The organism is Deinococcus malanensis, from assembly GCF_014647655.1.
Taxonomy (GTDB): Bacteria; Deinococcota; Deinococci; order Deinococcales; family Deinococcaceae; genus Deinococcus; species Deinococcus malanensis.
The window spans coordinates 203,143-427,981 of record NZ_BMPP01000001.1 but is presented as its reverse complement, the minus strand read 5'-3'; the positions used below and the strand labels follow the sequence as shown (position 1 = coordinate 427,981).

212 protein-coding genes, 1 other RNA gene and 1 pseudogene (2 of these 214 running past the window's edge) are annotated in these 224,839 nt (G+C 65.0%); 95 read left to right on the top strand and 119 right to left on the bottom strand.

Annotated elements, in window-relative coordinates; genetic code table 11:
* The 4 genes from IEY49_RS02145 to tilS form a co-directional block, all read right to left on the bottom strand.
* On the bottom strand, positions 1 to 4,840 hold the 5' portion of the coding sequence (locus IEY49_RS02145) for a DNA repair ATPase (protein ID WP_189004076.1). 431 nt of this gene lie to the left of the window's left edge; 4,840 of the gene's 5,271 nt are visible here — the first part of the coding sequence; it begins with the start codon at positions 4,838 to 4,840; its stop codon lies beyond the left edge, outside the window.
* Between the two features lie 174 nt (positions 4,841 to 5,014).
* Positions 5,015 to 7,036 (bottom strand): flotillin family protein, encoded by a 2,022-nt coding sequence (locus IEY49_RS02140; RefSeq protein ID WP_189004074.1) that lies wholly within the window; start codon positions 7,034 to 7,036, stop codon positions 5,015 to 5,017.
* Positions 7,037 to 7,067: 31 nt separating this feature from the next.
* Positions 7,068 to 7,700: an OB-fold-containig protein gene (locus IEY49_RS02135; RefSeq protein ID WP_189004072.1), complete on the bottom strand. Its 633-nt coding sequence runs from the start codon at positions 7,698 to 7,700 to the stop codon at positions 7,068 to 7,070.
* Between the two features lie 624 nt (positions 7,701 to 8,324).
* On the bottom strand, positions 8,325 to 9,926 hold the full coding sequence (tilS, locus tag IEY49_RS02130) for a tRNA lysidine(34) synthetase TilS (protein WP_189004070.1): 1,602 nt from the start codon (positions 9,924 to 9,926) through the stop codon (positions 8,325 to 8,327).
* 35 nt (positions 9,927 to 9,961) lie between these two features.
* Here tilS and IEY49_RS02125 point away from each other — a divergent pair, with 35 nt between their 5' ends.
* Positions 9,962 to 10,429 (top strand): peroxiredoxin, encoded by a 468-nt coding sequence (locus tag IEY49_RS02125; protein ID WP_189004068.1) that lies wholly within the window; start codon positions 9,962 to 9,964, stop codon positions 10,427 to 10,429.
* A gap of 339 nt (positions 10,430 to 10,768) precedes the next feature.
* Here IEY49_RS02125 and IEY49_RS02120 read toward each other — a convergent pair whose 3' ends face one another.
* From IEY49_RS02120 to kamA, 3 genes are all read right to left on the bottom strand, one after another.
* Positions 10,769 to 12,535 (bottom strand): ExeM/NucH family extracellular endonuclease, encoded by a 1,767-nt coding sequence (locus IEY49_RS02120; RefSeq protein ID WP_189004067.1) that lies wholly within the window; start codon positions 12,533 to 12,535, stop codon positions 10,769 to 10,771.
* A gap of 127 nt (positions 12,536 to 12,662) precedes the next feature.
* The gene (locus tag IEY49_RS02115) at positions 12,663 to 14,036 is read right to left on the bottom strand and encodes an acetyl ornithine aminotransferase family protein (RefSeq protein WP_189004065.1); all 1,374 of its coding nucleotides are present in this window, start codon (positions 14,034 to 14,036) and stop codon (positions 12,663 to 12,665) included.
* 66 nt (positions 14,037 to 14,102) lie between these two features.
* On the bottom strand, positions 14,103 to 15,584 hold the full coding sequence (gene kamA / locus IEY49_RS02110; protein WP_189004063.1) for a lysine 2,3-aminomutase: 1,482 nt from the start codon (positions 15,582 to 15,584) through the stop codon (positions 14,103 to 14,105).
* 277 nt (positions 15,585 to 15,861) lie between these two features.
* Between kamA and IEY49_RS02105 the strand changes: the two genes are divergently transcribed.
* Positions 15,862 to 16,323, top strand: a complete 462-nt coding sequence (locus IEY49_RS02105) for an Lrp/AsnC family transcriptional regulator (protein ID WP_012692901.1) — start codon at positions 15,862 to 15,864, stop codon at positions 16,321 to 16,323.
* 73 nt (positions 16,324 to 16,396) lie between these two features.
* On the opposite strand, the gene trpD is transcribed toward IEY49_RS02105, so the two are convergent.
* The 8 genes from trpD to IEY49_RS02065 form a co-directional block, all read right to left on the bottom strand.
* On the bottom strand, positions 16,397 to 17,401 hold the full coding sequence (gene trpD, locus IEY49_RS02100) for an anthranilate phosphoribosyltransferase (RefSeq protein ID WP_189004061.1): 1,005 nt from the start codon (positions 17,399 to 17,401) through the stop codon (positions 16,397 to 16,399).
* A complete protein-coding gene (locus tag IEY49_RS02095) occupies positions 17,398 to 18,021 on the bottom strand; it encodes an anthranilate synthase component II (protein WP_189004059.1) in 624 nt (207 codons plus the stop codon). The genes trpD and IEY49_RS02095 overlap by 4 nt, the downstream gene beginning before the upstream one ends.
* The gene (locus IEY49_RS02090) at positions 18,018 to 18,167 is read right to left on the bottom strand and encodes a hypothetical protein (RefSeq protein ID WP_189004057.1); all 150 of its coding nucleotides are present in this window, start codon (positions 18,165 to 18,167) and stop codon (positions 18,018 to 18,020) included. Before IEY49_RS02090 ends, IEY49_RS02095 begins: the two co-directional genes overlap by 4 nt.
* A complete protein-coding gene (gene trpE / locus IEY49_RS02085; protein ID WP_189004049.1) occupies positions 18,167 to 19,579 on the bottom strand; it encodes an anthranilate synthase component I in 1,413 nt (470 codons plus the stop codon). Before trpE ends, IEY49_RS02090 begins: the two co-directional genes overlap by 1 nt.
* Positions 19,580 to 19,965: 386 nt before the next feature.
* Positions 19,966 to 23,364: a DEAD/DEAH box helicase gene (locus IEY49_RS02080; protein WP_189004047.1), complete on the bottom strand. Its 3,399-nt coding sequence runs from the start codon at positions 23,362 to 23,364 to the stop codon at positions 19,966 to 19,968.
* A gap of 461 nt (positions 23,365 to 23,825) precedes the next feature.
* Positions 23,826 to 25,166: a 3-phosphoshikimate 1-carboxyvinyltransferase gene (aroA, locus tag IEY49_RS02075; protein WP_189004045.1), complete on the bottom strand. Its 1,341-nt coding sequence runs from the start codon at positions 25,164 to 25,166 to the stop codon at positions 23,826 to 23,828.
* A 45-nt stretch (positions 25,167 to 25,211) separates the two neighbouring features.
* Positions 25,212 to 25,790, bottom strand: coding sequence for a DUF1572 family protein (locus tag IEY49_RS02070; protein WP_189004043.1), 579 nt, complete (start codon positions 25,788 to 25,790; stop codon positions 25,212 to 25,214).
* Positions 25,787 to 26,137 (bottom strand): hypothetical protein, encoded by a 351-nt coding sequence (locus IEY49_RS02065; RefSeq protein WP_189004041.1) that lies wholly within the window; start codon positions 26,135 to 26,137, stop codon positions 25,787 to 25,789. Before IEY49_RS02065 ends, IEY49_RS02070 begins: the two co-directional genes overlap by 4 nt.
* 67 nt (positions 26,138 to 26,204) lie before the next feature.
* Here IEY49_RS02065 and IEY49_RS02060 point away from each other — a divergent pair, with 67 nt between their 5' ends.
* The gene (locus IEY49_RS02060) at positions 26,205 to 27,422 is read left to right on the top strand and encodes a saccharopine dehydrogenase family protein (protein WP_189004039.1); all 1,218 of its coding nucleotides are present in this window, start codon (positions 26,205 to 26,207) and stop codon (positions 27,420 to 27,422) included.
* A gap of 2 nt (positions 27,423 to 27,424) precedes the next feature.
* Complete coding sequence (locus IEY49_RS02055; RefSeq protein WP_189004037.1) at positions 27,425 to 27,721, top strand: YciI-like protein; 297 nt, start codon at positions 27,425 to 27,427, stop codon at positions 27,719 to 27,721.
* Between the two features lie 68 nt (positions 27,722 to 27,789).
* On the opposite strand, the gene IEY49_RS02050 is transcribed toward IEY49_RS02055, so the two are convergent.
* The 6 genes from IEY49_RS02050 to IEY49_RS02025 all read right to left on the bottom strand — a co-directional run bounded on the left by IEY49_RS02050 (position 27,790) and on the right by IEY49_RS02025 (position 34,807).
* Positions 27,790 to 29,463, bottom strand: coding sequence for a putative ABC transporter permease subunit (locus IEY49_RS02050; RefSeq protein WP_189004036.1), 1,674 nt, complete (start codon positions 29,461 to 29,463; stop codon positions 27,790 to 27,792).
* Complete coding sequence (locus tag IEY49_RS02045) at positions 29,460 to 30,233, bottom strand: ABC transporter ATP-binding protein (protein ID WP_189004034.1); 774 nt, start codon at positions 30,231 to 30,233, stop codon at positions 29,460 to 29,462. The genes IEY49_RS02050 and IEY49_RS02045 overlap by 4 nt, the downstream gene beginning before the upstream one ends.
* A gap of 60 nt (positions 30,234 to 30,293) precedes the next feature.
* Positions 30,294 to 31,016 carry a nucleotidyltransferase family protein gene (locus tag IEY49_RS02040; protein ID WP_229780580.1) on the bottom strand — a complete coding sequence of 241 codons (723 nt, stop codon included), beginning with the start codon at positions 31,014 to 31,016 and terminating at the stop codon, positions 30,294 to 30,296.
* Positions 30,970 to 31,614 (bottom strand): DUF402 domain-containing protein, encoded by a 645-nt coding sequence (locus tag IEY49_RS02035; protein ID WP_189004032.1) that lies wholly within the window; start codon positions 31,612 to 31,614, stop codon positions 30,970 to 30,972. Before IEY49_RS02035 ends, IEY49_RS02040 begins: the two co-directional genes overlap by 47 nt.
* 64 nt (positions 31,615 to 31,678) lie before the next feature.
* The gene (locus IEY49_RS02030) at positions 31,679 to 34,243 is read right to left on the bottom strand and encodes a U32 family peptidase (RefSeq protein ID WP_229780579.1); all 2,565 of its coding nucleotides are present in this window, start codon (positions 34,241 to 34,243) and stop codon (positions 31,679 to 31,681) included.
* A gap of 78 nt (positions 34,244 to 34,321) precedes the next feature.
* Positions 34,322 to 34,807, bottom strand: a complete 486-nt coding sequence (locus tag IEY49_RS02025; RefSeq protein ID WP_189004030.1) for a universal stress protein — start codon at positions 34,805 to 34,807, stop codon at positions 34,322 to 34,324.
* Positions 34,808 to 34,914: 107 nt separating this feature from the next.
* On the opposite strand from IEY49_RS02025, the gene IEY49_RS02020 reads away from it, so the two are divergent.
* The 5 genes from IEY49_RS02020 to IEY49_RS02000 all read left to right on the top strand — a co-directional run bounded on the left by IEY49_RS02020 (position 34,915) and on the right by IEY49_RS02000 (position 41,274).
* Entirely contained in the window at positions 34,915 to 35,691 is a 777-nt protein-coding gene (locus tag IEY49_RS02020) for a TIGR00282 family metallophosphoesterase (protein WP_189004028.1), read from the top strand.
* A 41-nt stretch (positions 35,692 to 35,732) separates the two neighbouring features.
* Positions 35,733 to 38,219, top strand: a complete 2,487-nt coding sequence (locus IEY49_RS02015; protein WP_189004026.1) for a phosphoenolpyruvate carboxylase — start codon at positions 35,733 to 35,735, stop codon at positions 38,217 to 38,219.
* Positions 38,220 to 38,405: 186 nt separating this feature from the next.
* Positions 38,406 to 39,848 (top strand): alpha-amylase family glycosyl hydrolase, encoded by a 1,443-nt coding sequence (locus IEY49_RS02010; protein WP_189004024.1) that lies wholly within the window; start codon positions 38,406 to 38,408, stop codon positions 39,846 to 39,848.
* Positions 39,845 to 40,372 (top strand): 2'-5' RNA ligase family protein, encoded by a 528-nt coding sequence (locus tag IEY49_RS02005; RefSeq protein ID WP_189004022.1) that lies wholly within the window; start codon positions 39,845 to 39,847, stop codon positions 40,370 to 40,372. The genes IEY49_RS02010 and IEY49_RS02005 overlap by 4 nt, the downstream gene beginning before the upstream one ends.
* 134 nt (positions 40,373 to 40,506) lie before the next feature.
* Positions 40,507 to 41,274 (top strand): hypothetical protein, encoded by a 768-nt coding sequence (locus IEY49_RS02000; protein ID WP_189004020.1) that lies wholly within the window; start codon positions 40,507 to 40,509, stop codon positions 41,272 to 41,274.
* A 136-nt stretch (positions 41,275 to 41,410) separates the two neighbouring features.
* Here IEY49_RS02000 and IEY49_RS01995 read toward each other — a convergent pair whose 3' ends face one another.
* The 6 genes from IEY49_RS01995 to IEY49_RS01970 all read right to left on the bottom strand — a co-directional run bounded on the left by IEY49_RS01995 (position 41,411) and on the right by IEY49_RS01970 (position 48,656).
* Entirely contained in the window at positions 41,411 to 44,701 is a 3,291-nt protein-coding gene (locus IEY49_RS01995; protein WP_189004018.1) for an SMC hinge domain-related protein, read from the bottom strand.
* Between the two features lie 165 nt (positions 44,702 to 44,866).
* Positions 44,867 to 45,409, bottom strand: coding sequence for a GerMN domain-containing protein (locus tag IEY49_RS01990; RefSeq protein ID WP_189004016.1), 543 nt, complete (start codon positions 45,407 to 45,409; stop codon positions 44,867 to 44,869).
* On the bottom strand, positions 45,406 to 46,797 hold the full coding sequence (locus IEY49_RS01985) for an N-acetylmuramoyl-L-alanine amidase (RefSeq protein WP_189004014.1): 1,392 nt from the start codon (positions 46,795 to 46,797) through the stop codon (positions 45,406 to 45,408). The genes IEY49_RS01990 and IEY49_RS01985 overlap by 4 nt, the downstream gene beginning before the upstream one ends.
* Positions 46,794 to 47,225, bottom strand: a complete 432-nt coding sequence (smpB, locus tag IEY49_RS01980) for an SsrA-binding protein SmpB (RefSeq protein ID WP_189004012.1) — start codon at positions 47,223 to 47,225, stop codon at positions 46,794 to 46,796. The genes IEY49_RS01985 and smpB overlap by 4 nt, the downstream gene beginning before the upstream one ends.
* Positions 47,226 to 47,342: 117 nt before the next feature.
* Positions 47,343 to 48,068 carry an SDR family oxidoreductase gene (locus tag IEY49_RS01975; protein WP_189004010.1) on the bottom strand — a complete coding sequence of 242 codons (726 nt, stop codon included), beginning with the start codon at positions 48,066 to 48,068 and terminating at the stop codon, positions 47,343 to 47,345.
* A gap of 117 nt (positions 48,069 to 48,185) precedes the next feature.
* Positions 48,186 to 48,656, bottom strand: a complete 471-nt coding sequence (locus IEY49_RS01970) for a hypothetical protein (protein WP_189004008.1) — start codon at positions 48,654 to 48,656, stop codon at positions 48,186 to 48,188.
* 118 nt (positions 48,657 to 48,774) lie between these two features.
* On the opposite strand from IEY49_RS01970, the gene IEY49_RS01965 reads away from it, so the two are divergent.
* Together IEY49_RS01965 and IEY49_RS01960 are read left to right on the top strand one after the other, a co-directional pair.
* Positions 48,775 to 49,410, top strand: coding sequence for a MazG family protein (locus IEY49_RS01965; RefSeq protein ID WP_189004007.1), 636 nt, complete (start codon positions 48,775 to 48,777; stop codon positions 49,408 to 49,410).
* Positions 49,400 to 49,987 (top strand): NUDIX hydrolase, encoded by a 588-nt coding sequence (locus IEY49_RS01960; RefSeq protein ID WP_189004005.1) that lies wholly within the window; start codon positions 49,400 to 49,402, stop codon positions 49,985 to 49,987. Before IEY49_RS01965 ends, IEY49_RS01960 begins: the two co-directional genes overlap by 11 nt.
* Positions 49,988 to 50,063: 76 nt before the next feature.
* On the opposite strand, the gene IEY49_RS01955 is transcribed toward IEY49_RS01960, so the two are convergent.
* The 7 genes from IEY49_RS01955 to mraZ form a co-directional block, all read right to left on the bottom strand.
* The gene (locus tag IEY49_RS01955) at positions 50,064 to 51,086 is read right to left on the bottom strand and encodes a DUF4384 domain-containing protein (RefSeq protein ID WP_189004003.1); all 1,023 of its coding nucleotides are present in this window, start codon (positions 51,084 to 51,086) and stop codon (positions 50,064 to 50,066) included.
* A gap of 328 nt (positions 51,087 to 51,414) precedes the next feature.
* Positions 51,415 to 52,602, bottom strand: a complete 1,188-nt coding sequence (locus IEY49_RS01950) for an FtsX-like permease family protein (RefSeq protein WP_189004001.1) — start codon at positions 52,600 to 52,602, stop codon at positions 51,415 to 51,417.
* 184 nt (positions 52,603 to 52,786) lie between these two features.
* Positions 52,787 to 53,365: an RlpA-like double-psi beta-barrel domain-containing protein gene (locus IEY49_RS01945; RefSeq protein ID WP_189004000.1), complete on the bottom strand. Its 579-nt coding sequence runs from the start codon at positions 53,363 to 53,365 to the stop codon at positions 52,787 to 52,789.
* Positions 53,366 to 53,784: 419 nt separating this feature from the next.
* Entirely contained in the window at positions 53,785 to 55,131 is a 1,347-nt protein-coding gene (locus IEY49_RS01940) for a peptidoglycan D,D-transpeptidase FtsI family protein (protein ID WP_189003998.1), read from the bottom strand.
* Entirely contained in the window at positions 55,122 to 55,511 is a 390-nt protein-coding gene (locus IEY49_RS01935; protein ID WP_189003996.1) for a hypothetical protein, read from the bottom strand. The genes IEY49_RS01940 and IEY49_RS01935 overlap by 10 nt, the downstream gene beginning before the upstream one ends.
* Positions 55,508 to 56,410: a 16S rRNA (cytosine(1402)-N(4))-methyltransferase RsmH gene (gene rsmH / locus IEY49_RS01930; protein ID WP_189003994.1), complete on the bottom strand. Its 903-nt coding sequence runs from the start codon at positions 56,408 to 56,410 to the stop codon at positions 55,508 to 55,510. Before rsmH ends, IEY49_RS01935 begins: the two co-directional genes overlap by 4 nt.
* 5 nt (positions 56,411 to 56,415) lie before the next feature.
* Positions 56,416 to 56,844: a division/cell wall cluster transcriptional repressor MraZ gene (mraZ, locus tag IEY49_RS01925; protein WP_189003992.1), complete on the bottom strand. Its 429-nt coding sequence runs from the start codon at positions 56,842 to 56,844 to the stop codon at positions 56,416 to 56,418.
* 341 nt (positions 56,845 to 57,185) lie between these two features.
* Here mraZ and IEY49_RS01920 point away from each other — a divergent pair, with 341 nt between their 5' ends.
* Positions 57,186 to 57,536, top strand: coding sequence for a DUF423 domain-containing protein (locus IEY49_RS01920; protein WP_189003990.1), 351 nt, complete (start codon positions 57,186 to 57,188; stop codon positions 57,534 to 57,536).
* A 65-nt stretch (positions 57,537 to 57,601) separates the two neighbouring features.
* Here IEY49_RS01920 and rnpB read toward each other — a convergent pair.
* From rnpB to IEY49_RS01905, 3 genes are all read right to left on the bottom strand, one after another.
* Positions 57,602 to 58,031, bottom strand: an RNA gene (gene rnpB, locus IEY49_RS01915) — RNase P RNA component class A.
* Between the two features lie 30 nt (positions 58,032 to 58,061).
* A complete protein-coding gene (locus IEY49_RS01910) occupies positions 58,062 to 58,823 on the bottom strand; it encodes a pseudouridine synthase (RefSeq protein WP_189003988.1) in 762 nt (253 codons plus the stop codon).
* On the bottom strand, positions 58,820 to 59,191 hold the full coding sequence (locus IEY49_RS01905) for a hypothetical protein (RefSeq protein WP_189003986.1): 372 nt from the start codon (positions 59,189 to 59,191) through the stop codon (positions 58,820 to 58,822). The genes IEY49_RS01910 and IEY49_RS01905 overlap by 4 nt, the downstream gene beginning before the upstream one ends.
* A gap of 65 nt (positions 59,192 to 59,256) precedes the next feature.
* On the opposite strand from IEY49_RS01905, the gene truB reads away from it, so the two are divergent.
* Positions 59,257 to 60,189 (top strand): tRNA pseudouridine(55) synthase TruB, encoded by a 933-nt coding sequence (gene truB / locus IEY49_RS01900; RefSeq protein WP_189003984.1) that lies wholly within the window; start codon positions 59,257 to 59,259, stop codon positions 60,187 to 60,189.
* A gap of 1 nt (position 60,190) precedes the next feature.
* Here truB and gatA read toward each other — a convergent pair whose 3' ends face one another.
* The 4 genes from gatA to IEY49_RS01880 all read right to left on the bottom strand — a co-directional run bounded on the left by gatA (position 60,191) and on the right by IEY49_RS01880 (position 63,770).
* Entirely contained in the window at positions 60,191 to 61,654 is a 1,464-nt protein-coding gene (gene gatA / locus IEY49_RS01895; protein WP_189003983.1) for an Asp-tRNA(Asn)/Glu-tRNA(Gln) amidotransferase subunit GatA, read from the bottom strand.
* 87 nt (positions 61,655 to 61,741) lie between these two features.
* The gene (locus IEY49_RS01890) at positions 61,742 to 62,545 is read right to left on the bottom strand and encodes a DUF4388 domain-containing protein (protein WP_229780578.1); all 804 of its coding nucleotides are present in this window, start codon (positions 62,543 to 62,545) and stop codon (positions 61,742 to 61,744) included.
* Between the two features lie 59 nt (positions 62,546 to 62,604).
* The gene (scpB, locus tag IEY49_RS01885) at positions 62,605 to 63,156 is read right to left on the bottom strand and encodes an SMC-Scp complex subunit ScpB (RefSeq protein ID WP_189003981.1); all 552 of its coding nucleotides are present in this window, start codon (positions 63,154 to 63,156) and stop codon (positions 62,605 to 62,607) included.
* A complete protein-coding gene (locus tag IEY49_RS01880) occupies positions 63,156 to 63,770 on the bottom strand; it encodes an L-threonylcarbamoyladenylate synthase (protein WP_189003979.1) in 615 nt (204 codons plus the stop codon). The genes scpB and IEY49_RS01880 overlap by 1 nt, the downstream gene beginning before the upstream one ends.
* Positions 63,771 to 63,857: 87 nt before the next feature.
* Between IEY49_RS01880 and pilC the strand changes: the two genes are divergently transcribed.
* Positions 63,858 to 65,078, top strand: coding sequence for a type IV pilus assembly protein PilC (pilC, locus tag IEY49_RS01875; RefSeq protein ID WP_189003977.1), 1,221 nt, complete (start codon positions 63,858 to 63,860; stop codon positions 65,076 to 65,078).
* Positions 65,079 to 65,260: 182 nt separating this feature from the next.
* Here pilC and IEY49_RS01870 read toward each other — a convergent pair whose 3' ends face one another.
* From IEY49_RS01870 to IEY49_RS01860, 3 genes are all read right to left on the bottom strand, one after another.
* Positions 65,261 to 65,809 (bottom strand): GNAT family N-acetyltransferase, encoded by a 549-nt coding sequence (locus IEY49_RS01870; RefSeq protein WP_189003976.1) that lies wholly within the window; start codon positions 65,807 to 65,809, stop codon positions 65,261 to 65,263.
* Positions 65,810 to 65,818: 9 nt separating this feature from the next.
* A complete protein-coding gene (locus tag IEY49_RS01865) occupies positions 65,819 to 66,436 on the bottom strand; it encodes a hypothetical protein (protein WP_189003974.1) in 618 nt (205 codons plus the stop codon).
* A gap of 110 nt (positions 66,437 to 66,546) precedes the next feature.
* The gene (locus IEY49_RS01860; protein WP_189003972.1) at positions 66,547 to 67,020 is read right to left on the bottom strand and encodes a hypothetical protein; all 474 of its coding nucleotides are present in this window, start codon (positions 67,018 to 67,020) and stop codon (positions 66,547 to 66,549) included.
* A 94-nt stretch (positions 67,021 to 67,114) separates the two neighbouring features.
* Between IEY49_RS01860 and glgP the strand changes: the two genes are divergently transcribed.
* Positions 67,115 to 69,631, top strand: a complete 2,517-nt coding sequence (gene glgP, locus IEY49_RS01855) for an alpha-glucan family phosphorylase (RefSeq protein WP_189003970.1) — start codon at positions 67,115 to 67,117, stop codon at positions 69,629 to 69,631.
* Positions 69,632 to 69,707: 76 nt separating this feature from the next.
* Positions 69,708 to 70,601, top strand: coding sequence for an EamA family transporter (locus IEY49_RS01850; protein WP_189003968.1), 894 nt, complete (start codon positions 69,708 to 69,710; stop codon positions 70,599 to 70,601).
* Positions 70,602 to 70,784: 183 nt separating this feature from the next.
* On the opposite strand, the gene IEY49_RS01845 is transcribed toward IEY49_RS01850, so the two are convergent.
* Positions 70,785 to 72,386 carry an ABC transporter ATP-binding protein gene (locus IEY49_RS01845; protein WP_189003966.1) on the bottom strand — a complete coding sequence of 534 codons (1,602 nt, stop codon included), beginning with the start codon at positions 72,384 to 72,386 and terminating at the stop codon, positions 70,785 to 70,787.
* Between the two features lie 32 nt (positions 72,387 to 72,418).
* On the opposite strand from IEY49_RS01845, the gene IEY49_RS01840 reads away from it, so the two are divergent.
* Positions 72,419 to 73,246 (top strand): phosphatase PAP2 family protein, encoded by an 828-nt coding sequence (locus IEY49_RS01840; protein ID WP_189003964.1) that lies wholly within the window; start codon positions 72,419 to 72,421, stop codon positions 73,244 to 73,246.
* Positions 73,247 to 73,249: 3 nt separating this feature from the next.
* Here the strand turns inward: IEY49_RS01840 and IEY49_RS01835 are convergent, their stop codons facing one another.
* A complete protein-coding gene (locus tag IEY49_RS01835; protein WP_189003962.1) occupies positions 73,250 to 73,579 on the bottom strand; it encodes an HNH endonuclease in 330 nt (109 codons plus the stop codon).
* 90 nt (positions 73,580 to 73,669) lie between these two features.
* A complete protein-coding gene (locus IEY49_RS01830) occupies positions 73,670 to 74,647 on the bottom strand; it encodes a DUF1517 domain-containing protein (protein WP_189003960.1) in 978 nt (325 codons plus the stop codon).
* A gap of 90 nt (positions 74,648 to 74,737) precedes the next feature.
* Here IEY49_RS01830 and IEY49_RS01825 point away from each other — a divergent pair, with 90 nt between their 5' ends.
* The 4 genes from IEY49_RS01825 (at position 74,738) to IEY49_RS01810 (ending at position 78,465) form a co-directional block, all read left to right on the top strand.
* Positions 74,738 to 75,139 (top strand): hypothetical protein, encoded by a 402-nt coding sequence (locus IEY49_RS01825; protein ID WP_189003958.1) that lies wholly within the window; start codon positions 74,738 to 74,740, stop codon positions 75,137 to 75,139.
* A 91-nt stretch (positions 75,140 to 75,230) separates the two neighbouring features.
* Positions 75,231 to 75,833 carry a desiccation-associated late embryogenesis abundant protein gene (locus IEY49_RS01820; RefSeq protein ID WP_189003957.1) on the top strand — a complete coding sequence of 201 codons (603 nt, stop codon included), beginning with the start codon at positions 75,231 to 75,233 and terminating at the stop codon, positions 75,831 to 75,833.
* 98 nt (positions 75,834 to 75,931) lie between these two features.
* Complete coding sequence (gene clpS, locus IEY49_RS01815; RefSeq protein WP_189003955.1) at positions 75,932 to 76,249, top strand: ATP-dependent Clp protease adapter ClpS; 318 nt, start codon at positions 75,932 to 75,934, stop codon at positions 76,247 to 76,249.
* Positions 76,246 to 78,465 carry an AAA family ATPase gene (locus IEY49_RS01810; protein ID WP_189003953.1) on the top strand — a complete coding sequence of 740 codons (2,220 nt, stop codon included), beginning with the start codon at positions 76,246 to 76,248 and terminating at the stop codon, positions 78,463 to 78,465. Before clpS ends, IEY49_RS01810 begins: the two co-directional genes overlap by 4 nt.
* Positions 78,466 to 78,711: 246 nt before the next feature.
* Here the strand turns inward: IEY49_RS01810 and IEY49_RS01805 are convergent, their stop codons facing one another.
* Positions 78,712 to 79,818: a Gfo/Idh/MocA family protein gene (locus tag IEY49_RS01805; RefSeq protein WP_189003951.1), complete on the bottom strand. Its 1,107-nt coding sequence runs from the start codon at positions 79,816 to 79,818 to the stop codon at positions 78,712 to 78,714.
* Positions 79,819 to 79,935: 117 nt separating this feature from the next.
* On the opposite strand from IEY49_RS01805, the gene IEY49_RS21810 reads away from it, so the two are divergent.
* The 6 genes and pseudogenes from IEY49_RS21810 to IEY49_RS01780 all read left to right on the top strand — a co-directional run bounded on the left by IEY49_RS21810 (position 79,936) and on the right by IEY49_RS01780 (position 84,302).
* Entirely contained in the window at positions 79,936 to 80,172 is a 237-nt protein-coding gene (locus tag IEY49_RS21810) for a hypothetical protein (protein WP_308424629.1), read from the top strand.
* Positions 80,173 to 80,202: 30 nt separating this feature from the next.
* Positions 80,203 to 80,460 (top strand): annotated as a pseudogene (locus IEY49_RS21805) (GNAT family N-acetyltransferase); the annotation flags it as partial.
* 1 nt (position 80,461) lies between these two features.
* Entirely contained in the window at positions 80,462 to 81,061 is a 600-nt protein-coding gene (locus IEY49_RS01795) for a GNAT family N-acetyltransferase (RefSeq protein ID WP_189003949.1), read from the top strand.
* Positions 81,062 to 81,088: 27 nt separating this feature from the next.
* Positions 81,089 to 81,415 carry a membrane protein insertion efficiency factor YidD gene (gene yidD / locus IEY49_RS01790; protein WP_189003947.1) on the top strand — a complete coding sequence of 109 codons (327 nt, stop codon included), beginning with the start codon at positions 81,089 to 81,091 and terminating at the stop codon, positions 81,413 to 81,415.
* Positions 81,416 to 81,471: 56 nt separating this feature from the next.
* A complete protein-coding gene (locus IEY49_RS01785) occupies positions 81,472 to 82,611 on the top strand; it encodes an LCP family protein (RefSeq protein ID WP_189003945.1) in 1,140 nt (379 codons plus the stop codon).
* A 95-nt stretch (positions 82,612 to 82,706) separates the two neighbouring features.
* Positions 82,707 to 84,302: an alpha-amylase family glycosyl hydrolase gene (locus tag IEY49_RS01780; RefSeq protein WP_189003944.1), complete on the top strand. Its 1,596-nt coding sequence runs from the start codon at positions 82,707 to 82,709 to the stop codon at positions 84,300 to 84,302.
* A 68-nt stretch (positions 84,303 to 84,370) separates the two neighbouring features.
* Here the strand turns inward: IEY49_RS01780 and IEY49_RS01775 are convergent, their stop codons facing one another.
* Positions 84,371 to 85,123 carry a serine/threonine-protein kinase gene (locus tag IEY49_RS01775; protein ID WP_189003942.1) on the bottom strand — a complete coding sequence of 251 codons (753 nt, stop codon included), beginning with the start codon at positions 85,121 to 85,123 and terminating at the stop codon, positions 84,371 to 84,373.
* 411 nt (positions 85,124 to 85,534) lie between these two features.
* On the opposite strand from IEY49_RS01775, the gene lepB reads away from it, so the two are divergent.
* Positions 85,535 to 86,329, top strand: coding sequence for a signal peptidase I (lepB, locus tag IEY49_RS01770; RefSeq protein ID WP_189003940.1), 795 nt, complete (start codon positions 85,535 to 85,537; stop codon positions 86,327 to 86,329).
* 192 nt (positions 86,330 to 86,521) lie between these two features.
* Here lepB and IEY49_RS01765 read toward each other — a convergent pair whose 3' ends face one another.
* The 4 genes from IEY49_RS01765 to IEY49_RS01750 all read right to left on the bottom strand — a co-directional run bounded on the left by IEY49_RS01765 (position 86,522) and on the right by IEY49_RS01750 (position 88,548).
* Complete coding sequence (locus IEY49_RS01765) at positions 86,522 to 86,851, bottom strand: DUF503 domain-containing protein (protein ID WP_189003938.1); 330 nt, start codon at positions 86,849 to 86,851, stop codon at positions 86,522 to 86,524.
* A gap of 4 nt (positions 86,852 to 86,855) precedes the next feature.
* Positions 86,856 to 87,071 (bottom strand): heavy-metal-associated domain-containing protein, encoded by a 216-nt coding sequence (locus IEY49_RS01760; RefSeq protein WP_189003936.1) that lies wholly within the window; start codon positions 87,069 to 87,071, stop codon positions 86,856 to 86,858.
* Between the two features lie 7 nt (positions 87,072 to 87,078).
* Positions 87,079 to 87,573: a DUF1999 domain-containing protein gene (locus IEY49_RS01755; protein ID WP_189004231.1), complete on the bottom strand. Its 495-nt coding sequence runs from the start codon at positions 87,571 to 87,573 to the stop codon at positions 87,079 to 87,081.
* 72 nt (positions 87,574 to 87,645) lie between these two features.
* Positions 87,646 to 88,548 (bottom strand): ribokinase, encoded by a 903-nt coding sequence (locus IEY49_RS01750; protein ID WP_189003934.1) that lies wholly within the window; start codon positions 88,546 to 88,548, stop codon positions 87,646 to 87,648.
* Positions 88,549 to 88,790: 242 nt separating this feature from the next.
* Here IEY49_RS01750 and IEY49_RS01745 point away from each other — a divergent pair, with 242 nt between their 5' ends.
* The 17 genes from IEY49_RS01745 (at position 88,791) to IEY49_RS01665 (ending at position 103,748) form a co-directional block, all read left to right on the top strand.
* Complete coding sequence (locus IEY49_RS01745; RefSeq protein WP_189003932.1) at positions 88,791 to 90,494, top strand: long-chain-fatty-acid--CoA ligase; 1,704 nt, start codon at positions 88,791 to 88,793, stop codon at positions 90,492 to 90,494.
* A 114-nt stretch (positions 90,495 to 90,608) separates the two neighbouring features.
* Positions 90,609 to 90,995, top strand: a complete 387-nt coding sequence (locus IEY49_RS01740; protein ID WP_189003930.1) for a response regulator — start codon at positions 90,609 to 90,611, stop codon at positions 90,993 to 90,995.
* A 52-nt stretch (positions 90,996 to 91,047) separates the two neighbouring features.
* The gene (locus tag IEY49_RS01735) at positions 91,048 to 93,459 is read left to right on the top strand and encodes a transglycosylase domain-containing protein (protein ID WP_189003928.1); all 2,412 of its coding nucleotides are present in this window, start codon (positions 91,048 to 91,050) and stop codon (positions 93,457 to 93,459) included.
* A gap of 114 nt (positions 93,460 to 93,573) precedes the next feature.
* The gene (locus tag IEY49_RS01730; RefSeq protein WP_189003926.1) at positions 93,574 to 93,969 is read left to right on the top strand and encodes a penicillin-binding protein; all 396 of its coding nucleotides are present in this window, start codon (positions 93,574 to 93,576) and stop codon (positions 93,967 to 93,969) included.
* Between the two features lie 70 nt (positions 93,970 to 94,039).
* On the top strand, positions 94,040 to 94,720 hold the full coding sequence (locus tag IEY49_RS01725) for a cytochrome c biogenesis CcdA family protein (RefSeq protein ID WP_189003924.1): 681 nt from the start codon (positions 94,040 to 94,042) through the stop codon (positions 94,718 to 94,720).
* Complete coding sequence (locus IEY49_RS01720) at positions 94,717 to 95,367, top strand: ABC transporter ATP-binding protein (protein ID WP_189003922.1); 651 nt, start codon at positions 94,717 to 94,719, stop codon at positions 95,365 to 95,367. Before IEY49_RS01725 ends, IEY49_RS01720 begins: the two co-directional genes overlap by 4 nt.
* The gene (locus tag IEY49_RS01715) at positions 95,364 to 96,098 is read left to right on the top strand and encodes a heme exporter protein CcmB (protein ID WP_189003920.1); all 735 of its coding nucleotides are present in this window, start codon (positions 95,364 to 95,366) and stop codon (positions 96,096 to 96,098) included. Before IEY49_RS01720 ends, IEY49_RS01715 begins: the two co-directional genes overlap by 4 nt.
* Before the next feature lie 97 nt (positions 96,099 to 96,195).
* The gene (gene ccsA / locus IEY49_RS01710; RefSeq protein WP_189003919.1) at positions 96,196 to 96,906 is read left to right on the top strand and encodes a cytochrome c biogenesis protein CcsA; all 711 of its coding nucleotides are present in this window, start codon (positions 96,196 to 96,198) and stop codon (positions 96,904 to 96,906) included.
* On the top strand, positions 96,899 to 97,033 hold the full coding sequence (gene ccmD, locus IEY49_RS01705; RefSeq protein WP_189003917.1) for a heme exporter protein CcmD: 135 nt from the start codon (positions 96,899 to 96,901) through the stop codon (positions 97,031 to 97,033). Before ccsA ends, ccmD begins: the two co-directional genes overlap by 8 nt.
* Complete coding sequence (ccmE, locus tag IEY49_RS01700) at positions 97,030 to 97,506, top strand: cytochrome c maturation protein CcmE (RefSeq protein ID WP_189003915.1); 477 nt, start codon at positions 97,030 to 97,032, stop codon at positions 97,504 to 97,506. Before ccmD ends, ccmE begins: the two co-directional genes overlap by 4 nt.
* 25 nt (positions 97,507 to 97,531) lie before the next feature.
* A complete protein-coding gene (locus IEY49_RS01695) occupies positions 97,532 to 99,508 on the top strand; it encodes a heme lyase CcmF/NrfE family subunit (RefSeq protein ID WP_189004230.1) in 1,977 nt (658 codons plus the stop codon).
* Positions 99,509 to 99,560: 52 nt separating this feature from the next.
* Positions 99,561 to 100,139, top strand: coding sequence for a TlpA family protein disulfide reductase (locus tag IEY49_RS01690; RefSeq protein ID WP_189003913.1), 579 nt, complete (start codon positions 99,561 to 99,563; stop codon positions 100,137 to 100,139).
* Positions 100,136 to 100,630: a cytochrome c-type biogenesis protein gene (locus tag IEY49_RS01685; RefSeq protein ID WP_189003911.1), complete on the top strand. Its 495-nt coding sequence runs from the start codon at positions 100,136 to 100,138 to the stop codon at positions 100,628 to 100,630. Before IEY49_RS01690 ends, IEY49_RS01685 begins: the two co-directional genes overlap by 4 nt.
* Positions 100,627 to 101,670 (top strand): c-type cytochrome, encoded by a 1,044-nt coding sequence (locus tag IEY49_RS01680; RefSeq protein ID WP_189003909.1) that lies wholly within the window; start codon positions 100,627 to 100,629, stop codon positions 101,668 to 101,670. The genes IEY49_RS01685 and IEY49_RS01680 overlap by 4 nt, the downstream gene beginning before the upstream one ends.
* Positions 101,671 to 101,750: 80 nt before the next feature.
* Positions 101,751 to 102,278 (top strand): Rieske (2Fe-2S) protein, encoded by a 528-nt coding sequence (locus IEY49_RS01675; protein ID WP_229780577.1) that lies wholly within the window; start codon positions 101,751 to 101,753, stop codon positions 102,276 to 102,278.
* Positions 102,279 to 102,292: 14 nt separating this feature from the next.
* Positions 102,293 to 102,805 (top strand): GNAT family N-acetyltransferase, encoded by a 513-nt coding sequence (locus IEY49_RS01670; protein WP_189003907.1) that lies wholly within the window; start codon positions 102,293 to 102,295, stop codon positions 102,803 to 102,805.
* Between the two features lie 40 nt (positions 102,806 to 102,845).
* Positions 102,846 to 103,748: a carbohydrate kinase family protein gene (locus IEY49_RS01665; RefSeq protein ID WP_189003905.1), complete on the top strand. Its 903-nt coding sequence runs from the start codon at positions 102,846 to 102,848 to the stop codon at positions 103,746 to 103,748.
* Positions 103,749 to 103,772: 24 nt separating this feature from the next.
* Here IEY49_RS01665 and IEY49_RS01660 read toward each other — a convergent pair whose 3' ends face one another.
* The 4 genes from IEY49_RS01660 to bamA all read right to left on the bottom strand — a co-directional run bounded on the left by IEY49_RS01660 (position 103,773) and on the right by bamA (position 109,972).
* Positions 103,773 to 105,134, bottom strand: a complete 1,362-nt coding sequence (locus IEY49_RS01660) for an HD-GYP domain-containing protein (RefSeq protein WP_189003903.1) — start codon at positions 105,132 to 105,134, stop codon at positions 103,773 to 103,775.
* A gap of 102 nt (positions 105,135 to 105,236) precedes the next feature.
* Positions 105,237 to 105,599: an aspartate 1-decarboxylase gene (panD, locus tag IEY49_RS01655; RefSeq protein ID WP_189003901.1), complete on the bottom strand. Its 363-nt coding sequence runs from the start codon at positions 105,597 to 105,599 to the stop codon at positions 105,237 to 105,239.
* 80 nt (positions 105,600 to 105,679) lie between these two features.
* On the bottom strand, positions 105,680 to 107,230 hold the full coding sequence (locus IEY49_RS01650; protein WP_189003899.1) for an Rqc2 family fibronectin-binding protein: 1,551 nt from the start codon (positions 107,228 to 107,230) through the stop codon (positions 105,680 to 105,682).
* Positions 107,231 to 107,416: 186 nt separating this feature from the next.
* Positions 107,417 to 109,972: an outer membrane protein assembly factor BamA gene (gene bamA, locus IEY49_RS01645; protein WP_373291829.1), complete on the bottom strand. Its 2,556-nt coding sequence runs from the start codon at positions 109,970 to 109,972 to the stop codon at positions 107,417 to 107,419.
* 260 nt (positions 109,973 to 110,232) lie between these two features.
* Here bamA and IEY49_RS01640 point away from each other — a divergent pair, with 260 nt between their 5' ends.
* Genes IEY49_RS01640 through IEY49_RS01625 form a run of 4 tightly spaced genes read left to right on the top strand, consistent with a single transcriptional unit; the run spans position 110,233 to position 113,955 of the window.
* Positions 110,233 to 110,862, top strand: coding sequence for a YggS family pyridoxal phosphate enzyme (locus IEY49_RS01640; protein WP_189003895.1), 630 nt, complete (start codon positions 110,233 to 110,235; stop codon positions 110,860 to 110,862).
* Entirely contained in the window at positions 110,859 to 111,734 is an 876-nt protein-coding gene (locus tag IEY49_RS01635; protein ID WP_189003894.1) for a DivIVA domain-containing protein, read from the top strand. The genes IEY49_RS01640 and IEY49_RS01635 overlap by 4 nt, the downstream gene beginning before the upstream one ends.
* 38 nt (positions 111,735 to 111,772) lie before the next feature.
* Positions 111,773 to 112,990: a cytochrome P450 gene (locus IEY49_RS01630; protein ID WP_189004224.1), complete on the top strand. Its 1,218-nt coding sequence runs from the start codon at positions 111,773 to 111,775 to the stop codon at positions 112,988 to 112,990.
* Positions 112,987 to 113,955 (top strand): phosphotransferase enzyme family protein, encoded by a 969-nt coding sequence (locus tag IEY49_RS01625; RefSeq protein WP_189003892.1) that lies wholly within the window; start codon positions 112,987 to 112,989, stop codon positions 113,953 to 113,955. The genes IEY49_RS01630 and IEY49_RS01625 overlap by 4 nt, the downstream gene beginning before the upstream one ends.
* Here IEY49_RS01625 and IEY49_RS01620 read toward each other — a convergent pair.
* A complete protein-coding gene (locus tag IEY49_RS01620; RefSeq protein ID WP_189003890.1) occupies positions 113,900 to 114,646 on the bottom strand; it encodes a hypothetical protein in 747 nt (248 codons plus the stop codon). The genes IEY49_RS01625 and IEY49_RS01620 overlap by 56 nt on opposite strands.
* A gap of 49 nt (positions 114,647 to 114,695) precedes the next feature.
* Positions 114,696 to 114,899: a helix-turn-helix domain-containing protein gene (locus tag IEY49_RS01615; RefSeq protein ID WP_189003888.1), complete on the bottom strand. Its 204-nt coding sequence runs from the start codon at positions 114,897 to 114,899 to the stop codon at positions 114,696 to 114,698.
* Between the two features lie 280 nt (positions 114,900 to 115,179).
* Here IEY49_RS01615 and IEY49_RS01610 point away from each other — a divergent pair, with 280 nt between their 5' ends.
* Complete coding sequence (locus tag IEY49_RS01610) at positions 115,180 to 115,956, top strand: DUF554 domain-containing protein (protein ID WP_189003886.1); 777 nt, start codon at positions 115,180 to 115,182, stop codon at positions 115,954 to 115,956.
* Between the two features lie 115 nt (positions 115,957 to 116,071).
* Here IEY49_RS01610 and IEY49_RS01605 read toward each other — a convergent pair whose 3' ends face one another.
* Positions 116,072 to 116,509 carry a hypothetical protein gene (locus tag IEY49_RS01605; RefSeq protein WP_229780576.1) on the bottom strand — a complete coding sequence of 146 codons (438 nt, stop codon included), beginning with the start codon at positions 116,507 to 116,509 and terminating at the stop codon, positions 116,072 to 116,074.
* A 213-nt stretch (positions 116,510 to 116,722) separates the two neighbouring features.
* Between IEY49_RS01605 and IEY49_RS01600 the strand changes: the two genes are divergently transcribed.
* On the top strand, positions 116,723 to 117,994 hold the full coding sequence (locus IEY49_RS01600) for a DUF4384 domain-containing protein (RefSeq protein WP_189003884.1): 1,272 nt from the start codon (positions 116,723 to 116,725) through the stop codon (positions 117,992 to 117,994).
* Between the two features lie 216 nt (positions 117,995 to 118,210).
* Here IEY49_RS01600 and nspC read toward each other — a convergent pair whose 3' ends face one another.
* From nspC to rpe, 4 genes are all read right to left on the bottom strand, one after another.
* Positions 118,211 to 119,434: a carboxynorspermidine decarboxylase gene (gene nspC / locus IEY49_RS01595; protein ID WP_189003882.1), complete on the bottom strand. Its 1,224-nt coding sequence runs from the start codon at positions 119,432 to 119,434 to the stop codon at positions 118,211 to 118,213.
* Positions 119,435 to 119,710: 276 nt separating this feature from the next.
* Positions 119,711 to 120,205 carry a DcrB-related protein gene (locus IEY49_RS01590; protein ID WP_189003880.1) on the bottom strand — a complete coding sequence of 165 codons (495 nt, stop codon included), beginning with the start codon at positions 120,203 to 120,205 and terminating at the stop codon, positions 119,711 to 119,713.
* A 72-nt stretch (positions 120,206 to 120,277) separates the two neighbouring features.
* Complete coding sequence (locus IEY49_RS01585; protein WP_189003878.1) at positions 120,278 to 121,018, bottom strand: 2-phosphosulfolactate phosphatase; 741 nt, start codon at positions 121,016 to 121,018, stop codon at positions 120,278 to 120,280.
* Entirely contained in the window at positions 121,015 to 121,719 is a 705-nt protein-coding gene (rpe, locus tag IEY49_RS01580) for a ribulose-phosphate 3-epimerase (protein WP_189003876.1), read from the bottom strand. The genes IEY49_RS01585 and rpe overlap by 4 nt, the downstream gene beginning before the upstream one ends.
* On the opposite strand from rpe, the gene scpA reads away from it, so the two are divergent.
* The 3 genes from scpA to meaB all read left to right on the top strand — a co-directional run bounded on the left by scpA (position 121,718) and on the right by meaB (position 125,451).
* A complete protein-coding gene (scpA, locus tag IEY49_RS01575; RefSeq protein ID WP_308424628.1) occupies positions 121,718 to 123,970 on the top strand; it encodes a methylmalonyl-CoA mutase in 2,253 nt (750 codons plus the stop codon). The genes rpe and scpA overlap by 2 nt on opposite strands.
* Before the next feature lie 16 nt (positions 123,971 to 123,986).
* The gene (locus IEY49_RS01570; protein WP_189003872.1) at positions 123,987 to 124,409 is read left to right on the top strand and encodes a hypothetical protein; all 423 of its coding nucleotides are present in this window, start codon (positions 123,987 to 123,989) and stop codon (positions 124,407 to 124,409) included.
* Positions 124,410 to 124,500: 91 nt separating this feature from the next.
* Positions 124,501 to 125,451 (top strand): methylmalonyl Co-A mutase-associated GTPase MeaB, encoded by a 951-nt coding sequence (gene meaB, locus IEY49_RS01565; protein WP_189003870.1) that lies wholly within the window; start codon positions 124,501 to 124,503, stop codon positions 125,449 to 125,451.
* Between the two features lie 276 nt (positions 125,452 to 125,727).
* Here meaB and IEY49_RS01560 read toward each other — a convergent pair whose 3' ends face one another.
* The 10 genes from IEY49_RS01560 to IEY49_RS01515 form a co-directional block, all read right to left on the bottom strand.
* Positions 125,728 to 126,678: a ferritin-like domain-containing protein gene (locus IEY49_RS01560; protein ID WP_373291828.1), complete on the bottom strand. Its 951-nt coding sequence runs from the start codon at positions 126,676 to 126,678 to the stop codon at positions 125,728 to 125,730.
* Positions 126,679 to 126,758: 80 nt separating this feature from the next.
* Positions 126,759 to 127,682 (bottom strand): adenylyltransferase/cytidyltransferase family protein, encoded by a 924-nt coding sequence (locus IEY49_RS01555; protein ID WP_189003868.1) that lies wholly within the window; start codon positions 127,680 to 127,682, stop codon positions 126,759 to 126,761.
* Positions 127,682 to 129,157, bottom strand: a complete 1,476-nt coding sequence (locus tag IEY49_RS01550; RefSeq protein WP_189003865.1) for a nicotinate phosphoribosyltransferase — start codon at positions 129,155 to 129,157, stop codon at positions 127,682 to 127,684. The genes IEY49_RS01555 and IEY49_RS01550 overlap by 1 nt, the downstream gene beginning before the upstream one ends.
* Positions 129,158 to 129,190: 33 nt before the next feature.
* Positions 129,191 to 130,441 carry a cation:proton antiporter gene (locus IEY49_RS01545; protein ID WP_189003863.1) on the bottom strand — a complete coding sequence of 417 codons (1,251 nt, stop codon included), beginning with the start codon at positions 130,439 to 130,441 and terminating at the stop codon, positions 129,191 to 129,193.
* Between the two features lie 153 nt (positions 130,442 to 130,594).
* Positions 130,595 to 131,962 carry an MFS transporter gene (locus tag IEY49_RS01540; RefSeq protein WP_229780575.1) on the bottom strand — a complete coding sequence of 456 codons (1,368 nt, stop codon included), beginning with the start codon at positions 131,960 to 131,962 and terminating at the stop codon, positions 130,595 to 130,597.
* Between the two features lie 70 nt (positions 131,963 to 132,032).
* Positions 132,033 to 132,650 (bottom strand): DNA-3-methyladenine glycosylase, encoded by a 618-nt coding sequence (locus tag IEY49_RS01535; RefSeq protein ID WP_189003861.1) that lies wholly within the window; start codon positions 132,648 to 132,650, stop codon positions 132,033 to 132,035.
* The gene (locus tag IEY49_RS01530) at positions 132,647 to 133,297 is read right to left on the bottom strand and encodes a hypothetical protein (RefSeq protein ID WP_189003859.1); all 651 of its coding nucleotides are present in this window, start codon (positions 133,295 to 133,297) and stop codon (positions 132,647 to 132,649) included. The genes IEY49_RS01535 and IEY49_RS01530 overlap by 4 nt, the downstream gene beginning before the upstream one ends.
* Positions 133,263 to 134,258 carry an ABC transporter ATP-binding protein gene (locus tag IEY49_RS01525; protein ID WP_189003857.1) on the bottom strand — a complete coding sequence of 332 codons (996 nt, stop codon included), beginning with the start codon at positions 134,256 to 134,258 and terminating at the stop codon, positions 133,263 to 133,265. Before IEY49_RS01525 ends, IEY49_RS01530 begins: the two co-directional genes overlap by 35 nt.
* A 25-nt stretch (positions 134,259 to 134,283) precedes the next feature.
* Positions 134,284 to 135,144 (bottom strand): ABC transporter permease, encoded by an 861-nt coding sequence (locus IEY49_RS01520; protein ID WP_229780574.1) that lies wholly within the window; start codon positions 135,142 to 135,144, stop codon positions 134,284 to 134,286.
* Entirely contained in the window at positions 135,137 to 135,967 is an 831-nt protein-coding gene (locus IEY49_RS01515; protein ID WP_189003855.1) for an ABC transporter permease, read from the bottom strand. Before IEY49_RS01515 ends, IEY49_RS01520 begins: the two co-directional genes overlap by 8 nt.
* A 218-nt stretch (positions 135,968 to 136,185) precedes the next feature.
* On the opposite strand from IEY49_RS01515, the gene IEY49_RS01510 reads away from it, so the two are divergent.
* Positions 136,186 to 136,947, top strand: a complete 762-nt coding sequence (locus IEY49_RS01510) for a DUF937 domain-containing protein (protein WP_189003853.1) — start codon at positions 136,186 to 136,188, stop codon at positions 136,945 to 136,947.
* 370 nt (positions 136,948 to 137,317) lie between these two features.
* On the opposite strand, the gene IEY49_RS01505 is transcribed toward IEY49_RS01510, so the two are convergent.
* The 3 genes from IEY49_RS01505 to IEY49_RS01495 form a co-directional block, all read right to left on the bottom strand.
* Positions 137,318 to 137,725 carry a hypothetical protein gene (locus IEY49_RS01505; protein ID WP_189003851.1) on the bottom strand — a complete coding sequence of 136 codons (408 nt, stop codon included), beginning with the start codon at positions 137,723 to 137,725 and terminating at the stop codon, positions 137,318 to 137,320.
* Between the two features lie 339 nt (positions 137,726 to 138,064).
* The gene (cysK, locus tag IEY49_RS01500) at positions 138,065 to 139,027 is read right to left on the bottom strand and encodes a cysteine synthase A (protein WP_189003849.1); all 963 of its coding nucleotides are present in this window, start codon (positions 139,025 to 139,027) and stop codon (positions 138,065 to 138,067) included.
* Positions 139,028 to 139,361: 334 nt separating this feature from the next.
* Positions 139,362 to 140,681 carry a PRC-barrel domain-containing protein gene (locus tag IEY49_RS01495; protein WP_189003847.1) on the bottom strand — a complete coding sequence of 440 codons (1,320 nt, stop codon included), beginning with the start codon at positions 140,679 to 140,681 and terminating at the stop codon, positions 139,362 to 139,364.
* 259 nt (positions 140,682 to 140,940) lie between these two features.
* Between IEY49_RS01495 and IEY49_RS01490 the strand changes: the two genes are divergently transcribed.
* The 3 genes from IEY49_RS01490 (at position 140,941) to IEY49_RS01480 (ending at position 143,190) form a co-directional block, all read left to right on the top strand.
* A complete protein-coding gene (locus IEY49_RS01490; protein ID WP_189003845.1) occupies positions 140,941 to 141,771 on the top strand; it encodes a DEAD/DEAH box helicase family protein in 831 nt (276 codons plus the stop codon).
* Positions 141,768 to 142,853 carry an enolase C-terminal domain-like protein gene (locus IEY49_RS01485; RefSeq protein WP_189003843.1) on the top strand — a complete coding sequence of 362 codons (1,086 nt, stop codon included), beginning with the start codon at positions 141,768 to 141,770 and terminating at the stop codon, positions 142,851 to 142,853. Before IEY49_RS01490 ends, IEY49_RS01485 begins: the two co-directional genes overlap by 4 nt.
* A 67-nt stretch (positions 142,854 to 142,920) precedes the next feature.
* Positions 142,921 to 143,190, top strand: a complete 270-nt coding sequence (locus IEY49_RS01480; protein ID WP_189003842.1) for a hypothetical protein — start codon at positions 142,921 to 142,923, stop codon at positions 143,188 to 143,190.
* A 215-nt stretch (positions 143,191 to 143,405) separates the two neighbouring features.
* Here IEY49_RS01480 and IEY49_RS01475 read toward each other — a convergent pair whose 3' ends face one another.
* Positions 143,406 to 144,635 carry a S8 family peptidase gene (locus IEY49_RS01475; RefSeq protein ID WP_229780573.1) on the bottom strand — a complete coding sequence of 410 codons (1,230 nt, stop codon included), beginning with the start codon at positions 144,633 to 144,635 and terminating at the stop codon, positions 143,406 to 143,408.
* Positions 144,636 to 145,028: 393 nt separating this feature from the next.
* On the bottom strand, positions 145,029 to 147,746 hold the full coding sequence (acnA, locus tag IEY49_RS01470; RefSeq protein WP_189003838.1) for an aconitate hydratase AcnA: 2,718 nt from the start codon (positions 147,744 to 147,746) through the stop codon (positions 145,029 to 145,031).
* A 179-nt stretch (positions 147,747 to 147,925) separates the two neighbouring features.
* Here acnA and IEY49_RS01465 point away from each other — a divergent pair, with 179 nt between their 5' ends.
* Positions 147,926 to 148,759: a hypothetical protein gene (locus tag IEY49_RS01465; RefSeq protein ID WP_189003836.1), complete on the top strand. Its 834-nt coding sequence runs from the start codon at positions 147,926 to 147,928 to the stop codon at positions 148,757 to 148,759.
* 39 nt (positions 148,760 to 148,798) lie between these two features.
* Here IEY49_RS01465 and IEY49_RS01460 read toward each other — a convergent pair whose 3' ends face one another.
* The 4 genes from IEY49_RS01460 to IEY49_RS01445 form a co-directional block, all read right to left on the bottom strand.
* Positions 148,799 to 149,875: a type III polyketide synthase gene (locus IEY49_RS01460; protein ID WP_189003834.1), complete on the bottom strand. Its 1,077-nt coding sequence runs from the start codon at positions 149,873 to 149,875 to the stop codon at positions 148,799 to 148,801.
* Between the two features lie 80 nt (positions 149,876 to 149,955).
* Entirely contained in the window at positions 149,956 to 150,852 is an 897-nt protein-coding gene (locus IEY49_RS01455) for an aldo/keto reductase (RefSeq protein WP_189003832.1), read from the bottom strand.
* A gap of 95 nt (positions 150,853 to 150,947) precedes the next feature.
* Entirely contained in the window at positions 150,948 to 151,760 is an 813-nt protein-coding gene (locus IEY49_RS01450) for a nitroreductase family protein (RefSeq protein ID WP_189003831.1), read from the bottom strand.
* Positions 151,761 to 151,873: 113 nt separating this feature from the next.
* Positions 151,874 to 152,191 carry a hypothetical protein gene (locus IEY49_RS01445; protein WP_189003829.1) on the bottom strand — a complete coding sequence of 106 codons (318 nt, stop codon included), beginning with the start codon at positions 152,189 to 152,191 and terminating at the stop codon, positions 151,874 to 151,876.
* A 53-nt stretch (positions 152,192 to 152,244) separates the two neighbouring features.
* Between IEY49_RS01445 and IEY49_RS01440 the strand changes: the two genes are divergently transcribed.
* Positions 152,245 to 152,745, top strand: a complete 501-nt coding sequence (locus tag IEY49_RS01440) for a hypothetical protein (RefSeq protein ID WP_229780572.1) — start codon at positions 152,245 to 152,247, stop codon at positions 152,743 to 152,745.
* A 14-nt stretch (positions 152,746 to 152,759) separates the two neighbouring features.
* On the opposite strand, the gene IEY49_RS01435 is transcribed toward IEY49_RS01440, so the two are convergent.
* Positions 152,760 to 153,803 carry a GGDEF domain-containing protein gene (locus IEY49_RS01435; protein ID WP_229780571.1) on the bottom strand — a complete coding sequence of 348 codons (1,044 nt, stop codon included), beginning with the start codon at positions 153,801 to 153,803 and terminating at the stop codon, positions 152,760 to 152,762.
* Between the two features lie 125 nt (positions 153,804 to 153,928).
* On the bottom strand, positions 153,929 to 154,345 hold the full coding sequence (gene ndk / locus IEY49_RS01430) for a nucleoside-diphosphate kinase (protein WP_189003827.1): 417 nt from the start codon (positions 154,343 to 154,345) through the stop codon (positions 153,929 to 153,931).
* Between the two features lie 75 nt (positions 154,346 to 154,420).
* Between ndk and IEY49_RS22075 the strand changes: the two genes are divergently transcribed.
* From IEY49_RS22075 to IEY49_RS01410, 4 genes are all read left to right on the top strand, one after another.
* Positions 154,421 to 156,388 carry an ABC transporter permease gene (locus IEY49_RS22075; RefSeq protein ID WP_189003825.1) on the top strand — a complete coding sequence of 656 codons (1,968 nt, stop codon included), beginning with the start codon at positions 154,421 to 154,423 and terminating at the stop codon, positions 156,386 to 156,388.
* The gene (locus IEY49_RS01420; protein ID WP_189003823.1) at positions 156,385 to 157,299 is read left to right on the top strand and encodes an ABC transporter permease; all 915 of its coding nucleotides are present in this window, start codon (positions 156,385 to 156,387) and stop codon (positions 157,297 to 157,299) included. Before IEY49_RS22075 ends, IEY49_RS01420 begins: the two co-directional genes overlap by 4 nt.
* A gap of 33 nt (positions 157,300 to 157,332) precedes the next feature.
* On the top strand, positions 157,333 to 158,391 hold the full coding sequence (locus IEY49_RS01415; protein ID WP_189003821.1) for a helix-turn-helix domain-containing protein: 1,059 nt from the start codon (positions 157,333 to 157,335) through the stop codon (positions 158,389 to 158,391).
* A 106-nt stretch (positions 158,392 to 158,497) separates the two neighbouring features.
* Positions 158,498 to 159,616 carry an AI-2E family transporter gene (locus IEY49_RS01410; protein WP_189003819.1) on the top strand — a complete coding sequence of 373 codons (1,119 nt, stop codon included), beginning with the start codon at positions 158,498 to 158,500 and terminating at the stop codon, positions 159,614 to 159,616.
* A gap of 196 nt (positions 159,617 to 159,812) precedes the next feature.
* On the opposite strand, the gene IEY49_RS01405 is transcribed toward IEY49_RS01410, so the two are convergent.
* Positions 159,813 to 160,172, bottom strand: coding sequence for a VOC family protein (locus IEY49_RS01405; protein ID WP_189003817.1), 360 nt, complete (start codon positions 160,170 to 160,172; stop codon positions 159,813 to 159,815).
* 231 nt (positions 160,173 to 160,403) lie between these two features.
* Here IEY49_RS01405 and IEY49_RS01400 point away from each other — a divergent pair, with 231 nt between their 5' ends.
* Both IEY49_RS01400 and IEY49_RS01395 read left to right on the top strand, forming a co-directional pair.
* Positions 160,404 to 160,985, top strand: coding sequence for an acetoacetate decarboxylase family protein (locus IEY49_RS01400; RefSeq protein ID WP_189003815.1), 582 nt, complete (start codon positions 160,404 to 160,406; stop codon positions 160,983 to 160,985).
* Between the two features lie 654 nt (positions 160,986 to 161,639).
* Entirely contained in the window at positions 161,640 to 162,386 is a 747-nt protein-coding gene (locus IEY49_RS01395) for a chlorite dismutase family protein (RefSeq protein WP_189004210.1), read from the top strand.
* Positions 162,387 to 162,444: 58 nt separating this feature from the next.
* Here IEY49_RS01395 and sodA read toward each other — a convergent pair whose 3' ends face one another.
* Both sodA and IEY49_RS01385 read right to left on the bottom strand, forming a co-directional pair.
* Positions 162,445 to 163,068: a superoxide dismutase [Mn] gene (gene sodA / locus IEY49_RS01390; RefSeq protein WP_189003813.1), complete on the bottom strand. Its 624-nt coding sequence runs from the start codon at positions 163,066 to 163,068 to the stop codon at positions 162,445 to 162,447.
* Between the two features lie 492 nt (positions 163,069 to 163,560).
* A complete protein-coding gene (locus IEY49_RS01385; RefSeq protein ID WP_189004208.1) occupies positions 163,561 to 164,961 on the bottom strand; it encodes an NCS2 family permease in 1,401 nt (466 codons plus the stop codon).
* A 120-nt stretch (positions 164,962 to 165,081) separates the two neighbouring features.
* Here IEY49_RS01385 and IEY49_RS01380 point away from each other — a divergent pair, with 120 nt between their 5' ends.
* Both IEY49_RS01380 and IEY49_RS01375 read left to right on the top strand, forming a co-directional pair.
* Entirely contained in the window at positions 165,082 to 166,731 is a 1,650-nt protein-coding gene (locus tag IEY49_RS01380; RefSeq protein WP_189003811.1) for a chloride channel protein, read from the top strand.
* Between the two features lie 77 nt (positions 166,732 to 166,808).
* Positions 166,809 to 168,080, top strand: a complete 1,272-nt coding sequence (locus IEY49_RS01375; protein WP_189003809.1) for an MFS transporter — start codon at positions 166,809 to 166,811, stop codon at positions 168,078 to 168,080.
* 86 nt (positions 168,081 to 168,166) lie between these two features.
* On the opposite strand, the gene IEY49_RS01370 is transcribed toward IEY49_RS01375, so the two are convergent.
* Positions 168,167 to 168,985 (bottom strand): amino acid ABC transporter ATP-binding protein, encoded by an 819-nt coding sequence (locus IEY49_RS01370; protein WP_308424626.1) that lies wholly within the window; start codon positions 168,983 to 168,985, stop codon positions 168,167 to 168,169.
* A 161-nt stretch (positions 168,986 to 169,146) separates the two neighbouring features.
* On the opposite strand from IEY49_RS01370, the gene IEY49_RS01365 reads away from it, so the two are divergent.
* From IEY49_RS01365 to IEY49_RS01355, 3 genes are all read left to right on the top strand, one after another.
* Positions 169,147 to 170,112, top strand: a complete 966-nt coding sequence (locus IEY49_RS01365; RefSeq protein ID WP_189003807.1) for a TAXI family TRAP transporter solute-binding subunit — start codon at positions 169,147 to 169,149, stop codon at positions 170,110 to 170,112.
* Positions 170,113 to 170,196: 84 nt separating this feature from the next.
* Positions 170,197 to 172,329: a TRAP transporter permease gene (locus tag IEY49_RS01360; RefSeq protein ID WP_229780570.1), complete on the top strand. Its 2,133-nt coding sequence runs from the start codon at positions 170,197 to 170,199 to the stop codon at positions 172,327 to 172,329.
* Positions 172,330 to 172,410: 81 nt separating this feature from the next.
* On the top strand, positions 172,411 to 173,655 hold the full coding sequence (locus IEY49_RS01355; RefSeq protein WP_189003805.1) for an AI-2E family transporter: 1,245 nt from the start codon (positions 172,411 to 172,413) through the stop codon (positions 173,653 to 173,655).
* Positions 173,656 to 173,767: 112 nt separating this feature from the next.
* Here the strand turns inward: IEY49_RS01355 and IEY49_RS01350 are convergent, their stop codons facing one another.
* The 3 genes from IEY49_RS01350 to IEY49_RS01340 all read right to left on the bottom strand — a co-directional run bounded on the left by IEY49_RS01350 (position 173,768) and on the right by IEY49_RS01340 (position 176,977).
* On the bottom strand, positions 173,768 to 174,562 hold the full coding sequence (locus IEY49_RS01350; RefSeq protein WP_189003803.1) for an amino acid ABC transporter permease: 795 nt from the start codon (positions 174,560 to 174,562) through the stop codon (positions 173,768 to 173,770).
* 195 nt (positions 174,563 to 174,757) lie between these two features.
* The gene (locus IEY49_RS01345) at positions 174,758 to 175,513 is read right to left on the bottom strand and encodes an ABC transporter substrate-binding protein (protein ID WP_189003801.1); all 756 of its coding nucleotides are present in this window, start codon (positions 175,511 to 175,513) and stop codon (positions 174,758 to 174,760) included.
* Positions 175,514 to 175,768: 255 nt separating this feature from the next.
* On the bottom strand, positions 175,769 to 176,977 hold the full coding sequence (locus IEY49_RS01340) for an ABC transporter ATP-binding protein (protein WP_189003799.1): 1,209 nt from the start codon (positions 176,975 to 176,977) through the stop codon (positions 175,769 to 175,771).
* A 523-nt stretch (positions 176,978 to 177,500) separates the two neighbouring features.
* On the opposite strand from IEY49_RS01340, the gene IEY49_RS01335 reads away from it, so the two are divergent.
* Complete coding sequence (locus IEY49_RS01335) at positions 177,501 to 179,120, top strand: alpha-amylase family glycosyl hydrolase (protein WP_189003797.1); 1,620 nt, start codon at positions 177,501 to 177,503, stop codon at positions 179,118 to 179,120.
* A 163-nt stretch (positions 179,121 to 179,283) separates the two neighbouring features.
* Here IEY49_RS01335 and IEY49_RS01330 read toward each other — a convergent pair whose 3' ends face one another.
* The 4 genes from IEY49_RS01330 to IEY49_RS01315 all read right to left on the bottom strand — a co-directional run bounded on the left by IEY49_RS01330 (position 179,284) and on the right by IEY49_RS01315 (position 182,810).
* The gene (locus IEY49_RS01330; protein ID WP_189003795.1) at positions 179,284 to 180,360 is read right to left on the bottom strand and encodes a type IV pilus twitching motility protein PilT; all 1,077 of its coding nucleotides are present in this window, start codon (positions 180,358 to 180,360) and stop codon (positions 179,284 to 179,286) included.
* Positions 180,357 to 181,214: a pantoate--beta-alanine ligase gene (gene panC / locus IEY49_RS01325; RefSeq protein ID WP_189004202.1), complete on the bottom strand. Its 858-nt coding sequence runs from the start codon at positions 181,212 to 181,214 to the stop codon at positions 180,357 to 180,359. Before panC ends, IEY49_RS01330 begins: the two co-directional genes overlap by 4 nt.
* Positions 181,215 to 181,230: 16 nt before the next feature.
* Entirely contained in the window at positions 181,231 to 181,599 is a 369-nt protein-coding gene (locus IEY49_RS01320; protein WP_189003794.1) for a phage holin family protein, read from the bottom strand.
* 194 nt (positions 181,600 to 181,793) lie between these two features.
* Entirely contained in the window at positions 181,794 to 182,810 is a 1,017-nt protein-coding gene (locus IEY49_RS01315; RefSeq protein WP_229780569.1) for a ribose-phosphate diphosphokinase, read from the bottom strand.
* 195 nt (positions 182,811 to 183,005) lie between these two features.
* Here IEY49_RS01315 and IEY49_RS01310 point away from each other — a divergent pair, with 195 nt between their 5' ends.
* On the top strand, positions 183,006 to 183,800 hold the full coding sequence (locus IEY49_RS01310) for an META domain-containing protein (RefSeq protein ID WP_189003790.1): 795 nt from the start codon (positions 183,006 to 183,008) through the stop codon (positions 183,798 to 183,800).
* Between the two features lie 239 nt (positions 183,801 to 184,039).
* Complete coding sequence (locus IEY49_RS01305; RefSeq protein WP_189003788.1) at positions 184,040 to 185,476, top strand: phytoene desaturase family protein; 1,437 nt, start codon at positions 184,040 to 184,042, stop codon at positions 185,474 to 185,476.
* 47 nt (positions 185,477 to 185,523) lie between these two features.
* Here IEY49_RS01305 and dnaJ read toward each other — a convergent pair whose 3' ends face one another.
* The 3 genes from dnaJ to tdh all read right to left on the bottom strand — a co-directional run bounded on the left by dnaJ (position 185,524) and on the right by tdh (position 188,950).
* On the bottom strand, positions 185,524 to 186,645 hold the full coding sequence (gene dnaJ / locus IEY49_RS01300; RefSeq protein ID WP_189003786.1) for a molecular chaperone DnaJ: 1,122 nt from the start codon (positions 186,643 to 186,645) through the stop codon (positions 185,524 to 185,526).
* A gap of 114 nt (positions 186,646 to 186,759) precedes the next feature.
* Positions 186,760 to 187,764, bottom strand: a complete 1,005-nt coding sequence (gene trpS, locus IEY49_RS01295; protein ID WP_189003783.1) for a tryptophan--tRNA ligase — start codon at positions 187,762 to 187,764, stop codon at positions 186,760 to 186,762.
* 151 nt (positions 187,765 to 187,915) lie between these two features.
* Positions 187,916 to 188,950, bottom strand: coding sequence for an L-threonine 3-dehydrogenase (gene tdh, locus IEY49_RS01290; RefSeq protein ID WP_189004200.1), 1,035 nt, complete (start codon positions 188,948 to 188,950; stop codon positions 187,916 to 187,918).
* 199 nt (positions 188,951 to 189,149) lie between these two features.
* Between tdh and IEY49_RS01285 the strand changes: the two genes are divergently transcribed.
* Positions 189,150 to 189,299, top strand: a complete 150-nt coding sequence (locus IEY49_RS01285; RefSeq protein ID WP_189003782.1) for a hypothetical protein — start codon at positions 189,150 to 189,152, stop codon at positions 189,297 to 189,299.
* A gap of 61 nt (positions 189,300 to 189,360) precedes the next feature.
* Here IEY49_RS01285 and mqnB read toward each other — a convergent pair whose 3' ends face one another.
* Positions 189,361 to 189,993, bottom strand: coding sequence for a futalosine hydrolase (gene mqnB, locus IEY49_RS01280; protein WP_189003780.1), 633 nt, complete (start codon positions 189,991 to 189,993; stop codon positions 189,361 to 189,363).
* Positions 189,994 to 190,031: 38 nt separating this feature from the next.
* On the opposite strand from mqnB, the gene IEY49_RS01275 reads away from it, so the two are divergent.
* Positions 190,032 to 190,760 (top strand): SDR family oxidoreductase, encoded by a 729-nt coding sequence (locus IEY49_RS01275; RefSeq protein ID WP_189003778.1) that lies wholly within the window; start codon positions 190,032 to 190,034, stop codon positions 190,758 to 190,760.
* Positions 190,761 to 190,837: 77 nt separating this feature from the next.
* Here IEY49_RS01275 and IEY49_RS01270 read toward each other — a convergent pair whose 3' ends face one another.
* From IEY49_RS01270 to IEY49_RS01255, 4 genes are all read right to left on the bottom strand, one after another.
* Positions 190,838 to 191,809, bottom strand: coding sequence for a ferritin-like domain-containing protein (locus IEY49_RS01270; RefSeq protein ID WP_189003776.1), 972 nt, complete (start codon positions 191,807 to 191,809; stop codon positions 190,838 to 190,840).
* A 255-nt stretch (positions 191,810 to 192,064) separates the two neighbouring features.
* A complete protein-coding gene (locus IEY49_RS01265; RefSeq protein ID WP_189003774.1) occupies positions 192,065 to 192,778 on the bottom strand; it encodes an anti-sigma factor in 714 nt (237 codons plus the stop codon).
* Positions 192,775 to 193,344, bottom strand: a complete 570-nt coding sequence (locus IEY49_RS01260; protein WP_189003772.1) for an RNA polymerase sigma factor — start codon at positions 193,342 to 193,344, stop codon at positions 192,775 to 192,777. The genes IEY49_RS01265 and IEY49_RS01260 overlap by 4 nt, the downstream gene beginning before the upstream one ends.
* 62 nt (positions 193,345 to 193,406) lie before the next feature.
* Entirely contained in the window at positions 193,407 to 193,667 is a 261-nt protein-coding gene (locus IEY49_RS01255) for a twin-arginine translocase TatA/TatE family subunit (RefSeq protein ID WP_189003770.1), read from the bottom strand.
* A 292-nt stretch (positions 193,668 to 193,959) separates the two neighbouring features.
* Between IEY49_RS01255 and IEY49_RS01250 the strand changes: the two genes are divergently transcribed.
* The 5 genes from IEY49_RS01250 (at position 193,960) to IEY49_RS01230 (ending at position 198,034) form a co-directional block, all read left to right on the top strand.
* Positions 193,960 to 194,208: a twin-arginine translocase TatA/TatE family subunit gene (locus IEY49_RS01250; RefSeq protein WP_189003768.1), complete on the top strand. Its 249-nt coding sequence runs from the start codon at positions 193,960 to 193,962 to the stop codon at positions 194,206 to 194,208.
* 19 nt (positions 194,209 to 194,227) lie between these two features.
* Positions 194,228 to 195,010 (top strand): twin-arginine translocase subunit TatC, encoded by a 783-nt coding sequence (gene tatC / locus IEY49_RS01245; protein ID WP_189003766.1) that lies wholly within the window; start codon positions 194,228 to 194,230, stop codon positions 195,008 to 195,010.
* A 77-nt stretch (positions 195,011 to 195,087) separates the two neighbouring features.
* A complete protein-coding gene (gene lgt, locus IEY49_RS01240) occupies positions 195,088 to 196,023 on the top strand; it encodes a prolipoprotein diacylglyceryl transferase (protein ID WP_189003764.1) in 936 nt (311 codons plus the stop codon).
* Positions 196,024 to 196,129: 106 nt separating this feature from the next.
* Positions 196,130 to 197,575 (top strand): bifunctional UDP-N-acetylglucosamine diphosphorylase/glucosamine-1-phosphate N-acetyltransferase GlmU, encoded by a 1,446-nt coding sequence (gene glmU, locus IEY49_RS01235; RefSeq protein WP_189003762.1) that lies wholly within the window; start codon positions 196,130 to 196,132, stop codon positions 197,573 to 197,575.
* A 3-nt stretch (positions 197,576 to 197,578) separates the two neighbouring features.
* Positions 197,579 to 198,034: an NUDIX domain-containing protein gene (locus tag IEY49_RS01230; RefSeq protein ID WP_189003760.1), complete on the top strand. Its 456-nt coding sequence runs from the start codon at positions 197,579 to 197,581 to the stop codon at positions 198,032 to 198,034.
* A 52-nt stretch (positions 198,035 to 198,086) separates the two neighbouring features.
* On the opposite strand, the gene IEY49_RS01225 is transcribed toward IEY49_RS01230, so the two are convergent.
* On the bottom strand, positions 198,087 to 199,466 hold the full coding sequence (locus IEY49_RS01225) for an MFS transporter (RefSeq protein WP_189003759.1): 1,380 nt from the start codon (positions 199,464 to 199,466) through the stop codon (positions 198,087 to 198,089).
* A gap of 83 nt (positions 199,467 to 199,549) precedes the next feature.
* Between IEY49_RS01225 and IEY49_RS01220 the strand changes: the two genes are divergently transcribed.
* Entirely contained in the window at positions 199,550 to 199,960 is a 411-nt protein-coding gene (locus IEY49_RS01220) for a GNAT family N-acetyltransferase (protein WP_189003757.1), read from the top strand.
* Between the two features lie 4 nt (positions 199,961 to 199,964).
* Here the strand turns inward: IEY49_RS01220 and IEY49_RS01215 are convergent, their stop codons facing one another.
* Entirely contained in the window at positions 199,965 to 201,134 is a 1,170-nt protein-coding gene (locus IEY49_RS01215; RefSeq protein ID WP_189003755.1) for a hypothetical protein, read from the bottom strand.
* Positions 201,135 to 201,292: 158 nt separating this feature from the next.
* Positions 201,293 to 201,844 carry a ribonuclease HI gene (gene rnhA, locus IEY49_RS01210; RefSeq protein ID WP_189003753.1) on the bottom strand — a complete coding sequence of 184 codons (552 nt, stop codon included), beginning with the start codon at positions 201,842 to 201,844 and terminating at the stop codon, positions 201,293 to 201,295.
* A gap of 39 nt (positions 201,845 to 201,883) precedes the next feature.
* Between rnhA and IEY49_RS01205 the strand changes: the two genes are divergently transcribed.
* From IEY49_RS01205 to IEY49_RS01195, 3 genes are all read left to right on the top strand, one after another.
* On the top strand, positions 201,884 to 202,345 hold the full coding sequence (locus IEY49_RS01205; protein WP_189003751.1) for a DUF4870 domain-containing protein: 462 nt from the start codon (positions 201,884 to 201,886) through the stop codon (positions 202,343 to 202,345).
* 118 nt (positions 202,346 to 202,463) lie between these two features.
* Positions 202,464 to 203,219, top strand: a complete 756-nt coding sequence (locus IEY49_RS01200) for a PIG-L deacetylase family protein (protein ID WP_189003749.1) — start codon at positions 202,464 to 202,466, stop codon at positions 203,217 to 203,219.
* A 73-nt stretch (positions 203,220 to 203,292) separates the two neighbouring features.
* Entirely contained in the window at positions 203,293 to 203,844 is a 552-nt protein-coding gene (locus IEY49_RS01195) for an SRPBCC family protein (protein WP_189003747.1), read from the top strand.
* Positions 203,845 to 203,898: 54 nt separating this feature from the next.
* Here IEY49_RS01195 and IEY49_RS01190 read toward each other — a convergent pair whose 3' ends face one another.
* The gene (locus tag IEY49_RS01190) at positions 203,899 to 204,207 is read right to left on the bottom strand and encodes a hypothetical protein (protein ID WP_189003745.1); all 309 of its coding nucleotides are present in this window, start codon (positions 204,205 to 204,207) and stop codon (positions 203,899 to 203,901) included.
* Positions 204,208 to 207,114, bottom strand: a complete 2,907-nt coding sequence (gene topA / locus IEY49_RS01185; RefSeq protein ID WP_189003743.1) for a type I DNA topoisomerase — start codon at positions 207,112 to 207,114, stop codon at positions 204,208 to 204,210.
* A 189-nt stretch (positions 207,115 to 207,303) separates the two neighbouring features.
* On the opposite strand from topA, the gene IEY49_RS01180 reads away from it, so the two are divergent.
* On the top strand, positions 207,304 to 207,876 hold the full coding sequence (locus tag IEY49_RS01180) for a YdcF family protein (protein WP_189003741.1): 573 nt from the start codon (positions 207,304 to 207,306) through the stop codon (positions 207,874 to 207,876).
* A 27-nt stretch (positions 207,877 to 207,903) separates the two neighbouring features.
* On the opposite strand, the gene murJ is transcribed toward IEY49_RS01180, so the two are convergent.
* On the bottom strand, positions 207,904 to 209,457 hold the full coding sequence (gene murJ / locus IEY49_RS01175) for a murein biosynthesis integral membrane protein MurJ (RefSeq protein WP_268239002.1): 1,554 nt from the start codon (positions 209,455 to 209,457) through the stop codon (positions 207,904 to 207,906).
* A gap of 154 nt (positions 209,458 to 209,611) precedes the next feature.
* Positions 209,612 to 211,243 (bottom strand): phosphoglucomutase (alpha-D-glucose-1,6-bisphosphate-dependent), encoded by a 1,632-nt coding sequence (gene pgm, locus IEY49_RS01170; RefSeq protein ID WP_189003738.1) that lies wholly within the window; start codon positions 211,241 to 211,243, stop codon positions 209,612 to 209,614.
* 321 nt (positions 211,244 to 211,564) lie between these two features.
* Between pgm and glpX the strand changes: the two genes are divergently transcribed.
* Positions 211,565 to 212,569 carry a class II fructose-bisphosphatase gene (gene glpX, locus IEY49_RS01165; RefSeq protein WP_189003736.1) on the top strand — a complete coding sequence of 335 codons (1,005 nt, stop codon included), beginning with the start codon at positions 211,565 to 211,567 and terminating at the stop codon, positions 212,567 to 212,569.
* A 226-nt stretch (positions 212,570 to 212,795) separates the two neighbouring features.
* Here the strand turns inward: glpX and IEY49_RS01160 are convergent, their stop codons facing one another.
* Together IEY49_RS01160 and treS are read right to left on the bottom strand one after the other, a co-directional pair.
* Complete coding sequence (locus IEY49_RS01160) at positions 212,796 to 213,026, bottom strand: hypothetical protein (RefSeq protein ID WP_189003734.1); 231 nt, start codon at positions 213,024 to 213,026, stop codon at positions 212,796 to 212,798.
* Between the two features lie 114 nt (positions 213,027 to 213,140).
* Positions 213,141 to 214,799: a maltose alpha-D-glucosyltransferase gene (gene treS / locus IEY49_RS01155; RefSeq protein ID WP_189003732.1), complete on the bottom strand. Its 1,659-nt coding sequence runs from the start codon at positions 214,797 to 214,799 to the stop codon at positions 213,141 to 213,143.
* 168 nt (positions 214,800 to 214,967) lie between these two features.
* Between treS and rpmB the strand changes: the two genes are divergently transcribed.
* From rpmB to IEY49_RS01130, 5 genes are all read left to right on the top strand, one after another.
* Positions 214,968 to 215,213, top strand: a complete 246-nt coding sequence (gene rpmB / locus IEY49_RS01150) for a 50S ribosomal protein L28 (RefSeq protein ID WP_189003730.1) — start codon at positions 214,968 to 214,970, stop codon at positions 215,211 to 215,213.
* On the top strand, positions 215,210 to 216,112 hold the full coding sequence (gene mntC / locus IEY49_RS01145; protein ID WP_189003729.1) for a manganese ABC transporter substrate-binding protein MntC: 903 nt from the start codon (positions 215,210 to 215,212) through the stop codon (positions 216,110 to 216,112). Before rpmB ends, mntC begins: the two co-directional genes overlap by 4 nt.
* Positions 216,113 to 216,297: 185 nt before the next feature.
* The gene (gene rplM / locus IEY49_RS01140; RefSeq protein ID WP_189003727.1) at positions 216,298 to 216,723 is read left to right on the top strand and encodes a 50S ribosomal protein L13; all 426 of its coding nucleotides are present in this window, start codon (positions 216,298 to 216,300) and stop codon (positions 216,721 to 216,723) included.
* Entirely contained in the window at positions 216,723 to 217,124 is a 402-nt protein-coding gene (rpsI, locus tag IEY49_RS01135; protein ID WP_189003725.1) for a 30S ribosomal protein S9, read from the top strand. Before rplM ends, rpsI begins: the two co-directional genes overlap by 1 nt.
* A 94-nt stretch (positions 217,125 to 217,218) precedes the next feature.
* Positions 217,219 to 217,842, top strand: coding sequence for an antibiotic biosynthesis monooxygenase (locus IEY49_RS01130; protein ID WP_229780568.1), 624 nt, complete (start codon positions 217,219 to 217,221; stop codon positions 217,840 to 217,842).
* Between the two features lie 58 nt (positions 217,843 to 217,900).
* Here IEY49_RS01130 and IEY49_RS01125 read toward each other — a convergent pair whose 3' ends face one another.
* From IEY49_RS01125 to IEY49_RS01115, 3 genes are read right to left on the bottom strand one after another with little or no spacing between them, the layout of a single operon-like run.
* Positions 217,901 to 218,368 (bottom strand): NfeD family protein, encoded by a 468-nt coding sequence (locus IEY49_RS01125; protein WP_189003723.1) that lies wholly within the window; start codon positions 218,366 to 218,368, stop codon positions 217,901 to 217,903.
* Positions 218,369 to 218,376: 8 nt separating this feature from the next.
* Positions 218,377 to 219,294, bottom strand: a complete 918-nt coding sequence (locus IEY49_RS01120) for an SPFH domain-containing protein (RefSeq protein ID WP_189003721.1) — start codon at positions 219,292 to 219,294, stop codon at positions 218,377 to 218,379.
* A gap of 33 nt (positions 219,295 to 219,327) precedes the next feature.
* Positions 219,328 to 219,888 (bottom strand): histidine phosphatase family protein, encoded by a 561-nt coding sequence (locus IEY49_RS01115; RefSeq protein WP_189003720.1) that lies wholly within the window; start codon positions 219,886 to 219,888, stop codon positions 219,328 to 219,330.
* Between the two features lie 85 nt (positions 219,889 to 219,973).
* Between IEY49_RS01115 and IEY49_RS01110 the strand changes: the two genes are divergently transcribed.
* The gene (locus IEY49_RS01110; protein ID WP_189003718.1) at positions 219,974 to 221,392 is read left to right on the top strand and encodes an ATP-binding cassette domain-containing protein; all 1,419 of its coding nucleotides are present in this window, start codon (positions 219,974 to 219,976) and stop codon (positions 221,390 to 221,392) included.
* Here IEY49_RS01110 and IEY49_RS01105 read toward each other — a convergent pair.
* The 3 genes from IEY49_RS01105 to IEY49_RS01095 form a co-directional block, all read right to left on the bottom strand.
* The gene (locus tag IEY49_RS01105; RefSeq protein WP_189003716.1) at positions 221,380 to 222,198 is read right to left on the bottom strand and encodes an HAD-IIB family hydrolase; all 819 of its coding nucleotides are present in this window, start codon (positions 222,196 to 222,198) and stop codon (positions 221,380 to 221,382) included. The genes IEY49_RS01110 and IEY49_RS01105 overlap by 13 nt on opposite strands.
* Before the next feature lie 317 nt (positions 222,199 to 222,515).
* A complete protein-coding gene (rplS, locus tag IEY49_RS01100; protein ID WP_189003714.1) occupies positions 222,516 to 222,980 on the bottom strand; it encodes a 50S ribosomal protein L19 in 465 nt (154 codons plus the stop codon).
* A 291-nt stretch (positions 222,981 to 223,271) separates the two neighbouring features.
* A complete protein-coding gene (locus IEY49_RS01095) occupies positions 223,272 to 223,796 on the bottom strand; it encodes a GNAT family N-acetyltransferase (protein ID WP_189003712.1) in 525 nt (174 codons plus the stop codon).
* A 175-nt stretch (positions 223,797 to 223,971) separates the two neighbouring features.
* On the opposite strand from IEY49_RS01095, the gene lipB reads away from it, so the two are divergent.
* Positions 223,972 to 224,688, top strand: a complete 717-nt coding sequence (lipB, locus tag IEY49_RS01090) for a lipoyl(octanoyl) transferase LipB (protein WP_229780567.1) — start codon at positions 223,972 to 223,974, stop codon at positions 224,686 to 224,688.
* 3 nt (positions 224,689 to 224,691) lie between these two features.
* Positions 224,692 to 224,839: the start of a lipoyl synthase gene (gene lipA / locus IEY49_RS01085; RefSeq protein WP_189003708.1), read on the top strand. 833 nt of this gene lie beyond the right edge of the window; the window shows 148 of its 981 coding nt (coding positions 1–148); the start codon lies at positions 224,692 to 224,694; the stop codon falls past the right edge of the window.

Genomic DNA, 224,839 nt, shown 5'->3' with positions numbered 1-224,839 from the left:
TACGGCGGAAATCTGTTTTGATCTGCTGCCACCGCGCGGCCTGCTCGGGCGTAAGATTGCCCCGCAGTTCCGCGAGCTTCAGCAGGTTTTCCTCTGCTCCGCTGGTCAGCAGCTGCGCCTCTCCCAGATAGTGATCGGAGATCACCTGCTGAAGCTCGGCGTCGTTCATCACGGGGGAGACCTTTTCGGCCAGCTTGTTCATGTTGCGGTAGCTGCCCTGCAGCTTGAAGGGGGGCTCGGTACGGTACTCGTTGGCCTGAGCGGCGCTGGCGATGTATTGCCCGTTGACCCGGTACAGCACATCCCGCACCTGAATGAGCCTCTTCAGCGTGGCCACGATCTCGCCGACCTCGGCCACGCTGTAGGCGTGCTTCAGCGCGTTGGTGGACACCTCCTTGCCCTGGGCCCTGTCCACCAGCAGGTATAGGTCGGCCAGATCACGGGTGGCCAGCGGGGCCAGCACTGGATTGGCCGTGAGGCTGTTCTCGATATAACTCAGCAGAAAAGCCTCTTTCATGCCGCCCAGCACGTCACCGAGGTTATAAATGTCGGCCCGGTTGGCCAGCATGTCAGGAATCTTGAACACCTCGCCTGACTCGGTGTACGGGTTGCCGGCCATGATCACAGCAAACTTGCGACCACGCAGATCGTAGGTTCTGGTGCGCCCCTTCCACACCCCTTCAATGCGGCGGGTGCCGTCGGTCAGCGAGATGAACTTCTGCAGAAACTCCGGGTGCGTGTGCTGGATATCATCCACGTACAGCATCACGTTGTTGCCCATTTCCAGCGCCAGGTTCAGCTTTTCCAGCTCCTGGCGCGAGTTGGCGTCGGGGGTCTGCGCGGGGTCCAGTGACCGGACCTCATGGCCCAGCGAGGGGCCGTTGATTTTCATGAACACCAGTCCGAGCCGGCTGGCGACGTATTCCATCAGGGTGGTCTTGCCGTAGCCCGGCGGAGAAATCAGCATCAGCAGGCCCATCAGGTCACTGCGCTTGTGCTCTCCCACGGTGCCCATCTGCTTGGCGAAGTTGTCCCCGATGACCGGCAGGTAGATGTCGTTGATCAGCTGGTTGCGCACAAACGAGGTCAGCGGACTGGCCTGATATTCGGACAGTCGCAGCACCTGTCGCTCGGCGGTGATGACCTCCTGACGCGCGGCCTGATAGCGGTGAAACGCGGGGACGAAGTGATCACGGTGCGCACGCAGGCGGGCCAGCGTATCGTCAATGGCCAGGGTCAGACTGCCCCCCTGAACCCGTGGATGCTCACCGAGCAGACCATCGACCCGGACCATCAGCGTGACGTCGCGGACCTCGTGGCGCACCATGCTCCCGAACAGGCTGAGCGCTGCGGCCTCCGGCACATAGCGGGCGCGGTCCGCGAATTCAGGCACGCCGGTTAGAGCATTCAGCCAGTGCAAGGTCAGCTCCCAGCGCCCGGCAGGCTGCCCTTCCAGTCGTTGCAGCGCCTGTCGGAACCCATCTGTCATGGAGGCCGCCGCCAGCCGCGCTTCCAGCCCGGCGAGCAGTTCGGCGGCGTAGCGCGTAAAGCCCAGTGTGACCTCACCGGACCGAAGTTCCTCGGCCAGATAGGCAGCGGCCTGTTCGCACTGCTCGGGCGTAATCTCAACGGAAATGCCCTGCAGGGAGCCGCCAATATCGGCCGCCAGGGACTGTACCGCGTCCTGCAGAGCGCCCGTGGTGCCGAACAGCTGCCGCATGGCGTGGGCACTGCCAAAGCGGCTGGTCCAGTCCGCCTGCCGCTCAGGCTGGCTGGCCCAGGCCATGACGGCCAGTGCGCGGGCCAGCGGCGGAAACGCCAGAGGCCCCGCCGACTGAGCCAGGGGCAACAGCTTTTGCAGGATCAGGGCGGTGTCGTGGTCATGAATGCCTTTTTCGTAGCCCTCGCGGTAGCGCGGCGCCGCGAACTCGCGGACCCGGCGGGCCAGTTCCTCTGGTTGCGCCACAAGCCCTCTGAGCGTCGGCAGGTCCAGGCCGTCACGCCCCTCCTCGGCCGCCTGAAGGATCTGCCCGGCCAGATATTCACTGCGGTAGACCAGGGGCGACTCGGAGTCCAGCGTGACCTGCCAGAAGTCGCGCAATTCATTCAGGGCAGGATCGGTCAGCGGCTGCATGTAATCCGTGCCGGTCAGGTGCACGGCCAGCTCGTCCCCACGTGGAAGCAGGGTCAGGTCCAGCGGCTGGGTATTGACACTGAAGCGGTGGCGCGGCCCCAGGCGAATCACAGACCCACCGTCCTCGAACAGTTCGTGTCGGTCCCGCAGGGCGCGCACGGCCTGATCCCGGACAGCCTTGAGCCGCGCTTCCACGTCGTCGGCCTTGACGGCGTCCTTGAGTTCGCGCAGGCGCGCGGCAAGCTCCCGCAGCTTCAGGATCAACGGGTCGCCCGCAAAGAAGGCGTTGAGCTCATCCGGCGACTTCAGGCGCTCGGTGCGCCGGGGCAGCCCAGCCAGAATGCGGGTGGCCGCGTCCTGTACAGCCTGGGCCTTGCGCTGGCGCTCGTCGAGCAGCGCCTGCTTGTGGGCCTCAAATACCTCCAGCATCTCTTCGCGCTTGGCCAGGATGTCGTTCAGGAACTGTTCGTGCTCCCCAAACTGCCCTTCAAGTTCCTCCAGGCCCACCATCAGACGTGCCAGCTGCTCGTCAGCGCGTTCCGGCGTAGTCGACAGACCCAGCGCACCGGTGATCGACTGCCCATACAGACTGAACTGCGCGGCGAACTGCGCGACCACCTCGCTGGAGCCCAGGGTCTTGCGGCGCTGCTCGGCACGGGCGCGGATCTGGTTGAGCCGGGCGTAGATGCCCGAAATCGCCCCGACCACCCGGGTACGCTGCGGGGCGTCGTCCACCTTCAGGCTGGCCATCAGTTCAGAGAGCATGTCCAGCTCTCCAGCCACCTTCTGCATGGCCTGCAACTGTTCAGCCAGCGCGCGGGCTGTCCCAGCCTGACCGGTGTGTGTTTCCAGGGTGTGCAACTGCTCAGCAAAGGGCGCCAGGGCCTGATCACCGGCCAGAAATGCCCCGGTGGCCGCGCCGATCCGGCCGTGCGCTTCCTCCAGGCTGGCGGTCATCGTGTCGACAGCAGCCGTGTCGATGTACCGGTAGTCACGGATGGTCAACAGGTGACCGCGCAGGGCTGCAATGGCCCCCAAAGCGTCCACGAACTCCTGAATGCGGCTCCAGGTCTCCAGTTGCAGGCTCCCCATCAGCCTGCGGTGCCGGGCACTGGCTTCCTGCATGGCCAGATCGGACTGCGCGCGAATGCTCTGGACCTTCTCAAATTCGTCCAGCACCGATTCGCCGGTGGCAGCAACCTCGTGTAGCAGGGAGTTCAGGCCGCCGCAGTTGGCGTCATCGAACCAGTGGTAGCTATCGAAGAGGCGCCGGGTGTGGTGGGTCAGCAGTTCGTACCGCTGCGCCGAGACGTCAGGGGTACCGATTTCACGCGCCAAGTCGTACAGATCCGAGATGCCCCGCACGAGCTCCGCGTTGCCCAGGCGCCCCAGAAAGGTGTTGCCCGGTGGCCGGGTGGCCGCATATTCGTCGCTGGTAAACGGCGTGTGCCACACCTGCATCTGATGAACGCGGGTCGGGTCGTGCGTTTCGGAGTGAAACAGCACCATCCGGCCGTCGGGCAGGCGCGCGTAGCCGTGAGCAAACACCGGCGTCTGGAGCTGGCGCTGAATCATGTTGTATACGAACAGGGCGGCCAGACCATGCTCGCGCTCGTAGAAGACATACAGCACGTCCTCTCCGTTGGGAGACCGGAGCGCGCGCTTGAACTGCATGCCCTGCATGGCGGCGTCAAAGGCCTTGTGGTCTCCGTTTTGCAGGTAATATCCACCTGGAAAGATGATTCCGTGGTCTTCCGGCAGCTGCACACAGGCCTGCAGGATGGCGTCGTTGCGAACCACCTTGCGGGTGATGGTGTTGTAGACCAGCCCCCGCGCCTGACGCTCGCGGTAGGGCAGCACCCTCAACAGAATCAGCGCGCCAACCCGAGCAAACTCGAAGCTGGCGTCGTCGATGGACTGGGTGCTGTCCTCTACAGGTTCGCTGTAGATACCCTGACCCGTCTCGGTATTGTTCTCCACCTTGATGGTCAGGTCGCCCCCACTGGTCTCCACGAACAGGGTGTCCAGGATATTCAGGTGAGGATGGCGGCCACTGACCTCCAGTTCGCGCCCGGCGCGGGTCCACTCGAAATCGAACGGTGCGGGAAGGGCGATGTCACGCTCTCCCCTGGCGTCGATATAGGACAGCTCTCCGGTGCTGGCGACGGCCCAGCGGAACACCCGCATGTCGCTGCTGCGCTCACCGATCTGGAAGGCCGCCAGCAGCCTGTCGTCGCGCACCACGAGCTGAAGCAGGCGGGCGTGTTTGTAGTACGCGTACAGTTCCTCAAAGTCGCGCACGAACGCCGGCTCACCGAGGAAACTGTCCGGCAAGGCCACCGGCTCTACGTCATAGCTGCCTTGCACCTCTACCAGCCGGTACAGCCCGAACACATCCTCCACGCGGGTCTGGGTCTTGAGCCCCAGGAAGACGTTGAACCCGAACAGCAGCAGGTCACTCCCCACCTGCACGATGTCGCGGCCCACGCAGTTGTTCTCGGTGCGGATCCGGAAACGCCCGGCCAGTGCCATCCTGCTGTCGCCGAACTCCGTAAGGCGGCGGGTATTGAGGTCGTCGGCCACCGCTTGCACCCGGCCACCCAGTGCGGTGAGGCGCTTGCGCAGGACCTCGTAGGCACTGCCCTGGGCGACGGCCTGGTCGATGTGGGATTCGGCAGCTTCGGGCGTGGAGGTGGGGTCAGTCATCGTGTGTTCCCTGATGCGCAGGACCAGCAGGCAGTACCACTCTGGCCAGGTTGCGCGAGCTGAGCGGCATATCGGCGGACATGGTGGGGCTGCAGTCGCAGAACGACCAGCGCCCTGCCAAAGACCCTGAACCGCCAGTCAAGAAGTCACCTGACTCACGGAGCAGCGTTACACTCATCCGCCATGCCAGGCCGGATCAGCGTCCACCTTGGGTTCGTGCGCGGCGTGTCTTGCAGCGGAATGCTGGGCTGAGGGGGGCGTAGCGTTGACGCCAAGGAAGCGCTGCATCAGGTTCTGTACCAGCGGGCTCTTGGCCGTAAAGCCTTCGACAGACTTGCCTAGAGAGACCGCGCGGCTCAGCGCCTCAAACATGCCGCCCTCGCCCCCGACCAGATCGATCCGGGCATTGCGCAGCGCGCTGGAAATGACTTCCGCATTTTCCTTCGAGACCATCTTCTCGGCCTCGATGGTCGCCAGTGACTGCTCCAGGCTGGTTTCCAGCGCCATGCGGAATTCCTCGTGGTTGCGCGCTTCCTGGCTCATCTGGTCCATGGCTCCGAACTTGGCGCTCAGTCCTTCGGCTTCCGCCGTCATCTTCTTCCCGACAGCCGAGGCCTCGGCGCTGCCGATGGCTTCGGTGACACTGGCGCGCGCCTGACCCATCCGGGCCTCGCCCTCGGCTTCGGCCGCCAGACGCTCGGCCAGCACCCGGGCGTCCGCGTGGCCCTGCTTGTAGCTGGCCTCAGCCTTGGCCTCGATCACGCGGGCCTCGGCGGCACCGATCTTCTCGATGGCGCTGGCGCTGGCTTCCTGCACCAGTGCCTCGGCCAGCCCCGGTGCCGCCTTCTCCACCCGGGTGGCGTCGGCCAGAATTTTCTTGGCGTCTGCCTGACGGCTGGCAGCGTCGAACTCGGCCTGAGCGATGGTCGTGAGTTCCACTGCACGGTGCTTCGCCGCCACTTCGGCTGCTTCTGCGCCCTTGATCTCCTTGACCAGGGTTTCCTGCGCCTCGGCCTCGGCGTTGAGCACCCGGACCTGCTTGGCCCGGTCAGCCGCAGACACCACGCGCACCTCGTTGATGCGCTCCTCTTCCTGAGCCACGGTTTTGTCAATCGCAATGCGTTCCCGGGTGATATTGGCCACGTCCATGACGCCCTGCTCGACCACCTTGTCGCGTTCGACCTCCTGAAGCTTGACTTCGCGGTCGGTGGTCACAGCTTCCATCCGGGTGGCGCGGGCCACACGCTCAGCCTCGATGGCCACTGCACGCAGCCGGTTCTGCTCCGCGATTTCCACCTGCCGGCGGCGTTCCTGCTCGCGGATCTCGACCTTCTCATCGGTGTCGATGCGGGCCTGCTCGGCCAGCAGGCGCTGCTCTTCCTTGACCTTCTCGGTCTCGGCTTCCTCGCGGGCCTGAATGGTCTCGATCTCGCGCCTCTGCCGGGCTTCGGCTTCCGCCTGCTGACGCTCCAGGGCCAGCGTGGACTCGCGGGTTTCCACGTTCTTCTTGGTGACAGCCAGGCGCTCGTTCTGCTCCAGTTCGTTGGTGACCACGTTCTGCGTGGCGGTCAGCTCGGTGATCTTGCGGATGCCCTCGGCGTCCATGATGTTGTTCTGGTCCAGCAGTGCCTTGGGCGTCTGCTCCAGGTAATCGATGGCTACGTCCTCCAGCACATACCCGTTCAGGTCGCGGCCGATCACACTGATCACCGCGTCGCGGAATTCCTCGCGCTTTTCAAAGAGCTCGATAAAGTCAAATTTCTTCCCGACCGTTTTCAGGGCCTCGGAGAACTTGGCATTGAACAGTTCGTCCACTGCCTTGCGGTCCGAAGCCCGGCTTGCACCGATGGACTTGGCCACCTTCAGGACGTCCTCGGTGGTCTCGTTGACACGCAGGTAGTACGCTACAGCGATATCCGCACGGATATTGTCCCGGCAGATCAGGCCTTCCTTACCGCGCCTGTCGACCTGCAGGGTAATCAGGCTGATGTGCATGACTTCTGCCTTGTACAGCACCGGGATCACCAGGGCGCCCGTAAAACGAACTTTCGGCTTGGCACTCAGGTCGTTGACGATCAGGGCAGTCCCTTGCTCGACCTTCAGGTAAAAAGCCTTGATAATGCCGATTATACCGAGAACGACAATCAAAAATGCGCCGAGGCCAATCAGAAATGGGGCAAGAATCGACATGGTCATAACAGGACTCCTCTGGGAATGAAGGGACGGGTCAAACGTTGAAGCGGTCTTCTGATATGACCAGATAACTGTTGTCGGCGGGGTCGTAGCCCAGCAGCACGACACGGTCGCCTCGGACAGGTTCGTCCGGCGGCTGCGACCTCACCTGGAGGAGCAGTCCCGCGCCGCCGTCGTCCAGGGCGGCCATGCCGGAGCGCGCCGTGACCTGCGGCGTGGTGACCTGGCCCACCCGGCCAATCAGGGAACGCGCCTCAGGAGGGTCCAGATGCGCAAACAGAGGGCGTAGGGGCCGCAGAAGGACAGAGGTCAATGCCACAGCCGGGATCGCGGCGCCCACAAGCGTCACCAGCCCAGCAACAGGTCGCAAGGGAGCCGGAACGTAGGCCAGGACCAGCAGGTGGACCAGATAGGTCACCAGCCAGCCGATAAAGGCCAGCAGGACCAGCATGACCATGACGGGCACGCCGCTCAGTCCGATGCGCCCAAGAATCCCAGCCGACTGCGCCGTCCCAGCGTGATCCGAGTCCATTCCGAGCCAGCCGTCCACACTCTCACTGTCCAGAAGACCAGTCGACGCCAGCATCCAGTACACGACGCAGAAGGCAAACAGCACACTCCAGACCACCGTCGGAAACGTCAGCGCCGTCTGAAAAAATGCTGTCACTGTGGCCCGCTGCGGCAAATACCGATGAACCTGACCTGGGGACCGCCACCTACACCATGGCGTGCTGGCCAGTCCCGCACGCTGGCTGCCCCACTCGGCCGATAAGCGCTTTCAATGACAACAGGACGAGTGGGCCTTACACATTCCTTCACACTCCTCAGGATATCGGCCGTCGTCTCGTTCCAATGCCGCATTTGAGGAGTGACCGTCAGGGGCTTTATTGCCCTGGGATCAACCCCATGGCACGTCCATCTGTTACCCACGCCCAAGATCCTCATGCAAGGGATACGCCGCAGCGAAAGAGATAGTTGCGTGAGACCCATTCCAGGTACAAAATCGTTGCCGTGGTCGGTCAGCCCTGGGGGTTGGGAGGGGAAAGAGACACGTCTGGTAGTCAGGACGCTGACTGAATGCCTGCTCGTCAGTGGCAAGCCAACGTGAATGAGGTTCTCCTGCAGCCCGACTACTCAGCCACGTGTATCGATTCTGGTATGGCGCCTGACTTCAGGCGGATCAGATCTCGTGTCCAGATCAGCCGCCAGAGCACAGAGCTTGAACTGTGAACTGTTCGGCCCCAACTGAACGGCTGTACCAGAAAAGTAAGCGGACGCGTTCGATATACCACTACAGATCTGCGGACTCGGATTTGCGTCGCCTGAGTTCCTGAAAACTGGCCCGCAGCAGCCGTGCTGCCTCTTTGGCCCGCACCCCTCCAGTAACGGTTGGCACATGTCCCCAGTTGCTGGTCAGGAGGTCCGAGACCCCCCCCAGTGCTCCTGCCCTGGGATTGCGCGCGCCGTACACGATCCGTCCTACCCTCGCTTCGAGGGCCGCACCCAGGCACATCGGGCATGGTTCAAGGGTGACGACCAGCGTGCAGCCACTGAGATACGGGGTACCCAGTTCGGCAGCGGCTGCGCGCAGGGCCGCGAGTTCGGCATGGCGCGTCATGTCTCCGTCGACACGGCTGGTATTGCATCCCCGCCCCACGACCCTCCCCGCAGGGTCGAGAACGACAGCCCCCACCGGGACTTCCTGGGCCAGGGCCGCCTCATGGGCCAGCATCAGGGCTTCCCCCATGGCTGTATCTACCGGGTCTGCCTTCTGACCAGCCGCCTCACGTGCGCCCACGGCCCAGATATTCGGCTCCAGCCCGATCCACTCCACACCCTGTCCGGACACCAGCAGCGGCACCTGATCGCGCTGCTGCCGGGGCACCTTCAGATCCGTCAGGAGGTCGCTGAGTTTGCGGGTTCCTCCCGGCAGACGAATTCGGTCACCGGCTTGCCGCTTCCTCAGGGTCCAGCCATCCGGCCATGAAAACGCTGGCGAGGCAAACAGATGCCCGCCAAGGTGCAGCGCCCCGCCGGTGACTGTGATGTCCTGGCCCCCGGGCAATGTGACGTGTCTGGTCTCGCCGGACCGATGCGCCTGAGCCAGCTGATCAATGTGCCCTGCGTGGAACGGAAGGCTGGCGGCCCTCAACTCCTGCGCCACACGCCGCCGGAGCACGGCGAGAGGAAGCTGTTCGCGTGGACCGTGTGGGGTCAGCGCTGCGGCCAAGTCATTCAGGGCTTGGTTGTCCTGCTGAGACAGCTTCGCCACGCGGGCCAATGCCGCCTCGATTCCCGGAAAACGCGCAGCAAGAACAGGCATGACCTCGGCACGCAGCCACGCCCGGGTATAGGTCACGTCGGCATTGGTGGGGTCCTCACGCCAGTCCTGTCCAAGCGCCTCCAGATAGCCTTCGATCTCACTTCGGGAAACGTCCAGCCAGGGCCGCCGGACCCGGCCCCGTACCGAAGGTATCCCGGTCAGAGCTGCCTCTCCGCGCAGCAGTTCCATCAGCACCGTTTCGGCCTGGTCCCGGCGGGTATGCGCGGTCAGGACCGCCTCTGCTCCATGTTGACGGGCACCGCGGCCCAGCACCTCGTAGCGAATGCGGCGGGCCGCGTCCTCCATATTCCATCCACGTCGCGCGGCGACTGCGGCCACGTCCACCCGCGTGCCCATGTGACCTACTCTCAGCTGTGCGGCAAATGCCTGCACCCAGGCAGCGTCCTCAGCTGAACCGGGGCGCAGGGCATGGTCGAGGTGAACGACCACGGGTCTGGCCCGCACCTGCACAAGTGCCCGTAGCAATGCCACCGAATCCGCGCCGCCCGACACACCAACCACGACCGCCCGGCCCGCGTAGGGGCGCAGTGGGGCCAGAAGCGTGGACACCGGCGCATTCTAGCCGGGCCCGTAGAATGCGGGCCATGAGTCTTCAGGTCGGCCACCCGGCCCCGCCCTTTGATGCCCGGAGTGACGATGGCCGCCGTGTCAATCTGGTCGCACTGCGAGGACAGTGGGTTGTGCTGTACTTCTATCCAAAGGCCAGCACGCCTGCCTGCAGCATGGAGGCACAGCGCTTCGAGGCTGCACTGCCTGAGCTTGAACAGCTTGGAGCCACGGTGATTGGCGTCAGCACGGACACCGAGGCCCGGCAGGCCAGTTTCCGGGACCGTTGCAACCTGTCGTTTCCACTGGTCCCGGATGGAAATAAACGGCTGGCCCGTGACTATGGCGTGGTGGGCGGCCTGCGCGGCCTGCTGGGCATTGCTTCCCGCGAGACGTTCCTGATCGACCCGCAGGGCCGGCTGGCGTGCCACTGGCGCGACGTCAATCCGGCCACCCACGCTGGCGAGGTGCTGAAGGAACTAGAGCGGCGCACTGGCGCGTGCTAAGCAGGAGCTAAAGAAAAGTAGAGCCGGGCAAATGCCCGGCTCTCCTTTGAAAACTCAATCTGTGCAGCTCATGGGGTGCAGACGTTGATAGGACTTGTGCGGTGGCGGCGTGGCTACCGTGGATTCGGCGGCATTCTGGTTGATGTCGATACAGCCGGCCCCCTAACGTATGGCCCCCGGCCGCGCTAGTGGTCGCAGCCACCAGGGCAATGCCCACAGCCCTCAATCTCATTGGCGCCGTACCCTGCGAAATCCAGCACCTCGGTGTCGGCCGCGCCAGTCACGGGCTCAGCGTCGACCGCACATACAACTTTACCGGCTGTGCGCCTCAGGTTCAGGCTACTGGTCGGCCGTCAGCTTCAGGCCCACCAGGACCGGATCGTGGTCACTGCTGCGGTAGGGGGTGGGAGCATACAGATCCGGGCTGGTGCAGTTGGTCGCGGTGCACTCGGGGTGTTTCTTGAACTCGATGTTGTAGTCCAGGACCACAGGCTCGTCGCTGTTGATGTGCCACTCGGTAATGCCTGTAACCTGGGCGCTCAGCGTTGAGCTGGACAGTGCATGGTCGAGGTATCCGAACTCGCCATTGAACTGGTAGCTGTAGCGGTCTTCGGCGGGAATCCGCTTGTTCAGGCTCTCGAAGCCAGCTGCTTCAATGGTCTTGATCGGGTCTTCTTCGCCGTAGGCATTCAGGTCACCCATCAGCAGCACATCCGGGTCGATCGCCTTAAGCCGGCCAGCGAAATCCAGGAGGGCCTTGGCCTGCTCCACGCGCTGCAGGTTCCAGCAGCCCTGACCTCTGTCCACGTCGCCGCTGGTGGGGCAGCTTCCCTTGCTCTTGAAGTGGTTGGCCACCACGGTGAAAATGCCCTTGCCGCTGCGGTCACGGAAGGTCTGAGCCACGGGCGGACGCGAGTGCACCGCGTTGGTGTCGATCTGGGCACTCCCCACCGTTTCGACACGCTCGGGGCGGTAGATGATCGCCATGCGGATGGCGTCGGTACCTACTTTTCCGGTCTTCACGCTGGCAAACTCGGTCTTGCCAGCCGCAGTATTCAGCGCCGCAACGAGGTTATCAAGCGCCGTCTCTCCGTTGTTCTCGACTTCCATCAGGGTGATGACGTCGGCATTCAGGGCGCGGAGCTCGGCCACGATCTTGGCCTTCTGGCGCGCAAATTCGGTGGGGTTGCTGGCTCCACGGCCGGCGCTGCCCAGCGTGGTGAAGTAGTTCAGCACGTTGGCACCCGCCACCTTCAGGGTGCCGCCCACTTCCTTGGGCGCGGCGGTGCGGGGGTTGGTGGGCGTGAAAATGGGAGTCTTGGTGGGCTGCAGCTTGTAGGCGCTGTTGGCGTAGTGGATGACACCTTCGAGGTTGCTGACAGTGTCCCCCGCGCGCCGGGTCGCCGTCTGCGGATCGGCGTCGGAGAGGTACGGGATGGTGGCGGGGTTCTGGCGGCTGCTCAGGTCATCGAGGCGCAGCGTGCGCAGCCGGTTGCTCTCCCTGCTGCCGCCCTGGCCGTTGGTGGGGACAAACAGGCGTCCACCGCTGGACAGCCCGAGTTCGCCAAAGCGTCCCAGGGTAAACGTGTCTGTGACAGTCATGGGCGTGGCCACCCGCACCAGCATGCCCTCGACGGCTTCCAGGGCGGTCGGGGAGGTCAGTGGGAAGGTCACGGTGGTGGCCAGCGGCAGCATGGTCTTACCGCAGGCGGTGACGGCCGTTACCGGGTCGATCTCGGTCAGGCCGTTGAATTCCTTGACGGTGCCGGTGACCTGCACCACGTCGCCAACCTTGACGTCCTTGGACGCAGTACCGGTGAACACGAACACTGCGTCACTGGTCTTGTTATCAGCGTCAGGCCTGACGTCCTGCAGATAGAAACCGCTCAGGCCCGGCTGAGTGTCCAGGGTTACCACGCCGCGAACAGTCACCGTCTGCCCAACCAGCGGACTGGCTTCCCCCGACCCCTGAACCGCAGCGATGGCAGTCACGGTGGCATCCGCCGGACAGGTGTAGGTGGAGACAGGCGCAGTCGTTCCGCACGCAGAAAGCAGCGCGGTGAGGCCAAGCAGCATAAAGCTGCCCTTCAGGACATTTCTATTCATGAGAACTCCAGTACATGGGTGAATTCTGTGAAGCGAACATTAGCTTAGCGAGACTGACATCCTCATGTCATGAGGGCATCAGTCTCGCTGGTCGTTACGCTCACGCGTGCAGCGCGGGGCTGAGCTGTTACTTCAGTTCACTCAGTGCCTGACGCATGATCTCCAGACCCGTCTCGGCTTCCTCACGGGTCAGGATCAGAGGGGGGCTGATCCGGATAACCGCCTCGCCGCAGTCCAGATTCAGCAGGCCCTTCTCGAACATGGCCATGCTCGCGCGGTCGCGCAGCGCGCCGTCGGGGCTGCCGTCAGGCTTGACGAATTCCAGCCCGATAAACAGGCCCTTCCCGCGAATGTCGCCCAGGAACGGAAACTGAGTCTGCATCTTTTTCAGCTCGGCCATGATGTAGTCGCCCACCTGGGAAGCGTTGTCCATCAGGTTGTCCCCGCAGTCAGGGTGCTTCACCACGCCTTCGAGTAGGTCCAGCGTGGCGTGCGCGGCGGCGGCCGCCACCGGGTTTCCGCCGTAGGTGCTGCCGTGCGACCCCACCGGCCAGGTCATGACGCTTTCCTTGGCCAGCAGCGCGCTGATCGGCATGCCGGACGCGATCCCCTTGGCCACCGTGATCATGTCGGGCTGTACGTCGCCGTGCTCGAAAAAGTGCTGGAAAGAGAACATCTTCCCGCTGCGGCCCATGCCGGCCTGCACCTCGTCGAAAATCAGCATGATGCCGTGCCTGTCGCACAGGGCGCGCAGCTTGGGCAGGAAGTCGGCCGGCGGAATGATGTAGCCGCCCTCACCCTGCATCGGCTCAATGATGATCGCAGCGACCTCATCGGCTGGAATCACGCCCACAAACAGGCTCTCGATGTGGTCGATGACAGCCTGTCCACAGGTTTCGGGCGTGGAACCCAGCGGCGGACGGAACGGATTGGGGTAGGGCACGTGACTGACTGCCGGCAGCAGCGGGCCAAAGCCGCGCTTGTACTTGGTCTTGCTGCCCGTCAATGTGATGGCGCCGTAGGTCCGGCCATGGAAGCTGCCCATGGTGGAAATGATGTGGGTCCGGCCGGTATGGTTGCGGGCCAGCTTGACGGCCGCCTCGACGGCCTCTGCGCCGGAGTTGCCGAAGAACACACGCCACTTCTCGCCGGGGCGCTCGACATGCCTGACCAGCCGCTCCGCGAGGCTGGTGGTGATTTCCTGGGGGTAATCGGTCAGACAGACGTGCGTGAACTTGGTGATCTGGTCCTGCACCCCCTTGACGACGTGCGGATGCGCGTGCCCGGTGGTGCTGACCGCGATACCAGCGAAGAAATCCAGCATGGTGTTGCCGTCCACATCGGTCAGCCACACGCCCTCACCGTGGTCCGGCACAAACGGGTAGGGGCGCATGTAGGAAGTAGAGAGGTGCTGCGCGTCTCGCTCGATGATGGCCTTCGTGCTGGGGCCGGGCAGGGCGGTCTTGAGTTCAGGCTGGCGGGGTTTGGTGGCAATGGTCATGGTGACTCCTGAGGAACTGGGGGCATGGAAGCAGAGCGCAGACCTGCCGCGCTCTGGAAATGAAGATCAGTCGCCGCTCACCGGGTGAGGCTCGGTCTCGATGGGCTGAGGGGCCTGCACCATGCCGTCGGGCGCGGTGTCGGTCACAGCTGTGTCGTGGACCAGCGGACCAGTGTTGATCTCGCCTCCGCCAATTCCGTGAGCTTCCCACTTGTCCTCGCGGCTGTTCAGGCGGTGCTTGGTCGTGCCGGGGCGGTTGCGGCTCTCGCTGAACTCTTTGGGTTCAATGGAGATACGCTCACCTTCCATCAGGCCGAAAATGCCGCTCTGGCCGGGCTCCTTGCGCTGCCAGTCTTCGGGGATCGCCATGTCGGGGCCGGTGTAGTCTGTGGGCTCGGAGTAGGCGGCGATGTAGCCTTCGAAGTTGCGCAGGATGAGCTTTTCGGGGCTGTGCGAAAGCACATAATTGGGTGCTACGGGAATCTTGCCGCCGCCGCCGGGCGCGTCCACCACGTAAGTGGGCACGCTGTAGCCGCTGGTGTGGCCGCGCAGGCTTTCCATGATTTCCAGACCCTTGCTGACGGTTGTCCGGAGGTGGCCAGCACCGTGCACGAGGTCGCACTGGTAGATGTAGTAAGGGCGCACGCGGATCTTTACCAGCTCGCGTACCAGCTTCTGCATGATTACCGGGTGGTCATTGATGCCGCGCAGCAGCACGCTCTGGTTGCCCAGCGGCACGCCGGCGCGGGTCAGGCGGTCGCAGGCTTCAGCCACTTCCGGAGTGATCTCGCGGGGGTGGTTGACGTGAATGTTCATCCACACCGGGTGGTTCTCCGAAAGCACGTCGCACAGCTCCTGGGTCACGCGCATGGGCATGAACACCGGAACGCGTGTGCCGATGCGCACGATCTCGATGTGCTCGATCTTGCGCAGCTCGGCCAGCAGGCGGCCCAGCACCTTGGGCGCCAGCGTCAGGGGATCGCCGCCGGAGAGCAGCACGTCACGCACCTGCGGGGTGTTGCGCAGGTAGTTGAGCTGCGCCTCGTACTCGGCAGGGTTAAACGTTTCACTGGGATCACCCACGATGCGGCTGCGCGTGCAGTAGCGGCAGTAGCTCGCGCACTGGGTGGTCACCAGCATCAGCACGCGGTCGGGGTAGCGGTGCACCAGACCGGGCACGGGACTGTGTTTGTCCTCGGCCAGTGAGTCCTCCATCATGGAGGTAAAGGGCGTGAGCTCGTGGTGGGTGGGAATCACCTGACGGCGCACCGGGCACGTGGGGTCTTCGGGGTCCATCAGGCTGGCGAAGTAGGGCGTGATGTCCAGGCGGAAAATGCCCTCGGCACTCGCACCCTGACGCTCGCTGTCCGTGAGCCGGATCACTTCTTCAAGCTCAGCCACGGAGTTGATGCGGTTCTTGAGCTGCCATTTCCAGTCGTACCACTGTTCGTCGGGCACGTCGGCCCATTTTGGGGCCCGGTAGTTGCGGGGCAGCATCTGCTGGCTGCGGGTAGTGGCCTGCGGATGCAGGGCGTGACGGTCGGACATGGGGGCCTCCAGGGGCACAGAAATCAGGACTCGGTGGGACGTGGTTGACTCCCCTATTGTCCGCCGCCACCCTTCCCGATTGGAATGTGCGTCACCTCCCAGGAGGTGGGGTCCGGGTGCCCGGAAAGTTCTCAATTGCCACTTTCCGCCTTTCAATTGTTAAGATGGGTTTATCAGAGCCGCTTGAGGCCACCGGGTGGTCTGCGCCTGTAACACACCATTTCTTCGTTTTCGCGGGGTCCAGACGCTGGACCGCGCCGCCCCCATTCGAGGTCATATGAAGCAACACAGCACCCACCTGGATTCCCTGGACCACCGCATTCTCGAAGAGCTGCAGCGCGATTCACGGCTGAGCATGCGCGAACTGGGCCGCCGCGTCGGCCTGAGTGCTCCGGCGGTGACCGAACGGGTGCGGCGCCTGGAAGATGCCGGGGTCATTCTGGGGTATGGGGTACGGGTGGCCACCAAGCCGCTGGGACGCACCATTACTGCGTTTATCGGCGTGCAGGATTCGGGACGCAATGATCCCACACTGGTGCGCTGGGCCACCCGCCACGACAGCGTGCTGGAATGTCACAGCGTGACAGGCGACAACAGCTGCATCCTGAAAGTGGCCGTACCGGACGTCGGCGAGCTCGAGGGGCTGCTGGGCGAACTGATTCAGATGGGTTTCACCTGCGATACCAGCATCGTGCTCAGCACACCACTGGAAGGCAAGCTGCTGTTGCCCCCACGCTGAACCGCAGAGCAGAGGGCCGCATTCCCAGTCTGGGAAGGCGGCTTCGGTATCTGGTCCTTGTGGGTGCTCCTGCTCAGCGGCGGGTGTAGGTCGCGTAGCGCTGCAGCACGTCCCAGCCCTGTCCGCCGTTCATGACCTCGCGGGCGACTTCCACACCCTCGCGGATGTTGGCCACCCGCCCCACCGTACGCAGCGCTGCTCCTGCATTCAGCGCCACGATATCGCGCTGTGCCGGGGTGCCTCCGCCGGTCAGGAGTGCCCGGGTGATCTCGGCGTTCTCGGCCGGTGTACCGCCCACGATGGCTTCTTTGGAATGGTGGGACAGCCCGGCCTCCTCGGGATGAATGATCCGGTCGACCAGTTCGCCGTCCCGCAGTCCCGTTACGGTGTTCGGACCGCAGACGGTGAATTCATCGAGCCCATCGCCGTGCACCACCGTGGCACCCCTTGTGCCCAGCAGGCGCAGCACCTCTGCCAGCACCCGCGTCAGGTGCGGGCTGTACACGCCGACCAGCAGGTGAGTGGCTCCGGCAGGATTGGCCAGCGGCCCCAGAATGTTGAAGACCGTGCGGGCCGCCAGATCGGCGCGGACCGGCGCGGCATGCCGCAGAGCCGGATGGTAGTTGCGCGCAAACATGAAGCCTATACCCAGCTCGTTCACGGCGCCCGCCACAACGTCCGGGGCGGCGTCCAGGTTCACGCCCAGCATTTCCAGGACATCCGCGCTGCCTGAGCGGCTGCTTGCAGCGCGGTTGCCGTGCTTGGCGATGGGCACGCCTGCCCCGGCCAGCACAAACACAGTGGTCGTGCTGATGTTGAAGGTGTGCGCGCCGTCTCCCCCAGTGCCCACTACATCAAGCAGCACGTCGCGTGGGTGCACCTGTACCCGCACGGCACTCTCGCGCATGGCCTGCGCGAAGCCGGCGATTTCCTCAGGGGTCTCGCCCCGCACCCTCAAAGCGGAGAGAGCCGCTGCAAGCCGTGCCGGGCTCATGTTGCCTTCCATGACCTCGCGCATGAAAGCAGCGGCCTCTGTCTGAGAAAGCACTTCCCCGTTCATCAGTCGGGCGTGGATCATGCCTGTTGCTCCGTGGGTGGGGGCACGGATTGATGTTCGCGTACCAGGGTCAGGAAGTTGCGCAGCATGTCCATGCCGGCCTGGGTCTCGATGCTCTCGGGGTGGAACTGCAGGCCGTATACCGGGTACTCGCAGTGACGCAGCGCCATCACGACCTCTTCGTCCGGGTCGGTCGCCCAGGCGGTGGCCTGCAGGACGTCGGGAAGGTCCCGGACCACCAGAGAGTGGTAGCGGGTGACCCTCACCTGCTGATCCAGTCCCGCAAACAGGCCCTGGCCGTCGTGCCTGACCGGGCTGGTCTTGCCGTGGACCGGCAGTACGGCCCGGTCCACCCGGGCGCCGTAGGCCTCACCGATGCTCTGGTGTCCCAGGCAGACCCCCAGCATGGGCACGCTGGGGCCAAAGGCACGGATCACGTTTACACTCTGCCCAGCCTCGGCTGGCGTGCAGGGGCCAGGAGACACGACAATGCCGTCGGGACTGAGCGCCCGCACGTCGTCCAGGGTAAAGGCGTCGTTGCGCCAGACGGTCAGCTCGGCTCCAAGCTCGCCCAGATACTGCACGAGGTTGTAGGTAAACGAGTCGTAGTTGTCGATCAGGAGGATTCGCAGGGGAGTCACGCGGTCACCGTCATTTTTATTCTCCTTGAGGAGATGAGATACACGCCGTGCGGGAGGGCGCGGGGGCCGTCCCAGTACGAGCGCAGCGACAGTTGCAGGGTGGGTATAGCCAGCAGGCCAGACGGCCGGGCTCGACCCATGAGCATCACAGTCCTCCAGCGGCAAGTTCCACCGCACGCATCAGCGCGGCGGCCTTGCTCCGGGTCTCGAGTTCCTCACTGGCCGGGTCGCTGTCGGCCACCACGCCGGCTCCGGCCTGAATATGAAGCCTTCCACCGGCAATTACCATCGTGCGCAGGGTCAGCGCCATGTCGAGGCTGCCGTCGAAGGCGATATAGCCGAAAGCACCGCCGTAGGGGCCGCGTCTGACGGGCTCGAGTTCGTCGATGATCTCCATGGCCCGGATCTTGGGCGCGCCACTGACAGTTCCCATCGGCAGCACACTGGCTAGGGCGTGGAGTGGGGTCTGACCGCTTCGAAGCTGGCCAGCGACCGTCGACACGATGTGCATGACGTGGCTGTAGCGCTCGACCGTAAAAGCGTCCCGCACCCGCACGCTGCCGTAAGCACTGACCTTCCCCAGGTCGTTGCGGCCGAGGTCCACCAGCATCAGGTGCTCGGCCCGCTCCTTCTCGTCGGCCAGCAGTTCGGCGGCGTTGGCGTTATCGGTCTCGGGGGTCTGACCGCGCACCCGGGTCCCGGCGATGGGCCGCGTGATGACCTCATGCCCGTCGCTACGGAGCAGGCTCTCGGGGCTGCTGGCCACCAGGGTCACGTCTCCCAGCGCGAGATATCCCAGGTACGGGCTGGGATTGACGCGCCGCAGGGCCCGGTACAGCGCAAAGGGATGCACGGTCAGGTCTGCGCTGAAGCGCTGACTGGGGACCACCTGAAACACGTCCCCGGCACGGATGTATTCCAGGGCCTGCTCTACAGCCGCCATGTAGCCCTGAGGCGTGAAGTTGCTGGTGAACTCGGGGGCCGGGGCAGGCTCACGGCCCGGAACCTCAGGCAGTGGGCCCCGCAGCCTGGAAACCAGTTCACGCAGCATCGCCTCAGCCTCAGCCCGCTTTTCTGCTGTTGCCACGGCTATCAGGCGGTGCTTGAGATGGTCATAAATGACCATGCCACGCGGCGCGATAAACAGGGCGTCGGGGATATTGAGCTCGTCGGGATTCTGGTCGGGCAGGGTCTCGTAGGCGCGGATAATGTCGTAAGCAGCAAAGCCCACAGCGCCACCCACAAAGGCTGGTAGTCCCTGAGGCACCTCCACCGACCGGGCCGTCAACTGATACAGCCGGGCCAGAGGATCAGCCTCCGGACCGCTGAACTCTCCGAACACTCCGCTGCTCTTCACCTGCCTGTCCCGGTAGGTGAAGGTGCCCTGCTCGCCCACACCAATAAACGAGTAGCGCCCCAGTTTTTCGCCAGCTTCGACACTTTCCAGCAAAAAGGAAACGGTTTCACCCTGAGCGACTTTCAGGTAGGCGGTCACGGGGGTGTCCAGGTCGGCATTAAGCTCCTGAACGACGATCTGGGCGTTGAGGGTCTGAGTCATGCGGCTCCTGTCTGGAACAAGAAAAAGCGCCCGGTGGTCTGGAAACCACCTGGGCGCGTGCATTCAAACAACAAACAGCGCGTTACTCCCAGGCGAAGCTGGGCCACCACCACGCGCCGTACACGGTCATCCCGGCGAGCATAGCGCGCGGCCGGTGCAACACTCAAGGCTGGTCTAGGTACTGCCGCGCACCTCTGCCCTGCACGTAACCCGACGAAGCTCTCTGAGGGTGCGTCAGCTGTGCTCAGCGAGCCAGACCATGATTCCGGCGGACGGTCTGGGGCAGTCACCCGAGACCATCGGCCTCTCAGTCTGCGCGGACAGCGAACGGATGCTTTTCTCTTCCCAAATCAGAGCCGGGGCCAGCTGCACCGGAACTGTGACATCTAGGAGCCCGGCGCTTCAGAAGCCACCGGACCGATCTCGAGGGCGTCGTCCCCGTCAGCAAGCGGAGCAAACAGGCGGTCGAGGTCGTGCGTCGTGAGCTGGGTGGCCTCGCTGAGCCCGCCGTCCAGGATGCCCCGGGCCAGAGTCGCCTTGCGCGATTGCAGGTCCAGGATGCGCTCCTCGACGCTGCCGGCAGCAATCAGCTTGTACACGAACACCGGTTTGTCCTGCCCGATGCGGTAGGCGCGGTCGGTCGCCTGATCCTCGGCGGCCGGGTTCCACCAGGGATCGTAGTGAATCACCGTGTCGGCTGCCGTCAGGTTCAGGCCCACCCCACCGGCCTTAAGGGTGATTAGGAAGACATGCGTGTCTCCGTTCTGGAAACGGTCGATCTGGGTCTGGCGGTCCTGGGTCTGGCCGGTGATCATGCTGTACGGGGTGCCTTCCTCGCGCAGCCACTGCTCCAGATGCCCCAGCAGTGTCGCGAAGCCGCTGAAGATCAGCACCCGGCGGCCCTCTTCGAGCATTTGCGGCAGATTGCCCTGCAGCCACTCGAACTTGGCGTTGCCCTGCACGTTCCGGGCCGCCTCCAGCTTGACCAGCCGTGGATCCGTGACCGCCTGACGCAGCTTGAGCAGAGCGTCCAGGATGGCAATGGTGCTGCGGTTCAGACCGCGCGCCCGCAGTTCCTCGCGGACACGGGACTCCATGGTGACGCGCACGGTTTCGTACAGGTCGCGCTGGTCACCGTCCAGCGTGACGCGCACCGGGATCTCGGTCTTGGGGGGCAGCTCGCGTGCCACATCACGCTTCTCGCGCCGCAGGATAAAGGGACGCACACGCGCGGCCAGGGCAGCGCGGCGGTGAGGGTCGCCCCGTTTTTCGATCGGTGTGCGGTACAGATCCCGGAAGGTGCGCTCGTCGTGCAGCAGGCCCGGTGACAGGAAGTTGAACTGTGACCACAGCTCGCCCAGGTGATTTTCCAGCGGCGTGCCGGTCAGGGCCAGCCGGTGATGGGCATCGAGGCTTCCGGCCGCCTTGGCCGCCGCCGTCTTCGCGTTCTTGATGTTCTGGGCCTCATCCAGAATCACGAAATGGTAGGCATGCGCGCCCAGTTCACCCAGGTCGCGGGGCAGCAGTGGATAGGTGGTCAGCACGATGTCCGCGTCGGGAATGCGGTCGAAGTGCTCGCGGCGGTCCTTGCCATGCAGGGTCAGCACCTTCAGGCCCGGCGTGAACCGGGCCGCTTCGGCGCGCCAGTTGCCAATCACACTGGTCGGCGCGATCACCAGACTGGGCCGGTCGGCCCGCCCGGCGTTCTTTTCCAGCTGCAGGTGGGCCAGGGTCTGGAGGGTCTTGCCCAGTCCCATGTCGTCTGCCAGAATGCCGCCCATCCCCAGTTCACGCAGGAACTGCAGCCAAGCCAGACCCTGCAGCTGGTATGGGCGCATCTCGGCATGCAGGCCTTCGGGTGCAGGCACAGGCTGGATGCCCTGGAAGCCGCGCAGACGGCGTCCGAGTTCCAGCAGCTTCTCTGCACCTACCCAGCGGGCCTGCACGGCGCCCTCAAGCTGCGCGAGCCGTGCGGCATCGAGCAGGGGCAGCCTCAGTGGCCCGTCAGGCAGGTCACGCAGGTGAAGCTCGACCAGCACGCCCAGGATGGAACGAACGCGCCCGGCAGGCAGCGCCACGCGGCGGCCGTCACCCAGCGAGGCGTACAGGGTCTCATCATCGTCCAGAGCTTCGAGCGCCTCGCCGGTGAACAGTTCGGGCTGGCGGGCGATCAGATCGGCGAGCACCGGAATCAGGCTGACCCGCTCGCCGTCCACCACGATCCCCAGGTCCAGGGTGAACCAGCCGCCGAAGCTGTCGTCAGCCTCGCCGTACCAGTCCTCGATTTCGGCAAAGTTCAGCGGAAAGTCGGGGTGCAGGTGCAGGGTAAAGCCCTGAGCTTCGAGCGCGTCACGGCCTTCACGCATAAAGGCCATCCAGGAGTCCTCGTCGCCCAGTGTGAGCAGGCCATGGGCCTCAGGAGGCAGACCAAAGTCTTCCTCGAACACCCGGTCCATGCGGTCGAAGCCGGCATGGTGCAGTTCCTGCAGGGCGTGGCGTTCCTGGCGCGGATCACGCCGCACCCGGGTCAGCACCCCGGCGCGGTACAGGGCCGGCATGTGCTCGGTGGCACCGTCGGAGCTGCCCGGATCCGTATCGGGCAGGGTCAGGCCTCCGTAGGCGTGACGCAGTTCAGCCACCGGGAAGGTCCGGGTTTCCGGCCGTAGCATCCAGCGGTCACGAACATGCACAGTCATGACCCGGCCCGACAGATGCAATTGAGGCGTGTACGGCAGCGTGTCTTCCTGAACCTGTACGGTCTGCGGGACTGGCAGCGCCGTCCCAGAGGCGGTAATGGCGTGCGCCAGGGCGGTGGCCTGCGCCGTGGTCAGTGATGGGCCGGCCAGGAAGCGGCTGACCCTGGCCGGGGGAACGCTGGTGGTCACGCGACACAACGCATGTTCCTGCGGGCGCACTGCCCAGGGCCTGGAGTGCAGCGGCAGCAGCAGGGCGTCTGGAGCGCCAGGCAGCAGCAGGGTGGGGAACTGCATTCCCTTAGCGTCACTGCCCCATCCCAGCACCCCTTTCAGGTCCGGTCCTCGCGTCACCGGCGTATCCACTCGCTCCCAGCACAACCGCCCGGTTTCCAGCAGGGTGTCGAGCAGCAGGTCGGTGGCGGGATGCTCACCCAGCGCATGGACAGCGTCTTCCCAGCGCCCCGGGGCGTGCACGGTCGAGGTCGTCATCTCCAGCAGGGTCAGCACCTCGGCGTCACGGCGCGCGAAGGCCGGCGCGGTGGACAGGCTGCGTGGCAGGGCGTACACCTCGGCCGCCCGCACATCCGGAACCTCCGAGCGCAGCGGAAGGCGCAGCACCTGAATCGCCACCCGGCCACGTGGCGCCCCACCCTGGGCCGAGGTGCCCGGCAACAGCCGCAGGACGTACCGCAACTCATACTGCCTGCCACGCGCGGATACCGGCCCGTCACTGAAGCTTTCGAGCCACTGCGAGACGCGCGCTTCCAGGGGCTCTTCCACACGGGGGGGGGCCGCTGGGGTGGCCGGCGGCGTTCCCTCCGGCGGGTCGGTGGACAGGACCAGCGCCGCCACATGGCGACACCGGTAGCGCCCACAGGTGCAGTTGGAGCCGAGCAGCTGAGGGTCGGGAGGCGTGGTCAGCTCCACACTGGCCTGAAAGGTCTTGCCACCATCGGTGACCTCGCCATCGGCCCGCCAGCCGCCTGGAATCCAGGTGCGGACGATCTGCTGCACGGCTTCCTGGCGCAGCGCAAGGCCCTGCGCGGCAGTATCCAGCGCAAAGCCCGGTGGCAGCCGGCTGAGCTTCAAATCCTCACCTGACCGTGAGGGCGCGGCACGTCAGGAACAAACACGCTCTCAAGGATACCGCGCCTGAGCAAAACTTGCCCGGGCGCATGGTGAGACCTCGCCAGGCCCAGACCAGCCAGCCCCTGGATGAAGGTCAACCAGCCTTACGCTCAGACCATGCCCGCTCCGTCGCCGCTGAGCAGCACATCGCCATTGCTGGCCACCGCCATGAAGCGGGGTTTCGAATGAAAGCCACCCCAGTAGTCAGCACGATACCCATGGCTAAGTCCTGAAAGAAGGTCAGGCCCACCCACGCAAAACTCCGGGCCCGCTGCGGAAATGAATCCTGAAACCATGTGGCAAGCGCAGCGTGCATCAGCAGGAACGGTGGAAACAGCAGGGTGCAGATCAGCAGGAGGAGCCGATGATGTGCGGTCAGTGGCGCATCGTGGGGCGGAAACATGTCCAGCGGTACGCGCCTCTCACGACTCCCGCTCCAGGAAGTCAAACCCGGCGCCCAGCGCCTGAAGATGCATGAAGAACTGCGGGTAGCTCTTGCGGATGTGATGCGCGCCGGTAATCCGGACAGGCGCTTCGGCACGCAACCCCAGCAGGGTCAGTAGCATGATCATGCGGTGGTCGCCGTGCCCGTCGGCCGTGACTCCGCCGGCAATCCGGTTTGTGCCCGTCACGCTGAGGCTGTCTTCAGTCTCGGAGGCCTGGAGGCCCAGGCGTTCGAGCTCCCGGCGGGTGTCTGAAATGCGGTCGCATTCCTTGAGGCGCAGGGTGTACACGTTACGCCAGGTGGTGGTTCCTTCAGCCAGCGCTGCCGCCGCCGTCAGGGCCTGGACGGCGTCGGTAAAACCGTCGCCGTCGCGGTTCACGGCCCGCAGGGTCTGGCCTCCCCGGACGACCAGCGCGTCGCCGTCGCGGTGAATGTCCGCACCCATCTCGCGCAGAACATCCACGGCTTCCCGTTCTCCCTGCAGGTCGTTCTCGCGCAGGTTGGACAGCCGGACCTCGCCAGGAAGGAGTGCCGCGGCGGCCAGCAGCGCGGCCGTACCGGGGTAGTCGCCCGGCACCATCACCCGGCCCGGCCGGTAGCGCTGCCCACCAGGTATCTGCACTCGGCTCAGGTCGTCGGTGGCGGCGGCACGTATACCGAAGGCCGCCAGGGTATCCAGCGTCTGGCGTAGAGGCGCATGACTTTTGATCTGTCCGGTCAGGCGCAGGTCCAGGCCGCCAGGCAGCAAGGGCGCCAGGAACATCAGGGCGCTGGTGTACTGGCTGCTGCGCTCGGCGCTGACCTCGGCCACGCCGCCGCGCACCGGGCCGGAAATGGTCACCGGCAGGCGGCCTTCGTTGCTGCCCACCCGGGCCCCCAGGCGTTCCAGGGCCTCCAGCAGATCCCCCTGAGGCCGGCGTCCCAGCGAGTCAGGATGATCCGTCACCAAGGTGGTGTCACGGGTCAGGGCCGCGACTCCCATCAGGAAGCGTGCCACAGCGCCCGCGTTTCCTGGATTGAGGGTCACGCCCGCGCGGGGCGCTGCCCCGAAGCCACGGATTACCACATCGTCACCAATGTGCTCGATGCCAGCTCCCCAGTCACGCAGGCAGCGCAGCATGGCGTGCGCGTCCTCACTGGTGGCTACCCCCACCACCCGGGTCTCTCCTTCGGCAAGAGCTGCGGCCAGCAGGTAACGCGTGGTGTAGTTCTTGCTGGGCTGGGCCCGCACTGCTCCGCGCAGTTCGCGCACGGGGTGCACCACCACGTCAAACTGCTCCGGAAGGGTCAGGTGATCCTGCAGGGCGCCCTCGTTCATAGCTGCAAGGCTACCCGTCCGTATGCCCTGGCGGCTGCCACCGGTCTAGCGCTGGTCGTGGGGGTCAGAAATGGCGGCCTGAGCAGCCTGCACCTCAGCGGTATAGGCCACAGACTCGCCCCGTGGGATGCTGAGCGTCTGCCACTGGTCGCCGCGCAGGGTCTTGACGATCAGCACCAGCTGGTAGACGTGCCCGCTGTAGTGCGCCACCTGCCGCTGAATGGCCGAAAGCACGGTATGCGGTTCACCGCGGATGGTCAATGTGCGTGTCAGGTCCTCCGGTGTCAGGTGTTCCAGGGCCCCCTCAAAAACGGCCCAGCCTTCGTCCCAGCAGGCCTGAAGTTCGGCCGGAGACAGCCTGCCTTCCTCGAATTCCGCGTCCCGGTCCCGGCTGGCAGGTTCACCTTCATGGTCCGGGCGGTACCCGCCGCGCAGGCCTCCCCAGCGGGCATGCATGTTGCCGGACAGATGCTGGACCAGCACCGCTGCCGAGTTGCCCCCATCGGCCAGGTAACGGTGCCAGTCACCGTCGCCGAGCTGGCTCAGCGCGCGGTCACCCAGGTGCCTGATTTCCGCCATCCGCTCACGGACATCCCTCAGATAGAGCTCGGCTACAGCCGTCACGGCTTGACCCGGTACTGCTTGTCGCCTTCGACCTTCAGCAGGGCCGTAACCTGGCCGTCTTTGACCACCACCATGCACGACACGACACCCTTAGGCATTGCCTTGTTCAACACGTCGGCACAGGGACGGGTGAGACTGGTGCCGGACGCCGGCCGCGTCGCCTGCACGGCGCGGGCTGCAGCCTGACCGTAATCGCGCATTCCCCGCCCCATAACGCTCAGGGTGGCCACCATGATGCCGATGGCCGCGACAAATCCCACCACGATCCACATGAAGGTACGCATGGCCCGGCCACGCTCCTCGGGGGTGACGACACGTGGCTGGGGAACGCCGGGGGGCTGGCTCATGGAAGCAGGCTAGCGTCCCGGCAGGCGGGCGCCGGGCCGGAAAGTCCCGTCAGGTAGACTGCCTGCCATGAGCAAGGTCATCATTATCGGAGCGGGCGGCGTGGCCAACGTCGTGGCCAAGAAGTGCGCCCAGAACGACACGGTGTTCAGCGAGGTGCTGATCGCCACCCGTACGGTCAGCAAGGCCGACAAGATCGTCGCGGAAATCGCGCAGCATATGCCCAGCAGCAAAACGGTCTTCAGCACCGCCACCGTGGACGCCGACAACGTACCGGAACTGGTCGAGCTGATTCGCGGCTTCGGGCCGGTCATGGTCATCAACGTGGCTCTCCCCTACCAGGACCTGACCATCATGGACGCCTGCCTGGAAACCGGCGTGCACTACCTGGACACCGCCAACTACGAGCCCAAGGAAGTGGCCAAGTTCGAGTACTCCTGGCAGTGGGCCTATCAGGACCGCTTCCGGGAAAAGGGCCTGATGGCGCTGCTGGGCTGCGGTTTCGACCCGGGCGCCACGCAGGCGTTCACTGCCTACCACGCCAAGCATCACTTCCAGGAAATCCATTACCTGGACATCGTGGACTGCAACAACGGCAGCCACGGCAAGGCGTTTGCGACCAACTTCAACCCCGAAATCAACATCCGCGAGATCACCGCCAATGGCCGCTACTGGGAAAACGGGCAGTGGGTCGAGACCCAGCCGCTTGAAATCTCCCAGGACATCTACTACCCCAAGGTCGCCACGCGCAAAAGCTTTGTCCTGTACCACGAGGAACTCGAATCGCTGGTCAAGCACTTTCCGACCATCAAGCGCGCCCGGTTCTGGATGACCTTCGGTGAGGCGTACATCAAGCACCTCAACGTGCTTGAGGGCATCGGCATGACGTCCATCGAGCCTATTGACTTCCGTGGGCAGAAGATTGCGCCCATCGAGTTCCTCAAGGCCGTGCTGCCGGCCCCCGAGTCGCTGGCCGAGAACTACACCGGGCAGACCTGCATCGGCGTGCAGGCCAAGGGCATCGGCAAGGACGGTCAGCCCAGGGTGCACTTCGTCTACAACGTGAAAGACCACGCCGAGTGCTACCGCGAGGTGCAGGCACAGGGCGTGAGCTACACCACCGGCGTGCCCGCCATGATCGGCGCCATGCTGATGCTGCAGGGAGTGTGGATGCAACCCGGGGTGTGGAACATCGAGCAGCTTGACCCCGATCCATTCGTTGAGGCCATGAACACCTGGGGCCTGCCGGTGGACGAACTGGCCGGCATCGAGCTCGTCAAGGACTGACCGTGCACCACCTGCTGTTTTACCGGGACCTCGTGCCGGATTACGTGAGCCGCCGCGAATCCCTGCGCGGAGTGCATCTGGCCCACGCCCGGGCCGCCGCCGAACGCGGCGAGCTGGTGCTGGGCGGGGCCCTGGCTGACCCCGCAGACGGAGCCGTCCTGCTGTTCCACGGGGACAGTCCCGCTGCGGCAGAGACCTTCGCCCGCACGGACCCGTACGTCCTGAACGGTCTGGTCGGCCAGTGGGAGGTCCGGCGATGGCACACGGTCGCCGGCGCACTCGCCGCACATTCTCCCTGATCTCCACTGTTTCAAGGAACTGGCCGGACGCGAGGGTCCGGCCAGCTTTTATGCGCTGAGCACAAGGACTACTCCAGCGCGTCCAGGCGTTTCCAGCCCCACCTCAGACTGATCCAGGTGCCTGCCACCGTCACCAGCAGCAGGGCCAGCAGTCCCAGCACGCCTTCGGGACTGCCCAGCGCGGTGTAGCCCGGATACAGGTCGGGGCGCAGGACACTGGTGGCCGCTGGGCGGGCAAGCAGCAGCAGGCACAGCACGGAATACGCCAGGCTGAGGCTCATAAAGGCCAGCCCGCCCGGGCTGACTCCGATCTCGGCGGGGTTGTCGGCCTCGAAGCGGGGAGCCGCTGCGCCCAGGCCTACGCCCAGTGCAGTAATAACAAGTGCATTGCTCACACTGACCAGAGCGCTGAGCAGCAGCAGGGTCGGCCCCAGGCCCATGCTACGCGCGCTGACCAGCCCCATGACCAGACCCAGCACCAGCGTGACCGGCAGTACGCCCAGAAACTTACTCAGGACGATCTGCCGGGGGCTGACTGGGGCGGTGCGCAGCAGCCAGTACGCCCGGGCTTCGGTGCTGACCGCTGGAAAGGCGAGGCGCACGGCGACCCCCGCGATGATGAATCCCTGGAAGGCCAGTTGCACGTAACCCAGGATTCCGCGGAACTGGGGCACCGGAATGGGCACGGCCTGAACGCTGACCAGATACACGCCTGCCAGCGCCACGACCACCAGCAGCTGGCTCCACTGGGTGGGGTCGCGCAGCGTCACCCGCAGGTCCTTGAACGCCAAGCTTCCGCCCGCCCCGGGCCGGTTGAACAGCTTCTCCAGCCGGCCCGCACGCCGGGGCGTGGGGTCCAGCCTGGGCCGACTGCTGTCCAGCGCACGTGCCCAGCCCTCCTGATAGGCGCGGGTGGCCAGCATTGTCGCGCCCAAAAGCAGCACAGCCGTCAGCGCCAGCAGAGGGAGCAGGGTCCACGTCAGCGTGCCGTGCGCGGCCTGCCAGATGCCCTGGGCCGCCCAGGCCGGCGGAAGCAGCAGACTGGTGGGGCCGGCGAAGGACCGCAACAATGCCTCGAAACGCTCTGGGTCCTGGGCCTGCTGCACGATCAGCTCCGGCCGCAGGGCGCGGATGGCGTACACCAGCCCGGCACTGATCAGGACGCCCAGAGCGGTGCTGACCTCACGCACACGGCCGACCGGGGCCACGCGCATAAGCAGCACGGCCAGCAGAGCGCCCAGCCCCACGGGGGCCGCAAAGGTCAGGAAAGCAGCCAGGGCCATCACCGCATATGCCCAGGCGGGTGCCCGAAAAAAAGCTCCTACGGTGAAGATCAGAGGCAGGATCAGGAAGACGGGCACCAGGGCGGTGTTCAGGAATGTTTCAAAGACCTTCAGGGCAAATACCCTCCAGGTGGGCAGCGGCTGGGTCAGGAGGAAATTCAGGTCGTCACTGAGATACAGCGTCTGGATGGCCGCGGTGGTGGCGCTGAAGGTTACGCCGCTGCACAGGGTGATCAGGCCGATTTCCAGCACCCGGGCGAACACGTTGGTGCCGATATCACCGAACCGTCCCAGAAAGGTCAGTGCCCGCCAGCTGCTGTACACCTCTCCCCACAGCAGCAGAATTCCCAGGCTGACCAGCACCAGCAGACCGGGCCTGGAGGCCCCCTGCAGGGCGTGCCCCAGTGCAGTGGCCTTCAGGTGAAGCAGGCTGGCTGGAGTCAGAGACTGCCCGGTCATCCGCTGACGACTCCGGCGCGGCGGGCTTCTTCGGCCTGCTCCTCCTCAATCAGGCGGAAGAAGATCCGTTCCAGGCTGTCGCCGTGGACGCCACCGGCCTCGGTGCCGGTGTACGCGCGCAGTTCGTCCAGGGTGCCCTGGCCCAGCACCCGGCCCCGGTCCAGGACCACCAGACGGTCACAGACCGCCTCTGCCACCGGCAGGCTGTGAGTGGTGAGCAGCACCGTGCGTCCCCTGTCCGCGTGCCCGCGCAGCAGCTCACGCACCTGCCGGGCCGCGTGCGGGTCCAGGCCCACCATCGGCTCGTCCACGATCAGGACCGGTGGATCGGGCAGCAGGGCCGCGATGATGGCGACCTTCTGCCGCATACCATGCGAATACGTTTCCAGCAGTTCGTTGCCGAAGTCGGTCAGCCGGAAAAAGGAGAGCCAGCGGTCAATTTCCGGCTCAGAGCCGGACACGCGGTAGAGCTGCGCGACAAAGCGCAGCAGCTCGCGAGCACTCAGCTTGCCGTACAGGTAGGGCCGGTCGGGAATGTAGCCGAAAGCCGCCTTGGCCTTCACCGGCTCCTTCCAGACGTCGTACCCCTGCACCCGCACGGTGCCCTCGGTTGGGCGGGTCAGCCCCACCAGGGCGCGGATGGTGGTGGTCTTCCCGGCCCCGTTGCTGCCCAGCAGGCCAAACACCATACCGGGCGGCACGCTGAAACTCAGGTTGCTGACCGCCTCGTGCCGTCCGTAGCGCTTGGTGTACCTGCTGACCTCGATCATTGTGTCGCAGCTTAGGGCGCAGGACTTGTCCGGCGTCTGACAGCCGCGCCGGCTGAAGGCTCAGGTCACCGTCAGGGGCGTGCTCTGGCCATCTTCATAAACGAAGTTTCCTGTCAGACGAAGGGTCAGCGTTTCCAGCGCCGCCTGTCTGGCCGGGCCATCTGATACCTCCAGCACGTGCCTCAGTTCGGCGGCTACACCCGGAGCCCGGCGCTCCAGATCCGGCAGCCAGTGCTCGCGTTTCACGTCCCACCAGCCGCGCGAGGCGTAGAGCAAAGGGATCACGTGTCGCGAGACAGTGGTCATGACCGTGAGTACATGAACTGGATCGTCGACCTGAGCCCGGCCGTCCATGATCTCCTCGATCAGGGCAAAGCGCTGCTCGCCGGTAACAGGACGGGGGGTCCGGCCTGACGCGTACCGCGCCCGCGCCTCAAGGATCAGTTTATTCAGGTCAGGATGTGGTAGGACGGCGCGGCCATGGGCATACATAGCGGTGGTGGCGCCATCTTCCTGGGCAAGCAGAGCCATGATCTGCCCGGCAGGGTTATGGAAAACCTCCACCGGCACGGCCTGCCCGTTGACCTGCACGGTGAAATGGCTGCGCCAACGTTCGTTCCCAGTCACCAGAACGTGAATGTCGAGGTCACTGTATTCGTTGGCTTCTCCACGTGAAGCGGACCCGCACCACAGCGCGGCGTACACCCCCGGCGTGGCTGCAATCCGCTCCAGCGCTTCAGGGAGGGCAGCTTTCAGCCGTGTCTGGGCAGGTGTAGTAGTCATGGCCAAAGATAGGATTTGACGCAGAGGGGTGCGGCTTCACTTCAGATTGCCCGTCCACCCCGGCAGCAACCCACTCGAGACCCACACCGTGCGAGGCCAGCCAGTCTTTCAGCGAATAGTTCGCGCGGGCCAGCCCAGACAACGCCTGATGCGCCACGGCCACGGCCTGCTGCATATCCCCCTCACTGAGATAGCCAGCGACCCGCGCCGCCAGCAGCTCATCTGTATCAACGATTTCGGCCCTCAGACCATCGTGCACGATCAGGTCCAGGTACAGATCCTCCACGGTCCAGACCTGATCCTGACGGGTAATGCGAGCCACATCCAGGTAGTAGTCATGCTCGCGCGGCCCATGAAAGTCATAGTGGCAGACCACCATGTTCAGTTCAGGCAGCAGATGGGCCTGCCAGTGACGGATGCGCGGGTGACCGGTAAAGTGCCGGCCGACAAACAGACCGTGTGGCGTTTCCCGGTAGGTGTGTACTGAACGCACCCCGGTGTTTGTGTGATGAGACATGGCCAGCACGTCGTGGCGCTCCACCTTGACGGGGTGGGCGTGGACAGATTGAAGCACCGCCGGTTCTGCCATAGTCGCCATGTGCCAGCGTAGCCACCCGGAGAATGAGAAACCTTGACGCGACCTGAAGTTTTCAGGCCGCCTGTCAGGACAGGATGGGCAGGGCGTCGAGCATGGCAAAGTCATTGGGCACGAACAGGCTGCCCTCGGTGGTGCCCTGGTCGGACAGGGCCGAGAGGCGCTCGGCAAGCGCAGTGCGGCTGAGGTCGCCGTTCAGGAAGCGGCGGTGCAGCGAGGTCACCTCGCGGACCTGGGTGGGAGTCTCGTGCACGAATTCCAGCCGGAAGTCGCGCAGACCCGCGTCCAGCCAGTCCTGCAGATGCGAGGCCGCCACCTGGGGCCGCCCCTCGAACACGGTGTTGCGGCAGCCGACGTCAGCCATCACCGGATGGGCCACGCCACGTTCGTCACGCAGGGCCACGCGGTGGCTCTCGCAGGGGTGGCCGCAGTTGGTGTAATCGGTGCCCTCTGACATGAAGCGGCTGAACACACAGTGCTCGGTGTGGAAGACCGGCAGGTGCTGGTAGGCGATGACCTCCAGCACCTGGGGCCCCACCAGCCCGGCCAGTTCGGTGATCTGCTGCGCGTTGAGGTCATGCGTGGGGGTGATCCGGCTCAGGCCTAGATCCAGCAGCGCTCGGGCAGTCAGCATGTTCGCGGCGTTCAGGCTGAAGTCGCCGGTCAGTTCGGGGACGGAGCCCTCGGAACCCGTCACACCCTGCAATCCCTCCAGCAACCCGCCCGAACGCACCAGGATCGGGGCGTCGAGCGACAGCAGGAACTTCTGCAGGTTCTGCTCGGTCGGCTTCAGGATGCGGGGGCTGGCCACCCGGACCGGAATGCCGGCGGCCTTCACGCGCTCCACGCTGGGTTTCAGGCCGTACAGCTCCAGGTAGTCCAGGGTAATGGAATCTGGGCGCTCCTCCAGCGCCGCGTCGAGTTGCTCGGGCGTACGCACCAGGACGTGCAGGTGGGCCGGAGTCTGGACCGGGCTGGGCTTAACGCCCGCCACCGTCTTCAGCACCTCGTCCAGACGGGACGCGATACGGCGTTCCGGGGCCTGAGCGCGCAGCGCCGTCAGCTGTTCCGAAGCGGCACGCCGCAGGGCATTCAGCACGCTGACCGGGAGGAAACCGGCGCCTCGCAGGTCGGTGGTCAGGGCCGCCAGATGGTAGGGCGTCCCGCCCAGTTTGCCCAGCTGCTCCCGCAGGCTCGCCTCGTCCAGCGCACGGTTGCGGGCCTCGGACAGAGGAGCGTCGCCCACCACGGTCACGCTGCGGCCCTGCTCGTCAGTGAGGGTCAGGGCCGGCACCTCACCGACATGGCCGGTAAAGTGGGCATTTACCGCCCGGGTATGCAGGGGGTCTGCCGTTTCGAGCAGCGGCCTGACGCGGGCAGCCAGCGTGGGGTCCTGGGTGCGCCACACCAGATCTCCGTCGCGCACGCGGCGGCCGTCAACGGCACCACGGCCGAACCGCAGCTCAGCTACGGCACCGGCCGGGACGTCCTCGACCTGCCGGCCACCCTGCCACAACCCGTACAGGAATCCACCCTCTTCGCGGCCCTCGGGGGTGCGCCAGTTCGCCGGGTCAAACACCAGACCGTCACCGGGTTTGACGCTTTGAGTCAGCTCGACCAGCACGCCACGCTCGGTCACGCCACGTACGGTCCCCACCTGAACGCCACGGTGACGGGGCGCCCGGCCACGAACCACCGTCTGATGGTTGGTGCCGGCCATGAAGTGCGGGCCCAGCCCACGCGAGTACACCTGTTCCAGGTCCTGCTCTTCCTGCGGCGTGACGCTCAGCGGTAGACCGGCCCAGGCCTCGTCCACGGCCTTGCGGTACGCGGCGGTGGTCAGGGCAACGAATTCGGCGTCCTTGTAGCGGCCCTCAATTTTCAGACAGTCGACGCCGATACGCACCAGCTCCGGCACCTGATGCAGCGCGTACAGGTCACCCGGCGAGAGCAGATAACGGGCGTCACCCAGATCGCGCTCCTGGCCGTCTACCAGCAGGTCGTAGGGCAGCCGGCAGGCCTGGGCACACTGGCCCCGGTTGGCGCTGCGTCCACCCCAGGCCTCGCTGGAGAAGCACTGTCCGGAGTAGCTCACGCACAGCGCGCCGTGCACGAAGGTCTCCAGTTCCATGTCGGTAGAACGCGCAATCCGCTCAATGTCGCGCAGCGAGAGTTCGCGGCCCAGGACCACCCGGCTGGCCCCGAAGCGTCCGGCCAGCTCTGCGCCCTCGGCGGACGTGATGCTCATCTGGGTCGAGCCGTGGATAGGCAGGTCGGGGCAGATTTCGTGCGCCAGCCGGGCCACCCCGTGATCCTGCACGATAATCGCGTCCACGCCGGATTCGGCCAAGTGCATCAGCTGGCGCTCGGCCTGCCGCAGTTCACGGTCGAAGACCAGCACGTTGAAGGTGACGAAGCCCATGACGCCACGCTCGTGCAGGCCACGCATGATGTCGGGCAGCGCTTCCGCCTCAAAGCCGACCTTGGCGCGTGCGTGAAATCCCCGTACGTCGCCCTTGGGGGCGTTCACGCCAAAAAAGACCGCGTCGGCGCCAGCCTCCACGGCGGCACGCAACTGGGCCTCACCGCCTACCGGGCTCATGACTTCAGGTTTTCTACGCACGCGCGACATAACGGGTCAGTGTAGCGACCCGGCCGGTCTGGAGCCAACGTCTGGCGCCACAGTTGGGCGCCGTGCAAGGTGCCGAACTCAGATGCCCAGCAGTTCAGCGTGCGCTGCGTGGCCCGCCGACCAGTCCGTCACGGGCTGACCTGCCCGGACCAGCATCACCGGAATTGGCGAGTGGTGCGCCACGGCCTCGGCGACGCTGCCCATCAGGGCGCGGCCCAGGCCGCTGCGGCCATGGGTGCTCATCACCAGCAGATGGGCGCCTTCCTCACGCGCGACGTCCAGAATCGCGCGGGGAATGGAACGGCCGCCCGATGTCACCACCCGGACCTGGGCGCCCGGCACGCAACATTCCAGCCGGCGCCGCAGTGACTGCTCCTGGGCCAGGCACTCGGCTGGTGACATGGACGGGATATACCCGAACTCACCGGCCAGGGGCGGGTCGGGGTCCGGCTGAATGGCCACCACCATCAGCTCGGCGCCCAGCGCTCCGGCCAGGCTACAGGCGTGGGCCAGCGCTTCGTTGGCCAGCGGGCTGCAGTCGGAGGTCACCATCACTTTGGTCATCTACATCGCCTCCTTGAGAAAAGGACGTGGAGTGCCTTATGGAGAAAGTGAACCGTGGGGTTGCCTCTATGGTACAGGGCAGGCCGGCGGGCGCGGTAGCCTGCAGCATGATTCGGGTCTTATTTGTAGGAGACGTCTTCGGGCAACCCGGGAGGCGCCTGCTTTCGGCGCATCTGCCGGACCTGCGCCGGACCGTGGATTTTGCCGTGGTCAACATGGAAAACGCCGCCGGAGGCTTCGGGTTGCACCGCGACGCGGCCGAGGCCGCCCTCCGGGCCGGCGTGGACTGCATGACCCTGGGCAACCACGCCTGGCACCACAAGGACGTGTACTCGCTGATGCTCGACGAGATCAGCTATCCCATCGTGCGGCCCATCAATTACGCCGACCCCGGCACGCCAGGATTCGGCTGGCGGACCTTCGAAGTGAAAAACGAGCGGTTGACCGTCGTCAACGTGCTGGGCCGCGTCTTTATGGAAGCCGTGTCCAACCCTTTTCGGGCCATGGACGAGCTGCTGGAACGCAAGGATCTGGGCAACGTGCTGGTGGACATTCACGCCGAGGCGACCAGTGAGAAGCAGGCCCTGGCCTGGCATCTCGATGGCCGGGTGGCGGCTGTGATCGGCACCCACACGCATGTGCCCACCGCCGATACCCGCATCCTGCCTAAGGGCACGGCCTACCAGACCGACGCCGGCTTTACCGGACCCCACGACTCGGTGATCGGCAGCGACCAGGAGGGCCCGATCCAGAAGTTCCTGACCGAGCGCCCCCACCGTTTTGGCGTTGCCGAGGGCTGCGCGGAACTGAACGGGGTGATTGTCCAGATGGAGGCCGGCCGGGCACATAGTGTGGAGCGCTACCGTTACATCGAAGAGAGCTGAGGCTGTGAGAGCCACAGCCGGCAGCGCACAGGGAGGGCGGGATGGGCATTCGCAGTGACGTGAATCTGCTGGGCAGAACCCTCGGGCAGGTGTTGAAAGAGCAGGAGGGCGAGCCCTTCTTCGAACTGGTGGAACGCACGCGGGCCCTGGTGCGCGAGGTCCGCGCAGGGGGCGACGACACCGAGCTGAGCGCCATGCTCGCGGGACTGTCTGGCCCCGAGGCCGGGCGGCTGGCCCGCGCTTTTACGTGGTACTTCCAGCTGGTCAACCTGGCCGAGGAATACGAACGGGTGCGGGTGCTCAGCAGCGCGGAAGGTGTGAGGCCCCAGAGCCTGGAACAGGCCCTGCTGGACCTGAAAGCGCAGGGCCTGAGTGCCCAGGAAGTCGAGGCCCTGCTCTCGCGGCTGGACCTGGGCCTGACCTTCACGGCCCACCCCACCGAGATGCGCCGCCGCACCGTGCGTGGTCACCTGGTCGAGGTGGCCCGCGCCATTCCCGAGTTGAGCCAGCCCACGCTGGCCGAGGACGCCACCGAGCGGATCACCGCGCACGTGGAGGCGATGTGGTCTACCCCCGAGCTGCGCCGGCTCAAGCCCACGGTGCTGGACGAGGTCAAGGGCGGCCTGAGCTACATGCCCAGCATCGCGCGGGCGCTGCCCATGCTGCAGCGCGACCTTTCGCGGGCCTTCGAACGGGTGTACGGGCACAGCAGCGAGGCCCAGTTGCCCCTGAGCTTTACCTCCTGGATGGGCGGGGACCGCGACGGCAACCCCTTCGTGACGCCGCAGGCCACCCACGATGCCCTGGCCCTTCACCGGGAGCGGGCCCGTGAGGTGCTGGTCTCCACCATTGCGCAGGCCTACGCGGACCTCAGTCAGGAGCAGGAGGGCCAGGAGCCCTACCGCCAGGAACTCCGGGCCCTGCACAACGCTGTGCGTGACGGTGAACAGGTAGAGCTGCTGCCGCGCCTTGAGGCCCTGTACCGGCGGCTGTGCACCGAGGGACAGCGGCGCAGCGCCGATCAGCTGCTCACACCGCTGCTCACCGTCGCGCGGGTCTTCGGGCAGCATCTGGTCAGCCTGGACATCCGCGAGCACTCGGCACAGACCGGCGCGGCTGTGGCAGCCCTGCTGAAGGCCGCAGGCGTGGAAGACGACTACGAGGCCCTGGCCGAGCATGCCCGGCAGGAAGTGCTGACCCACGAGTTGCGTTCGCGCCGGCCGCTGTGGCCCGCCGGGGAGCCGCTGCCTGAGGCCCTGGAAACCGCCATCGGACCCATCCGGCAGGTGCAGGCAGCAACCCGGCTGGTGGGCCCGCGCTCTTTCGGCCGCTACATCGTGAGCATGTCCGAGAGTGTCAGCGATGTGCTCGAACCGCTGATCCTGGCCCGGGAAGTGGGCTTCCGGGCGCTGCCGGTGCCGCTGTTCGAGACGCTCGATGACCTACAGCGCGCGCCGCAGGTGGTCTGGGAACTGCTGAGCATCCCGGAATACCGCGCCGCCCTGGGAGACGACGTTCAGGAGATCATGCTGGGCTACAGCGACAGCAACAAGGACGCGGGCTTTCTGGCAGCCAACTGGGCGCTGCACGAGGCGCAGCGCGCCATCAGCGACGTGTGCCGCCGGGCCGGCGTGCGCTGGCGTTTCTTTCACGGGCGCGGCACCAGCATCGGGCGCGGCGGCGGCCCGGCGTCGCGGGCCATCCTGGGTCAGCCGGCCGGCACCATCGACGCGGGGCTGCGTATCACCGAGCAGGGCGAGGCACTGGCCGACAAGTACAGCCACCCGGTCCTGGCCCGGCGAAACCTGGAGCAGGCCCTGTATGGCGTGCTGCTGGCCGCCGCACGACCGGCGGTGGCTCCGCCCGAAGCGTGGACCCGCGGCATGGACGCGGCCGCCCGGGCCAGCGCAGCTGCCTACCGCGCCCTGGTGGACGACCCGGGTTTCCTGCCGTTTTTCGAGGCAGTGACGCCCATTCACGAAATCGCCCGGCTGAACATCGCTTCACGTCCGGTGCGGCGGCCCGGCGCGCCGACCCTGGGGAACCTGCGCGCCATTCCCTGGGTCATGAGCTGGACCCAGAACCGGGCCAACCTGCCCGGATGGTACGGCCTGCACGAGGGCCTGGACACCCTGGGCGTGGAGCTGGCCCGCGAGATGTACCGCGACTGGCCGTTTTTCCGCACCGTGCTGGACAACGCCCAGATGAGTCTGGCCAAGAGTGACCCACAGATTTTCGACGAGTACCTGCGTCTGATGGGCGAGCACCCACTGGCCACGCAGCTCAAGGCGGCCTATCAGGCCACGGTGGACCTTGTTCAGGACGTGGTGGGCGCATCGCTGATGGCCGGCGAGCCGCGCCTGAAGGAAAGCATCGCGCTGCGCAACCCCTACATCGACCCGATTCACCGGATTCAGGTCGAGCTGCTGCGCCGCAGCCGCAGCAAGGAAGGCGGCCTGGACGAGTTCGAGGTGCCGCTACTGCTCAGCATCCAGGGCATCGCGGCGGGCGTGCGCAACACTGGCTGAGAAAACACCTGTTAAAGCAAGGGGCATCCAGGGGGACGCACGGGCGGGCTGGAGCAGTTCTCCGAATTCCGCCACCGAGAAGACATGCTTTCGGCGGCTCCATTCTGCGTCCTGCTCGGCATAATCCGCTCGCTCCGCTCGGTCAAAAAGCTGCAATCTTTTTGACAGATGCTCTAGGATTCGTCCATGCGCCGCTCTTTGCTGCTGGCCGCCTTCCTGAGTACAGGAAGCGCGCAGGCCCAAACCTCCCTGCCCTCCTTCGAGGGCCAGATCATCTATCAGGTGATGCCGGACCGGTTCTTCGACGGCAATCCTGGCAACAACGCGGATGTAGACCGCAACAGTCTGCGCGCCTGGCATGGCGGCGACCTTCCTGGCCTGACGGCCAAACTGGGGCACATTAGCCGGTTGGGCGCCACAGCCGTGTGGCTGACCCCGGTCTACCGGCAGCAGATGGCGAATTCGTTTGATACCGCTGGATACCACGGCTACTGGCCGGCGGATTTCCGGGATGTCGACCCACACTTCGGCACGCTGGCCGATTTCGACACCTTCGTCAAAGCCGCGCGTGAGGCAAAAATGCGCGTGGTTCTCGATCAGGTCGTCAACCATTACGGCTACGAGGCGCCGGCCGTGAAGGCCAATCCCAGCTGGTTTACGCCCCAGGCCCGCTGCGAGGCCAGCGCCGACAAGGATGTGGACTGCCCGCTCTCCGGTCTGCCTGACCTGGACCAGAGCCGCCCGGAGGTCCGGCGGATGCTGCTGGAAAACGCGGATTTCTGGCGCAACCGTGGTGTCGATGCCTTCCGCTACGACGCCATTAAGCACGTGCCGGGAGACTTTCTGAAAGAGGTGCTGGCCCGTGACCGCGCCGCCGGTACCTGGACTCTAGGTGAATGGTTCGACGCCGACACCGGCACGGTGGCTGACTGGCAGAAAGCTGGCTTCGACAGCCTGTTCCTGTTCAGCCTGCAGCGGGCCATGCGCGACAGTCTGATGAGCGGCCAGAGCCTGAGCCGGGTCAGCGCTGTGCTGGAGCGTAGCAGCGAACTGCCGCGGCCCGGTGAGGTCGCCCTGTTCCTGGACAACCACGACATCCCGCGCTTTGCCCAGGGCAGCCTGTTCGAGGATGAAGGTCAGGCCCGCACCCGCTACGCCCTGCGCGCCCTGATGACCCTCAAAGGCGTGCCGGTGCTGTATCAGGGCATCGAAATTGCGATGCGCGGCGGCCCGGACCCGGACAACCGGCGCGATATGCGTTTTGAGAACGTGTGGACGCCGGCAGAGCGCAACGTATTCGAAGCGGCACAGGGCGCCGTGGCTGCCCGCAAAGCAAGTGCCGCCCTGAGCCTGGGCTCCCAGACCCTGCTGCCCGTGCCGGTGAGCCTGCAGGACGACCTGCTGCTGCTGACCCGCGAGAAAGACGGCCAGCGCGTCCTGGCAGCATGGCACGGCGGTAAGGACCGTAAGACGTACAGCATCAAGCTGGCTGGCCTGGGGCTCAAGACCGGTGAGCAGGCCGTCACGCCGTCGCTGTACGCCGGTCAGAACGCCAAAGTCAGCGTCCGCGGTGGCTACCTGCACATCAGCGTGGACGGCAAGGACGCTGCAGCGTTTGCGCTGAAATGACGCAGACCAGCGTCCTGCTGTGGCTGCCGGAACTCGACCGGTGGATCGGGCAATGGCGTCAGACGGTTCCAGCCGCGAGGCGCGGGGTGGCGCCGCACATCTCATTGCTGTTTCCCTGGGTAGCGCCGGAGCCCACGCCTGACCATCTGGCCCGGTTGGAGGCCTGCCTCAGAGGGGCCGCGCCCTTCAGTGTGTCTTTTGCCCACGTTGGACGGTTTCCAGGTCTGCTGTGGCTGGCACCGGAACCGTCCGTACAGGTCCGCGCCATGATGTGGACCATCGCGCAGGCCTTTCCGGAAACCCCTCCGTACAGCGGAAAACATCCCGATCCGGAGCCACATTTGACAGTCGCCAGAGGAAGCGAAAGCGAACTCGACGTCATCGAATCCGGATTGAAGGCACTTCTTCCTGAGCTTGTGAAGGTCCGGCACCCGGTAGACCGGGTCACCGTGGCGCAGAAAGGCTCAGACGGACGCTGGCGGGTGGCCTATGAATTTCCGCTGACAGGAGGCTGCAAACAATGAGCCGGAGCTCTGCCGTATGGTTATGAAATGGACGGCAGGTGGTTTGATTACAGGCCAAAGCCATCCTTGTCCATGTAGCCTGCAAACATCCAGGCGAGGTGAGAAAAGCGTCGTGCAGCTGTTACGCTTCCGGCATGCGCGAAGGGTACCTCTATGCTCCGGCACAGAAAGAACTCTTTAATGGGGTGAAGCCAGGTGACCGGGTGAGCACGGGCCGCCTGACCCGACCCTGGCTGGCTGTGACACATGAGGTCACGTCGGTGCTGGTATCCGGCTGGCCCGGACGTCTATTGCGTGTAAGTGTGGTGGAGCCGCAGACCGAGGCGGAACAGGTGGCCATGAAGGAAGCCAACGCTAACCTGGGTCGAGCGCCAGCCTTCACGCGTGCACTGGCAGTGGACGTGCTGGAAGAGCTGTCCCCCGGGCTGGTGTTCGGGCAGCATGGTGACGTGATCCTGCCGGTGATCGATCTTGCCTGGCGGATAGATGAACGTACCGCGCGGGCGCTGCTCGCCGCCGAACACCCACGAGCAGGCGAGGTCTACCAGACTGCTTGGGACCAGCGGCTGGAACATCACCCGGTGCCGACACCAGCGCCTGATGGCTTTTCGCGGTCAACCACACCAATTGGCATGCCAGGGTCGCCTATCGGGACCTGTCCACTACTGATCAGTGGCGGGGTCCGGGAGTCGGCGCGTCGGGCTTGGGGTGAGGCCGCCGAGTACCTGGAACATGATGAACCCGTGCTGGCCGAACCATGGACCAGTGCTGTCTTCTCCTTGCTGCATGCAGCGTTCGCCCTGGGCGCGCCGGATCATGTGGAGGAACCTGAAGTGCTTCTTCAGGCCTGGCGCACAGTGCACAGGGATGGAGACGTGCCCGCCTTTACCAATACGCAGTAGTCGCAAAGAAAGACTGGTACCCGGCCGGGTCGGCTGGCTGAGCAAAGTACAGGCACGGCCCTCTGCATTTGCCGTAGCGGCTCATCATCTTTCTGCATACACGAATCAAAGAGCCCTGTAGGAGCGAAGCCGCCCGTCAGCTCTCTGCGTACTGTTTGATACTCAGGACCCGGCTCGCGCCGGTCTGGTCGGTGGTCACGCCCCACAGGGCCTGGGCGACTTCCATGGTCGCCTTCTGGTGGGTGACCAGCAGAAACTGGGCTCCCCGCTCGCTGAACAACTTCAGAAAGCTCGTAAACCGGCGGATGTTCGCCTCGTCCAGCGGCGCGTCTACCTCATCCAGCACGGCCAGAGGCAGACCGCCGGCGCTGCCCTCACCGCCGGCATGGTTCAGGGCAAACAGAAAGGCCAGGCCCGCCATGGTTCGTTCTCCGGCCGACAGCAGGGTCATGCTGCGGGTGCGTTTGCCGCGTGGCTGCACCGCCAGCCTCAGACCACTGAGGCGTCCGCTTTCGGTCAGTTCGGCTTCGAGTTCGCCCTGGCCTCCCAGCAGTTCGGCGCTGTAGTCCCGAAAGGCTGCGTTCACCCGGTCAAAGGCCGCGCGGGTGGCGACCGTCTCGGCCTGCTCCAGTTCCCCGAGATGGCCACGCAGTTCGTCGCTGGCCGCCTGCGCATCGTTCAGCTCTGCCTGCTGGGTCTGAAGAAGGGTCAGCTCCTCGGCGTGATCGGCCTCGGCACGGGCGTTGACCGGCCCCAGGTCTTCCAGGGTGCTGCGGGCGCGGGTCAGTTCGGCCGTCCACTCACGGGGGGTACCCAGCGGGCTGGCACCATCCGGCAGGCCGTCAAGGCTGCCCTCTCGCCGGGCAATCAGCAGTCTCAGCTCGTCAAGGCGGGCCCGGGTTTTGTTCTGGGTGCCGATCAGGTTCGCGTAGGCCTGCGCCGCCTGCTCACGGGCATACTCGGCGCGGGGGAATTCGTTCTCGTCCAGGGTGCCCAGAGCCGCCGTGCGCCGTGCAACCTCGGCCGCAGCGGCATTCAGGTGGGCTCCCTGCGCCTGGGCAGCCTGGGTGTTGGTGTCCAGCCGTTCTCTCAGGTCTGCGGCCCGCGCCCGCCCAGTGCGGTAGGCCTTCCAGGAAGCGTCAAGTTCCCGGCCCTGCGCCAGGGCCTCTGCAGCGTGCCGCTCCTGGGCCCGGCCCTGCTCAGCGGCGGACCGTGCAGCCACCAGATCGGCCTCCAGGGCGCTCAGGTCCAGATCGGGCAGCGGTGCCCCCGGATCCTGTGGGGCCGGTTCCAGGCGCTCCTGCAGCCGGTCACGGTGGGTGGTCAGGCTACGAATCTGTGCTTCCAGTTCCGTGACCCGGCGCTCGGCCTCCCGTTCCTCGCGTGCGGCACGTTCACGTACGGCCAGCAGGGCGTCGTGCTGCCCAGAGCTGCCCTCCAGCCCGGCCCGGACCTTTTTCAGCTCCGCGCCGAGCCGGTGCGCTGCGGCGTCGGCGTCCTCCAGTTCGTCGTCCAGTTCCTGAAACCGGCGCTGGTCGGCCAGGACGCCGGTACCTGTGTCGCGCAGGCGTCCACCAGTGATGGCTCCACCGGGCTCGACCAGTTCCCCGTCCAGCGTGACCAGGCGTGGGCGGCTCTGATACCTGCGCGCGATGCCGTTGGCTGCGCGCAGATCCCGCACCACCAGGGTGTCGGCCAGAATGGCCTCGCCCACCAGCGGGGGATCGGTGGGACACAGGTCCGCCAGATTGCCGATCACACCGTCCTCGCGGAGCAGACCGGCGTCACGGCGGGGACGGGCCCGGATCAGGTCCAGCGGCAGAAAAGTTGCGCGCCCACCAGCACGGCGCAGTTCCTCGATAATCTCGCGGGCGTCGTCGGCGCGCGATACCACGATCTGTTCCAGACGCCGGCCCAGCGCGGCGCCTAAGGCGGTTTCGTACTCAGCAGGAACGCTCAGCAGGTCCGCCACACTGCCCACGATGCCAGGATGCTCCAGCCGCAGCGCGTTGCGAGCCCCTTCGCCGTAGCGGGCATAGCTGTTCAGGGCGGCCTCAAGCCGTTCGCGTTCCCGCCGCAGCGGCGCCACACTGGCGTTCACGCGTGCCAATTCACTGCTCAGGTGCCGCTCGTGGTGAAGCGCGGCGTCGCGGGTACCACCCAGCGCGGCAAAGGCCTGTTCCGCCTGCTCGCGCGCCGAGCGGGCGCTGCCGAAGCGTTCGGTGGCTGCCGCCAGGCTGTCGTGGGCCTGTTCGAGGTTTCCCTCGGCCCGCAGTAGTTCGGCATGCAGGGTGTCGCGGCTGGCGTCCGCGCGGGCCAGTTGCTCGGCCACGCGGGTTGCCTGGGCGCGGGCGCGGGTCAGTTCAGCCTCCAGCGTCCGGGCGCGCCGTTCGGAGGCCTCGGCTGCCGAACGGGACGTGTGCACCGCCGCGTCCAGCGTCAGCAGGTCCGGGGCTGGCCGGGCTGGCATCTGACTGGGCAGGCTGCTCAGTTCATGTTGGAGGGTCTCCCCTTCCCGGCGCAGGTGGGCGTGGTACCGCTCGGCCTGGGCCTGGGCCTCACGCGCCGCGTTCAGGGCGTCCAGGGCGCCACTGTAGGCCTCGCGCCGGGCCCGCGCCTCCTGTGCCCGTTCACGCGCCTGTTCGACGGCGGCCGCAGCTGCCTGAACCTCGGCGCCTTGCATTACGCTCCTGGCCTCCAGGCCAGCAGCCTCGGCGGTCGCTCCCGCAATCTCGCGCCGCAGGGTCAGATGCCGCTCGCGGCGCAGGGCGTCTTCCAGGGTCAGAACCCGGGCACTCAGGTCACGGTGCTGACGCGCTGCCTGTGCAGCCTTCTGGAGCCGCGCCACTGCCGCCTCGCGTTCGTTCAGCACCAGCCTCAACTGCTCCAGAGCGGTGTCCGCGTCCCGCAGACGGGCCTCGGTTTCCTGACGGGCCGTCACGGCCCTCGACAGACCGGCCGCCTCCTGCACGTAACCCAGCAGGGTTCTGCCTTCGGCCTGCACCACCCCACTGACCTCGCCCTGGCCGATCACGGCCAGCCCACCTGGGCCCAGACCGGTTCCCCGCAGGGCTCCCTGAACGTCGCGGGCCCGTACGGGGCGTCCTCCCAGGTCCTGCTCGGCTGCGCCGTCACGGTAGATCCGCCGGGACAGGTTCACCCGGCCTTCTGAGGTACTCAGTTCCAGCTGGACCTCGGCCAGCCCCAGTGGAGCTTTGCCCCCGCTGCCATGGAAAATGAGTTCCGTACCGCGCCCGGCCCGCAGTTCGCGGGCGCGTGCCTGATGGGTCACCCAGCGAATCGCCTCGACCACGTTGCTCTTGCCCGAGCCGTTGGGGCCGATCACGGCACTGACTCCGGGACCGAATTCCAGCCGGGTCCGGTCGGCAAAACTTTTGAAGCCCTGAAGGGTAATGCTGTGCAACATAACGGATCAGGACCTGGAACTCAGCCCACCTCGGGTCAGACAGTGGTGAAACCCTTGACCGAGGGTGGGGGGCTGCTCAGGTCCGGAACGCTCCTTTCTGGCCCGGGGGACATCCTGTTCTGATCATGTGGCTCACACCAGACTGGCCCATCACTGGTCGGGCCATCACTGATCGGCACAGTCGCGTCCGGTAAAGGCCTCGCGCAGGTCCAGGTGACCGAGGGTCTCGATGTTCTTGCCGTCCAGCAGGAATGTCACGTCCTGACCCTTGAGGCCAAGCAGGGTGCGGGTCATGCTGCACAGCAACATCCGTTCACCGCTGGTGCCGTACCGGAGCTTGCCATAGGTGGCAGGCATGTCCACGTAATAGTGGCCGCTGCGCAGGTAGACCTTGGGCGCCGCGGTTCCTTTCGGCACCAGCCCCAGATGGTCGCGGTCGTTGGGGCCACCCGCCCAGACGTTGAGCGCGGCCTGTGCCAGCGTCCCGGCGTCCTGCTGGGTCACCTGCACGGTGCGGGTCTCGGCCTTCAGGGCCTGAACCTGCGGATCGGTGAAGTACACCTTGACCTTCAGCGCGGTGCGCTGGGCAAGCTCGAGCTTGGGAGCTTCCGGCGTATCGGGAGTCCGCTTGACCGCCTGCAGCGCCAGGACCGAGGCGCCCAGCAGCACCAGCGTTACCACGTTAAACAGGGAAAACACGCGTTTCACCGTGCCACCCCCTGGGCACCGAGATTGGCGTTGTTGTTGGCCCGGGCCGTCAGGTAGGTGGCCACTGACCGGGCCAGGGCATTGGCCATCGCCTGCAGGCGCCGGTCAACCGCCAGCCGGGCCAGGTCCTCGGCGTTGCTGGCCCAGCCGAGTTCCATCAGCAGCGCCGCCTGGGGGGCCTCGCGCAGGGTCAGCACACGGGAGGTAGTGTCCTGGTTGGCCGCCACCCCGCCTCCCTTGAGTTCGCCCCGCAGCAGCTCTCCCAGCTTGCGGGTGCCGCCCGCGTTGCCGGCCACGAGCGTGCCGTAGGGCGGAGCATTTCCCGCACGGATGGCGTTGATGATCTGCGCACTCGACTGACCGGACTGCTCATAGACGGTGACCCCGCTGCGTTTGGCACCCGGCAGGCGGCCCAGGTCCAGTGCGAGGAAGACGTCACTTTGACGCGCGAGTTCCAGCTTGGTCCGCAGATTCATGGCGCTCGCCGAATCCCGCGTCACTCGCACCTGCCACCCGGCGCCGCTCAGCAGCTCGGCAGCGCGGCGGGCCACCTCCAGGGTCACGTCCCGGCCTGCACCCTCTACCCGCATGGGGTCAAGAACAATCAGCGGGCGCGTCACGTGCTCCAGCAGGGCGGGGCTGGTCCGCACGATTCCCGGTCCCGCATCAATCACCACGCGCACGCTGCCCGGCCGGACCACCTTGTAGACCCGCACGCCACTGGCAGCCGTCAGTGGAAAGGTCAGTTGCAGATTGTCCTTCTCGCGCGTGACTTCGGCCCGGGGCACGAAAGCACCCCGGGTGGTGTATTTGCGCGGTTCACCTTTGAGCCCGCGCAGGGTCACCACCACATTGGCCCCGCGCTGCTCGTCAATCACTTCCACGTCACGGCTCAGGTCCAGCACCAGACGGTCGGCGTCCTTGCCGGCGCGGCTGCTGACCCCCTGAAGGGTTGGGGCGGCCACCCGGAAGTTCCCGGGTTCGTACTTGGCACCCAGACCACGGGCCAGGGTATCGAGCGGCAGATACACGTTGCCGTTGATCAGGGTGGCGGCCCGGGCCTGAACGCGCCGGGTATCGAGCTGCACCGTGTTGAAATCGGTGGTGGCCCGCTGCTGGTCCTCGTCGATGGGCAGCAGCAGCGTGTGCCCCAGCCCGGTCACGCGAAGCAGGCCGCCGTCGCGCGACACGTTGAGCAGGGCACTGAGGGTCTCCTGGCTGGCGTACTCGGCGCCGTACAGGTTGACACTCTGTACCTGCTTACCCGCCAGCGTCAGCTTGCTCAGGGCAATCTGGGCCTCAGCAAGCCCAGCTCCCAGCAGCCCGGCACCCAGCAGAGCGGCCGGCACCAGGGGCCACAGGAAGGACGTGCGAGCGCCCCGTTTCATAGCTCTCTCAACTCGCGCCGCACCGTTTTCTCTGCATCCGCGCGCCGCTTGTCATGCAGTTTCTTGCCGCGGGCCAGGGCCAGTTCCACCTTGAAATACTGGCCTTTCTGATAAAGCCGGGTGGGCACCAGGGTCAGGCCCTTCTGCTCCAGGCCCTTTTTGAGTTTCAGAATCTCCATGCGGTTCAGCAGGAGCCGCCGGGTGCGCCGGGGCTCGTGGTTGTTGTAGGTCGCTTCCTTATACACCGGAATGTAGAGGCCTTCGAGGTCGACATTGCCGCCGTGAAGCCGGGCGAAGGCGTCACGGAAATCCACGCCGCCGGCACGAATGCTCTTGACCTCGCTGCCTGTCAGGCTGATGCCCGCCTCGAAGCGCTCCAACAACTCGTACTCGTAATGAGCGCGGCGGTTCGTGTACACGCGCGGCATTCTACAGCATGGCCCGCTGGACTTTTCCGCACAGCCGGCAGGGCGTTGGGACGCGGCGGGCCCGGCCCGCAGAGCATCCTTGGAAGTCAGGCCACGAAAGTCCGAATCAGAAACAGGTTATTTCCGGGGCGGGCGGCTGGGGCGAACCTCCACCCGGCTGGGCAGGGTCCGCTCGGGCATATTCAGCAGGTCCACCGTCAGCTGCGCAATGTCCTCCGGCTGAATCTTCCAGGCATCGGCCTCGCTGGGTGTGTGTCCCCCAAAATGCGTTGCCACACTGCCAGGCATGATCTGTGTCACCTTGATGCCACGGTCTCGCAGGTCCAGGTTCAGGACCTCCGAGAGCCCATTGAGGCCAAATTTACTGGCGTTGTAGGCGCCGCCGCCCGGGAGTGGATTCCTGCCTGCCAGACTGGAGAGCGTGAAGATATATCCGCCCCGCTGCGACAGCGCGCCGATGGCGGCCTTGACCGTGTAAAAGGCGCCGCTGAGGTTGGTCTGGATCATGCTGTCCCAGTCCTCGATGCTCAGTTCCGCGACGTTCATGAAGCGCCCCACGCCGGCATTGACGAACAGGACGTCCAGGCCTCCGTAAGCCTGCACGTGCTGATCCACCTCGCGCTGCAATGAGGCGGCGTCACGCACGTCGCACGCCACCCCGCGCGCCTGCCCGCCCTGCCTTTCACCAGCAAGTTCACCGGCTGCGGCCTCCACCTCATCCTGGTGGCGGCTGGTGATGGTCACGGCGTAGCCCTCGTGAACCAGCGCGCGCGCCACGGCCAGCCCTATGCCCTTACTGGCGCCAGTGATAAAAGCACTTTTACTGGGAGGTGTCTGCGTCATGCGGGCACGCTAACACGCGAACCCAGGGAGTGACCTTGAGGCACCGCCAAGACAACGCCAGGAACAGAACAGGAACAGGCCCGCCTGGAGACCTGTTCCTGTCCGTTGCGTGGCACCTCAGGGCAAACGCTGTGCCAGCCGGTCAAACACAAAATTGGCGGCGTCAGCCTGGTGCTGCCACAGGGTCAGTAACGAGTGCTGTTCGTTCATCACGACCTGAGGCCCCTCGGGAAGCGCGAAGGTCAGGCGCGCAGTCAGCTTGCCCCAGGGCAGCAGGGCGCCGGGCGCCACCAGTTCCGGACTGACCCGGATCACGCCAGCCGCCTTGGGATCTGTCGTGATCGTCGCCTTGGGATAGCGGCGCTTGATGGCGTCCCCGGAATCCTTGCGCATGGCCTTCAGGACACCTTGCCGCTGATCGCCACTGATCAGGTTGGGATTGCCCCTGATTTCCGGATCCAGGATCAGATAGGTGGCGCTGGACAGGCGCTGGGCATTCCAGCTGGGTGGCGTACCCTGCTGGGCAGAGGCGCTCAGCGCCACTCCCAGGGTCAAAGTGGCCAGGATGAACTTCGTCTGCTTGATCATGAGCTCCAGTTCACCACACGGTTTCTGACGCCTCGTGAGTGCCCGCAGGTCTGGCCTGCCTGATTCGTGCGTATCCCAGGGTTGTGGAAGCGGGCAGCCGGCGCGTTAAATTCAGGACATGCATGAACTGATGACCATCATGCGGCGCCTGCGCGCACCGGACGGCTGTCCGTGGGACCGCGAACAGACGCACGAGTCGCTGCGTCCCTACCTGCTTGAAGAGGCAGCCGAGGCCGTGGATGCCATCGGCAGCGGCAGCCCGGCTGAGCTGGCCGGTGAACTGGGCGACGTCCTGCTGCAGGTTGCCTTCCACAGCGTGATCGCGCAGGAAGCCGGTACCTTCACCTATGAAAACGTGGAAGCTGGCATCGTGGCCAAGCTGGTGCGGCGCCACCCCCATGTCTTCGGAGACACGGTGGTGAGCGGCAGCGATCAGGTGGTCAGCAACTGGCAGGCCATCAAGGCCGCCGAGCAGGGAGGTCGACCCCGGCGTGCAGTGGACCGCGTTCCTTCTGCGCTGGGCGCTCTGTCCCGGGAGGCACAGGCCCAGAAGCTGGCCGGGATCCAGGGCGACCGCGATTCGCTGCTTCGCACCCTGCAGGAGGCCCCGGAGTCCGAAGAAGGCGTCGCTGCAGTGCTTTCAGCCGTGGTTGCCTGGGCCCGGTCAGCCGGGGTGGATGGTGAGGTGGCGCTGCGCGCCCGCACCCAGCAGGTGCTGGAACAGCTGCCGGACGAGACAACGCATGGAACGTAGTGATCCACTCGACGAGGCGTTGGCCGACCCGTGGGCGCTGTGGCTCGGTGCGCGTGCGCGGCAGGCCCTGCATCTGCCCTACTTCCGGCGGGCCGCCGTTCTGGTCGGCCTGACCCGTGAAGCCGACCCGCGCGTGCTGTTAACGCTCCGATCGGCGGATCTGCCGACCCACAAGGGCCAGATCAGCTTTCCCGGCGGCAGTCTGGAGCCGGGCGAGGGACCAGTGGAGGGTGCCCTGCGCGAAGCCTGGGAAGAGGTCGGACTGGACCCGGCGACAGTGCAGGTGCTGGGGGAACTTGATGACGTGTTTACCCCCGTCGGCTTTCACGTCACTCCGGTTCTGGCCCGCATCGAGCCTCAGCCGTCGCTGAGCGCTTCCGGGGAGGTCGCCCAGGTACTGATGCCCAGTCTGGCGGCCCTGCGCGCTGCGCCCTATACCCGGGAGTGGCGGCACCTTCCGGACGGCACGCGGGTAGCGGTCTACCACTACCCCTGGCAGGGCCACAACATCTGGGGCATGACGGCGCGGGTGCTGCATGATCTGCTGACAGAGGGCCCAGTTTCTCTGACCATATAAAACCACTACAAGAAAAGCCCCCACCGCATGGGTGGGGACCTTGCTGGTCACTCCTTACAGCTGCTTTGGTTCCGGCTCAGCGGCTGGGGTTAATGGTGATCTGGGCGTTGCGGGTGATGTTGTAGGTGCTGGAGAAGGTGCGGTAGCCGGAAGCCATGACCACGACCTCGTGGGTGCCACGACTCAGGCGCACGTTCAGACCACCGTTGCGGATGGTGCCCACTTCATCGCCGTCAACGAACACGCGGGCGCCGTTCACCGCACTGCGGATGCTCAGGGTGAACTGGGTGGCCACGGGGGCCGGTGCAGGCGCCGCCTGGGCGAATTCCACGTTCAGGTTTGTGGTGGTTCCGCCACGGATAGTCAGGGTCGTGGTGAAGTCACGGTAACCGCTGGCCTGGACACGCACGGGGTAGGTGCCAGCCCGCAGGCTGCTGTAGGTCACGTTGGCACCGCCGAGACGCTGACCATTCAGGGTTACCAGTGCGTTATTGACGTTGGTCCCGACAAACAGGCTGCCAGTCGCCACAGGGGTACGCGCCGCCACGGTGTAGAAGGCAGTGTCACTGACCCAGCTCTTCTGGGGCAGTGGGTTGACCACGATGCTTAGCGCCTGGGCAAGGCCCGCCTGGGTCTTGGCATTTACGGTAGCGAACTGGTCCTGGGTGGTCTTGAAGCTGCTGATCTGGTCCAGGTCAAGCTCGGTCGTGCTGGCGAGTGCCAGAACCTTGTTCTGACCAATCGGGCCAGCAACCGTAAAGTTGAAGTTGTCATCAGGAGCCGGGAAGACCTTGGTGGTGCCCGCCTTGACGAAGTTCGTCTCACTCAGACGGTTGGGCAGGACCTGGTCCACGCTTCCGTCCGGGTTGACGTTGAACAGGTACACGTAGGCGTCACGGTTGACGGTGGTGCTGATGCTGATCTTGTCGCCCACACGGTAAGCAGGGTTCTGGCTACCGCTGGTGTCCTTGTCCACGCGCACACTGACACTCAGGTCAGGCTGGCTGGGGTTGACGATAATGCTCTGGGCGCTGATCTTGGGGGCGGCTGCAGCAGTGCTCAGAAGCATGGCCGCCGGAATCATCAGAAATTTGTTCATGTGGACCTCCGACCAAAGCGTAGGCGCAGCAACTTGACGGGCAATGAGTCACGCACATCGCAATATTCATGGTGCTTCAGACCACGATCAGGAACAGGGAACGGAACAGGTTGCTGATTGCAAATAGCAAAAGTTCAACGGTCAGTAGCCTCATAAGCAGGCGCCACGGTCCTGAAATCACCAGTGAAAGCCGGAGCTCTCCCTTTCCGCATCCTGCCGACGTAGACGGAGCTGAACGTGGTACCACAGGCATCAGGACGGTCCCGATCGCGCGCAAGAGTTCTTCCGGTGCAGGCGTCATGGAGGGGGAACGCCCGGGTCCGGGACGTCAGCGGATAATGCGTGCCGGTTCGATGTTGGCTGCTCTGCGCGCAGGAATCAGCGCTGCCAGTAGCGTCGTAACCAGACCTATGGCATTGACTGCCAGCAGGTCGCTCCAGCGCACCTCCACCGGAAGCGACGTGATGAAATAGAGGTCTCCAGGCAACTGGAACGGTCGCACCGTGAAATAGGTAGTAATCCCCAGCCCCAGCAGATTGCCGACCAGCAGTCCACCCAGGCCCAGCGCCAGGCCTTCAAGCAGGAACAGACGCGTGATCAGCCCCCGGGTGGCCCCAATCGCACGCAGGATGGCAATCTCCTGGGTTTTTTCGAACACCACTAGCGTCAGGACATTGGCGATACCGAAGGCAGCAACAATCACAATCAGAAACACTACAAAGCCTATGACCTTCTTCTGCAGGGCCAGTTGCTCCAGCAGCGTCCCGTACAAGCTTTGCCAGGGCAGCGAAGAATACGCCCGGGTGCGGGTCAGATCGTCGCCCAGGGCTACAGCCTGCTGAGGGTCGTGCAGCCGCATCTGGTAGCCGGTGATGTTCGAGGTGCTCTGCAGATCCTGCAAAGTCTTCAGGTTGGTAAAGGCATACGCGCTGTCGATCAGGTAGTTGCCGGTCGTGAAGACACCTTTGACCTTCAGTATGGTCCGGCGCTGGGTGCTCCCCAGCAGCCGCACCTGATCGCCGGTGAACGCGCTGACATTGCGCGCCAGGGCGCTGCCCAGCAGAACCTCGCCATCTTTCAAGCTGGCCAGTAGAACGTTGCCGGGGGGTGGAAGGCGCAGTACCCGTGCGCCACCCGCCGGTACCCCGAACAGCGTTGCGAAGTCCACGCCGGCCCGGCGACCTGTGCTGGCCGGGGTGGTCAGCAGCCCCTTGTCTGCCAGGAATGGGGTAAACGCCTGCACCCGCACGTCACTCCGCATTGCCCTTTCAAGATCAGCGTCCCGGGCACCCGGAGTAAAGGCCGTCACGCTCAGATGCGGGCTGGCCCGCAGGGTCGCGTCAACCAGGGCCGCCGTGAACCCGTTGGTCAGACTCAGGGCGGCAATGAGCGCCATGACTCCCACGGCAATTCCCAGGACAGTCAGGATGTTCTGGGTGCGACGGCGGCGCAGGTGGGCCCGCGCCAGGGTCCACGCCAGAGCCATTGAAGAGGTAGGTCGGGCGGGAACCGTCATGCGAAGCGGAGGATAGCAGACTGCCTTCAGTCGGCCTTCCCGCCTCTGGTCCCAATGAGCCGATTGACCCTGGAACGAATGGGCGACAGACGCATTTTTGCGGGGAAGGATGCTGGCCCAGCGCGGCGCAAAAAAACAGGCACCCCAATTCAAGGGTGCCAGACGCGATCAGACTGGTTTAAGATCAGCGAACGGCAGTAATTCGCAGCTGGCGCGCGCCAAAGTTGATGGCCTCAGTGCGGGTCCCCATCCAGATGTCCAGGCTGTTCCTTTTGCGGGCGGCCATGGTGTCTTCCACAACGAAGACACGTCCCTTGAAGTTGTAGCGGCCGCTGAGATCCTCAATCGTGATCTTGCTGCCGTAGGGGAACTGGCGCAGCAGGTCACGGCTCAGGGCCACGACTCCGGCTCGTACACGGGTACCGGTCGCCGTAATAAACGGGGTGCTGTCGGTCTGGTTCGGCAGGCTGTTATAAGCCGTAGCGCGCACAATGGCGGTGCGGCCGGTACTGCGCGCCACAGCAATGGGGGTGTTGTCGACGGGCAGCTTGACGGTTCGGGCGGCCTGGGCCACGGCTTCGGCACGGTTCTGAGCGGCGCTGGAGGCCGCTTGCTGAGAAATGGCAGGAGTCGGCACGGCAGCGCTCAGGGCGTCACGCACAGCACTGGTGGCCAGGGTACTGCTGGGAAGAGCGGGGGTTGCAGCCGCGAGGCCGGTGAGGCTCAGCACGAGGGCCTGCAGCCAGTTGAGAATTCGGGTCATGAGGTCTCCTGTCAGAGTGGGCCGCACCCTGGACATTGAATGAGTGAGGAATCAAGAGGCGAAAAACTATGAAGTTTCTCTCTTCGTCCTGGGTGAGATTAAGGAGACAAGATGGCAGCTTAATTAGAAAACTGCCTTTATGAACTCATCATAAAGGCAGGAAATCTTTGTACTCGGTATAATTTTATTAAGTTTTCTATCGTTTTAAGGGTAACTCTTTTATGAGGTAACTTCTAATTCACTCACTCGGGCTCTCATGGATTCTCCTGAAGCGACACTCTAAGAGTGAGCGTTCCTGGCTACTTTCTGACTCCAGCGTCGTCTCCTGTAGGGTAATTCACAAAATCAGGTCTAAGATCCCTGAGTCGGGTCTTCAGACACGAGTTTCTTCCTGACGAACCCAAGTTTAGACTCACACTTTACTCATTGGCTTCCGGAGCAATGGCCGGTGCGCTGCCCCACCGGGACAGAATGTCGGCGGCAATATCCTGATAAATCGGCGCCGCCAGCTGGGAGCCCTGAAAGCGCACCTTGGCTCCGTGGACCATGACAGCAACCGTGACGCGGGGAGCGTCCGCCGGAAAGAAACCGGCAAAGGTGCTGTTATAGATCGTGTTGGAGTAGCGGTTCCCGACCACGACCTGGGCGGTGCCAGTCTTGCCGGCAAGGGCATACCCCTTGATCCCGGCCTGAGTCGGAATGCCGTCCTCGATCACAAACTGCAGCATGTTGCGGGTCGTTCGGGCTACTTCGGGACGCAGCACCTCGTACCGCTCGACGCCTCCAGAACCCTCCACCAGTCGGGGCGAGACATACAGACCGTCGTTGGCCAGTGCGTTGTAGGCGGCGGCCATCTGCAGGGTCGTACTGCTCATGCCTTGGCCGAAGGCGTTGGTGGCCCGGACCAGGTCACCCCAGTTGCGCAGCGGCTGCAGACGGCCCGTCGCAGTCATGACGGTGGGAAGGCTGACGTCGCGCCCGAACCCGAATTTCGTCAGGTAGTTCCGCAGATCCTCGGCGGCAAAGCGCTCCACGATGTGCGACATCCCCACGTTGCTGCTGTAACGCAGGATCTGCTGTGTGGTCAGGCGCGGCGGGTGCGCCACAACGTCACCAATGGTGCTGCCCCACCGGCCCCCAATGTAGCGGCGCATGGGCGTGTCGTACTGGGTCTGGGGGCTGGTCAGGCCTTCATTCATCGCTGCCGCCACCACCAGTCCCTTGACCGTCGAGCCCGGCTCGAAGACATCCAGAAAGGGACGGTTGCGCCGGTCGTCCTGGCTGAAGTTGCGCCAGCGGTTCGGATCAAACGAGGGATAGCTGGCTGCGGCCAGAATCCGCCCGGTCCGAGTTTCCATAACCACCACCGAGCCGTACTCGGCCTGGTGGCGGGGTACGGCAGCGCCTAGGGCCGCCTCTGCAGCCGCCTGGATGCGGGTGTCCAGGGTCAGGCGCACGTCCTGCCCGGATTCCAGCACCCGGTTGTAGGCGAATTCCAGGCCTTCGAGGCCCTCGGTCGCCCCCATCATGCCCACCACCTGACCGGCCAGCTTGCCCTGCGGATAGACCCGCTTGCCGGCCGCGCTGCTGCTGGCCAGCACCTTGCCGTCAGCGGTGGTAATGGTGCCGCGCAGTTGCACCACCTTGCGCTTGACGCCCTGCGGCACTCCCCATTCGAGCTGGGCATAGGCCCACACCAGTGTCAGGAACATCATCAGGGCGATGACCTGCATGATGCGGGAACGATTGCGGATCTTTACTTCCATTGCGTTCTTACCTCCACGGTGCGTTTCGGGGCTGCAGGGCGCGCGGCCATGGTGGGCGCAGGAGGCAGATCCTGCATGGTCTTGTTGGGGGCCTGAGCAAATCTCTGCATGCCGTTGGCAAAAGCCCAGTCACGGATCAGCTGTGGATTTTCCAGAATCTGAATGCGCAGTTGCAGGTCATCGCGCTGACTGATCAGTTCTGCCTCACGCTCCTGAGCACTGATCAGCCCGGGGCGGATCTGCTGCGTCCCCATCCGGACCCCCACCAGGGCAACTGCCAGAGCCAGATAAATCAGCACATAGCGCACCGCGCGCCCACGCCAGGTCACGAAGCTGAGGTCAAGGCTGCTCCAGCGCCCGGCCGGTGGGCGGGCCATCATGAGGCCTCCTGGACCGCGAGGCGCTCAGCACCGCGCAATTTGGCACTCCGGGCCCGCGGATTGACATTCTGCTCCTCCTCCGTAGCCACCACGGGCCGCTTGGTCAGAGGGCGAAGCACTTCACTGCCCAGCAGGAAGCGTTTGACAATCCGGTCTTCGAGCGAATGAAAGCTGATCACCGCCAGACGGCCTCCAGGGCGCAGCAGGGTCTCGGCGGCCTGAAGCCCGTCGCGCAGGGCCCCCAGCTCATCGTTGACATGAATCCGCAGGGCCTGAAACGTGCGCCGCGCCGGATGGATGCCCTTGGAAAATCCCGGGTAGGCCCGCTTGATGATCTCGGCGAGTTGCACGGTGGTCTCGATGGGCGTTTTCTGACGTGCCTGTCCGATAGCCCGGGCGATGCGGCGTGACAGGCGGTCCTCGCCGTATTCGTAGATGATGGCGGCCAGATCCTCCTCTTCGTAGGTGTTCACGACGTCGGCGGCCGACTCACCGCTCTGGCTCATGCGCATGTCCAGCGGAGCTTCAGTGTGATAGGAGAAACCTCGCCCCGCATCGTCAAGTTGAAAGCTGCTGACGCCGATGTCCAGCAGGATGCCGTCGACCTGCGACACCCCAGCCTGTTCAAGCAGGGTGCTCATGTCGCGGTAGTTCCCCTGTAGCACGTTGAGATTCGGCAGTTGCGCCTCACGGGCACGGTCCAGGGCAAAGGGATCCTGATCGATGCCGTAGACGTGGGCGCCGGCTTCCAGAAGCAGCCGGGTGTGGCCGGCACCGCCAAGGGTGCCGTCCACGATGATTTTGCCGGGCGCCGGGGCCAGGGCTTCCAGCACCTCAGCTGCAAGGACGGAGGTATGGGTCAGGGATTCAGAGGCGGAAGTGTCTTCAGGTAGGGTCATAGTTGTTACGCCACAAAGTTGGCGAGAAGGTCGGGTTTGGGAGGGGTGTGCTGCACCGCGCTGATGGCTTCTTCCCAGCGGGCCGGGTTCCACAGTTCAAGACGCCCGGGAGCGCCCGCCACGATCACCTCACTGTCCAGACCCGCGAAAGCCCGCAGGGTCTGCGGCACCGAAACGCGGCTCTGGTTGTCCAGGCGGGCCTTGTTGGCCCCGGAGTAAAAGAAGCGCACGAACGCCCGTGATTCGGCGTCCGTGAGGGGAAGACCTTCGAGCTGTTCTTCGACACGTCTCCAGCTGGCCAGGGGAAATACGTACAGGCAGCCCTCCATTCCGCGCGTGAGAATCATTCCGTCCTCGACGAATTCCCTGAACGGCGGTGGCATGACCACGCGTCCTTTGTCGTCGATGGTGTACGGGTACTCTCCGAACGGCACTGGGCTCCTTTCCCACGCAGTCCCACCAGAGCAGAGCAGGGACCGTCAGGGCAAAGCAACCTGAAACATGCATGAGCAAAGGCTTCAGGCTGCCAAAAGGAGTGTAACAAGCCTTACCACCATTTACCACTGGTTCCCACGTTTTCCCCCAAATCCCCCCGCCGATTTCCCACTTTTCCCACTCAAGGTTTTTCTGGTGGCCATCGCCCGGGCAGGGATTCAGGACAGAAGCAGGCACAAACGCCGCCTCTGACATCAAATTACCATTTTCATAGCCGTTCTTTGAGCGCCGGCACCCGGGTGGGACAATTCCCCACCGGGCCTCCCCTACCCTGCCCTGGATGCTTCCTCTGACACTGCTGCACGGTGGCGTGCTTCTGGCGGCCCTGGGCATAGCACTGGGCGCTTTCGCGGCACATGGCCTGAAATCCCGGCTGGACCCACAGATGCTGGCCACATTTGAAATCGGGGTGCGCTACCACATGTACGCGGCGCTGGCTCTGATCGCGCTGGCACCCCAGGTTCAGCACACCCGGGGACCGGTGCTGCTGCTGCTGGGCCTGCTGGTGTTCAGCGGCTCTCTGTATATTCTGGCCCTGACGGGAACGAGGTGGCTGGGGGCCGTGACCCCACTGGGCGGCCTGCTGCTGATTGCCGGCCTGATACTGTGCGCTCTGGACCTGCGACGCTGACACAGCTTCCCGGACCGACCAGGCGGCACTAATCAAAGTGCCCCCGCCGGGGCAGGAGCACGATATAGAACGGGGGAACTGTAAGCCGGGTTCTGTCCACCGCCCTGGAAGGCGGCTGCACGGTCATCTCTCTGGGACAGCTGTTGCCAGCTGCCTCAAGCGACCATCCTGGCGGTCAACGGGCGGGCCACCCTCGCGCACTGTCGGGTCTTGCACCAGATGGGGTTTACCAGCGCCGCCTGTCTCCAGGCAGCCTGGTGCGCTCTTACCGCACCGTTTCACCCTGACCATGTCCGTGCGCGCCGCTGCACCAGTGAACATGGCGGTCTGGTTTCTGTGGCACTGTCCTTCGGCTTCGCCGCCACCCGCATGCTGAAACTGGCGCGCATGCAGGCGCTTGACTCACCGACCAGCCGTTAGCTGGCATCCTGCCCTGCGGTGCCCGGACTTTCCTCACCTGAACTCACGCCCAGGCGCGACCGAGCATTCCCCCGCAAAGAAACAGTGTACCAGACCTGCGCCGGTCTAACCCCAGCGCTGCTGCGCGTGCTCCCAGGAGCGCTGCCAGCTGGCGCGGGGGATCCCTGCCGGGTTCACCAGTTCATCGAGCTCCTTGTGGGTCAGTTCCCGGTACTCGCCGACCTCCATGTCTCCGAGCCACAGACCACCGAGTCGGTAACGCAACAGGCGGCTGACCGGGTGCCCCACGGCCTCCAGCATGCGGCGCACCTGCCGGTTTCGGCCCTCGCCCAGCACCACGAAGGCGCCGCCATAAGCGGGGCTGGCACTTACGGCCTGCGCCGGACCGTCGTCCAGTTCCACGCCGCTCACCAGGAGGTCAAGCTCGCGTTGGGTCGGATCGTGCGGGCCCTCGGTCCAGGCCCGGTAGGCCTTTTCGTGGCCGAACCGTGGGTGGGTCATGGTCAGGGTGAGCTGTCCATCGGTGGTGAGCAGCAGAAGACCTTCCGAGTCCTTGTCCAGCCGGCCCACGGGATGCAGCCCCGGCATCTCGGGCATGGCGTCGAGCACGTTGCGGCGTCCATATTCGTCCCGGGCGGTGGTGACGTAACCACGCGGCTTATACAGGGCGTAAGTGATGGCTGGCACCGCCGTGGCATCCACCAGCCTGCCATCGACCCGTACGTCATCGGCGTCCGTCACGGTCTGTCCCAGATGGGCCACCACGCCGTTGACCGTGACCCGGCCAGCCGTGATCATCTCCTCGGCAGCGCGGCGTGAAGCGATCCCGGCACGCGCCAGCCGTTTTTGCAATCGTTCGCTGCTCACAGGCGGCTCCGCCGCGAGGGCAGGGAGAGCATCGCGACAACCGCCAGCAGCGTCAGCAGCGCGCACAGGGCGAGGAGGGCCATGCGCACCTGGGCCGGCATCTGCTCACCCTGGCGAATAACAGCGGGAAGCAGGGTTGCCACGCTGAGCAGGTTCCCGGCCACCAGGGCACCGACCTTGAGACCGTCGGGAAGTGCGCTGGCCGCCAGCAGGAAAGCGCCCCACACAAACACCAGACCCCCTGAGGCCCGGACCAGCCAGAGCGGCGAAACACCGACCAGGGACGCCACACCGGGTGGCAGGAAGTACAGAAACAACCCCAGCGGCACAAAAATCAGGGCGGTGAACCAGAAGGCGGCACGTAACACGCCCGCCAGTGTATGACGCCTGCCCCCGGTCCGGGCTGTGAGTGGTCTGATGCTACCCTCCCCGCATGCCTGTACTTGCGGTGGATAAGCCTCTGAACCTCACCTCGCACGACGTGGTGAACCGGGCCCGCCGCGCCCGGGCCACCCGGCGGGTCGGTCACACCGGGACCCTGGACCCGCTGGCCACCGGCGTCCTGGTCCTGTGTGTGGACGACAGCACCAAAGTGGTGCAGTTCATGGAGCACGACAGCAAGGATTACCTTGCCTGGGTGAGCCTGGGGGCCGGCACCCCCACCCTGGATGCCGAGGGACCGGTGGACACCACCGGGACAGTGCCGCCGCTGGACGGGGGTCATATCCGTGAGGTCCTGGCCACCTTCTGCGGCCCGCAGCAGCAGATTCCACCCCAGTACAGCGCCATTCAGCTGGGAGGACAGCGGGCCTACGCCGTGGCCCGGGCCGGAGGCACACTGGAACTGCCCGCCCGCAACATCGTGATTCATTCGCTGGAACTGCTGGGGGTATACCCGAGCGTTCAGGCGGCTCCAAGAACGTTTTCCACCGTTCCGGACGGCTGGCTGCCGACACCGGAGGGCCGGACTTTTACCCTGCCCGAGCCGCTGGGCGAATTTCCCACCCTGCTGCTGCGGGCCAGCGTCGGCAGTGGCACCTATCTGCGCTCGCTGGCGCGTGATCTGGGCGCAGCCCTGGGGGTTCCGGCCCACCTGGCTGGTCTGGTCCGCACCCGGGTCGGCCGGTACAGCCTGAGCAGCGCCGTATCCCTCGAACAGCTGGCCGAAGCGGAGGGCATTCCTGACCTGGAGGCGCTGGGCTTCCCCCGGATCGAGGCCGATGAGAGGCTGGCCCTGGAACTCCGGCAGGGAAAACGCCCCCGGCACACGGCCCGGGGGCGGCAGGTCGTGACTCTGGTTGGTCAGCTGGTGGCGGTCGTGGACGGAGACGGCGAGCAGCTGAAAGTCGTGCGCGCCTGGGCCTGACTCAAGGAGCCGTGTAGCCAGCAGGACTTTCCAGCTGAACCGCCCCGCTCCCCTCCAGAGCCCCGGCAAGCCGGACCAGAAGCTCGTCCTTCAGGGCTGGGGCGATAAATTGCACGCCCACCGGTAGCCTGACCCCGCCTTCAGCCAGTTCGAAGCCGGCCGGAACACTCATTGCCGGCAGTCCGGCGAGGTTCACCGCCACGGTGTCGACATCAGCCGCGTACATGGCCAGCGGATCACTGGTCTTCTCGCCCCGGCGGAAAGCCGGAAACGGGCTGGTGGGCGTGACAAGCACGTCGAAATCCTGAAAAGCGCGGCTGAATTCCTGCGCGATAAGCCGCCGGACCTTCATCGCCTTACTGTAGTAGGCGTCGTAGTACCCGCTGGACAGCGCATAGGTGCCGATCATGATGCGGCGCTGCACCTCGCGGCCAAAACCATGTTCGCGGGTCAGGGTCATCACCTCGCCGACGTCGCCGCCCACAGCACGCTGCCCGTATACCATGCCGTCGTAGCGGGCGAGGTTGCTGCTCGCCTCGGGCATGGCAATCAGGTAATACGTGGCGATGGCGTGGCGCAGGTCCGGAATACTGACCTCGCCGCACACAGCCCCGCCCGCCCGCAGCGCTTCCAGGGTGGCATTCAGCGCCGCGTCCACGCCGGAGGTGTTGCCTCCCAGGCTTTCCCGGATGACACCCACACGCAGCCCCCTGAGGTCGTCAGGCGTGCCGGCCTGGAACCTTGCCGGGACCTCCAGACTGGTGGCGTCCCGGGGGTCGTGACCGGCCAGGACACTCATCATCAGCGCAAGGTCCGCGGCGCTACGGGCAAACGGCCCGATCTGGTCGAGGCTGCTGGCATACGCGACCAGCCCATAGCGCGATACCCGGCCGTAGGTGGGCTTGAGCCCGTACACGCCTGTCATAGCCGCAGGCTGCCGGACACTGCCGCCGGTATCGCTGCCCAGGCTGACCGGGGTGAGATTCGCCGCGACCGCCACGGCGCTGCCGCCGCTGCTGCCACCCGGAACGCGCGCCACGTCCCAGGGATTCAGGGTCGCCCCCGAAGCGCTGCTCTCGGTGCTGGACCCCATGCCGAACTCGTCCATGTTGGTCTTGCCCACGATGACGGCACCAGCGTCGATCAGGCGCTGGGCGGCGGTGGCCGTGTAGGGACTGACATAGGTGGCCAGGATGCGGCTGCCGCAGGTGGTGCGTGTGCCGGCCACATTGATGTTGTCCTTAACGGTCACCGGAACACCGGCCAGCGGCAGAGCTTCTCCGCTGGCCAGCCGCCGGCTGACTGCAGCCGCCTGGGCAGCGGCCTGCTCGTTCAGGCTGACCAGCGCGTTGAGGCTGCCTGCAGCCTCCACACGGGCAAGGGCCTGATCCAGCAGGGCCTGAGGAGTGGTTTCGCCAGCCGTAACGGCGCGGGCAAGATCAGTGGCGGTGAACTGGACGGACATACCGCCGCACAGTCTAACGGGGCACACCCGCGTGAGCCGGCCCCCGGGTAGACTGCCTGGCCCCAGCCACCCGCACAACCCGTGCCATCAGACCGGCTGCACCAGCACGCTGTCCCCGCCCTGAATACCGGTCTGAAGCAAAAGTTCGGGGGGGATCAGTAGCTGCCGGCCCAGGCCAGGGGCTGCGCGCAGGGCCAGGGTCTGAACCTGTCCTGTCCCGGTCTTTACCGCCACGCGCTCTGGGGACCGCTGCAATGCCTCGTGCCAGCGCTGGCAGATCATCTCATCGACCAGCACCATTCCGCGCACCTGATGCGTCACGACTACGGTCAGACGCGCCAGCCGCGAACGTCGGGGGACCAGCAGTCCCATGCGGATCAGGGTCAGAAGCAGGCGAGTGGCCGGCGGGCTGGAGGCCAGTTCACCGACCGGCTGCTGCGCCTCGAGCTGTCTCAGAATGTGCTGTTCCTCCGGCGACCACCTCAGTGCGTCCACCCTGTCCGGCTCGGTAATCCTGCCGGGACCATTGAATGGCAGTTCGGAGACAGGAATGTCGTGCAACAACGCTTCAAGCACGGCCTCGTCCAGTGTGGCGTCCAGTTCAGGGGGCGTGGCCAGCTGAACGCCGGGCAGAAAAGTGGAGTGTCCGCGCGGATCAAGCAGAAGGCGCCTCACCGCCCCAGCACCACTCAGCACCCCGAAGCGCACCGCCCGGACGCGGCCGCCTTCGAGCCACATCGTGAACTGAGCGTCGTCACGGATAATCTGCAGCGCCCCGGTGCGCCGCTGACCGGCCAGCAGATACAACAGCTCCAGCACGTCGAAGGTCTCGAGGCTGATGGTGGTGTTGGCCATGGTCCAGTTCTCCTTCGGGGCAGCAGCTTGTTCCATGGTGAAGGATGGACAGGACGCCTACAAGCGACATTCCCGGAGGCCACCGGTCTCCCGGATCAGCCGCGCAACAGGTGGGAGAAGTCGGCTCCATCCAGGGGGGGCAGGTCTCCAAGGCCACCGAGACCGAATTCGACCAGAAAGCGCTCCGTAGTGCCGTAGAGCAGCGGCTGCCCCACGGCGTCACTGCGCCCCACGACCTTGACCAGTTCACGCTCCTGTAGGGTCACCACGGTGCTGGCACTGCCCCCGCGCATGGCCTCGATCTCGGCCCGCGTGACAGGTTGCCGGTAGGCGATCACGGCCAGCACCTCCAGAGCAGCGCTGCTCAGGGGGGGCAGAGGTGGCGGCGCCAGCAAGGGGGACAGCTGAGCAGCCACCTCTCCCGGCACGACCAGCCGGTACCCGCCCGCCACCATCTCGACCCGGAAACCCAGATCAGCTGCCTCCAGTACGCCGGAAAAGGTCTGCAGTTCATGCTGCATGACCTCTTCATCCAAACCGAGTACGGCGGCCAGCTCACGTGCAGCCACAGGTCGCCCCGCAGCCAGCAGCGCCGCGCCAATCAGCGCCTGCCGGGACGGCCGGGGTGCAGCCTCCCCATTGGTCATCACTCTGTCTGCCCGGCCAGAAGCTGCCGGATCCTGGCGGCGGGCACGGCCCCTTCACGGATCACGTCGCCTCCGGGCAGGAGAAGCACCGTGCTTGCTATGCCTGCGGCCGGATGCCCGCCATCCGGCAGGACCAGGTCGCCCAAGCCAGTGTCCACAGCCTCCCGCCAGGTGCGGGCAGCAGGAAGGCCACTGCGGTTACAGCTTGTGGTCGCCAGGGCGCCACCACTCAGACGCAGCAGGGCCAGCGCGACCGGATGGTCCGGTACCCGCAGACCGACCTGCCCATTCGGCGCGAGATAGGCCGGGCACCCGGGTTCAGCGGCAGTAACCAGCGTCAGGGGTCCCGGCCATAATGGAGCCAGAGCGTCCAGGGCCCGGCTGGGCGGAGCATAACGGCGCACCTCGTCCAACCCGGCACACGACACCTGCACGGGCTTGTCTGCTGCACGGCCCTTCAGGGCGTACAGCCGCTCAACGGCATGCGGATGCTGCGGATGTGCAGCCAGACCCCAGACGGTCTCGGTGGGATAGGCGACGACTCCCCCCTGCAACAGGGTATCGGCAGCGTCCTGAACAGCGTTCAGCCAGTCTGGAAAAGGGTCGGTAGGCATAGGGGATACGGCGCAATCGGGGTTCATGAGGCTCGGGACCGTCAGCAGTCAGGAGACTGCAAGTCCTTATGACTATACTCATCTAGTATGCCCGTCTTTGAATACCGCGCGCGCGACCGGTCCGGCAAGGTGCTGAAATCTCAGATGGAGGCAGAGACGGCCGCACAGGTCCGTGACACCCTCCGTGCCAAGAGCCTCATGATTCTTGAGATCAAGCCTCCCAAGAGCGGACTGAACGCAGACATCAACATTCCCTTCCTGAATGACCGCCCGCCTGGACTCAAGCCGGTGGCCATTTTCAGTAAACAGCTGGCCACCCTGATCAACGCCGGGGTGCCGCTGGTGCAGTCGCTGGCCATCCTGCAAAGACAGATCGAGCACAAGGGCTTTCAGAAGGTCGTCAAGGAGTTGCGCGGGGAAGTCGAGTCGGGGATTCCCCTCAGCGAGGCGATCGGTAAGTATCCTAAGATCTTCGACCGCCTGTACGTCAACCTGATCCGGGCCGGTGAGACCAGCGGGACGCTGGACGCCATTCTGGAGCGCATCGCGGCCTTCCAGGAAAAGGACCTGGCCCTGCGCGGGAAGATCAAAAGTGCCATGACGTATCCAGTGATTGTCCTGGTCTTTGCGCTGGGCATCACGTACTTTCTGCTGACCACCATCGTGCCGCAGTTCGGGATGATCCTGGTGCAGCTCAACGCCCCCCTCCCGTTCATCACGAAAATGCTGATGGCCATCTCGGACTTTCTGAAGAGTTCTACCTGGATCATTGCCATCGTCGTCGCCGCGCTCGTGTATGCCTACCGGGCCATTTACAAGACGCCCAAGGGCCGGATGCAGATCGACAAGATCAAACTCAAGATTCCGGTGTTCGGCAATCTGATTCAGAAAAGCGCCATCAGCTCGTTTGCACGGACCCTGGGCCTGCTGCTGAGCAGCGGTGTGAACATCATCGAGAGTCTGGAAATCACCAAGGGAACGGCGAACAATGCCGTCGTCGAAGAGACCCTGGAAAACGCCAAGAACGTCGTCATGGTGGGCGACCAGATGAGTTCGAGCCTGGGCGCCAGCAAGGTCTTTCCGCCCATGGTGGTCAGCATGGTTTCCATCGGTGAGGAGACTGGTTCTTTGGACGCGATGCTCGACAAGGTTGGGGACTTCTATGACCGCGAGGTCGATGAGGCAGTCGATGCCCTGACGGCCGCTATCGAGCCCATGATGATTGTCTTCCTGGGCATTATCGTCGGCACGATCGTGGCCGGAATGTTCCTCCCGATGTTCAGCATCATCGGAGCACTCAGCCAGTAATCACATTCCTATCCGTACCTTTCAAAGGCGCCTCACGGGGTGCCTTTTTTATTATTTCATCGCCAATTGCCCTGACATGAAGCACAGCAACAATAGTGACAATTCCACGACGGACACTCAATATGGAACTGCTCTGTCCTCCGGGAAAAGTGGAAGGTTTATGTGATGAAACGCAGGAAGGTCTAGCGGTCACCACTCACGGACAGCGGGCACCAGACCATTCTGACCTCGTGCAGGTCATATCCGTCAAAACTCACCGGCATTTGCCCAGCCTCTTTCGCACCCTGCCGTGCATACCAGGCACGCGCCGGATTCGTCGCCAGCACCCACAGCGCCAGGCTTTTGCCCCCGGCTTCAGACATCTCGACCATAAAGTTTCCGAGCAACAGCTTTCCCACTCCAAGACCATGACAGGACTTTTCTACAAAAAGGGTCATGAGCTCCTTGTCATAGCCAGGATGATCGCGCGGATCGCCACCACTGGCGAATCCAACGATGCGGCCCCGCTCCTCGGCCACAAGAGTGCCAACCTGCTGACCTGTGAGCAGCCGCGTCTCCCTTATTTGCTCTGTCCAGTGATAGGTGCGCCTACGCCGGGCTCTGTCACCTGTCATACGTGCCATATAAGAACTGGGCATCAGATCAGCAAATGACTCTGTCCAGCACTGAGTATGAATGCTGGCGATGGTGGGGGCGTCACTGATGACCGCCTGGCGAATGTGAAAGGACATGCTCTCCATTCAGTCCGCACTGTCGGCAGTAATGGTCTTCCTGACCGCGCCATCCGCGTCCAGGAACTCGATGGCCGCGTCCCCGCTGGCCGTCACGCGAAAGCGAAGACGGGTGCGCCCGTTCGCATCCTGTAACTGCACAGTGGCGTCCGTCTCGGTCACACCCGCGACCAGCCGCACGGCCCCGTAATACGCAGGATCCTCCTGAAGATGGCGCGTCTGGAGTTCCCGGACTTCCTGCTGCGACAGTCCCTCCATTGCTTCCAGGTCTTCCTGGATGGACCGGTCCGGACGGTCCGACACCATCAGGAAAGCGGACGTGCCGCTCTGGTCCTGAGCACCGTACAGCTGGATCACTTGATCCTGCTCATAGGCGTCAAAGGACAAGCTTCCCGCCGTGCGTCCTTCCCCGCCGGTGAACAGCAGGCCGCCGCTTTCGGTGCCTTCGTCGTTGTAGAAAAGCATGCCAGCCACCTCACGGGTCGGATGCTTGAACGCTTTACCGCCGATGAGAATATGGTCGGGGAACAGAGTCCTGTTGGAGAGCACGTAGCGGATGGTGCCGTCCGGCTCGCAGATATTGATGCGCTGCACGTTGAGCACGTCTGGGGTTGGAGGATCGCCCATGGCCCATTGTGACCGGTCAAGACCGATGCACTTATATGACGCCAGCTGCCTGAAAGGTCAAAGATCGGATACCAGCGCGAGCCACGGCCGGTTTTGCCTGCCTCCGAAAATCAGTCAGCCAGCAGGATGGACAGCTGACGCTGCATGGAACTCAGCACTGGCTTGCTGCGCAGGCAATCCACCAGGGCGCGTGTGGCCTGGTGCTCACTTCCGCCCACAGCGCGCTGCAGATGTTCCCGGACAACTGGATGAAGGTGCCCGGCAGTAAACAGCAGACGGTCGAGCAGATCGGCGCCTCGCAGGAGGGCGCGGGTTGTCCCATCTGCCGCCACGACATGAATCGCGAGGTGTCCGAAAGTGTCCACATCCAGCAGGGCGGTCAGTGGTCGCCCAGCCCGTCTGGAGACATGCTCTACCGTGGGCACGAAGGCCCCGATCAGGTTGCTGGCGAGGCTGTGACCAATCAGCTGTATCCGTGGCTGATCATGCACTGTGGCATGCAGCACCTGGGCCAGACGCCGGGCGAGGCGCGCACCTTCGGATTGCAGCGCCGTTTCTGTGTCTGGGGCTGAAGTGCCGGTCATCGGAAACCGGCCTGGAGGCGACGCACATGCATGCCGCATTGTGCCACCTAGATCAGTATTGGCGCCGGGTGAGAATGCGCTAAGCTCAGAAGGTATGAACATCATCGGGAAAGTCACCGTCCTGCCCCAGTTGCCGGAGGAGATCGCTCGGCTCTCGGAGCTGGCCTATAACCTGTACTGGTCGTGGACGCCACGCGCTCAGGAGCTCTACCAGGCTTTGGATTACCCCATTTGGGAGCGCTTCCATCAAAACCCAGTCCGCACCCTGCTGGAGGTCCCACGTGCGCGCCTGGACGAAGTCGCGGCAGATCCGGCGTACCTGGCACGCTATGCCGAAGTCATGGCGGATTTTGATGCCTACATGGGCAAGCAGAACACCTGGGTCACAAAGAAAGCACCTGGGATGCGCCCTGTCGCCTACTTCAGCATGGAGTACGCGTTCCACGAATCGCTGCCTATCTACAGCGGTGGCCTGGGCGTTCTGGCGGGCGACCACTGCAAGAGTGCCTCCGACCTGGGGTTGCCGTTTACTGCGGTGGGGATGCTGTTTCACCAGGGGTACTTCCGGCAGCTGTTTGACAAGGACGGCTGGCAGAACGAGGCGTACGACGAACTGGACCTGACCACCCTCCCTATCCGGCCGGCCCTGACCCCGGCCGGCCACCAGGCGCGCGTCAGTGTGCGCCTGGGCGCCCGGACGGTGCAGGTGCGCGTCTGGACCCTGCAGGTGGGCCGGATTCAGGTCCTGCTGCTGGATACCAACGTGCCCGAGAACAGCGAGGAAGACCGCAAACTCACCGCGCGCCTGTACGGAGGCAATCAGGACCTGCGGGTCCAGCAGTATGTCCTGCTGGGTGTGGCCGGCATCCGGGCCCTGAGGCTGCTGGGCATCCCTGCCGACGTCTACCACATGAATGAGGGCCACGCTGCGCTGCTGGGGCTCGAACGCATCCGCGAGGCGGTCGCCGGAGGCCTGGATTTCCGCACTGCGCTGGAAACGATCGCCAGCAGCACGCTGTTTACCACCCATACCCCGGTGGCCGCCGGCAACGACGCCTTTACCTACGAACTGATGGACAAGTATATCGGCGACTGGCCCTCTCAGCTGGCGACCAGCCGGGACGACCTGTACGCCCTGGCCCGCCACGATCAGTTCTGGGACAACCACTGGGTGCCCAGCTTCAGCATGACGGTGTTTGCGCTCAACCTGAGCCGCGCGGCCAATGGCGTGTCGGAACTGCACGGCGAGGTCAGCCGCAGCATGTGGGACTTCCTGTACAGCGGCGCCCAGCCCGAGGAAGTCCCGATCGGTCACGTGACCAACGGCGCCCACAACCTGACGTTCACCAGTCAGCCCATGCGCGACCTGCTGTCCACCGTGCTACCGGCCGACTGGACCGAGCGCCTGGAAGACGAGGCCATGTGGCAGGCTGTTGAACACCTCACCGACGAACAGCTGCGCGACGTGCAGCTCACCATGAAGCGCGAGATGATCGCCTTCGTACGCACCCGCATGCGTGAGCAGATGCTGCGCAACGGAGCCAGTGCCGCTGACGTGGCCGCCACCGAAACCGTGCTCAGTGAGAACGCCCTAACCATCGGCTTCGCGCGCCGCTTTGCGACCTACAAGCGCGCCACCCTGCTGTTCCGTGACAAGGCGCGCCTGAGCCGGATCGTCAACCACCCGGAACATCCGGTGCAGTTCGTCTTTGCCGGCAAGGCCCACCCGGCAGACAACCCGGGCAAGGCCTTTATCCAGGAGATCTACCGCGTGTCCCAGGAGCCCGAGTTCCGCGGCAAAATCGTCATCCTGGAGAACTACGACATGAACGTGGCCCGCCACCTCGTGCAGGGCGTGGACATCTGGCTCAACAATCCACGCCGCCCGCTGGAGGCTTCGGGGACCAGCGGCATGAAGGCCAGCTTCAACGGCTCGCCCAATTTCAGTGTGCTGGACGGCTGGTGGCGCGAGGGCTTTGACGGCACCAACGGTTGGCCCATCGGCGAGGAACGTGAGTACGCCGACCTGAGCGTGCAGGACGACGCGGACGCCTTCAGCCTGTACACCCACCTGGAAGAGGCCATCGTGCCGCGCTACTACGGCACCCTGGCCGGGGCCGAGTCGTGGGCCCACACGGTCCGCCGCGCGATTCAGACGGTCAGCCCGCGCTTCTCGATGCAGCGGCAGGTCATCGACTATGTGCAGAAGTACTACCTGCCGGTGGCGCAGCGTGGCGCCCAGCTCGCGGCGAACGGCAGCCAGCGCGCCCGCGAGATCGCCGGCTGGAAAAGCTGGGTGCAGCAGCAGTGGCCCTACACGTCCATCACCGCCCAGGCCGATTTCCCGGCCAGCGCCCAGCCTGGACAGGCCATTCCGGTCACCGCCCAGGTCCACCCCGCCGGCATCGCCCTGCAGGACCTGCGGGTCGAAGCTGTGCTGGACCGCGCCGGGCAGCTGACCCGCATTCCTCTGCAAAGCCGCGGCGACGGCAGCTTCCACGCGGACGTGCCGCTGCAGGACAGCGGTCTGTACTCGGTCGGCGTGCGGATGGTGCCGCAGATTGACGGCCTGAGCAATGGCCTTGAGGCCCGGCTGATCAAGTGGGCCTGAGCCCGAGTTGGAGCTAGTCTCCCCCACCCCCGTGGCCTGCACAGGCTGCGGGAGTTTTGTCTGACCCAGGCGCATAATGCCGCGTGTGAACCGCCTGACCCTCCCGCCAGTGCCGGCGCTGCTGCTGTCCATGATGAGCATTCAGGCCGGCGCGGCGTTCGCCAAAACGTTGTTTCCGGTGCTGGGCGCTGCCGGCACCACGGCCATGCGGGTTGCTCTGGCCGCCGGCGTGCTGGTGGTCCTGCTGCGGCCCAGGCTCCGGGCGCTGACCGCGTCCCAGTGGCGGGCGGTCGTTCCGTACGGACTCGCCTTGGGGCTGATGAACCTGTGCTTCTATGCCTCTCTGGTTCACCTGCCGCTGGGGCTGGCCGTCACGCTGGAGTTCGTGGGGCCGCTGGTGCTGTCCCTGGTGCTCTCGCGCCGCGCCCTTGACTTCGTGTGGGTGGCGCTGGCCGGGGTGGGCATCGCGCTGATCATGCCGCACGGGGCGACAGGAGGCGAGCCACTGCACATGGGCGGCGTGGCGCTGGCCCTGCTGGCCGGAGCACTGTGGGCGCTGTACATCGTGGCGGGGGGTGCGGTAGGCCGGCGGGTTCCGGGGACGACCGGTGTCGTGGCCGGCATGCTGGTGGCCGCACTGGTCGCCCTGCCGTTCGGGCTGGTCCAGGCCGGAGCGGACCTGCTGACGCCTGCCCTGCTGGCGGCGGGCCTGGGGGTGGCCATCATGTCCAGCGCCCTGCCCTACACGCTGGAAATGGTGGCCCTGAAAGCCATTCCCGCGCGGGTCTTTGGCGTCATGATGAGTCTGGAACCCGCCCTGGCGGCCCTGAGCGGTCTGCTGTTCCTGGGCGAGCGCCTGAATGTCCTGCAATGGGTGGCCATGGGCTGCGTCATCGCAGCCAGCGCCGGGATTCATCTGAGCGCCCCGCGTGTGGCCGAACCGTCGACGCCAGCTGAGCTGATCACCTGATCCGGGCCCCAGCCTGGATCGTTGCCCGACAACGATTGATGCCGCCTGCGCTCGCGCAGGACTCATCCGGTCGCAAAGCCGATAGGGACTTTCCCGGCAAGTCGACGGAAACACTGCAGTTCAGCTGTGCCCCAAGAAAACCGCCACCCGGAAGACCGGGTGGCGGTCTTTCCAACCGCTGGTTTACAGGTCGCTAGCAGCCTGCGACGCGCTGACATGACCACTGCGGCCACTGCTGCCGCCACTGCCGGTCATCAGGAGGCCCAGCTGGGTCTCGGTGGCACCGGCGGCGTCCACCTCGCCGACGACGCGGCCCTCGTACATCACGAGGATGCGGTCGGCGAGGTTCATGACCTCACCCAGGTCGGCGCTGACCAGAAGCACGGCCAGCCCCTGGTCTCGCGCTTCCACGATGCGGGCGTGAATAAATTCGATGGCCCCGATGTCCACGCCACGGGTAGGCTGGCTGGCCACCAGGATCTTGGGCCCCTTGCGCATTTCGCGCGCCACGATCAGCTTCTGCGCGTTGCCTCCGCTGTACTTGCCGGCCGGCAGGCTGGCACTGCGCGGACGCACGTCGTACTTCTCGGACAGGTCACGGGCGTTCTTCTCGATCACGTCAAGGTCGAGCATCCCGAACCCCCGGGCAAAGGGTGCGCGGTCGTGCTCGCCCAGGATGTAGTTCTCGGCGGTGGTCATGTCCAGCACCAGCCCACGCTCGTTGCGGTCCTCAGGAATGTGTGACAGTCCGGCTGCCTCGACTCCCCGCACTCCACGGGCCGGGCGGCCCAGGTAGGTGATCTGGCCCGACGCCACGGAAGACAGACCGGTGATGGCTTCGACCAGTTCGCTCTGGCCGTTGCCTTCCACGCCGGCAATCCCGACGATCTCCCCGGCCCGCACCTGGAACGTCACGCCGTCCACCGCATTGCCGTGCTCTCCGGGAACAACCACATTCTGCACGTCCAGCGCGACTTCACCGGGTCGGGCGGGCTGCTTGTTCACCTTCAGGGTCACCTCGCGGCCCACCATCATCTGGGCCAGGGTTTCGGTGGTCGCGCCAGCTGCGGGAATGGTGCCGATCATCTTGCCGTCACGGATCACACTGATGGTGTCACTGATGTGCAGCACCTCGTGCAGCTTGTGCGAAATGAAGATCACCGCGTTACCGCTGGCCGCGTACTGGTTTTTCAGGAAGTCGAACAGCTCGTCGGTTTCGCTGGGAGTCAGCACGGCAGTCGGCTCGTCCAGAATCAGGATGCGTGCGCCGCGGTAGAGCGTCTTGAGGATCTCCACCTTCTGCTGGAGGCCAACTGGCAGGTCTCCGACCAGGGCGTCGGGCTTCAGGTCGAAGTTGAACTGGTTGATCAGCTCCGCCACGCGCCGGCGCGCGGCCGCATAGTTGATCGACGTGCCGCTGGTGGGCTCTGCGCCCAGAATGACGTTCTCGGTCACGGTCAGGGTATCGACCAGCATGAAGTGCTGAAAGACCATGCCGATCCCGCGCGCAATGGCGTCCGCCGGGTTGTCGAAGCGCACCACTTCGCCGTCCACGACGATTTCACCGCTGGTGGGTGGCTGGGCGCCGTAGACGATTTTCATCAGGGTGCTTTTTCCGGCGCCGTTCTCGCCGCACAGGGCGTGTACGCTGCCCCAGCGCACCGCCATGGAAATGTTGTCGTTGGCCAGGACCAGCGGAAAGCGTTTGGTGATGCCACGCAGCTCCAGCGCATGTTCGGAGCGATGCTGCACCGTCTGCAGCACGTCGGCAGGAAGTACCGTCATATTCCGAAGTGTAATCCTTCAGAATGAGGCCCATGGAGTCTTTCTGGTTGGCAGTCACGACCCTGGGACGTGACGAGGTGTTTATCGTGGTGCTCGCCCTGTACACCTGGCTGGTGCGGCCCCAGGGCGGCCGGGACCTTGGCGTGGCATTTGCGCTGAGCTACCTGGTCAATTCCGGTCTCAAATACGGGCTGGACCTGCCCCGGCCGTTCATGAGCCAGCCTGAAATCACTTCGGAAGCTGCAAAAGCCACGGCTGGCGGGCCGGGGCTTCCCAGCGGTCACGCCCAGATGGCCGCCACCCTGTGGGGCGGAATTGCCGTGCAGGTCGGCCGGCGCGGAATGTGGATCGCCGCGTTTGTGCTGATCGGCCTGATCGCTGTGTCGCGGCTGGCCCTGCAGGTCCATTATCCCAGTGACGTGATCGTGGGCCTGCTGCTGGGTGGCATCTTCGCCCTGGCCGCGCGTCATGGGTACTTCCCGCAGCACGACTGGACCCGTCTGGCCCTTCCACTCGTCCTGCTGGCCGTGGCCACCCTGCTTCCCAGCAGCGCACCCCGGGAGCTGGGGGCCGGACTCGGCATGCTGGCCGGGTTCTGGTACGCCCGCCCCAGCTTTGTTCCTCCGCACGACTGGACCGGACGGCTGGTGGTAGCGCTGCTGGGTCTGGTGATGGTTTTTGCCGTGTACTTCGGTCTATCCGCGCTGCCCGAGGAGGTCCGCAATCTGGGTCTGGTCAGGGCGCTGCGCTACGCGCTGCTGGTGCTGGTCGCCGTGCAGGGTGTGCCTTTTGTGCTGCGCCGCTGGATGCCGCCGTCCGGCCCGCAGCTGAGCCCCATGCGGACCCCTGCCCAGGCCTGAGCTTCAACGCACGCGAATTCCTTTCGTGACCGGCTGCTTTTGCAGCCAGGTCACGAACTTTTTGACCTCCGGATGGGCGCCCAGGGCATCCAGGCTGTGGTATTCGCCGGCCAGTTCGGCATTGGTAAACGTGCGGTGCAGAAATTTGTGGCACGGGCTGCACAGCATGACGGTCGGCAGTTCCGTGACCGGCGTGCCCCGGCGCCGGCCCTGAGAGCGGGGAATCAGGTGGTGTTCGGTCAGGACCGGGACGGCCCGCTCGCACAGACCGCAGACCTCCGGTTCGCCCGGAGGGGGCGGCCAGGAAGAAGGAGGGGCGCGGCGGGCCGCCATCAGCGCCACCCTCGGTGTCGCGGCTTTTCGGCCAACCGTCCGTCGGCATCCCGGCAGGGCTCCAGACGCAGCATGTCCGCCACCGTCTTCTCAGAGACGGGTGAGCTGAGGGTACTTGCGGATGGCTTCCTCCTCGCTGAGGAACTCGCCTTCCACGTCCGGACTCCAGATCACCTCGGCCCGGATCAGGTCGCCGGGCGACACGCTGCTGATGGCCGCCAGAGCCGCACGGGCCTCGGCGGCATTGGTTACGCCGGCCGGGGGAAGGCTGCTCAGGGTGTGGGCGGCCACCGCGATGGTTACCGCCAGATACAGATCGGTGCCGTCGGCCTGGAAGCTGTAGTCGTCACGGCGGGCAAAGCCACTGTTAGGGTCCCGGTTCTGGTAGTTGCTGGTGGTCTGTTCCGTAAAAGCGGCCCGCGCTTCGGTGGCCCAGGTGCCAACCTGGCTGTCTGCGGCCCGTGGATCACCCTGAGCACGCTCGACGTTGCCGTAGACCCAGCGCTCGGGGTGCCGTAGGATCACCAGGGCAGCCTCCTGCAACATGCGGACCAGGCCGGCATTGGTGTCCGGGTCTCCGGTCTGGGCCACGCGCTGCAGGGCGCGCTTGACTTCGTCACCCTCGGCTAGCAGCAACTGCACGCTGACCGCCTGCGCCGTCCCACTGATGCCGGCCAGACCACGCGCTCCACCGCCAGCGTGGCTCATGCTGCGCCGCATGCCGCCCACCACCGAAAAAATCACGAAGCCGAAGATAAGCAGGGGCATGATGCCCATGCCGCCCCCAAAGCCCATGCCGCCGTAGCCGCCACCGTTGACGATGATGGGGCCCCGGTACCCCCCGCTGTAGCCTCCCCCGCTATAGCCACCGCCGCTGTACCCACCTCCGGAGTACCCGCCGCCATAGCCCCCTCCGCCGTAGCCTCCGCCTGAGGATCCGCCGGAACTGCTGCCGCCAAAGCCCCCACCCGACTGTGCCAGGGCGCCGGGCGTCAGGCCGAGGCTGCCGACGCAAAGCAGGGCTGCGGTCAGGAGCGTGCTCAGGGTCTTGCGGGTCGCGAACTGCATAGCGTGAGTCTACGGGGCGGCCGTGACGCCCGTTTCGGAGCCGGAGTTCAGAAATCTTTACGTGCGGGTCAGGGGGGTACACTGCGCAGCGTGAACGCGTCCAAGACCCACATCACCCTGAGTACCGACCGGTGGGAAACATTTCTGGCCGGCCTGTACGAGCGTGACGACCGGCTTGAACCCCGCGAGGCAGGCCAGACTTACCCCCCGCATGAGGCTGTCGACGCCTACATGCTCAGCGGTCATGCCGAAGCCCTGCGCAGCGCTGACGTGGACGGCGACCTCTGGGGAACCCTGGAAGACCTGGACGAGACCGCTGCCGACGAGGAAGAGGCGTGGGACAAGATCTGTTCGTTTTATCTGGAGCGCGGCTGCGTGCTGGTGAGCGTCGAAGGTCTCGAAGAGCCGGAGGAATGGATCCTGACCGCAGAGCTTGCCCGGCGCCTCGGGCTCCTGGAGGACCAGCGGCTCAGGAACCCGCCCGGGCCGTGAGTCCGGTTCCGCGAAAACCAGCGTAAATGGCGTGAAGTCGGGCATAACCCCCCCTCATCTGTTCATGAGAGCAGGCCCGTAGGCTTCAGGAATGTCTAACCACTATGACCGCCATCACTTTCCGACCAAACGTTTGCTGCTGCTGGGCTCGCTGATCGGCGCAGGTGCCTACTACCTGAGCCGCGAGCAGAACCGCAAGGCGCTGGACGCCAAGCTGGCCGAGCTTGGACTCAAGGACGCCGCCAGCGACATGGGCCAGAGCGTGGCCAAGGGCTGGGAAAAGACCAGGGACGCGGCCCAGAGCGCCGGCGCCGTGATTGCCGACAAGGCCGGCGAGGTCAAGGAGGCGGCCAGCGGCGGCACCCAGGCCGCCCTGGACAAGGCGAAGGAAGTGGCCAGTGAGGTCAAGGGAGCCGTCAGCGGCGCGGCCAGCGAGGCCAAAGATGCTGCTGGGCAGGTGGCGTCCGATGCCAAGGACAGTACCCAGAGCGTGACCGAGAAGACCCGCGACGCCGCCCAGGATGCCAAGGCTGATGCCCAGAAAGCAGCCAAAGACACCCAGACCACCCTGAAAGACGCTGCCCAGGACGCCCGCAGCGCCGCGCAGAAAGCAGCGGCCGAAGCAAACGAAGTGGCGAAGAAGACCAGCACCGGGGCCCAGAACTCGGTGCGTGACGCCGAACGCAAGATGTAATGGAGCCCGGCACCCATCGGCCTCCATACCGGGGAGGTTTTTGTTTGGGTGAAGCTGCGGGCACGGTCGGCTGCGGGCACAACCGGTAGACTCCAGCCATGACGCGAAGGGACGGCGAGAGCCACACACAGACACTGGAGAGAAGCGCCACGCAGCGCCCCAGGCTGTACCGCGTGCTGCTTCTCAATGACGACTACACCCCGATGGAATTCGTGGTGCGGGTGCTGGAACTGTATTTCCGCAAGTCCGAACACGAGGCCGAGCTGATCATGCTGGCGGTCCACCACAAGGGCCAGGGCGTCGCGGGCGTGTATACCCGCGACGTGGCCGAAACGAAGGTGGCACAGGTCACGGCCCACGCTCGCCAGGAGGGCCATCCCCTGCGACTGGTCTCCGAGCCGGAGGCCGACGCGTGATCAGCGAGCACCTGCAACTGGCCATCGGCCGCGCGGCCGCCCACGCCCGCGAAGCCGGTCACGAGTACGTGACCCAGGAACACCTGCTGCTGGCCCTGACACACGACCCCGAAGCCCTGGAAGCCCTGCTGGCCCTGGGTGCGGATGTAGAAGCCCTGCGCGAAGCCCTGGAGACCGAACTCGGGGCCCTGGAGGTCGTCCCGGGCAGCGAGCCGGACTTCACCCTGGGTCTGCACCGGGTGGTCCAGGGCGCGGTACTGCAGCTGCATGCCAGTGGCAAAGGCACCCAGGAGGCAGACGGCGCACGTGTTCTGGTCGAACTGCTTGAAGAACCCGATAGCCCGGCGCGCGCTGCCCTGGAAGCCCAGGGGGTCAACCGGCTGGACATGCTCAATTACGTCTCGCATGGCGTGGCCAAGGTCGAAGGCCGCAGCCGCGAACGCCATGTGGCTGGGGTAGACAGCCCGGCTGATCTGGAAGGCAGTGCCGAGCAGGACCCACTGGAGGCCTACACCACCGACCTGACCGCTCAGGCACGCGCCGGCGGTTTTGACCCGGTGATTGGCCGGGCAGCGGAACTGGAGCGCATGGTGCACGTGCTGGCCCGCCGCAGCAAGAACAATCCGGTACTGGTCGGCGAACCTGGGGTGGGCAAGACGGCCCTGGCCGAGGGCCTGGCACAGCGGGTGGTTGACGGCGGCGCGCCGGGCTTCCTCAAAGGTGCGGGCATCTATGCGCTGGACCTGGGCGCGCTGCTGGCGGGCACCCGTTACCGGGGCGACTTCGAAGCGCGCCTGAAGGCAGTTCTCGCGGCTCTGGACGGCCAGAACGCGGTGCTGTTCATCGACGAGCTGCACACCCTGGTCGGGGCCGGGGCCACCGAGGGCGGCAGCATGGACGCCGCGAACCTGCTCAAACCGGCCCTGGCACGCGGAAAGCTGAGGGTGCTGGGCGCGACCACGCCGGCCGAACTGCGGCACCTGGAAAAAGACCGTGCTCTGTGGCGACGCTTCCAGACCGTGGACGTGCCCGAGCCCTCCGAGGAGGATGCGCTGAGCATTCTGCGCGGTCTGGCCGGACGCTATGCCTCGCACCACAAGGTGACGTACACGGATGAAGCGCTGGACGCTGCGGTCCGCCTGAGCGTCCGGCATCTGCGTGATCGGTTCCTGCCCGACAAGGCCATTGACGTGCTCGACGAAGCGGGCGCTGCCCGCAGCAGCGCCGGCAAGGGCGGCACTATTGATGTCGCTGACATCGAGGCTACCGTGGCCCGCATGGCCCGGGTGCCGCTGGGCGCCGTGAAGGCCGAGGAGGTGCAGTCACTGGCCACCCTGGAGCGCGACCTTAAGAATCGCGTCTTCGGCCAGGACGAAGCGGTGCAGGCTGTGGCCAGCGCGGTCAAACTGGCCCGCGCCGGGCTGCGCGACCAGACCAAGCCGCAGGGCATGTTTCTGTTTGCCGGGCCCACCGGGGTGGGAAAGACCGAACTGGCCCGCGCCCTGGCCGAACGCCTGGGTATCGAGCTGACGCGCTTTGACATGAGCGAGTACCAGGAGGCCCACACCGTGGCCCGGCTGATCGGGGCTCCTCCCGGCTATGTGGGCTTTGACCAGGGCGGCCTGCTGACCGACGCGGTGGCCCGCCACCCGCACGCGGTGCTGCTGCTCGACGAGATCGAGAAGGCCCATCCCGACGTGTACAACATCTTTCTGCAGCTGATGGACCACGGCACGCTGACCGACCACGCCGGCAAGAAGGTGGATGGGCGCGGCCTGATTCTGATTTTCACCACCAACGCCGGGGCTGCCGACGCCAGCCGTCCCGCACTGGGCTTTTCCCGCGAGGGCCGCGCCGGGGAGCAGGCTGAAGCCGTGAAACGCACCTTCACCCCCGAATTCCGCAACCGCCTGGACAACGTGATTCACTTCCGCGCCCTGTCGCGTGAGGTGATGGCCGGTGTGGTGGACAAATTCCTGCGCGACCTGCACCTGCAGCTGGCCGAGCGTCAGGTGACCCTGACGGTCACTCCCGCCGCCCGCACTCTGCTGGCCACGCTGGGCTATGACCCGCTGATGGGCGCCCGACCGCTGGCCCGGGTGATCGAGCAACAGGTCAAGCGGCCCCTGGGTGATGAACTGCTGTTCGGCCGACTGAGCAAGGGAGGCAAGGTCACGGTGGGAGCCTCCGGGGACGCCTTTACCTTCCGGTTCTGAGCAAGTCACACAAGCCTTCGACTGAACCGATGTCCTTAGGGCAACAACACATGCTCCGCCCCGGTATCAGGACGCAAGGGAACTGACCGGTAGGCCCAGCACAGAGACGCAGACGTGTTGGCTGAGCCGGAGCCTCCACCTCGTACATTTACTTTTCCGGCTCCGTGCCTCGGCCCGTTGTTCAGAGCAGCGTCGGTCTGGCCCGCTGACCGAAGCAGCCCGGCTGACCGTACAGGCCGATCTCCGTCAGTCTCTGCCGGGCACTTCCGGAGGGGTGCCGCGGAAAGCATCCTTTCCCTGACCGGTCTTCAGCCTTACCACCTGTCCGGTCCGGGCGCTTTCGTAGATCGCGTCCATCACCACATGGTCCTGCACACCTTCCTCGCCGGGTGTCCACGGACGCCTGCCCTCGCGGATGCACTGCGCGAAGTGGTCGAATTCCTGGCTGAACTGGTCAGACGAGGGAAAACTGGGCGTCAGTTCGCCCTGTTCATCCGTCAGGCTCAACCGGACGCCCACGTAGGGAAAAGCCGGGTCCATCAGCAGGCTGCCCTTCTCTCCCAGTACACGCAGGGTGCTGGTGGTCCGCGCGCCGTAGCTGGTCAGGCCGTTGGCGATCAGGCCGCCGGGGAAGCCCAGCATGAAGCTCAGCGACTCCTCGACTTCCACAAAGCGGGGGTCACCGTCCGGCTGGTGCAGCGCGGCGAAGACCCACTGCGGCTCCTGACCCAGCACAAAGCGCAGGGTGTTGACGCAGTAGATGCCCACATCCACCAGGGGGCCACCGCCCGCCAGCTCCTTTTTCAGACGCCAGGCCTCCGGATCGTCCTCAACCTGCACGTGAATGCTGTCCAGCAGCTTGACCTTGCCCAATTTCCCGCTGTGTACAGCGTCGCGCGCGGCCCAGTGCTCGGGCGTGTACTGGCAGCGGTAGGCGGTCATGAGCAGGACGCCAGCGCTGTTGCAGGCCTCCACCATGGCGCGGGCGTCGTCGGCATTCATGCCCAGGGGTTTTTCACACAGCACGTGCTTGCCGATCTTTGCAGCCCGCTCCACATATTCGCGGTGCAGCGCGTTGGGCAAAACGATGTACACGGCATCCACGTCTTTCCGCCCCGTGAGCTGCTCGAAGTCGTCGTAGGTGTAGACGTCATCCTCACCCAGACCAACGGCGCGGGCCAGGGCCAGCCCCTTCTCCGTTTCGCTGGTGACAAACGCGACCACGTGGGCATGTTCGCTGGTACGGACAGCCGGTACCAGCTCGTCGACCGTCAACTGGCCGAGACCGACAATGGCGTAACCCACGCGCTGAGGTTCGGCTTCCGGCAGGGGCAGGTCAGGTTTGAGTGGCATGCCCCACCGTACCGGGCCCGGTTCTCGGGCATCCACGAACGCAATTCACGCTCCCTTGAACTGGGCAGGCCACCATGCCGATCCTTGCCGCACCTCCGGCGGGCCAGACTGCCCGGAATGAACCTGACCCTGCGCGAGCGTCATAACGAAGACCTGCCTGTCTTGTGGCACTGGATGCATGCCCAGCCGGACCCCGAATGGAAGCGCTGGGACGCGCCGTATTTTCACAGCGCGGCCGCGCCTAAATCGACCTCACTCGAAGCATTTACCGAACAGGCGCAGGCGGCGTTGCCCACCGCACACCAGCGCATCATCGCCCTGGACGGCCAGTGCATCGGGCAGGCCACACGCTGAGAGGAAGCACCGGCAGCAGGGGGCTGGTGGGAACTGGGGCTACTGATCTTCGACCCCAGCCTCTGGGACGGTGGCGTGGGAACGCTGGCCCTGCGCCGGTGGACGGACCTCACATTCCGTGACACGGATGCCCACGTGCTGACCTTAACCACCTGGAGCGGCAACGAGCGGATGATTCGTGCGGGGCAGCGCGCCGGCTGGCGCGAATGCGCCCGACTTCCGCAGGGACGGCGCCATGACAGCGTCAAGCTGGCGTTGCTGCGCCAGGAGTGGGAGAATCGGCCCTGACATGACCGTCCGTATCCGCCCTGCCCAGCTGTTCGACGCCGGGTTCGCTGCACCCCTGATTCAGTCCACCATCGGGGCTATCGGGCGGGCCCTGACCGGCACGGCGACCGACGAGGACGCGGCCCACGTTCTGGCCGAGTTTTTTCCGCTGCGCGGGCACCGGCTGAGTTTTACCCATACCCTGATTGCGGAAGTCGGCGGGCAGCCGGCCGGGCTGCTCGTCGCCTACCCGGGAGAATTTGCCGCAGATCTGGATGAACCTTTTCGCCACCACCTGCGCGCCATCGGCCAGCCAGGAGTGACCGAGCCGGAAGGTCAGGCGGGAGAACTGTATGTGGACACCCTGGCGGTCAGTCCTGACCGGCGTGGCCAGGGGGTGGGCGGCGCGCTGCTGCACTCGGCGGCGCTTCGTGCACAGAATCTGGGGCTGCCCCGGCTGGGCCTGCTGTCCGAAGCTGACAACCCGGCCATGCGTCTCTATGCCCGTCAAGGGTTCCGGGCTGCGGGCGAGCGCACCGTCTCGGGCATCAGATTTATCCACCTGATCCGCGAGTTGTCACCCGAGCCAGCAGCTTCACCATCAGTTGAGGCAGGCTGCTGAGGCCGTGCGCCGTGGCTACCCTGTGGCATGACCGGATCCGCTTCCCGCTTCCTGGACGCCCTGGCCCTGCGGGCCATCCGCTTTTACGGACGTCACCTGTCCCCACGCAAGGGCTTTTGCTGTGCCCGCGCGGCAGTACATGGCGGGGAATCCTGCTCGGCGGCTGTGGCACGCATTATCCGGGACGATGGTCTGATCGCCGGACGCCGCCGTGTAGCCGAACGTTTTGCCGAATGCCGCCAGGCCCATGACGCCCTACGGGGAGGCTCTCCCCTAGCGATCGGCACCAGCGGACCGCAGGTGCGCGGGCTGTGCTGCTGCGGCCCGGTGCCGATTCCCTTCCGCTGTGGCTGAGGGCTCTCCTCCTTCCGGGTGATACGTAGGGCCGCTCCGGGAGGTATGCTCCGCGCGTGCGCCGTGTCGTTGTCCTTGCCGCCCTAGCAGGTCTGGTGGCCCTGTCTGCCCCTGCTGCTCCCGCCCTGATGAAATACGGATCCCTGCCCCGTAAAGCCGAGGGTCCTGTGACGCTGCTGCTGGCCGGCGTGGCGCCGGAATATGACGAAAACGCGCCGGTATGGCCGTATCCGGTCAAGCCGGAGGACTACAAGGGCAACACCGATACGCTTGTGCTGGCGCAGCTGCGCCCGGACGGCACTGTCAACCTGCTGAGCATTCCGCGTGACACGTGGCTGAACGTACCCGGGTGGGGATGGGGCAAGATCAATGGTGCCAATCCCCATGGTGGACCGGAGATGGTGATGAACGCAGTGCAGAGCCTGACCGGCGTCAAGCCGGATGCTTACGTGTATCTGTCGCTGTACGCAGTGCGTGCGCTGACTGACGCGGCGGGCGGCGTGACCCTGGATGTCCAGCAACGGATGAAATACGACGACAACGCTGGCAAGCTGCATGTGGATCTGCAACCGGGCCGACAGACCCTCAGTGGCGTACAGGCTGAGGGCTATCTGCGCTTCCGCAACGACAACATGGGCGATATTGGCCGTGTGGCACGCCAGCAACAGTTTATGACTGCCCTGGGTAATCAGGTCAAAAGTCCGCTGAACCTGTGGCGCCTGCCCATGATGGCTGGGGCGCTGGACCGCACCACCAAGACCAATATCACCCGGGAGCAGGTCGGCGCACTGCTTGGGGGAGCTTTGAGCGGTCTGAAGGTACAGACACACACGTTGCCGGGTAATTTCGGCCGCCGGGGCCGGCTGAGCGTCTGGGTCACAGACCAGGCAGCCTTGAATGCACTGGTGGCCAAACACTTCCGCGATCCCAATGACCCGCGCAGCCTGGGGATTGCCGTGGTGAACATGGACGCCCCTGCCGGCAGCGCAGCCCGCCTGAAGACGAAGCTTGAAAGCCTGGGCTACCGGAACGTGTGGATCGCCTCGGAGCCTCGTGGCCCAGCCCCGACCACCATCACAGGCAGCGCGGCCGAGCGTCTGCTGCAGGATGTCGGTCACGGCACAGTGACCTCGACTCCAGGAGTTTCCGGCGCCGACGTCACTGTACGCCTCGGCACCGACACACCGGCCAACTGAGAAAAAGAGACACTTTTCAGAACCACTGTGGGAGCAGGGATGCAGCAAAACCTATATCTTCTTAATCGATTCAGCTTCATCTGCTAGGCTGGGGCATGACCCTGACAGCGCAACTGAAGTGGTGGCAGAGCGGCATCATCTACCAGATCTATCCCCGGTCCTTTCAGGACGCCAGCGGCGACGGTGTCGGAGATCTGCGGGGAATCACGGCGCGGCTGCCATACGTGGCCAGCCTGGGGGTGCAGGCGGTCTGGCTCTCCCCTATCTTTACGAGCCCTATGCGCGACTTTGGTTATGACGTGGCCGATTACTGCGACATCGACCCACTGTTCGGCACCCTTGAGGACTTCGACGCCCTGGTCGCCGAGGCCCACCGCCTGTGCCTGAAGGTCATGCTGGACTACGTTCCCAACCACACTTCCAGCGACCATGTATGGTTTCAGGAAGCCAGTGCAGGGAAAGACAGCCCGAAGCGTGACTGGTATGTCTGGCGTGACCCGGCTCCAGACGGCGGCCTGCCCAACAACTGGAAATCCTTCTTTGGCGGGCCGGCCTGGACCCTGGACGAGAAGAGCGGGCAGTACTACCTTCATCAGTTCCTGCCGTCACAGCCGGACCTGAACTGGCGCAACCCGGATGTACGGGAAGCCATGTTCGACGTGCTGCGTTTCTGGATGCGGCGCGGCGTCGACGGCTTCCGGGTCGATGTGATCTGGCTGCTGGCCGAAGATGAGCGCTTTCTGGACGAGCCCGCCAATCCCGAGTGGCGACCGGGCGATATCGAGCATGCCAGCCTGGAGCACATCTACACCCAGGACCAGCCCGAGACGCATGAGTACATCCGCGAGATGCGCGCCGTGCTCGACGAGTTCGATGACCGCATGATGGTCGGTGAGATCTACCTGCCGGTGGCGAAACTGCTGCCCTTTGCCGGCACTCCCGACGAGCCGATGGTGCATCTGCCGTTCAATTTCCATCTGATTCTGATGCCCTGGGACGCCGGGCAGATCCGCACCTTCACCGACAGCTATGACGCAGAGTGCCGCAAGGCCCAGACCTGGCCCAACTGGGTGCTGGGCAACCACGACCAGCACCGATTCCGGTCACGCGTGGGCGACGCCCAGTACCGTGTGGCGCAGACCCTGCTGCTGACCCTGCGCGGCACGCCTACCGTGTACTACGGTGACGAGATTGGCATGAGCAACGTGCCGATTCCCTCCCACCGCATGGTGGACCCGGCGGGTCTTCAGCAGCCCGACAGTCCCGCCGCCAGCCGCGACCCGGAACGCACGCCCATGCAGTGGGATGCCAGTGCCAACGCCGGCTTCAGCGCCCCCGGGACCGAGCCGTGGCTGCCCCTCGCGGATAATTACGCCACGCTGAACGTTCAGGCGCAGGAGAACGACCCCGCCAGCGACCTGGGCTACTTCCGGGCGCTGACGAGGCTGCGCCAGGAGCATCCGGCACTGGTGGCCGGCGACTACCGCAGCCTGGACGCTGGCCACGACCACCTGTTCGCCTTCGAGCGGACCCTGAACGGTGACCGACTGATCGTGCTGCTGAATTTCGGCTCACAGGAAGTCGGCCTGAGTCGGGACATTCACGGCCAGACGCTGCTCAGCAGCCTGGGGGACCAGCCGGAAATCGGCGCTGCGCTGCGCCCGAACGAGGCCCGGGTGCTGCGGGCCTGAACTGAGGTTGGGGCCGGGGAATGCCGTCAGTAAACAGCGTCCCCCGGCTGCCTATCCCGACTCTGCCCTCAATAAGGCAGGCCGGCCAGGCGCAGCAATTCCTCGCGGGCCCACAGCGCATCGTTGGGGCGCCGGGTGCGGTCATGGCGGATCAGGCTCAGGTACAGACCTTCAAGGGGATCATCTAAGGCAGGCAGCGGTTCTTCAGGGTCGGGCAGCGCGCCGTGCAGGCCCCACCCGAGCAGCACCCCGATGCCATACAGGTCACTCTCCGGGCCCAGGGGTTCGCCCCGCGCAGCTTCCGGACTCTGGAAAGCTGCGGTGCCAAACCGGGTGGGCACGTCCATGTTCTCAAACGCCGGACCGGACAGATCGAAGTCGACCAGCTTGGCTCCCCCGTCAGGTTCCACCAGAATGTTTTCGGGTTTGATGTCACGGTGGACCAGGCCATGCCCATGCAGGTACGCCAGGCCATCCAGGACATGCGCCAGCGTCAGCAGGAAGGCGCGGCGCTCGTGAACGGCAGCAGGACGCTGCGCAAAGCGGGTAAACATCACTTCGCCACGGGCCAGGGTGCCGATCAGGGCCGGATTCCCGTCGACTTCCGTGCGGCCGATCACGCGCGCCAGCCGTGGGTGGTCCAGGCCGCTGGCGTGGGCTTCTTCACGTTCGGCGAAGGTCGCCAGGTGTGCCGGAAATATTTTCACGACACGCGGCTGCCCGGCACTGTCCACAGCAAAGTACACCAGGCTGTGTGACCCTCGCCCGAGAGGACGGACCAGTCTCAGGCCCCCCTCCACCATCTGTCCTGCGATCGGCATTCGCCTCACGCTACCGCAGATCAAGTGCTTGCGGGTAGGTATGGGGGTAGAGGCTGCCCCCAGTGGTGGTAGACAGGTGGCGTCCGGAGCACCGTCAGTATCGGCCACGACGGTCAGCACACCATCGGTCCGGGCGTTATCACGCCGCGTTTGGGTGCAGAGCCCTGACACACCGCACCAGGGTTGGCTGGACGTGAACTCTGCCTGCAAAGGGCAGGATGTCAGGTGCAGGCCAATGACCGCAGAGTGTGTATCCCGCGGCGGTGCACACCGCTTTCAATGAAGTCACTGCCTGAGGAGCCCCCGACAAAGCCCGGCGCGCACCTGCACGGTGTTCCAAGCAACCCGGGCGCGTCGGCAGGAATGATCTGGCCCGGCCAGCATGGGCTCATGGGCTATGCTCTGCGGTGCATGACCAGACTCGACTCGGCCACCCCTCCTCCCCGCAAGCACGGGGCCCTGCACAAGCTGTGGAAGGACTTTCTGGAACCCATCGTCTTTGCAGTGGTGATCACGCAGTTCGTGGCTACACTGGTCGGTGTCGAGGGCGTCAGCATGATGCCCAACCTGCGAGACCGCGAGCGCGTGTTTGTTCCCAAATACGAGACCTGGCTGCACAAGGCCGGCGTGGGTGACTTCCAGCGCGGTGACATCGTGATCTTCAAGCCGCCCCGGGCCGCAGCCGAGCGCATTCCCAACCTGAACCGGAGCGCCCTGGGGTTGTGGTCCTACCGCCCCTTCCTGATCAAGCGCGTGATCGGGCTTCCAGGAGACCGCATCGCGATCTCGGGCGGCGAAGTCACCATCAACGGGGTGCGCCTGGATTCAAGCTGGACCACCGACTACTGGCGCGAACAGGGCTGCTGGGACAACCAGAGTGACCTTGCCATGCAGGCCACATCCAGCCGCAATGGGGTGATGACCGACCAGCCGGAGTTCACCGTGCCCGCAGGCACTTACTTCGTGATGGGTGACAACCGCACCCCCAACGGCAGTGAGGATTCCCGCCTGTTCGGACCGGTGCCGCAGCGGGACATCGCCGGGCGCGCGGCTGCGGTGGTCTGGCCCATCATGCGCAAGACCAACGCCCGGTACGACTGCACGGCAGAGCGAGTCGCCAGCCTGACCGGCGAGAACAAGGTCAACCTGCGCCTTCTGACACGACCCGAAGCGTTTCAGGACCTCAAGACCCAACTGGCAAAGTAAGACAAGTCAGGTACGAGATGAGCGGGGCCTGGAAATACGACCCAGGCCCCGCCCATCGTCATTGCTCCTGTCCTCCGCAGTTCTGAATCCTGCCTGTTACTCGGGACAGCGGCGTATCAGTGGCCCAGCCCTTCACTGAAGGGTGAATCCGCAGCCGGCTCACCAGGCTTCCGTAAGCCGGACCTCCGCCCATCAGCTTTCCTCGTCTTCGAATTCCTCGTCACCGCCCAGCACTGTGATCTCGGTGGATTCGCTGACAACCCGGTACTGTCCCTCGCGGGCAATAAAGTCAGCAGCCATACGCAGGGTTTCCTCAACCCAGCCGTAGTCGTTGGACAGGGTCGCCACGCCGATCACTTCCCAGTCATGGGCATCCAGACCATCCAGACGGGCCACCGTCAGCGGATAGCGGGCCTTGAGACGCTCGACCACGGGCCGGACCAATGCCCGTTTCTCCTTGAGGTTTCCAACCCAGGGCATTTCGACCCGGACCGTCAGGACACCGACATAACCCAGTGCCACGCGATCAGAGCATCCCTGCGAGAAATCCCTGCGTGCGAACGGTGCGCACCAGGTCCATCACAGTGTGGCGGGAGGGGTCGTAGTGCACCTCGATCTGTCCCTCGTCCGGCGTGGCTCTGGACACCCCCGGCATCGCCAGCAGGGCAGCAGCAACTTTTTCTCCGGCTTCGCGGTTCATTCCGCGCACCCCGAGCAAAACGCGGGTGGCATTGGCTGTCATCGGAATATTATGCGCTTCCCGGCCGCAGTTGCTGTCCTGGCGCGGTGCCGTTGCGGCTGCCCAGATGCTGCACCGCGTACTGTCCGATCACGTTGGCGCCCTCCTGCTGCGCAGCGTCCTGCAAAGCTGGGGTCAGCGGGTAGTGAAGCTCGTATACGGCGGTGTCGTAAGCACTCTTGACCACGGCGTGCATCAGTCCTGCGGCTGTGTCGGCCGGTGCATCCGGGGCCAGCGTAAGGGTCCGCATCAGCACGACCGGCCGGTCGCCCTGCCACACGGGCTGAGCAAACACGAAGCCCTGCAAGGTGCCCTGCGGGTCCTGCGCCACGAAGGAATGCTCGCTGCGTTCATAGAACTTCAGGGCAGGAAGGCTGGTGTGCAGCCGGCCCTCGCGCTCGCGTTCAGGCAGGGCATCGAAGGCCGGATCAGTGGCGCGCTGCACGCGCAGGTCCAGCGCCTGCAGCGCGGCGTGGTCAGCCTCTCCAAAGGTGCGGTAACGCATCATGCGCGCAGGCTAGCAGTCTGCTGATGGCTGTTCGGGGACTGGTGTGAGGAAGAACTTTTCCCAGGACAATCAGGTGCCAAGCCGCGCCTGAACCTCAGCCCAGTGAGGCATCGCATCCTGCGCGCCTGCGCGGGTGCAGGTCAGACTGGCTGCCACCCCCGCAGCCTGCAGTGCCGCGTGTAAGGCTTCGCCCTGGTCCAGCCGGGCTGCCAGCACCCCACAAAAGGTGTCTCCCGCACCCGTGGTGTCCACGGGGGTCACCGGGTGCGCCATGAAACGCAGTGTCTGCCCGGAAGTTACGGTCAGGTGGCCGAGCGCGCCCAGCGTAACCGTAGCGGTGTCAGGCCCACACGTCAGCAGGTTCCGGGCGGCAGCTTCCAGGGCTGAAGCCTCCACCGTCAGGCTGCCCCCGCTGAACTCCGCCAGTTCGTGTTCGTTGACGATCAGGTGATGGACATGTTGCAGCAGTTCGGGGTCCGGGCTGCGCGCAGGTGCCGCGTTCAGGAGGACGCGCAGGCCGCTTGCCTGAGCATGGCGCGCAGCTGCCAGCGTCACCTCAGGTCCCAGTTCCTGTTGCAGCAGCAGGTGCGTAAACCCGTCCAGCCGTTCAGGCAGGTGCGCCGGACTCAGCAGGGTGTTGGCCCCACTCGCCACGGTGATGGCATTCTCGGCGGCCGGGTCGACGGTAATCAGGGCCAGACCGGTGGGCGCGTCCAGGATCTGCAAGTCGCTCAGGTCAACCCCGGAGCGTTGGAGACCAGCCAGAGCTACGTCCCGGAAGGCGTCCCGCCCCACCGCACCGACCATCCGTACAGCCGCCCCTGCAAGCGCCGCCGCGACCGCCTGGTTGGCCCCCTTCCCTCCGGGGGACAGCCGGGCACCTTGACCCAGCACGGTCTCGCCGGGACCTGGGATGCGCTCGGCCCGGACCGTGATATCGGCATTGATACTGCCCACCACCAGGACACTCACAGCGTTTCCCCAACCGACACCAAACCGGTAAGCAGAGCAGGGCCGCGACGAAGGAACGAGGCACACATGGCTGGAGTCTGACAGGCGCAGTGATCTGAAGGGCAAACTCAGCTACCCCTGACATGACGCTTGAAGGCAGAGCAAATTAGTTTATACTTAGTTCAATTTCATTGAGCCTTCACAGCCCTGCCGACGGGTTGACGCCTGGCGCGCGGCCTTCGCCTGCCTTTTTCAGGAGTGACATGACCCCATCCCTTCCCTCAGACCGGCCCTGGCTTTCCCACTACGAAGCGGGCGTTCCACACGACTTCACGCCCAGCGACCGCACGCTGCCGCAGGTGCTGGAGCGCGCCGCCAGTCAGTTCCCGGACCGGGTGGCCCTGGAATTTCTGGGGGCGAGGACCACTTACCGCCAGCTGCTGCAGGATGCCCTGCGCTTTGCGAGCGCCCTGCAGTCCCTGGGCGTCAAACCCGGCGAGCGGGTGGCGATCATGCTGCCCAACTGTCCGCAGTTCGTGGTGGCCTTCTACGGCACGCTGCTGGCGGGCGCCGTGGCGGTGAACACCAGCCCGCTGTACACCCCAAGCGAACTGCAGCACCAGTTGCAGGACAGCAGCAGTGAAACGCTGCTCATGCTCGACGCGTTTTTCCCGCGCTATCAGGAAATCGCCGGCAACGTCGGTGTCAAACGCGTGATCGTGACGGGGATCCAGGACGCCCTGCCGTTTCCCAAGAACATCCTTTACCCCATCAAGGCCCGCAAGGACGGCACCTGGGTCAATGTCAAGGCAGAGGGAACGGTTCACGGGTACAAGGCGCTGCTGGGCCGTCAGGCACCGCGTCCGCAGCTGGTGGCGATTCGCCCTCAGGATCTTGCGCTGCTGCAGTACACCGGCGGCACGACCGGCGTGCCCAAGGGCGCTATGCTCACGCACCGCAATCTGGTGGCCAACAGCGAGCAGTCCCGCGTCTGGATGAGCGATCTCAAGGAAGGTCAGGAGATCACCCTGGCGGCGATTCCGTTTTTTCATGTCTACGGCATGACGGTGGCCATGAACCTCAGTGTGCTGACCGGGGCGACCATCGTGCTGGTGCCCAACGCTCGCGATATCCCGATGGTGCTCGCGCAGATCCAGGCCAGCCGCGCGACACTGTTTCCCGGTGTTCCCACGCTGTACAACGCCATCAACAACCACCCGGATACGCCGAAATTCAACCTGACATCCATCCGGGCCTGTATCAGCGGCAGCGCCCCGCTGATGCTGGAAACCGCGCGCCGTTTCCGTGAGATCACCGGGGGCGCCAACTTGGTCGAGGGCTATGGTCTGACCGAGACCAGCCCGGTGACCCACGTCAATCCCATCTTTGGTGAGCAGCACGAAGGCAGCATTGGCCTGCCACTGCCAGGGGTGGACGCTGTGGTCATGAACGACCAGGAACAGCCGCTGGCTCCGGGTGAGGTCGGCGAACTGTGGGTGGCTGGTCCACAGGTCATGCTGGGCTACTGGCAGAAGCCCGAGGAGACCGCCAAGACCATGCGCGAGGCCTTCGGACGCACCTGGCTGCTCACCGGTGACATGGCAGTCATGGATGAGGACGGCTATTTCCGCATCGTGGACCGCAAGAAGGAGCTGATCATCGCTGGCGGCTTCAACATCTACCCGCGCGAGGTCGAGGAAGTGCTGATGACCCACCCGGCCGTCCTGGAGGCTGCTGCGGTCGGCGTGCCGGATACCTACCGCGGCGAGAGCGTCCATGCTGTCCTGGTGCTCAAGCCCGGCCAGCAGGCCACCGAGGCGGACGTGATCGCCCACTGCCGCAGCGAACTCAGTGCCTACAAGGTGCCGCGCAGCGTGGAGTTCCGCACCGAGCTGCCGAAGACCGCTGTCGGGAAGATCCTGCGTCGCCAGTTGGCCAGCGAGGCTCGCGCGGCCCGGCCGGCCTGAACGGCTCCGTACAGGTCTGCCCCCGGTATGCCGCTCCGGGGGCAGACCTGTTTCCCCAAGCCTCTTTCCCTGGCCGAGTCACCTCACCATGCACAAAGAGGCGGCTGCACTATCATGGGCGATATGCCGTACACCATTCTCGTCGCGGACGATGAACCTGCCATCCGGACCATGCTGGAGGTCATTCTGTCGGCGGATGGACACCGGATTGTGACGATGAGCGACGGCCGCGCCGCGCTGGAGTACCTGCGGGACAATACCCCGGACGCCATGTTACTGGACGTGAAAATGCCACACATGGACGGCTTCGAGATCTGCTCACGGGTCAAAAGGATTTCCAGGCTCAAAGACACCCCGGTGCTGCTGCTGACTGCGTTCGACGATGACCATACCCGGGATCACGCACGGATGGTCGGCGCCGACGATGTGGTGTACAAACCACTGTCCGGAAAGAACCTGCGCGGGCGCGTGAACCAGCTGATCGAGGCCCGGCGCCACTGATGCCTGCCCCGAGCCCACAACGCCACATTCCATCCCGAACGGAGCTTGCCGCATGATCTTCCTGGTGCGTTTCCTGAAATTCCTGACCTCCTTCCTGCTGGCCGCACTGGTCGCGGGACTGGGGGTTGCCGCTGCATACGCCGGAAAATGGGCCCGCGAATTGCCCGACTACCGGCAGCTCGATAACCTGACCCGCTCATTGGGCGCCGAGACCAAGGTGTACGCGCGCGACAACACCCCGCTGGGCAGTCTGATTCCCAAGATCGGCGAGCAGGCCATCAGCCGCACGCTGGTCACGCTCGATGAAATCAGCCCGTTTATGATCTCGGCGCTGATCAGCAATGAGGACCGGCGCTTCTTCGAGCATTACGGCCTGGACCCTTACGGCCTGCTGCGCCAGTTCCGCAGGCTTTCGCAGGGCGAAAACGTGCAGGGTGGTTCGACCCTGACCAATCAGCTGGTCAAAAATACCCTGTTGCTCGAAGAGTACAACCAGGCCAGGACCCCCGACCGCAAGCTCAAGGAATGGATGCTCAGCGTGCAGATCGAGCGCTCCTTTACCAAAGAGGAGATTCTGCAGAACTACCTGAACACCATCTACTGGGGCGACGGCGGCCCGGTCGAGTTGTACGGCATCTACTCGGCGTCGCAGGCCTACTTCCGCACCACGCCCAAGGCCCTGACCCTGGCCCAAAGTGCCTATCTGACCGCGCTGGTGCCCAGAGCCGGACGCTATTTCGACTACAAAGCGGTGCGGCCCATCATGAAAATCCTGCTGGCGCGCATGGTGGAAGACAAGTGGATCACCCAGGCACAGGCCGACGCGGCCTGGCAGGAAAAACTACAGCCGCGTGGGTGGCAGGTCACCTATGACGCCGCAGGGAACATCAGCAGCGCCAAGCTGGTGGACCCTTCTGCCAAGGAACTCAAGGCGGTTACCTCCACCCGTGCGCCCCACTTTGTCCGGCAGGTGGAGCAGGAACTGGTTCGCACCTTCGGGCAGGACGTGGTGTACGGCTCAGGTGGCCTGCGGGTCTACACCACCCTGGACCCCAAGATTCAGACTGCTGTGGAAACCGCCAGCCGCGAGGCGAGTGGTCTGCCCCCGGGCGCGACCCTGGCCGCGACCATCATGGATCCCTACACCGCTGAGGTGCTGGGCATGGTCGGCCAGAAACTCAATGGCACGCAGCCACCGGACGACTGGAACAACGCCGCGCAGGGACAACGTCAGATCGGATCGACCATCAAGCCGCTGCTGTACACCACCGCCCTGTCTACCGGCCTGCGCCAGGACCACCGCGAGGAGGACCGTCCGGTATCCTTCCCCTGCCCAGTGGGCTGCAAGGACGGTGTGTACGAGCCCCAGAACTTTGAAGGAGCCACCACCTACCGCAACATGACCATTCGCGAGGCGCTGGACCGCTCCCTGAACCTGGTGACCGTCCGGCTGGCCGACCGTATCGGGCTCGAGACCCTGTTCGCCAAGATCCGCCAACTGGGGATTCCGCCCAACGACGGCACCGGGCTGGCGGCAGCGCTGGGTGCGGTGGAAACGACCCCAATCAAGATGGCGGCCGCCTACGCTCCGTTTGTCAACGGCGGCGGCTACCGGGCGCCCCGCTACATCACGCGCGTGACCAACGCCCGCGGCGCGGTGCTGTACGACGCGGCGAATGACCCACTGCGACCCGTGCGGGTATGGACGCCTCAGATTGCGTACCTGGGCCTGAACCTCATCGAGGGGGTGGTCAATGACCTGACCCCCGCACAGGGCGGCCTGGCCACCAAGGCGAAGTTCGGCGACTGGCCCGTGGCCGGCAAGACCGGAACCAGTAACGGTCCCAAGGACTTCTGGTTCGTCGGCACCACGCCGCTGTACACGGGTGCGGTGTGGGTAGGCAAGCAGAAGGGCGGGGACATGCCGGTGAACTACTACTCCGGAGAGGTCAATGCACCTATCTGGAGGCGCATGATGGAGCTGGCCCACGCCGGGCGCAGCGTGACGCAGTTCACACCACCTCCGGGCATCGTATTTGACGAGGCTCCGGACCCAGGCTACCTGCCGGGCGTCAAGATGGCATTCCTGGACCCGCGCTACCGCGACGCTGCGAACACCACTACTGAGGCGCAGGCGCCTCCTCCCACGGTCTACCGCGAGACGTCCTATGCGCGGGTCAGCAGCGACCCCCGGACTGTGATCATCAGTCTGGACCGCAGCACCAACCGGCTGGCGACCGAGTTCACGCCGCCCCAGAACGTGGTGCAGCGCCGGATCTATGTCGAGGAACTGCCGGCCTATGCCCCCGACGATTCGCCCAAGCCCCTGGCCGACGAGAAGCCGGACCCGGACGCCCTGAAAGCTGCACGCAACGAAGGCGGAGCCCCCGAAGCGAAGACCGAACCCCTGGGCAAACCTCCAACTGGCACCCCGGCACCAAAGAGCCCGCCAACCACGCCCTGACCACGTCACCGGGTTCACCTGCCCCTTTCCAACCGCCTTCCCGTATGGGCTCCGGCGTCCTGGGAAGGGGCTCTCATATGTTGGTCATGCATTCCTGGCGCCGAAGGGCGCATCATGCGGGCCATGAAACGTGCACCGCTGCTCTCGCTGCTGCTGGCCCTGGGAGTCTCACACGCCGACGCCCGGGTGCGGCTGGGCGACACGCTGCCAGCCCACCCCTGGACCTCGGCCGGGCGGGAAGTGGTTGTGGTTTACAGTCACGACTGCGGTGACCTGGGTGACCTCTGGTCGGCGGTGCTGGCCAGCGGCTTGCCGGTGCGTGCGGTGAACGTGGAGGACATCAAGTCTCCCGCGCCCGGAGGCCTGAAAGCCTGGAGCGGACCCGAAGCCACTGCCTTTGCACGGGCCCTGAAGGTCGGCGCGTACCCGACTGTGCTGCTCGTGCAGGGCGAACGGATCCTGAATGCCTGGGAAGGCACCTTCACCGGCGATCTGGGCCCGATGGAATAGTCCCTGACGGGCCAGAGCAAGGGGGACGCGCGCCCCGGCGTGAGCTGATGCCAACCGCTAGACTCGCCCCATGGTCTCCACAGGCGCTCCGACGCTGACCGTGGCTTTTCTGGCGGGACTGGTATCGTTTCTCAGTCCGTGTGTTCTGCCGCTGGTGCCCAGCTATCTGGGGGCCATCGTAGGAGCCCGCGCGCCGCTGGCAAGGGCGCTTGGATTCATCGGGGGGTTCGGGCTGGTATTCATTGCCCTCGGAGCGACGGCCAGCACGCTGGGCTCCTTGCTGGCCCCCCACAAGTTTCTGCTGGGGCAGCTGGCCGGCGGTCTGATTGTGTTTTTCGGCCTGGTGATGCTGGGCCTGATCCGGCTGCCCATCCTGATGCGGGACACCCGTGCCCTAGCCGGGGCGGGCAACTACAGCCCGGTGGCCCTGGGCGCGGCATTCGCGTTCGGCTGGAGCCCCTGCCTGGGACCGGCGCTGGGCAGCATCCTGGGCCTGGCAGCCAGCAGCGCCAGTCTCAGCAGCGGTGTGCTGCTGCTGGCCGCCTACACGCTGGGGCTGGCGCTGCCGTTCCTGCTGGCCGCACTGCTGTGGCACCGGCTGAACCTGCGCCGCCTCAACCGGTACGCCCCGGTCTTTGAGAAGGTGGGAGGGGTCGTGCTGGTGGCGGTGGGCCTGCTGATGCTCAGCGGCGAATTTACCCGTCTGGCCTCGTTCTTCTTCAGCATCATGCCGGACTGGATGCGTATTTGAGCTTATCTGCTTCCCCACCCTATGCCCTGCAACTGCGCGACGTGTGGCTGCGCCTGGGCCGGGAGGTCATTCTGCGCGGCGTCACGCTGGACGTGCCGGTCGGTGAGGGCGTGACACTGCTGGGCGAGAACGGCGCAGGCAAGACCACCCTGCTGCGTCTGCTGGCTTCGGGGCTGCGCCCCACCCGTGGCGAGGGTCGCGTGATGAATTTCGATCTGCGCGACAGCCGCGCGGTCCGTGATTTCGTTCACCTTATGCCGGTGGATGCGGGCCTGTACCCGGACCTGACCTGCACCGAGAACTTGGAGTTTGCCCTGAGGATGCACGGGCAGACCGGTGATGTCCACGGTGCGCTGCGGCGGGTGGGGCTCGAAAAGGTATCAGGCCGTAGAGGCCGTTTTCTTTCGGCCGGCATGCGCAAGCGGCTGGCGCTGTCGCGCGCCCATCTGCTGCGGCGCCCGGTCACCTTGGTGGATGAGCCGTTTGCCAACCTGGACGACGCCGGACGCGCCCTGGTCCAGGAGCTGCTGGGAGAACTGCGCCACATTGGGGTAACCCTGGTGATTGCCGCGCATGAGCCGGCCCTGGCCCGGCAGATCGCCCCCCGGACCCTGGTGCTGGGCAGCGGACAGCTGGTTGAGGCATGAGCCGTTCCGTCATCCACGACAACGCACAACAGAGGACGGGGTGGCCCGGTCTGATGGCGGTGGCTGCCAAGGACCTGCGGGTGGCTGGCCGCACCCGCGACACCCTGCTGGCGACCGCATTTTTTTCCGGACTGGTGCTGCTGGTGCTGGGACTGGCGCAGGGCGGCAATGTCGGGCGTGGAGTCGAGGAGACGGCGGGGACGGCGGCCGGCGCTGTCTGGACCGCCCTGGCACTGGCGGCGGCGGTGGGGGCGCAGCGGGCCTTTGCCCTGGAGCAGGAGGCCGGCGCCCTGGAACAGCTGACCCTGTATCCCGGCCCGCACGGCGCCCTGTATCTGGGCAAGCTGCTGGGCCTTCTGGGGCCGCTGCTGCTGGTCGCGGCTTTCACGCTGCCGGCGGGACTGGTGCTGTTTGGCGCAGCAGGAGCCGGTCGGGGGGTGCCGTGGGCGGCCCTGGTTCTGACCACCCTGCTGGGTGTGCTGGGCTTCGCAGCCGGGACCACGTTCTACGGCAGCATCACCGTCAGCCTGCGCGCGCGTGAGGCCCTGCTGCCGGCCCTGGCCTTTCCGATCCTGGTTCCGGTGGTGATTGCCACGGTCAAGGCGACCTCGACCCTCCTTTCGACCGGATGGAGCCCTGAAGTGACCAGCTGGCTGGCGTTCCTCGGGGCCTTCGATCTGGGCACGGTCATTCTGGCCACACTGCTGTTTCCCTACGCGCTGGAGGGATAGTTTCGGGGACAGTCGCACTTGTTTCCGGGGCCCCCAGGCGGCATGGTGCAGGTATTCACGGCCCCGCGAATCGGCGCGGGGCAGAATAGGGAGCGTAATGAGAAAAGACCTCACGACAACGCTGCTGGGCGGCGCCACGCTGCTGGCCCTGGTGGTGGCTGTTGTCCTCGGCCTGATGGCGCCGCTGGACGTGAATCAGGGCTCGCTGGTGCGGCTGATGTTCGTTCATGTGCCCTCCGCGTGGCTGAGTTATCTGGCCTACGGCGGCACCGGTCTGTTCGGCCTGCTGTACCTGGTGCGCCGTCAGCGGCGCTGGGACCGGCTGGCGATGGCCAGTGCCGAGATCGGCGTGCTGTTCACGCTGGCAACCATCCTGGGGGGCATGCTGTGGGCCAAGCCGACCTGGGGCACGTACTGGGTCTGGGACGCCCGCCTCACTACCACCGCGCTCAGTCTGGTGGTGTATGGGGGCTACCTGCTGATCCGCACTCTGATTGACGACCCCGACCGCCGGGCCCGCGTGTCCGCCGTGATCGGCATTGTAGGCACGCTGTATGTGCCGGTGAACTACATGGCTGTGGAATGGTGGCGCGGCGTGCACCAGACCCAGACCCTGCGCCTGCTGGGCAAGGTCAGCTTTGAGGCGGCGCCGGTGTACGGCTGGGTCCTGCTGGTGGCCACCGGGGCGTTTACCCTGCTGTACCTGTATCTGCTGCGGGTACGCGGCATTCTGGCGGCCCGTGAAGAGGCGCGCGAGGAACGCGAACTGATGGAAGACCTGCGGGGCCTGGAGGGCGCACGTGGATAAGTACTCGGCTTATGTGGTCATCGTGTACGGCGTGACGCTGGCGCTGCTGGTGGGCTACCTGGTCTGGATCTGGTGGCGCCTGAAGGGCATGCCCAACGAGACTTCTGGAGAGGAGGGGCCGTCATGACCAGACCAGGCTCCGGCTCTTCACCCCCTCCGCTTTCACAGGCACGGCGGCGCAAACGCAATCCACTGCCGACCGTGCTGGGCATCACGGCCCTGCTGGGCCTGGCTGGCTTCATCGCCTTCGGGAACCTCAACAGAAGTCTGGAGTACTTCGTGACGCCGACCGAATACCAGCAGCAGGCCGCGCAGCTCCAGGGCCGCCCGGTGCGCATCGGTGGGCTGGTCAAGGCCGTGAAGTACGACCCGCAGAGCCTGGACCTGCGCTTTACGGTCACGGACGGCAGCGCCAGCTTTCCGGTCCAGTACCGCGGGGCCGTCAGTGATCTGTTCAAGGAGAACCAGGGCGTGGTCGTGCGTGGGGAGTTCGAGGGCCAGACCTTCCAGGCCCGCGAACTGATTGTGAAACACAGCGAGCAGTACGACGTGCCCAAGACGCAGGCTGAACTCCGCGACCTGCTTGAGCAGTCCGAGTGAGGCGACCATGCCGGGAGCTGGTGAGATGCTGAACCTGATTTCCTTCTCCGCGAGTCCGCTGGGAGCGCTGGGCCAGTTGGCGCTGCTCTCGGCCCTGGCGTTTACCCTGGCCGGACTGTGGCTCTCGGTGGTGGGCGGCCGGCGTGGCGACGCCCGCGCCACCGAGGCCGCGCGCCGGGCGACCTGGGCGGTCTTTGCCCTGCTGAGTCTGGCCAGCCTGGTTTTGATGGCCGGGCTGCTGCGAGACGACTTCACGGTGCGCTACGTCGCCGAGCATTCCATGCGGGCCTCCCCTACCTGGGTAAAAGTGACCAGCCTGTGGGGCGCGCTGGAGGGCAGCATCCTCCTGTGGGCCTGGCTGCTGGCAGGCTTTACATTCATCCTGAGCCTGACCCTGCGCCGCGACGCCCTCCGGCCGTGGGCCCTGGGAGCAATGTTCGTCAGCCTGCTGTTCTTCGTGGGCGTGTGCGCCACGGTGGCTTCCCCCTTTACGCCGGTCGCAGCGGTGCTTTCTGACGGCCGTGGCCCCAACCCGGCGCTGCAAAACCACTGGATGATGGCCATACACCCGGTGCTGCTGTACCTGGGATTCGTGGGGCTGAGCGTGCCGTTCGCCTATGCAGTAGCGGCGCTGATCACAGGCCGGTTGTCCGATCACTGGGTGGTAGTGACCCGTCGCTGGACGCTGGTGGCCTGGGCCTTTCTGACCGCGGCCATCGTTGCTGGCGGCTGGTGGAGCTACGAAACCCTGGGCTGGGGCGGTTACTGGGCGTGGGACCCGGTGGAAAACGCCTCCCTGATTCCCTGGCTGCTGACCACCGCCTTCCTGCATTCTGTTCAGATTCAGGAGCGGCGCGGTCTGATGCGGTCCTGGAACGTGTGGCTGATCGTGCTGGCCTACGCGAGCACGGTGCTGGGGACCTTCCTCAACCGCAGCGGCATCGTGCAGAGCGTGCACGCCTTTGCCGGTGGCCCGGTGGGCCCGGTGTTCCTGGGGTTTCTGGCGTTTCTGCTGGTCGCCGGAATTGGGCTGGCCGCCTGGCGGGCCCCACACCTGCGTGACGAGGGCGAGCCCCCGGCGGCTCTGAGCCGCGAGGGCGCCTTCCTGGCCGGCAACTGGCTTTTTCTGGTCTTCGCGTTCATGGTGCTGCTGGGCACCCTGTTTCCGACCTTCGTGGAGTTCGCGCAGGGCCGGCGCGACACGAGTGTCGGCCCTGCCTTCTACAACGCCTTTGCCATTCCGCTGGGCCTAGGACTGCTGCTGCTGATGGGCGTGGGGCCGCTGCTGCCCTGGCGCCGCGCTGAGGGCGAGTCTCTGGCCCGTGCGCTGCGCCCGCTGCTGCTGGCTGGACTGGGCGCCGCGCTGCTGGCCTTTGGGCTGGGGGTGCGCGGCTGGGGCGTGCTGCTCACGGTGGCGCTCAGCGCCTACAACCTGGTGGGCCTGGGCCTGCTGACCAGCCGGGCGGCGCGCCAGAGCGGTAGCCTGATCGGCACCCTGCGTGCCCAGCCGCGCCGCTACGGCGCCTACCTGGCCCATATCGGTCTGCTGGTAATGGCCCTGGGGCTGGCCTTCAGCACCGCCTACCGCCGCGACGCGCAGGTCACGCTGAACCTGGGTGCTCCCGTGACCCTGCTGAGCGAACAGCTCCGACTGCAACGTGTGGACGTCGTGGACCGCGGCTTTGGTCACTCACGGGTGGCTCAGGTGACCATTGATGGCCGCCCCTTCCAGACCCGCATGAACACCTACACGCAGTCCGGCAGCACGCCCTTCCCTGCCCCGGCGGTGCGCTATGGCCTGCTGGGTGACACCTATCTGGTCATGACCAGCGTGGACCCGGACGGCCAGTGGGCCAGCGTACGCCTGATTCAGAGCCCGCTGGTGTCCTGGATCTGGTGGGGCACGCTGATCATCTGCCTGGGGGCGGGCCTGACGCTGGTGACCCCCCCCCATCCTGTCGCTCGCCGGGTGCCGGCCGCCCTGGCCCCTGCCACCGACTGACCTCCTGCCGCGGGCGCTGCACGGCGGCCCGGCATTCGAAGGAATCCCTGTCATGACTCAACCCGCCTCACCCTCTGCCAACCCCGCGCCTGTCCCGACCTGGAAACGCCTTGTGCCCCCCCTGATTGCTGCGGGGCTGGTCGGCGTGCTGGGGGTGGCCCTGTTACGGCCTGCCGACGATGCCACTACGGGTGGTCCCCTGGTCGGCAGGGCGGCGCCGGACTTCACCCTGCAGAGCCTGGACGGTTCGGAGTTGCGCCTTTCGTCGCTGAAAGGTCGGCCCGTCGTGGTGAACTTCTGGGCCTCGTGGTGCGTTCCGTGCCGTGAAGAAGCCCCGCTGTTCCGTGACCTCAGCACCCGGCAGGCACCCGGCACCGGCCTGGCACTTGTGGGCGTGCTGTTTCAGGAGCCGCGTGAAGACGCGGCGCGGACCTTTATCCAGGAGTACGCGCTGGCCTATCCGAACCTGCGCGATCCGAAAGCCCGGACGGCGATCAACTACGGCGTGGGCGGCATTCCGGAAACAGTCTTTATCGATGCCAAGGGCGTTGTCCGGCATGTGGACCGGGGCGGGCTGGACCGCGCCCGCCTGAACGTGGGGCTGGAAAAAATTGGGGTGCAGGGGTTGTGAGGTGGACCCTGCGCTTCATTGCCCTGCCGGCGTTTGTGCTGACGCTGGCGGCTGCCGCTCCCCCTGAGCTGAGCCCGGCCCAGGAGGCCCGCGCCGAGCGCCTGGGCACCAATCTGCGCTGCCCGATCTGCACCGGCGTGCCGATTACCGAATCCACCAACGACATCAGCCGCGAGATGCTGCGCGAGGTCCGTGAGCAGGTGGCCGCCGGGCGCAGCGACCGCGATGTGTACGGATATTTCGTGGAAAGGTACGGAAACTTCGTGCTGCTCGATCCTCCCAAGGAAGGGGCCGGAGTGCTGCTGTGGGGCGCGCCACTGCTGGCGCTGGGCGCGGGTGGCGCGGTGCTGTGGCGGGTCCTGCGGCGCCGCAGCCCGGCACCCATGGCCGCCCCGCCGGTGGCCGACCCCGAGCCTTTTGATCCTTTCCTGGCCCAGGTGCAGCGCGACACCGCGCGGCTGCCCGGGAACGGGAGGGAGCAGCAGCCATGATCCTGAGCGTGATTCTGTTGTTCCTGATCGTGGTGGCTGCCGGGGTGCTGATGCTCTCGCCGCTGCGGGGCAGCACGGCGCCGGACCCTGATGCGGTGCCCCGCGCCGCGCTGGAAGCCGAGCGTGACCGGCTGTACAGCGAACTGGGCAACCTGACGGACGAAGCCCGGCGTCCGGATCTGGAACGGCGTGCGGCACTGACGCTGCGTGAGCTGGACAATCTGCCTCCGGCTCCCCGGTCACACGCTGGGAGGACTCGCCGGATGGCGCTGACCGGTGTGGCCCTGGCAGCGCTGCTCACGGTGGCGGGCGCGGTGACTTTCGTTCCCCGCTGGCAGCTCAAGTCGCTGGACGCGGGTGAAGCCCAGGACGTGCTGGCAGTCCTGAATCTGCCCCGGCTGAAAGCTGAAGCCGAACGTACCCAGGACGCCAGTGCATACATGGCCTGGGGAAAGGCGGCTTTCGATTCCGGTACCTATGACCAGGCTCTGGCCGCCTACGGCAACGCCCTGAAGCTGAATCCGCGTCAGCCGGAGGCGCTTCGGAGGCTGGGCATCCTGTTGCTGACCGGGGGTGAGCGTACCGGACGCGAACTCAGTCCCGACGAAGCCAATCAAGCCGCGCTGCTGATCCGGACGGCCGCCCAGTTGGCCCCCGAGGAAGCAGAATCGCACCTGCTGCTGGGCTTTGCCTTCGCGCGCTTCGGCCAGGACAACGACGCTCTGGCCGCACTGGAGCGCTACCGCACCCTGGATCCCAAGGGCCGAGACGCCGACGAGATGATTACCGCCATCCGTGCGCGGCAGAACACAAAAGACCCCACGTTGCGTACCTACGCGGCCAGTTGCGCCTCATGTCATGGACCTACCGGAGCCGGGGGCCTGGGCCCTAGCCTGCGGGCCAGCACACTCAGCCGCGAGCAGTTGCGCCAGATCACCGTGCAGGGACGCGGCGCCATGCCGGCGTTCCCCGACCTGAGTGCCTCGCAGCTGAACGGCCTGCTGGACCTGATGCAGCGCTGGCAGAAGGAAGGTGAGTAATCCTGCCGGACCACCCGGCACCTCACACCCCCACCGGTGCAAAGCGGCTGACCCGGCGGGCCCTGCTGGAACGCTGGTGGGTGCTGCCGGTGGCGGGCACAGCCGGGGCCTTTGGATTTATGGGCTGGTACGCCTCCCGGGTCACGCTGGGCAAACGCGGCGCCGGTGAACCCGGTTTTCAGCCAGGGCCAGCCATGCGCGCCGCGGCACTGGCGGCACTACCCCGGGACTGGGCCGAGGTGAACTTCACCTACGCCGGGCGTCCCTGCACGCTGCTGCGGGTACCACAGGCGGTCCCGGGTGGGCTGCAGGTGTCAGAGGCCACACATCTGGTGGCCTTCTCGCGGGTGTGTACCCATCTGGGCTGCGCCGTGAATCTGGTACGGGACCCTGAAGTGCTGGCCTTTGCCTTCAATTACCGGCCCCCTCGCGGTGAACAGCATCCGCAGTTGGGCTGCCGCTGCCATTACAGCGTGTTTGACCCTCTGCGGGCGGGGGCTGCGGTTTTCGGCAAGGCCAACGGCCCGCTGCCCCGGGTGCGCCTGGAACTGCGCGGCGCCGAGATCTATGCGACGGGCATCGAACCCGCCCCGCAACTGGGCACCTGAGTCAGACTGGGGCTATGCTTCTGTCTCCACCTCTGCTGACCTACACCCGTGGCGACGTGCAGGCCGCCTCCAGTGTCCTGATGGCCAGCGCACTGGACCGCGTTGAGCGCGGCGAGGAACTCTGGCCCCCCGCGAGCCTGACACCCGACCGGCTGGGCCGGTACTACCCGGAGCACGGATGGCACGTGGCCTGGCAGTCAGACCGGCCAGTCGGCTGTTATGTGCTTCTTGAAGACGACCCCCTGTTCTGGCCTGAAGCTCCGGCAGGAGAAGCCCTGTACCTGCATAAGCTGGCAGTGCATCCTGAAGTCCAGGGCCAGGGACTGGCACAGACGCTGCTACAACACGCCGCACAGCAGGCCGCCCTGCGCGGGCGACCCCATCTGCGGCTGGATACCGCGACCCAAAGGCCCAGACTGCGCGCCGTGTACGAGACCTTCGGCTTCCGGCACGTGGCAGACCGCGTCGTCAAGAGCTGGGCGGTCTCGCTGTATGACCTGACGGTCCAGACGGGCAGCGCCGGCTGAGGTGGGCACAGCCACAGCAGGCGCTACCATGCATGCCACCATGACATGGCCACTCATCGTCAGCGCCGGAGAGGCCCTTACCGATCTGGTGACCGCCGGTGGCCAGAACTGGACCGCCCACCCGGGTGGAGCGGGCTGGAACGTGGCCCGTGCCTGTGCCCGGCTAGGAATTCCCAGTGCGTTTGCCGGTGCCATCGGCCTGGACAACTTCGGGGATGACCTTCAGGCGTCCAGCGTGGAGTCCGGGCTCGACCTGCGCTTCCTTCAGCGCGTGGACGCCCCGACCCTGATGGCGGTGGTGTACAGCATCCAGCCACCGGCCTACCGCTTCCTGGGTGAAAACAGCGCTGACCTGCAGTTCGACCCGGCGGCACTGCCTGAAGGCTGGCTGACCCACGCGCGCTGGCTGCATCTGGGCGGAATCAGCCTGAGCCGCTGGCCCCTGGCCGATACCCTGCTGACCCTGATGGACCGGGCCGCTTCGGCTGGGGTCAGGATCAGTTTCGACCCGAATGCCCGCATCACCCATCGGCATCCGGACTACCCGGCGGTCTTCGCGCGGGTGGCCCGTCAGGCCAGCCTGATCAAACTGAGCGACGAGGACCTGCGGTTTTTCTTCCCGGGCCTCAGCGAGGCCGACGCCCTGCGTGACCTGCGTGGCATGAACGCCCGCTGTCCCATCGTGATTACCCGCGGCGGCGCAGGGGCTACCCTCTACCACTCGGCTGGCCGGGCCGATGTCGCGGCCGTCAGGGTGACGGTGGTCGATACCGTCGGCGCAGGAGACGCGCTGTGTGCCGGACTGCTGGTCAGTGCCACGGACCGCCCCCAGGCCCTGTGGACCGAGCACCTGCAGTTCGCCCTGCGCACGGCAGCGGCGGCCTGTGCGCGCGCCGGCGCCTACGCGCCGACCCGTGCAGATCTGCAGGCCCTGAGCCCCTGAACTTCGGAGGTTCTGTGGAGCGGGTCAGCTGACCAGCTGAGCCTCGTCGCGCTCCACGATCAGTTCCAGAAAAGCCTCGACATAGGCAGGGTCAAACTGCCGGCCCGCCTGTTGCCGGAGTTCCTGCGCCGCCCGGGCGCGGGACCACGCCGCCTTGTAGGGCCGGGCATGTGTCAGGGCGTCGTACACGTCAATGATGCTGAACAGCCGCGCCACCTCGGGAATCTGATGGCCTCGCAACCCCGCCGGATAGCCGTGTCCGTCCCAGCGCTCGTGGTGATAGCGCACCAGATCCAGGGTCTCAGCCGGCAGAAACTGCAGGTCCTGAAGCATGTCGTGACCGCGGGCCGCGTGGGTCTGGATGATCCGCCTTTCCTCCTCGTTCAGAGGACCGGCTTTGTGCAGGATGTGGTCGGGGATGGCGATCTTTCCCAGGTCATGCAGATAAGCGCCGCAGCGCAGCGCGTGTATCTGGCGTTCGTTCCAGCCCAGGTGCCGGGCCAGCCGGATGGACAGCCCCACGACCCGGCCGGTATGACCGCCCGTGTTGTCGTCCCGGTGCTCCAGGGCGGCTCCCAGGGCCCGTAGCGTCTGATCGTTGGCCTCGCGCAGGTCGCAGATGGCCTGCCACTGCCCAAGCTGTCCACCGAGCAGCCGGGCGAACGCCTGTACGGCGTTGTGTTCTTCCGGGGTGAATGGCAGGTCTTCCGAGCGGCTGAGCAGCAGGATGCCAAGGTGCACCCCGGCGTGCCCGTAGACCGGCGCCATGTGGGTGTGCCGCCGGTCCTCGGGCGGCAGCAGGGCCAGCGCCTGCTCGGCCACAAGGTGATCAGTCTGCACACTGTGGCTGGCCGTCTCTGCGTCTGACGGATGAATCGGCGTATCCACCACCGCGCGGTAGGCACCCCGCCCCGCCAGAATCATCGGGGTGCCGCCCCGGTAGGCAACAAACGCCAGATGAGGCGCGATCTTCAGGGCGTCAAGTGTGTCCAGCCCAGCACGGATCATGCCCCGCGAATCCCGGGCCTCGGAAAGATGCTGGCTGCCCTGGTGCAGGGCCGTCACGACCCGCTGCTGCCAGTGCTCGTCCTGCACCGCCTGCTGCCGGCGCACCACCAGGGTACCTACTCCACCACTGACCAGCAGGGCGCCCAGCACGTCCATTGCCCCCAGGTCTGTCCCAGGCCACATCAGGGTCAGGACAAAGGCCGCCGGATAGGCCGCCAGCACCGCCAGACGCTTGACCGGCACCTCCACCGGTGCCGACAGCGCCATCACCAGGGCGGCGCCAGCCATCAGCGGCGTGCTGCGCGTCAGGGTCCCTGCCGCCAGAAGGCCTGCCCCTACCAGCGTCAGGCTGGAGGGCCAGGGTGAGCGTTGCCACATTCCCTGATGGTAGCAGCCGGGACGGCGCTTGTCGTCCCCCGCCACCGGGTGGGACGGTCTTTGGCGGCGTTCAGAGCAGGTCGCAGGTCAGGCCTTCTGCCTTCAGGCGGGCTGCAGTTCCAGCAGGCGGTTTCTGGCGTCAACCAGAACCACTTTGGGCTCCAGGACGCGGGCCTCTTCCTCGGTAAAGTTTCCGAACGCCGCAATAATCACCATGTCCCCTGGCCGCATCAGGTGAGCCGCCGCCCCGTTGATGCCGATCACCCCGCTGCCGCGCGGACCGCTCAGCGCATAGGTATGCAGGCGGTTGCCGTTGGTGATGTTCCAGATATCGACCTTCTCGTTTACCAGGATGTCAGCGGCATCCAGCAGGTCCTGGTCGATGGTCACGCTGCCGACGTAATCCAGGTCCGCTTGGGTCACGGTTGCGCGATGAATCTTGGCCCTGAACATGATGCGTTCCACAACGCAGCATTGTACCTGCCCGCGGGGCGCTGTCTTGCAGATGCGTTCAAGGTTTCGCCAGGAAGGGACAGAGCAGCTGTTCAGGCTTCCGGTGCCACCCCGTCCACCCAGACGGTCTTCTGGTCGGTGTAGTGGACCTGACCGGCCGGTGCTCCTTTGGGACGCCAGACGTACTTGATGCGGGTGTAATCCACGGCCACGTTGGTGCTGCCACGCGCCTTGCTGTGAGCGGCGGCCAGCTGCGCGGCATACAGAATGTCCGGAAGAGGCAGTTCACGCCCCCCCGTGCGTACCAGCACGTGACTCCCCGGGTATCCTTGGGTATGAAACCAGTAGTCCAGTGAGCGGCCTACCCGGTGCGTCAGGGTGGCGTTCTCCTTGTTGTTGCGGCCCACCAGCACCTCGAAGCCGCCGGGAGTCGTGAAACGCGCCCCGTACTGGCTTTTTTCCGGGCGCTCCTGTTGCAGCTGGGCTCCAAGCGCTTCCAGGGTTTCCAGTTCTGCCTGCTCCAGCTGATACACGCGGGCGCGGGCCTCGTCCAGTTCGGCACGCAGCACCGGCTCACGCTCAGCCAGACGCTCGTAGACCTCCTCACGGCGCCGCGCCCGGGTGTAGCGCTTCTCGGCGTTCTGGATGGCGCTCAGCTGCGGTTCCAGGCTGACAGGCCGCTCCCCGCTGCCATCGAAGGCGGGCAGGACCGCCACATGGCTGCCGGTTTCGATGGTGTGGGCGTAGGCCATCAGCAGATCTGCCTCCTCCCGGTCCTGTACCGCAGCCTCCAGACCTTCCTCGGCGCGCGTCACGTCACTGAGCTGGTTGGTCAGCAGCGTCACCCGCTTTTCCAGAGGTTCACGCAGGGCCTTGCGCAGCGCCGCCGCTTTCTCGGTGCGCGCAGCCTCGCGGGCGCCGCCGTGCATGACCCCTTCGCTGACGGTGGGATCGGCCACCACGTCACGCAGGGCCGCCAGCGCCTGGGGCCAGGCGTCGCCCGGTGGGCTGGAGAAGGGCAGTCCGGCCCGCCGGGCCAGCTCGGCACTCAGCAGCGGCCCCAGTCCGTCCACCTTCTCGCGCCAACGGCCCAGTGGCAGGCCCGAAAGTGCCTGAGCCTCGGTGTCGCTCATGGTGCGCGGGTCGAGCTTGTCGTAAGGCGGCGGTGGACTGTACTGACCTCCTGTGCGGATGGTGCGGAAGCGGTTGCGGCTGCCGGTAATCTCGCGCGCGGCCATGACGATGCGCCCGCTGAATCCCTCGCCATCTTCAAGGACCAGAACGTTGGCGTTGCGGCCGGTCACCTCGAACACGATCCGGGTAGGTGCCTGATCCACAAAGCCGGTCTCGCCTGCAAAGTGCAGCGCCACCACCCGGTCGAGCTTGAGCTGGCCTGCCGCCGAAAGGTCCCCCCGGACCCGCGCGGCCAGATAGCGCTGAAAGGGGCTACGCGCATCGCCCCGCAGGCGCTCGCGGGAGACGAAGAGCACCGGCTGCGGAGGACGGTAGGACAGCACCAGATTGCCCAGTCCCTCGATCAATAGCGCGGCCGTCGTTTCGTCCGGAAAGGCCCAGCCCAGGGTGCGGGCCGGCAGGTGAGGCTGCAGGTCACGCAGGACCCGTGCCAGCATCAGTCCTTCCATAGGGGGCCTCCAGAAGGGCAGTGGCAGGCAGAGGCAGTCATCCGGGCATGCTAGCGCGGCTCCTGACATCCACAGCAGTCATGCGGACCTCGGGCGGCCCTTTCCACAGCCCGGACACCACAGCAAAGCGGGCGCGCCCTCCCGCAGGAAGGCGCGCCGCACACTGTCACCCTTCAGGTCAGGTGGTTACCAGAAGTTGCCCAGGCGGAAGTAGAACTTGCCGCTGCCGTTCTGGGGGCTGAAGCCGTAGTCGAAGCGCAGGCTGGGCAGGCGCGCGCCGCCGAAGCCCAGGTCAAGCTGCACGCCGGCCCCGATGCCGTACTTCAGGTCGAAGTTGGGGTTGTTGGTGGTTCCCCAGGCACTGCCAGCGTCGGCAAACACGACGCCGTAAAGGCCCTGGGCAATCCCGGCGTTCAGGCCGAAGTCATAGCGGTACTCGGCGCTGGTAGTGAAGTAGTTCGTGCCGAACAGTTCACCGTCTGCCAGGCCGCGGATCTGACGGGCGGCCACCGGGCTGCTGCCACCGCCGACCGAGTAGCCGGTGCCCTCGGGGTAGTTGCCGAAGGTGGTGCCGGCGTTGGCACGCACGGCGAAGACCTGCTGACGGCTGGTCGCGCCCCCAGATTTCTCCATGATGCGGCCAAAGCCGTAGTAGGTGCTGGCGCCACTCTGCACGTCGGTCCAGCCCAGAGGGGTCTCACCGCTGCGGCCGAAGGAATAGGTGGCACTCAGGCCAGCACGCACGCCGCGGGTAGGGAATTCCGCGTTGTCGGAGCTGTCGTAGTTGAGGCCGCCCGTCAGATTGGTGGTCAGCGACCGGTCGGGCACCAGCGCAGCGGCGGCCTCGGGGGTCACGCCCTCGGCGGGCTTGTCGGCCTTCTGCACCGGCTCCAGGAAGTAGGTGCGCTGCGATACGCCCACGCCCACATTGGCCCGCAGGTACTGCGAGAGGTTGCGCCCGGCATTGACACTGAAGCCGGTGGTCCGCACCGTGTAGTCGTAGCCGGTGTCGGTGCCCCTGTCGTTGGTCTTGTCGGCATCGGTGGTGTTGCCGGGCTGCACCACCGGATTGTTCCCGGCGACGTTGCTGCCCACGTTGAAGCTCAGGCTGGTGGGGGTCCGGCGGAAGTCCAGGAAGTCCAGGTCCAGCCAGGGAATGGTGTAGCTGGCATTGCCCACGAAGTTCTGCCGCGCTTCGTTCTGCTGTACCCCGGCGTTGAGGCTGAAGTTGTGGCCCAGACCAAACACGTTGGGGTTGCTGTAGCCGGCCTCGCCGCCCAGGCCACCGGCCAGGCTGTCGTAGGACAGGGCCAGGTTGACCGGGATACCGTTGGCGGTCTCGGTCAGGGTCAGTACGTATGTGACGTTCTCGGGGTTCTGAGGGTCGCTCTTGACCGTGGCTCCCACGGGACGCACGAAGCCCAGGCGGCTGATCCGCCCCAGCGCCTCCTGGATGGTCTTCTGGTTGTAGGCGGTGCCCGGCGCCGGCAGCTCACGCAGAATCACGCGGTCGCGGGTGGAGTGCTTGCCCTGCCACTGCAGCTCATAGCCGACCAGCTTGACCTCGCGGACATTGAAGGTCAGGGCGCCTTCCTGGAAGGTGATGGCATCGCGGGTGCTGATCTCGTAGCCGGCCTTGCGGTACGCGTCGCGCAGGGCCAGGAAGTCGTCCTGCGCCAGCTGCGGGCTGTAAGTGTCCCCGACCTTCGTCTTGACGGCCGCGAGCAGCGTCGCGCTCGGCACCAGGGTGTTGCCGCGCACGCTGATGCTGCGCACTGGACCCGTGGCAATATCAGCGGCACCGAACATCACCGTGACCTGAGACGGATCCTGAGGGTTGGGCTGAATCGCGAAGCCCACCGGCTTGCCGGTCTGGTTGGACAGCGCGCGCACGTCGGCACGCAGGCGCTCGAGGTTCAGGGGTTGACCCAGCTGGGTCTGCAGTGTCACCTGGGGGTTGCCGAGGTCGCTGAGGTCGAGGTCGGCGACCTTGCCTTCGATCACGGCGACCTTCAGGACGCCGTTTTCCAGGGTGGTGTTGCGGCTGTCCACCCCGGCCTGCAGGATTCCGGCCGCAGTGTAGGCCTGCTGCAGCCCTTCGACAGCCTGGAAGAAGGTTTCAGGGGTGAAGCGCTTGGCGTCATAGAGCGGTTTGAAAATGCCGGTAACAGTGCTCTGCGGCAGCAGGGTCACGCCGCTGACCTCTACACGGCTGATCTTGGCGGCCTCATCGACCACGAAGTTCACGGTGACACTGCCGTCGGCGTTGGTCTTGACCTCGCTGCTGATGCTGGGCTGGAACGGGTAGCCCTCGCTCTGGTAGTTCTGAGCCAGAGCTTCCTTGGCCTGCTCGATTCGCTGAGTGTTCAGCGTGGCGCCCGGCGCAACGTTGAGCAGTTCACCAATTGATTTCTTGAAGCCTTCTGCTGGCAGGAAGGTCAGCCCGGTGGCATCGACCCTGGAAATGGTGGGGTTGGGCGTGACGGTCACGACCAGGGTGTCCCGGCCGCCCACGGTCCGCAGTTCGGCCACGGCCGTCTTGAAATATCCACTGGCAATTACTTCCTGCTCGACCTGCCGCACGTTGACACTGGACAGCGGTGCGCCCTGCTGAACGGTCAGGGTGGCCCGCAGAAAATTGGCGAGCAGCTCGCTGGTACCGACGATGGTGATGTCCTGCACAGTCCCGGCCGTCTGTGCCACGGCAGGCGCAGCCATCAGGACGGTCACGGCAAGAGTCATGGGGTGTCGCATTCTTCTCCTAGAGTAGCCTCATCGTTCCTGAACTGGCCCGGGCATTTGAGAGCCCGGGCGAAACGCGGCAAACGCTCTGCTCACACTTGCCGCTTCATCTCTGAGAAGGGTGAAGGTTTGCTGCGCTGTTCTGTCGGCTTTGGTGCCCACCGGTGGGGGTTTGCTCACTGGGTTGAGCCGGAGGCAGCCAGTGGGTGAGAATAGCCCGTGTTTTCCTTATGCATGCATGATGTCACGGGCGGGGTTCTGTGAGCCTGCCAGCGGTGCTCGCGGCCATCCGGGAGGCTGAGGCCGCGTCGGGCCGCGAGGCAGGAAGTGCCCGACTGGTGGCGGTCACCAAGGGGCAGGACTTTCCCAGCATCGAGCAGTTCGTCCTGAAGTACGGCACCTTCCCTCTTGGCGAGGGCCGGGCGCAGGAGTTGCGTGACAAGGCAGCGGCACGTCCGGACCTGGAATGGCATTACCTGGGCCCGTTACAGCGCAACAAGGTCAAGTATCTGCGGCCTGTGACACTGGTGCATAGCCTGGAGGAAGTCTGGCAGGCCGAGGCTATTGCTCAGGCAGCGCAGGGCTGGGGACGGGCCCCGGACGTACTGATTCAGGTGCACAATGGCGAGGTGCAGAAACATGGCGTGGACCCGGATCAGCTGACCGGGTTTTATACCCGGGCCCGTGAAACCGGTCTCATGGTCCGTGGGCTGATGGTCATGGCACCCGAAGGCGATGAAGCGCAGGTCCGCCGGGTGTTCGAGGACACGGCGCGCCGCGCGCATGACCTGGGTCTGAGTGAACTCAGCATGGGCATGAGCGGCGATTATCCCCTGGCCGTGGAAGCCGGGTCCACCCTGGTCCGGGTGGGAAGGAGTCTGTTTACATGAAACTTACCCCCCTCGATATCCGTCATCAGGATTTCCCCTCCCGGCTGGGCGGCTATGACCGCGGCAGCGTGCGGGCGTTTCTGACCCAGATTGCCGATCAGCTCGAGGACATGCTGCAGACCCAGCACACCCAGAGCGAGTACCTGCAGGAACTCGAACGTCAGATAGAAGAGCAGCGTCAGGCTGAAGACGAAATCCGCCGCGCGGTGGTGGCGGCTGAGCGCATCGGTCACGAATTGCGCGAGAACGCAGTGCGGGAAAGCGACCTACTGGTGGCTCAGGCCACGACCCAGCGCGAGAGCCTGCTACGCGAAGCCGAGGCCCGCAATGTGGAACTCGAGGCGCAGTACGGCGCGCGCATGGCTGCCCTGGAGGGGGCGTTCCGCACCCGCTTCGCTGAACTCGAAACGCAGCACCACCAGCTGGTTCTGGAACGTGAGCGCATTCAGGCCGAGCGCCTCGCCTCGCTGGAACGCACCTACCTGGAGCGTCATGCCGAACTGACCAGTCGCCTCACCGCGGCCCGACAGGAATATGCCCATTTCCTCAGCGGCTACCGCGCGCTGATGGCCTCTTTTACCGAGCTTTCCACCCAGCATGTTCTGCCGGAAGGCGCGCTGCTGCCCAGTGACGCCCTGCCGCCCTCCCCGCTTCCAGATGGACCGGTGCCGTCCGGCGTACGCCCCGGCGAATTGACCCGCATGATGAACGCCGCCATGCTCCCACCAGGGATGGCGGAACGGCCTCAACTGGCCTCGCAGAACCGCGAACCGGGTGACACGGGGCAGGACCCGTCGGAGACCGATCCCGATGCACCGGCTGAAGACGCCACGCCCGATGGGGTCCGGGTCAAAAGCCAGCAGTTCCTGTGAGGAGTCAGGTTGCCGGGCTGCCTGAGGTCTCCTTACCCCTGGAAGACCCGGCCTTCATCCGCAATCCCTATGGACTGCTGAGCGATCTGCGTGAGTCGGCGCCCGTCTTTTATGACCCGCGTATGGGGCGAGTGGTGCTGACCCGCCACGCCGACATCAGTGCCCTCCTGCGTGACCGCAGATTCGGACGTAGCGCCCTGCACCGCTATTCCCGCGACGAACTGGGCTGGCCCCCGGCCGACCCGCGTCAGGCCAATTTCGACGCTTTCAACAACAACCACATGCTGGATAGCGAGCCGCCCAAGCACACCCGCCTGCGCTCGCTGGTGCAGCTGGCTTTCACGCCACGCCGGGTCGAACGTCTGCAGGGCCGTATCGAGGATATTCTGGGTGCTCAGCTTGCAGGCCTGCACGGCGCGGGCTCCTTTGATCTGGTGGAGCGCTACGCCGAGCCCCTGCCCGTGACCGTGATTGCCGAATTGCTGGGTGTGCCGGAGGAGGCCCGCGGCCATCTGCGGCCCTGGTCGGCCGCCATCGTGAAGCTATACGAACCTGGAGTGTCCCCCCGGGCACAGGCCGAGGCCGAGCAGGCTGTACTGGACTTCAGCGCCCTGCTGCGCGAGCTCGCAGCCCAGCGCCGGGCCCAGCCCCAGGATGACCTGATCACCGCCCTGGTTCAGGCTGAAGAAGGCGGCGACCGGCTGACCGAACAGGAGCTGATCGATACCTGCATTCTGCTGCTGAACGCCGGTCATGAGGCCAGTGTCAACGGCCTGTCGGCTGGCGTCCTGGCATTGCTGCGCCAGCCGGAGCATTGGCAGGCCCTGGTGGACGCCGCACCCCGGGAGGACAGCCTGCCGCTGTTCCGCCTCGCCATTGAGGAGTTGCTGCGCTATGACACGCCCCTGCCCATGTTCGAGCGGATCGCGCTGGAAGAGACGCAGCTTTTTGGTGTGTCCCTCCAGCCCGGCGACCGGGTGACCCTGCTGTATGCCAGTGGCAACCGCGACCCGCGCCGCTTTGAACGCCCCGATGAGCTGCTCCTGAGCCGTGATCCGAATCCACACCTGACGTTTGGCCTGGGCATTCACTACTGCCTGGGCGCGCCGCTGGCCAGGCTGGAGCTGGCCCTGAGTCTGCGCGCACTGTGCCGAGCCATGCCGGACCTGCGGCTTCAGGAGGCTGGCGCAGCCGCCCAATACACCGGCGGCTTTGTGATTCGCGGCCTGGCCCGCCTGGACGTGCAGAGCGGGTGAACGAAGCAGGCGCCACCTTCACAGAAGGTCTGGAAACCCTGTGGTCTGTCGGACCAGTCCGGCAGATCACGGCTGTGTGCGGAGGCAGCATCAATGGGGCCTACCGCGTGCAGACCAGAGACGGCACCTATCACCTGCGCGTTTACCGTACGCCAGACCGGACACAGATCGATCGGGAGCACGCGGCCATTGCGGTCGCACTTGCCAGTGGCGTTCCCACCCCTGCGCTGCTGCCTGCCCATGATGGAAATACCGTGGCCCGGCTGCATGGAACCGGGGCCGATGGTGCCTGGGCCGCGCTGTTCGCGCAGGCTGCCGGTGCCCCTATCCCCCGAAGCGCGTTGTGCATGAAGACCGCCTCCGCTCTGGGAGCTTTTCTGGCCCAGGTGCACAGCCGCCTGCCGGCAGAGGTGCCGTTTGCCGTGCCTGTCCTATGCGCCTCCAGCGTGGAGCATACCGCCCAACGGCTGGAGAGAATCGAGCAGGCGATCCTGTCTCTTCCCGTCTTGGAGGAGATAGACCGGTGGGCCCTGACGCGCACCCGGCAACGTCTTGCACACCTCCGTTCTGTACCCCTGCGGGATGTGGTGCCCTCCTTCCCGTTCCGCTTCCTGCATGGTGACTATCACGACGGCAACGTGTTTTTTCAGGACTGGCAGCCTGCATCACTTACTGACTGGGAGCAGACCCGGCGTGGGCCCCGGGCCTGGGAGATTGTCCGGACCATTGACCTGAGTCTGGAGCTGCTCCCTCAGCTGTGTCGGGCCTTTCTGTGTGCCTACCGGGCCCACTTTCCCCTGCCCTGCGACGAACTGCAAAACGGCGCGCGGTTCTACGCCATGTCGCAGGAACGCAATGTCTGGACTTATGAAAGTGTCTATCTGAACGGCAATCCTGGTCCACGCAGGTTTATCCGTCCACCACCGTATGTCCCATTTCTGACCCGCTGGCAGACCCTGAAGTGATAAACCCCCGCCACCACACCGCTGCCAGCTCTCCGGAGCTTGCCTGAGCCATCGCTTCCTCTGGCTGGTCCAGCGCCAGCAAGGCCAGCACCCGCGCCGGGCTTGCCGGCAGGCTGCGCTCTAAAGCCTTTTCGGCCGTGCGCCGGCCCTTGCCACTGCCCATTCGCAACTGGGCATGCCCCAGCACAGCAAGCAGATGGGCGTCGGCAGGATCACCGGTCAGTTCTGCGATCTTGAGACCTTCGGCCAGGGCCCGCAACGCAGCGAAGGGATCCTCCAGGCACTGCTCCCCGCGCAATGTGGCCACAGCGACCAGGGCCGCAGCGTCACCCTCTGCCTGGGCGCGTCGCCGCGCCTCTTCAGCCAAGGATCGTGCGTCCTGCTGCTGTAACTGCCATACGGCGCGGGCCCGCAGAGCAGCTGGCCGGGCCGACTGGCCCTGCTCCCGCAGCACCTCCAGGGCAGCGGCCGGCTCACCAAGACGCAAAAGCGCCGCTACCTGAAGCAGAGGCTGGTCGGTCCAGGCAGCGGCCAGACGCGGCTGACCCAGCTGGAGTGCCAGCGGCGCAGCCTGCTGGCGGTATGCCGGAGTCAGGACCTCCAGTAGTACTGTGGCTGCTGCATAGTCATGCGCAGCCACGGCGGTCCGAAGGTCCTGAAAACTCTGCGACGGTGGCGGGCCGGAATTCACGCCGGCAGTGTAAGTCTTCAGGAGGGCGATCAGCCCCAGCCCGGCCGGTTCAGGCGCTCAGGGCCATATCCAGGCCGAGGAAACGCCAGAGCGAGCGGCGCGGCACCCGCAAGCCACTGGGATGTTCCACCGCACCCAGCCGGCCGTCCCGGATCCAGCGCCGGACCGTACGTTCGTGAGTACCGGTAAAGTCGGCCACCTCGCTGACTTTCAGGAGTTTGGGCAGGTTCTGGAACTGATCGGATAGGGTCATAGTCTCAGGCCTCCAAAAGAGCGTGGGGCCACCACACGGCAGCCCCACACGAGATTTCAGATTCAAGGATGTTCCGCGCGCCGCCTGGCCCGCCCGCATCGGGACGCTGGCAGAGAATAGGGCAGGCAACACGTTTCAACTTGCGCGGAGCGTACCATACGCCCGGTCAGCCTGATGTCAATTCTCAAGGGGATCTCTAGGTCAGGCGCGCCAACGTGACGCGCTGCGTGGGAACACACCAGCAAACCATGGCGCGGCCCATGCACTACAGTCGCCCCCGATGAGTCTCGTGGAACAACTGTCAGGCACGTTCGTCAATGTTGCTGCGGTGCTGCTGGGAACCCTGCTGGGTCTGACGGTGGGAAGTCGTCTGCCCGAACGCACTCAGCGGACGCTGCTGCAGACCCTCAGCCTCGTGACCCTGTTTATTGCCCTTGACATGGCCGGCAACCTGAACCGCACCAATGGCGGCAACATTCCCGGAGTGATTCTGGCCCTGATCAGCCTGGCGGCGGGTGCCGTGCTCGGAGAGGCGCTGGGCATAGAAGAGGCCCTGGGCCGACTGGGCGACAGCCTCAAGCGCCGCTTCCGAGGCGGGGGACGCTTTACCGAGGGATTTGTGGCGGCAAGTCTGCTGTTCTGCATCGGACCCATGACCGTGGTGGGAGGCCTGCAGAACGGACTGACCGGTGACAACAGCACCTATGTCCTGAAAAGCACCCTGGACGGTATTGCTGCGCTGGCCCTGGCCGGAGCCTACGGCATCGGGGTGGGCTTCAGCACCCTTACCATTCTGGTGGTGCAGGGCGGTATCAGCGTGGCTGCCGGTTACTTTGCCGCCAGTCTTTTGGGCGGAGCCGACCCATCGGTGCTCAAGACAAATCCCTTTGTGTTGCTTCTGACTGGTACCGGTGGCCTGATGATCGCCGGAATCAGCTGGAACCTGATGCTGGCCGGCCTGGGCTGGGAAGACCGCCGCGTGCGGGTCGGCAGTCTGTTGCCCGGACTTCTGATCGCCCCTCTTGCGCTGTGGCTGACCCGACTTCTGCTGCCGTGAGCAAATGCAGTGCCGGCTCCTCATGCCAGCTGCTGCAACGTCGGCTCAGTGGTACAAGTCAGACTCTCTGATGCAGCCTGTCACGGGCATGCTGTGCCAGCGGTCCTGCCGCTGATCAGCTCCGGGCCTGAACCACCTGTGTCTGCCACCACTCCCGAATCCACGCCCTGAAAGCCGGGTAACGCTCTCCCAGTGCCACCCGTACCTTGCGGTCCTTTTCCTGATTCATATGCAGCAGGTTGTGGTTGAGGCGGGCGGCTTCCTCACGGCCGATGACCCGACGACCGGCGCGGCCATAAGCCGACTCACTTGCGGCCAGCCGGCGCAGTTCGGAAACCTGAAGCGAGTTCAGCCTGAGGTCTTTCGCCATCTGCAGGCCGTCTGCTTTTGCAGCGGGGAGGGTCAGCAACCTGGTCAGTACCGCCGCTGTCGGCCAGGGGTCCCGCACTGCAGTCATCGGCGAGGTCACAGGCGACTGACCAGGTGTTCCGTGGGCATGTGCCGCCTGAACGCACAGGACCCCGAGGGTCAGAACCATCACTGGAAGGCGCATGCCCCGCAGCGTACCGGCTGCCTTCTGAGAAGAATCCACGGGGCAGAAGTCAGGCATCACCTGTTCATCAGGGACGACTTATTCCTCACCCACAAACACCGTTCTATCTTCAGCGACCATTGAGGCGAACTTTATTACTGTTGTTGTGAACGCAATTTTCAGTGACTGGTCAGATTCAGCCTTTAGCGTCAGGCGTACCGAGGAGGATCTACCATGCAAAGGAACGTACGAGGCATTCTGACCCTGACAGGTTTGCTCGGCCTGTGTGCTGCCAGCGCAGGGCCAGCCAAGATTACTGCCCAGAGCATCATCGTTAATCCGGTCGAGACCAAGCTGGACGTCCAGGTCTGGGTCAACCGTGACGCAAGCGGAAAGGGCAACCCTCTTTACCGCAAGGGCGAGACCCTCAGCATCGGTCTGAAAACCAATCAGGACGCCTATGTCTACCTGTTCAACATCAACGCCAACGGCGAGGTGGACCTGTTTTTCCCCAACAATTTCGAGGAAAGCAACTTTATGAAAGCCGGTGTCACCCGTGTTTTCCCCAAGCAGGGTGCCAAGTACACCTTCACGGTGGGCGGTCCCAACGGACAGGACAGGCTTCTGGCTCTGGCCAGCAAACGCGAGCTTGACCTGGACGACATCGCCACTTTTGCAGACGACCAGGGCTTTGCCGAGGTGCGGCTTAAGGGGCAGGAAAATCTGGCCCGTGCGCTGAGCATCGTGGTCAACCCACTGCCAGCCGACGGTTGGACCACCGACGTGGCCACCTTCCGCGTCGGCACTGCGGACAAGGCACCAGCCGCCAAGGGAACAGCATCTGGCACGGTGACGCAAACACCCGAGAATTCCACGCAACCCATGACGCAGCCTCAGGCTCAGCCCAAGGCGCAGGAGCCGGTGCAGACCCCGACCACGCAGATCCAGGCGGGTGAGCGCCGGGACGGCACCATTGACCGGGCCATGGCTGAAGCCTATGACCGGCTGAAGGGCGACGAGTCTCTGGGCGCCGCGACCACCTATGCGGTCCCCTGGGGCGACGGCTGGTGGCAGAAGTTCAAGGGCGTCGGGGCCTATGGTGACGCTGTACTCCTGCATGCCAACGGCAGCAGCCGCTCGTACTCGGTTCACGGCCGCCTGCTCGAACGTTACATAGCCCTGGCACGCGCAGAGAACGGCGCCACGCGTCCTCCCAGCCGTCTGGGATGGGCTGCTGGTGACGAGAAGGTCATTCCCCGCAATCCCTACGGCACCAGTGGCCTGTACGGTTTCTTCCAGAACGGCGCCCTGTACGGCACCGAGAAGTACGGCACCTTCTGGCTGCAGGGCGCCGTCCTGAAGACCTACCAGGGACTGGGTGGCTCCGGCAGTTTCCTGGGCTTCCCGACCCGTGATCAGTATCTGCTCAACGGCGGCTGGGCGGCGGACTTCGAAGGCGGCACCATCCGCACTGTCGGCGGCGTTCCCAAGATCTACCGCAAGTAACGTTCCCGATCTAACCTTCCCCGCTGGGGATGACTGGCAAGTCCGGTACGTCGCCCCATCCCCGGCCTGAATTTTCCCGCAGCGCGTCCAGTTCACAGGGGACGCCCGGGTTCTAATCGGCGCGTGGTGATACCACGCAAGGGTTCCTCTTTCACCGAGTTTTCCAGCAGCAGACAGGCTCCAGCCACCCGGCCGGAGCCTGTCTGCTGGACAACCTCAGCTGAGTTTGGCCTTGAACTCCTTGTAGCCGAAGGATTTGACTCGGTCATACCGGCCGTCCGTGCGCAGAATGCCGATGTCCGGGTGCTTGACGCCGTTGAAGAACGTGGTCTTGACCATGGTGTAGTGGATCATGTCGTCAAACACAATCCGGTCCCCGATCTGCAGGGGCTGGTCAAAGATGTACTCCCCGATCACGTCTCCAGCCAGACAGGTCGTGCCCCCGATGATGTAGGGGTGGCCCGCTGCCACGGGGGTGCCGTCGTCCGAGCGGTGCTGCCCCTGCTCCGGCGGGTCACCGGCGCCCAGGATCCTGGGACGGTACGGCATTTCCAGCACATCGGGCATATGCGCGGATACGGAAACGTCCAGCACTGCCGCGTCCTTAACGTTGTGCACCACATCCAGCACGCTGCTGACCAGCCAGCCGGTCTGCCAGCCAAAAGCGCTGCCTGGCTCCAGGATCACGTGGACCCCATGCCGGGCCTTGAACTCCCGGATCACCCGGATCAGACGTGGAATGTCGTAGCCCGCCCGCGTCATCAGGTGTCCCCCACCGAAGTTGACCCATTTCATGTGACCCAGGAACTCACCGAACTTCTCCTCGAAGGCGACCAGGGTGCGCTCCAGCGTGGAGGAGTCATTCTCGCACAGGCTGTGAAAGTGCAGGCCATCGACACCGTCGAGCAGATCCTCGCGGAATTCGCGGCGCGTCACTCCCAGGCGGGAAAAGGGGCCGGCGGGATTGTATAGGTCCGTTTCGACCTCGCCGTACTCGTGGTTGACACGGATACCGACCTGCAGGGAGCGGCCCTGCTCCCGGGCCGCCTGCACCTGAGGCCGGAAGCGTTCCCACTGCCCGAAGGAATTGAAAATCAGGTGATCAGCCAGTTCCAGAATCCGGGGAAAGTCCTCGTCGCTGTAGGCGGGGGCATACACATGAACCTCGCCCCGCATCTCCTCCCGGGCCAGAATCGCCTCGTTGAGGCTGCTGGCTGTGGCGCCGGTAATTCCGTATTCGCGCAGCAGCGGGAAGGTACTCCACATCGCAAACCCTTTGAAGGCCACGATAATCTGCGCGCCGCTTTCACGCTGTACCTGCGAAATCAAGGAGAGGTTCCGGCGCAGTCTGGATTCGTCCAGGACGAAGGCCGGGCTGGGAATTTCGGCCCAGTTCACCGCCTCCACCGGAGTCACAGCGGGAAGTTCAAGATCAGTCACGCGCTACAGGGTACCGGACGACCAGCACACGCCGCAGGTACGCAGCCGACGATTGGTGGGTTGCCTGGCGGTCAGGCCCGCGCAGTTGCGCACGATGTTCTGGCCTGGCTGGATTCTTTCCTTCCGGGTTACCGCCATCAGGGGGCTGAGCTGAGTTCTAGTACGCGTCTGAACCACCTGAGTTCGACGCCTTGCTCTCCGGCAGCCATCTCATCTTGAATCCACCCAGCATGACCTATGGCTCCAGGAGCGTCGAAGTCCGCAGCGCAGCCCGTTTTAACGCGTAAATTTGAAGCTCTTCAGAAAATTGGCCATGGGCGTCTTGAGTGCCGCTTCCTGACCTCGGATGGTGGTGAACGTCACGATATAGGCGTTGCTGCCCCGCACAGCGTAGGTGGCCACAAAATGCAGCCTGAACTGTCCCTGAAGGCCGGTATACACCAGTTCGTTGGCCTTCTGTCCGCCCAGCGTGACCGCGCGGTGGGCCAGCACCTTGCCTTCCGGGAAGACCTTGGGGATCTGGGCCAGGCTGAGCTGGTGATACTGCGCCTGCGTCATGCCCTTGGGGAGGGGCTGCACCACCACGTTCAGATTGGGGGAGAACTGCTGCACAGGCTGAGGCACCACGTAAACCAGCACTGTCCCGGGATGGGCGGCCTTCTGCCAGCCCGGTGGAGGCGTAACGGCGAAACCATTCTTGGTATCAGTATAGGGAGCTGCGGCGCTCCAGCCGGTAAGCATCAGCGCGGCAAGCAGTGCATGACGGGACATTTGGGAAGTCTAGGGGCCGGCGATGAGCCGCCTCACAGAGTGGCCACAACCTTGTCACAAGCAAATGGGGGCTTAGCCAGCGGTGAATTTCAGGGTGCTTTCCGGCACGTCCTCGCCGGAAACCAGGACCGGCACCAGCGTACTGGTGCTGACCTGCGCGGCATACCGCACGTCCTCGCCCAGGCCCAGCTGGCCCAGCCGCTCACCGTGAACGCTGCTGGACAGGGCCTCGATGGGGTTCCCGACGTTGCGGCGCATGGTCAGCGCGATGCGCGCGCCGTCGTCGATGCTGAATCCGCCCAGCGCCAGCAGGTACTCGGCCAGCACGCCGGCGGCGTACACGTCTTCCAGGCTCACGCGGGCATCGGTGCCTGCACACACGATGGCAATTTCCTCCGTGGCCAGGGCGCGGGCGCGGCGGGCAGCCGCGTGGGCATTGGTCAGACTGGCCAGCAGCACGTGCTTGCCGGTCTGCGATGCAACATGCGCGGCATCTGTGCCGTTGGTGGTGTTCATGACGACCGTTTTGCCCGTGAAGTTCTGCGCCGCCGCCTCGACCGGGCTGTTGCCGAAGTCAAAGCCCGGGATGGGAAGGCCACCGCGCTCGCCGCCCAGCACCAGGGGCCGGCTCTCCCCTGCCTCGCCGGCCTCCGGACGCAGGGCCAGGGCCACCTCAGGCGTGCGGGTCAACAGCAACGCGTCGGCGCCGCGCTCCAGGTAGGCCACGGCGGTGGTGGTGGCCCGCAGCACATCGATGATCACCACCACGTCGGGGTAGTTTCCATGTGGCAGCAGGTCAACCCGCAGCCTCACTTGATGGCCTCACGAAGCCGCTCAAGACCGGCCTGCGCCCCGTCCGGGCCGTACACGGCACTCCCAGCCACCAGACAGGTGGCACCGGCATGGACAATCGCGCGGGCGTTCTGCGGGGTCACGCCCCCATCAACCTGAAGCTCAACCTTGCTGCCCGAATCGTCCAGCCAGCGCCGTAGCGTTCGCAGACGTTCCAGGCTGCTTGGCATAAATTTCTGTCCACCGAAGCCCGGGTTGATACTCATAACCAGAATCAGGTCCACATCCGCCAGAAGCGGGCGCAGCGCCTCCAGTGGCGTGCCGGGATTCAGGGTGATGCCGACCTTCTTGCCCAGATCGCGGATCATGTCCACAGCGCGCTGAATGTGCGGCGTCGACTCCACGTGCACCGTCAGGCCGTCGGCGCCCGCATCAGCAAAGTCACGCAGATAACGCTCGGGACGCTCGATCATCAGGTGCACGTCCATGAACAGCGGGCTGGCCCGACGGGCCGCCGCCAGGATCGGCAGCCCGAAGCTGATATTGGGCACGAAGGCGCCGTCCATCACATCTACATGCGCCCAGTCTGCCCCCTCGATGGCGCGCAGTTCCTCTCCAAAACGGGTGAAATCGCAGGCCAGGAGACTGGGGGCGAGTTTGACAGGGTGAGGCACAGCGTCGGTCACAGGCTGCACTCTACCAAGCGCAGAGCCTCTGCTCATGAACCTCAGAATGAAAGGGCGAGGCGGGAGTGTTACACGCACAGGCACGTCCCCGCATGTGGGCTACCGAACGCCCGTTAGGCAGGCGTGGCAGAATCGGGAAGAACGGAGGTTTCAGATGACCGACCTGAGCGCATGGAAAGCCCTGGCGCAAAAGGATTTGAAGGGTGGCGACCCCGCGACCCTGAACCGCGAGACGCCTGAGGGCCTGACCCTCAAGGCGCTGTACACCCGTGCCGACCTGCCTGCAGGCGGCGCGGCCGACACTCTGCCGGGTCTGCCGCCCTTTACGCGGGGCCCGCGCGCCACCATGTACGCTGCCCGGCCCTGGACCATCCGGCAGTACGCGGGTTTTTCCACGGCCGAGGAATCAAACGCTTTTTACCGCCGCAACCTGGCGGCCGGACAAAAAGGCCTGTCGGTGGCCTTTGATCTGGCGACCCACCGTGGATACGACTCAGACCACCCCCGGGTAGTGGGCGATGTCGGCAAGGCGGGTGTGGCCATCGACTCGGTCGAGGACATGAAGCTCCTGTTTGCGGACATTCCGCTCTCGGAGATGTCGGTGTCCATGACCATGAACGGCGCGGTGCTGCCGATTCTGGCGGGCTACATCGTGGCCGCCCAGGAGCAGGGCGCGACTCTGGATCAGCTGTCGGGCACCATCCAGAACGACATTCTCAAAGAGTTCATGGTGCGCAACACCTACATCTATCCGCCCGAACCCAGCATGCGCATCATTGCGGACATCATCAGCTACACCGCGCGCAACATGCCGCGCTTCAATTCCATATCGATCTCGGGATACCACCTGCAGGAAGCCGGCGCCAACGCCGCGCTGGAGCTCGCTTATACCCTGGCCGACGGGCTGGAATACGTACGGGCTGCGCTGAAGGGCGGCCTGAACATCGACGAGTTCGCCGGACGGCTCAGCTTCTTCTTCGGGATCGGTATGAATTTCTATACCGAGGTCGCCAAGCTGCGTGCCGCACGGCTGTTGTGGAGCGAGCTGATCAAGCAGTTCGGGCCGCAAAAGCCCATGAGCCGGGCCCTGCGCACCCACTGCCAGACCTCGGGGTGGTCGCTGACCGAGCAGGACGCCTACAACAACATCGTCCGCACGACCATCGAGGCCATGGCGGCCGTGTTTGGCGGCACCCAGAGCCTGCACACCAATGCCTTTGACGAGGCGATCGGTCTGCCCACCGATTTCTCTGCCCGGATTGCACGCAACACCCAGCTGGTACTGCAGGAGGAGACCGGCATTCCGGATGTGATCGATCCCTGGGGCGGCAGCTACATGATGGAGCGCCTGACCGCCGATCTGGCCGACAAGGCCAGGGAACTGATGCGCGAGGTCGAGGACCTGGGCGGTATGGCCAAGGCCATCGAGTCTGGAGTCCCCAAACTGAGGATCGAGGAATCGGCCGCGCGCAAGCAGGCCCGGATTGACCGCGGCGAAGACGTGATTGTCGGTGTGAACAAATACCGGCCCACCATGGAAACGCCCATCGAGGTGCTGGATATCAACAACGCCGCCGTGCGCGACTCGCAGATTGCCCGCCTGGAACGCATCCGGGCCGGGAGAGACGGCACTGCCGTCGAGCAGGCCCTGCAGGCGCTCGAAGAGTGCGCCCGCAGCGGCGAGGGCAACCTGCTGGCGTTGAGCGTGGAGGCCATGCGCGTGCGCGCCACCGTGGGCGAGGTCAGCGACGCCCTGGAGCGGGTCTGGGGCCGGCACTCCGCCGAGATTCGCACGCTGAGTGGCGTGTACGCCGCCGGATACGCCGGAGACGAGGGATTCGCGGCGCTGCAGCGTGACATCGAAGCGTTTGCCGAAGCCGAGGGCCGCCGTCCCCGCATCCTGGTGGTCAAGATGGGCCAGGACGGCCACGACCGCGGAGCCAAGGTGATTGCCACCGGCTTTGCCGACCTGGGCTTTGACGTGGACGTGGGACCGCTGTTCCAGACCCCCGAGGAAGCTGCCCGCCAGGCCGTGGAAAACGACGTCCATGTGGTGGGCGTCAGCAGCCAGGCGGCGGGGCACCGGACCCTGGTGCCGCAGCTGATCCAGGCGCTGCGTGCCCAGGGAGCCGGAGACGTGCTGGTGGTGGTGGGCGGCGTGATTCCGCAGCAGGACTACGCGGCCCTGCGTGACGCTGGCGCGGCCGGCATCTTTGGTCCGGGGACACCAATCCTGCACAGCGCCCGCGAGGTGTTGCAGCTGCTGCGTGACCGGCAACCTCTCTGAGGCTGCTGGCGTACCTGTGCCGATGCCCCGTGTGCTGATCTGCCTGTACCTGTGCGCCGCACTGTCCGGTGCTTCCGCTTCCAGCCTGCCTCCGGTGCCGCAGCTCCGGCCACCTGTCCCCACCCCTACCGCTGGCCTGCGGGTGTGCTTGAAAGGGGACGTCCGTTTGCTGGTCGATGCGTCTGGACGGGTGCGCTTTCTGGAGCACGGCCACCTGTATCCCGACAACCGGCTGCGGGTCCGTCAGAGTTACGACCGGAGTGGGCGGCTCAGTGGCGTGCGCGTGCAGTGGAGCGGCTTTGCCGGGCAGCTCCTGATCGTGCGCGGCGCCTTCGACTCGCGCGGGCGGCTGGTCCGGGAAACGGGGTACCGGCACCCGAGTGTGAATGCTCCGCTGCGCAGCTACCTGCGTTCCCTGCCGCGAGGCGCGGCGTGCTGACAGTGGTGTTCCACTCCGTTGGCGGGAGTTCGCCTCTCCCTTCAGCGCAATTCCAACCGCCGTCTGTTCTGGTTACCGCCATGAGGGACCCATGCATGAACATTCCCTGACTGCTGCGCTGCTGGCCGGCGACCGGCGTGCACTGGCCAAAGCCATCACACTCAGCGAATCCACCCGCCCTGAGCACGAAGCCCAGGCCCAGCAGCTTCTGTCCGAGGTCACGCCGCACGCCTCAGCGTCCGTACGCGTAGGGCTGACGGGCGTGCCGGGCGTTGGAAAAAGCACCTTTATCGAGGCCCTGGGTCTGCATCTGGCCGACGCGGGGCACCGGGTCGCGGTTCTGGCGGTGGACCCCAGCAGCGTGCGCACCGGCGGCAGCATCATGGGAGACAAGACACGCATGCCCCGGCTAACGGTGCATCCGGGAGCCTTTATCCGGCCAAGCCCCTCCGGCGGAGCGCTGGGTGGAGTCACCCGGCGCACGCGTGAGGCCATTGCCCTGTGTGAGGCCGCCGGCTATGGCGTGCTGCTGGTGGAAACCGTCGGGGTGGGGCAAAGCGAAACCCAGGTGGCGGCCATGACCGACCTGTTTGTCCTGCTGACCCTGCCCAACGCCGGGGACGAACTGCAGGGCATCAAGCGCGGCATCATGGAACTGGCGGACCTGTGCGTGGTGAACAAGGCCGATACTGACCCACGCGCGGCCACCCGGGCCCAGACGGAACTCACGGCGGCCCTGAAGCTTCTGACCCCTGCTTCTGCCTCCTGGCGTCCGCGCGCACTTCAGGCCTCAGCGCTGACGGGAACAGGCATCGTGGATGTGTGGCAGGCGGTGGCAGCGTACCGCGATACCGTGGACCTCGCCGAAAAACGCCGCACTCAGACGGCCTTGTGGTTCGACGAGCTTCTGCGCGAGGCAGCCTGGCGGGCGTTTCAGGCGGGTATGGACCCCACACGTCTGCGTCAGCTGCGCGCGGAAGTCGTGGACGGCATCCTGACCCCGGTGCAGGGGATTCACGCCCTGACCGGTCGTATGGGCTGACAGGCCAAAACGATGGCCTGAATCTGATTGGGGAAGGCCCAGGCCGCATCCCCCACTGGACATCTGGGAAACCCAGCCAGGACGTGGTTCCGGTCAGGCCCGGTTAAAGCACCTGTTGTGAAGACTCGCGGCGCGTACTTTTCCGATCTGTACAAGCCGGCTGATCCGCCCCTGCCGACGGTCCCGGGTGCACTGACTGCTTTCTACGACGTTTCAGGCATAAGCAGAAGCAGACCAGGACAGCATGTCACCGTCCTGGTCTCCTCTATTCCTCTTTTACTTGATGCTGCCGTTCAGGCCATTGGGGTAAAAACCACCCTTCTGGGCGCCGGGCGCCAGGTAAACAATGTTCAGCACCTCGCGGGTCGAGCGCGGGTAGGCGATGCCATTCCTGTCTGCCGGTGCAAACACGGCGTTGCCACGGGCGTCGGTCAGGCCCATGTCCTTGCCGCCACCGACCTTGCCGCGCAGGTTGCTGATGGCCTGCACGACCTGACCCACATACAGCCCGGCGGCGGCGCTGACCTGACGCTCCTGGTACAACATGCCTCGGATAACGCCGCCGTGATAGGCCTCGACTGCCAGGATGCCGGCCGCCGCCTGCAGGAAGGCCGGGTTGGTCAGCAGGGTGGCTGCGCCGTTGTAGGCCGTGACGCCCACGTCCTCGAAGATAAAGGCGCCGTGCAGGAAGAACAGGTCGTTGGCGTAGGGGTTAAAGCCCTTGATAGCGCCGCCGCTGGCAGCCTGTCCTGCGGCGTCGAAGGCCGCCGACAGGTCCAGGACGGGACGCCGGACTGCTGCCTTGCCCAGCGCGCCGTACAGGAATTTGACGTGCTGGAACTCGTCTTCGGCAATATCCCGGGCCAGGGCCTGCACGTTGCTGTCCTTGAACTGCATGCCGCGGGTGCGGTCGAGGCTGGCGGGCAGACGGATCTCGGCGTCGCCGCCGAAAGCCCGCAGTTCGTTGACGCGGCCCACTGCAGCCATGTAGAAGGCTGCTTCCAGGTATTCCAGGTTGAGGGCGAAGTTCAGCACGGCCACGTCGATGTTCTTGGCGGGTGCTGCCAGGGCACCGGTGCCAGCCAGACCAAAGGCAGCCGCCCCCAGGCCGAACTTACCCAGCGTGCTCAGGGCGGCGCGGCGGTCAAGGACAGTCTGAGTGGTCTGGGATTCGAGGTTCTGGGCTTCACCGGTCTGGGCGGTCATCATGTTCTGGTCTTCGGTCATAAGGCTTCCTCCTGAATGGCCATCCGCTGGAGCGGAGTGACTTGCTTCAGGAGGTTGTATGCAAGCTCGTGAACTTTGGATCATCCTGCAGGCGCCTCAGCTCCCAGCAACCGCGACAGAATTACGTGATGGTCCTCGTGAAAACGTCGTGGCAGGCGAAGGGCAACAGTGAGGGGAACGGGGCGCCCGGCGAGACTCTGGGCAGGAGCAGCCCGCCAGACATGGGCAGTCGTGGAAGCCACCAGGGCGCGGGCCGGATGTCCGAACACAGCGTCCGCTCCTGGGGAGGCCTCCTCGCCGGGAGACAGGACCCGCCCCGGGAGTTCCCACAGACCGTGTCCTACGGGCTCGTGGCGGGTCCGCAGCCACACATGACCCTGCTGAACATGCACCCAGCGCTCCTCGTGCAGCCGGGCTCCAGGAGGAAGCTGCGCGCGGGCTGTTTCTACGGCGTTCCACTCGGCCTGAAGGCGCATAAAAGCAGGCGTTCCGCACCACGCCTGCAGGAACGACCGGGCCCCCGGCGACACATCCGTGATCGTCCCGTCAGTGAAATAGGCTGCGCGCAGGTCAGTGGCATTCAGGCCGGGCCACACCGGTGCGTGGTGCGCCTGCCATTCAGGAAACCAGCGCAAATAGGCGCTGCTGGCATCCTTTTCAAAGCCCACCAGCACCGCCTGAGGAGTGGGCACCGCGCTGCGGACCCGCGCGGCCCAGCGGCCGCTGTCGAATTCATCCGGAACTGGCCGGAAAGTGACGCGGCGTGGGGCAATTCCGGCTTCGCGCAGGCACGCACGAATCAGCCGGACACGCTCGGGAGCGCTCCAGGGATTGCGGATGCTCCGTGCCAGATTGGCGCTGCCGGGCAGAATAACCAGCCGCTCGAAGTGGTCCAGTGCGTCCAGCATGCTCCGCAGATGCGCGTCGTGAAGCGGCTGGAAGCGCCCGATATAGACCGCTGGCGCCCCGGACAGCAGGGATGACGGGCGTGCTGGCAGGGTCATTACAGGCCGTGCCGCTCACGAAGGTCGGTGATCAGGGCGTCGCGTCGCCGTTGCAGACTCTGACTGAGGCTGACCCGGTAGATGTGCGGGTTGAGCAGGCGCCGCGTACCTTCAGGAAGACGCTGCAGGTCGGCGGCAGCGCGGGCCTGAATCGCACTCAGGGTTTCATGCTCCCCGCTGCGCCGGCCTCCTTCCATCACGACACGGCGCGGCTCGGTCCAGACCAGCCCGGCCCCCAGGCGGCTGTTGCGCAGGGGGTTGGCCGGGTCGCTGACGCGTTCGCCGGTCTGCGGCTGGGGTTCGTCCAGGGAGGCAATCACGTCAATCACCAGCCGACCCTGCGGGTCAGTCGCTCGCCAGACCCGTTTGAGTCCCGGAACACTTGTTTTCCGCGGGTCCCCGGTCAGTTTCATGCGGTCCTCGCCGTGCAGGGCAACGAGTTTGTACACGCCGCCCAGTGCGCCGCCGCCCTCGCCGCCGCCGGTGGCCAGCTGGGTCCCGACGCCGTACACATCAATGCGGCCTCCCTCGCGGATCACGGACTCGATGACAAATTCGCTCAGGTCATTGCTGGCGACAATCTGTACGTCGGGGAACCCCGCCTCGTCCAGCGCGGCGCGCACGCGGGCCGACAGGTACGCCAGGTCGCCGCTGTCGAGACGAACACCGCGCAGCTCATGGCCCTGGTCACGGAGTTCGCGGGCCACGGTCAGGGCGTTGGGCAGCCCGCTTTCGAGCGTATCGAAGGTGTCGAGCAGCAGGGTGGTCGAGTCCGGATAAAGCCGCGCATAGGCCCGGAAAGCCTCGGGTTCAGTTGGAAAGCTCTCGACCCAGGCGTGCGCGTGGGTGCCCACCGGCGTCAGACCATACAGCGCGGCGGCCTGCACATTGCTGGTACCGCTGGCTCCACCGACCACCGCCGCACGTGCCGCCCCCAGAGCACCGTCCGGGCCCTGGGCCCGCCGCGTCCCGAACTCCACCACCGAGCCTCCGTGCGGACTGGCCTGCGCGGCGCTGAGGCAGCGGGCCGCCTTGGTCGCCACCAGTGTCTGAAAATTCAAGATGTTCAACAGGGCCGTTTCCACCAGCTGCGCTTCCCACAATGGTCCACAGACCGTCAACAGCGGCTCGTTGGGAAAGACCACGCTGCCCTCAGGAAACGCGATGATCTGGGCGGTAAAGCGCCACGCTTCGAGGGCCGCCAGAAAATCTTCCCGAAAGAGGCCCAGGTTGCGCAGGTAGGCCAGGTCCGCAGCGGAAAACCGCAGTGTTTCGAGGTAATCCAGTGCTACCTCCAGCCCGGCCCAGACCGCATAACCTCCCCGGTACGGATTGCGGCGGTAGTACAGGTCGAAGGTGGCGTCCTGGGTATGCAGGCCCTCACGGAAGTACCCCTGCATCATGGTCAGCTGGTACAGATCGGTAAACAGCGCGGGATATGTTCCGGGGAGTGAGGACGCTGGGTTAAATGTCATTTGGGCATTCTCGGGTATGTCGTGCCTCCAGGGTCAGTGCAGGACGCGTGCGGGAACACGCCGGCGCATCACTGCCCGCAGCACCAGCGGCGCCAGGACGGTGGTCAGCAGCACCATCAGCAGGACCTCGGCATACACCCTCTCTCCGATAATGCCCACCCCCAGGCCGAGGCTGGCCACAATCAGCCCGACCTCGCCCCGTGGCACCATACCCAGTCCGACCAGGGTGGCTTCGTGGCGCCCCAGGGACCAGGCTCCCAGGATTCCACCCAGAAGTTTCCCCGCGACGGCCAGGACCGTCAGGATCAATCCGGCCACGATCACGGTGGGCTGGCTCAGCGCCCCAACATCGAGCTGTAACCCGACCACCACAAAAAACACCGGTGCTAGGAACGCTTCGATGGCATGAACCTTGCTTTCGAACTCCACCTCGTCCTTGATTTCAGCCAGCACCATGCCCGCCAGGAACGCCCCGATGATCGGCGCCAGACCGGCCACGGTGCTGAGGGCCGCAATGCCCAGTCCGACCACCACCGCCACGTTAAACGCCCTTGAGAGGGACAGGTTGCTCAGGCGGTTCTGGAAACGCCTGACCAGGGGGATGCCAACCGCCAGCACCAGGGCCACGAAGCCCACGCTGAGCGCCAGGGTGAGGCCGACCTGCACAGCGCTCAGGGTCCTGCCGGCGCCCAGGCTGCTCACGACCGCCAGCAGGGTCAGCCCCAGGATGTCGTCGATCACGGCGGCCCCCAGGATTACCTGGGCAAAGCGGGCGTCCAGCACGCCCAGTTCCTGAAGCACCTTGGCGGTAATGCCCACCGAGGTCGCCACCAGAGCGGTGCCCACGAACAGCGCGCTGACGTTGCCCTGGCCTTGCCACAGACCAAATCCGAAACCCAGCCCGAGCGGCAGGGCAATCCCCAGCACGGCCACCAGCAGCGCCTCACGGCCCACGGCCAGCAGTTCCTTGAAGCGTGTTTCCAGGCCTACCATGAACAGCAGGAAGATGGCCCCAAGTTCGGCCAGCGTCAGGAAAAAGTCCCCAGGGCGCACCAGGTTCAGCAGGCTGGGCCCGATCAGAATGCCGGCCAGCACCTGTCCCACCACCGCCGGAATCCCGACTTTGCTGGCCAGGGTGCCCAGCAGTGCGGCGGCCAGCACCACCCAGAACAGGCCGAACAGCAGCTCACCGGTGTGCGCAGAACTGGCAGCCAGGGCGCCGCCGGATGAAAGAACCAACCAGGCCAGCGCACGCCGCGCAACACTCAATGAAATTGGATTCATGAATCACCTCCAGACACAAATAGAGACAGGCCTCTGTCGACCTGTCTCCACCAGGGCGGCCTATGGGGGCCGCTCCCTGCCGCAACGCGGCGTATTTGTCTGTGCGCAGTGTAGCGGGCCAGGCTCCGCACGGATTCCGGCGTGAAGTGAACACTAATGTTGGGATCCCACCGTCTCCGGCAGGCGCTGACCCCGGGTCTCCACCCCTATGCCCCAGGCACACAACGCCGCCACCAGAAAGCATCCGGCGAAGAGGGTCAGTGCGGCTGGCAGCTGGCCGGTCAGCAGCAGCGCGCCCACGCTGGGCGACAGCACGCTGGCCACCCGGGCCATACCACTGACGAATCCCATACCGGTCGTGCGCAGCGGCGTGGGATACAGCTCCGGCGTGTAGGCGTAGAGCGCTCCCCAGGCTCCCAGCAGTGCAAAGGACAGCAGCGCTGAGGTGGCCAGCACCAGTGCCGGGGTGCCGGCGGCCAGAAACAGATAGGCGCCAGCTGCGCTGGTCAGCAGGTACCCGACCAGCGTGGCCCGGCGGCCGACCCGCTCGACCAGATACGCGGCCAGTACATACCCAGGTACCTGCGCCAGCGCCAGCAGCAGGGTGGTGCGGTAGACCGCACCCAGTTCCATGCCCTGCGCCTTCAGGAAGCTGGGCAACCAGGAAAAGATGCCGTAATAGCCCAGGCTCAGCCCGAACCACACCGCCGCCAGGAGTAGCGTGCGCCGGCCCAGCCCACCCGCAAACAGCTGCGCCGGGGTCACACGGGCCGGCCGCTGCGGCACCGCCAGTGGTGCGTCGGACAGCGTCTGGCCATTCAGCCGGGCCACCCGCGCCAGGGCGGCCCTGGCCTGCGCTTCCTGACCACGGGCCAGCAGCGAACGCGGCGAATCCGGCACGCCCAGGCGGGCCAGCAATCCGATCAATCCGGGCAGGGCAGCCAGACCCAGCAGCCACCGCCAGGCCTCCCCGGGAGGCAGCATGCTGCTCAGGCCCCACGCGAGGGCTGCGACCGCAATGGTCCCCAGCGCCCAGAAGCTTTCCAGGTACACCAGAAAGCGGCCGCGCCAGGCCGTCGGTACAAATTCGGCCATCATGGCGTAGTCCACCGGCAGCGTGCCGCCGATGGCAAATCCCGTCAGGAAGCGTGCGGCCACCAGCCAGGCCACGTCCGGAGCAAAGGCACCCAGCAGCCCGAACACCACGCCCAGCGCCACGGTGGTCAGAAATACCCAGCGCCGGCCCAGGCGGTCAGCCACCCAGCCCCAGAACCACGCGCCGACGAACATGCCAGCGAAGGTGGCACTCAGCAGCCATTTGGTTTCGGTGCTGCCAGGACGCAGGCCAAAACTTTCACTGATTCCGGGCAGGGCAAAGCCCATCAGTAGCACTTCCATGGCGTCGGCCGCCCAGGTCAGGCCGCAGATCAGCAGCAGCCTCCACTGAAATGCGCCCAGGCCCAGGCGGTCAATCGCGGCGTCCACACTCATGGCGCCGGTTGTCGAGGATCGGGTGGTCATGATCCCGGCAGTCTAGAAGGTCACTTTCTGCCTGATCACCCCATGCGAGGGCCGGGAACCTGCCGGTCTCTTAATCTGCTGAGGGCATCAGCGCCATGCTGGGCGGGGCCGGCGACACCCAGGGGTTGCCCCGCAGCAAGAATCGCCAGGGCAGGGTGCGGCCCTCGCGGATGCCGACCCGCGCCGTGACCCCGATCCGGTCGGGGGTGGGCGGTGGCGCTGGGCAAAGGTGCAGCGCCGGACTGTCCACCCGAGTATGGGTCACCTGCGCCGGATTCAACCCCAGGGCATAGACCAGCTTGGCAGGTCCATTCGTCAGGTCACGCTGACGTGTCACCGGGCGGTGCGTCAGCATCTGGCCCAGCCCCTCCACTGGCTCCAGGGCACGGATCAGTACGCTGGCCGAAACCCCTTCCTCGCGGCAGGCCACCTGCAGCAGCGGATGGCCGTGGGCACTCCAGAACAGCCACAGGCCTGGAGCGATGGCCATTTCCGCACTTCGGGCCGCATGAAACCGCCCGGCGGTACAGGCCGGGTCCCGGGGGCAATCGTAGGCCTCGGTCTCTACAATCCGGCCGCTCAGCCGCTCACCGCCGGGCAGGACGTGAACCAGGGTGGCGCCGAGCAGCTCACGCGCCACCTGCACCGGGTCGCGCCGAAAAAACCCGGGAGGCAAGGGGCCCGTCAAGCGGGTTGCACCGGATAACCCATCCCGGCAGCTTCCTCCCGGGCGCTTTCCCAATCTGCTTCCGGGTTGAGGGCCTGAACCAGTGACGGGGTAAGCGGCGCGTGCCGAAAAACAAGCTCAGCTGCGGCCTCAGGCACAGGCAGTTCAAACATGTCGCCGGCCCACGCCGCGTATAGCAGCGCATCTCCCTGGAACAGGAGCCGGAACAGGCTGTCTTCGGTCACTGCGCCGGCAGGATGCATCACAACCCAGTGGCGGACGCCGGGCACGTACCAGCCGAGCTCTGTCAGCTCTTCGGTGGAGAATGCAGGCTCAGCCAGAAACTCGCCGAGCAGAGGTGAGGGGCCCAGAGCCCCGGCGGTGCCCTGCACCTCTGTCAGAGCCTGGGCCTCCGCCAACGACAGGCGCTGCGGAACTTCGTGCAGGAACTGCTTGAAGACGCACTCCCCCTGGCTGAACAGCATGAATGCTTCGTCGCCGCTTCCGTTCCTGGCCGAGGCCATCCGCGCGCCTGCGCTCCAGTCCTGGTCAAAGGAGAAATACCTCTCCTCCCACTCCGGGCTGAGCACCGCGTCGAGCACCGCCAGTGCCCGGCCACGACGTTCGACCACTTCAGGGGGCGGGTATGCCAGGTACGCCAGATTCACGCCCTTCATTAAACACCCCGCGCAGGAGCCCACCTTCATAGATCCGGCGGATGGTCGCCTCGATGTCTGGCTCCCGCACCGTGATGTCGCGCACCGGCGCCTGGGCCGTGACCCGGGCAATGGGCGCAGCGGCTCCACCTGTAAAGGCGTAGCGAGCACGCGGTCCGGTCGCCTCCAGCAGTTCCAGCCCGGGGACGTGCGCACTGAGGGGCGGCGCCTCGAAATCCACCACCAGTTCCCGGGCACTGCCGTAGCGGGCCTGCAGACGCGCGAGGTCCCCGTCGTACAGCAAGCTCCCCTGGTCGATGATCATGACCCGCTGGGCCAGCCGCTCGACATCGCCCAGATCATGGGTGGTCAGCAGGACCGTCACGCCGCGCTCGGCGTTGATATGGCGGACAAACTCGCGGATACGTTCCTTGGCCACCACATCCAGCCCGACGGTCGGTTCGTCGAGAAACAGCAGTTCCGGATCGTGCAGCAGCGCCGCCGCGAGGTCAGCACGCATGCGCTGACCCAGACTCAGGGCGCGGGCCGGCGTGCCCAGGAACGGTCCCAGGTCCAGCAGATCCGTGAAGGTCTGCAGGTTTTCGCGGAACCGTCCCTGGGAGACGCGGTACACGTGACGCAGCAGATCCAGGGAATCACGCACCGGCAGGTCCCACCACAGGGTGGTGCGCTGCCCGAACACCGCGCCCAGTCGGGCCACGTGCCTCCGGCGCTCGCGCCACGGAATCAGGCCGCCCACGTGGACATGCCCGCGGTCAGGCACCAGCAGCCCGGTCAGGACCTTGATGGTGGTGCTCTTGCCCGCCCCGTTGGGACCCAGGTAGCCGACGATCTCACCCGGTGCGACCTGAAAGGATACGTCCCGAACAGCCTGATGCTGCCTGACCTTGCCGCGCAGCAGCCCGCCCTGACGCACGCGGAAGGTTTTTTGAAGATGCTCGACTTCAATCATGGTTGCTCCTGGAATAAGCACGGGCTCAGGTGCCGGTGCCCTGATAGTGCCGGACGCCGAAGCGCCAGAATGCGAACGCCGCCGCCAGTAGTGCGGGCCCGACCAGCGGCGCAAGGAACGCCGCCGCGACGGGGAGACCATCGGGCAGCGGGCGGCCCAGCACGAACAGCACCGGAAAGTAGGACAGGAAGGCTGCGGGAATCACGTAGGTAAAGGTCTTGCGCAGGAACGTGCCGTAGATGTCCATGGGATAGCTGATCAGGGTGCGCCCGCCGTAGGTCAGGACGTTCATGGCCTCGACGCTGTCCACCGTCCAGAAGGTCAGCGTGCCGCCGATGACGAACAGGCCCCCGAAAAAGGCAATCATGCCCACGACACTGCCCGAGAGCAGCAGCGCGTGCCCTACAGTCCAGTCCACATTGACCTGGGACACCCCGTAGGCCACGATGCCGGCGGCCAGCAGGACCCGGGTCAGGCGCCGGAGTGCGAAATCCGAGCCGAATACCTGCAGAACAAGAGGCGCCGGCCGCAACAGAAATGTGCTGAAACTGCCCCCACGAACGTGCTGCGAGAGGTTCGGGGCGTCAAAACCACCGAACAGCAGATCCATCAGCACAAAGGCCAGTTCCGCCAGCCCGTACAGCAGGCTGATCTCGCCCAGCGTCCACACCACGCCATGCTGACCGGTCAGGGCACCGAAGCGCGGCAGCACCAGCGCAAACGCGGCAAACTCGGTGGCGGTGATCAGCATGGCGCTCAGGGCGTCCAGCGCGAACGACACCCGGTAGGCCCCCTGAGAACGCGCCTGGGCGCCCAGCAGACGCAGGTACAGTCCGGCCAGATAGCGTGCCTCGGCCCAGTGGCCAGTCCTCCACGCCCTAGCCACCGGCCACCTCCAGCCGGCGCAGGCCCCGGCGCAGCGTGACCTCAGCCGCTGCAAACAGGGCGGCGGTCCAGGCCAGCTGGGTGGCCAGTGCCGTCCAGGCGTCCGGGCCGCTCCGGACCCCCAGCCACAGTTCCACGCTGGTGTTCAGCATGCTGGGAAACGGGGTCCAGGCCAGCGCGTCCCGCAGCCAGCCCGGGAAGAAGGCCAGCGGCATCAGAAAGCCGCAGCTCAGGCCCAGCACCGCCCAGGCAAACCGCCCCACGCCGACGGCGTCCGGGGTCCAGAAGGCCGCACAGTTGACCAGAAAGCGGAAAGCAAAGCCGCAAGCCCAGGCCAGCAGCAGGCTGACGGCGGTCAGAACCCAGCCCCCAGCACCCTGCGGCCAGCTGAGCGGCCACAGCAGGGCGAAGATCAGCAGAATCGGCACCCCACGCAGCACGAACTGCCCGGCGGCGCGTCCGGCGTCCTGGGCAGTCCAGAACAGCAGAAAATGATGCGGCCGCAGCAGCTCGGTGCCCACCTCTCCGCGGTGGATGGTGCGCATCAGCTCACTCCAGCCGAACAGGCTGAAAGCCGCGATCAGCAGCTGGGTCATGGCCGTATAGGTCAGGGCGTCCTGTACCGTGTATCCGGCCACCTGCGGGCGGGCCCCGAACAGGGAAAGCAGCACCGCCGCGCGCAGCACACCGAAAAAGGCGTTGGTGATCAGCCCCCACAGGGCCGCCTGTGGGTAGGCGAACCCCCGGCGGAAGCTGAGCCGCGCGACCGCCAGATACAGCCCGATATTCGGGCGCAGGGCGCGCCCGGTCGTAAGTACCGTCAATGAATACCTCCACCCCAGAGTTGCCGAACCAGGGACCGGGAAAGATAGCGGTCGACGGGGCGACAGGACATGCGCCGAATGGCGGAGTGTGCAGGGTGGGTTCGTGGCGGCCAGGTTGGATGAATCTCAGGCTTTTCTGAATGGCCAGCACGGTGGTGCGGCGTAGGCTGTGCCCTACGTCAATTTCGTCCCACGTCAATTTTCAGGAGGAACAGACCATGATGGACATCTTCAACATGCTGGGCGGCATGGGTCAGGCGCAGCAGACCGTCGGCCGTCAGCTGGGCACCAGCCCCCACCAGACCGAAGCGGCCATGGAGGCCGCCGTGCCCCTGCTGCTGGGTGCCCTGAACCGCAATGCCCAGACTCCGGACGGCGCCGCCGCCCTCAGTGGAGCGCTGGACCGCCACGACGGCCGCGCCCTGGACCTGTTCGGGCAGGGGCAGGTGCCCGACCCGCAGGAAGGCCAGAAGATCCTGGGGCATCTGTTCGGCAACCAGCAGTACGCCGCCGCAAACGCGGTCAGCCAGCGCTCCGGTATCGACCCGCAGATGGCCATGCAGGTGCTGATGATGCTGGCCCCGCTGGTCATGAACTACCTGGGGCGCCAGCGCCAGGGACAGTCGGGCGGGTGGCCACAGGACGGCAATGCCGGAATGGGAGGCGGGGGCTTCGATATTGGGAGCATCCTGGGCGGCATGCTGGGCGGAGGGATGGGCTCTGGCATGGGGGGCAGGCAGTACCAGCAGCGGTCACAGGTTCCTGACTACCAGTCAGGCGGCGTGCTGGGCGGCGGGCCGGTCATTCCAGGGCTGCCCAGCCAGGACCGGCCGGTGAGTTATCAGCAGGGCCAGCCGCGCATGGGAGGGCAAGCCGACATGGGCGGAATGATCGGCACGCTCAACAACGTGCTCGACCGTGACGGCGACGGCAATGCCCTGGACGACCTGATCGGCATGTTCGGTGGCCGGCGCCGCTGAGCGCTGGCCGACCACAGGCGCAGAAAGAGCTGGGGAACGGGGCTACTCCTGAACATGAGGGCCCCGCCTGCTTTGGACCATGCCCCAGCCCCGCGAGGAAAAAGCCGCGCTGTGGCTCGGCCCAGAAAGCCTGGCGCTCCTGCGATCACCAGTCTGCGCCCGGTCTGCGCTGCGGAGCGTCTATTGCTGCTTATCGGTCACGCTAGCGGAGGTTGCACCCGCAGGATGCCGCAAAGTTGACACCGAGGACGCTATTAACGGAGGATCAACAGGGCGAGTCTCGACAGGCGTCCTCCACGGCACTTCTTGGGCACGCGCCCGAAAACGGCATGCCGGCCCACGCAGGGGCCACCGCCACCTGTATCCCAGGTCAGCCGCCGAAGCTTCCGGAAGAACGCGCCCCGCTGGTCCCGGAGGCCCGCGACCCATTGGTAAATCCACCACGCGAAACAGTGGGCGCCTTAAACGTGTTGGGCACACCCCGTGGGTTGATACTCAGACCAGTGCGGCTGACCTTTCCACGGGAGTCATAGCCCAGGTAGCGGGTTCCGAGACGGCTGGCCAGAAAATAGGGTCCGAAGAACAGTGCACTTCCTGAGGCCCGGTAGCAGGGATTGCGCAGGCCCTGTTCGATCTGGGTCTTGTAGTAGGCCCGGCATTCGGTCTGCGTTCTGAAACTCTTGCGTTTGTACCCATCGAGATCGATGTCATCCGCGCCACAGGCAGCAAGCAGTGTGGGAAGGGAAGCAAGCAGGGGCAGGGCAAAGCGTTTTTTCATGTCGGAGTCCTTTTACGTTCTGGAAAGCCGGGAGCCTTGACGCGTCCGAAGGTCCCGGGGAGAAGCTGGTTGGAGAAAGTAGGCCACACCGGAGCGGCCCGGTCTGTCACCCATGACCCAGGTCAGGACCTGCCCCAGCGGTGCCGTGTACTGCCCTCAGGATGGTGTGGCCAGAGCGACACGGCAGTTCCGGGGTCACGGCTGGAGACAGCGTTCACGGCTCATGGTGCCTGCCCCTCCCTGAGGAAGAGCCTGTCTTTGCCGTGCCCCTATGGCGCTGCTTCCCTCACCGCTGGAGCACGGCCCTTTTCCTACACCCTAGGTCTGCACAAGGTGCCGTCAATCGAAAGGCGTCAGTTTCTCACGGGAGTACGGCCTGTATCCGGGAGGTGTGCCGGAATCATTGGTAAACAGTGATGTGGTCAGGTACCGGGCACCTGTGTCGCAGGCGATGGTGGCCACGCGCTTGCCGGGTCCCAGGCGCCGCGCCACCTCCAGCGCCGTCCAGGCCATGGCGCCGCTGCTCATGCCGACGAAAATGCCTTCCTCACGCGCCAGCTGGCGGGCAAGCGGGTAGGCGTCTTCCTCCCATACCTGGATCACGTCATCCAGCACCGAGCGGTCCAGATTGTCCGGAATAAAGCCCGGACCCATGCCCTGGAAGCCGTGGTCGCCCCGCTCGCCGCCGCTCAGGACGTTGCTGCGGGCCGGTTCACAGGCAATGACCTGCACTTGTGGATTCTGACGCTTCAGGTAGCGGCCCACCCCACTGATGGTGCCTCCCGTCCCCGAGCCGTACACGAAAGCGTCAATCCGTCCTTCCATCTGAGTCCACAGTTCCGGGCCGGTGGTGGCCTCATGCGTGGCTGGGTTTGCAGGGTTGGTGAACTGCCCCATCATCACCGCGCCGGTTTCTGCGGCTATCTTCTCGGCTTCCTCGATGGCCGCCAGCATGCGCCGCTCCGGGTCGGTCAGGACGAGCTGCGCGCCGTAGGCGATCAGGGTGCGCTTGCGTTCCTCGCTCATCTGGGCGGGCATGCACAGGATCAGACGGTAGCCCTTGGCCGCCGCGACCTGCGCCAGCCCGATGCCGGTGTTGCCACTGGTGGGCTCAACGATGGTGCCGCCAGGTTTAAGGCGCCCACTGCGCTCGGCATCCTGAACCAGTCCCAGCGCGGTGCGGTCCTTGATGCTGCCACCCGGATTCTGACCTTCGAGTTTTATGAACACGTCGGCCATGTCCGCTTCGACCAGGTGCCGCAACTGCACCAGAGGCGTATGGCCGATCAGGGTGTCGATCATGCCGCGCAGCATAGAGCAGTTCCTGAGAGGACATGGTTCCAGTGGACCAGCTGCAAAAGCCCCGGATATCGGTGGGGGCAGAAGAGGGCAGCCCCGTACCCTCCGTGAAATGCCGCTCGCTTATGGTGCAAAAGAGCACCGGTGGCTACCAGATGAGGCCACCGGTGCCGTGGGACTCCTTTCAAGACCTGTTGCGCAGTAGCAAGCTCAATTCGAAAAGTGCCTTTCCCGAGGGCAAAAATCGCCCTTACTTGAACCGAGCTCAAATTAGTATGCTTTTGTTCGTTCCGGACGCAGTTTTTGGAGTTGACCCTCCCTACTGCGCAACGGGCCCTCAGTCCTGCCGGGGTTCCAGCGGATTCTGACTTTCCAGCGCGGCCTGTCCGGTCTCATGGGGCCGGGTGGACAGCGGATCGATGGTCACGTTCTCCTTGCTCACGCTGTCCAGCAGAATATCGAGCACCCCAGCGTCCCGCGCCGACTGCACCGCGCGGTGGGTGACGATCTCCCCGATGTTCAGAATTACGCTGTCATCGGGGGCCAGGATCACGCGGTTGACCGGGCGACCCAGAGCCTCACGCACACGCTGTTCGTGCATGGCCGCCTGACGCTCCTGAATGGCAGCCTCGGTCTCTTCACGGCGGTCGTTGAACCACTGCCTGGCGCGGTCCAGCAGGTGTCCTGCCCCCTCTGTGACCGCGGCAGCCCCTGCCGCCGTCTGGCCGGTGGTGTCCTTGGTGGCCGCCACCAGCTCCGGCGTGGCTCCCATATCGCGCGCGCGCGACAGCAGGGTCGGGGTGACGATCTGGCCCTGGACTGCCAGCAGACGCCCACCCGGGCCACGGACGTCACGCTTGACGCGCCGGCCCTGCACAGTGGCTTCCGGCTGTCCCTGAACGGCAGCGTCAGGGGTCAGCCCACCCTGTCCAGGAAGGTTGGCACCCGGCTGGCGGATAGTCGTGTCAGAAGGGTGAGACGCAGGAGTCCGCGAAGCGGTGTAGACCTCCACCACCCGCCCTCCGGCCACGTCACCCGCGCGCGGTGATCCACCGGTGGGGTACGGGGTGCCTTGACGGCTGCCCGCTCCTTCAGAGTGGCGCGCTTCCGTGAAACCCTGTGTCACCCCATGGACGGCAGCTTTGAGTCCTCCCTCCTGCTCGCGCATGGCGCCCGCGACTTCTACCGGAACAATCGCCGTGTCAGTCCCGATCTGCACGCTCTGGGGGGCCGGCACGAACGTCCGGCCGTTGCTCAGGTCCGAAAACAGTCCGCCGGTGGCTTCATAGCCCTCCACGCGACCAGTGTGCTCATCGAACAGCACATCGGCAATCTTGCCCAGATCCTGACCGTCGGTGGTCAGCAGGGTCATACCGATCAGGCTGGTTTTGCTTTCCAGCACCTCGGCCAGCCGGCCGTCTTCACGGGTGGTGGTCAGGTCACCGGCGTCCCCGATCATGATCGCGTCCTCGCCAAACGAGCGGATGTGCTCGAACGGCACCACCCGTGCCGCGCGGAACCAGCCGCCTTCGTCCACCAGCAGGCCCAGCACCTGATTGGCCTGGTGATCGAAGACGACGTCACGGACAGAGTCCACCCGCTGACCCGTGTTGATGGCCACAACATTCTTGCCAAGAATTTCCTTGCCTTTGATCATGGGTGCTCCTGTAGGGCCCTGCCCCGGCGCCTGCAACAGACGCTGCGTCCACCGGTCCCCAGGGGCGCCCAGCCTCTTACAAAAACAGGTGAGGGGCCAGGGCGACGCCGGGGGCTGATCCGAGTCTAGAAAGCGCGGCCCCCTGGCGTGCAGGGCGCAGCGGGGGCTGTGCTTGAACGATTCTTGCGGCTCTCTTTAGGGACGGTCTGCCTGGACCCGCCCTGCACGCCCACGGAGAGCCTCCTGTACCCTGGCGACCGTGAGTGAACCCGTGCCGTTGCCCTTCCTGCGGTCCACCCCCAGCCTTCCCGAGAGCCCCTGGGCACCCCTGGGAAGCTTGCCTCTGACAGTTCTGGTCGGTGTCACCGGCGTCGGTAAAAGTACCGCGCTGCAGGCCCTTCAGGAGGCCCGGTCCGGTCTGCGGATCCTGCCTGACCGGCGTGAGGTGACCGACGCGGTGATGATCCGGCCTCTGGCCGGTGGTCCCGTAACCGACCGCGAGCAGCGCTTCCGCCTTACGGCCGAATACCGGGCCGCGCATCCAGGCGGCATGGCCCAGGCCCTGGGGTCGCTGCAGGCCGACACGACGCACTGGGGGACGTCTCCCGTGTTCGATGGCCTGCGGGGCCTGGACGAGGTGCAGTACGCGGCCTCCACCTTTCCGAGCTGGCGTTTTGTGGCGCTTGGGGCCCCTGACGCGGTGCGGGTGCGGCGCCTGCTGGGACGGGCGGATGCCTTCGACCGCGTGCAGACTGATACGCCGGCCGCTGACGTTCGCGGGAGCTTGCTGGCCATTCCGGGCGTCAGGGCGGTCTTCAGCCCTTCGGAACTCGGGGATCTGGCGGTACTGACCACAGAAGGTCACAGCCCAGCCGACATTGTCGCCAGGGCGCGCATCGTGGTCAGCGAGCGACAGAACTATGATCCGCAGGCCGCTGAGGCTTTTTTGCAGACCCTCCCACGCTCACGTGCCCTGCTGCTCGACACGGTGGCGTTGAATCCGGGGCAGGTGGCCCAGGCGGTACGCGAGTGGGCGGCGGATCCGGGATCAGACGACTCTGGATCCGCCGGGCTGCAGGTGGAAGGATGACCCTGACCGTGGCCCGGGTGGAGGGCATTGCATTTCGTCTGCCGCTGACCTCCGCACTGGCCTGGGGGGCGCATTCAGCCCTCAGCGCGGCCGAACATGTGCTGGTCCGGGTGACCCTTTCAGACGGCACGGTCGGCGTTGCGGAAGCCACCCCGAGGCCCACTATTTATGGCGAGACCACCGCCAGCGTTCTGGGCATTCTGGCCCATCTCTCCCCTGCGCTAAGGGGGTTGGATATTCACGACGAGGCTGCCCTGGCTCAGGCACGCAACAGCGTGGCCAACAACCATACGGCGCGCGGCGCGCTGGATATGGCGTTGCATGACGCCCGCGCCCGCGCCCAGGGCCTGACCCTGTTCGACACCCTGCTCGGCCCGCGCACAAGAGTCCGGGCCAGTTTCATCCTGGGGATCGCCTCGCCGGCCGAGATGCTTGCGGAGGCCCACAGGGTCGTGGCGGCCGGAGTCCGCTGCCTAAAGGTCAAGGTGGGGCGCCAGCATCAGCAGGACCTGCAGGTGATTCATGAACTGCGGCGCCTGTTCGGAGACGAGGTGCAGCTGTATGCCGACAGCAACGAAACCCTGACACCGGAGGCGGCACCGGGCGCCCTGGCGGCCATGCGCGACGCAGGGCTGATGTATGTGGAAGAGCCGCTGCCGGTCCGTGAGCTTCATGCCCGCACCGAGCTTCACGCCCTTGGTGTCCTGCCGATCGTGGCAGACGACAGCTGCTTTACCCCGGCTGACCTGAAACGCGAGCTGGCCTTTGGCACCTTCGACGTGCTGAACGTCAAGACCGCGCGCAATGGCTTCAGCGACGGTCTGAGCATGCTGCGCGAGGCGGCCCGGCACGGCAAACGCGGCATGGTCGGCTCACAGGCCAGCACCGGCCTGGGTACGCTGCACGCTGCGCTGCTCTCCACCCAGGGTGAGGTCCAGGAGCCCTGCGAACTCAGCTTCGTACTGAAACTTCAGGACGATCTGCTAAACATGCGAATCACGTTTCAGGACGGCTGGCTCGACGTCGCCGCCCTGCGCGAGCATGCTGTGGACCCGGTGAAGCTCAGCCGGTACCAGATTTAGGATCAGGTCCTCTATTCAGGTCGGGCTGCTGTCATGAAGACGTCATAGTCCAGAGGCAAAATGAGGTATGTCTCAAGACTTGCTCAATGCTCTGGCACTGCCCATGCTCTTCAGCATTCTGGCCGGCCTGTACGGGTACTTACGGTTTCCTGGCCGCCGACCAGCTTTGCTGCTCAACCTGCTGCTGATTCTGCTGGTGGGTGCTGGGGGCCACTGGTACCAGCCGGATACTGCGCTGTTTAACCTGCTGCTGATTCACAGCACGGCCGTGTTCTTCATGCTGCTGCACCACGTGCAGACGCCGATGCCAGTCGCCGAGCGCATCGAGCGGCCTTAAAGCATCAGGGCGGCCCGCCTATAGGCACCTGTCTGATCAACCGAGCAAGTAAATCTGGTTAATCGTGATGGCGTTAGAGCTACCCGGAACTGGTGTCCCGGGTAGCTCTTTTGCAGGCCGCCCTTGACAGGCGCGACCTGGGCGTTTGACCTTCATACCTATAAGAGCAGGGTCGCACCCCGACCTGGCAGTGCAGCCCTACTCCTGCCCCGACGTTACTTCGTTGCTGCCCGTACGGCTGCTTCCGCGTCCAGGAGGGGGAGGCCGTTGGCCCGGTTGACGCTGCTCAGCAGCAGGGACTTGGTCTGCTCGGCGCTCAGCTTGGGGTTTGCGGCGCGCATCAGCGAGGCGACCCCGCTGACCAGCGGCGCAGACTCGCTGGTTCCGGCAGCCAGGGCGTATTTGTTGCCAGGAGCCAGAATCAGCATCTGCTGTGCTGCAGTCGCTCCAGCGCAGTTGCTCGCCCCGCCGGGCGCCACGATATCCAGCGGACGCGGGTACTTCTCGTTTGGGCGGGCACTGTAGCAGGCCAGGACGCCGTCCAGGGCTCCCACGGCCCCCACGGCGATCACCCTGGAGTGACTGGCCGGATAGTACACGCCGTCCGTTGCCGTGTTCCCGGCCGAGGCGACGAGAACTGCAGAGTCTGCAGCTGCTGTCAGCGCAGCGTCCAGAGCCTTGTCTGTCGCACCGGCCACGGTGGACCCCAGACTCATGTTGATGACCTTGGCACCCTGGGACACCGCGTAATTCACGCCTTTGACCAGAGTGGAAGTGGAGCCTTCGCCGGTGCTGCTCAGCACCTTGACGGGCAGTAGGTTCTGTCCGCCCCAGATCACGCCAGCCAGGCCCTTTCCATTGTTGGCTGTGGCACCAATCAGACCAGCCGTCGCAGTTCCATGGCCGTCCTCGTCCACGGTGGCCGCGGTGGTACCTACAAAATGAGCCCCGGGTAGCACACGGCCCTGCAGGTCCTCATGGGCCGCATCGGTGCCTGTATCCAGCACCGCCGTGATCACGCCAGCTGGCGTCTTGCTGCATCCCTGCAGGAACGTCCAGGCCCGTTCCGCACGGACGCGCGTGAGGTAGTTCTGCGTCACATTGGTCCCGCCAGAGGCGAAACCATCGTTTCCGGGATAGCCCGGATCATTCACGACAGTCGCCAGCTTGCGGTACACGTAGTCCGGCTGCACTTTCAGTCCGGTGGCTTCCAGACGGTTGGCGAAGGCCTCGTCAGACTCGCCACTGGGTGTAAAGGCCAGCGAAAGGCCAGAAATCACCGTCTGGGTCCGCACGGTGCTCAGGGCGCTGAGGCTCTGGGCACTCAGGCCGCTGCCACCCACGACCAGTACACGTCCCGGCACATGGGGAGCTGACCAGTCCGGCGTAAAGCTGCCGGAAACGCTGAGGGTTCCCAGGCCCGCCGCCGTCACCGGGGCGGCCATGTCAGCACCCTGTGCACAGATAGGAGGCACGGGTGCCGGCGCAGGGGGGGGCGTCACAGGAGCCGTGGTTGGAGGGGGCGTGGTGCCTGCAGGCGGCGTCGTGGAAGCTGGTGGAGTCTGAGGTACGGTGCCGCCCGACCCGGACGAGCAGGACGCAAGGCTCAAGGAGAGCACCAGCAGGGGCAGGGCAACACTCGTCTTCATGGTTTCTATATTTACAGCTCAGACCTGACATCAACCTGAACCCAGATGACAGTTAAGAGATCTGGTCAGGAAGCCGGGACGCCCCGGTACCCCCTCACGCCTTGCCCATTGGCAGGTGCCAGGAAACAGAAAAAACCCCCTGCCTTGTGCTCAGGCAGGGGGATGACAAAAGGCGTCAGCGGGGCAGGATCAGGCCCGGACTTCGCCCTTACCCTTGGCGAGGATGCCGCGCAGCACGGTCTGAAGGATACCGCCGTTCTTGTAGTAGTCGATCTCCACCGGAGTGTCGATGCGGCACTGCACGGTGATCTCACGGCTCTGTCCGTCCGTGCCGGTCACGCGGACCGTGATGTCCTGACGGGGCTTGAGGTCGCCGGGCAGTACGAAATCGAAGGTCTCGTCGCCGTGCAGGCCCAGGCTGTCGGCAGTTTCTCCGTTCTTGTACTGCAGCGGAAGCACGCCCATGCCGACCAGGTTGCTGCGGTGAATACGCTCGAAGCTCTCGGCGATCACAGCCTTGACGCCCAGCAGGAAGGTTCCCTTGGCAGCCCAGTCACGGCTGGAGCCCATGCCGTAGTCCTTGCCGGCCAGCACCACCAGCGGAACGCCGGCTTCCTTGTAGGCGGTCGCGGCGTCGAAGATGCTGGTTACTTCACCGTTCAGGAAGTTGGTGGTGAAGCCGCCCTCGGTACCGGGAGCCAGCTGGTTCTTGAGGCGGATGTTGGCGAAGGTTCCGCGGGTCATGATGCGGTCGTTGCCACGGCGCGAGCCGTAGGAGTTGAAGTCCTTCGGCTGGATGCCGCGCTCTGTGAGGTAGCGGCCAGCGGGGGTGTCGGCCTTGAAGGAGCCGGCGGGGCTGATGTGGTCGGTGGTGACCGAGTCGCCCACCTTGACCAGCACGCGCGCCTTCTCGATGTTCACGATCTCGCTGGGCCCACCGGCCAGGTTCTCGAAGAAGGGAGGATTCTGGATGTAGGTGCTGTCTTCTTTCCAGTCGTACAGCGCACCCTCGGCCACGGGAATGGCGTTCCATTCCTTGTTGCTCTGCTCGATGCCGTCGTAGACCTTCTTGAACATCTCGGCGTTGATGGCCTGGTCCATAACCTGCTGGATCTCGGCGTTGCTGGGCCAGATATCACGCAGGAACACGTCGTTGCCATCCTGGTCCTGACCGATGGGCTGGTTGACGATGTCGTTCACGACCGTGCCGGCCAGCGCGTAGGCCACGACCAGGGGTGGAGAGGCCAGGTAGTTGGCCTTGATGTGCGGGTTGACGCGGCCTTCGAAGTTCCGGTTGCCCGACAGCACGCTGGCCACCACGAGGTCGCCTTCCTGGATGGCCTGCACGACGGGCTCGGGCAGCGGGCCGCTGTTGCCGATGCAGGTCATGCAGCCGTAGCCGACGGTGTTAAAGCCAATCTGGTCCAGGTAGCTCTGCAGGCCGGCCGCTTCCAGGTATTCGGTGACCACGCGGGAGCCGGGGGCGAGGCTGGTCTTGACCCAGGGCTTGCTCTTCAGGCCCTTCTCGACGGCCTTCCTGGCGACCAGACCGGCAGCGATCAGCACACTGGGGTTGCTGGTGTTGGTGCAGGAGGTGATGCTGGCCAGCGTCACGGCGCCGTGGCCGATGCGGATATCGGTGCCGCCGATGGTGCCCTGGGCACTGAGCGCGTCGCCGCTGAGTTCGAAGCCGCGGGCCTTGACCGGCGCGGTCAGGGCCTCGTTGAACACGGTGTGCATCTCGTTCAGGTTCACGCGGTCCTGGGGGCGCTTGGGGCCGGCCAGGCTGGGAACGATGGTGCCGAGGTCCAGTTCGATGGTGCTGGTGAACATGGGATCGAGCGTCTCATCGGTGCGGAACATGCCCTGGGCCTTGTAGTAGGCCTCCACCAGTTCGATCTCGTCTTCCAGACGGCCGGTGCGGCGCAGGTAGCGCAGCGCCTCGTCGTCCACCGGGAAAAAGCCCATGGTCGCGCCGTACTCGGGAGCCATGTTGGCGATGGTCGCGCGGTCAGGCAGGGTCATGTTGCTCAGGCCCGCGCCGTAGAACTCGACGAACTTGCCGACCACGCCAGCCTGACGCAGCATCTCGGTCACCCGCAGCGCGAGATCGGTCGCGGTGGCGCCTTCGGGCATGGCGCCGGTAATTTTGAAGCCCACCACTTCCGGCATGAGCATGTAGATCGGCTGGCCCAGCATGACGGCCTCGGCCTCAATGCCGCCGACGCCCCAGCCCACGATCCCCAGGCCGTTGATCATGGTGGTATGCGAGTCGGTGCCGACCAGGCTGTCGGGGTACACGACCACACCGTCGTCCTCGGGACGGCTCTGCACGCCCTTGGCCAGGTACTCCAGGTTGACCTGGTGCACGATACCGCTGGCCGGGGGCACCACGCCGAAGTTATCGAAGGCCTTCTGGCCCCATCTGAGGAACTCGTAGCGCTCGCGGTTGCGCTCGAATTCCAGGGCCATGTTGTTGGCCAGCGCGAAGTCAGTGCCGAACTCGTCGACCTGCACCGAGTGATCGATGACAAGGTCCACCGGAATCAGTGGGTTGATCTTGCTGGGGTCGCCGCCCAGGGACACCATGGCGCTGCGCATGGCGGCGAGGTCCACCACGGCCGGCACGCCGGTGAAGTCCTGCAGGATCACGCGGGCGGGCTTGAAGGGAATCTCGACCTCGGGGTTGGTCGGGCTCCAGCCGGCGACCGTCTCGACGTCCTCACGGCGCACGTCGTAGTCGTTGGCCTCGCGCAGGACACTTTCAAGCAGCACCTTGATCGAGAACGGCAGCCGCGAGACGTCACGGCCCTGAAGTTTGTTGAGGTTGTAGAAGTAAAGCTTCTGGCCGCTTTGCGTCTGCAGCGTGTCGCGCGCGCCGAAAAGGTTCATCGCCTGGTCCGCCATGTGTGTTCCTCCTTGAGAAAGCCCAAGTCGAGCTTCTTACATGACCCATCATAAGCCGCAGCCGTGTCCTGGCGGGCGTTACCGCGCCAGGCACGGCCCACAAAGATTGTTACTCCTGTGGAGACAACACGGTGGGTCTGCTATCGTTCGCCGCGTATTCTCCATGCCCGAGGTGGTCCATGTCTTCTCCCCTACAACCCCATGAAACCGAGCGTCTCAGAGCCCTGGAACAGACCGTCCGCGAGGGTCTGCGCGACTTCCGCCGCACCGGGCAGGCCTTGAGCGAGATTCGTGACAACGACTTTTTTCGACCTGCCCACGAGACCTTCGAGGCCTACCTACAAGAGCGCTGGAACCTCACGCCTCCGCAGGCGGAGCGGCTGATGGAGGCGGCGGCCGTGGCCCAGGTGCTTGAACCGCTGGGCATCGAACCAAAAAGCGAGGTGCAGGCCCGGAGCTTCCGGGCCGCCGCCAGGCTCGTCACCGAACTGGAACCCGAGCAGCAGCGCGTCGTGGCGCGACTGGTGGAGGGCGCCGCACCACGCGATCCGCAAGGCCCTGAGGCAGAAGACAGTGTGCCCTGGGAAGCCCCGCCTGCCGCGGAGGTGCGGATCATGGCGAGCGTGGTGAAGAAGCTGGGCGCCGACTCCACCGTCCACCATCCGGACAGCGGCGATGAAGTGCCCTTCGACTCGCTGAGCCCAGGCGAGCGCTTCGAGGTAATTCGCACCCACGTGGACCAGAAAACCCAGGCCTACCGTGAAAAGCAGGAAGCCAAAGCCAGCGCCCCTCCGCCCGAAAACATCAACTGGGCCGACTGGTGCCTGAACCACACCGGTCAGTCGCTGGGACCCGCGCAGCGCCTGGAAATCGTGGTGGAGCCGGTGGGCGGCGCTCCGCGCGCGGTGGCCCGCATTGTGGACAGCAGCACCGGCGAAGTGCTGGCCGAAGGACCGGCGGCAGTCACGCTCAAGAAGGCGGTTTTGAGCCTGGCCGCGCAGCTCAGAGGCTGATGGGGGCCGCTGCTCGCCCCGCACCCCGGTCGCCAGGGCTCAGGCTGCCGGGAACTCCAGCAGCACGTGCTCGGCGCTGAAGCCGGGCCCCATGGCCGACAGCAGGGCCCGGCCTGAAGGTCCGCCCCTGAGCGTCTCTTCCAGCACGAACAGCACGGTCACGCTGCTCATGTTGCCGAAGTTCCTCAGTATCGTCCGGCTGGCGTTCAGGGCACAGGATGGAAGACCAAGCGCCTCCTCGTAGGCCCTCAGCACCTTGACTCCCCCTGGATGCACCACAAAGGTCTTCAGGTCAGCTCTGTCCCAGCCGTGTGCCGCCACTGCCTGCTCGATGTTGCCGTGCATCATCTCGCGGACCAGCGCAGGAATATCCCGGCTGAAGCGCACTTTCAGGCCGGCGTCCACGACATCCCAGCCCATGATGTCCTCGCTGTCCTCGATCAGGGTGGAAAACGCCCCGTGCAGTGAGACCAGTGCTGGGGGTCCGGGAATGTCCGCCGCCGTGATCACCATTGCCGCCCCACCATCGGCAAAGAGCGCCGTGCCCACGAAATTGCTCTTGGATTCGTCGCCCTTGACCAGCGTGAGGCTGCAGAACTCGACCGCCACATACAGCACGCGTCGGAACCCTGCGCGCACCAGATCGGCAGCGCGGGCCAGCCCCGACGCGCCCCCCGCGCAGCCGAGTCCCCACAGGGGCAGCCGCGCCGCATGACGGTTGAGCCCCAACGCCTCGATCAGGTAGGCGTCCAGGCTGGGGGTGCTCAGGCCACTGGTGTTCACCACGACAACCGCGTCCACATCGGAAGGCGCCAGATCTGCCTGGTCCAGCGCCTCACGGGCCAGCCGGGTGATCAGCCTGCGGGCCTCTTCCAGAAACACCGCGTTCTTCTCACCGAAGCCCCGCTCCTGGAGATACCAGTCCAGCGGCCGGGCCAGGGCACGTGACCGGATCTGGGCGTTGCCGAAAACCTCCAGCAGACCGGGGCGCGCGGCCATACGCGGGAACAGCGTCCGGGCAGCGGCCTGCACCTCCGCCTGCAGTGTGTGATGCGGTGGTGTCCCGGTCACCAGGGACCGCACGACGGGCGAGGCAGCAGCGGACATAAGCGGCATTTTGCGTCGCTCCGCCGGGGATGAAGGTGTGCGGGGGCCCAAGGTGGGCTCCGACGTTTCGTGGCCCGGGAGCTGTTCGGTCAACCAGACTGGTTCTGGTTGGCCCACTCCTGCCGGCCGACCTCGTCCAGTGCACGGAAGTCCTGGTCGCTCAGGCTCAGCTGGGAGGCGGCCACGTTCTCCTCCAGGTGCCGCACCTTGCCGGTGCCGGGAATGGGCAGCATGACCGGGCTGCGCTTGAGCACCCAGGCCAGCGCCACCTGCGAGGGACTGGCTCCCAGGCGCGCGGCCACATCACCCAGCACGCTGCCATTTCGCGCCAGGTTGCCGGCGGCCAGCGGGTACCAGGGAATAAACCCGATGCCCTCACGCTCGCAATAGTCCAGAACATCCTCGCTCTTGCGGTGCACCAGGTTGTACAGGTTCTGCACGGTGGCCACCGGGAAGAATTCACGCGCCGCCTCGATCTCTTCCACACTGACCTCGCTGAGTCCGGCGTGACGGATAATCCCGGCGTCCATCAGCTCCTTGATCGCCGCAAACTGCTCGTCACGCGGCACCTTGGGATCGATGCGGTGCAGCTGCCACAAGTCGATGCGGTCTACACCCAGGCGCCGGCGCGACAGTTCGGCCTGCTGCTTGAGGTACTCGGGGCGGCCCATCGGCACCCACACGTTGGGCCCGGTCCGCAGGAAGCCGGCCTTGGTGGCGATCACGACCGTGTCATAGGGGTGCAGCGCCTCGCGCAGCAGTTCCTCGCTGACAGCCGGTCCATAGCTGTCGGCCGTGTCGATAAAGTTCACGCCCAGTTCAGGCAGACGTCTCAGGGTGGCCAGTGACCCGTCGCGGTCGGCCGGGTCTCCCCAGACGCCCTCTCCGGTGACACGCATGGCGCCAAAGCCCAGGCGGTTGACCTCTAGGTCCCCGCCAATCGTGAATGTGCCGCTGCGGGCAGCTGTGCCTCCAGTCAAAGTCATGCGTTCCTCCGCCCGCTATTCTGGCGGCGCCACACGAAGCTCGCCTGAAGACGCGTGGGCACTTTGTTCATGTTTGGCTCAGGGGCCTGCCTTCTTCAGCCGGGTTCGAACTCGGGTGCGTCGCAGGTTTCGCGGGAGACGAACTGCTCCAGGTGCTTGCGGTGGCGGCTGCTCCAGTCGATGGCCGGTCGCCGGTCCTCGTCCGGCAGATACCCCAGCCGGTAGATGGCCATAAGCTCCAGCCCGTCCGGCACGCGCAGCATGCTGCGGATGGCCTGCCATTGCCGAGGGATTTCCATGGGCGTGCTGACAAACTGGATGCCCATCCCCAGGGCGCCCACTGCGTTCCAGATGTTCTCGATGGCAGCTCCCAGACTGAACACGCTGTAAAAACCGCTGAGTTCACCAGGGCGGTATTCCGCCTTGTCGAGCAGCGCCGCCAGAAGCAGGGGGCTGCCAGCCACCAGCCTACGGTTGTCCTCACCCAGCCTGCGTGGAACCCCAAGCTGGCGCATCAGGCGCAGCCCGGCGTCGCTGAACACCTGCCGGGTAAAGGGGCGCAGCGGTCCGGGCAGATGGTCGATATGAATCCCGTCGCGCCGCTCGTTCATCTCGGCCTCGCTGAAGCGGAAATAGCGCCGGTAGCGCTCGAAGAATACGCCGGCCTCGATCAGCTCGGTCATGCTCTCGCCGGAAATGCGGGCAATCTCTTCGATGGTCTGCGGATTCTCGATCAGGACAAAGCGCCACGGCTGGCTGTTGAAGTGGCTCGGCGCGGCCTGGGCCACGCGCATCAGCAGGTGCTGGTGCTCACGGCTCACCGGGTCCGGCCGGAAGGGCCCGTTGGTGGTGCGGCGCGCGAGCATTCCCTGGATCAGCAGGGTCTCGGGCCGGGCGGCAATGGTCATGAATCCAGGCTAGCAGTCCGCCTGCGGGGCATGCGGCCCGACCAGGCCAGGTAGCCCTGGGTCAGTTGCTCCCACAGCCCAGCGCCTGACAGGTCACTACGCCTGCAAGCTTGTTACCAGCTGGCCCAGGCTCCGACCCCATAGGCGATTGCCACCAGCAGGGCCCGCTGCCAGTGGCCGGCGCCGCCTGGCCGGGTCCGGGGCATGGTCAGCAGCAGGACCAGTGCCGGTGCCAGGGCTAAGCCACGCAGGCCCCCAGCCAGGGAAAGAGCCAGGGACAGGCCTGTACCCAGACACACCGCGAAAAACAGGGCGTGATGCGGCCACCGTGCCTGATCACGCCGCCACCCCAGCTGCAGGCCCAACCCCAGCAACAGCAACCCCCCCAGCAGCACCCCGGTCATGGTCAGGCAGAGCTGGACAGCTGTCATCGCCCCTCATGGTCGCACAGGCCCGGGGAGAGGTTGACGCTATGGTGCGCAGCGTGAAACCGCAGCGTCTTCTGCCCAGGGTGCCTCGCGGGCTCGTGCCCTCTGGGCTGGTTTCGGTCGCGCTGCTGACGACCGCATGCGGCCCCAAAACTGAGCCCGACCTGACGGCGCGGCTGCTGTTCACGGCAACTGGTACCTACGACTCGCGGGCAGATGAAAAAGTCCGCCTGGGTGCTGGCCGTCGCCGGGCGGTCTGGCAACGGAACCCACCGCTGCCGGGACGTACGGTCACGGTGGAATACAACAGTGAAGCCCGCCCGGCCATCTGGGCCGTGACCGTCCAGGCTCCGGAAGCTCTTAAGGCAGGTCTACTTAAAGAAAACCCGGCGTCCCGCGCCGTCCAGACGCCCGGGGGCCCAGCTCAGCTGTTCATGACTGGCCGGCTGCGTGATGTGCTGCTTCGTCCGGTACCGGGTGGAGTGCAGTTGCTGACCCGCGGGTATGCCACGCAGTACGACAGCCAGGTGCTGCCGGCCTTCCGCCCGGCGGACTGAGGGTCAGGTCCAGTTCAGCGCACGGCATTGCGTCCGGCGCGTTTGGCCTCGTACATCGCCACATCCGCGCGGCCGAACATCTTCTCGGGACTGTCCCCGGTGCCCCGGAAGGCTGCCACGCCAAAGCTGGCGGTTATGGGCAGGCCACCCAGCGGGATTGCGCTGACCTCACGGCGAAGCTGCTCGGCTACCGCCAGCGCGTCGGTGCGTGAGACGCCAGGCAGCAGCACCACGAACTCTTCGCCCCCCCAGCGGCCCACCACCCCGCCCATCCGACCCACGTTCCGGCGCAGGCACTTGGCCACCGCGCGCAGCACGTCGTCACCTGTGTTGTGGCCATGCAGGTCGTTGACGCATTTGAAGTGGTCGATGTCCGTCACCACGATGCTGACCGGCGTATTGGCCTGCTGCGCCGAGCTCATGGAGCGCTTGAGTTCCTCCTCGATGGCCCCCCGCCCATAAACGCCAGTCAGGGCGTCCAGGCGCGCCGCACGCAGTCGGGCATTGTCCTGGACATGCAGCAGCAGGTTGATCTCGATGAAGTGGATAATCGAGTACCCCAGCACCCCCAGCACACTTAACACGATCAACCCGGTCAACCAGGACGACACCAGCACCGGCGTGGTGGGCGGGTCCGACACCAGCGCCAGCAGCATGATGCCCACGCTGACACTGTTGAGCACCCCGCCCACCCGGGTGCCGAACACCACGTAGGCGCACAGCAGATACACCATCAGCCACACGAACATGTTCATGGGAATGGCCTGGTTATCGATGTGCCAGCGCACCTCGAATGGCAGGCTGAACATGGTCAGGGCCAGCAGGGTGCCGGCTGCGATGTTCAGCGTTTGCGGCCGGTACAAGCAGATCAGCGCGGCGCCCAGGGTCGTGGCAGCAAGCCAGGTCTTGGGGCTGCCCAGCGCGGTTCTCAGATCGGGGGGAGGATCGACCAGGTTGGTGATGGCGGAAAACACCACGAAGGCCATGGCGACCGCCAGCACAACATTCAGGCGAATAGCCTGAAACCGCTGTTCGAGGATGCTCCCGGATGTGTTCATATGGGTAGGACCTCACGCTAAAGAGTGAGATCTTACACAAACCTTAAAATCCTCATACGTGCCTCATAGGGGCTGTAAAAAAGCCCGGCCAGACGAAGCAGGCCAGGCGGGAACAGCAGAACAGTTCAGGCGAGCAGTTCGCCGTCGTGGAAAAACAGGGCCAGTTCGCGCTGGGCACTCCCGGGGCTGTCACTGCCGTGCGTGACATTCTCGCCGGTGGTGGTGGCAAAATCGGCGCGGATAGTACCGGGCGCAGCGTTGGCCGGGTTGGTCGCCCCCATCATGGCGCGCCAGCCAGCAATGGCATTCTCCCCTTCCAGAGCAAGGGCCACCACAGGTCCGCCGGTGATGAAATCCACCAGTTCGCCGAAGAAGGGACGCTCGCGGTGTTCCGCATAGTGGTTCTCGGCGGTCTCGCGGGCGATCACCATCTGCTTGAGGCCCACCACGCGGTAGCCCTTCCTGGCAATGCGGGCGAGAATTTCGGGGGTCAGGCCGCGGCGCACGCCGTCGGGCTTAATCATGGCAAAAGTCCGTTCCATACCGCCCAGGAGCATAGCAGGCGCGCACGCCCGCCGGACGTCGCCAGCTGACCTGACGGCCCGTACAATGTCGGGGTGACCCACGACCCTCACTCGCGCCCTTCTCACACCGCGGCGCGCATCGCCCTGGCTGCGGCCACCACGGCGGCGGCCGGGCTGCTGCTGTTTCCCCTGGCCACGCTGGGCCGTGGCTTTACGGCTGACGCCGCGCTGCTGCATCTCAGCGGCTCCGTTCTGAACCTGACCTCCAATCCTGACGCACCCCTGCCAGCGGTGGGCACCACCGTGACCCTGGGCTGGCTGACACTGGCCCTGCTGGCCGCGACCATCTTCGGTGCGGCCCGGCGCGAGCGGTGGTTCTGGCTGACTGGCCTGCTGAGTTTCCTGTCTGCCCTGGCAGCCGTGCTGCTTCTGGGCGGCGCCCTGAACAGCGAAATTGCCCGCGTGGCCGGCGACACCACCCTACGACCCGGCGCCAAGCGGCAACTGCGCAATTTCTACGATGGTGGCGGCATGCACCTGGGACTGATCCTTCCCATCCTGGGTGGCCTGATCGCCGCCGGCGCCGGCCTGAGCGCCCGTCCGAACGTGTGGGACCGTCTGAACCGTCTTCGCAGCCTGCTGGTCCCCGCCGTCGCTATTGCCCTGGCGGTGGTGGTGGGCGCCCTGGTGGTCCTGATCGTCCAACCGGCCGTGAACCAGAGTGGGCAGCCACTCACGCTGTGGGGCGGCTGGCTGGCCAAAAGCGACCTGGTCTACTTCGTGTATTCCTCGCTGTTTGCGCCGGTGACCAGTCTCAACCCGCTGCTCGACAGCCTCAAGCTGGCCACGCCGCTGATCTTTACGGGCCTCAGCGTGGCGTTTGCCTTCCGCACCGGTCTGTTCAACATCGGCGCACCTGGGCAGCTCACCATGGGCGCCATCGGCGCCATGCTGGTTGGCGTGTACGCACCCGCAGCCCTAGGCTGGCTGCTGCTGCCCCTGAGCGTGGTGGCCGCCGGGGCCGGGGGCGCCCTGTGGGGCGCCATTCCGGGACTGCTCAAGGCCCGCTTCGGCTCCAGTGAAGTAATCAACACCATCATGCTCAATTACATCGCCTCGGCGGTGTTCATCTTCCTGATCGGCACCGAACGTTTTCCTTTCCTGGGACGTACGTACAATCTGCCTTTCAAGGCTGAGGGCTTCGAGCCCCGCAGTCAGGAACTGCAGGAAGCGGCGCACCTACCGACCCTGCTGGAACTGCTGAATGTCGGGCGTAACGGCACCGTCGCGCTGAGCATCGGTCTGCTTGTGGCCCTGGCGGCGTTCTTCGTTGCGCGTCAGTTCCTGCGCGGCCGTTCCCGGTCCCTGATCGCCCTGGTGATAGCTCTGGTGGCCGGCGCCCTGAGCTGGCGCATCGGCATTCCGGTGCAGGTGGCGGGCAGTCAGCTCAATGCCTCATTCCTGATCGCGCTGGCCTGCGTCGCGCTGTTCGGCACCCTGATGTGGCGTACGGCCACTGGCTACGCCCTGCGTGCGGTGGGGCACTCACCTAAGGCGGCGGAATACGGCGGGATCAGTGTGGCCCGCGGCACGATTCTGGCCATGACGCTGGCCGGAATGTTCGCAGGCCTGGCCGGCACCCACTACGTCAACGGCGGGGCGCTCGACGAGTACCGCCTGAAAGGCAACATGCCCGTCAACGTGGGCTTTGACGGTATCGCCGTGGCCCTGATGGGCCAGAGCACACCAGGCGGCGTGGTCGCGGCCAGTCTGCTGTTCGGAACCATCGACACCGGTGGCGTGGACGTGGACCAGAAGCTCGACAAGGTCAACAAGGACATCGTGACGGTGCTCAAGGCCCTGATCGTGCTCTTTATCGCGGCCGGTGGATTCCTCAGTCGCAAGGTCCTCGATCCGCCGCCTCCCCAGCTAGATGTGCCGGGAACGGCCAGGGCAGCTTCCGGGCCCGAGCCCCTGCCCAACCTGGGCGTCACCAGCACGGAGGTCAGCAACCGCGCTGCGCCAGACCACCTTCCTACCCCTAAGGACAGCCAGGCATGAACGAGCTTTTCGCACAACTCCTGACCACGGCCTTTCTGGTCACCTTTATCCGCAGTGTCGTTCCCCTGCTGCTGACCGCGATGGGCGGGCTGTTCAGCGAACGAAGCGGCGTCGTCAATATTGCCCTGGAAGGCCTGATCATCTTTGGCGCCCTGGCCGGCGCGGTCAGCACACTGGTCCTGGAGCCTGTGGTGGGCGCCGCCGCACCGTGGCTGGGCTGGCTGGCCGGCATGCTGGTGGGCGGCCTGATTGCCTGGGTACACGCCGTAGTCAGCATCAAATACCGCGCCGATCAGGTAATCAGCGGCACGGCCATCAACCTGCTGGCCGCCGGGGTGCCGCCGGTGATCCTGACCGCCCTGTTCGGCAGCAGCACCGAGAGCCCTAAGGTCGAGCAGGCGCTGCCCCTGTGGGGCATTGGTGACCTGCGCTTCTCGCCGCCGGTGTTTTTCGCGTTCCTGGCTGTGGCCGCCACGTGGTATATGCTTTACCGGACGCCTTACGGCCTGCGGCTGCGTGCCACCGGTGAACAGCCCGGCGCAGCAGCCAGCATGGGCGTGAACGTGCGACGGATGCGCTACAGCGCGGTAATTCTTTCGGGCATCCTGGCCGGCACGGCCGGGGTCTTCCTGAGCATCGGCAATCTGGACTCTTACGTACGCAACATCAGCGCCGGCATGGGCTTTATTGCGCTGGCCGCCCTGATCTTCGGGCAGTGGAAGCCGCTCGGGGTCCTGGCCGCCACGCTGCTGTTCGGCTTCCTGCAGGCGCTGAGCATCACGCTGGGAGGCACCGATCTGCTGCCCCCGACTCTGGTCACCGCCCTGCCCTACCTGATCACGATCATTGCGCTGATCTTCACCGGGCGTGCCAACGCCCCCAAGGCCCTGGGTAAGCCCTATGAAGGGTAGGCGGCGCTGGCCTGACCTGAGCGGAGGCCGGACATGAGCTTTGGCGACACGCTCCGTCAGGCACGTGAAGCCCAGGGGCTGAGCACGCAGGATGTAGCCCTGCGCACCAAGATCCGTGGCGACTACCTCCGCGCCCTGGAGGACGGCAACATCGCCCTGCTGCCTGAACGGACCTTCGCGCGTTCCTATCTGCAGCGCTATGCCCGTGAGCTGAACCTGGACCCTACTCCCCTGCTCGCGGACTTTGACCGCAGTGTGCCGTCCACACAGGATCTGGGCATGACGCGGGGAGGACGGACCTCAGTGCCCCCCAAGACCCGCCGGTCTCTCCCTCTGGCCGCCCTATTGGCCGGGGTTCTGGTGCTGGGAGCCGCTGGGTACGCGACCTACTGGTTCCTGGGACCCGGCACCGGCACACAGGCCGGCAGCGCTCCAGCAGGCAACACCCAGGCCACCGGCACCCCGGTAGCTGTTCCGCCCAGTGAGCCCGCAGCCACGCCCGCAGTTCCTGAGCCGGCACGCACGGTCAACCTTTCGGTCAGCAGTGTGCCCAGCGGCGCCAGGGTGTATCTGGACAACCGTGACCTGGGGCTCACGCCGCTGCGCTCCTTCCCGGTAGACGCGCGTGAAGACGCTCAGCTGCGGGTGGAATACACCGGAAGACAGCCACTCAAGCAGAGCGTATCGCTGACCCGGGGCCGCAACCTGCGCGCGCGGCTGCTTCCTTCTGGACAAGGTGTGAGTGTATTGACGGATCTGGCAGCCCCCAAACCCAAACCCGTGGCCAAACCCAAACCCCCCGCTGTAGCCCCTGGCACTGCTCTACCCGGTGACACGGCGACCACCCCACCCGCTGCCCCAACGCCGGCCACGCCCGTTAGCGTGCAGTTCACTGCGGAGGCCTGGACCCGGGTCACGGATGCCAGCGGCCGCGTGCTGTACGAGGGCACGCCGCCAGTCGGCACGCGCAAGGGCTTTCCTGCCGGAGTGACGGTCCGGACTGGCAATGCTGGTGCCGTACAGGTCAGCGTCAAGGGAGCGGCGCCCAAGGCCCTGGGCGAAGCGGGTCAGGTCGTCAGCCGCCAGTTCTGAGACTGTTCACGCGGCGCCCCAGGTGCTCGGGCCCGAGCACCTGGGGCGATCTTTATGTTGTTGAGACACGCCCGCGCCGCCCCTACTGATCCCGTAGATTGACGGAGTGACCAGTCCTCCACGTCTGAACGCGTTCCAGCATGCCTGGCGCAGTCCCTGGGTCCGCCTGCTGGTATTTCTGCTGCTCTTCTGGCTGGCCTACCGCCTGTTTTCCCAGGTACGGACGGTCGTGGTGGATTTTGCTGTGGCCTTCCTGATCGCCTACCTGACCAACCCGCTGCTCAACTGGCTCGAGCGCGGTCGGGTACGGCGTGGATTGGGTGTGTTCTTTGTCCTGCTGGTGTTTATAGGTATTTTCGGGCTGGCAGGAATGCTGCTGGCCACGGTCTCAGGCCAGCTGGTACAGCTCTTCGAAAAGCTGCCGGACCTGATCGGAACCTTCGGCGAAACACTTGACCGCTGGAGCCAGTGGCTGGGAGAGCGCGGCATCCGTGGGCTCGACAACGTCCGTGAGCGGCTCATCGCCAGCTCTCAGGAGTACGTGCAGAACATCGGCGACAATATCGTGCCGATCCTTCAGAACGCCCTGAATTCCAGCGGAACACTGTTCAACAGCCTGCTGTCCATTGGCGGGGTCTTCGGACACGTGCTGCTGATTCTGCTGCTCAGTGTTTACCTGATGCTGGACTACAGCCGGGTCAACAGCGCCATGCTGCACGCCTTTCCACGACCCTGGCAGCCCAGAGTTCTGGAGATCAGTGATCTGGTAGGCACTGCAGTAGGCGGCTACGTCCGCGGACAACTGCTGATTGCCACCTTTATTGGTGTGTTTGTCTGGCTGGGCCTGAGCCTGGTAGGCATTCCCAGTGCAGCGGCCATCGGGTTCCTGGCCGGGGCATTCAACATCGTGCCGTACCTGGGACCGATCATCGGCGCCACGCCCGCTCTGCTGCTGGCGCTGACACTGCCCAACGTGCTTTTGAAGGTCATTCTCGTGTTCGTGGTTTTTGCTGCGGCCAATCAGATCGAAAGCAACTTCCTCAGTCCGTACATCCTGAGCAAGACCACTGACCTGCATCCCATCACCGTGCTGGTAGCGATTCTGGTGGGTGTGGCACTGCTGGGGTTTGCCGGCGCGCTTCTGGCCGTTCCCACCGTGGCGCTGGGGAAGTTGCTGCTCCAGAAGTACTACTATCCCAGCCGCATCTACACCGACGGCCCCTAGCCGGGGCTCTCACCTTTGGCCGGGCCAGTGCTTTCTGATGGGCACTGGCTCGCTGCCATTCAGTGTGCCGCTTCATTCGAACTCTGGGTACGGTTGTAGGAGAGCCTCAGCCCCGACTCAAAGTCGCAGAATGGTGGCAACGCGCAGAAGCACTGCGGTAAAAGGCAGATGCTGTCCTGTGTGAGCGGGCCCTGTATCAGTCGGCTTCCAGCAACTCGACCTGCCGTCCGTCCGGATCGAGCACGAAGGCCATGTCACGGCCACCGGGGCTCAGCTGAAGGTCGCGGGTTACCCGCACGCCCGCATCCCGGAGCACCGGCAGAAGCTGCTGCAGGTCACGAACATGAATTGCAATGTGCTCGGCCCAGTGTGGGTGCGGCTGTGGCATCTCGCCAGCAACCTCAAACAGTTGCAGGCGTCCTCCGCCCAGACTCAACACAGCGCGCCCGTAGCCCTCTGACGTCACGACCCGCTTTTCCGTGACGGCGCCCAGCTGCTCATAAAAGGCCAGGGTGGTTGACAGTTCGCGTGTCAGGAAGGAGACGTGTTTGAGCATCGGGCTTCATCGTACCCTGGGCAGTGTGATGCGCCCTGCCGTTGATTTCGTGTTCAAACTCCGGGAGGCGCTGGTTAGCGCACGGGACCCGGGACCCACAGGAAGCCCCTTGCCGTTCGAGATCGGCTCCCGATGGTGCACCGGCCCATGGTCCCCGGTCTGGCAACGTGTGTTCTTGTCGTGTGAGCCCGGGTCAAACTCTGGAACCCGTAGGATTCCATTGGAATCCGCATGACACCTCCACCCTGGCGACTCACGGGACGCGGACTCTTCGCCCTGTACGCGAAGAGCAGTGCAGGCCGCGCCGGTGCGCTGGTGCTGGTGCAGTACGCCAGTTCACCGGTTGGACCCTATGACGAACTGATGTGGCTGGACCTTCCCGCCCGTCCGTGGGGGAATCCCGTTATCCGGCGTATCGTGGTCAGCCAGGAAGCCAGCATGACGTGGGGCCGGCGCAACTGGGCCATACCCAAAACGCTGGCCTTATTCGAGTGGAGCACACCGAACCGGGTGCAGGTCACAGCTGCCACTGGCCAGCTCATCGCACAGCTGGGCTTTTCTGAAAGTCCCTGGAGTGTTCCCGGGAATCTGCGCTGGCTTCCGGCCCCCTGGCGCACGCTGGACCAGCCTGCCCTGGACGGCAGCGGACGCGTACTCACAACTCCGACCGGTCAAGGCTGGCTGGGACTTGCACGGCTCTCCCGGTGTGATGCGAGCGGAGTAAGCGGCCTGACGGCTGACCATCAGCCTCTGGTGGCCATAACGGTTCCGGAGTTCACGCTGCTTTTCCCTGATGGAATCCAGAAGCCCTGAGGTTAGGGATTTGCAACCGAGAGAACTAAAAAATCCGCCCTTCTCGGACGGTGATAGATACAGAATAGAGTGGAATCCAAGACCTGTCAAGTCTATGCACGACGTCCGAAAAAGGCGATCTGGCGCCCATATTTCTGCTCTCTCCAAAGGCCGGGGCTGCATACTGGCCACTGGTGAGCTCTGAATTCTCCTGACCGGTCGTTCGGGGCAATACGTCCTGCACTGGCGGTGGAAAAGTAGCGGACGTGGATCAACCGAAGTCTCCTCATCTCAGCCCAGGACTGGAAGGATACGGGGCAGCACGGACAACCTGAAGAGCATCTGGCGCCTGGCTCGGCAAGGCAACACCGAAGGAGCCCGTACCGCCATGCGGCCCAGTCAGACTGAGTAATTCAAGCCACGTGCTGTTGGCGCAGATCACCGCACCAGCACGACATTACTGGAGGAAATCATGAACCGACTTCATACCGCCCTGCCCGCTGGGCATACATCAGAGAGCCGCCTCCCCGCCCAGCAGATTCTTGTGGCGGCAGCTCAATGACCGGCCAGCCCGAGAACGACCGGCCTGCTGGAGCCGGTGACGTTACTCCACCAGCGGAGAGCAACACTCCCGCCGGTGGCACACGCCCCGCCGGCAAGCCCGGCCGGCCCAAGATGATGGTGGACCTTGATCCCAGCGGCCAGGTGACGCAACGCGATCCGGACCGCGCTCAGCGGCAGTTCCTGAATTATGCGTTCTTCAAGCTGGACCCGGCATTCCGGCGTCTGCCGCAGGCGGAACGCGACGAGATCAAGGCAGAGTTCCTGGCTGCAGCCAGCAGCTGGACCGAAGATGCCCCCGCCGAAAAAGGGCTCATTCAGCGCAGCTACGGTCTAGCGGGCGTGCGTGGTGACGTGGACCTGATGCTGTGGCGCATTGCCTTTGATCTGCGCGAGTTTCAGGAGGCCCAGGCACGGCTTAACCGCACCCGTCTGATGGGTTACCTGTCTCAGCCCTACAACTACATCGCCATGCAGAAGCGCAGCCAGTACGTCAACCGGATCGAGGGCAGCGGTCACGGCCTGGAAATTCTGCCTGGACAGGGCAAGTATCTGTTTATCTACCCGTTTATCAAGACCCGGGCCTGGTACGACCTCACCCCTCACGCCCGCCAGGGCATGATGGACGAGCACATCTACGCCTCCGGGCCGTTCAAAGGGGTGCGCATCAACACCAGTTACTCCTACGGCATCGACGATCAGGAGTTCGTGGTCAGCTTCGATTCCGATTATCCGCAGGAATTCGTGGATCTGGTGCACCGCCTGCGCTACACCGAGGCAAGCAATTACACCCTGTCCGACACGCCGATGTTCACCTGCCTGAAAAAGGACCTCAGCGACGTCCTGAATGACCTGGCCTAAGCCGTATCAGGCATAAAAATCGCCCCGGCCGCTGCTGGCCGGGGCGATTTCATTGACCCTACCTGGCAGCAGCGTAACGGCGGCTAACTTCGTCCCAGTTGACGACATTCCAGAAGGCGCTGAGGTAATCAGGGCGCTTGTTCTGGTAGTTGAGGTAGTAGGCATGCTCCCAGACGTCCACGCCCAGGATCGGGGTGCCGCTGGCGCCGGCGATGGCCTCACCCATCAGCGGGTTGTCCTGGTTGGCCGTGCTCACGACGGCCAGGCTGCCGTCCTTGACGACCAGCCACGCCCAGCCGGAACCGAAGCGGGTCTTGGCGGCGTCTTCGAACTTCGTTTTGAAAGCGTCAAACGAACCGAAGGCGGCGTTGATCGCCTCCATCAGTTCACCGCTGGGCTGACCACCCTTGCCCTGGCCCATGACCTGCCAGAACAGGCTGTGGTTGGCGTGTCCACCGGCATTGTTACGCAGCACAGTCTTCTTCTCAGCGGGCACCTGATCGAGTTTCTGGATCAGTTCCTCGACCGGCAGGCTGGCCATTTCGCTGCCTTCGAGCGCCTTGTTGGCGTTGTCCACGTAAGCCTGGTGATGCTTGGTGTGGTGGATCTCCATGGTGCGGGTATCGATGTGGGGTTCCAGGGCGTCGTAGGCATAGGGCAGCTGGGGAAGTTCATAAGCCATGGTGAAACTCCTTTCAGGTCAGGGACGGGCGATTCCGTGCCGACGGCGGCGCCAGGCGGACACGGCGCGAACCTGACTTTCGGCCTCATCTTACAGGGGGGGCAGGCTGGAAGACCCGGCGCATCGGCTTTACCGGGACTTAATGTGCGGGCAGGATACGGTGCACGGTACAGAGGTTCGGCAGTGCCAGCCAGCTACTTTCCGGGCTTAAGTGGCAGGTTCCGAATCACGTATGGAGTCTTTACAGGTCCATGTTGGTCTGCGAGAGGAGTTGACCAGTCAGTGGATGCTTCAAGGCGACATCCGCGACCAGGCAACCTGCACGGATGCCTAAGGAAGAGGCCAGAGTACAGAATCGCCCCCTTCTGACCATTTGCAGGTGCACCCCAAACACCGTGGCGCTCAAAACTGTTCCGGGCTTGCAAGACAGCCTGCATACATTGAGAGGCGGAATGCACCACAGCTATCCAGCCAGGACGCGGACCCAGGGCACTACTCGGCGGCCAGAAACACGTAACGCGCCAGCAGCAGCGCAGCAATCACGTAAAGGATCGGACTCACTTCGCGGGCCCGGCCACTCAGCGCCCGGATGGCACAGTAAGCGATCACGCCCAGGCTCACGCCGTTGGCGATGCTGAAGGTCAGCGGCATAACGATGACTGTCAGGAAGGCCGGAAGGCTGACGCTGATGTCGTCCCAGTCGATGTGCCGCACTCCTTCCATCATCAGGGCGCCCACCAGAATCAGGGCTGGGGCAGTCGCCGCCGCAGGAATGGCCGCTGCCAGGGGCCACAGGAACATACTGAGCAGAAACAGCACACCCACAGTGACGGCAGTCAGACCAGTGCGCCCTCCTTCTCCAATACCGCTGGCCGACTCGATGTAGGCGGTGGTCGTACTCGTGCCCATGAAGGCGCCGAACATGGCGGCCAGACCGTCCATCGCGAAGGTGCGGCGGGCACGCGGCATGTCACCGTTCTCGTCCAGGGCGCCGGTTTTCTGGGCCAGACCAGTCAATGTGCCAGTGGCATCGAAGAAATCGACGAAGAAGAATGTGAACACCACGCTCAGCAGTCCCAGTCCCAGGGCTCCGGCGATGTCCAGCTGCCCGACCAGGTCGGCTGGCCACACCGGCGCATCGAAAATACCCAGGACGCGCCCGGTCAGCCCAGGAAACGCCTGCAGGGCGCCTTCCGCTCCCCCGACGTACACCGGCACGCGTGTGATCACCGCGACCAGGGTGGTCAGCAGGATGCCGTACAGAATGGCGCCCGTGACCCGGCGGGCCATCAGCACCGCAGTGACGATCAGGCCCAGGACAGCCAGCCAGGCGCTGGGCGCTGTGAGGTTGCCCAGCCCCAGCAGGGTGGCGTCGTTGTTGACCACAATTCCGGCGCTGCGCAGCCCCAGAAACGCCAGAAAGGCCCCGATACCGGCCGTAATGGCGAATTTGAGGCTTAAGGGGATGGCCCGCACAATGGCGTGCCGGGCACCCAGCACGCTCAGCAGCACGAACAGCACCCCGCTGATAAAGACAGCGCCCAGGGCAGTCTGCCAGGGCACTTCTAAACCCAGAACCACCGTGAACGCAAAAAAGGCGTTGAGGCCCATGCCCGGTGCCTGAGCAAACGGGTATTTGGCCACCAGACCCATAGCCAGGGAACCGATGGCCGCCGCAACAGCCGTGGCCATCAGCAACTGCACGAAGGCGTTCGGCACGTTGATGGCGCTGGACAATACCTGCGGGTTCACGAACAGGATGTAGCTCATGGTCAGGAAGGTCGTGATTCCGGCACGCACTTCCTGTGGCACGTTGCTGCCGTGGGCACTGAGGCCGAAAAAGGCGTCGAGGGAACCCCGGGGGACGGTGGGGCCGGGCGGTGGTGGTGTCATCACGCCTTTCAGGGTAACCATCCTCACGGACTCTGGCACAGGTGCAGGCAACGACCCCAGCACCTGACAAGGCACGGATAGAGCCCCCCGAGGGTCTTTGCACTACCATGCACGCCAGAGATGCGTTCCCCGCTGCCCCGCGCCGTCCTCACCCGCCTGGAAACCGGGCGTCTGGTGGTTCTCAGTGTTCTGCTGGGCACCCTGGTAGGTGGCCTGTGCATTCTGCTTCGCCTGGCGCTGGACGCCGCCACCCCCCTGGTGGCCCTGCTCACCGGATACGCTCCGCCCGGAACTCCTGGAGAGGGCGGCCTGCTGATGGTCTTCGGCGACGTGTTGCCGTGGTCCCTGCTGGCGCTGCCGGTCGTGGGTGCTCTGTATGCCTGGCTGGTGCCGGCACAGCAGGGCGACGCTCTGACCCAGTTGGTCCGCGGTTACCACGCGCGCGGACAGTGGCCCTCACCGGCCGAACAGGGCCGGATCCTGGCCGCCACTGGTGTGGCCTACAGCGCCGGGCTGATGGTGGGCCGCGACTCGGCTTTCACCCTGGTCGGCCAGCTGGGCACCAGCCTGCTGCGCCGCGCGGCTCAGCTGGACGCCGTGGAGGTCCGCACCCTTACCCTGGCCGGAGCTGCCGCTGCCCTGGGCACCGTCCTGCACGCACCACTGGCAGCAGCCGTCCTGATTGTGGAGGTTCTGTACCGCCGTTTCGAATTCGAGTTCGAAGTACTGATGCCGTGCGTCCTGGCAGCCGTGGCCGGCAGCGCCGTGTACGGTCTGGCCTTCGGCTTCGAGCCGCTTCTGAGCGTGCCGGACGTGCAGGTGCCCTCGCTGGCTCAGGTTCCGGCCTTTGCCCTGGTGGCCCTCGTGATTACTGGAGCGGGCTGGGTCCTGCTGCAGACGGTGCGGGCCATCCCCCAGGATCTGACCGCCGGGTGGCTCCGGCCGGTGCTGGGCGGAGCCTTCGGCCTGATCACTGCGGCCGTGGCGGTCTTCAGCACTCCGGCGGTGCTGGGCGACGGTCTGGGCTGGACCCAGCTAGGGGTGTCCGGGTTCCTGGGTGGCGAAGGCGCCGGGCAGGGGGCCTGGCGCTGGGTCCTGCTGGCCCTGGGCGCCCACCTCGCCTTTGGTGGTGGGGTGCTGCCGTCCGTGGGAGCTGGAGGCGTGCTGGGGGCCGGGCTGGGCAGTCTGCTGGGGCTGGACACGGCTGTGGCGGCGCTGGTGGGTGCCACCGCGTTTCTGACTGTAACCCTGAATGTGCCGGTCGCGGCGGCGCTGCTGGCCGTCGCCTGGGGCGGCGACGCCCTGTTGCCGGCGCTGTTGCTGGCGGCCGGTCTGGCACACGTGCTGAGCAGCACCGCCGGGCTGGTGCCCTCCCAGGTCGATTCACGCCAGGACAGCGGAATGCGCCGGGGTGCGGTGTTGCTGCCCGAAGGCATCCGCTTTGCCGCGCGCCGTGTGCCCGAACCTGCAGAACCCGCCCCCGGTCAACTGTTCGACGCACCGACCGAGAGCCGGGCGCCCGACAGTTCAGGACTGTCGGCGCCCGAGCGTGAACTGTACCGGCGCGGAGTGCCGAGAAGCTGGCTGGGAGCGCGGCTGACGCTTCTGAGTCTTCCGCCGGGGGTCGAGGTCGTGGGTGTGGTTCGCGACGGCACCGTTCGCCTGCCACGGCCGGAATTGCGCCTGACCGCCCAGGACGAACTGGTCTTCCTGGCCCGGCCGGAGGCCTATGAAGCCCTGGAGGGTGTGCTGCGCCTGCCCGGCAACTAAGCCATCGGGGCAGGCCGTCCGGATGAGCCGACTGCAACAGGTTCAACCCGGATCAAGGTGGCGTAGCCTGCACGGACATGAGCGATTCACCCTCTTCCGCCCCCCTCTCTCCTGATCGCTCAGGCCAGACCGCAGGCTGGAACCGCAACGAGCGCCTGGGGATTTTGAACGGCTGGGCGGTGTTCACCGGTGACGGGTTTATGAGCGTCTCGGTCGTGGTAGCAGGGTTTGCCGCGCGCCTGGGCGCCCCGAACTGGGTGATCGGGCTGCTGCCGGCCATCGCGGGTGGCGGCTGGATGCTGCCTCAGCTGCTGGTCGCCGCGCGGGTGCGGCCCCTGGCCTACAAACTGCCGGTGTACCGCTCCGCGGCGCTGGTGCGCACGGCGACATACCTGGCCATGGTGCTGGTTGCCGCCTTCCTGGCAGATCGCCCGACCCTGTGCCTGAGCCTGTTCGTGCTGGCCATGCTGATCAATGCGCTGGCTTCAGGGGTGTCCGGACTGCCCTTTCTGGAGGTGGTCAGCAAGACAGTCACTCCAGCGCGTCGGCCCAGATTTTTCGGCACCCGCAACCTGTACGGCGGGCTGCTCGCCTTTGGGGCGGGGCTGCTGGTCCGCTGGATTCTGGGCTCTTCCGGACTGCAGTTTCCGTATGACTACGCGCTGATCTTTGCGTTGGGTACGCTGGCCTTCACGTTGGGCTACTGGGTCTTCGGGCGCATTCAGGAGCCCCCGGACCCGCCACAGGAGGCCCAGGGGGTGCGCGGAGAGGTGCGCGCTATCCCGGAGACACTGCGGGACCCGCACTTCCGGGCCTTTCTGACGGTCCGGCTGCTGCTGGCTGGGGCCAGCATGAGCGAACCGTTTTTTGCAGCCAACGCGCTGCGCGAGCTGAATTTCCCGGCCGCCACACTCGGCGTGTTCGTGATGGCCCTCACCGGCGCCGCCCCACTGTCGAACGTGGTCTGGCAGCGGGTCGCCGAACGCAACGGCTCCCGGCGGATCATCCGCTACGCCAGCGTGTTCTATGGGCTGGCCCCCCTGGCAGCCCTGCTGGTCGGTGCGCTGGACCTGGGCGCCTGGGCGTATCTGTGGGTCTTTGTCCTGTCCAGCGTGGCTGCTCAGGGCTTCAACCTGGGGCACACCAATCACCTGCTCAACATCGCGCCGCCCGAAGCACGCAGCCGCTATATCGGCACCCTGAATACCCTGGTGGGCGCCGCGCTGTTCACGCCGGTCCTGGGCGGGCTGGTGGCCGACGTGGCGGGGTACACGCCGGTCTTCCTCATGAGCGCGGTGCTGTGCGCGCTGGCATGGTGGCAATGCGGCCGCCTGCGCCGCGACGCGTAGGCGATTTCAGGCGCGCCGGCCTAAGTTATTTTCTCTGGTCCGCAGTCGGCCCGTTCAGGACAGGAGGTCCCGACGGGCCCCTGTATTCAGTGGCCGAGAATTTTGGAGAGGAAAGCCTTGGCGCGCTCGTGCTGAGGGTTCTGATAGAAGTTTTCCGGGGTGGTGTCTTCCACGATGCTGCCCTGATCGAAAAACAGAATCCGGTCGGCCACCTCACGCGCAAAGCCCATCTCGTGGGTCACCACCAGCATGGTCATGCCGCTGCGCGCCAGTTCCTTCATCACGTCCAGCACTTCCTTGATCATCTCCGGGTCAAGCGCACTGGTCGGCTCGTCAAACAGCATGATCTTGGGGTCCATCGCCAGCGCCCGCGCAATGGCCACCCGCTGCTGCTGCCCCCCGGACAGCTGCGCCGGAAACTTATGGGCCTGCTCCTCGATGCCCACCCGCCGTAGCAGTTCCAGGCCCCGCGCCTCGGCCTCGGCGCGGCTAAGCCGGCGCACGCGGATGGGCGCCAGCGTGATGTTGTCCAGGACCGTGAGGTGCGGAAACAGGTTGAAGCTCTGGAACACCATGCCGACCTCACGCCGGATGGCGTCGAGGTTGTGGCGGCCATTCAGGGGAATGCCGTCGATGGTAATGCTGCCGCCGTCGTGCGGGTCCAGGGCATTCAGGGTACGGATAAAGGTGCTTTTGCCGCTGCCCGAGGGCCCGATCACCACCACCACCTCGCCGCTGCGGACCTGCAGGTTCACGCCGCGCAGGGCGTGAAAGCTCCCGAAGTGCTTGTGCACATTCTCCGCGACAATGATGGGTGCACGGCCGGCCTCAGAGCGGCTGGACTGGCCATCTTCAAGGGGTGTCGGCGTGGGGGCATGGGGAGATGAGGCGGCCCGCTGGGTCATGCGGTCACTCTACACGGCCCGCACCAGGATCATTGGTTCTACAGCCGGGAGCATGATGGCTCAACTTCCTGTGGCCCAGCGGGCCTTATGGTACGATTTCCGGCATTCAGCACATAGGCAAACCCGTCCCAGGGGGACAGGTTATTCCAGGAGGATCACACATGAAAAAATCGCAGAAATTTATTGGAGCCGCTGTCGTACTGGGTGTCAGCGCTGTGGCGCTGGCCCAGGGCAGCTTTCTGACCATCGGCTCTGGCAGCACCACCGGGGTCTACTTCCCGGTGGCGACGGGCATGGCCAAGATGCTCAATGACAGCAACGCGGGCCTGCGCGCCAACGCCCGTTCCACCGGCGGCAGCGTGTTCAACATGAACGCCCTGGCGACCGGCGAACTGGATATGGCCATCGTGCAGAACGACGTGGCTTTCTATGCGTTCCGGGGCACCGGCATCCAGGCGTTCGAAGGCAAGGCCAACAACAAGGTGCGCAGCCTGGCCGTCCTGTACCCGGAAGTCCTGCACGTCATCGCCCGCAAGGACGCCCGCATCAACTCGATTGCCGACCTGCGCGGCAAGCGCGTGGTCATTGGCGACCTGGGCTCCGGTACCGAGCAGACAGCCCGTCAGGTGCTCGAAGCCTACGGCCTGAAGTTTGACGACCTGGGCCAGGCACTGCGCGTCTCCCCCGCTCAGGGCATCACGCTGATGCAGGACAAGCGTGCCGACGCCCTGTTCTACACCGTCGGTGTGGGCGCCAGCGCGATTACCCAGATTGCCCAGACCGTGGACGTCAAGCTGGTCCCGGTCAGCGGAAATCAGGCCAGCGCGCTGATCAAGAAGTACCCCTTCTACGTGCGTTACAACATTCCCGGCAAGAGCTACAAGGGCGTCGGGGCCACCGTTCCGGGCGTGGCCGTGCAGGCCACCCTGGTCACCACCACGGCCCTGAGCGACGATACGGTCTACAAGGCCATGAAGGCCATTTTCGGCGACGAGAAGGGCCTGCGCGCCTTGCACCCCAGCGTTTCGACCAACTACAGTGATGCCAAGGCGGTCAAGGGCCTGCCCACCCCCCTGCACCCTGGAGCCCTGAAGTACTGGAAGGAACAGGGACAGAACGTCCGCTAAGGCCTCGCAGCAGGCCTGATTTCCGGGCCAGTCGCCACCACCCGAGCGACTGGCCCTGTCTCATTCAGAGAGGATGAGTTACCCATGAGTGACCCGACAAGACCGGTCAGCAGCGATCCCAGCCTGGACGCCCACGGCCCGAACCATCCCGCCCCGATGACCGAAGGCGAGCGCCGCGCCATTGAAATGGTCGAGGCCGCAGAAACCGGTGGACGCAAGCTCTTCGGCTGGCAGCAGCGTCTGGTGACCATCATCGCGGTGGGCTGGTGTCTGTTTCAGATGTATGCGGCCTGGAACGGCACGCTGGTTCCCACGACCCTGCGGGCGGTTCACCTGGGCTTTGCGTTTGCGCTGGCATTTCTGGTCTTTCCTTTCCGGAAGACCCCGGGGCGGCCCCAGACGCGGGTGCCCTGGTCTGACTGGCTTCTGGGCGCTGCAGCCACAGGCAGCGCCCTGTATTTCGTGGCGCAGTACGCCAACATTGCCGGAAACGGCGGCATCCGCGCTGACGTGCCACTGGATCTGATGGCTGGCAGCGCTCTGGTCGTGCTGCTGCTGCTGACCGCGTGGCGCACCATCGGCATTGCCATGCCACTGATCTCGCTGTCCTTCATCCTGTTTGCATTCATGGGGGCCAAGGGGCTGATCAAGGGCATCCAGACGCCCTTTCACGGCGGCTACACCTGGCCGCAGCTGATCGGTCAGCTAGCCACCAACACGGAAGGAATCTTCGGAACGGCGCTGGGCGTCAGTGCACAGATCGTCTTTCTGTTCGTGCTGTTCGGCGCCGTGTTTGACAAGCTGGGGGCGGGCGACTGGTTTATGCGCGTCGCGCAGGGCGTGCTGGGCGGTTTTCGGGGTGGGGCGGCCAAGGCCAGCATCCTGTCCAGCGGTCTGAACGGCGTCATCAGCGGCTCAGCCGTCAGCAACGTGGTGACGGGCGGCAACATCACCATCGGCACCATGATGCGGACCGGTTACAGCCGCGAGAAGGCCGGTGCGATCGAGGTTGCAAGTTCGTCCAACGGTCAGCTGATGCCACCGGTGATGGGCGCCGCGGCATTCATCATGGCCCAGAACCTCAACATCGAATACCGCAGCCTGATCCTGGCCGCGGCGATTCCTGCCTTCCTGTGTTACGCGGCGCTGCTGGTGGTGGCCCACATCGAGGCCTTGAAACTCAACCTGCGGGGCCTGCCGAAAAGCGAGCTGCCTCCGGTGCGGCGCACGGTTCTCGAAGGCTGGTACTACCTTCTGCCGCTGGGCTACCTGATCGGCGTGCTGACCTCCAACCCGGACGCTAACCCGGAGCGGATTGCCCTGTACACCATTCTGATCATGGTGGTGATGATGCTGGTCCAGGAGGTGTTCTGGGGGCGGAAGGATGGCCGCACCCTGCTGCGCAGTGTCATTGACGGCGGCCGCAAGCTGATCGAGGCCTTCGAGGCCGGAGCGCGCAGCATGGTCGGTATTGCCGTCGCAACCGCCGCTGCCGGGATCATCGTGGGCATCGTGACGGTCACGGGCCTGGGCTTTGGTCTGGCAGATCTTGTGGAAGGGGTGGCGGCACTGTTCGCCAACGAGTTCGTGCGAATTCTGGTGGTGCTGATGATGGGCCAGCTGATCGCGCTGATTCTGGGCATGGGCCTGCCCACCACCGCCAACTACATCCTGATGAGTGCCCTGATCGTGCCGATCATCGCGCGTATCGCAGGCCTGGACACCAGTAACCCGGCCCAGATGCTGCCAGTACACATGTTCGTGTTCTATTTCGGCATCATGGCCGACAGTACGCCTCCGGTTGCCCTGGCGGCCTTCGCGGCCGCTGCCATCTCGGGCGGGGACCCGGTGAAAACGGGCGTGCAGGCCTTCAAATACGAACTGCGCACGGCCCTGCTGGCCTACATGATGTTCTTCAACCCGCAGCTGCTGCTGATTGCCAACAACCGGCTGGGCGGGCTGCCGCTGGGAGAGGCGATTCCCATGGTCGTGTTCGCTTTTATCGGTCTTGTCGCCTTCAGTGCCGCCACTCTGCGTTTCCTGCACCGCCGGACCAATCTGGTTCAGACACTGCTGCTGCTGGCCGCCGCCTTCATTCTGATTATCCCGACCGACATCGTGTGGAACCTGGGCGCCCTGGCGTTGATTGCCGTGGTGTACTTCTGGCAGAAAGCTGGCCAGAAGGGACCGTCCACTCCTGTTCCCACCGCTGCCTGATCTTCAAAGCACACCTTTACGCGTCCCTGACCAACCGGTGGGGGACGCGTCTGTGTGGGCTGCAGGTGGCAGGATGTGAGTGTGAGCAGGAACCCTCTTTCGCCCTCTGGCTCTTCACCCGCCCCTGATCCGGCCGGCTCTTCCGTTCAGGCCCGCAACGTTCCCGATCTGATCCGGGCACTATGGGCCCGTCCCCTGGTACGACTGGCCATTTATGCCGTGCTGGCTCCGCTGCTGCTGTGGGGCATTCTGCGGATGTCGGGCCTGCTGGCCAGCGTCCTGGTGACGGTGTTCCTGGCCTACGGTCTGGCTTTCCTGTGCAACCCGCTGCTGACGTGGCTGGAGCGCCACCGGGTCGGCCGCATGGTGGGCGTGCTGCTCCTGCTGGTGCTGGGCATTTCGCTGGTCACGGCTGTAGTCATGACGGTCAGCTCGCAGATCAACGGCATGCTCAGCAGCGTTCCCGAACTGGCGCGCAGCCTCAAGGCGGTCGTCATCACGCTGCTGGACCGGCTCGACAGTCTCCCGGGCACCGAAGGTCTGAAGGAAAGCCTGACCACCTACATTGACCGCGAGGTCGAGGACATCACCCAGAACGCCGGGCCCCTGGCCGAGCGCCTGCTCAGTTCCGGCCCGACAGTCCTGAAAACCCTGAGCAATCTGGTGGGCTGGCTGGGCCAGGTCGGGTTTATCGTCACACTGGCCATGTACTTCATGATCGATTACGACGGCATAGGCCGCAGCATGTTGCAGGTGCTGCCGCGTTCCTGGCAACCCACCGCCCTGCAGCTGTCCGAGGACGTCAGCGAGAGCTTCGGCGCTTACCTGCGCGGCAGCCTGCTGATGCTGGTAGCGTGCGTGGTCCTGGCCACCACCGGGCTGCTGTTGCTCAAGGTTCCGAATGCCCTGGCCATTGGGCTGCTGAGCGGAATTATCAATCTGTTTCCCTATGTTGGTATTGTTCTGGCTTCGATCCTGGCCATGTTCCAGGCCATTCCGATGGGCACCACCACCATCCTGCTGGTCGCCGGACTGTACTTCCTGATCAATCAGCTGCTGGGCAACGTCATTGGACCGCTGATCATGGGGCGCACGATGCACCTCAGTGCTGCGGCGATCCTGATTGCGCTGCTGATCGGTCTGGCACTTGGCGGCGTCGGCGGCGCGCTGCTGGCCATTCCGTTCGCCACCCTGCTCAAACGCTGGATGCAGCGTTACTGGCTGCCCAGCCGGACCCACCAGGGTCATACCATGGCACCTACGCCGCCAAGTGCTACCTCAGCCGGATCACCACAGGCCCAACACGGTCAAGGCCCGGTGGGGTAAGACAGCCTGAGCACAGACACCAGAGCCGCCGGAGAGACAGCTTCCCGGCGGCTTCATCTTGTGGTTTCACTGGACACGAAGCCCAGCGCAGCGGACCAGCCTGACAGCTCCCCTAGCGGCTGGCGACCTTGACGCGCTTTTCGAGCTGATCGGTAAACAGCGTCATCACAGTGGTCAGCGCCAGGTAGACGGCAGCGATGGTCGTCAGCACCGGCACCGGCTGGAAGCTCTCGCTGGAGACGCGTGCTCCGGCCAATGACAGCTCCAGCAGCGCGATGGTCGAGGCCAGCGAGGAATCTTTGAGCAGCGCTACCAGGTTGTTGACCAGTGGGGGCACCACAATCCGCAGGGCCTGCGGCAGGACCACCGTGCTCATGGTCAGTCCGCCGCTGAGACCCAGACTGCGAGCGGCCTCCGTCTGACCCCGTGGAATTGCCAGAATGCCGGCCCGGATCACCTCAGCGTTGTACGCACCGACATTCAGGGCCAGGGCAATCACCGCAGACCAGAACTCGTTGAGTTCAACCTTCAGGCCGATCGCGGCCAGCAAAGGCGGCAGGGCGTTGTACACGAACAAGATCTGCACCAGCAGAGGGGTTCCGCGGATCAGCCAGATAAACAGGCTGGCGGGCGCACGCACCAGCCAGCTGCTGCTGGTTTTCTGAATTCCCGCCACCATTCCGATCACCAGCCCGATCAGGCCGCTGACCACCGTCAGCTGCAGGGTCATGCGGGCCCCTTCGACAAACAGGTCCGCACGCGGTCCGATAGGGTCGGGCATCTGCCGCAGAATCAGGGTGATCAGGCCGAACAGGACCAGGAAAGCGGCGGCGGCGCCAAGCAGCCACAGCAGCAGGTTGTGAGACGCTACCGGCTGGCGTGGCGCGCTGACTCGGGGAGCCGTCACGCCGTGCCCCGGGGAAAGCAGGGAACGGCAAAACGGTCAGGACATTCGTTCATGGTCTGGAGCATGGCATACCGCGTCTGGCTGCGGAAAGTACAGCAATTTCAGGCGAGCACAGGGCACCCGGTCATGGCGCAACCGGGCGCCCCCCGCCATCATGTCGCTGTTCAGAGGCTTTAACCGGCCCCTGTTCTCACCTTATTTGCAGCGAACGTCCTGTCCGAAGTACTGGTTGCTGAGCTTGGCGTAGGTCCCGTTGGCCTGTGATTTGGCCAGCGCCGCGTTCAGTTCCTTGAGCAGGCTGCTGTTGCCCTTTTTCACGGCCATGGCGATGCGCTCCCTGAACAGCATGTCGCCCTGCACAACCTTGCCCTTCTGGGCCTTGACCAGGTCGATCCCGGTAAACTTGTCGCCCACCCAGGCGTCGACCCGGCCGGCCATCAGTGCGGCCTGGGCATCGGTGTCCTTGGGGAAGGTCTTGACGTCACCCACACCAGGGACCTTGCGCACGTTTTCCAGGTAGGTGGTGCCCACCTGTACGGCCACCCTCTTGCCTTTCAGGGCCGCCGCTGTTTTCGGACCGCCGGTACGCGTGACGATGGCGCCCCCGGTGCAGTAGTGGGGATTGGCAAAGTTCACGGCCTTTGCGCGCTCTGGCGTGATGCCGTGGCTGGCAATCACAAAGTCGTAGCGGTCCTGATTCAGGCCGATCAGCAGGTTATCGAAGGGCTGGGTGACCCACTGGACCTTCAGTCCCAGCTGCTTGGCCAACTGGTTGGCCAGATCGACCTCAAAGCCCGTCAGTTCCTTGCCTTTGGTCATGTTGAACGGTGGGAAGGCTCCTTCAGTGGCGATCTTGATGGTTCCGCTCTGTTTGATGGCCTCCCAGGTGCGCGCATCAGCGCTGCCACTCAGAAGGGCCAGGGCAGTCAGGGTCAGCAGGGTATGTTTCATGGGTTCTCCTTGAGAAGGACGCAGTGGTCGAGTAGACACGCCGCCACTCCGGACGGACTGTGAAAGAAGGAACAGAGTTGTGGTGCGCCGAGTGTAGCGCATGTATCTATGTGCAGAGAAAGCCCACACAGACGCGTTCATCTGCTCCAGAGAGCGCAGTTCAGGCAACCTGGCATTCACCATAAAACCTGACGGAGGAGCTTAGCACATAGGCTGCTCCTCCACCGGGTTATTTTCAATTGTCAGAGAGCAGGATCAGACGACGGGCGAACCCGTAATGGTCGTGGTGGTGGTCGTGCTTGTCGTCGAGGCTGGGTACTCGTAGCCCAAGCCGCTGGTATCAGCCTGACCCCGCGTTCCTGCCGGCGTGCCACGGTCGATCGCCAGTTCGGTGGCCATATCGAAGGCGTGCAGGCGGGTCTGGTCCACCAGCAGATCAATGGAGTCGCCGGGCTGGACCAGCGCCTGGCCTTCCACCTTGGCTACGATGTTCTGGCCCGCCACCTCGATAATCAGATCGGTCTGCGCACCGAGCGGCTCGACCACGACGACGGTGCCGCGCAGGACGTTGCTGCCGCGTGGCAGGTCAGTCATGCCGACCACACCGACGTGCTCGGGGCGAATGCCCATGGTGACCTCGCGGCCCTCGTAGGCGCGCAGGCTCTGGCCCAGGCGGCCCATCGGGGCCACGCGGTTCTGACCCACGACCAGTTCGCCGTTCTGCACGGTACCGTTCAGGAAGTTCATGCTGGGGCTGCCGATAAAGCCGGCCACGAACTTGTTCTGCGGGAAGTCGTACAGGTTCATGGGAGTATCGACCTGCATGATCACGCCGTCGCGCATCACCACGATGCGGTTGCCCAGCGTCATGGCCTCCACCTGATCGTGGGTCACGTAGACGATGGTCGCGCCCAGGCGGCGGTGTAGCTGGCTGATCTGCGAGCGCATCTCCACGCGCAGCTTGGCGTCCAGGTTGGACAGCGGCTCGTCCATCAGGAAGACCTTGGGTTCACGCACAATGGCGCGGCCCATGGCCACACGCTGACGCTGACCACCGGAAAGCTCCTTGGGCTTGCGGCCCAGCAGATGCTCGATCTGCAGGATCTTGGCCGCGTCACGCACACGGCGGTCGATCTCGTCTTTCGGAGTCTTGCGGAGTTTCAGGCCAAAGGCCATGTTCTCGTAGACGTTCATGTGCGGATACAGCGCGTAGTTCTGGAAGACCATGGCAATGTCACGGTCTTTGGGCGGCACATCGTTGACGATCCGGTCGCCAATCTTGAGGATGCCGTCGCTGATGTCCTCCAGGCCTGCAATCATGCGCAGGGTGGTGGACTTTCCGCAGCCCGAGGGTCCCACAAACACCATCAGCTCGCGGTCTTCAATATGCAGGTTGAAGTCCTTGACCGCGTGATGCTTGGTGCCGTAGCGCTTGTTGATGTTCTCCAGAATCACTTCTGCCATACATGCCTGCCTTTCGCCCCTGCTCTTGCCCGCGAATGTGCTTCGTCCCTGACGGGAGGAAACGGGTCGGGCAACCGGGGTACGAGAACGAGAAACCCAGGTGTACATTGCCGCTGCGCTGACACTTCACTTTACCACGAGGACGCGGAGCATCGGTTTTGAGCGCGGCTGGGCCGCTCTATACAGCCGGGTTGCCGAAGGTCTGCCACCGAAAAGCGGCCGGAATCCGGCACATGTGCCCTGGATATCGAAGGTAGGACATGTACACCACCGCCCAAAAGGCAGCCTGCTCTACAGGTAATCCCTGAGGTTCGGGTGGCCCAGACCAAGCTTTGGCTCACGATTACAGCTTATGAACTGGAGCCGCCGGATGACCTGCTGCGGCCCCAGGGCACAGCGTTGCCGCGCCTTTGAATGAGGGGTGAATAAAGAAACAATGGAGAGCGGATTGTAACAACAGTCATATGATCTACCAGTTCCAAACATTTGAAACACGCGAGTCCGTCGCGTAAGGAGACCTGTTGTGAAACGTCGTCTGGGCAGTCTGCTGGCCATCTCTCTTGTTCTTGCTGCTTGTGGAAGCACTTCCACATCAAATGATCCTGACCCTTTCCTTGGCCCACAGGCCATCAGTGGAACCAATATTGATACCTGGCGCCGGCAGATCATCTACCTGAGCCTGCCGGACCGCTTTTTCAACGGCAACACTGGCAACGACACGCTGGGTCAACCGTACTGCCTCGACCGCAACAGTCCCTATAAGTTCCACGGGGGCGACCTGTCGGGCCTCCGCCAGAAAATTTCGTACATCAAGGGCCTGGGGGCCGGCACCCTCTGGACCACGCCAGTCTATGCCCAGGTTCCCGAAGTCAATCCGGGGACATCCACCGCGTCGTGCGGCTACCACGGCTACTGGCCGAACTTCAAAAACCCCAGTGACCTCGCTGTCGAGCCCAAGCTCGGCACCGGCAGCGAACTCAGCGGCCTGATTACCGACCTGCACAACAACGGCATGCGCTACATGATGGATATGGTGGCCAATCATGCCGGCTACGGCGCCAGTGTCGCCAAAACCAACCCTGGATGGTTTCACAGCAACTGCACCGGCGACGACATCAACTGCCCGCTGGCAGGCCTGCCCGACTTCCGCCAGGAAGACAGCACCGTGGCGACCTACCTGACCAACCTCAGCAAGAACTGGACCAGTACCTACGGCATTGACGCGATCCGCATGGACACAGCCAAACACGTACCCATGAACTACTGGCAGTACAACTGGATTCCCGGAGTGCTCAACGCCCGCCCGAACACCTTCCTGCTGGCGGAGGCCTTCGTTACCGGCAGCGCCTCGCAGATCAAGCCCTACTACGACGCCGGATTTGACAGCGCCTTCAACTTTCCACTGCGCAGCGCCCTGGTCAGCAGCATCGCCAAGGCCGGCAGCATGGACACCCTGGCCAGCAGCGTTCAGGACTATGTTGGCACGCTCGGGATGAACCGCGCCCTGCTGACCGTCAATCTGCTGGACAACCACGACGTGCCCCGCTTCCTCAACGAACCCGGCTATGGGGTCGCGGAGGACGAGATTCGCCGCCGCTACCATATGGCGCTGGGCGCCCTGATGACCCTGCCCGGCATCCCGCAGCTGTACTACGGCAACGAGATCGCCATGTACGGCGGCGGAGACCCCGACAACCGCCGTGACATGCCGTCGTGGGCCTGGACCAGCACCGGCCGCAGCGGCACCTACAGCGGCTTTCTACCCAATCCCGGGCTGACCTTCAACCTGGTTCAGAAACTTTCGAGCGTACGAACCAACAACCCAGGGCTGTGGAAGGGTTCCTACGCAGAGATGTGGCGTCCCAATGGTGGGACCAACGTATTTGCCTTCTACCGTGGCTACAGCGACAGCACGACTGGCAGCCGCCTGATCGTGGCCTTCAACAACAACGTCACCTCGGCCAGTGTGACCCTCAACATCGGGGCCAACACCGGGATCAGCAGTGCCGACCGCAGCTACCTCGCCAACCGCGTCTTTGACGATCAGGCGGGACAGGGTGCGCTGGCCACGGTGACCAGCAGCAACGGCTCCGTGACGGTCAGCCTGCCCGGCAAATCGTTCGCCATCTACAGGGCCCGGTAAGAAATCACATCGCAGGCTGAAACCGCAGAACCGGACCGCATCCATACGGTCCGGTTCCTCTTTTTTGGCAGGTCTGCTGCAGGGAAGCCCACATAGCCTGACCACGGCGAATCTGAGCTTCAGGCCGTGCACCGGTGCCGTGACGAGGTCTGCGTCCTCAGCCTCAGGAAGCAAATCCCGCGCGCGTGACCATCAGCTTGAGCTCATGCGGGCTGGTCGCCGCGTCGGTGGCCTCTTCGAAGGTGATCAGATTGTGCTGATACAGCTGCACCAGATGCTGATCAAAGGTATGCATGCCGCGGATGTTGTCTTCCAGGAGGGCGTCCTTGATCAGCGGGGTACGGTCCTCATCACGGATGTAGTCCTGGATGAGGGGGGTGTTCAGCAGAATCTCGTTGGCCAGGACCCGGCCCACGCCGTCTGCGCGGCGCAGCAGACGCTGGCTGACAATGCCGATCAGCGACTCTGCCAGCTGCAGCCGCACCTGCTCGCGTTCGTGTGGCGCGAAGAACTCGATGATGCGATTCACCGTCCGGACCGAATCCTGGGTGTGCAGGGTGCTGAGCACCAGATGCCCGGTCTGCGCGGCCGACAACGCGGCGTCCACTGTTTCACGGTCACGCATTTCCCCGATCATGATGACGTCCGGGTCCTGCCGCATGGCGTATTTGAGTGCAGTCCGGAAATCCCGGGTGTCGTTGCCGACCTCGCGCTGTACCACGAGGCTGCGCTTGTTGCGGTGCAGGATCTCGATGGGATCCTCGATGGTAATGATGTTGTGCGCGTAGGTGCGGTTGATGTGGTCGATCAGGCTGGCCAGGGTAGTACTTTTGCCGCTGCCGGTGGGGCCGGTCACCAGCACCAGCCCGCGAGGAGCGTCCGCGAAATGACGCATAACGTCGGCCGGCAGGCCCAGGGTCTCGAAGCCCGGCACCGCGTCGGACACCACACGCATCACCACGCCCACTGCGCCGCGCTGCCTGAAGACGTTACATCGGAAGCGGCCCAGACCCGGGGCGGTGTAGGAGGTGTCAAGTTCCTGCCGGTACTCGAAATCCTCCCACTGCTCCGGGTTCAGGATGGTCTGGGCCAGGGCCTCAGTATCAGGCGGCATCAGCGCTTCAGTGCCAAACGGAACCAGGACGCCGTCAATCCGGCCCATCGGCGGACTCCCGGCCTGCAGGTGAATGTCGGATGCGCGGTGTGAGATCAGTTCGCGCAGCAGTTCTTCCAGGGTCATGCGTTCCTCCCGGTGCCGTCCGGACCAGGGTCCAGCGGCAGGTTGTCTATCAGGCGCACACCGAACATCCGGGCAGCGACCAGGACGCGGTTGAGGGGATCGGGCGTGACAAGTTCGGTTCCCTGAAGGTGGCTGTTGACCACACTCAGATAATCGGGGGTGGCTTCACTTTCTGCAGTCAGAATGTTCATGCCCGCCTGCTGCAGTGCCTGCGTATGGCGCTCGCCGTCAGCATAGGCCGCCTGCACAGCCCTGAGCGCACGTGAAAGCACGGTCGCCCGCGTCTTCTGCTCCTCGGTAAGGTAACTGTTGCGGCTGCTCAGCGCCAGCCCGGAGGGGTCCCGGACCGTGGGCACGCCAACCACCTGCACCGGCACGTTCAGGTCCGCCACCATGCGGCGCACGACGGCCAGCTGCTGCCAGTCCTTTTCTCCGAAATACGCCCGGTCAGGACGCACCATATTCAGCAGCTTGAGGACCACGGTGGTCACCCCCGTGAAGTGTCCAGGGCGGGCGGCGCCGTCCAGCGGCTCGCTGACGCCCGCGACGCTGACGCGGGTGCTGAAGCCCTCGGGGTACATCTGAGCGGCGTCGGGGTGAAACACGATGTCTGCGCCGGCCTGTCCCGCCACCTGCAGGTCGCCGTCCAGGTTGCGGGGATAGCGACTGAGATCCTCAGCAGGACCGAACTGCATGGGGTTTACGAATACGCTGACCACCACCCGTCCATCCGGATGGTCCTGCCGGGCCCGGCGGATCAGGGTGGCGTGCCCTTCGTGCAGGTAACCCATTGTCGGCACAAAGCCAACTGCTCCCAGGCCCTTTAATGAGGCACGCAGTTCCTCGGGAGCCATGATCAGGGTCGGCGTCTTAATCGCGGCCTCCGTCCAGGCCCAGTGCGCCAACAATGGCGTCAAGCACCCACGAAATAATGGTCAGCAGCAGAGCGCCGATAAACGCGGCTCCAAAGCCAGCAACATTGAGGGCCGTCACGGCAGCCACGATCAGCAGCACGACTGCATTGACCACAAGCGTGAACAGGCCCAGCGTCAGGACATTGATAGGCAGGCTCAGCAGAAGCAGCACAGGCCGGATCAGCGCGTTGACGATGCCCATGACCAGCGCGGCAATCAGTATGCTGACCAGCCCGGCGCCCGGCGCAAAAGTGACGCCGCTGTAAACCCTGGTCAGCACGTACAGGGCCAGAGCGGTCACCAGCAACCTCAGCAGGAATCCCATAACCAGCAGCATACCTTGCCACGCACCTCTGGGCTGTGCTGGGCGGCAAGAAGCGCCAGCCGGGAAAGCGAACCACTGTCAGTCCAGAAATCAACGCTCCAGCTGCCCGGGGTCACCATTGGAAAAACTCTGTAACCCAGACAACGCAACAAAGGGCAGGACCAGATCTCCCCGCCCCTTTGTTCCTGCCGGCTTCAGCTGAACAGGGTGCTGACGCTGTCTCCGGTATGAATATTGCGGATGGCGTTGGCAAACAGCGGCGCCACGTCCAGCACGGCCAGACGCCCGTTGGCCCCCTCGATCTTGGACTCCGGGACATGAACCGTGTTACAGCTGGCCACCTGGGTTACGTCCAGTCCCGCGATGCGCTGGATGGCCGGCCCGGTGTACACGCCGTGGGTCACCGCGACGTACACATCCTTGGCCCCCATTTCGCGGGCAATGTTGACCGTCTCGACCAGCGAACCGGCGGTACTGATCTCGTCATCCACGATAAAGACTGTCTTGTCCCTGACATCGCCGATCAGGGCGCGGGGACGCACCTCGGTATCGGAGAGACGCTCCTTGTCGATCATGGCCAGTCCACTGTCCAGGCGCCTCGCGATCTGGGAAGCGCGCTTGATGCTGCCAGCGTCGGGGGCCAGCACCACGCCGTCGTGCGAGTCGGTAACGGACTTCTTGAAGTGCTCGCTGAGCACCACGTCCGCCGAAAGGTGATCCACCGGCACCTTGAAAAACCCGTGAACCTGAGGCGCATGCAGCGTCATGGTCAGGATGCGGTCCGCGCCGGCTTCCTGCAGCAGGTCCGCCACCAGTCGCCCCGCGATGGAGATACGTGGGCTGTCCTTCTTGTCGCTGCGGGCATACGAGTAATAGGGAATCACAGCTGTCACACGCCCGGCACTCGCACTTTTGGCCGCGTCGATCATCAGCATCAGTTCCATGATCGCGTCACTCACCGGCGTGGAGAACGTCTGCACGATAAAGACGTCGCCCTCGCGCAGGGACTGCTCGTAGTGCACGATCAGGTTGTCGTTGGTGAATTTCACGGTTTCGCTTCGCCCCAGCGGCACACCCAGGTTGTCGCAGATGGCCTGGGCAAGGGGGCGGTTGCTCTGACCAGCAAACACCAGCAACGGGGAGCGGCGGCTTTGAAGCAGGTTGGTCGGGGGGCGATGTGGAACGGACAAGGTAGAATCCTCCGGGTGCATAAAGAATGAAACAAGGCGACGGGCGTTGACGCCAGGGAAGCATACCGGTCCGTAAGGGCAGGTGTCATGGCCTGACAGCGTGCCCAGGCCAGGAACACCGGGTCTCCTGATCTGCCAGCCGCGGAAACGTCCTTTTCGACCGGACAGGCGCATGTGCGGCATAACGGCGTGAACCCCGCCCATACAGTGTGTGCCGTGCGACACTTCCTCCTGGTCTCCATGCTGCTCGCGGTTCCACGCTCTGTTCAGGCTGTCAGTTCGTCCAATGCATCAGGATTGAAAGGCGTGACCTGGGAACTGACCGGCATGGTCACCACAGACCGTCCAATTGTGCTGGCCCAGGTTCCCACCATGAAGTTCGAGGGGACCCGCGTGGTGGGTCAGACCGGCTGTAACACGTTTTCTGCCCGGGCCAGCGTACTGACCCAGTCCATGACCTTCGGTCCACTCTTTCAGTCACGCCGCGCCTGTACCGACGCAGAGCGCACGGCACAGGAAGAAGGATTCCTGAATCTTATGCAGCAGGTCATACGGTACGAACTGAAGGGCACCACGCTCACCCTCTTCAGTGGTAAAGCCGGCCGGCTGGTCTTCCGCGCATCGGGGAACAGCGCTGCGATTCTTCCTCCGGACCTGCAGGGTGAGTGGACCGTAGCCCGGCTCAAAACTCAGGGCGGTGCCGTCGCCCTGTCCGCTCCCGCAAGCCTGAATTTCATGATGAGTACGGACCGGAACCTGCGCCAGTTCAGTGCAGCCACCGGCTGCAACCGCGTATTCGGCTCCCTTCAGCAAAGCGGCCCGGTCGTAACCTTCACCACGTCAGGTACCACCCGTCTGACCTGTGACGTTGCCCTGACTGCACAGGAAGGGGCTCTAACCGAGGTGCTCAATTCTCCGCTGACCATCACCCGCACCGCACAGAACCTTGTTCTCAGCAGCACGGCTGGAGAGATTCACCTCCTGCGCCGTGAGGTGGCCAAGAAACCCTGACGTGTCAGAGGTGCAGCTGCCGACATAACAGAAAAATCCAATTGGGACGGTCTGCCGGCAAGCAGCGTCCGTGCAGGCCTCGCCAGGGCTTTGGGACAGGGCCCGTCCCTGAGCCTTCTGGATCGGATTCAGGGACGGGCAGCCTCCAGGCAGCTGCGGTCCTGCATTTCAGGCATGTCCAATGTTGGTCACTGCCGAAGCCGCCGGATGGCTCCTGGCAGATACTCTAGGCTGGGCGCATGACCCGGCTCGACGCGGTGGTGGTGGGCGCTGGTCCAAATGGACTTGCTGCCGCCGTTACCCTGGCGCGGGCCGGACTCAAGGTTCAGGTCCTGGAAGCCCATGCCCGGCCCGGCGGTGGGGCCAGCAGCGCACCACTGACGCTGCCCGGCTTCGTGCATGACGTGGGGTCAGCGATTCATCCGCTGACCGCCGCCAGTCCTGCCTTCCGGCAGTGGCCGCTGCACGCGTTCGGGCTGGACTGGATTCAGCCCCCGGCGCCGGTGGCCCATGCTCTTTCGGCCACGCGGACGGTCACCCTGGAGCGCAGCCTGGACGCCACCATCGACGCACTGGGCCCAGACGGCCCGGTCTACCGGCGGCTGATGGCTCCGCTGCTTTCGGACTGGGAAGGGTTGCTGCACGACATTCTGCGGCCGCTCGTCCGCGTCCCGTCTCATCCTCTGACCCTGGCACGCTTTGGACTGCGTGGTTTGCCATCTGCGCAGCGGGCTGGCCGCGCCGTGTTCAAGACGCCCGAGGCCCGCGCGCTCTGGGCCGGGCTGGCTGCGCATACCGCGCTGCCGTTATCTACCCCCGGTACGGCGGCAGCGACGGTGGTTCTGGCCCTGCTGGCTCATGCCGTGGGCTGGCCCTTTCCAAAGGGAGGTGCCCAGGCCATTCCGGATGCGCTGTGTGCCTACCTGCGTTTCCTGGGCGGGGAGGTCGTGACTGGGGTGAGTGTTCGTACCGCCGCCGACCTGCCGGATGCGCGGGCCATCCTGGTAGACAGCAGTCCTCAGGTCCTGCTGAACCTGCTCGGGCAGCGTGCCCCTTCCAACTACCGAGAGGCGCTGGGCCGGTTCCGCTACGGCGCAGGCGTGCAGAAGTTCGATTACGCGCTGGAAGGCCCCGTTCCCTGGGCCGATCCACGCATGACCCGTGCTGGCACCCTGCATCTGGGCGGCCCTGAACAGGATGTGCTGACCTCAGAAGCCGGGCTGCGCGCAGGGGTCTCAGCCCGGCCGTACGTGCTGGCCGCGCAACATACGTTGTTTGACGCCAGTCGGGCCCCGGCTGGCAATCACACCTTCTGGGCATATGTGCATGTGCCACACGGCAGCGGTACCGATGTGAGCGGCACGGCCGAGGCCCAGATCGAGCGCTTTGCTCCGGGATTCAGCAGGCGGATCCTGGCGCGGCACGTCACGACAGCCCCTGCTCTTGAGGCGTTCAGCCCGGTATTCCGTGGTGGCGACGTCAACGGTGGAGCCGGAACCCTGTGGGGGCTGCTGGCCCGGCCGTACCTGGGGCTGACCCCCTACCGCACACCGGTACGAGGCTGGTATCTGTGCAGCAGCAGCACACCTCCAGGCGGCGGTGTTCATGGTATGGCCGGGTATCACGCGGCCCTGACTGCCTTACGTGACGAGTTCGGTATTCACGAGGTGCCGTAAAAAAGAGGACCACAACTGCGGTCCTCCCTTCAAACGCTGCTGTGGCCTTACTTGCCGTGGAAAATCTTGCCGACCTTGTCAAAGAGACTCTCTTGGCGGTCGCTGACCTCGTCGCCCACGGCCCGGGCGTAGGCCAACAGGGCCTCGCGGGCCTCGGCATTCAGCTGGGAAGGTTTGGGGACGGTCAGCTCGTACTCCACGATCAGGTCACCGTTGCCACGTCCCTGAAGGCGGGGCATTCCCTGGCCACCCAGGCGGTGCAGGTCGCCGTGCTGGGTGCCCGGCTTGATCTCGACGACCTGGGGGCCGTCCAGGGTCGGGACCGTCACGTGGCCGCCCAGCGCAGCCTTGGCAAAGCCGATGCGTGCGGTGTGAATCAGGTGCTCCTGCTCCCGGCGCAACTCGGGGTGAGCTTCCATCTCAATGTGCACGTACAGGTCACCGTTGCCACCCGGACCCTCGTTGCCCATGCCAGCCACCCGGATGCGGTAGCCCTCGTCAATGCCCTTGGGCAGCTTCACCTTGACCGTGTCTGCCTTCAGCGTGCGCCCACGGCCTTTACAGACCGTGCAGGGATCCTCGATGATCTGTCCCTCTCCGCGGCAGGTCGGACAGGGCTGCTGGGTCTCCACAATGCCGAAGATCGTGCGCGCCTGGGCGCGGACCGCTCCTGCCCCGGCACAGGTCGAGCAGGTCTTGGGCGGCTTGCCACCGGGCTCGCTGCGGGTCCCGTGACAGTGCTCGCACTCGCGCAGACGGTCTACCGAGACCTCGATCTCGTCGCCAGCCCTGGCCTGCAGCAGCGAGATGTGGGCCTCGGTTTCGAGGTCGTCACCACGTGCCGGACCACGCCGGGTGCGGCCGCCCACGGCTCCCCCGAACAGCTGCTCGAAGATGTCCATGGGGTCAAAGCCCGCGCCGCCCATGCCGCCAAAGGGGTCACCGCCCGGCATACCCGCGCCCGGCGCCGTGCCGAAGCGGTCGTAGTGGGCGCGCTTCTCGGCGTCACTGAGTACCGCGTAGGCCTCGTTGATCTGAGTGAACTTCTCGGCTGCCCCGGCTTCCTTGTTGCGGTCCGGGTGGTACTTCAGGGCGAGTTTGCGGTAAGCACTTTTGATTTCATCGGCGCTCGCACTTTTAGCGACGCCCAGCAGTTCGTAGTAGTCCATGTGTCGTGTTTTCGCCGGGCGTGGCTCGGCCCGACCTCCGGCTCCCAGGTTAACATGACCACACTCAAGAAACGTGGGCGTACCCGGGGGTAACCGGGTGGGTCAGGCCCTGCATCAGGCTTGAGTGAAGTAATCCAGGGTCATGGCTTTTCTGGCCGCGCTCATGGTCTGTGCTGCGACCTCACGGCCGAGCGCGGTCCCTTCGCGCACCAGTTCCATCACCGCGCCCGGATCACGCGCGAATTCGGCCCGGCGCTGACGGATGGGTGCCAGACTCTCCTCCAGCACGTCAAGCAGATGTCGCTTGACCTTCACGTCCCCCAGTCCACCGCGCGAGTAGTGATCCTTCATGTCTTGCAATCGGGCCCTGTCCGGGTCAAAGGCATCCAGATAGGTAAAGACCGGATTGCCGTCCACACGCCCCGGGTCGTCCACCCGCAGGTGGTGGGGGTCTGTGAACATCCCCATCACCTTGCGTTTCACCTCGTCCGCCGGGTCGCTCAGGAAAATTGCGTTGCCCGAAGACTTGCCCATCTTGCTGGCACCGTCGAGCCCTGGCAGGCGCGCCGTTTCCCCGACCAGGGCCTGCGGCTCAACCAGCACCGGGGCATACAGACTGTTGAAACGCCGGACAATCTCCCGGGTCTGCTCGATCATGGGCAGCTGATCGGCCCCTACATGCACCAGGTGGGCCCCAAAGGCCGTGATGTCCGCCGCCTGCGACACCGGATAGACGAAGAAGCCGGCGGGAACGGCCTCGCCATACCCCTTCTGCGCGATTTCCGTTTTCACGGTGGGGTTCTGCCTGAGGTGCGAGACCGTCACCAGGTTCAGGTAAAACACCGTGAGCTCGGCAATTTCAGGAATCTGCGACTGAATGACAAAGGTGCATTCCCGGGGGTCCAGACCCACGGCCAGATAATCCAGGGCGACTTCCAGCACGTTGCTGCGGACCTTCTGTGGTTGCTCGAAGTTGTCGGTCATGGCCTGCACGTCCGCGATCAGAATGAAGGTCTCGTACGTGTGCTGCAGGGCCACACGGTTGTTGAGCGATCCGACGTAATGGCCGATGTGGAGGGGTCCGGTGGGACGGTCGCCCGTCAGAATGCGCTGTCTCATGGATGATCTCCTGATGTCCTGAAGCCAAAAATGGAGCCGCGCCCGGACAGATATTCCGGGCGCGGCGTGCCAGCTGAGGTTCAGACACAAGGCGGGGCTACCCGGCAGAACCGGGCCACCATGCTTGTGCCAGACGCGTCATTTCGGGAGTTTACTGCTTTTCCCAGTCCAGGATAACCTTGCCGCTCTGGCCACTGAGCATGGCGTCGAATCCCTGCTGGAAGTCGTCGATGCTGAAGTGGTGGGTGATAATCGGGGTCAGGTCGAGACCCGACTGAATCAGGGCCGCCATCTTGTACCAGGTCTCGAACATTTCACGGCCGTAGATGCCCTTGATGGTCAGCATCTTGAAGATCACGGCGTTCCAGTCGATGCTCACGTCACCGCTGGGAATTCCGAGCAGTGCGATCTTGCCGCCGTTGTTCATGACGCTCACCATCTGCGCGAAGGCCGGGCCTGAACCGCTCATCTCCAGGCCCACGTCGAAGCCCTCCGTCATCCCGAGTTCGTTCTGGGCCACGGACCACAGGTCCTCACGGGCCACATTGACGGCCCGGGTCACGCCCATCTCGCGGGCCAGGTCCAGCCGGTAATCGTTGACGTCGGTAATCACCACGTTGCGCGCACTCACGTGCCGGGCTACGGCGGCCGCCATCACCCCGATAGGGCCAGCACCGGTCACCAGCACGTCCTCACCTACCAGATCAAAACTCAGGGCGGTGTGGACCGCGTTGCCAAAGGGATCGAAGATGGCGGCAATGTCGTCGGGAATGTCATCTGGCAGTTTGAAGGCATTGAACGCCGGCAACACCAGATACTCGGCAAACGAACCGGGGCGGTTGACCCCCACACCCAGCGTGTTGCGGCACAGATGGCGCCTCCCTGCACGGCAGTTGCGGCAGTGCCCGCAGGTGACGTGTCCTTCCCCGCTGACCCGGTCGCCCAGGTTGAACCCGCGAACCTCACTGCCCATTCCCGCGACCACGCCCACGTATTCGTGTCCCACGACCATGGGCACCGGAATCGTCTTCTGCGCCCAGTCGTCCCACTTGTAGATATGGACGTCGGTGCCGCAGATGCTCCCCTTCCTGACCCGGATCAGCAGGTCGTTCGGGCCGGGGGTAGGCACCTCGGTGTCCACCATCCAGATCCCTTCTCGGGACTCCTGCTTGCTGAGCGCCTTCATGCGGGCGGGAGGATCCTGAGGCGAGGGGGGCACAGTGGAAGTGGGCTCGGAAGCAGTCACGCCTGCGGTTCTAACGCGTCAGCGGCACAGGGTGCAACGAGGTGAGGCACGCTCGGGCGTGAACTGCACACAGGGGCCTGAATGCTTTCATAAGCTCCAGCCATGTCCGGCCACACATCACGCAGGTTACGCTGCCCCCATGATCAAGTACCGCAAGCAGAACGCCCTGGAACCCGAAAAGGACGCCGAGATCAGCGTGAATCTGGTGCCGCTGCTGTCTTTCGTGGTGGGCTTTCTCATCACGCAGGTGCTTCTGAGCACGGTCCTGGAAAGCGTGGACAGAATCTAAACTTAACAGGCAATCGTCCAATATGTCTGGACATCAATGCATGAGAAGTAGTCCGTGGGGCTCAGTTCAGATGGTGCAAGAGACCAATCACACCCCTCTGGGCGGCGTCCAGTGCAGTCCCGATCTGCCATGAGGCCCGGTCCCTCGGGCCGACAAGGTTGCTGATTCCCCGGACCTCCACCACGGGTACGCCGGCCAGCATGGCAGCGTGGGCTACCCCGGCGCCTTCCATGCCCTCGGTCTGAACGCCAGGATAACGCGCTTCCAACCGGGCAGCTCCCGCGTGATCGCCGGTGACTGCCGAGAGGGTCAGGGCAGGCCCAAAGCCTGCGCGGAGTTTGCACGCCGAGTCTGCGGCCTCCGTCCAGACCTCGAACTCGGCGTGGTGCACGGCTGTGGGATGAACGGAAAGACCGAGCCCCCCCAGCGTCAGCCAGTTCTCTCCGTCCCAGGCGCCCAGGTCTGCCTGAACGATCAGGCTGGAGATGGCCAGGTCCCCCGGGCGCAGCCCGCTGGCCGGAAAAGCCCCACCGATCCCGGCACTGACCACCAGAGGAGCCGCCTGCTCGGCAAGCGCCTTTGCCGTGGCCAGTGCAGCGGCCACCGGACCCACCCCCGAGACCACCACCCGGGCAGGCAAGGAATGGAACCGTGCCGCTTCCCCAGCGGTAGCCACCACGATCAAGGGCTTCACGCGGCGCAGCGTAGCGTCTGAACAAGGTACCCTGCCGTATGACGCTGTTCCGACTGGAAGGCAGGCGCGCCCTGGTCACGGGTGCAAGCAAAGGCATTGGTCTCGCGGCTGCACAGCAACTTACCGAACTGGGCGCTGAAGTCACTGTGGCCGCGCGCCACGAGGACACGCTGCGCCCGGCAGCCGAGGCTATAGGGGCGCGCTGGATCGTGGCTGATGTCAGCACCATGGAAGGCGTACAGGCCGCGGTGGCGACTGCCGGCGACGTGGACATTCTGGTCAGCAATGCGGGCGGTCCGCCCCCGAGTCTCCCCAGCGCCGTCAGCGAAGAGGCCTGGGACCACGGCATCCAGACCACCTTCATGAGCACTGTTCGCCTGGCCAGTGCCACCCTTCCAGGAATGCGCGAGCGCGGCTGGGGCCGGATCATCGCTGTGACCAGCCTGACCGTCGGGCGCCCAGCCCTGAACCTGCCGGTCAGCAACGCCCTGCGCGCGGCAGTCACCAACCACCTGCGCACGCTGGCCCTGGAAGTGGCTGCCGACGGGGTGACCTGTAACACCGTCGCACCGGGGTATACCGCCACCGAGCGTCTCCAGAAACTCCATACGGATCCAGCTGAGGCACAGAAATTGCAGGGCCGCATTCCCGCCCGACGCTTTGGAGAACCCGGTGAGGTTGCTGCTGCCGTCGCCTTCCTGGCGACACAAGAAGCGGCTTACATCACGGGACAGGAATTGCTGGTGGACGGCGGCTGGAGTATCTGAAGCGGAGCCGTATCTAAAAAGGAGGGCCGCCCCGGGATTCAACTCCCAGGGCGGCCCTTCGGTGCTCAAGCAGATGCTTAGAGCGCGAGGATGGCGCTGAAGTTGCCGTTGAGGCCGTTGGGGAAGAATCCACCCGTGCTTGCCCTGCCAGTCGTGTCGAGGAACACGATGTTTGCGACCTGACGGGGTGTGCGGCTGAAGGCAATGCCGTTGGCGTCGGTGGGGACGATGTTGGCCATGACGTTGGCGCCGGTTCCCATGTTGCTGATGCCCTGATCGAGGTCAGTGGGGCCGTCCACGGCGTCACGCAGGTTGCTGATAGCCTGCACCACCCCTTCAACGGTCAACGAGGGGGTGACCGCTGTGTTACGGCGCTGGTAGAGCAGCGTGCGGATGGCGCCCGCGTGATATGCCTCGACGGCCAGGATGCCGGCGGCGTTTTCGAGGTTGCCGCCTGGCTTGTCGTCTACGAGCAGACGCGCAGCACCTTTGTAGGCCGTCACACCGACATCCTCAAAGACGAAGGCGCCGTGCAGGAAGAACAGTTCGTTGGCGTACGGGTCAAAGCCCGTGATGGCGCCGCCGGACGCAGCGCTGCCAGCGGCCTGGAACGCCGTGGACAGGTTGATCTGGGGCTGGGCGACGGCAGCAGCGCCAAGTACCTGGCGGATGACCTTCACATGGTTAAGCTCGTCGGTGGCGATCTCGTTGGCCATGGCGCGAATTTCGGGGCTGAGGGTAGCAATGCCGGTACCGTTCATGCCGTTGAAGCCGGCGGGGAGCGACACGCGAGCGCTGCTGCCGCCCGCAGCGTCCAGTTCGCCCAGGCGGCCCACGGCAGCCAGGTAGAAGGCTGCTTCGAGGTATTCCAGGTTCAGCGCGAAGTTGAAGATGGTAGCATCCAGGTTGGCCTTGCCCCTGTTGGGCTCATGCGTGGCCATGACGTTGGTGCAGCCGCTCAACACGGCGCCGGCGCCCATCAATCCGGCCATCCCAAGGAACTTGCGGCGGGTGCTCAGGGCTGGGGTGGTGCTGTTGTCGTTACTCATGGTGGAAACCTCCGGAGAAAGGGAATGGACCAGGACGCTGGACGTGAGGGTCAAGCGTGAGCCTGCAGATGGACCTACCCTGGAAGAGGGGCCGCACCGCGGTCGCGATTGCCTTCAAAGAGCTTGTATGCGGACCCGGTTCGGTTGGATCATTGCGACTGGATTCCATGAATGATGGATGAAGATCCAGGCCAGAAAGCCGCCGCTCCTGGAGATCCAGGGGCGGCGCGAAGAGAGAGGATGCCGGACCCGCGGTTACACGCCCTGGGCAAAAAGAGGCTCCGTGGTGGGTTGTGGACTTCCACCAGGTGGTTCCACACTGACCGCCAGCGTGGCCCCCTGCGGAAGACTCCCGGTCAGCAGGCCGTCGCCTGCGAACACGCCCAGCGACGCCGGCTGACCATCCCGGATATGCCACAGCTGATAGGTGCGGCCGTCCGCCGGCGGGCGTTTCAGGTGCACATAAACCCGGCCATCGGCCAGACGCACCAGGGTGCCCAGCTGCTCTCCAGGCGTCTCGATAGGTTTCGTGACTGCTCCAGGAAGCCTCGCATAACGGCTGACGGGGTCTTCAGCAGGACGCAGGAAGAACGCCAGGGCCAATGCAGCGGCCAGTGACAGCCCGGCTGGGACCCACCACGACTTCCTGCGGACCGGACCAGTGTGCAAAGCGGGCACAGGATCAGCGGCATGAGGGGAGATTGATGATGGTGTTACGGCCTGCAGGTGAGGCGCCGTGCCAGCCTCTTCGGCCCGGACCCGTGCCAGCAGGCGCTCCTCGGCATCGGCCGGAACCTGCACGGCTGCCAGATCCAGGTCGTCTACCAGGGTGGTCAGAGCGTCCAAGTGCTGCTGCAGTTCCGCCTGCAGGACCGGATCGGCTTGCAACTCTGCTTCCACCCGGGCGGTCTCGACCGGGTCCAGCTGGCCCAGGGCATAAGCAAGCAGGTGATCAGACTGAACGGTCAATGGATTTCACCTCCTTTGTGTAAATCTGTTTGGACTGCACTCAGCCTGGACCGCATCCGGTCAAGGGCAGTACGCATTCGCGACTTCACGGTGCCCAGGGGCAGCCCGGTCATGGCTGACAGTTCCGAGTGAGAGTAGCCGCGAAAGTACGCCAGCTCAATCAGTTCGCGCTGGCTCCCATCCAGCCCCTCCATGGCCCGCTCGGTCATCAGGCGGTCAATGGGGTCCGGGGCGCGTGTCGGCTGGTCCCAGTCTTCAAGCTCCATGGCGACATCGGGGCGGTCACGCAGCTGTTGCAGAAAACGGTTGTGAGCGATGCTCACCAACCAGGTGCGTGCCCGTGCCCGTAACGGATCGAAGCGCGCGGCATGGTTCCAGGCATTCATGAAGGCGTCCTGCACGCAGCAATCCACATCGTCGGGGTGGCGCAGCATCCGCTGGCCCAGGCCATACAGCAGCCGGGAGTGCCGGCGGTGCAGTTCTCTGAGAGCCTCTTCATCGCGGGCTGCCATGCGGGCAATCAGCACTTCGTCAGAGGGGTCGAGGTGCGGTTCGGGAGGAGTCATGGGATGAAACCCAGCGTACCAGCTGACCCTTCCCTCTAACCGCATCATCATTTACCGAGAGCTCACGATGCCTTGGCGGCGACGGGCACTGTAGCTTCAGACGGGGCCTCGGCCACGACCTGAGCTGCCGGAACGGCCTGCGGGGCCGGCGGATTCACGTCCAGGCCGGTACGCAGTTCATTGGTCACGCTGCTGGTATGGCTACGGAATTCACGCAGCGCCTGTCCGACCGTACGGCCCAGTTCCGGAAGCTTACGCGGCCCGAAAACCACCAGGGCAACCAGAACGATCATGATAATTTCAGCGGCACCGATATTGGGCATGTCACGTCTCCTTATGAACTTCCGTGCACCAGTGTGGGTGAGGCGCTTGCGGCGGGTTCATCCAGTCATATGCAAGGTGGACCCGGATGGATCAAATTAAAGACTTCATGCAGGCCCGCTGCCCTGCATGCAGTGATCCAGTCCTCCCTCTGGCGCATACCTACAGGTACAGCTGCCCTGACCGTTACAGCTGTCCTGGCTCAGGCAGAACCGTTCGTTTTACTCTCAGGCGGTACGCTGAACTCAGTTAGACCCCGGTCCGGCCTGGAAGCCGCGATCTCAGGAGGAAGGTATGTTGGGATTTGGACCATTTGAACTGATTTTAATCGTGGTAATCATCGCGCTGCTGTTCGGTGCCCGCAAACTGCCGGAGCTCGGCAAGGGCATGGGGCGCGGCATCAAGGAATTCAAGCAGGAACTGCACGAGCCCGCCGCCGCGCGGCCGCAGGTCACGGATATTCCTTCCCAGCGTCTGGACCCGGTGACGGGTGCGCCGGTCACCACTGAAAACACAGTGTCCACCAGTGACCGCCGTTCCTGAGCAGGAAGGACGACCCTCCATGAGCATGCCCGGCATCCCTCAACATGACCTCAAAAGTGCTCCACTGTTTGACCACCTCGAAGAACTGCGCAAGCGGCTGATCATCAGTGTCGCCTTTCTGATCGTCGGCATGGTGGTGGCCTTTCAGTACCGCACGCAACTGATTGACCTGATCAAGGGTCCACTGCGGTATTCCCGGCTCTACCAGCAGGACAAGGTAGAGGTTGTGACTTACAACCTCACTGACCAGTTCATGCTGAGCATCAACCTGTCGTTCTGGGCAGGGCTGGCGCTCGCGCTGCCTTTTATTCTGTGGCAGGTGTGGGCGTTTATCGCCCCCGGACTGTATTCCCATGAGCGTCGCTGGTCCTTGCCTTTTATCATCGGAGCGGGCCTGGCCTTCATGGCTGGAGCAGCGTTTGGATATACCTTTGTACTGCCCAGCATGGTCCGCTTTCTGCTCGACTTCCTGAACGGCGCGGTTACGCCGATCCTGGGACTGGCCGGGTATGTTAGTACGGTCACGACCTTCCTGGTGGGCTTCGGGCTGGCCTTCGAGATGCCCATCCTGGCCGTCATCCTGACGCGCATCGGGCTGATCAATCACCTGATGCTGCGCAAGGGCTGGCGCATCGCCCTGGTGGTGATCATGGTGTTCGCGGCTGTCATCACCCCGACCCCTGACCCTGGCAGCATGTTGCTGGTCGCCGTTCCGCTGTACGTGCTGTACGAGCTTGGCGTCATCCTCTCACGGGTGTTCCGCGTGCAGGAATCCGAGGAAGTGCCGATCCTGAGCCCCTGATTTCCGCTGCCTTTCCTGTGGCCCTCCGGCGTTGACGCTTGAGGGCCGCGTTCATGCAGGTAGACTGGCACCGACTTATGAATCCAGTTTTTCTGAACATCGGTGGTTTCACCATCGCCTGGTATGGCGTGCTGATCACGCTGGGGATCGTGGCCGGCGTGTGGCTGGGGACCCGCATGGCCCGAGCGCGTGGCCTGGACGTTGACCGTTTCAACGACATGATCCTGTGGATGATCATCTGGGGTCTGGTGGGCGCCCGGATCGTGTTCGTGGCCACTTCGTGGCATCAGTTCGAGAACATTCCCTTTCCACGCGTGCTGCTGGACATCATCAACCTGCGACAGGGCGGCATCAGCATCCATGGCGGACTGATCGGCGGCATTCTGGTGATGCTGTACTACACCCGCAAGTACCGTCTGAACTTCTACGAGTACGCCGACCTGTGCGTGCCCGGCGTGGCTTTTGGCATTATCGGCGGCCGGATCGGCAACATCATGAACGGCACTGACACAGTAGGCCGCGTGACCGGCTGGCCCGTCGGCTTCCGCTGGCCCGACAGCGCACGGGCGTTCCATGACGGCATGTGCGTGCGCAATCCCAATCCTGACCTGGACCTCTCGCAGTACTGCCAGCAGATCGGTGGTCAGCTGGTCATGACCGCTCCTGTGCACTTTGCCCAGCTGTACGGCGTGATTATCGGGATCATCCTCAGCGTGGCGGCGTACTTCTGGCTGCGCTCGCGCAAGCCCGGCTGGGCGTTCTGGCAGTTCTGGCTGTGGTATTCCATCCTGCGCGCCGGCTGGGAAGAGACCTTCCGCCTCAATCCGCTGCTGCCCAAGACCTACCTGAACCAGGGCCTGGACGCCCCCGGCATCGGCCTGTTCACCGAAACCCACCTGATCAGCATTGTCCTGATTGTGCTGAGCATCTGGATGCTGCTGAAGCTCAGGAGGCAGCCGGATACCCGCGTGGATCCGGCCCCCAGCGTGGTGACGGGCACGCGCCCGGCTTGAAACCCACGGAAAGCCCAACAGGAGACGCCTCAGCGCGTCTCCTTTTTGTATGCAGCCCAAATGCAGCCGGAGTGGCGGTTACACTGGCACAGACAGGTGAATGTGAATGACAGATAACAATCGTCCGCTGGACGTGGTGATCCTCGCGGCGGGGCAAGGCACCCGCATGAAATCCGCCCTCCCCAAGGTGCTGCACCCGGTGGCCGGCCGCCCGATGGTGGCCTGGGCCGTCAAAAGTGCCCGGGAGCTGGGGGCCAGGAACGTGGTGGTCGTGACCGGGCACGGTGCCGAGAAGGTTGAGGCAGCCCTGGCGGACAGCGGGGTGACTTTTGCGCGGCAGGATCAGCAACTGGGCACCGGGCACGCTTTCCTGTGTGGTGTGGACGCCCTGGGCACCCAGGACGCGGACGTACTGGTCCTGTACGGAGACACCCCGCTGCTGCGCACCGAGACACTGCAGGCTCTGATCGACGACCACCGAGCCCGTGGCGGTGCGTTCACCATCCTCAGCGGCGAACTGGCCGATGCCACCGGGTACGGCCGGATCATCCGGAGCGTGGACGGCACAGTGGAACGCATCGTGGAGCAGAAGGACGCCACGGAAGCGGAACGTGCGGTGGGAGAGTTCAACAGTGGCGTGTATATCATGGACTCCCGTGCACCAGAACTCGCGCGGCTGATTGGCAACGACAACAAGGCCGGCGAGTACTATCTGACCGACCTGCTGGGCCTGTACCGCGCCCAGGGTGCACAGGCCAGTGCGTTCAAGCTGACCGACGCCGACGAGGTGCTGGGGGCCAACGACCGCCAGGGCCTCGCGGATCTGGAGGCCATCTTGCGCCGCCGCATCAACCGCGCCCACATGGCGGCCGGCGTCACGCTGCAGGCTCCGGACACCACCCACATCGAAGACACGGTCACGCTGGGCCGCGACGTGACGGTGGAGCCCGGCGTCATGCTGCGCGGACAGACCAGGGTGGCGGACGGGGTGACCATCGGCGCGTACAGCATCGTGACCGACAGCGTGCTGGGCGAAGGGGCCATGATCAAGCCCCACAGCGTGCTCGAAGGTGCAGAGGTGGGCGAAGGCAGCGACGTGGGTCCTTTCGCCCGGCTGAGGCCCGGCACCCAGCTGGCGCAGGGGGTGCACATCGGCAACTTTGTGGAAACCAAGAATGCGCGGCTCGACGCGGGCGTCAAGGCCGGGCACCTGGCTTACCTCGGAGACGTGACCATCGGCGCAGAAACCAATATCGGGGCCGGCACCATCGTGGCCAACTTCGATGGGGTGAACAAACACCAGAGTACGGTGGGCGCCGGGGTGTTTATCGGCAGCAACAGCACCCTGATCGCGCCGCGCGTGGTCGGCGACGCCGCCTTTATCGCCGCAGGCAGCGCGGTTCACGACAACGTCCCCGAAGGGGCCATGGCCGTGGCGCGGGGCAAGCAGCGCACCATCGAAGGCTGGTCCCGCCGCTACTGGGGCGGCGTGCGCGAGAAGGTGCAGGTCAAACTGCCATGGCTGGCCGGCTGGCTGGACCGTCAGGGCTGAGGGTTGCGCCACCGGATCAGCGCGGCGGGTGTGGTGCTCCGCGGCGACCAGTTGCTGATGGTGCATCACCACCAGCCGGGTGCCTTCGACTTCTGGGTACCGCCGGGCGGTGGGGTGGAAGGGCACGAGAGTCTCCTGCAAGCCGCCGAGCGCGAGGTGCACGAGGAAACCGGGCTGAGCGTACGGGCTGAGCGCATCCTGTACCTGCAGGAGCTGGTGGACGGTGACAGCCGAATCTGCAAGAGCTTCGTGCGGTGTCATGAGGTGGGCGGCGCACTTTCCCAAGCGCATCGCGTTGACGATGAACGCGAGGTCCTGGTCGAGGCCCGTTTTATGACGGCAGGCCAGATGACGGCCCTGGACGTCCGTCCACCGGTCTTCCGCGACGTGTTCTGGCAGGATCTGCGCCGCGAGGACAGCGGGCTCCGTTACCTGGGCCCGACCGTCTGCGACCGGTAGTAGCAGGTAAGAGGCACGCCGGGACTCCCTCCCGGCGTGCCTCTGCTCTCCTCTAACCCAGAGCTTCTGCTGGCCGCGGCAGCGCAGGCAGCTCATCGACCCGGCGCAGCGCCGGGTTCAGCAGTTGCAGGCCGGACACCACCAGCATCACCACGCCACTCCACAACAGGATCAGGCCCGGCGAGGTGTGCGCTCCCAAGAAGCCAGCAGCCGCCGTGGCCAGCGGTGAGGTGAATTGCGCGATCAGGCGCCGGACACTGAAGACCCGGCCCTGCATCTCGGAGGGAACCTGCGACTGCCAGATGCTCTGCGAGTGGGCATTCATGATCGGCGTCATGATCCCGAAAGCGGCGACGCATGCGGCGGTCAGATACAGCGTTCCGGCAGCACCGCTCAGGGCGTGGGCGCCGCCGGCCAGGACCATGGGAACCAGCACACCCAGAACCCGCTGCCGTTTCAGCCCGCCCCATGCGCTGATCAGCAGCCCCCCGACCAGTCCACCCGCGCTCATGGCAGTCCACAGGGTGGCCAGCGCGGTCTCGGTGCTCAGGCCCTGAGTCTGGATATCTGCGGCCAGCGTGAACTTCACCAGCAAAGGGTGCAGGACCCCGACGCCACTGATCATCAGGTTCACCACAGCGAAGGTCAGCAGCAGATGCAGCAGCGGACGACGCGCAAAAATATAGCTCCAGCCAAAGCGCATGTCCTGTCCCAGGCTGGTTTTCTGTGCAGCCGGGCCCTGCAGGTCGCGGCGCTGTGGGCTGGGCAACGACAGCCGCCACACCACCAGCGCCGCGATTCCAAAGGACACCGCGTCGATCAGCAGGGCCAGGGGCACACCGTCGCTCCACCCGGACAGCCACCCTGGACCATCATTCTTGCGTGCCAGTGCCGGCAGGCCGATCAGCAGCGCCGCCAGGGCAGGACTCAGCAGACCCGAGAGACTCCAGAGCGTCTGCATCATGCCATTGGCCCTGGGTAGCCGTTCACGCGGTACCAGGGCCGAATAGCTGGTGTCGAATGCCGAGCCGTGGAAAGTGCCGACCAGACCCAGCAGTGTCGTGAACACGACCAATGCCCAGACCGGAGGGGTGCCCAGCAGGATCAGGGTCGTGAGGCCCAGCAGCAATACCGCACCCAGCACGTCACAGGCGATCATCATGCGCCGGCGGTTCCAGCGGTCCGCCAGCGCCCCGGCCAGGGGACCACCCACGATGGCCGCGACGGTCCAGCCCAGTGCCGTCATCGACAGTGCGCCCGCCAGTTGTGCCCGCTGGCTTTCCAGGGGAAACATGGTCTGGGTCAGGTAGATGTTCAGGGCGAAGCCACTCAGGCCACTGCCCAGCACACTCAGCGCCTGCGAGGCCCACAGTTGCAGAAAGGTACGCCAGCTTTCCGCATCTGGTGCAGGTTGGACACGTGAGGGAGTCATGCTCCCAGCGTAGGCTGGGGTCCACAGGGCACGCGATACGCCGAATGGCCCAGGGCAGGAATCCTGCCTTCAGGATGTGCCTAATGATGCGCCGCTGCATGTTCCCGACTCCGGAGGTTGAGGCTCTCCTGGTCCACGCCATGTTTCCCGATGCCGCACGCATTGCACGCAACCTGGAAGCCTACCGAACCGACCCTGGGCGGCAGTTCTTTCTCTGGGAAACCGGTGGTCGCGTGGTGTGCGCGGTGGGGCTCCGCGTACAGGCGAGGCAGGCAGAAGTGCTGCATATAGGCACCGATCCACTGGAACGCAGAAAAGGATTCGCGCGGGCACTGCTGTCTGCTGTTGCCTCCGCCCTGGACCTGACGACCCTATCCGCAGAAACAGACGGGGACGCCGCCGGGTTTTATCGCCGAAGTGGGTTTTATGTTCGCGAGACTGCTCCCCGTGGAGACCAGAGGCGCTTTGCCTGTGAATGGCGTGCAGCTGGGTGAACCCTCAGGGCTGCGACCAGGTCCGCAACTGCCAGACCCCGCCGCGGAGTTCTCTCCAGGCGACCAGGATGCCGTACCGACTGCCCGCCACCGTGGCGTGGTCCACGTCGGCTGAGGAAGTGGCGTTCAAGACCCCGCCGCCCAGCGGCAGCCAGCGGCTCCCGTCCCATCGGACGGCACGGACTGTACGCCGGCCATCCGGTCCCTGCGTCCAGGCCACCACCGGGCGCTGCTGGCCATCGAAGGCCAGTGAGGCGGTGGCGGCGTGCTCTCCCGGCCGACTGACCGGTCCACTTCCCAGCCTTTCCCACACACGCCCATTCCACCGGCTGACGTACAGGGTGTCAGCCCCACGCAGGTCTTCCAGCCAGGCCACGGTCAGGCGGCCCAGACCATCGGCACGTAGCAGGGGGCGAAACACATAGGTGTCGGGGCGGACATTCACGCGCCTGCCCAGGGTGCGCCAGCCTTCAGGTGTCCACTGCCGTACCCAGATGTTGGAACGGGTGGTAGGCCCCTCGACGTAAGCAACGCTGACCTTTCCGCCGGCGTGCGCCACGCTGGGCATAAACGCAGGCTGCCGCAGGTTCAGGTTCAGGTAGGGCGTGGTCAGCCAGCCCCGGCCCTGCCACAGCTTCAGCGACACCACACTGGGGTACATGCTGCGGGTGCCGGTGCCAATATCGGTCCAGCCCACCAGCGGACGGTTCTGAGGATCAAGTGCCAGAGCGCGCGACCGGCCCGCATCCGAAAGGTTGCGCCTCAGCGCATAGGGGGTTGGTCGGGTCCAGGCGCGGCCTGTCCAGTTGGACATCAGGAACGAGTCGATGTGCGCGTGTCCGCTGCCCTCTTCCCACTCCAGCCACACACTGCCGTCCGGGCCGGCATGCACATTGGGCTGTGCAGCGTTGTACTGCGGCTTCTCGTTGACCACACCGCCCAGAGGCTGCCAGCGGCCACCTTCGAGCCGGGCAGCCCGCAGCTGCTCGCCTCCACCCTCAGCCAGTTCGGTGCGGCACGAGACCCAGGCCACGACAAAGCGGCCGAGGCCATCAGTACCGGCCGCGACTGACCTTATGGGATCCGGACTGTGCAGCTCCGCTCGCTGGTCACGGCTCCCGGCAGAGGCTACGGCCACCAGACCAAGCAGCGCCATACCCGCAGGCCGGCGCATCCATCCGGCAAAGAACCGTAACAGACAGGGAATTGCGCGGCGGTCCGGCATAGGCACACGTCCTTTTGGGGCGGGCGCCGCAGCGCCTCTCCCCGGAGAGAGGTCTGAGCCGCATTGTGCACGCCAGGCCTCAGGCAGGCAATGAAGCGCCTCTGCCGTTACCGGGCACGCAGTTTCTTGCGTTCCTGCACGGCCAGTACGTCCACCCGCTCGTTTTCCCCGTGGCCGGCGTGGCCCTTGACCCAGATAAAGGTCAGGGCGTGCGTCCGTGCCTGGGCAATCAGCTCTTCCCACAGTTCCTTGTTTTTCACCGGATCGCCCCCGGCCGTCTTCCAGCCGTTGCGCTGCCATTTAAGGATCCAGCCGTCGGTAAAGGCCTTGCGCAGGTACTGGCTGTCGGTGACCACCCGCACCTGACAGGGCCGCTTGAGCACCTTGAGGCCCTCAAGCAGGCCACGCAGTTCCATGCGGTTGTTGGTCGTGCCTTCCTCGTTGCCGCTCAGCACGAGTTCCTGACCCTTGTACTTCAGGATGGTGGCCCAGCCGCCATGCCCCTGGGTGGTGTCACACGCGCCGTCGCTGTACAGTTCGACCTCTTCGCCGGTGACCGGAGTGTCCGGCTGAATTCCGGCCCTGATCGGGAGGCGGTCGCGGGCCGCCGCCTGCGCTTTCTGCGCGGCGCTGGCGCGGTAAGGAGGCTTGCCCGTCATCCGGGGAACTGTATTCAGCAGCAGGGCGTAGTGTCAAGCATGGCCGCCCCGTCCCCCTTTATTCCGGAATCCGAGCGCACGCCTGTGCTGGTGACGCACCTCTCTCCCCTGCTGGGATTTGTGCTGCCGGGGATTGGTGCGCTGCTGGGCCCGGTGGCTGCCTGGCTGTACTACCGCGACCGGAGCCGGCTCCTGGACGAGCAGGGCAAGGAGGCAGTGAACTTTCAGATCAGCATGTGGATCTACAGCACCGTGATTGGTCTGGTGGCCTTCGGGCTGTTCAGTCTGGGCCTGATCGGCGGGGCGGTGGGCAGCGCCGCCGGACAGCCTGGCGTGGGCGCGTTTGCCGTGCTGGGACTGTTCAGCACCTTCTTCCTGTTCTTTCTGCCAGTCCTGCTGGTCCTGGGCCTGCTGCCGCTGATCCTGATGCTGGTGGCAGTGATTCAGGTAAGTGCCGGCAAGCCGTACCGGTATCCGCTGACCCTGCGCCTGTTGCGGTAAAGCACCCTTTGATAAGCGCAGTGCATAGCTCTGCCTCGAACTGCTCGACACTGCCGGCAGTCCATGTGCGCACCCCCACCCGGACACATGCTTGCGGGGGCAGCATATTCTTGTGGCTATGCGAATCATGGCGGTCTTTGCCCACCCCGACGACGAGATAGGTTGTATCGGCACCCTGGCCAAGCACGCGGCGCGCGGAGACGAGGTCATGCTGGTGTGGACCACGCTTGGTGAACTGGCCAGCCAGTTCGGCGACCAGACGCACGAGGAGGTCACCCGGGTACGGCGCGAGCACGGTGCCTGGGTGGCTGGGAAAATCGGCGCGTTGCACCATTTCTTCGACATGGGCGACAGCCGCATGACCGGCTCACGCACGGAGGCCCTGCAACTGGCGCGGCTGTACGCGCAGTTCCGGCCCAATGCTGTGATTACCTGGAGCGATGATCATCCCCATCCGGATCACCGCATGACGGCCAAAATTGCCTTCGACGCCATTACCCTGGCGCGCATTCCCAAGATCATCAACGAGGAGGGGGGCGGCGTGCCCATGGCGCCCGCCCCGGACCTCGGCGGAAGCGATTCGGTGGACAGTGGCGAGGACGTGCGCCGGCTGGAAGCCTGGCGGGAGCCCGTGCGCTTCTACCAGTACCACGCACCGGCCAGCCCCTACCCGGAAGTCTTTACGGACATCACGGACACGGTAGAAGTCGCGGCTGAAGTCATGGAGTACTACCAGGCCTTCTACCGCTGGACCTGGGACCGCGAGCAGTTTCTGGCCACCCGCGCCGTGGCCGGCCGCCTGACCGGCGCCAAATATGCCGAACGCTTCAATCTGAAGGCCAGCCACCTGCCGGCCCGGCCCTATCTGCACTGACCAAGCTTATCTGCACCTGGAGCGGAAGACGGTCCTTACAGCACTTGCCGGCGCGCTAGACTGCCGCTCAGGAATGTCCGAGTCGATTCACATCAAGCAGAACATCATCGTGCGCGCCCGCCCTGACGTGCTGTACCGTCTCGCGCTGGAACCCCGGCGCCGCGTGAAATGGGACCCCAACCTCGTCAAGGCTGACTATCAGGGTGGCGATGGCCGGCTAGCCAATAACGCGCTGGTGCGGTTCAAATTCGCGCGGCGGCTGCTGGGCCTGAGTTTCACGGCAAAGTACGGTCAGCTCCAGGCGCCACAGCGTGGGGGCTGGGAAAGTGTGCGACATGTGGGGCCACTGGAGAAGCTGACCCAGGCCTGGACCTTCAAGCCCATGCCTGGGGGAACCGACGTGACGCTCACGCTGAACGCCCGCGTACGCTACGGCTGGGTGCGCCGGCCTGTGGAGCGCGTGCTGCATAACATGGTCATGAGTACCCTGCTGGAACTGCAGCGGCAGGTCGATGCCCAGGGCGCCCAGTTGATGGAAGACATGGGCCGCGAGATGCAGGAGAAGCAGAAGGCCGAGCAGAAAGCGGCCAAAGAGGCGGCCAAGGCCAGACGCCGCAAAAAATAAAATCAGGATTAAGGGGAGGGCCATATTCCGGCTCTCCCCTGTTTTGTGGCCCTATCAGGCGTCCGGAATCAGCAACAACACCGTGCCCGACCTGGTTTCAAAGGCAGTCCAGGGCTCCTCAGCACGCACACGGTAACTTTCGCTGGCACGAAGGCGCACAAAGTTGTTCAGGGGAAGGTCAACCACTGCCTCACCGGTCAGGCAGACCAGCCAGCCGGTCAGGGCTGGACCGTCCACCCGGCCGCTGAGGTTCAGGCAGCGTACCTGCCCACCCGGCAGGGCCACCCACTGCCCAGGAGTGCCCTGGGCCAGCCGCGCCAGGTGCAGGGCCTGCGGCACTTCGGGGCGGGAACGCGTGGGCATTTAGTCTCCGCGCGCCGCCTGATTGAGCTTCTTGCTGGCCTGCAGCGCCATCCCCTTGGCCTTCTTGACGTCCAGCCCCAGGCCAGGCGCCACCTCATCCACCTTGCGGCCCTGCTCGCGTGTCGCCGTGACCAGCTGACGCTCCTGCTCCGAGAGCACACCCAGATGCGGTTTGAGTTCAGCCCAAGTCAGCGGCGTTTTAACCGTTGATGATTTGCTGACTGTACCCTTGGCGCCAGCCTTCTTAACCGCCGGTTTCTTGGCCGCTGGCTTTTTCGCACTGCTCCGCGTGGATGGCTTGGCGGCCTTCCCCGCTGCGGGCTTGGCTGTAGCCTTGCGTGAAGCTGCCTTACCAGCCTTCTTCTTGGGCTCCTTGCCGCGCTCTTCGAGAATCTCCAGTGCGCGTTCGGCGGTCAGGTTGTCTTCGCCCTCGCCCTTGCGCAGGGTGGCATTGCGCTCGCCATCGGTCAGGTAAGGGCCAAAGCGGCCCGATTTCAGCAGGATGGGTGGACGGCCCTCGATCTCGAAGGTGCGCAGCGGCGCCGCTGCCACGCCACGGCCCCGGAAGCGCGGCTGCATGAACAGGGCCTCGGCCTCGTGGATACCTACCGTGAACAGTTCCTCGTGGCTGTTCAGGCTGCGGCTGTCGCCACCCCGCTTGAGGTACGGACCGTACTTGCCGTTCATGGCCCAGACCTCTTCGCCCTCGCTGACCCCGACCAGACGCGGCAGGCTCAGTAGGCGCAGGGCACGCTCCATCGTCAGGGTGTTCAGATCGTCGCCGGGAAACAGGCTAGCGCTGCGCACCGGCGGGTTGCCGTCTCCCAGGGTCACATACGGTCCATACCGCCCGGCACGGGCCACCACCGGATGTCCGCTGGCCTCATCGGTGCCGATCAGGCGGTCGCCGCTTGGGCGGCTCATCAGGTCCTCGGCGGTTTCAGCGGTCAGCTCGTCCGGCACCAGTCCCTCGGGCAGGTTGGCCTTGTCCTCGCCGCGCTGCATGTAAGGCCCGTAGCGGCCGACCCGGACCTCGATCCCGGTACCGTCCAATCTGGGCACGTGGATGGTCGCGATCCCACGGGCGTCGATTTCGCCCATCTGCCGGTCGATCAGTGGCTTGAGGGCCATACCCTGACCTTCATCGCCCAGGTAGAAACGCCGCAGGTACGGCACCCGGCTGGCGCGGCCACCGGCAATATCGTCGAGGTCCTCTTCCATGCGCGCCGTGAAGTCATAGTCCACCAGCTTGCCGAAGTGGTGTTCCAGCAGGGCGCTGGTCGCGAATGCCGTCCAGGTGGGTACCAGGGCCTGTCCCTTCTTGGTCGCGTAGCCGCGGTCCTGAATGGTGCCCAGGATGCTGGCGTAGGTGCTGGGCCGGCCAATTCCAGCGGCTTCGAGCGCCTGCACCAGGCTGGCCTCGGTGTAGCGGGCGGGGGGCTGGGTCTCGTGGCTCTCGGGCCTGATGGTCTCGGCCGTGACCCGCTCGCCTTCCTTCAGGGGCGGCAGGGGCGTGTCACGGTCCTCCAGGGCGGCATTGGGGTCGTCGCTGCCTTCCACATAGGCGCGCAGGAAGCCTGGGAAGTCGATGGTCCGGCCAGAGGCACTCAGTCCCACCGTTTCACCACCCTGAGCCTGACCGCCCAGACGCACCCGCAGGCCGCGGCCCCTGGCGTCGGCCATCTGGGAAGCCACGGTGCGCTTCCAGATCAGGTCGTAGAGGCGCCACTCGTCACCGCCCAGCTCGCCGCGCAAGCTATCGGGGGTACGGAAACTGCTTCCGGCCGGGCGGATCGCCTCGTGCGCCTCCTGGGCGTTCTTTGCCTTCTTGGCATACACGCGCGGCTGCGGGTGCAGGAAGGCTGGACCGTACATCTGCGTGACCTGGGTGCGCGCCGCCGTGACAGCTTCGACACTCAGGTTGGTGCTGTCAGTGCGCATATAGGTGATGTACCCGCCCTCGTACAGCTTCTGGGCGGCGCGCATGGTACGGGTGGCCGCGAAGCCTAGCTTGCGGCTGCCTTCCTGCTGCAGGGTCGATGTGATGAAAGGCGCATAGGGACGCTGCGTAAAGGGTTTTTCCTCGGCGCTGGTGACAGTCAGGGCCTGTCCGGTCAGGCCGGTGGTCAGCGCCTGGGCTTCGGCCTCGGTTAGCAGGCGCACGGCCGCGCCTTCCCGCAGGCGACCGGTCAGCGGGTCGAAATCCTTGCCGCCGGCAAGGCGCTGGCCGCCCACATCGGTCAGGCGGGCAGGAAAGCTCTGATCCTCACCTGTTTTGCCGGTCACCAGCAGATCCCACCAGGTCGCGCTGACAAAGCGCATGCGTTCGCGTTCACGCTCGACGAGCATGCGGGTCGCCACACTCTGGACCCGGCCGGCACTCAGCTTAGGGGCGACCTTCTTCCACAGCACCGGGCTGACCTCATACCCGTACAGACGGTCCAGGGCGCGCCGGGCTTCCTGGGCCTCGACCAGATTGGTATCGATCTGACGTGGGTGGGCGATGGCCGCCTGAATGGCTTCCTTGGTGATCTCGTGGAACACCATGCGCTTGACCGGCACCTTGGGCTTGAGCTCCTGGAACAGGTGCCAGGCGATGCTCTCGCCTTCACGGTCATCATCGGTTGCGAGGATGATCTCGTCCGCCTCGGCGGCCAGTTTGCGCAGCTTGGCCACATGCTGGCGCTTGTCTGGGGCGACCACATACAGGGGCTGGAAGTCATTTTCCACGTCCAGTCCGAGCCGGGCCCAAGCCTGGCCCTTGTATTTTTCGGGGATGTCCGAAGCACTCTTGGGCAGGTCGCGGATGTGCCCGATGGACGACTCCACCGAGTACCCCTTCCCGAGATACTTCTCAATGGTTCTCGCCTTGGCGGGCGACTCGACGATCACTAAGGTTCTGGCCATCTCCCTGATACGCTCCCCTGAAAGCTTCCATGGTGGTGCTGTGCATAAGCTGGAAACTTGCGGCTGAGGGTAGCACAGCCCTCCCCGCGCACAAGGAGGCTTTCATTGCGCTTCCGATTTCGGCATCCGGCCGCCTGAATGGTCTTTTCCACAGGATTTACATTTTCTTCATGCTAGGCTCGCGGGGCAATGCGCGCCCGAGGCTCCACGCTGTCCCTGCTGCCAGTCATGGTAATCGCTGTTCTGGCAGCCGGCTTCGTCCTGTCTCCTGGTCTGCGCGCACCCAGGGCTGAGACCCCCCACCCCACGCTGGTGGTGCTGGGAGCAGCCCAGTACGCCGGACGGCCCAGTCCTGCTTTTGAACGCCGGCTGGGTCATGCTCTGCGCCTGTACCGTGCCGGCGGAATCGACCGGATCGTCGTGACGGGAGGTCGCCGGCCCGGCGATCCTTACAGCGAAGGTGAGGTCGGCGTGCATTTTCTGGCTCACCATGGCGTATCAGCCCGGGTACTGCTGGCCGAGACCCGCAGCCGCACCACCATCGAAAACCTGCGCAATGCACGCGCCTCCTTGCCTCCCCGGACCGCAGTCACCCTGGTCACCGATGAGGCCCATGCGCCCCGTGCGCTGGCCCTGGCGCGTGCCCTGGGCCTTGAGGCCAATGCCAGCGCCAGTCCGCTGGGGGCCCGCCCCGATCCGCGCTACCTTCTGCGCGAGAAGCTGGCACTCGTGGCCTACGCCCTGATCGGCATCCGGACCTGAAAGCAAAAGCTTTTTGCAGACAAACCTTCAGCGCTTCAGGCGGCGCATCAAACCGGCCACTTCCGGCAGGCGCAGGGCGAGCGCGCCGGTCAGATAAACTCCCAGGCCCACGCCGCCCGCCACAGCAAGGCCCAGCAAGCCGGGCAGGATAAACCCGGGATCAGGCAGGGTCAGAGAAACCAACCAGGCAACCAGGCCTGACGCTGCGGCCAGGGGCACCACGCGCACCAGATGGCCTGCGACTTCGCGCCCCGGAAACCCCAGAGCCCGGCGGTACATAAAGGTCAGCGCTCCCGCCATCAGTATTCCGCTGATGGTGGTGCTGATCCCAAATCCCAGGAATCCCAGCGAGGGGACCAGCAGCCGGTACAGAACGACCTCCAGCACAAAGCCGATGGCGCTCACTGTTACCGCTTCACGGGTGCGCTCACGGGCATAGAAGGTCCGCAGCAGAAGCGTGACCAGTGCCCATGGAATCAGCGCGAGGGCCCAACCGGTCAGGATCCCGCTAGCCGCCTGGAACCGTGGCACGTCGAAGTCTGCCTTCAGGTTGATGATACTCACGGCATAGGGCGCGAGCGCGACAAGTAACGCACTCATGGGCGCGGCCAGGAACGTGGTGGTGCGAATACCTTGCAGGGTCAGCTGCCTGAACGCAGGCCAATCCCGGTCGGCAGCATGCTGCGAAAACCGGGGAAACAGCGCCAGCACAGGCGACACGACGAACAGACCATTGACCGTGGTAAACAGTGTCTCAGCATAGAAATAGCCAGACTGCGTGCCAGCAGGAAACTGAGTCCCGTTGCTGAGTAACCTGGTGACGTAAAGATTCAGGAACTGGCGTGCTCCGGCAGTCAGAGTGAAGGGCGCCATCTGCTTCAGGACCCTGGTAAGGGCTGGATGCGGCTGCAGGGCTGGAGCTGGTAACAGTCCGAAGCGCCGTAATGCCGGCAATTGGACCAGCAGCTGCGCCACCCCACCGATCAGCCAGCCGAAGGCCAGCCAGGTCGCTGTATCCGGCAGCAGCAGCAGCGCCGCTATGCTGGCCAGGTTAAAGGCCACCGGCGCAAAGCTGCTCTCCTTGAAGTGTTCATCGGCATTGAGCAGGCCCATGGCGACGCTTGACAGACTGATGAGCATCAGGAAGGGCATAACCAGCTGCGTCATGTAAATCGCGGCGTCCCGATTTACGTTCGGAGTTGCAGCGATCAGCAGGTCGACAATAAGAGGCGCGGCCAAAATACCCAGCGCCATCAGAACCAGATTCACAGCGATCAGTACGCCGCTGAAGGTCTGAGCCAGCTTCCGCCGTTCAGCTGTGTCCAATGACTTGTACACAGGAATGAACGAGTTGACCAGGGCACCCTCGGCCAGAAGCTCGCGCAGCAGGTTGGGTACCCGCACGGCGACCAGAAAGGCGTCAAGAAGCGCATTGCCAAAAATGCCCATGATCATCGTGCGCACAATGCCCGAAAGCCGGGATCCCAGCGTGCCAGCCATGACGATCAGGGTGTTGGCCCGCAGGGAACGGCGCGGCGCCGTCGTTACGACCGCAGGCTGCGCCGGGCCGGTGGGGGTCAGGCCAGGATCGGGCGCGGGAGGAGGGGTCTCACCGAACTCCAGGTTGATTTCAGGGACTGGGGGCTTGGAGCCTGGGGGGACCTTCACGGGCCCAACTATAAGCACTTGCTGAAGGTCCAGGGGAAAGCCCGAGTCTTTCGCCCTTCCCCCAGGCTTACTGGGTCAGCGCCGCGCTCACCACGTCGCGTGCCTCGGCCATGACCTGCTGCAGATGGTCCTTGCCCTTGAAGCTCTCGGCATAGATCTTGTAGACGTCTTCCGTGCCGCTGGGGCGGGCTGCGAACCAGGCGTGCTCGGTGGTGACCTTCAGTCCGCCGATAGATTCATTGTTGCCGGGTGCGCGGGTCAGACGCGCAGTGATGGGGTGACCGGCCAGCGTGGTGGCGGTCACCTGCTCGGGCGACAGGGCCGCCAGGATCTTCTTCTGCTCCGAAGTAGCAGGTGCGTCCTGGCGGTCGTAGGCGGTCTCGCCGTACCGGGCGCTGAGATCCGCGAACCGCCGGGAGGGAGTCTGACCCGTTTTCGCGGTGATCTCGGCGGCCAGCAGACCGGGGATGATGCCGTCCTTGTCGGTGCTCCAGGCGCGGCCGTCCATCTGCAGAAAGCTGGCACCGGCGGACTCCTCGCCGCCGAAACCTAATGAGCCGTCCAGCAAGCCCTCCACGAAGTACTTGAAACCCACCGGCACCTCCAGCACGCGGCGCCCGATACCAGCGGCCACCCGGTCGATCAGGGCACTGCTGACCAGCGTCTTGCCCACCGCAGCGTCTGCGCTCCACCCTGGCCGGTTCTGGAACAGGTAGTCGATCATGACCGCGAGGTAATGGTTGGGGTTCATCAGTCCATCCGGGGTCACGACTCCATGACGGTCGGCATCAGGGTCATTGCCGACTGCCACGTCGAAATCGTCCTTCAGGCGCAGCAGGCTGGCCATGGCAAAGGGGCTCGAGCAGTCCATGCGGATCTTGCCGTCCTTGTCCACACTCATGAACGCGAATCGTGGGTCCACCTCCTCGTTCACGATGGTCAGGTTCAGGTTGTGGCGCGCCGCTATGGCCTGCCACACCGGCAGGCTGCTGCCGCCCAGCGGGTCCACGCCCAGCCGCACGCCGCTGTGGCGGATGGCGTCCAGGTCAACCACCTGCGGCAGGCCCTCGACATAAGGAGTCACGAAGTCGAAGGGAACCAGGGCGTTCATGGCGTCTTCGAGGCTGAGTCGGTGGACATCCCGCATCTCATTTTCCAGGATCGCGTTGGCACGTGCCTGGATAACTTTCGTTACGTCGGTATCGGCGGGGCCACCGCTGGGAGGGTTGTATTTAAATCCGCCGTCCTGCGGCGGGTTGTGGCTGGGCGTGATCACGATGCCGTCAGCCCTGTCGGCCTGGCCCGAGCGGTTGTACTCCAGGATCGCGTGGCTGACCAGCGGTGTGGGCGTGAAAAAACCGGGCTGCACGTGCGCACGGACGCCGTTGGCCGCCAGCACCTGCAGGGCACTCATCCACGCAGGTTCTGACAAAGCGTGGGTGTCAAGCCCCATAAACAGAGGGCCCTGAATCCCGGCCGAGACGCGGTACTCACAGACCGCCTGGGTAATGGCCAGGATATGGGCCTCGTTGAATGTGGCGCCCAGGCTGGTGCCGCGGTGCCCGCTGGTGCCGAAACTTACGCGCTGCAAGGGGTCGCGGACGTCGGGGCGAGTCTCGTAGTAATGAGACACGAGGCGCGGGATGTTGGTCAACAGGGACGAGGGAGCAGGCTGTCCGGCCAATGGACTCTGGGTCATGTCCGCAGTCTAAGCAGCCGGCCCCGGCCTTACGCCCGCCCCACAAGACAGGCCAAAGATTTTCGGGACACCCCTCCTGAACGACGCTGCTACCGTGGGCCTCATGCGCGAGTTCCTGAACGACTGGTGGCGCCTGGGCAAACTCATCGCGGCGACGCTGGCCATCCCAGTGGTGCTGTGGGGGCTGCTGGTGCTGTTGGGCGTCTTGCGGTAAGTCCCCACTTACCCGGTGCGAGAGTCACAGCTAACCATAACCGCCCGGCATTGCCTGGAAGCGCTCCCGGAGCGGTCCAGGTGCCTAACGCGTGTTAGGTTCAGGGCATGACGGTCAAACGGCAGGACAGCGGGGCACTGGAGCAGAGTTTCGAGCACGCGCTGGTGCTGGAAACAGCGCGGGTCACCGAGGGCGCGGCACTGGCCGCCAGCCGCTGGGTAGGCATGGGAGACAAGAATGCCGTGGACGGCGCCGGCACAGAGGCGATGCGCTCGCTGCTGAACACCCTGAACATCCGGGGCCGGGTGGTGATCGGTGAGGGCGAAATGGATGAGGCCCCCATGCTGTACATCGGCGAGGAACTGGGCACCGGGCGCCACGAGGTGGACATCGCGGTAGACCCGGTGGAAGGCACCAGTGTGACCGCCAAGGGACTTCCGAACGGTCTGGCCGTGATTGCCCTGAGCGAGCGCGGCGGACTGATGCACGCGCCCGACTGCTACATGGACAAGCTGATCGTGCCCCCTCCTGCAGCTGGGCGGGTGCACCTGGAATGGCCGGTGGAGGCCAATCTGGCGGCCCTGGCACAGTCGCTGGACCGCGATGTGGAAGACCTGCTGGTGACCATCCTGGACCGTGAGCGGCATGCAGAACTGATCCGGCGGGTCCGTGCGGCTGGAGCACGAGTCAAGCTGATCGGCGACGGTGATGTGGTGGCCGGACTGGCCGTGGCGGTCCGCGGCACCGGCGTGCACGCCCTGATGGGTTCGGGCGGCGCTCCTGAAGGCGTGCTGAGCGCTGCGGCCTGCAAATGCCTGGGCGCTGAAATTCAGGGCCGCTTTATTCCCGAGGACGATGCGATGCGCGAGCGCTTCCGGACCATGGGTGTTGACGAGAACCGGGTGTACCGCACCGATGAGCTGGCCCCGGGGCAGCAGATCGTGTTCAGCGCGACCGGTATCACGTACGGAGAACTGTTGAATGGAGTCCGGCGCTTCGGGGGCGGAGCCCGCACCCACACGCTGGTCATGGGCTACGCGACCCGGGTCGTCCGCTTTATTGACACCGTCCATCTGGAAGATGACGGCGCCCGCGTGACCATCCGGGTGTGAGCCAGCAGGGAACTACCGAGGAAACATAAGATTGCCTGCTGACATGCCGGTGCTCTAGAAGTGCCGGCATGTCAGCAGGCAATCTTAGGCACGAGACCCCTCTCCCACGACCGGTCTGGGCATGGATCGCACACGCTGCTGAGTTTCTCCCACCTGGTTCTGCTCACGAAACGACTGCGGAGCAGCCGGAGCCGCTCCGCATCACACTGGCATTCAAGTCAGGGATTTACTTGTCCTGCCGGCGCAACCCTTTGAAAATATTCTTCAGCAACGAAGGGCTGGACTCCTTGTATCCCGAGTCTTTTGGGCCAGTTGTTCGAGCGGGTTCCGCAGATGGCTTCATCTGGGCAGCAGGCGCGGCCTCCTCCGCAGATGCAGTGGGGGTTTCGGTGTCTGTATCCACCTCGTCCCATTCCACGATCACGCGGGACGGACGCCCGTATTGCCGGTCACTCATGCCCCCATGATGCACCATAGGGGCCAGACTTTAAAACCGGCCCCCATCGAGTCTTAAGACCTGTCAGACACGTCAGGTCACGGGCGCACCGACAACTCAGGGCGGTCCCAGTCTCTAGTTCAGGCGCAGCCAGTAGTAGTCGTATTTCCCCATCACCAGCGGATAGCGGCCCTCCTGAATGGGCGGCAGGTGGCTGGCTCCGGACACGGTGACCGGCGTGCGTCTGTGATGCGCCGAGAGGTCTAACGTGCAGGCCTGGGCATTGGCGGCGAAGTTGCTGACAATCAGCAGGGTTTCGTCTGGCGTGGTGCGGGTGAACGCCAGGATCGCCGGGTTGTCACTGTCCACGAAGTTCAGATCACCGCTGGCGAAGGCCGGATGCTGACGGCGCATTTCAAGCTGACGGGCGGTCCACTTCAGCAGGCTGCTCGGGTCCTGTTCCTGACTCTGGACATTCACACGGTGAAACCCGTACACCGGGTCCTCAATGGGCGGGTAAAAACACTGTTCAGGGCTGGCGCTCGAGAATCCGCCGCTCAGGCTGGCGTTCCACTGCATGGGAGTGCGCACGCCATTGCGGTCTGCCAGGCTGAGGTCGTCGCCCATGCCGATCTCGTCGCCGTAGTACAGGATCGGGCTGCCCGGCAGCGCCAGCAGCACACTGTTAAGCAGTTCTATGCGGCGGCGGTCGTTGTCCAGCAGGGACGCCAGGCGACGGCGGATGCCGACGTTGATCCGCATGCGGGGATCAGGCGCGTACGCGGCGTACATAAAGGCCCGTTCGTCGTCGGTGACCATTTCCAGTGTCAGTTCATCGTGGTTTCGCAGAAAGGTGGCCCACTGCCCGAAACTGGGAATGGCCGGCAGGCGGTCCATGATTTCGCGGATGCTGGTGGTGTCTTCCCTCTTGAGGCTCATATAGAGGCGCGGCATCACCGGAAAATTGAAACACATGTGGAATTCCGGGTCTGTCTCGCTGCCGAAGTACTCCACCACTTCCTCGGGCCACTGGTTGGCCTCGGCCAGCAGCAGGCGGCCGGGATAGTGCTGGTCGACCAGCTGGCGCATCTGCTTGAGGATGGTGTGAGTTTCCGGCAGGTTCTCACAGTTGGTGCCTTCCCGCTCGATCAGGTAGGGCACAGCGTCCACGCGGAAGCCGTCCAGGCCCAGGTCCAGCCAGAACCGGGCTGCAGCCAGGAGCTCTTCGACCACAGCTGGATTGTCGAAGTTGAGGTCCGGCTGGGTGGAGAAGAAGCGGTGCCAGTAATACTGTCCGGTCTGCTCGTCAAAGGTCCAGTTGCTGGTCTCGGTGTCAGTAAAGATGATCCGGGCGCCAGGGTACTCCTCACCCGTGTCACTCCACACGTAATAGTTGTAGTACTCGTTTGGCGCGCCGTCCGGCAGCGTCGGGCCGCGGCGCGCCGCCTGGAACCAGGGGTGGTCGCTGGAGGTGTGGTTGGTCACCAGATCGCCGATGACCCGCAGCCCACGCGCGTGCGCCTCCCGCAAGAACACCTTGAAATCTTCCAGGGTTCCGAGGTCGGGGTGGATGTTCACGTAATCTGCCACGTCGTAGCCGTCGTCCCTGAGGGGGCTGGGATACCAGGGCAGCAGCCACAGGCAGTCCACCCCAAGGTTCTTGAGGTAGTCGAGCTTGGTCGTCAGCCCGGGAAAATCACCCTTCCCGTCACCATTTCCGTCGGCGAAGGTCCTGACGGACAGCTCATAGAAGACAGCACTCTTGTACCACTCTGGTGGGGTGGTCTGAATCATGCGAGCCAGTGTAATTGACAGGACTTTAGAAGCGCTGCCTCGACCATGAGAGAGGACCCCCTGAGCCCGGCGCAGAAGCTCATCCTTCTCTTCTGTAGATAATGATATATTATTCTCAGGAAGACAGGGCGGAGTTGTGCCCTGACATTCTTATCGCCAGGAGAACCCATGAGCCGCGAATGTTACCTCACCGGAAAGAAGAACCTTGTCGTCAACAGCGTCGTCAGGCGCGGAAAGGCCCGCGCACAGGGCGGCGTGGGCCGCAAGACGACCGGCATCACCAAGCGCACGCAGAAAGCCAACCTGCAAAGAAAGACCATCCGGGAACACGGTGAGCTCAATACCGTCTGGCTGAGTACCCATGCCCTGCGGACGCTCGCCCGCGGCTCCCACGCCGGCATCGAACTCGCATGAAGCTCCCCCTGATTCTGGGACTGCTGCTCGCCGGCTCAGCCAGCGCTGCGCCGCTAAAAGTCAGCGCCACTACCAGCATCATGGCTGACTTTGTCCGGGTGGTGGGCGGCAGCCGCGTCCAGGTGAATGTCATCGTGCCGGCTGGTGGTGACAGCCATACCTTCCAGCCGTCTACCGGTGTGATCCGGAGCCTGTCCCTGAGCCGCGCCCTGTTCGCCAACGGCGCGGGTCTGGAACCGTGGCTGCCCAAGCTGCGCACCGCCATCCCCAAGGCGCAACTGATTACCCTGACCCAGGGGCTGAAACTGCACGAGCCTGATCACGAGGAAGTAGAGGCGGCCAGCCACGATGACCACGGCGCCCTGGACCCGCATGCCTGGTGGGACCCAACCCTGGCCGCAGGCTACGTGCGTAACGTGTACAAGGCCCTGAGCGCCCTGGATCCTGCTGGAAAAGCTCTGTACGCCAAAAACAGTGCAGCGTACCTCAAGCAGCTTTCGGCCGCCGACGCTTATGCCAAAAAGCTGTTCGCCTCTGTGCCACCAGCCAGTCGCCGCATTGTGACCAACCACGAAAGTCTGCATTACCTGGCCGAACGCTATGGCCTGAGGGTGGTTGGCACCGTGATCGCCGGACTGGGCACCGAGCGTGAACCCAGCGCCCGCGAACTGGCCCAGCTGGTGCAGGCCGTGCGCAAAAGCGGCGCGCGGGTGATCTTCACAGAACAGTCGGTCAATACCCGCCTGGCCCAGACCCTGGCCCGCGAATCGGGAGCCCGGATCGCACCTGCCCTGTACACCGACGCTCTGGGTCCCAAAGGCAGTGCCGGCGCCACCTACCTGGGCGCCCTGCGCTTCAACGTCGACACCATCGTGAGTGCCCTGCGCGCGACGCGTTAGGCCACGCGAACGATTTCCACAGCCCTGGCTTGCCCAGGTGGGTATCAATCTGGTACCCTTGCCTTTAGTGTCTCGCGCTTGGTAGGGCGCGCGGCGACCGGGAGGCACCCGGACATGCACGGTCCTTATCCCCCACAGGCTGGGGCATGTCGCAGCCAAATCCCCCACGCATACGGAGCTTTACGGTGAAAACCTACATCCCCAAAAACGATGAGCAGAACTGGGTCGTCGTGGACGCTGCGGGCGTGCCCCTGGGCCGCCTTGCCACGCTGATCGCCAGCCGCATCCGCGGCAAGCACCGCCCCGACTTCACGCCCAACATGATCCAGGGTGACTTCGTGGTGGTGCTGAACGCCGGGAAGGTCGCGCTGACCGGCAACAAGCTGGACGGCAAGGTCTACACCCGCTACACCGGCTACCAGGGCGGTCTGAGAACCGAAACCGCCCGCGAGGCACTGGCCAAGCACCCCGAGCGCGTGATCGAGCACGCCGTGTTCGGCATGCTGCCCAAGGGCCGCCAGGGCCGCTCCATGCACAGTCGCCTGAAGGTGTACGCCGGCGAGACCCACCCCCACATCGCTCAGAAGCCCCAGACGCTCGAGGTCAAATAATGGCGATTCAGCAACCTGAACAGTTCTACGGCACCGGTCGCCGCAAGGCCGCCGTCGCCCGCGTGTTCCTGCGCCCTGGCGAAGGCAAGATCATCGTCAACGGCAAGGAATTCCAGACCTACTTCCGTGGTCTGCTGCGCGCTGTGCACGCCCTGCAGGCGTTCCGTGAAACCGGCACCGCCGGCCGCTACGACGCCGTGATCACGGTCAACGGCGGCGGCCCCACCGGCCAGGCCGACGCGATCAAGCTGGGCATCGCCCGCGCCCTGCTGAAGGTCAACCCTGATTTCCGCGCCCAGATGAAGCCCAAGGGCCTCCTGACCCGCGACCCCCGCGAAGTCGAGCGCAAGAAGTACGGCCTGAAGAAGGCCCGCCGCGCGCCCCAGTTCAGCAAGCGCTGAATCCAGGCTTCCCCTCTGGTCCCTCCCTGGCGGAGGGGCTTTTTTCGTATGTCCGGCATGCCGCCTTGCAGGCTGCGCTACCCTGCCCAGGCACATGAGCCCCTCCCCTCCTATCACCGATCCGGAAATGCTGGCTACCCAGGCGCCAATGACTGTACCCTCTCCGACCGACGCCACCCCACAGGGCGTAACGCTGGTGATTACTGAGCGTGTCCAGCACTCGAAAGTGGAAGGGTACGAGGCGTGGGCCCGGGGGGTGCATGACCTGCTCGCCGGGCATCCGGGCTTTCTGGGGTTGAATGTGCTGCGCGACCGCAGCGGCCCCGTCCCCGAATACATCACCCTGCTGCGCTTCGCCTCACAGGAAGCCCTGGAAGGCTGGCGGCAGTCTCCTGGGTACCAGGCGGCTCTGCGTGACCTGCCCCGCTTTACTGCCTCTGAGGTTCATTACCGCGAGGCGAGTGGACTGGAGGCCTGGTTTGACCGGCCTGCCGGAATTCCGGCGCCCCCACTGTGGAAAAACGTGCTGGTGGGGTTTGTGGGCGTCTATCCGCTGATCTTGCTGTTTACCTGGCTGACCGGATTTTTCACAGGCCACTGGCCCTGGTGGGCGGCCATCCTGCCATCTGCCTTTCTGGCCACACTGTTTCTGAACTGGCCGGTATTGCCGCTGCTCTCACGTGCTCTGCGCCGCTGGCTTTATCCCCGCCGTCAGTAAGTTCACACCAGAGGAAGCGCCAGCAGACACCCGCTGGCGCTTCCCTTATCTTCTTTCGCTACACCCAGGTGCCGTTGATCTCACGGACATGCAGGGTCGTTCCTTCAGCGCTGACGATCAGGACACTGGCCCCTTCGGGGACATCCGGACCGGTGGCCCGCCAGTCACTGTCACCGACTCGCACCCGGCCCACGCCGTTGCGGATGGCGGCAGTGACCACGACCGTGCGGCCCACCAGGCGGCTTGCGCCCCGGTTCATGGTCTCGCCCTCGTCACCCCCAAGGATCAGGCGATTGACATATCGCCGGCCGATCAGGACCGCCACCACGCTCAGCAGGGCGAACAGCAGCAGTTGCAGGGTCACCGGGAGAGGCAGCACGAACACCAACAGGCCCAGCATGAAGGCGGCCATCGCCAGCCAGACAAAGAACACTCCGGGCGCAAACACTTCCAGGATCAGCAGCAGCGCGCCCAGCACCCACCAGTGCCACGACTGGATGCGCTCAAGAGTGGGAAGCCAGTCCATACCGCACCTCAGCCTTTATTCCCGAAAGCTTCCTTGGCGACTTCCGCGATGCCTGCCAGGCTGCCCAGGACGCTGGTCGCCTCGATGGGCAGAATCAGGGTCTTCTGGTTGGGTGCGGTGGCCACGTCCTTCAGGGCGTCCACGTAACGCTGGGCGATGAAGTAGTTGATAGCCTGCACGTTTCCGGCAGCAATGGCCTCGGAGACCATCCGGGTGGCCTCGGCCTCAGCCTGGGCCTGACGCTCGCGGGCCTCGGACTGAAGGAAGGCGGCCTGACGCTGGCCCTCGGCGTTGAGGATCTCGGCCTGCTTCTCGCCCTCGGCTTTCAGGATGGCGGCCTGCCGGAAGCCCTCGGCGTCGAGGATGTTGGCGCGCTTCTCGCGTTCGGCCTTCATCTGACGGGCCATGCTGGCCACCAGATCGGCGGGTGGCTTGATGTCCTTGACCTCAATGCGGGTGACCTTGACTCCCCACGGCTCCGTGGCCTCGTCCACCACGGCCAGCAGCCGGGCATTGATCTGGTCGCGGTTGGACAGCAGTTCGTCGAGATCCATGCTGCCCATCACGGTGCGGATGTTGGTCATGGTGAGGTTCAGGACGGCCTGTTGCAGGTTGCCCACCTCATAGCTGGCCTTGGCCGCATCCAGCACCTGATAGAACACCACGCCGTCTACCGTGACCAGGGCGTTGTCCTTGGTGATCACTTCCTGGCTGGGCACGTCCAGCACCTGTTCCATCATGTTGACCCGCCGCCCGATGCGGTCGATGTAGGGGATGATCAGGTTCAGCCCCGGCTTGAGGCTGCGCTGGAACTTCCCGAAGCGCTCCTGGGTCCATTCAAACCCCTGCGGTACGCTCTTGACCCCAGCCAGCAGCGTCACCATGACCAGCAACACGGCCACGATCACAAATATCGTCACTCCCATACCTTGATCCTCCTGCAAAGTGGTACGCCGGACCTAGTCCAAAGGTTCCCGAAGCCGCAACGTCGGCCAGTCCAATGTCAGGGCACCCAGCAGTCCCAGGTTCTTCCACAGCGCCCGTGGGTCCAGGCCAGCCCCATGAGCCACCAGCAGGCTGATCACGGTGCCGTGCGCGACGATAGCCACCGAATCCTCGGTCTGGCGGCGCATCACGGCCTCCACCGCATTGGCAAAACGGCGCCGGGCATCGTCGGCACTTTCCTCCCCGAAGACCACCTGGGCAGGGTGGTCAAAGAACCGCTCCACGGCAGCCTGAAAGTCTGCAGGGTCCGGATACACGGGCGCGGTGTAGCGTAGATGCTCATGCAGTCCCAGCATGCGGCGGCTGGGAACGCCCAGGGCAGCAGCCAGGCCCTGACCTGTGGAGACCGCCTTGGCCTCCTCGCTGGACACCACCACGTCTGGAACAGGACGCAGCCGTGAAATCAGCCCAGGCAGGCCAGTAAGCGCGCCTTCGGCCAGCTGCCATTCATGCGCCGGAACGCCGGCAAGGATGTAAGGCTGGCCATGCTTGACAAGGTGCAGGGTACGGGGCATATGAACAGGGAAGCACACCTCCGGGTGGCTACCAAGCGCCGGATGGCCCAGGCTTTACGCATGGCACAGGCTCTACACTCGGCTGATGCGGCCATTGGTGGACCTCCGTGCAGTATCTGTCCGGGCAGGTGGTCACACCCTGCTGTCGGACGTGACGCTTCAGGTGCAGCCTGGAGAGGCTGTGCGCCTGTGGGGCCCGAATGGTGGTGGGAAGACCACTCTGCTGCGGCTCCTGGCCGGACAGGTCGCGCCGGCAGCGGGGTCACGGACCTATGGCCTGCGCGGCGAGTTTCAGTACTCGGCGGTGCAGGCGCGCCAGACCCTGGGGGTGGTCGGGCCGGACGCCGAGGCTTTCTACCTGACGCGGGACTGGGCCCAGACCGTTCAGGACGTGCTGCTCTCGGGATTCGAGGGTGACCTGCTTAACCTGTGGGACCCCCGTCCCGCGGCTCTGCGCCGGCTCGATGAGATCAGTGCCCTGACGGGACTGACGTCACTCCTGGACCGTGATTTCCGCACCCTGAGCCACGGGCAGCGCCGCCGGGTAGTGCTGGCCCGGGCCCTGATGCCCTTTCCAGAACTGCTGCTGCTTGACGAATTCACCGACGGCCTGAGCAGCCGGGCGCGCACTGAGTTGGGGGAGGTCCTCACGCAGGTGCACATGTCCGGAGTGGCGGTCGTCCTGGCCACCCACCGCCCAGAAGAGGTACCTGCCCTCTCCTGGCGCAGCGTGCATGTGCGGGGGGGGCAGATGGTGGAACCGCCGGACCCGGGCGAAGCCAGGGCCGCAGACATCACGCTGCTCTCCCCTCCCGGAGAGGCACCTCTGATCACGCTGGACGGCGTTCAGGTCTACCGCAACCGGCACCTCGCCCTGGGACCGGTGTCCTGGACCTGGAAGGAAGGCCAGCACTGGCTGGTGACCGGCGAAAATGGCAGCGGCAAGAGCACCCTGGCCCGTCTGATCGCCGGAGAATTCCATGCGGCCGTTGGTGGCCAGGTCGCCCGGCCCTACCTGAAACGCGACCTGCTAACCGAGCGCCGGCGCAGCGTGGGACTGGTAAGTGCCGAGGTGGGCATCCGGCAACGGCGTGACTGGACCGGCATAGATGTGATCGGCAGCGCTTTTTCCGGCACCGAGGGCTTCAGTGAAGTCCTGAGCCCGTCCGACCGGGCCAGGGTGGAGACAGTGGCGAAACAGCTGGAAGTGACGGAACTGCTGAGCCGCCATACCGACTCCCTTTCGCAGGGTCAGCTCCGGCGCCTGCTGCTGGCCCGCGCCGTGGTCCACAGCCCCAGACTGCTGATTCTGGACGAGGGCCTGGATTTCCTGGACGCTGCCAGCCGCTCCACCTTTCTGGCCCTGCTGCCTGACCTCGCCACAAGCGGCACCCACGTTCTGGTCGTGGCCCACCGTGAGGCGGACGCTCCTGCCGGACTGACCCACCACCTGCACCTCGACCATGGACAGGTGGTATTCAGCCGGCCTCTTCAGGTCCGCTGATCGGCTTCCAGCCGGTCGGCCAGCGTGTGCAGGTAAGCTCCCAGGTCCTCGTGTCTGGGCACCTGCACGTGAGCGTGCCGGGCCAGCAGGGGCAGGGTTCCGACCTGTACCGCGTAGCCAGCCACCTCCAGCATGGCCTCGTCGTTGTCGCTGTCACCGAAAGCCACGGCGTGACTGTGCGGCACCCCCAGCGCGTCGGCAATCAGCGTTAGGGCCGCGCCCTTGTGGGCCCCTTCAGGGGTGATGGTCAGAAACTGCGGATAAGGAGGCTGCGCGCCGGTCAGCACCAGATGCGGGTGGCTCGCGCGCAGCCGGCCGGCCAGCCCTGCCACCTGGGGGTGATAGAAGCCGACCTTCAAAATTCCCTCCCGCGGCGCCTCATGGACCGGCTGGTAGGACCGGGCCAGCATCCAGGGCTCGGGCTCTATGCCTTCCGGAACGTCCACATACAGCCCGTCGGCGGTGAACAGCACCATCCGCGCGTCCTGAAGTTCATGGGCCAGCACCGCTTCCAGGTCTTCCGGGCTGAACCGGACTTCGGTGTGCAGGGAGCCGCCCAGTTCAATCCGTCCCCCATTGTTGGTGGCCACGGCGTCGGGCTGCACCGCCGAGCGGACTGCCCCCGGCGGGGTGTCACGCCCGGTAATAATGGCCAGCCTGACATCCAGGGCGCGCAGGCGGGCCAGGGCACTGACCGTGTCGGCCGGCACCTCACGCCCGGCGTCGGGAATCAGGGTGCCGTCGAGATCAAAGGCCAGCAGCAGGGGGCCTCCGGCAGGAAAGGAAACAGGCGCTCGGGCAGTCATGCGCGGCAGGCTACCAGTCCGTCCGGAGGGTTGCGAGCAGGGCCGGACCGTCACCCGGGGTGGGGACCTGATGTGACGCGCCCTTCAAGGCAGGGAAATCGCCCATCCTGACGAAGGTCCCAGTTCCGCGCAACATGTCCGCTCCACTGAGGCTGCCAACGAACGCGATGACTAGACCGAAGAGGAATCTCAAGGGCAAGGGCGAACTGGGCCGCCGCATACTCTTCGCCAGCAACTTTACCCACCTGCACAGAACGACAAGAAAAACCGCCTGCCACTGGGGCAGACGGTCCGGCCTACTGAAAAGCTTATTCGCCCTAGGCTTCAGGAGCCGCTTCAGCGGCAGGCGCGTCAGCCACAGCCTGCGCGGCAGCCTTGTCCTGCTGGGCGCGGGCAGCGTCCTTCATCACGCGGCTGCGGTCGTTCTTGATGCGGGCTGCCTTGCCACGCAGGTCGCGCAGGTAGTACAGCTTGGCACGGCGCACCTTACCGCGCTCCAGCACAGTGACCTTGGCGATCAGGGGGCTGCTGAAGGGGAACACGCGCTCGACGCCTTCACCGAAGGAGATCTTGCGCACGGTGAAGCTCTTGCGGCTGCCGGTGCCGTTGATGGCGATCACGACGCCTTCAAAGGCCTGGTTGCGGGTGCGGTTACCTTCCACGACCTTGGTTTCCACGCGCACGGTGTCACCGGGGCGGAAGTCAGGTGCGTCGGTCTTGATGTGGGGCTGCTCAACGGCGCGGAGAATGGCGCCACGGTTGACTTTAACGGTGCTCTGCATAGGATCTCCTTTGGTCAGCGGACCGCTCCACGGGGCTCCGGTGTCCCCGGAGGGGGCGTTCTTAACACCTGCGCGGTCCCTAAGAAACCGGGAACCTGCAACCTTGAAAGTATACGTGCACCGGCGAGGCAAGGCAACCACTGTAGTCCGACATGTCACGTTCGGCTCTGTCCTCATTGGCAGGCCGGCAGAGCCAGACCGGAGCATCTTGCTCAGCCGCCGGCCAGCATGGCGCCCCTGACCGGCGGCTATGCCCAATCTGTCCAGACGCGATGAACCGGGAAACCGGGTTTACAGGTCAATCCAGTACCGACGAATTGGCTTCTCGTAAGTGTCCAGCTGAAATCCACCTTCCAGTTCGCCACCATTGGCTTCAATCACGCCGCGTGATCCGTGGTTGTCCACGTCACAGGTCACCAGGACGCGGTCCAGACCCAGTTCGCGCGCGCGGTTCAGCGTCAGCCCCAGAATCAGTGTGCCGTGGCCCTGGCGCCACGCCGAGGGCCAGATCTTGTAGCCGATGTGCCCACCAAGTTCCCGGAGCCGCTCGTTGAGCGTGTGACGCAGGCTGACCCGTCCCAGGTACGTCTGGCCTTCCACCAGCCAGCGCGCCTCGGAGTGCACAAAGCCTTCCGGTAACGGCCTGCCCGGCTCGTAACGGCGCAACCCGGTCAGAAACTGTTCGAAATTACCCTCTAGGCCACTCAAGTCCAGTTGCAGGGTGTCTCCCAGACCACTGGCCCTGGAGTGCGCTTCCCGCACGGCTTCGATAAAGCTTGATCTGTACTTCCAGTCAGGAACCACGAGTTCTGGCATGGCGCAGGTTAGCGACGCGCGGCCGAACCAGCATCTGCCACCTAATCTGTCCACACAAACCGGACATGGTCCACCAGCGCAGGCACGCAGATTCACCACCGCACATGGTCAATCAGGCCTCAAATCGCTCCAGCAGCACGGTGAAATGTGCGCCCGGGGGCGTACAATCGCCCACGTGACGCGAGCGGATTTCGACATTCTGGATCTGGGGGTCATGCCCTACCGCGCAGCCTGGGACCTGCAGAAGCAGCACCATGCCCGCGTCGCGGATGGCGGGCAGCCGACCCTGCTGCTCGTAGAGCATCCGCCAGTGCTTACTCTGGGGCGCAAGGCCCGGGAGGGTGAGAACATCGTGGTGACCCGCGAGTACTTAGCTGCCCAGGGCATTGACGTATTCGAGGTCGAGCGCGGCGGAGACGTCACATATCACGGTCCCGGGCAACTGGTCGCCTACGCGATCTTCCCGGTCGGGCGACGCGTCCGTGACTTTCTGAGGCTGCTTGAACAGAGCGTGGTGGAGGCCCTCGGTACCCTGGGGCTCCCGGACGCCCGGCCCAACCCGGGCTACGCGGGCGTATACCTGCAGGACCGTGAGATCAACGGCCTGGAGCGTCACCAGAAGATCTGCAGTATCGGAGTGGCGGTTAAACAGCACGTGGCCCTGCACGGCATCGGTCTCAACGTCAACACCAATCTGGACCATTTCAACCTGATCGTGCCCTGCGGCCTGACCGATACCCAGATGACCAGCGTGCAGCGCGAGTACGACCTGCGCGGCCTCAGTGGCGCTGCCGACATGAGGGCTGCAAAACAGGCACTCGCGGACGCCTTTGTACGCACCTTCCAGACGTATGATTGGAGCCTGCCGGCACCCGCCGGGGCGGGGAGTTAAGTTATGACCCAGCAAGAACCCAAATTCATCAAGAACGGCATCTACCGCAAAGACAGCGTACCGGTGCGCGAAAAGAAGCCTGAATGGCTCAAGGTCACCATTCCCACCGGCCAGGTGTACGGCGAAGTCCGCAAGATCGTCAAGGAGCACC

What these genes read in the sequence shown, in the direction of transcription:
- IEY49_RS02140 (WP_189004074.1), bottom strand. Translation starts at nt 7,036, where the DNA reads ATGACCATGTCGATTCTTGCCCCATTTCTGATTGGCCTCGGCGCATTT.
- IEY49_RS02125 (WP_189004068.1), top strand. Translation starts at nt 9,962, where the DNA reads ATGAGTCTTCAGGTCGGCCACCCGGCCCCGCCCTTTGATGCCCGGAGT.
- IEY49_RS02120 (WP_189004067.1), bottom strand. Translation starts at nt 12,535, where the DNA reads ATGAATAGAAATGTCCTGAAGGGCAGCTTTATGCTGCTTGGCCTCACC.
- IEY49_RS02115 (WP_189004065.1), bottom strand. Translation starts at nt 14,036, where the DNA reads ATGACCATTGCCACCAAACCCCGCCAGCCTGAACTCAAGACCGCCCTG.
- kamA (WP_189004063.1), bottom strand. Translation starts at nt 15,584, where the DNA reads ATGTCCGACCGTCACGCCCTGCATCCGCAGGCCACTACCCGCAGCCAG.
- IEY49_RS02105 (WP_012692901.1), top strand. Translation starts at nt 15,862, where the DNA reads ATGAAGCAACACAGCACCCACCTGGATTCCCTGGACCACCGCATTCTC.
- trpD (WP_189004061.1), bottom strand. Translation starts at nt 17,401, where the DNA reads ATGATCCACGCCCGACTGATGAACGGGGAAGTGCTTTCTCAGACAGAG.
- IEY49_RS02090 (WP_189004057.1), bottom strand. Translation starts at nt 18,167, where the DNA reads ATGCTCATGGGTCGAGCCCGGCCGTCTGGCCTGCTGGCTATACCCACC.
- trpE (WP_189004049.1), bottom strand. Translation starts at nt 19,579, where the DNA reads ATGACTCAGACCCTCAACGCCCAGATCGTCGTTCAGGAGCTTAATGCC.
- aroA (WP_189004045.1), bottom strand. Translation starts at nt 25,166, where the DNA reads ATGAACGAGGGCGCCCTGCAGGATCACCTGACCCTTCCGGAGCAGTTT.
- IEY49_RS02065 (WP_189004041.1), bottom strand. Translation starts at nt 26,137, where the DNA reads ATGAGCCAGCCCCCCGGCGTTCCCCAGCCACGTGTCGTCACCCCCGAG.
- IEY49_RS02060 (WP_189004039.1), top strand. Translation starts at nt 26,205, where the DNA reads ATGAGCAAGGTCATCATTATCGGAGCGGGCGGCGTGGCCAACGTCGTG.
- IEY49_RS02050 (WP_189004036.1), bottom strand. Translation starts at nt 29,463, where the DNA reads ATGACCGGGCAGTCTCTGACTCCAGCCAGCCTGCTTCACCTGAAGGCC.
- IEY49_RS02045 (WP_189004034.1), bottom strand. Translation starts at nt 30,233, where the DNA reads ATGATCGAGGTCAGCAGGTACACCAAGCGCTACGGACGGCACGAGGCG.
- IEY49_RS02040 (WP_229780580.1), bottom strand. Translation starts at nt 31,016, where the DNA reads ATGACTACTACACCTGCCCAGACACGGCTGAAAGCTGCCCTCCCTGAA.
- IEY49_RS02035 (WP_189004032.1), bottom strand. Translation starts at nt 31,614, where the DNA reads ATGGCGACTATGGCAGAACCGGCGGTGCTTCAATCTGTCCACGCCCAC.
- IEY49_RS02030 (WP_229780579.1), bottom strand. Translation starts at nt 34,243, where the DNA reads ATGTCGCGCGTGCGTAGAAAACCTGAAGTCATGAGCCCGGTAGGCGGT.
- IEY49_RS02025 (WP_189004030.1), bottom strand. Translation starts at nt 34,807, where the DNA reads ATGACCAAAGTGATGGTGACCTCCGACTGCAGCCCGCTGGCCAACGAA.
- IEY49_RS02020 (WP_189004028.1), top strand. Translation starts at nt 34,915, where the DNA reads ATGATTCGGGTCTTATTTGTAGGAGACGTCTTCGGGCAACCCGGGAGG.
- IEY49_RS02015 (WP_189004026.1), top strand. Translation starts at nt 35,733, where the DNA reads ATGGGCATTCGCAGTGACGTGAATCTGCTGGGCAGAACCCTCGGGCAG.
- IEY49_RS02010 (WP_189004024.1), top strand. Translation starts at nt 38,406, where the DNA reads ATGCGCCGCTCTTTGCTGCTGGCCGCCTTCCTGAGTACAGGAAGCGCG.
- IEY49_RS02005 (WP_189004022.1), top strand. Translation starts at nt 39,845, where the DNA reads ATGACGCAGACCAGCGTCCTGCTGTGGCTGCCGGAACTCGACCGGTGG.
- IEY49_RS02000 (WP_189004020.1), top strand. Translation starts at nt 40,507, where the DNA reads ATGCGCGAAGGGTACCTCTATGCTCCGGCACAGAAAGAACTCTTTAAT.
- IEY49_RS01995 (WP_189004018.1), bottom strand. Translation starts at nt 44,701, where the DNA reads ATGTTGCACAGCATTACCCTTCAGGGCTTCAAAAGTTTTGCCGACCGG.
- IEY49_RS01985 (WP_189004014.1), bottom strand. Translation starts at nt 46,797, where the DNA reads ATGAAACGGGGCGCTCGCACGTCCTTCCTGTGGCCCCTGGTGCCGGCC.
- smpB (WP_189004012.1), bottom strand. Translation starts at nt 47,225, where the DNA reads ATGCCGCGCGTGTACACGAACCGCCGCGCTCATTACGAGTACGAGTTG.
- IEY49_RS01975 (WP_189004010.1), bottom strand. Translation starts at nt 48,068, where the DNA reads ATGACGCAGACACCTCCCAGTAAAAGTGCTTTTATCACTGGCGCCAGT.
- IEY49_RS01970 (WP_189004008.1), bottom strand. Translation starts at nt 48,656, where the DNA reads ATGATCAAGCAGACGAAGTTCATCCTGGCCACTTTGACCCTGGGAGTG.
- IEY49_RS01965 (WP_189004007.1), top strand. Translation starts at nt 48,775, where the DNA reads ATGCATGAACTGATGACCATCATGCGGCGCCTGCGCGCACCGGACGGC.
- IEY49_RS01960 (WP_189004005.1), top strand. Translation starts at nt 49,400, where the DNA reads ATGGAACGTAGTGATCCACTCGACGAGGCGTTGGCCGACCCGTGGGCG.
- IEY49_RS01955 (WP_189004003.1), bottom strand. Translation starts at nt 51,086, where the DNA reads ATGAACAAATTTCTGATGATTCCGGCGGCCATGCTTCTGAGCACTGCT.
- IEY49_RS01950 (WP_189004001.1), bottom strand. Translation starts at nt 52,602, where the DNA reads ATGACGGTTCCCGCCCGACCTACCTCTTCAATGGCTCTGGCGTGGACC.
- IEY49_RS01945 (WP_189004000.1), bottom strand. Translation starts at nt 53,365, where the DNA reads ATGACCCGAATTCTCAACTGGCTGCAGGCCCTCGTGCTGAGCCTCACC.
- IEY49_RS01940 (WP_189003998.1), bottom strand. Translation starts at nt 55,131, where the DNA reads ATGGAAGTAAAGATCCGCAATCGTTCCCGCATCATGCAGGTCATCGCC.
- IEY49_RS01935 (WP_189003996.1), bottom strand. Translation starts at nt 55,511, where the DNA reads ATGATGGCCCGCCCACCGGCCGGGCGCTGGAGCAGCCTTGACCTCAGC.
- rsmH (WP_189003994.1), bottom strand. Translation starts at nt 56,410, where the DNA reads ATGACCCTACCTGAAGACACTTCCGCCTCTGAATCCCTGACCCATACC.
- IEY49_RS01920 (WP_189003990.1), top strand. Translation starts at nt 57,186, where the DNA reads ATGCTTCCTCTGACACTGCTGCACGGTGGCGTGCTTCTGGCGGCCCTG.
- truB (WP_189003984.1), top strand. Translation starts at nt 59,257, where the DNA reads ATGCCTGTACTTGCGGTGGATAAGCCTCTGAACCTCACCTCGCACGAC.
- gatA (WP_189003983.1), bottom strand. Translation starts at nt 61,654, where the DNA reads ATGTCCGTCCAGTTCACCGCCACTGATCTTGCCCGCGCCGTTACGGCT.
- IEY49_RS01890 (WP_229780578.1), bottom strand. Translation starts at nt 62,545, where the DNA reads ATGGAACAAGCTGCTGCCCCGAAGGAGAACTGGACCATGGCCAACACC.
- scpB (WP_189003981.1), bottom strand. Translation starts at nt 63,156, where the DNA reads ATGACCAATGGGGAGGCTGCACCCCGGCCGTCCCGGCAGGCGCTGATT.
- IEY49_RS01880 (WP_189003979.1), bottom strand. Translation starts at nt 63,770, where the DNA reads ATGCCTACCGACCCTTTTCCAGACTGGCTGAACGCTGTTCAGGACGCT.
- pilC (WP_189003977.1), top strand. Translation starts at nt 63,858, where the DNA reads ATGCCCGTCTTTGAATACCGCGCGCGCGACCGGTCCGGCAAGGTGCTG.
- IEY49_RS01870 (WP_189003976.1), bottom strand. Translation starts at nt 65,809, where the DNA reads ATGTCCTTTCACATTCGCCAGGCGGTCATCAGTGACGCCCCCACCATC.
- IEY49_RS01865 (WP_189003974.1), bottom strand. Translation starts at nt 66,436, where the DNA reads ATGGGCGATCCTCCAACCCCAGACGTGCTCAACGTGCAGCGCATCAAT.
- IEY49_RS01860 (WP_189003972.1), bottom strand. Translation starts at nt 67,020, where the DNA reads ATGACCGGCACTTCAGCCCCAGACACAGAAACGGCGCTGCAATCCGAA.
- glgP (WP_189003970.1), top strand. Translation starts at nt 67,115, where the DNA reads ATGAACATCATCGGGAAAGTCACCGTCCTGCCCCAGTTGCCGGAGGAG.
- IEY49_RS01850 (WP_189003968.1), top strand. Translation starts at nt 69,708, where the DNA reads ATGCCGCGTGTGAACCGCCTGACCCTCCCGCCAGTGCCGGCGCTGCTG.
- IEY49_RS01845 (WP_189003966.1), bottom strand. Translation starts at nt 72,386, where the DNA reads ATGACGGTACTTCCTGCCGACGTGCTGCAGACGGTGCAGCATCGCTCC.
- IEY49_RS01840 (WP_189003964.1), top strand. Translation starts at nt 72,419, where the DNA reads ATGGAGTCTTTCTGGTTGGCAGTCACGACCCTGGGACGTGACGAGGTG.
- IEY49_RS01835 (WP_189003962.1), bottom strand. Translation starts at nt 73,579, where the DNA reads ATGGCGGCCCGCCGCGCCCCTCCTTCTTCCTGGCCGCCCCCTCCGGGC.
- IEY49_RS01830 (WP_189003960.1), bottom strand. Translation starts at nt 74,647, where the DNA reads ATGCAGTTCGCGACCCGCAAGACCCTGAGCACGCTCCTGACCGCAGCC.
- IEY49_RS01820 (WP_189003957.1), top strand. Translation starts at nt 75,231, where the DNA reads ATGTCTAACCACTATGACCGCCATCACTTTCCGACCAAACGTTTGCTG.
- clpS (WP_189003955.1), top strand. Translation starts at nt 75,932, where the DNA reads ATGACGCGAAGGGACGGCGAGAGCCACACACAGACACTGGAGAGAAGC.
- IEY49_RS01805 (WP_189003951.1), bottom strand. Translation starts at nt 79,818, where the DNA reads ATGCCACTCAAACCTGACCTGCCCCTGCCGGAAGCCGAACCTCAGCGC.
- IEY49_RS21810 (WP_308424629.1), top strand. Translation starts at nt 79,936, where the DNA reads ATGAACCTGACCCTGCGCGAGCGTCATAACGAAGACCTGCCTGTCTTG.
- IEY49_RS01795 (WP_189003949.1), top strand. Translation starts at nt 80,462, where the DNA reads ATGACCGTCCGTATCCGCCCTGCCCAGCTGTTCGACGCCGGGTTCGCT.
- yidD (WP_189003947.1), top strand. Translation starts at nt 81,089, where the DNA reads ATGACCGGATCCGCTTCCCGCTTCCTGGACGCCCTGGCCCTGCGGGCC.
- IEY49_RS01780 (WP_189003944.1), top strand. Translation starts at nt 82,707, where the DNA reads ATGACCCTGACAGCGCAACTGAAGTGGTGGCAGAGCGGCATCATCTAC.
- IEY49_RS01775 (WP_189003942.1), bottom strand. Translation starts at nt 85,123, where the DNA reads ATGCCGATCGCAGGACAGATGGTGGAGGGGGGCCTGAGACTGGTCCGT.
- lepB (WP_189003940.1), top strand. Translation starts at nt 85,535, where the DNA reads ATGACCAGACTCGACTCGGCCACCCCTCCTCCCCGCAAGCACGGGGCC.
- IEY49_RS01760 (WP_189003936.1), bottom strand. Translation starts at nt 87,071, where the DNA reads ATGACAGCCAATGCCACCCGCGTTTTGCTCGGGGTGCGCGGAATGAAC.
- IEY49_RS01755 (WP_189004231.1), bottom strand. Translation starts at nt 87,573, where the DNA reads ATGCGTTACCGCACCTTTGGAGAGGCTGACCACGCCGCGCTGCAGGCG.
- IEY49_RS01745 (WP_189003932.1), top strand. Translation starts at nt 88,791, where the DNA reads ATGACCCCATCCCTTCCCTCAGACCGGCCCTGGCTTTCCCACTACGAA.
- IEY49_RS01740 (WP_189003930.1), top strand. Translation starts at nt 90,609, where the DNA reads ATGGGCGATATGCCGTACACCATTCTCGTCGCGGACGATGAACCTGCC.
- IEY49_RS01735 (WP_189003928.1), top strand. Translation starts at nt 91,048, where the DNA reads ATGATCTTCCTGGTGCGTTTCCTGAAATTCCTGACCTCCTTCCTGCTG.
- IEY49_RS01730 (WP_189003926.1), top strand. Translation starts at nt 93,574, where the DNA reads ATGCGGGCCATGAAACGTGCACCGCTGCTCTCGCTGCTGCTGGCCCTG.
- IEY49_RS01725 (WP_189003924.1), top strand. Translation starts at nt 94,040, where the DNA reads ATGGTCTCCACAGGCGCTCCGACGCTGACCGTGGCTTTTCTGGCGGGA.
- IEY49_RS01715 (WP_189003920.1), top strand. Translation starts at nt 95,364, where the DNA reads ATGAGCCGTTCCGTCATCCACGACAACGCACAACAGAGGACGGGGTGG.
- ccsA (WP_189003919.1), top strand. Translation starts at nt 96,196, where the DNA reads ATGAGAAAAGACCTCACGACAACGCTGCTGGGCGGCGCCACGCTGCTG.
- ccmE (WP_189003915.1), top strand. Translation starts at nt 97,030, where the DNA reads ATGACCAGACCAGGCTCCGGCTCTTCACCCCCTCCGCTTTCACAGGCA.
- IEY49_RS01695 (WP_189004230.1), top strand. Translation starts at nt 97,532, where the DNA reads ATGCTGAACCTGATTTCCTTCTCCGCGAGTCCGCTGGGAGCGCTGGGC.
- IEY49_RS01690 (WP_189003913.1), top strand. Translation starts at nt 99,561, where the DNA reads ATGACTCAACCCGCCTCACCCTCTGCCAACCCCGCGCCTGTCCCGACC.
- IEY49_RS01680 (WP_189003909.1), top strand. Translation starts at nt 100,627, where the DNA reads ATGATCCTGAGCGTGATTCTGTTGTTCCTGATCGTGGTGGCTGCCGGG.
- IEY49_RS01670 (WP_189003907.1), top strand. Translation starts at nt 102,293, where the DNA reads ATGCTTCTGTCTCCACCTCTGCTGACCTACACCCGTGGCGACGTGCAG.
- IEY49_RS01665 (WP_189003905.1), top strand. Translation starts at nt 102,846, where the DNA reads ATGACATGGCCACTCATCGTCAGCGCCGGAGAGGCCCTTACCGATCTG.
- IEY49_RS01660 (WP_189003903.1), bottom strand. Translation starts at nt 105,134, where the DNA reads ATGTGGCAACGCTCACCCTGGCCCTCCAGCCTGACGCTGGTAGGGGCA.
- IEY49_RS01650 (WP_189003899.1), bottom strand. Translation starts at nt 107,230, where the DNA reads ATGGAAGGACTGATGCTGGCACGGGTCCTGCGTGACCTGCAGCCTCAC.
- bamA (WP_373291829.1), bottom strand. Translation starts at nt 109,972, where the DNA reads ATGACTCTTGCCGTGACCGTCCTGATGGCTGCGCCTGCCGTGGCACAG.
- IEY49_RS01635 (WP_189003894.1), top strand. Translation starts at nt 110,859, where the DNA reads ATGAAACTTACCCCCCTCGATATCCGTCATCAGGATTTCCCCTCCCGG.
- IEY49_RS01615 (WP_189003888.1), bottom strand. Translation starts at nt 114,899, where the DNA reads ATGACCCTATCCGATCAGTTCCAGAACCTGCCCAAACTCCTGAAAGTC.
- IEY49_RS01610 (WP_189003886.1), top strand. Translation starts at nt 115,180, where the DNA reads ATGAGTCTCGTGGAACAACTGTCAGGCACGTTCGTCAATGTTGCTGCG.
- IEY49_RS01605 (WP_229780576.1), bottom strand. Translation starts at nt 116,509, where the DNA reads ATGCGCCTTCCAGTGATGGTTCTGACCCTCGGGGTCCTGTGCGTTCAG.
- IEY49_RS01600 (WP_189003884.1), top strand. Translation starts at nt 116,723, where the DNA reads ATGCAAAGGAACGTACGAGGCATTCTGACCCTGACAGGTTTGCTCGGC.
- IEY49_RS01590 (WP_189003880.1), bottom strand. Translation starts at nt 120,205, where the DNA reads ATGTCCCGTCATGCACTGCTTGCCGCGCTGATGCTTACCGGCTGGAGC.
- scpA (WP_308424628.1), top strand. Translation starts at nt 121,718, where the DNA reads ATGAACCTCAGAATGAAAGGGCGAGGCGGGAGTGTTACACGCACAGGC.
- rpe (WP_189003876.1), bottom strand. Translation starts at nt 121,719, where the DNA reads ATGAGCAGAGGCTCTGCGCTTGGTAGAGTGCAGCCTGTGACCGACGCT.
- meaB (WP_189003870.1), top strand. Translation starts at nt 124,501, where the DNA reads ATGCATGAACATTCCCTGACTGCTGCGCTGCTGGCCGGCGACCGGCGT.
- IEY49_RS01560 (WP_373291828.1), bottom strand. Translation starts at nt 126,678, where the DNA reads ATGACCGAAGACCAGAACATGATGACCGCCCAGACCGGTGAAGCCCAG.
- IEY49_RS01555 (WP_189003868.1), bottom strand. Translation starts at nt 127,682, where the DNA reads ATGACCCTGCCAGCACGCCCGTCATCCCTGCTGTCCGGGGCGCCAGCG.
- IEY49_RS01550 (WP_189003865.1), bottom strand. Translation starts at nt 129,157, where the DNA reads ATGACATTTAACCCAGCGTCCTCACTCCCCGGAACATATCCCGCGCTG.
- IEY49_RS01545 (WP_189003863.1), bottom strand. Translation starts at nt 130,441, where the DNA reads ATGAATCCAATTTCATTGAGTGTTGCGCGGCGTGCGCTGGCCTGGTTG.
- IEY49_RS01540 (WP_229780575.1), bottom strand. Translation starts at nt 131,962, where the DNA reads ATGACCACCCGATCCTCGACAACCGGCGCCATGAGTGTGGACGCCGCG.
- IEY49_RS01525 (WP_189003857.1), bottom strand. Translation starts at nt 134,258, where the DNA reads ATGATTGAAGTCGAGCATCTTCAAAAAACCTTCCGCGTGCGTCAGGGC.
- IEY49_RS01510 (WP_189003853.1), top strand. Translation starts at nt 136,186, where the DNA reads ATGATGGACATCTTCAACATGCTGGGCGGCATGGGTCAGGCGCAGCAG.
- IEY49_RS01505 (WP_189003851.1), bottom strand. Translation starts at nt 137,725, where the DNA reads ATGAAAAAACGCTTTGCCCTGCCCCTGCTTGCTTCCCTTCCCACACTG.
- cysK (WP_189003849.1), bottom strand. Translation starts at nt 139,027, where the DNA reads ATGATCGACACCCTGATCGGCCATACGCCTCTGGTGCAGTTGCGGCAC.
- IEY49_RS01495 (WP_189003847.1), bottom strand. Translation starts at nt 140,681, where the DNA reads ATGATCAAAGGCAAGGAAATTCTTGGCAAGAATGTTGTGGCCATCAAC.
- IEY49_RS01485 (WP_189003843.1), top strand. Translation starts at nt 141,768, where the DNA reads ATGACCCTGACCGTGGCCCGGGTGGAGGGCATTGCATTTCGTCTGCCG.
- IEY49_RS01480 (WP_189003842.1), top strand. Translation starts at nt 142,921, where the DNA reads ATGTCTCAAGACTTGCTCAATGCTCTGGCACTGCCCATGCTCTTCAGC.
- IEY49_RS01475 (WP_229780573.1), bottom strand. Translation starts at nt 144,635, where the DNA reads ATGGCCGCCCCGGTGACGGCGGCGGGCCTGGGAACCCTCAGCGTTTCC.
- acnA (WP_189003838.1), bottom strand. Translation starts at nt 147,746, where the DNA reads ATGGCGGACCAGGCGATGAACCTTTTCGGCGCGCGCGACACGCTGCAG.
- IEY49_RS01465 (WP_189003836.1), top strand. Translation starts at nt 147,926, where the DNA reads ATGTCTTCTCCCCTACAACCCCATGAAACCGAGCGTCTCAGAGCCCTG.
- IEY49_RS01460 (WP_189003834.1), bottom strand. Translation starts at nt 149,875, where the DNA reads ATGCCGCTTATGTCCGCTGCTGCCTCGCCCGTCGTGCGGTCCCTGGTG.
- IEY49_RS01455 (WP_189003832.1), bottom strand. Translation starts at nt 150,852, where the DNA reads ATGACTTTGACTGGAGGCACAGCTGCCCGCAGCGGCACATTCACGATT.
- IEY49_RS01450 (WP_189003831.1), bottom strand. Translation starts at nt 151,760, where the DNA reads ATGACCATTGCCGCCCGGCCCGAGACCCTGCTGATCCAGGGAATGCTC.
- IEY49_RS01445 (WP_189003829.1), bottom strand. Translation starts at nt 152,191, where the DNA reads ATGACAGCTGTCCAGCTCTGCCTGACCATGACCGGGGTGCTGCTGGGG.
- IEY49_RS01435 (WP_229780571.1), bottom strand. Translation starts at nt 153,803, where the DNA reads ATGAACACATCCGGGAGCATCCTCGAACAGCGGTTTCAGGCTATTCGC.
- ndk (WP_189003827.1), bottom strand. Translation starts at nt 154,345, where the DNA reads ATGGAACGGACTTTTGCCATGATTAAGCCCGACGGCGTGCGCCGCGGC.
- IEY49_RS01420 (WP_189003823.1), top strand. Translation starts at nt 156,385, where the DNA reads ATGAACGAGCTTTTCGCACAACTCCTGACCACGGCCTTTCTGGTCACC.
- IEY49_RS01415 (WP_189003821.1), top strand. Translation starts at nt 157,333, where the DNA reads ATGAGCTTTGGCGACACGCTCCGTCAGGCACGTGAAGCCCAGGGGCTG.
- IEY49_RS01405 (WP_189003817.1), bottom strand. Translation starts at nt 160,172, where the DNA reads ATGCTCAAACACGTCTCCTTCCTGACACGCGAACTGTCAACCACCCTG.
- IEY49_RS01400 (WP_189003815.1), top strand. Translation starts at nt 160,404, where the DNA reads ATGACACCTCCACCCTGGCGACTCACGGGACGCGGACTCTTCGCCCTG.
- IEY49_RS01395 (WP_189004210.1), top strand. Translation starts at nt 161,640, where the DNA reads ATGATGGTGGACCTTGATCCCAGCGGCCAGGTGACGCAACGCGATCCG.
- sodA (WP_189003813.1), bottom strand. Translation starts at nt 163,068, where the DNA reads ATGGCTTATGAACTTCCCCAGCTGCCCTATGCCTACGACGCCCTGGAA.
- IEY49_RS01385 (WP_189004208.1), bottom strand. Translation starts at nt 164,961, where the DNA reads ATGACACCACCACCGCCCGGCCCCACCGTCCCCCGGGGTTCCCTCGAC.
- IEY49_RS01380 (WP_189003811.1), top strand. Translation starts at nt 165,082, where the DNA reads ATGCGTTCCCCGCTGCCCCGCGCCGTCCTCACCCGCCTGGAAACCGGG.
- IEY49_RS01375 (WP_189003809.1), top strand. Translation starts at nt 166,809, where the DNA reads ATGAGCGATTCACCCTCTTCCGCCCCCCTCTCTCCTGATCGCTCAGGC.
- IEY49_RS01370 (WP_308424626.1), bottom strand. Translation starts at nt 168,985, where the DNA reads ATGACCCAGCGGGCCGCCTCATCTCCCCATGCCCCCACGCCGACACCC.
- IEY49_RS01365 (WP_189003807.1), top strand. Translation starts at nt 169,147, where the DNA reads ATGAAAAAATCGCAGAAATTTATTGGAGCCGCTGTCGTACTGGGTGTC.
- IEY49_RS01360 (WP_229780570.1), top strand. Translation starts at nt 170,197, where the DNA reads ATGAGTGACCCGACAAGACCGGTCAGCAGCGATCCCAGCCTGGACGCC.
- IEY49_RS01345 (WP_189003801.1), bottom strand. Translation starts at nt 175,513, where the DNA reads ATGAAACATACCCTGCTGACCCTGACTGCCCTGGCCCTTCTGAGTGGC.
- IEY49_RS01340 (WP_189003799.1), bottom strand. Translation starts at nt 176,977, where the DNA reads ATGGCAGAAGTGATTCTGGAGAACATCAACAAGCGCTACGGCACCAAG.
- IEY49_RS01330 (WP_189003795.1), bottom strand. Translation starts at nt 180,360, where the DNA reads ATGACCCTGGAAGAACTGCTGCGCGAACTGATCTCACACCGCGCATCC.
- panC (WP_189004202.1), bottom strand. Translation starts at nt 181,214, where the DNA reads ATGGCTCCCGAGGAACTGCGTGCCTCATTAAAGGGCCTGGGAGCAGTT.
- IEY49_RS01320 (WP_189003794.1), bottom strand. Translation starts at nt 181,599, where the DNA reads ATGGGATTCCTGCTGAGGTTGCTGGTGACCGCTCTGGCCCTGTACGTG.
- IEY49_RS01315 (WP_229780569.1), bottom strand. Translation starts at nt 182,810, where the DNA reads ATGCACCCGGAGGATTCTACCTTGTCCGTTCCACATCGCCCCCCGACC.
- IEY49_RS01305 (WP_189003788.1), top strand. Translation starts at nt 184,040, where the DNA reads ATGACCCGGCTCGACGCGGTGGTGGTGGGCGCTGGTCCAAATGGACTT.
- dnaJ (WP_189003786.1), bottom strand. Translation starts at nt 186,645, where the DNA reads ATGGACTACTACGAACTGCTGGGCGTCGCTAAAAGTGCGAGCGCCGAT.
- trpS (WP_189003783.1), bottom strand. Translation starts at nt 187,764, where the DNA reads ATGAGACAGCGCATTCTGACGGGCGACCGTCCCACCGGACCCCTCCAC.
- tdh (WP_189004200.1), bottom strand. Translation starts at nt 188,950, where the DNA reads ATGAAGGCGCTCAGCAAGCAGGAGTCCCGAGAAGGGATCTGGATGGTG.
- IEY49_RS01285 (WP_189003782.1), top strand. Translation starts at nt 189,150, where the DNA reads ATGATCAAGTACCGCAAGCAGAACGCCCTGGAACCCGAAAAGGACGCC.
- IEY49_RS01275 (WP_189003778.1), top strand. Translation starts at nt 190,032, where the DNA reads ATGACGCTGTTCCGACTGGAAGGCAGGCGCGCCCTGGTCACGGGTGCA.
- IEY49_RS01270 (WP_189003776.1), bottom strand. Translation starts at nt 191,809, where the DNA reads ATGAGTAACGACAACAGCACCACCCCAGCCCTGAGCACCCGCCGCAAG.
- IEY49_RS01260 (WP_189003772.1), bottom strand. Translation starts at nt 193,344, where the DNA reads ATGACTCCTCCCGAACCGCACCTCGACCCCTCTGACGAAGTGCTGATT.
- IEY49_RS01255 (WP_189003770.1), bottom strand. Translation starts at nt 193,667, where the DNA reads ATGCCCAATATCGGTGCCGCTGAAATTATCATGATCGTTCTGGTTGCC.
- IEY49_RS01250 (WP_189003768.1), top strand. Translation starts at nt 193,960, where the DNA reads ATGTTGGGATTTGGACCATTTGAACTGATTTTAATCGTGGTAATCATC.
- tatC (WP_189003766.1), top strand. Translation starts at nt 194,228, where the DNA reads ATGAGCATGCCCGGCATCCCTCAACATGACCTCAAAAGTGCTCCACTG.
- lgt (WP_189003764.1), top strand. Translation starts at nt 195,088, where the DNA reads ATGAATCCAGTTTTTCTGAACATCGGTGGTTTCACCATCGCCTGGTAT.
- glmU (WP_189003762.1), top strand. Translation starts at nt 196,130, where the DNA reads ATGACAGATAACAATCGTCCGCTGGACGTGGTGATCCTCGCGGCGGGG.
- IEY49_RS01225 (WP_189003759.1), bottom strand. Translation starts at nt 199,466, where the DNA reads ATGACTCCCTCACGTGTCCAACCTGCACCAGATGCGGAAAGCTGGCGT.
- IEY49_RS01220 (WP_189003757.1), top strand. Translation starts at nt 199,550, where the DNA reads ATGATGCGCCGCTGCATGTTCCCGACTCCGGAGGTTGAGGCTCTCCTG.
- IEY49_RS01215 (WP_189003755.1), bottom strand. Translation starts at nt 201,134, where the DNA reads ATGCGCCGGCCTGCGGGTATGGCGCTGCTTGGTCTGGTGGCCGTAGCC.
- rnhA (WP_189003753.1), bottom strand. Translation starts at nt 201,844, where the DNA reads ATGACGGGCAAGCCTCCTTACCGCGCCAGCGCCGCGCAGAAAGCGCAG.
- IEY49_RS01205 (WP_189003751.1), top strand. Translation starts at nt 201,884, where the DNA reads ATGGCCGCCCCGTCCCCCTTTATTCCGGAATCCGAGCGCACGCCTGTG.
- IEY49_RS01200 (WP_189003749.1), top strand. Translation starts at nt 202,464, where the DNA reads ATGCGAATCATGGCGGTCTTTGCCCACCCCGACGACGAGATAGGTTGT.
- IEY49_RS01195 (WP_189003747.1), top strand. Translation starts at nt 203,293, where the DNA reads ATGTCCGAGTCGATTCACATCAAGCAGAACATCATCGTGCGCGCCCGC.
- IEY49_RS01190 (WP_189003745.1), bottom strand. Translation starts at nt 204,207, where the DNA reads ATGCCCACGCGTTCCCGCCCCGAAGTGCCGCAGGCCCTGCACCTGGCG.
- topA (WP_189003743.1), bottom strand. Translation starts at nt 207,114, where the DNA reads ATGGCCAGAACCTTAGTGATCGTCGAGTCGCCCGCCAAGGCGAGAACC.
- IEY49_RS01180 (WP_189003741.1), top strand. Translation starts at nt 207,304, where the DNA reads ATGCGCGCCCGAGGCTCCACGCTGTCCCTGCTGCCAGTCATGGTAATC.
- pgm (WP_189003738.1), bottom strand. Translation starts at nt 211,243, where the DNA reads ATGACCCAGAGTCCATTGGCCGGACAGCCTGCTCCCTCGTCCCTGTTG.
- glpX (WP_189003736.1), top strand. Translation starts at nt 211,565, where the DNA reads ATGACGGTCAAACGGCAGGACAGCGGGGCACTGGAGCAGAGTTTCGAG.
- IEY49_RS01160 (WP_189003734.1), bottom strand. Translation starts at nt 213,026, where the DNA reads ATGAGTGACCGGCAATACGGGCGTCCGTCCCGCGTGATCGTGGAATGG.
- treS (WP_189003732.1), bottom strand. Translation starts at nt 214,799, where the DNA reads ATGATTCAGACCACCCCACCAGAGTGGTACAAGAGTGCTGTCTTCTAT.
- rpmB (WP_189003730.1), top strand. Translation starts at nt 214,968, where the DNA reads ATGAGCCGCGAATGTTACCTCACCGGAAAGAAGAACCTTGTCGTCAAC.
- mntC (WP_189003729.1), top strand. Translation starts at nt 215,210, where the DNA reads ATGAAGCTCCCCCTGATTCTGGGACTGCTGCTCGCCGGCTCAGCCAGC.
- rpsI (WP_189003725.1), top strand. Translation starts at nt 216,723, where the DNA reads ATGGCGATTCAGCAACCTGAACAGTTCTACGGCACCGGTCGCCGCAAG.
- IEY49_RS01130 (WP_229780568.1), top strand. Translation starts at nt 217,219, where the DNA reads ATGAGCCCCTCCCCTCCTATCACCGATCCGGAAATGCTGGCTACCCAG.
- IEY49_RS01125 (WP_189003723.1), bottom strand. Translation starts at nt 218,368, where the DNA reads ATGGACTGGCTTCCCACTCTTGAGCGCATCCAGTCGTGGCACTGGTGG.
- IEY49_RS01120 (WP_189003721.1), bottom strand. Translation starts at nt 219,294, where the DNA reads ATGGGAGTGACGATATTTGTGATCGTGGCCGTGTTGCTGGTCATGGTG.
- IEY49_RS01115 (WP_189003720.1), bottom strand. Translation starts at nt 219,888, where the DNA reads ATGCCCCGTACCCTGCACCTTGTCAAGCATGGCCAGCCTTACATCCTT.
- IEY49_RS01110 (WP_189003718.1), top strand. Translation starts at nt 219,974, where the DNA reads ATGCGGCCATTGGTGGACCTCCGTGCAGTATCTGTCCGGGCAGGTGGT.
- IEY49_RS01105 (WP_189003716.1), bottom strand. Translation starts at nt 222,198, where the DNA reads ATGACTGCCCGAGCGCCTGTTTCCTTTCCTGCCGGAGGCCCCCTGCTG.
- rplS (WP_189003714.1), bottom strand. Translation starts at nt 222,980, where the DNA reads ATGCAGAGCACCGTTAAAGTCAACCGTGGCGCCATTCTCCGCGCCGTT.
- IEY49_RS01095 (WP_189003712.1), bottom strand. Translation starts at nt 223,796, where the DNA reads ATGCCAGAACTCGTGGTTCCTGACTGGAAGTACAGATCAAGCTTTATC.